Consider the following 230,686-nt stretch of genomic DNA (forward strand, 5'->3'; position numbering starts at 1 on the left):
GGCCGCGAAGCTTATACCTCGCTCACGCCCAGCGAACGGGTGCACTTGGCGACACTCGCTGCCAAAGCCCAGCGCTACGCTCGCACATTACGGCTTTTGGGCATCGCCGACCCATGGTCACCGCAATTACCCTTAGCGACCCGTTGGCGCTTTTGGCGCAAATTTCTGTGGACAGCCCTCGCCTTTATTCCTGCCGCTTGCGGCATTGTGCTCAGTTACCCAATGTATCGGCTTAGCGGAATCGTGGCCACCCGTGTAACCAAAGAGCTAGAGGTGTTGAGCACGATTAAATTGATCGCAGGCATCGTGCTGCAACCAATTGGCTGGATTGTTAGCAGCTTGATCATCGGGTTATTGACAACCTGGCAGGCTGGCCTGATTGTGCTTGTGCTGGCTCCATTATTTGGTTTTATTGCCCTGCGCTGGAGTGAACGCTGGCGGGCAGTGCGCGAAGCCACCGCCGCTTCGTGGCTACGGTTGACCCAGCCCGACCTCACGACCCAACTCTTACAGCGCCGCCGCGATTTGGGTGAGCAAATTTCGAATACGATTTTGAGCTTGAACGATTAATCAAAAACGCAGGATCAGGCTGATCCTGCGTTTTAACATTTAAATTAATTCAACAGCCTGCGGGTTGCGTTCGAAAAACAGTTTCAAGCCACGTACACTCATCGACAAATTACCCCACAACACCAAATTCAGCGCTGGCGAAACTGGCTCGTTGGTCGGTAGCGCTCGTTCAACAATCGCCTCAACTGGCAATTCAGCCAAATGCAAATGATCACGCACATCGCGCACAATTTTGACTAAGCGTTCATGCATTTCTTCAATTGCCAAGGCTGGTACTGCCACAGTTGGGCCAAAGTGCGAAGGCAACAATTGGCGAATTGGATAGCGGGCCAAGGTTCGGAAGGCTTGCAGTTGATCGGCCAAATTAAAGGCTGGCGGCGGGGTAACTGGCATATTTAAATCATAGGTGCTCATTAAAATACCGATTGAATCGCCAGCCCACATTGTGCCCGAGTGGGCTTCCCAAAACGCCAGATGATCGGGCGAGTGGCCAGGCGTTGGCACTGCTTGCAAGCTAATCCCCTTGCCAAGATTCAGGTTTAGATTTTCGGCGGCAACCATTCGTTCGGCAGCAATTGGCTGCATCGTGCCATAGACATGCCACATCTGACCAACCGCGCGTTCGACGCTGCGCATTAAGCGGCTTGGCTCGACCAAATGTTCAGCGGTCATTGAATGCAAATAAACTTTAGCATTGGGCAAATGCTGAGTCAACATTCCTGCGCCGCCGCTGTGATCCATATGCACATGAGTTAAGAGAATGTGCTCAACTGCTTCAGGATCAATGCCCAATTGTTGCAAACCAGCTAAAGTTGCCTCAGCAGTTAATGATGTACCAGTTTCGATCAAGGCAACCTGATCGCCTTGTATCACATAGGTTGCGCCAAAACCATCGGTTGTTAGCAGGCCATTATCGATCATGGCGATATGATCGCTTAGTTGGGTGAGCGGAACTTGCATCATTGCACTCCGATTGCGTTACAAAATCAATTCATCGCTATTCTACCTGATTCAGCAAATCGCAAGCCTAGCTATTTGACAACAACAAACTGTTAGGCATCGAGTGATGCAATTTGACATGGTTTAGACGGTCAGGCTATAATAGATAAGCTACAGCGCGTCCATGGCGGCGTGCTATCAATTTTGTCTTATCTATACAGAAGCGCGAGCACGCGCTTTTGTTTCGTCTGACACCGGAGGATTCGCACAATGCCAAAACGAACTTGGCAACCAAAACGCATCAAGCGCCGCCGTGTTCACGGTTTCTTGGAGCGCATGCAAACTCGCACAGGCCGCGCCGTTTTGAAAGCACGTCGTCAACGTGGCCGCTGGAAGTTAACTGTTAGCGACAAACGCCGACCAGCAGGCCCAGGCGGTCATCGCTAGATAATGCAACGTTCACAGCGCCTTCGCTCGCCACGCGATTTTCGCCGCGTTCGCGAAGGCGGTCGTACATGGTCACATCCACTATTGGTCTTGAGCGTCGCACCAGCGCGGGCCAATCGCGTTCGTTGTGGCATTGTCGTTCGCAAGTCGCTGGGCACAGCCGTCGAACGCAATCGCTACAAACGCCAAGTGCGCGAAGCAACACGTTTGGTCTACGATCAAATTCGCCCAGGTTGGGATGTGATATTTATTGTACGAGCGGGATTTCGCACAGCGGCCTGGGAGCAGATTCAGCAGGCCGTTTCGCGTTTACTGCAACAAGCGCAGCTATGGCATGATCGTGAACAACCATCACAGGAAGATCGCCATGGGTAAGATCTTATTGGCACTCATACGCTTGTACCAGCGTTTTTCGCGATATACACCACCAAGTTGTATCTATACGCCAACCTGTTCCCACTATGGCTATCAAGCTATCGCGAAATATGGGGCATTCAAAGGTACATGGTTGACACTGAAACGGATCGCCCGTTGCCATCCATGGGCACAGGGTGGTGAAGACCCTGTTCCATAGTCTGGCACAGGGTTTTTTGCTATAACAACGTAGGAATACACGGCTATGAATTTTCTTGGTCCAATCTTTTTACCATTTCTCGAATGGCTGTTCCATCTGTTTGGCAACTTGGGGTGGGCAATTATCGCCTTTACGATTTTAGTTCGTTTGGGTATGTTGCCGCTCACGCTTAAGCAATTACGTTCGCAACGCAAAATTATGGTGATTCAGCCAAAATTGCGCGAATTGCAACGCAAATATGGCAAAGATCGCGAAAAACTCACCCAAGAAACCATGAAACTCTATCGTGAGCATGGAGCCAACCCCGTCGGTGGTTGTTTACCGCTCTTGATTTCATTGCCAATTTTGTTTGGGGTTTGGCAAGCGATTCAATTATTTGGCACCGAAGTCGAAACCACTGCTGCACAAGTACAGTTTTTGTGGTTGCCCCGCTTAACGCCCTTGATTGAAAATGGCGTGACCGTCAACAGTGCCCACGACCCCTACTTTATTTTACCCATTTTGGCGATCGCGCTCCAATTCATCACAACCTTGATGGCGATGCAACGCAACCCTGACCCACAGCAAGCCTCAATGAATAAAGTGATGATGTTTATGCCATTTCTGTTTGGCTTTATCTATTTCCAATTCCCAGCAGGGGCCACGCTTTACTCAGTCACGGGGTCGTTGATTCAATTGGTGCAACAATATTTCACCTCGGGCTTTGGCTTGTTATCCAAATATTTGCCATTTTTGCCCGAAAAAACTGGTTTCTTGCACCAACCATTGCCAGAATCGGCTACAATCACGATTGAAGAACCAGAAACCCCCAGTGATCAACCCCAGCGCCGCGATTTTTGGGCTGTGCTCGGGAAATTAGAACCAGTTGTTGATGTCAGCGCCGCAGGAGCTACCGCCGATAGTGGTAGCAGCGACATCGCAGCCGAACAAGCAATTGAAGATGTTAAGGCGCAGCTTGGCAAGCCGAAAAAACGGCGCTAGTCTCGGCTTATAATTCGGAGGAACGTGTAGGACATGGCGTTGCAAAAAGTTGAAGTACGCGCAGCAAGCGTGGCCGAGGCCGTGGCTCAAGCCCTCGCCCAACTCGGCAAAGATGAAGATGAAGCTCTGATCGAGGTTTTAGCGCAAACCGCTGATTCAGCCCTTGTCCGCGTCAGCGTCGATGATGATGAGGATGAGTTGCTCGCTGAGTATGGCGATGAGGACGATGAGGAGCAACCCAAACGTCGTCGCCGCCGTGTAGCAAGCACCGATGAGCAAACTGTCGCGCTCGCTCGCCAGTTGCTCGAGGCGTTGCTCACCCGCATGAACATCGATGCCTTTGTAACGCCAGTTGTACAGAAGGCTAAAGGCTCCGATGATGAAGAAGATACGCTAACCTTGCATATCGAGGGTGTCGATGAAGAAACCACTGGCCTGATGATTGGCCGCCGTGGCGAAACCTTGCGCTCATTGCAATATCTGCTGAATGTCTTGATTCATCGCCAAACTGGGCGCTGGTCGCAAGTTGTGATCGATATTGGCCAATATCGCCAACGTCGCCAAGATTCGCTTGAGGGCTTGGCACTGCGCATGGCTGAACGGGTACGCCAATCAGGCCGCCCAATGCCACTTGAGCCAATGAGTTCATTCGAGCGCCGTATCATTCATATGGCGTTGCGCGACGATCCGTCAGTCTATACCGAAAGTGCTGGCGAAGGTGAGCATCGAAAAATTGTTATTTATCCAAAACGCTAATCAATGGCGATTAGCGCTCGTGTTCAGCGGGTGTTGCACTCCAACGCCCGCTAACACATATCGAAGGAGTCGATGATGATTCCCTTAACTACCCTGCCCAGCACCGTCAGCATCCGCGAAGTTGGCCCCCGCGATGGCTTGCAAAATGAGGATCGTATCCTCACCACCGAGCAAAAAATCCTGTTGATCAATGCCCTCAATAATTCCGGCTTGCGCCAAATTGAAGTTGGTTCGTTCGTCAACCCGCGCTATGTGCCACAAATGGCTGATACTGCCGAGGTTTTCGCGCGAATCGAACGCCGCCCTGATGTGATTTATAGCGCAATTGCGCCAAATTTACGTGGGGCACAACGGGCAATCGAAGCTCGAGCCGATTCAGTCCAGGTCTTTTTGAGTGCTTCCGAGAGCCATAATCAAAGCAATGTGCGCATGAGCATCAACGAATCGCTGGCTGCTGCCGCCGATATTGCGCTAGCGCTCAAAGAAGCTTCGATTGAATTTGAGGCGGTACTTTCGGTGGTGTTTGGCTGTCCCTTTGAAAACGATGTGCCGATCGAGCGGGTTGTAACCATGACTGAACGGCTCTTGGCACTAGGAGCCAGCCAAATTACGCTTGGCGATACCACGGGTATGGCTCATCCTCGCTTAGTCCAAGCGGTTGTGCGGGCCTTGCGCGAGCGCTTTCCCCAAGCCCCCTTACGCTTGCACCCTCATAGCGCTCGTGGCGCAGGCTTGGCCAATGTTCTCGCCGCACTCGAAGTTGGGATCGACCGAATCGATGCGAGCATTGGCGGGATCGGTGGTTGTCCCTTCGCCCCAGGTGCGCCAGGCAATATCTGCACCGAAGATACCGTGCATATGCTCCACGAAATGGGCATCGACACGGGCCTCGATATTCCAAAATTGGTTTCATGTGCCAAATTAATTGAAAGCTTGTTGGGCCATGAAGTGCCTGGCCAAGTGATCAAAGGTGGCATTTGTGGCCATATTCCAGGTGGCAAAATGCGCCCATGGAACGAAACCGAAATTCTTGCTCAACCAGTTAGCCGCACAGTTTAAATAACTACAACCCATCCAATTGCTAGCATAATTGGATGGGTTGTAAATTCCCCGTTCTAAGACCCATGCCAACAAGCCTAACCCACAGGCTAGCGCAAAGTCATCCCCTATTTGCCTAAGCAAAACGCTACGAATCATTATAGGAGCTTGCAAAACGGGCTATAACAGGGCGGACTGATAGACCATATCATCTAAGGGCTATCAGATCTATGCTGCCAGCATTCGACATTTAACTATTGACGGGATTGCCACAATGCTTCAGCCAACACCTGCCAACAATCAAACAGCCAGCGGGCAAGACCCCGAACTTTCAGTGATTATCCCCTGTTTCAACGAACAAAAACGGATTATTCCAACGATTAATACAATCATCGACTACTTAAATAGCCTAGGTCGTTCGTGGGAAGTAATCGTCAGCGATGATGGCTCTAGCGATCAAACGATCAGCTTGGTTGAAGCCCAATTCTACCCCAACCTAACTATCATCAAAAGTCCCCGCAACCATGGCAAAGGCCATGCGGTTCGGGCAGGCATTATTGCCGCGAAAGGCAATTTTATTTTATTCACCGATGCTGATAACGCCACGCCGATTACTGAGTTGGATAAAATGCTGCCCTTATTGGAGTTAGGTAGTTATGACATTGCAATTGGCTCACGCGCTAAGCAATTACTCCAAACCAAACAACGCAGTTTAGGCCGCTGTGTGATGAGTGCCGGGCTACGCGTGATCGTCGAACATGGGCTAAAACTGAATATTCACGATAGCCAATGTGGCTTTAAGCTGTTTCATCGCACCGTTGCTAAGCATCTTGCTCAAGTCCAAACGATCAATGGTTTTGCCTTCGATCTCGAATTATTGGTGATTGCCGATATTTTTGGCTATCAAACGATTGAAATTCCGGTTGCTTGGGTTGATGTTGCTGGCTCAAAAGTCCATCCCATTCGCGATGCTTATCAATTTTTACGTGATATTATGACAATTCAAATCAATCATTGGCGTGGACGTTACCCAAGCTCAATGCCTGCCAAACCTAAATCCAAATCGCAGCATTCCAACCACTGGTTTGCCTAAACCAATCGATACGAAATAAAAAACCGCGCCTGATCTAGTTGATCAGGCGCGGTTTTGATTAAAGCTTAAACGCTTATTTGACGGTGAGTGTGCCCTTCATACCACTCGCGTAGTGGCCAGGATAGGCACAGATATAGCTATAGGTGCCAGGTTCTAAGTTTGCAGTTACGCTGGCGGTTTCACCAGTATTGATTGTTTTGGTCGTACCAAGCACTGTATCGGCACTTGGCATAAAATCAGGTGCGTTAGCCACAGCTGAATCAATAGCTTTTTGCTCCTCGCCTGGCTTGACAATCGCAAGGTTGTGGGGCAAAGTGCCAGCATTATTGAAGCTAACCGTTACTTCACCAGCGTTTGCACTCAATTCGGTTTCGACGAAGGTCATGCTAGCAGCATCACCGCTATTGACGGTTAGGCCAGCTCCGCCGCCACCAGGGGCAGCCCCGCCGCCACCAGCAGCAACCACATTGAATGTACCCTTCATGCCAGCGGCATAGTGGCCAGGATAGGTACAGATATAGCTGTAGGTACCAGGTTCAGCAATATTAAAGCTAACCGTCTCGCTACCACCACCATCAAGGGTTTTGGTATGCGATAACGAGTTTGGAGCTTCAAAATTGGTGGTGGTTGCGGAATCAGCCACAGTTTTATCTTCTTCACCGGGGTTGACCAAGACCCAGTTGTGTGGCACCACACCTTTGTTATTGAAGGTCACCTTGATTTCGCCCGTACCAGCGGTTAACTCGGTTTTAGCAAACGCCAAGGTAGCACCATCGGCACTGTCAATGGTCAAATCATTGCTCACTGAGCCAGCAACAACCACATCGGGGACACCTTTAAATACCCCCACGTTGTCATCAGCAGTACCACCGCAAGCAACCAAGCTGCTTGCCAATAAAACGCCCGCTAGCGGACGTGTCCAGCGCCGAATAGGCATCGATTTCCTCCATAAAAGCATCTGTTTGTTGGCATTCTTATGGGTGAATTATAGCATAAGGGGTCGGGCTTGGTCTCAAAAATTTAGCCTCGTTTTGCCTAGCCCATCTGGTAGCAAATTGCTAACCAAATGTTCACGAAGATTCACCAAAAGTTCCTTGACGCACTCTCAGGCACTGTTATAATACACAGCAAGAGGCTCCTGTAACGGAAAGGCCCACCCACATGCGAATTGGATTCGACAATTGGGTTAACGATAGCACGGCAGAGGCATCAGCCTGTGTCGTTTTTTGTGCCAACGCTACGGCGTGGGAACGGCTCACGGCGTTTTTCGCTATATAAGGAGGATCGTCCAATGTACTCCGATATGATTAGCAAGATCGACAAAGCCAAACGGTACGCCCAAGAACCTGAACGAATTGCAATTCAACAGTTTAGCGCTACCTTCCGTGGTGGCAACAATCATCAAGTCCAGTTGTTGACAAGTGGCGAATGGCATTGCGATTGTGAATTTTTCGCCCACTGGAATACATGCTCGCACGTGATGGCCTTGCAACGGATCTTAGAGCCAATGTTAAATGATGAAGCTCGCCGCGCCGGTTCCCCATTTACCTTCGATGAAATTGCCGAGGCGGTTGGCTAAAGTTTGCTCCCTGGTCAAGGTTGCGCCACGTTCACGAGTTGCTACTTGTCAACGTGGCGTAGCTGTTTAAAGCGAGAAGGGTTGCGCGTAAATATCACCGTCAGCAATGGCTATGGTATAATCGCGACGCAAGGAGGTATTATGTCGGATCGTCCAACACCAGCCCGCACGCGCTTTGCGCCAAGTCCGACGGGCTATCTGCATATCGGTAGTTTACGTACCGTGTTATTTAGCTGGTTGTGGGCTCGCCACACTGGCGGCCAATTTTTATTACGAATAGAAGATACTGATCGTAAGCGCTTTGTCGAAGGCGCAGAAGAGCAATTAACTAGTTCTTTACAAGCGATCGGCCTGATGTGGGATGAAGGTCCAATTGTTGGCGGTCCTCACGCACCCTATAAACAATCCGAGCGCTTGGAAATTTACCAAGCTCACGCCCAAGCCTTGATCGATAAAGGTGTGGCCTATCGTTCGTATGCGACAGGCGATGAGATTGCGGCGATCAACGCCGAACGCGAAGCTCGCGGCGAGCCAAAGCTCTTGGTGTTTCGCAATTTACCAGGCATCGACGATGCCGCTCGTGAAGCCGCAGGCGCTGATTATAATGTGCGGCTAAGCCTGAAAACCACTGGTAAAACGGTTGTGCAAGACCTTGTGCGCGGCGAAATTGTCTTTGATAATGCTGCCTTGAAAATGCCCGACCCAGTGTTGTTAAAAACCGATGGCTTCCCAACCTATGCCCTCGCTGCCATGGTCGATGATCACTTGATGGGGATCACCCATGTGCTGCGGGCTGATGAGTGGATTCCAACCTGGCCGATTCATCATCAAATTTACGAGGCCTTCGGTTGGGAGCAACCAGTTTGGGTGCATGTGCCGCAAGTCTTGGGCAGCGATGGTAAGAAGCTTTCCAAACGCCACGGCGATACGTCGGTCACCGAGTATATCGATTTAGGCTTTGTGCCCGAAGCAATTATCAATTATTTGGCCTTGATCGGCTGGTCATACGATGATAAAACTGAGTTTATGACCCTTGAAGAGTTGATCGAGCGCTTTGATCTGAATCGGATTCGGCCCTCGGGCGGGGTGTTTGATCGCGATAAGCTCTTGCATTTCAATGGGGTGTATCTGCGCAACATGGCTCCAGCCGATTTGGCCCAACGCGTTGCACCCTATCTCAGCAAGGCAGGCTTAATTAGCGCTGAGCCAACTGCTGCCGAATTGACCAAGGTTACCGAATATTTGCCCTTGGTGCAAGATCGCCTAAAATTACTCAGTGAAGCGCCTGAATTGCTCGATTTCTTCTTTGTAGACCCACAAGGCTACGACCCAGCCTTGCTTGTGCCAAAGAAGGGCGATCCGGCGCAAACTGTGGAAGTGCTGGGCCAAGTCAAAGCCAGCTTTGAGGCTGTCGAAACCTGGGATGCTCCTAGTTTGGACAAGCTCTTGCATGATTTTGTCAATCAACTTGGGCTGAAAATTCCCCAAGTGTTTATGCCTATTCGCGTTGCCATCACTGGGCGCACTACCTCGCCAGGCCTATTTGAAACCTTGGCGGTTTTAGGTAAAGCTGTGACGCTCGCCCGAATCAGCACTGCTGCTGCGGCGCTTTCCTCTGCCTCTGTATAGTTCGATTAGTCAGGAGGATGTTCAATGACGCTTGACGAAGCCAAAACCGAATTGACCAACTTGGTCTTGGGAGTTTCGCCCGATGCCGTGTTACGCTATAAAAAACGAGGCAGCGATGAGTTAGCGATTCGGGTGTATGCCCCGGCTGACCATGAAGATGCGATTCGTGATGCCACTCGCGAACGTTCAATCGCCTTGTTAACCGAACACGATTTGGATGTTCAGATTTTGATTTACGATATTTCAACCTCGCTGCCAACCGAAGAAGGTGCGGAGTAGCGTTCGCCCAACACTAGAACCAGCCTCTAGCAGCAATGCTAGGGGCTGTTTGAATTAAAGGGTCAGATCCAATGGATTCCTATCAACCAAATAGCGATGAACGTCAAGCGATGCGGGCATTTCTGCAACGTGCCGAGGTGCGCATCTCGACCATGCACCGAATTGCTGGGGTGTTTTTGAATGGGGCTGGCCTGCTGATTTTGTTGCCAGTGTTTTTTCGCGATGCAATCAGCGATATCAACAAAATCGTATTGACCCAGATTGGGCAATTGTACAATCTCTGGCAGGCGGGCCAATTCTCATGGTCGGCAACCGCCGATTTGGGCTTGTATATCTTGCTGTTTATTCCGTTTATCGCCACTTTGGGCATCCCGCTGTATGCCTTTTTGCTGTTGCTCAAGGATATTGTCTATTTCTACTTTTCCAACCAAAGCCCTGGCTTTACCCACAAATTGTTTAACCCACGTTTTATTCTTTCGGGCTTGGCTTTCTCCACCGACGAAGCGCCAGCAGTCAAACGGTTGGTGATTCAGCATCAATATAATTCCGATTTGTTGGAGTTTATTTTGCCTTTCGAGCGTCACGAAGCCGCTTTTTATGATCATGTCTATCAGCAAAGCGAGGGCTTGATCGTGCCGCCCAGCCGCGATCCAGCCCAGCTTGCCAGCCAAGGAGTTAATCAAAGCCAAGTCAGCCAGCAGGCGATCGATCGTTTTAATACGGCTTTGGGTTTATCAGGCTTTTTGGATCGCACGTTAATTGAAGAAGTAGCACGAACTGAAATTTCAGTAGTACGCTATGCGTTGTGTTTGCGGCGCTTGGTGTTGCGCTATATCAAAGCCTTGTTGATGTTCGTCTGGACAACCTTGCTCTCGTTTATTTTGGTTTCATTCCTGCAACATTTGCAACCGCTGGTGATTCTGGCGGTCGGCTATGTGGTTTGGTCGGCGCTCACGCCCTTGGTGGTGCGAATGCCCACCGACTGGATTTGGCAAGCCTTGCGTGAGGATGTCAATCTCAAGGGCGTGGCGCGTGATGAAGAGATTACCCGTTTCGAACGCTATGTGATTCGGGTTTGTCGGCTCACGCTGGCAATCGCCATTTTGACATTAATTAGTGAAATTGGGCGTTTGATTGTGCATGTTTAAGGATATCATGCCCTCACCCCCTAGCCTCCTCCTTACAAGGGTAGATTTTAACAATGATTGGGTGGGATTTGGAGTCGATGGTCATGCCCTCACCCCCTAGCCCCCTCTCCCGCACGCGAGCGAGGGGGAACCTCAAGACCAAAACGCCCCTCGCCCGCCGCAGTGGGAGAGGGGTTGGGGTGAGGGAACGGCTCTGCGCCCCCTCACCCGCCCAGCGAGGCGAGGGGGAACCCCAAGACCAATACTCCCCTCGCCCGCCGCAGTGGGAGAGGGGTCGGGGGTGAGGGAACTTAAATCTGGCCACCCACACCTTTAAATTTTTCAACAAATGCCGAGATTTGTTGAAAAACCCGCTGCTTCTTGCTTTTGTACTGTGGGTTAAGCGGACTCATTGTTGGCAGGGTCGCGTTAAGATCGGTGCCGTTCTCGCTGGCGTATTCGCGTTTCAACGAGGCTAGGATATAGCGCTTCGCCGCAGCTTCATTCAAGCCCTCCGACTGAATCAAATCTGCTACTTCACGGGCTTGCTCCGCTTGGGCAAACGTAAAGAACTCGTCAATAATCGTGGCCTTATCACCAATCGCATCGAGGTTGGTTTGGTTGATAAAATCAACAATCAGGCTTTCTTTGGCGCGGTTGCCAAGGCTGGCTCGAATCAAGCGGCGCACGTCTTCGATTAACTCGGCTTTCGTTTTGTTCTTCTTATGTTGCTCAAAAATCAGCTCAAGAATGTAGTCAAGCGTAATCTCCTGCGATTTAAGCAGGTCTACCTCAAACACCACATCGTTCCAATCAATCGTGGATTTTTGCTGTTCTTCGGCAGACCTTTCGCGGCGCAGCCAATCACGAATATCGTTATAGGTCGATCGGTAATCCTGAATTATCCGTTCGCTGGGGATGCGGATAGTTTGCAGGGCGGCTAGGTCAGCGTCACTTAAATAATGCTCAGCTTTGAAGGCTTCCAGCGCCTGAGGATCGCTGAGATCAATCCGTTGCAAGGCTTTAAGGCTGGCAAACTCATCGTAATTTTGCAGCACGTTCTCGACACGCAAATATTCACCAAATAACTTTACGAAGTCTTTCTTGTCTTTTTCGAGAAAAATTGTATCAGGCTCAGGAAAGCGCTGTTCTAACTCCCTGACTACCTCGATAAAACCGCGCCGTGCTTCACCAGTAATCAGATCGGTGAAACCTTGCATATATTCGTTGTAGCTTTTTTCAAGCACCACGTTTTTGGTGTTTTTATCGCCAAACAAGGTAATCGCATCAATCGTCGCTTGCTCCAGATCACGAAAGGTGACAATGTTGCCGAAGGTTTTGGTGGCATCGTAGATGCGGTTGGTACGCGAATAGGCTTGAATCAAGCCGTGATAGCGCAGGTTTTTATCGACAAACAGGGTGTTGAGGGTCGGCGCATCAAAGCCAGTTAAAAACATCCCCACGACAATCAGCAGGTCGATTTCTTTGGCGATCACCCGCTTGGCAAGGTCGCGGTAATAGTTTTGGAAGCCGTTGCTATCGACGCTGAAGTTGGTCTTAAAAAATGCGTTGTAGTCGGCGATCGCGGCGCTTAAAAATTCTTTGGCGCTAGGGTTCATCGCTACCAGATCAAAACTTTCGTCGCGAATTTCGCCAATGGCATCTTGCTCTTCATTGGCAGCGAATGAGAAGATCGTGGCGATTTTGAGCGGCGGATTTTTTGGATACTCAGCCTCATTCTGGAGGCGATTTAGCGCTTGGTAGTAGGCTTTGGCAGCCTCAATGCTGCTGACGGCGAACATGGCATTAAAGCCTTTGCTGCCCGTTTGCAGCCGGTGCGTTTTTTGACGAAAGTTGGTCAGAATATAGCGTGAGATTTCGCGAATCCGTGCTGGGTGCAGCAATGCCGCTTTATGTTCGGCGGCGTTGAGTTTTTGCTCGTCGATTTCGGTTTCGAGCGCCTTAAACAGCGGACGTACATCATTGTAATCGACCTTAAACTTCAGCACCTTTTCATCACGAATGGCATCGGTGATCACATAGGCATGCAATTCGCGGCCAAACACGCTGGCGGTGGTGTCGGCTCCCAAGGCGTTTTGCGGGAAGATCGGCGTACCAGTAAAGCCAAATTGATAGAACTTTTTGAATTTTTTCTTGAGATTTTTCTGCGCTTCGCCAAACTGGCTGCGATGACATTCATCAAAAATAAAAACGACCTGCTTGTGGTAGATGGCAAGATCGCCTTCACTTTTCATGAGGTTGTTGAGCTTTTGAATGGTGGTGACGATGATTTTATTGTCGTCTTGCTCTAGATTGCGCTTGAGTCCGGCGGTGCTGTCGGAGCCGTTGACGCTCTCCGGTGAAAAACGTTGGTACTCTTTCATGGTTTGGTAGTCGAGGTCTTTGCGATCGACCACAAAAAACACTTTGTCGATGAAGCTAAGTTCGGTTGCTAGCCGTGCCGCTTTGAAACTGGTAAGGGTTTTACCGGAGCCAGTGGTATGCCAGATGAAACCGCCGCTTTCGGTGCTACTCCAGTTTTTAGTTTGATAGGAGCTATTGATTTTGCGCAAAATCCGTTCGGTGGCGGCGATTTGATAGGGACGCATAATCAGCAGGGTGTTGCTCACATCGAAGACTGAATACTTGAGCAGAACATGCAGCAGGGTGTTTTTCTGAAAAAAGGTGGCGGTAAAATCTTTGAGGTCTTTGATTGGGCTGTTATCGGCTTTGGCCCAATTCATGGTGAAATCAAAACTGTTTTTATTGCGGGTCACCGTATTGGCAAAGTAGCGGGTGTCGGTGCCGTTGGAAATCACGAATACTTGGATATATTTGAATAGCGAGTGTTCAGTATTGAAGCTTTCTTTGCTATAACGGTGGATTTGATTGAAGGCTTCGCGAATCGCTACGCCGCGTTTTTTTAGTTCGACATGAATCAAGGGTAAGCCATTGACCAAAATCGTGACATCGTAGCGATTGGCGTGGCTGCCCGTTTGTTCAAATTGTTTGATCACTTGGACTTTATTGCGGGCAATCGTCTGTTTATCGAGCAGATAGATGTTTTGAATCCGACCATTGTCAAATACAAAGTCGTGAATGTAGTCGTCGTGAATTTTGCGGGTTGTTTCGATAATGCCGTCGCTGGGTTTATCGAGGTAGGTTTCAACAAAGCGCAGCCACTCGGCTTCGGCAAACTGGACGTTATTCAGGGTTTGTAATTGCTCGCGCAGATTAGCCAACATGGCTTGCGAGGTGGTTAATCCAGGCAGATACTCATAGCCCTGGCGTTGTAAATCTTGAATAAACTCGCGCTCTAAGGCATCTTCGCTCTGGTAGCTTTCGGCCAACCGCAATTGCTTGGTATAGTGATCGAGCACAATAAAGTTGTTTGATTCGGCGATCGTTGTATAGTCTGTCATTGGATTTCCTTTGCATGTATCCAACGGTCGTTTTGAAACTAGGTGTAATGGGTCTCGTTCCCTCACCCCCATCCCCTCTCCCACGGCGGCGGGCGAGGGGCACACTGCCGTTCCCTCACCCCCATCCCCTCTCCCACGGCGGCGGGCGAGGGGCGTTCCAATCGTCATGATGGAGCGGTTCCCCCTCGCTCGCTTGCGGGAGAGGGGGTTAGGGGGTGAGGGCCTCAGATGGTTTTGGGAAGCTGAATAGCAGATCGCGATAATATTCGTACTGCTGCTGGCGCAAGGCGATTTCGCGCGGCAGGCCTTCGCTGATCGAGTTGGTCAGCGCGTCGAATTTATCGAGAATGGCAACGATACGGGCTTGTTCGGCGAGAGAGGGAACAGGGATTTGGATTTTAGCGAGATTATCAACACTCACGCGCCGTACTTTCGTGCCAGTGATGTACTGTCGTTTTTGTTTTTGAAATTGTTCTGTTTGAAAGAAGTAAGAAACATATTTTGGATTCAAGCTATGTCTATAAATGCAAGCATCGCTGCTTACTGCAATTTCTTCACTCCCTAGCCAAGCAACAGCTTTACATACATCTTCATCATTCTCACTGGTTGTAGCTATAACTAAATCGCCTGATTTAGCTTTACGAGCTTTCTTAAAAAATTCTTTTGATACATACGTTTTAGTCTTATTCGTGTATGTGCCATAGTGTGTATAGATTTGTCCGTAGTGAATGCAACCAACACCCGTTTCCGTAAAATCTTTTTTCTGTAATCCGCCGCCGCGAATAAATTCGCCAATCTCTCCCAATGTGCTCCTCTGCACTTCGCCATCTTCAAAACTCAACAATTGCTCACGATAGTACGTATATTGTTTTTTACGGGCGGTCAGCTCGGCGGTCAGCTCGGCGGTCAGCTCGGCAAAGCCGTCCAAAATCGTAACGATTTTGGACTGGATTTGCCGCGATTTTTTTGGATTTTCAGGACATGGGATGGGAATTTCCTTATTTGCATAATTACTAATCCATTGACGTTTGTGATCACCGTCAACTAATTCACTTGGCAATGTATTCAGCCAATAATAAATATATTTAGATAAGGTTCTAGACTCATCTGCTGATGAAATCATTTTCATCGCCGATGATTTGGCTTTGAAATCGAAATCAACCCATTTATGGGCTGTTGTAAAATCATCAAAAATTATAACAGGGGTAGCTGATGCGTTATAAATTCCGTCTGTTTCATCTGTATAACCAAGGATGAATGTTTTACCAGCAGTCAATACCGGAATTTTAAAATCATCGTTATAGTTGGTTGATTGAACAAGGTATTTAGTTGGTTGCTCATATTTTGTTACCTCCCCCAACGGCAACCACTCCACCGCAACCCCATCCAGCAACTTTTCTAAATAGCTCATGCCTCAAGCTCCTCAGATTCAAGCTCAGCCACAATCGCATCAATCTCCTTGCGCAATTGGTCAATTCTGGCAACCGTGATTTTCAAATTGGCATTGAGCTGGGCAATATCCACTACTTCGCGATTATCTTTGGCTTCGACATAGCTGCTAACCGACAGATTGTAGTCGTTGGCGGCGATGGCTTCATAGGCTACCGATTGCGCGAAGTGCGCGAGATTGGCCTTGCTCTCGAACACCGCCATAATCTGGTCGATATGGGCTTCGGTGAGCGTGTTGGTATTAGTTTCTTTTTTAAATAAACCGCTGGCATCGATAAACTGGGTGGTGGTGTCGGTTTTATGTTTCGACAACACTAGAATCGTCACCGCAATGCTCGTGCCATAAAACAGGTTGGGTGCGAGCGCAATCACCGTTTCCACAAAGTTATTATCAATCAAATATTGACGGATTTTCTGCTCAGCGCCGCCACGGTAAAAAATCCCCGGGAAGCAAACAATCGCGGCGCGGCCTTTACTGGAAAGATAACTGAGCGCATGCAACACAAAAGCAAAATCGGCTTTGGACTTGGGAGCTAAGACCCCGGCTGGCGCAAAACGGTCGTCGTTGATCAGCGTCGGATCATCGGAGCCGATCCACTTGACTGAGTAGGGCGGGTTGGAAACGATCGCATCAAAGGGTTTATCACCAAGAAATTGTGGGTTGGTCAGGGTATTGCCCAACTGAATATTGAACTTATCGTAGTTGATGTTATGCAAAAACATGTTCATCCGCGCCAAGTTGTAGGTGGTGTGGTTAATCTCCTGGCCCCAAAAACCATCTTCAATAATATGCTCGTCGAAGTGCTTTTTGGCTTGCAGCAGCAGCGAGCCGGAACCTGCGGCGGGATCATAAATTTTATTAACGCTGGTTTGCTTGTGCATGGCCAGCTTGGCAATCAGCTTTGATACATGCTGCGGGGTGAAAAACTCACCGCCGGATTTACCAGCATTAGCGGCATAGTTGGAGATCAGATACTCATAGGCATCGCCAAACAAGTCGATCTGACTATCTTCAAAATCGCCAAAGTCCAGCCCAGCGACCCCTTTGATCACGGCGGCCAAGCGCTGGTTTTTCTCCTTGACAGTATTGCCAAGGCGATTGCTGGTGGTATCGAAATCGGCAAACAGGCCTTTGATATCGGTCTCGGAAGCGTAGCCGATGGCCGAATTTTCAATCGCGCCAAAGATCGTCGCAAGATCGGTATTTAACTGTTGGTTGGTATTGGCAGTTTTGGCGATAGTTTCAAACAACTGGCTAGGGTAGATAAAATAGCCCTTGGTTTTGATTGCATCATCTTTGATATCGGGAGTAATGACCGCATCAGCAAGCGCGGCGTAATTGATACTCTCATCGCCACCAGCAATATAGCTAGCAAAGTTTTCGCTGATAAAGCGATAAAACAGCGTGCCCAGCACATATTGCTTAAAATCCCAGCCATCGACAGAGCCACGGACATCATTGGCAATCTGCCAGATTTGGCGATAGAGAGCGGCACGTTGTTGTTGGATGCTTGTCATGGTGCTTTCCTATCTAATCTATCGTGATCTGCTGAATGTACGGGTACCGTTCCCTCACCCCCTGCCCCCGCTCCTACTGCGGCGGGCGAGGGGCACAGTACCGTTCCCTCACCCCCGACCCCTCTCCCACGGCGGCGAGCGAGGGGCGTTCTACCCTTCATGATGGAGCGGTTCCCCCTCGCTCGCTTGCGGGAGAGGGGGCTAGGGGGTGAGGGCATTCCAATCGACTCCAAATCCCACCCACCAAATTATTAACAACCAACTCTTGAACGGAGGGGGCTAGGGGTGAGGGCAGCGTTAATTTGCGTTCTTGGGCTGAGCCAAACGCCCCAGTAACAAGCCAAATTCAAACAAAAGATACATTGGAACCGCCAAAAAGGCCAAGTTGGCAGGGTCGCCCGTTGGGGTCAAAATTGCCGCAGCAATCACCGTGATCAGCACAACATAGCGGCGATAACCACCAAGTTTGCGTGGATTCAAAATGCCAAGCTTGGTGAGGGTAAACATGATCATCGGCAGTTCAAACACAATCCCATTGATTAGCAGTAGGCGGGTCAGAATTGAGAGAAAATCATCGAGGCGCGGCTTGTTTTCGATCAAATTACCAGTATTTTCGATGCCAAAGTTGATCAAAAATTTAATTGCGGCTGGGGCAGTTACAAACCAACCAAAGGCCAAGCCACCCAAAAAGCACAAAATCACCATGGGCAAACCGATAAAAATCCATTTGCGTTCGGTGCGGGTCAGGCCAGGCGCTAAAAAAGCCAAAAGTTGATAAATAATTACCGGCATGGCTGCTGCAATGCCCAGCGTCAGCGCTGTACTGAGGTAGGTGGTAAAGGTTTCGGCAACTTGGGTTGTTTGCACGCCCTGCTCGCCAGCAAAGCTCAAAATCACATATTTAATAAAGCTAGTGCTATTGACAATATAAAAACCACCAAACATGCCAATTAATACCGCAATCGAGACCTTGGTGAGTCGTGAACGCAACTCACGCAAGTGATCGAGCAAAGTCATGGTGCCATCAAGCGCAGTCGTTGATCTAGCCATTGGTTTGCTCCTCGGCGGCAGGCGCACGCAACGCTTGATCTAACGGCTGATCAAGCAAATCGTCATCGAGCATCACACGAGCTTGGCGGGCAATCTCAGGCCGTGCTGCTGGGGCTTTGGGGGTTGGGTCAATCACATTAGCCGCAGCCGTTGTTTTGGGATCTAAACCAAGATCGACGATCATCGCCCGATCATCATCGGAGAGAATCGAGCGCCCAAGCTCTTGAATTTGGCGGCGCGGGTCGAGTTCGCGAATTTGGCGGGCCATTTTTTCGACCGATTCATAATCGTCGCCCAGCTCGTTACGCGCCTGATTGCGCAGATCGGTAACCATTTTGCGGCCTTTGCTGATCCACTGGCCAATTTGAAACAACATTTCAGGCAAGCGCTCAGGTCCGACCACCACCAGGGCAATCACCAAGATGATCACAAATTCAAACGGGCCAATCCCAAAAATTGTCATAAGCGTCTGACCACTGGCTACAGGCTTGGGGCAACGCTTTAAGCAGAGTTAACCGAAAGCCCAACAAATAACTGCAATGGTTTATCGTTGCGTCCCCTCACCCTCGACATATCCTTACAAGGGTAGGTTTTAACGTTCCCTCACCCCAACCCCTCGCCCACTGCGGCGGGCGAGGGGCGTTCTACCCTTCATGATGGAGCGCTTCCCCCTCTCCTCGCAGGGCGGGAGAGGGGGCTAGGGGGTGAGGGCATGTCAATCGATGGTGAATCCCACCCAATCATTGCTAACAACCCACCCTTGTAAGGCGAGGGGGTGAGGGATGCCAACCATTACAAATAACAAATGGACAATGCCATGCAAGGCCGAACACCTTGCAGCATTGTCCACTGTTCGCATACAAATTACTCTTGGATGTTTGCTTTGATAAATGCTTCAGCGTCGCCGACGGTGCGCAATTTTTCAGCTTCTTCGTCGGTAATTTCTACGCCGAATTCTTCTTCGAGCGACATGACCAACTCGACCAAATCGAGTGAGTCGGCGTTAAGATCGTCCAAGAAGGTGGCGCTTGGCACAATTTTGTCTTCTTCTACGCCCAATTGTTCAGCAACCAATTTCTTCAAGCGTTCGTTTAAGTCTGACATTGTTAGATTCTCCGTATAGATAAGGATAAGTCCGAGGCAATCAAAGGGATTACCGAGTTATTCCTCGGATTCAGGTTTATTGACCACGGTACTGAGCACGCCATTGACAAAACGGCCAGAATTATCGCTGCCGAAATGTTTTGCAAGCTCGACCGCTTCATTAATCACGGCTTTAACCGGAGCTTTATCCGCCGCCGCATCGTAGAGAATTTCAAACAAAGCGATGCGCAGCACCGCAATATCCACCCCAGGCATTTGGTGGACAGGCCAAGATGGGGCAATTTTAGCAATTAAATCATCAATCTCTTGACGATTACCCCATGCACCATTAACAATTCGGGCAAAAAAATCACGACCTTCTGCGCTGAACATTTCATCATCACTGATGCGTGCAACAACCGAATCAAGGTCGTGGGTGGTTTGATCAAGTTCAAAGAGTGCCTGAAGTGCCGCAGCACGCACTCGGTGGCGAAGGCTACCCACGGTTCTGCTCGACATCCTGAATATAGACATTAACCGCACTGACCGGCATGCCGACCATTTCGTTTAATGCTTCGGTTACCGCCGATTGAACACGAGCGCCGAGATCAAGCAAGTTGACATCGGGTTGGGCGATCAGGTAGCAATCGGCACTGACGCTATCATCGACAACACGGATTGCCACACCATCAGCATTAGCAGTTCCGCTCCCCAACATGCTACCGACACGTTGTTGGCCAGGCACACTGCCCAACCGCGCAACGCCAGCAACATCCTGCGCCGTCAACGAGACAATCGCTGAAAGCACATCGGGGGCAATTGTCACAGTTCCAAATGGTTGATTCACGGTTTTCTCCAAGACTGCCCTATGCTGTCGCTTCTTTGGCAGCCTGTTGATTTAAAATATCAGCCAAGGTGTGCGTTGCAACATCGCCGCTCACAAAAGCTGGCTCGTTCATCATGCGCAGTTGAAATGGCAAGGTGGTCGTAATGCCATTGATCACACATTCGCTTAATGCTCGCCGCATGCGTTCAATTGCCTCAAGCCGCGTTTCCCCCCAGACGATCACTTTGGCTAACATCGAATCGTAGTTGGTAGGAGTGCGATAACCTGAATAGAGATGCGAATCGACCCGTACCCCTGGGCCACCTGGCGGCAAGTAGAGATCGACAGTCCCGCCAGCAGGCATAAAATCACGGTCGGCATCTTCGGCATTAATCCGACATTCAATCGCATGCCCGCGTATTTTAATGTCATCCTGAGTGAGCGTCAAGCGTTCGCCGGAAGCAATCCGAATTTGCCACTTAACCAGATCAAGCCCAGTCAGCCATTCGGTCACAGGGTGCTCAACCTGCAAACGGGTGTTCATTTCCATAAAATAGAAATTTCCCTGATGATCGAGCAAAAATTCCATCGTACCAGCGTTGTAGTAGCCAATTTCACGCACGCCATGCAAGGCCGCTTCGCCCATTTTCTGGCGTAATTCTGGGGTCAAGGCAGGCGATGGGCCTTCTTCAACCACTTTTTGATGGCGACGTTGCAACGAGCAATCACGCTCGCCCAGGTGAATTGCATGGCCATGTTGATCAGCCAAAATCTGAATTTCAACATGGCGCACCACCGGCAAGTATTTTTCCATATACAGATCGCCACGGCCAAAGGCAGCTTCGGCCTCAGCGCGGGCGGTATTAAAGGCGCGGGCCAATTCATCGGGCTGATTGACCACACGCATGCCCCGCCCGCCACCACCAGCCACAGCTTTGAGCAAAACCGGGTAGCCAATACCATCAGCCAAGCTTTGGGCTTCTTCAACGCTGGTCAAGGGGTTTTCGGTGCCAGGTACAAGCGGCAGGCCAGCCAACTTCATGGCTTGCTTTGCCAAGGCTTTATCGCCCATACGCTGAATCGAATCGGCTGAAGGGCCAATAAAGGTCAGGCCACATTCACGGCAACTCTCAGCAAAATAAGGGTTTTCCGACAAAAAGCCATAACCTGGGTGAATCCCATCGCAATCGCTAATCAACGCGGCGCTAATCAAGGCTGGCGCATTCAAATAGGATTTGGCTGGTGGTGGCGGGCCAATACAAATCGCTTCATCGGCCATGCGCACCGCCAGCGAATCGCGATCGGCCTCGGAATAGGCGGCAACCGCTTTGATGCCTAGCTCGTGGCAAGCGCGAATGATCCGCACCGCAATTTCACCACGATTGGCAATTAAAATTTTGCGTAACATGTTGGTTCCTCAGCTAAAGCGTTCGAGCAAGCGTTCCAACGCTGCTGCCTCATTGTAATGGTTTATATGGTCGCAATGGTCGCTATGCCCTCACCCCAACCCCTCTCGCACTACGGCGAGCGAGGGGCTTTATCAGGGTCGGTTTTGCGTTCCCTCACCCCAACCCCGCTCCCACGGCGGCGGGCGAGGGGCATTCCACCGCTCCACCGATTCATTGGTGAGCTAGTTCCCCTCGCTCGCTGGGCGGGAGAGGGGGCTAGGGGGTGAGGGAACCTCATAAACCATTACATTTAATACATGGTCATGCCGCCATCGACCGCCAAGGTTTGGCCAGTGATGTAGCCCGCAGCATCGGAAGCCAAGAAGACCACCGCGTTGGCAATTTCGGCAGGTTGACCCATACGTGCCAAAGGAATTCGATCCAAGGCTTTGTTGATTAATTCTTCGGACATGGCATTGCGGGTCATATCGGTTTCAATAAAGCCTGGGCAAATCGCGTTGGCGGTAATCCCCCGCGAGGCCATTTCTTGGGCCACCGACTTGCTAAAGCCGATCAGGCCAGCTTTGGCAGCGGCGTAGTTGGCTTGGCCGGCATTGCCTGTTAGACCGATAACTGAGCTAATCGTGATCACGCGACCCCATTTATTTTTCATCATTGGGCGCAGCACAGCCTTGGTCAGCAACATCACCCCACGCAGGTTGGTTTGCAACACATCATCAACTTCGCTCTCTTTCATGCGCAACAACAAGTTATCACGGGTAATGCCAGCATTGTTGACCAGAATATCGACGCGGCCAAAGGCTTCGGTCGTGGCTTTGAGCAAGGCTTCGTGGCTGGCAGCATCAGCTACATCGGCCTGTACCGCCAGAGCCTTGCCACCCTTGGCAGTAATCGTCTCGACCACTTCAGCAGCGGCGGCTTCGCTACCACGATAATTGACCACCACCGCAGCGCCGCTGGCGGCCAACGCCTCAGCGATTGCCCGACCGATCCCGCGTGAAGCTCCCGTCACAATTGCGACCCGACCCGTTAAATCTAGTTGCATGCTTGCTCCTTCAACACTAAACCATGCGCCAACCGCCATCGACTGGCAGCACTTGGCCCGTAATATAGCCCGCCTCAGGATTGGCCAGCATAAAAATTGCTGGGGTAATTTCGGCAGGTGCACCTAAGCGTTTCAACGGCACAATATTGGTGGCCCATGGGATATAACTTGGATCAAAACTCGACATATGGGGCCGTGAGATCAGGCCTGGAGCAACGCTATTCACCGTAATACCCCATGGTGCAACCTCACGCGCCAACGATTTAGAAAAGCCGATAATCCCACCCAGAGCGGCGGCATAATTGGCTTGGGTTAGGCCGCCAGCTAAGGGCTGATAGCCAGTAATCGTGATAATTCGCCCGTAACGGGCTTTTTGCATTGGCCGCAAAACGGCGCGGGTAATCCGCGTCACGCCACGCAGCATCACATCCATCACTTCGTTCCATTGCTCAAGGGTCATGTCGGCCACCGGAGCATTGTTAACCGCAGAATGGGCAGTGATCAGCATATCGAGCCGTTCCCAGCGTCGCACAGCCACTTCAACCAAGCTATTCATGGCTTCAGCATCGCGCACATCGGCCTTGATCGCGATTAAACGCTGCTCATCAGCAATCGTATCGCACATCTCTTCAGCCAAATCATCGCGCTGGCGATAGCAAAAAACCACCCGTGCACCGCGTTGAATCAGCCCTGAAACCACTTCGCGCCCAACCGCGCCAGTGCCACCTGTGACAATCGCCACTTGATCGTTAATACTCATTCTGCACCCCTATGGCATGACCCAGCCGCCGTCAATCGTCAGCACATGGCCAATAATATACGATGCAGCAGGCGATGCCAGAAAGGCTACCGCTGGCGCAACTTCTTCAACTTTGCCAAAGCGTTTGAGTGGAATCACATCAAGCGCCCAGGTTCGCAGCCATTGCGGAATGTGGTCGATAAAATCGGTATCGATATAGCCAGGTGCAACCACATTCACCACAATGCCATCGGAAGTGACTTCGCGTGCCACGGCCTTGGAAAAACCAACCAAGCCCATTTTGGCCGCTGCATAGTTGGTTTGGCCAACATTGCCCGCCAAGCCTGCCAACGAAGCAATGCTCACGATACGGCCATAGCGATTGGCTCGCATCGCTGGCAACACCGCTTGCGTGCATAAAAATGCCGAGGTCAGATCAGCCTTGATCACCTCGTCCCACTCATCGTCTTTCAAACGCTGAAAGAGATTATCGCGGGTGATGCCTGCGTTATTGATCAGAATCTGAATCGTACCCCATTCAGCCAAGGTTTGAGTAACCATCGTCTCAACCGATTGCTGATCAGTTACGTCGGCCTGAATTGCCATCGCCACCCCGCCAGCGGCTTGAATTTCGGCAACCACTGCCTCAGCTTTGGCGGCACTTGATTGATAATTAACAACGACTTTAACGCCCCAACTGGCTAGCTCCAAAGCAATCGCTCGGCCAATCCCGCGCGATGCTCCGGTGACAATCGCCACATGGTCTTGCATTCCCCGCATAGCAGCTGCCTCACCCACTTACATTACTGGGCGTTATTGTACTCGCCAATCTTGGCTATGTCATCAAAGTTGGCAATATTCAGGCGTTGCAAATTGGGATCGATCCGCTTGACCAAGCCTGTAAGCACACTCCCTGCGCCAATTTCAATCACGGTTTGCACACCCATGGCCGCAGCTTGCTCAATTGTAGCAATCCAGCGCACTGGCGCAGTAATTTGGGCGATGAGTTCAGCCCGAAGATCCTCGGCGCTCTGAATTGGCTGAGCCGTGCTGTTAGCAATCAATGGCACGTGGGCTGCGCTCATCGCTGCTGCCGCAAGCGCTGGCGCTAAACCAGCAGCGGTTGCCGCCATCAAGGGCGAGTGAAATGCTGCACTCACATTCAACGGCATAATTTTCTTGGCTCCAGCAGCTTTGGCTTGCTCACTAGCCGCCGCAACCGCCGCACTGGCCCCGCTAATCACCAACTGGCCATGGGCATTTTGATTGGCCACGACACACGCGCCAAATTCGCTCACATTGGTGCAAACTGCTTCGAGCGGCGCAAGATCAAGCCCAATTACTGCGGCCATCGCGCCTTCGCTCGCTTGAGCCATCAACTCACCGCGTTGGCGCACCAAGCGCAGGGCCGTGGCAAAATCGAGGGCCTTGGCGGCTACCAAGGCACTATATTCGCCCAACGAATGACCAGCAACAATGCTTGGATGAAGCTCCACGCCAGCCTCAGCAATTGCCGCCAACAAGGCCACGCTGACTGTCAGCAAGGCTGGTTGGGTATTTTCAGTCGCAGTTAAATCAGCTTCAGGCCCATCAAAGCACAAGCCCGCTAGATCAAAACCAAGCACGGCTTCGGCTTCGGCAAAAATCGCGCGTGCTGCTGGCGATTGTTCATAGACCTCGCGGCCCATGCCAATTTTTTGCGAGCCTTGTCCTGGAAAAAGCAATCCGATTGTCATTGGTTATCTTTCTATTATTACGAGGGGTCAGGGGCTAGGGACTAGGAGCCAGGTTTAGATTTAGAAATGCAACGAAATAATTCGTGCCTAAAAACTGATCCCTGACCCCTAGCACCTGACCCCTCGTCGCTACTTTCCGCCCCACACCAACACGCCCGAAGCCCAGGTCAGGCCGCCGCCAAAGGCAGTCAACAAAATCGTATCGCCAGGCTGCATGCGTCCAGCATCGGCGGCTTCGGCGATCGCTACGGGCAGAGTGGCAGCAGAAGTATTGCCATATTCTTGAATATTGACAAAGACTTGATCCATCGACACATTCAGGCGTTTAGCGACGGCTTCGATAATGCGTAAATTGGCTTGATGCGGCACGACCAATTGCACATCGGCAGTTGTTTTGCCAACTTGGGCCAACACATGCAACGAACTATCGACCATTGAGCGCACCGCATACTTAAACACTTCCGAGCCATTCATCTGAATATATTGTTCAGACTGATCAAGCCGCTCGTGAGTTGCAGGGTACAGCGTCGCGCCAGCTTTGATCCACAATAATTCGGCAGTATCGGGAATTGCCCCAAGCTTGTAAGATTGCAAACCGCGCTCTTGTTCGGTTGCTTCGAGGATGACAGCCCCTGCAGCATCGCCGAAAATCACGCAGGTATTACGATCTTGCCAATTTAAAAATGGCGAGATCGTTTCTGCACCGCAGAGTAATACTTTACCCACACCGCCGCCGCGAATCATGGCTGTGACAGCGCTGAGGGCATATAAAAAGCCACAGCATGCGGCATTCATATCCATCACACCAGCATTGATCGCGCCGAGTTTGGTTTGAACTAAGGCGGCAGTTGAGGGCAAAAGTAAATCGGGCGAAGTTGTGGCCACGACAATCAAATCAAGTTCTTCGGGTTTTACGCCAGCTTTATCAAGGGCAATCCGGGCGGCGCGTGCCGACATATCCGAGGTAGCTTGGCCTTCGGCAACGATATGGCGGCGCTGAATGCCGGTACGCGATTGAATCCATTCATCATTGGTATCGACAATTTGTTCAAGTTCTTGGTTTGTAAGCACACGATCGGGAGCGTAGCGCCCCCAACCAGTAATAGCTGCATTCATTACAAAACACTCCCGTGGTGAAGCCGTTTCATGCTGCACTGCACAATAACGCGCCTAAAATGCGAAAGGGACGAGAACCATTGGTCTCGACCCTTTCGCTGCTTCGCTGCCAACCATGGCTTATGCTTCAGCATTGTCCTTCTTGAGGTATTGGCGACCTTTGTAGGTACCGCAGTTCAAGCAAACGCGATGTGGGCGGCGATAGCCACCACAGTTTGGACAAGCCGACAATGAAGGTGCGGTCAAAGCAAGATGTTGGCGGCGGTGCCCGCGTTGTTCGCGGGTAATTTTACGACGTGGCAATGCGCCCATGAGAAACTAGGCTCCTTTCAGCAATTGTTTGAGCGCGGCAAGGCGCTCATCGATCACTTGATCGTCCAAATTATCGGCTTCAGGGTTATCGTTGAGGTTTTGGCCATCGAACGACAAACCACGACAATCGGGGCGACAAATCGGCGCGATAGGTAAGTTGATGAGCGTGTATTCACGGGCAGCATCGCCAAGATCAAGCAAATGGTTGCCGTTAATTTTGAACACATCAGGCTCTTCTGGTTCTGGCAACGGTGCGCCCGTCGTTGCATGAACCGTCGCGAAATATTCCTCGGCGAAATCGAACTCAACAGGTTGGCTGAAATCGCTTAAGCATCGCACGCATTCTAAAGTGACGTTGCCGCTCATCGCAGCATCTACTAAGACCCCATTTTTGGTGCGGGTCAGTTTGACATCGCCTTCGGTAATCCGCAGGCGGCTACCATCACCTAAATCAAGCTGTTCGTTTTCATAAGTATACTGGCGGGTCGCCCCAACATATTCTTGCAATAGTTGGGAAACATTGAATTGGAGTTCGGATGACATACAGTGACCTCCTGCTGGAATTCAACCCGCAAGCGACGTGACATTATAGGCGCGAGAACGCGCTCTGTCAAACTACGCCCAGTTCATCGAGGCCATTTTGAATAATCGTCAGCGATTTGCCAATATGTTCTTCAAGGTTTAACAACACTTGTCGGGCATATTCATCGGCCTCAGAGCGCACTTTGGCGGCTTCTGATTCGGCTTCGGCGATAATTCGGCTACGTTCACGCTGGGCAATTTCAAGCATGCCCTGTTCCGAGAGCGTGATCGCAATTTTCTTTTTGGTCGCCTCGATCAGTTGGTCGCGTTCGCGCACAATCTGGCGTGCTTGGCGTAATTCATTGGGAACCGCAACCCGCATCCGGTCGATAATGTCGAAGACTTGCTTCTCGTCGATCATTAATCGGCTGGTCAAGGGCACACGGCCACCACTCGCTAAAACCTCTTCCAACTCGTTAATCAGGCGCTCAAACTCGGCCTCAGCATATTCTGGGGGGCGCTGGTGTTGCCCGACTGGCTCCACGCTGGTTGCTTCCTGATGTTCACTGGGCTGTTCTCCCCATTGGGATTGTTCGCTCATGCGCGTGACTCCTCATGCGTTTGATAGGCTTGCTTGAGCGCAAGGGCAATATGAGCTGGCACAAATGAGCTAACATCGCCGCCATAAGCCGCAATTTCGCGTACCGCGCTTGAGCTAAGCAACGTAAAGCGTTGATCAGCCATCAAACAGACCGTATCAAGCGTGGGAGCCAAGTGATGATTGATATGCGCCATTTGAAACTCGTGCTCGAAATCGGTCGAAGCGCGTAAGCCTCGTACCAACACGGTTGCACCAATATCGAGCGCATACTCCACAACCAAACTCGAAAAAGCATCCACCCGCACATTGGGCAGGTGCGCTACCGATTCGCGAATCATGGCAATCCGTTGCTCAGTAGTAAATAGCAACTTTTTGTACGGACGATGAGCTACCGCTAAGACCAACTCATCAAACAAGCGTGATGCGCGAGCCGCAACATCAAGATGTCCATTGGTAATTGGGTCGAAGCTTGCAGGGTAGACAGCAATAGTCACAGGTGATTACTCCGATTGCGGCGGTAACGCTGGGCTCAATTCATAAATTGAGAAGCAGGAATCGCCGATACGCCGATGCTTTAGCAAACTCAGTGGCCCAAGTTGGGGCGGCATCACCAGCTTTGGCCAATGGCCTAAAACTAAAACGCCATTTGGATCTAAAATGCCGCGTTCAGCAACCCGCACTACAAGGTCGGGTATGCCTTCCATAGCATATGGCGGATCGAGCAGGATTATAGCATATTTTGTTTTTTCGTCGATGATTTGCAGAAATTTATCGACCGAAACGTTCCAAACTTTGGCTCGCTCAGCCAATTTGGTCGTTTTTAGGTTGTCTTTGGTCACGGCAGCAACATGGCTGCGAGCTTCAACAAAATCGGCCCATTCTGCCCCGCGCGATAAACATTCGATGCCCAGCGAGCCAGTGCCGGCAAATAAATCAAGGGCACGGCCTTCAAAGGCATTAAAGCCCTCTAAAATGCCAAATAACGATTCTTTGACCCGATCCAGCATCGGGCGCGTGCCAATATCCGGTGGGCCTTTTAATTGTCGCCCCTTGGCACTGCCAGTAATCACCCGCATTGGTAGTAACCCCGTAAATAAAGTCAAAAGTCAAAGGGCAAAAGTCAAAAGAGTCTAAACCAGAGATCAAATGGTTCATACTCCCTCACCCCAACCCCTCTCCCACGGCGGCGGGAGAGGGGCTTTTGGTTTGGTGGTTCCCCCTCGCTCGCGTGCAGGCTAGGGGGCTAGGGGGTGAGGGCATGAGAATTCTTATTAACCCAATCAACCATTATCTATAGACCAGAAACTTCTGACTTCTGACTTCTGACTTCTGACTTCTGACTTCTGACTTCTGACTTTCCTAAAAGACTTCTGCGCCAAATTCGGCTAGCTCGTCGGCGATCGATTCAATATCGTGGATGGTGCGCATTTTTTTGATCAGCCCAACATATTTTTGGCGATTGGCATCGTGGGCCATCACGGCTCGCTCAACATATTGGGTCAAATAGAGTTTTAATGCAGTTAATTGGGCTTCATCAAGCCGTTCACCATTCATATAGGCATCGACTGCGGCTTCTAAAACGCCAGTTTGCTCTTCCATCCAAAAGCGCGGTGGTACTGCTACTTTAAAAGGATAGGGGTACTCGCGGTTGGGCACAAATACTAAATTGCCAATTTGTTCGGCATCATCAGGCCATTGTTCAGTCATTGTATCGAAATCCTTGTTTTAGTTCGGAAGATCGTTCAAGCTTGCCAAGGGCACAATTGGGTCGATTTGCTGCACGCTATTACCTTCAGCAGCATCGATTGCCCGCATGATCAACCGCCAATCGGCCAGCGCGGTAGCCAAACTAGCCACAATTGGCTCATCATCAACAATCGCCGCATAAAAATTGCGAAACTCGCTGATATAGCCGCGCAAATCTTGAGCTTGATAGTGCTCTATTGTACCATCAGCCCGATATAATGTCGTCTGATCGCCACGAATCGTAATACTACCGTGGGTTCCATGCACCACCGTCCAATCAAAACAGGGATTTTCGGTTTTCACTGCGCCCGAAAAACACAACGAACCAAGCACGCCTGAGGCAAAACGCAAATTCAGCACCATCGTGTCTGGGCCACGTAGCACTGGATGCACATCCTTAATAAAGGCATGGGCGCTTTCGATTGGCCCGCCCAGTTCGCGCAATAACGCAGCTTGATGCACTCCAGCATCGGCCAAGACAGCCCCACGATATTGATGATCATGTCGCCAAGGGGTTGCCCCAAAACCTTGATTTGGATCGCTCCAGAAGGTGGCACGAAGTTCAATCAACACTAAATCGCCAATCGTGCCAGCATCCATCCAAGCGCGGGCTTGCTTGAGGTCATCGCGATAGTGAAAATTTTCGGCAATCAATATTTTGACTGGGGCATGCTGACAGGCTGCAACTAAAGCTTCGGCCTGCGGCAAATTGGCAGCCAAAGGTTTTTCACAAATTACATGTTTGCCTGCCGCGACCGCCGCTTGAATCGCCTCGGCATTACGCTGAATTGGCAACGAAATTAATACTGCCTCGATCTGCGAATCGGCAAAGAAATCCACCCACGAATCAGTGATCGTTGGGTGGAGATCGAGCAAGCCTGCCAGCGCCTCAGCATTGGCTCGATTATGATCGCAAATGCTAACAATTTCAAAGCAATTTGGTAATGCTTTGAGCGCTGGTAGATGCAAATGTTTGACCGCCAAACCCGCTCCAAGCACTCCTAACCTGATCGTTTTCATTAATGACGAGCCTCACGCTGGAAGCGCCGACGTTGCATCAAGGTTGGGCGACGACGAATTTTAAAGGGCGATGGTGGGGTTAATGGATCATCAGCTTCAAGCCGAGCACGGCGCTTGGGGCGTTCAAAGCGATAATAATCGAAGCCAACCAAGCCAACCCCAATCACGGCAGCAACCGCGATCACCACCGAACCAAACAGGCCTTCAGCGTTGCGGGTATAAACCAAGCCGCTCACAAAGGCACTTGCCAGCGTTAGCCAGCCCAAAGCACCTTGCCAGCGCTTGCGAAAAACAAACAACACAAGAACAGCAAACACCGCTAAAAAGCCGAAAACGAACCAATCAACACGAGTCATAGCGTGCTCCTCTAAGTCAAAGCATGGCTAGTAATACTGTAGCACACAATGGGCCATGCCTACCGAACCAATCGGATTGATTATGGTTAATCATGGGCCAAATTTGCATGTTTGACAAGCAGCCTTCAGATCTATTATTCTATACCTTGTATTACAAAGTATCCTTTATCGCAAGGTAGCCTATGTTTGAACGTGAACTTCTTAAAGGTAGCCTCGGTTTGATGCTAATGGCGCTGGTCGAGCAAGGCCCAATGTATGGCTACCTAATCGCGAAGGAAATTCGTGCGCTCACCGACGATGTAATTGATCTCAAAGAGGGGTCGTTATATCCGGCGCTCCATCGGTTGGAAAAAGAGGGGATGATCGAAGGCTTTTGGCAACGGCGCGAAGATGGGGTTGATCGCCGCTACTATCGCATAACAGCGGCTGGTCAGGCTGTCTTAGACGAACGCCGTGCCCAATGGAGTCGATTTAGTGCCGCAGTTTCAAAGGTGGTCTCCGATGCACCGTCCCAATGATAGCTATTTTGCTGAACTCGAACAAGAATTAGCAGCGCTCAGCCTTGCCGAACGTGAAGCGATTTTGCGCGAATTACGCTCGCACTACGACGATGCTGCCGCTGACCCAACCGCCGACGATCAGATTTTACGCTTAGGTTTGCCATTTCAGGCCGATCAATTTGGGCGCAAGCTCAAGCGCATCCATCGCTCGGCCAAACGCGAGGCCGCCAAACATCGCACCATGATGATTATTGCCACCGTGATTGCCAGCATCGCGATTGTGCTTTCGTTTGTCTTTCCATGGTTCGATGGCAATCTCTTGGCCTTCATTCTTGGCGGAACAGCGGCGGTCTGTTCAATTCTCTCAGTTGTAGGGATTTGGCTGCCCAAACAAACCATCGGCCAATGGCTCTTTTGGAGTGGTAGCACCGGCCTAACGTTAATCGGCCTACCATCCGTGATCAGCTTCAGCAGCTTCTATCTCATTTTCGGCCCTTTGTTGTTGTGGACAGGAACCCGACTACAACGGACGTATTAAGCCGCTAACATGGCTGCCCCGTCTCGTCGGGGTTTCTTTAGTGTGCCTAAAATTCAAGGAGTGGATCTGTGTTACACGAACAACAACCCCCTATAACCCCGCTAGTTATCAATGGCCCATGGACCCGCGAAGCCCGCGAGCGTGCGATCGCCGAAGAAGTAAAATTAGCTTATATCGAATATTTTCGCAAAGCCGTTAAAACCCGCAACTGGTTGCCATGGGATGATTTGCCGTTGCGCGAGATGGAACAATATGGTCACATGCTCAGCGAAGATACTGTGACCCTAGTTGAAAGTTTCTTGGGCGTTGAAGATTATGTCGGCGATTATGTCGAGGACACAATCAATATTGTGCACGGCAAGCGTGAACGCCGCAATATTCAATTGCAATGGGGCGCTGAAGAATCTAAGCATGCCGAGGCTTGGGAATTGGTGCTGTTGCACTCAGGTCGCCGCACCAAAGAGCAATTAGAAACCTATCGCGATCAAGTTGCTGAGCATCGCTGGACGATGTATGAAAATCATCCTGGCTTTGACACGCCCTTGGGGGTTGCAGCCTATGCGATGGTTCAAGAACGCGCTACCTATTTTAATTATGAAGAACTACGCAAACGGATTCGCAGCGAGTATGGCTTGCCCGAACAAACCACTGAAGAAGAACGCAAACGTGGCAAGCAAATTGGCGCTGCTGCCGCCTTCAAAATCGTTGGGGTTGATGAAATTGCTCACCACGGCATGTTTCTGCGGGTGATCGATATTTACAAGCGCTATTTGCCTTATGAAACGCTGGATATGGTGTTTCGGGTGCTGAATGGCTTCAACATGCCAGCGCTACATATTTTGCCCAATGCCGAGGAACTGAAAGCCTCATTGGAACGCACCAAACTCTACACGCCACTCAAACATGGTCGTTTTGTGGCCAATCCAGTGCTCGATGCTATGGGCTTCAACAATAAACGTGCCCTCGAACGAGCCGTTCAACAAGCCAAACTGCTGCCAACTGGCCTTGGCCCTGAACACGTTGCAATTGGCCGCGATGGCGAATTCGTGATTTCGATGCAACCAGACGCTGAAATTGAAGCCGCTTAATCATTGCGATTAAACGCCAGAGCGCAGGCAGTAATGATTGCCTGCGCTTGCTATTTAACCCAGCGCTCATCACGCAACAAGAACGAAGAAGAACGTTAAGAATTGGAGATTGATGATTGTTGGGTGTTGGTGTAGGCCGCCAAATCTTGTTCTTCGATCACTGGCATAAAGCGCGTCATCTCGACCATCTTGAAGATTTTTTGATGGTGTGGGCTGACGTGTAAACAAAAGACTTTATAGCCATTCTTGCGAGCAGCGACCACAAACTTCAGTAGCACCGAAATGCCCGCCGAGTTGATAAACGCCACATCAGCAAAATCTAAAACAGTAATTGGTTTCATTTGGGTACAGGCATGCTCGATCGTTGCTGCCGAGACCGCATCGACGCTGTTGGTCAGAATATGCAACAGCACGACATCATCCCACTCTTCTCGTCGAATTACCGCTTGTACATCGCTCATAATAGATCTCCTAGGTTGGTCAACGCGGCCAACTCTGACATGATCATAGTTGAGCAGACGATTTTTGGCAACCAAGCTGCATGAATTTTTGATGACAAATTCCTAAGAACATCAAGCAAAGAACATAGAACATAGAATTGGGGATCAGGGGAGAGATTTAACGCAGAGGCGCAGAGCGATGTGAGGGGTCAGGATTCAGGGATCAGAGGTCAGAGGCTAGAGACCGAAGCATCATCAGATTAATTTGTGATAATCTGGGGCTAAAAAACTGAGCCTTCGTGTGCTTCGTGTGCTTCGTGGTTTCGTTCTTTGTGATCTTCGGGCTCAAATCTGCTCCCTGACACCTAGCCCCTGATCCCGCACCCTTCATACTTGCGATAATGGTACAATAGCAGCGGGCATTCGCCCCTTGCTGATTGTATATACCCAATGGTGCTAACAATCTATGTCCACAATATTGCTTGTAGAAGATGAAGCCCTGCTCGCCGATACGCTCCGTTACAACCTTGAACGCGAAGGCTATACCGTGCTTTCTGCTTCCGATGGAGTGACAGGGCTGGATTTGGCCCGGGCTGAACAGCCCGATTTGCTGATTTTAGATGTGATGTTGCCGAAACTCGATGGCTTTTCAGTCTGTCGAATTTTGCGCCGTGAAACCAATATTCCAATTATGATGCTGACCGCCCGCCAAGATGAAGTTGATCGGATTGCGGGCTTGGAATTGGGCGCTGATGATTATGTAATCAAGCCATTTAGCCTTGGCGAATTGCTGGCCCGCGTGCGGGCGATTTTGCGCCGCACCGACCGCCAACCAACCGGGGTTGAACGCGAATTGCTGACCGCCGCCAATCTTAAGGTCGATACTGGGAGCCGCCGGGTGTTTCGCGATAACAACGAAATTACCCTCGCCCAGAAGGAATTTGACCTGTTGGTGTGTTTGATGCGCAACCGTGGCATGGCGCTCTCCCGCGATTTGCTGCTTGAACGGGTTTGGGGCTACGATTTTCCAGGCGATTCGCGCACGGTCGATGTGCATGTGCGTTGGCTGCGTGAGAAAGTTGAAGTAGATCCCAGCAACCCAATTTATATTCAAACGGTGCGTGGGATTGGCTATCGCTTTAATGATCAACTTAGCCGTAGCGAGCGCAAAAACTAATGACTTGGATTGTGCTGTTGGCGTTGACAACGATCATCGCGTTGCTTTGGGGCTGGCATGGTCAACGCAATCTCCGCCGTGAACTGGCCTATTTACGCAATCGGCCTGTGGTTGCCCCAACCCCACCAGCCGATCCGTTTAATCAGTTGTTTCGCACGCTCAGCGCCGCGCTTGATGCAGGCGTGATTGTCGTCAATGATGGCCGCACCATTCGTTATTGTAACGATGTTGCGGCTAAATTATTTGGGGTCAGTGCCAATGCGGTGGTCAATCATAGCGTGATCACCTTGGTGCGCGATTATCAGGCCGATACGATGATCGAGCAATCGATTCGGCGGCGCGACCCACAGCAAGTAACCTTGCAACCAGTGCTTTCGAATCGTACAATTCGGATTTGGTGTGAGCCATTGCCCGAAAGTGGCGCGTTGATTCTAGCTCGCGATTTGACCCAACTGAGTTTATTAGAACGAGCGCGGCGCGATTTGGTAGCGAATGTTTCGCATGAGTTGCGCACGCCGCTGGCCTCGATCAAACTCTTGGTCGAAACCTTAGCAACCCAACCACCACCTGAGTTAGCCCAACGCATGCTGGGGCAGGTCGATACTGAGCTTGATGCGGTAATGCAGCTGGTCGATGAATTGCACGAACTTTCGCAGATCGAATCGGGTCGCACAGCCTTGCAATTGCAGCCAACTCCAGTCGAAGATATTGTCGAACGCGCCAATAATCGCATTCAGCCGCAAGCCAAGCGCAAAGATCTACGGGTAGCGGTGACAATTGCGCCTGACTTGCCCGAAGTCTATGTTGATCGCGATCGAATTAGCCAAGTGCTGCTCAATTTGTTGCATAATGCAGTTAAATGGACTGATGCTGGCGGTACGATTACGATTGAAGCTGGTTTGCGTTCGCGCAGCGAGCTTGGTCATCATCTTAGCCGCATGCTTGAGCCAAGTAATCGCTGGGTCATTATGGCGATTCACGATACTGGCGCGGGCATTCCGGCTGAGGCGATTCCGCGAATTTTCGAGCGTTTCTATAAAGTTGATCGAGCGCGGACGCGCGGGGTTGGTGGCACAGGTTTGGGTTTGGCCATTGTCAAACACTTGGTCGAAGGCCATGGCGGCGTGGTGTGGGTCGCTAGCAGCGAAGGTCGCGGTAGTACATTTACCGTGGCGCTGCCAGTCGTTGACGATGAATAATTGTGTGGTTTGAGGGAAATCATGACGGGATTAAACATTCAAACATGGGCTGAACAGTTACGTCGGCAAGTTGGACAGGTGGTGGTTGGCAAGCAAACTAGCGTCGATTTATTACTAACAGCCCTGTTGTGCGAAGGCCATGTGCTATTGGAAGATGTGCCAGGTGTGGGCAAAACCACCCTGATTCGAGCACTCGCCCAAAGCCTTGATTGCCAATTTCGGCGGGTGCAATTTACGCCCGACTTGTTGCCCAGCGATGTAACTGGCCTAAATTTTTATAATCAAAAATTGAGTGAGTTTCAGTTTCGAGCGGGGCCGTTGTTTGCCAATATTGTGCTAGCCGATGAAATTAACCGTGCTACGCCACGCACCCAATCGGCATTGCTCGAAGCCATGGCCGAAGCCACCATTACGATCGATGGTGAAACCCATCAATTAACGCGGCCATTTTTGGTGCTCGCCACCCAAAATCCAATCGAATTAGAAGGCACATTTCCCTTGCCCGAAGCCCAACTCGACCGCTTTTTGCTGCGAATCAATTTGGGTTATCCCAGCGAAGCCGAAGAACATGCAATTATCCAACGCTTTAATCAAGGCAATCCATGGGTAACGATGCAGGCCGTTAGCGATCAAAGCCAGCTGTTGGCGGCAATTCAAGCGGTGCGCACTGTGCACCTGAGCGATGCAGTGCGCAATTATGCAATTGCGATTGTGCGAGCAACCCGCGAGCATGGTGAAATTGAGTTGGGTGCTAGCCCACGTGGCTCGTTGGCCTTAACTCGCGCAGCCCAGGCTTGGGCATTAATTCATGGCCGCGATTTTGTGCTGCCTGATGATGTTAAGCAGCTTGTGCCCAGCGTTTTGGCCCATCGGCTGATTTTGAATGCCGAAGCCCGTTTGGCGCAACGTAGCCCTGAGAAAATTCTGGCCGACGTTGTTAAAAGCATTGCAACCCCAGTTGAGGAACGGGCATGAAAGGGCGACGAGCAGGCTTATTTGTTTTGGTCTTGCTCTTGATTATTGGCTTGCTGAGCGATGTGACGCTGTTGCCTTTGGTTGCAATGCTGGGGATTATGGCCTTGCTCGCGGTCGAATTATGGGAATGGCGCATGTTTCGGCATGTTGATTATCGACGTGAGCTAGGCCATACCCATCTTTTTCCCGATAACCGCACCACCCTCAGCATTACCCTTAGCAATCGCAAATTCTTGCCCTTGCCATTTGTTAATCTGCACGATTTAGTGCCAGTTGGCATTACACTTGAGCAAATTGAAACCCAGCCCGCTGCTAGCCCCAATTATCGAGTGCTAGCGCGGGCGTTTGGCATCAGCAGCTATCAACAAGTAACTCGTCAATATACAATTCTCTGCCCACAACGGGGTTTGCACCGTTTTGGCCCAGCCAATTTGAGCGCCAGCGATCCACTTGGCTTGAGTACGAGTCGCGCAACCATTAATGAGATTGATCGCTTGATCGTCTACCCTCGCTTGCTGACGGAACCAGAGTTGGGCTTGCCTTTACGCGAATTATTAGGCACGATTCGTGCATCGCAACGCTTGCTGACCGACCCAGTTGTGCCAATTGGTATCCGCGATTATACCCAAAGCGACCCGCTCAAAAGCATTCATTGGACGGCGACGGCGCGGCGGGGCCAATTGCAAACTCGCATTTACGAGCCAGTTACGGCGCTGACCGTGATGTGTATTCTCGATATCGAAACGATTGTGCCCTCGTATCTTGGGGTGAATAAATTTCAGGGCGAACGTTTAATTAGTATGGCGGCAACGGTTTGTAGCGCTTTGCACAAAGCAGGGCATGCGGTTGGTTTATGGTCGAATGCAGCGCTGGTTGAAGGCAACACCGCCATCCAACTGCCCCCCAATCGTAGCCCCAAACAAGCCAGCGCCATCTTAGAAGTATTGGCCCAAATGTCGCTCTACTCGCGGCTAGAAATTGCCAAATTTATTGGGCGCGAGCAATCGCGTTTGCCGCTAGGTGCGACGGTTTTGCTAATTAGTGCGGTGGATACGCCGGCCCATCGCAGCGCCTTGACTCGTTTGCGCGAATATGGCTATGCCCCCGTTTGGCTGTATTTGGGCCAGCATGCCCCGAAAGTTGGCGGAGTTAAGCTGATTCATAGTCACCAGAGGGAGCCATGATCAATCGTCAGAGCGCCAAATTAATCGTTTTGCTCAGCGCCTGCATCGCCTATAGCAGCTTGATTAGCGTTGTGCTGAATAGCCTTGATAGTGTTGGCGATCAACCAAGCACGGTCTGGCGCTGGCCAATTTTCCTGTTTGGCATGATCACAATGGCTAGTTTGCGCCAACGTTTGCGTCAGCGCAGCGCGATCATTACTGCTGCCAGCGCGATTGGGATCGCCATGGTTGGCTGGCTTTGGATACGGACTGAACGCAGTGGCCAAGAATTGGTCTTGAGTGGTTTTGGGGCAGGCTTTTTGATGTCGCGGGCAATCAACTCTGATCAATGGAACCATGATTGGTTGCAACAACTCTTTTGGCGCGGACTAGGTGTATTGGTGGCATTTGTGGCGCTTGGCCCAGTGATGACCCGTGGCGCATTAGAGCAACCAGGGTTGCTTCAACTTTTTATTATTCAAGCCTTGGCGTTTGTAGCGGCATGTTTATTTGCGATTATGCTCGATCAGAGCAACCAAGCTGAGTTGCAAACCCCGCCGATGTTGGGCTGGAGCAGCCTATTTACCTTGGCACTGGTAGGAATTCCCTTGCTCGTGTTTGGAGTTGCTGACGGTCAGCGCAGCATCTTAGGCCTGATTCTGGGCGCATTTATGGATGGTTTGGTACTAATTGCTGGAGGGTTAGCTGTAGCCTTATCGTGGTTGGTTGGCTGGCTGATTCCATCATTCAAGCCCAATCAACGCCCACCAATTGAGCCAAGCATGCCTCAAGCAGCCGATCCCTCAAGCCTAATGCCTGAAGAAACCAGTCAAGTAAGTTCGTTGCTCGGCGACCTGCTGAATATTGGGGTGGCAATTATTCTCTTGCTGATGATTGCTTGGCTAATTTATCGAGTGGTACACTGGTTGCGCAATTTTGAAACCAAGCCGATTGCCCAAGGCGAAGTGGTAATCGAGCAATCGATTTGGTCGTTCGATAGCCTACGTGAGCAACTTTTAGAGCGTTTTCGGCGCAAAAAACCATGGAAACTTGATACCAACGATCCGCAGGTGCAAAAAGTACGGCGGATTTATACTCAATTTTTGGAGTTGGGCGAAGATCATGGCCAACCACGTAGCAAACATCAAACCGCTCACGAATATGGGCGTGGGTATGCACAACAACAACCAACCAACGAGCCAGCGATTGATGAACTAACAGCTATCTATACCCAAGCCCGGTATGCCGAGCAACTTGATGCCGAGGCCGTAGCTCGCGCTGAGCAAGCCCTAAAAACCATCCAAAAGCAGCAGCCCTAGAAACGCCATTGCACACTATGCCACAAGGCAAATTGCTGCGGAATCGTTTGGGGTTTGCTGGTTGAAAGCATCATCGATAACGCTGGATAGCGTTCGAGCCAACTGCTGATCCAATGTGACCAACGCTGTTGATCGCTATTGTTGAGTTGATCCCAGCCTTCGATTAATAACAACCATAAACCTGCGGCCAAACCGCGTTTGACGGCCAATTCGGTCATGGCAAAGCCCAGCTTCTCAATCTCTTGGTGCAGCAAAGGCAGTGGCTGGGTTAGGCGGCTGAGCGGCTGTTGCACCTGATAGAGTAACGGCAAATAGGCGGTTGGTAATTGAGCACCGCGTGCCCATTGCAAACATAATTGGCGCATCGCCAGCGAACGCGAACCAGGCTCGATCAAGGCCAAACGCGGAGTTTCGCGTAGGGCATCGCGCAAAGTCATCGATGGGCCGCCCTCAACTTGTTGAAATTGCAGCGGCAAACGTTGCAAATGGGGCAACAATGGTTGTGAACCAACCAAACTCTCGCCCTCAAGCAAGTGGTGACGATAACGCCGAATTTGCCGACCATCACGGAGGCGCGGTAGGAAGTTAAGTCGAAAGGTTGCTAAGGCCATATGCCGTCCCTCCTAAAACGATAGCTGTGAGGTTTAGCCTAAGGCTTGCCAACCATGGATTCAATCGGTTAAGGTTACAAAGCGATGACAGGACGAAGGGATCAGAGGTCAGGATTCAGGGGCTAGGTTGGAAGCATAAGGGTTTAGGCATTAACACAGAGGCACAGAGCGTTAAGGCTATCGACTTTTGGCTATCGGAGATTGATTGGAAAAACCATCACATGTTCCGATAGCCTAGCGCCAATAGCCTCATCTCCCTTCATGTTCTTCATGGTTACAAAAATCTAATGCCTTGTCCCTAGTCCCTGACCCCTAGCCCATGTATTACAATGAGGTAATGTTGTATGCAGTATATTGCGGCACTCGACCAAGGCACAACTAGCACGCGCTGTATGGTTTTCGATCACAATGGCAATGTTGTCGGGGTTGATCAACGTGAGCATACCCAGATTTTCCCGCAGCCAGGCTGGGTCGAGCATAATCCCGCCGAGATTTGGCAACGCACGCAGGGCGTGATCGCTGGAGCATTGGCAGCGGCCAACATTGAAAAAACTGATCTGGCGGCGCTGGGCATTACCAATCAGCGCGAAACAACCGTCATTTGGGATCGTCACACAGGCAAGGCAATTTACAATGCGTTGGTCTGGCAAGATACCCGCACTGATTCGCTTGTGCGCCAATTTGCTGCCGACGGCGGCCAAGATCGTTTTCGAGCGCAAACAGGCTTGCCCTTGGCGACCTACTTTTCGGCTACCAAAATTCGTTGGCTACTTGATCAGGTTGAGGGTGCACAGGCAGCAGCTGAGGCTGGCGATCTGTTGTTTGGCACGATCGATTGTTTTGTGGCTTGGTGGCTGACGGGCGGTCCACATGGCGGTTTACACATCACCGACACCACCAATGCCTCACGCACCTTGCTGCTCAACCTCGCGACTGGTGATTGGGATGCTGAACTATTGGAAATTTTTCGAATTCCGCGCAGCATGTTGCCCAGCGTGCGATCCTCAAGCGAGGTATATGGCCCATGTCGCGGCCAACTCGATGGCGTGCCGTTGGCGGGAATTTTGGGCGATCAACAGGCTGCGACGGTTGGGCAAGTGTGTTTTGAAGTTGGCGAAGCCAAAAATACCTATGGCACTGGCAATTTTATGCTGCTCAATACTGGCGAACGCTTGGTGCAATCGCGCCATGGCTTGATCACCACGCCAGCCTATCATTTTGGCCAGCAGCCAACGTGGGCCTTAGAAGGCTCAATCGCGGTAACTGGCTCGTTGGTGCAATGGCTACGCGATAATTTGGGAATTATTCACAGCGCGGCTGAGGTTGAACCATTGGCTGCCAGTGTGGCTGATAACGGTGGCGTGTACCTTGTGCCCGCCTTTTCGGGCTTGTTTGCCCCCCATTGGCGCTCCGATGCGAGGGGAGTGTTGGTTGGGCTAACCCGCTATGCCAACAAAGCGCATATTGCACGGGCGGCACTTGAAGCGACTGCCTACCAAACCCGCGAAGTCGTCAGCGCCATGGCCCAAGATTCAGGGGTTGAGTTGACTGCGCTCAAAGTTGATGGCGGAATGGTGGCGAATGAATTGCTTATGCAATTTCAGGCTGATATTTTGGGTGTGCCAGTTGTGCGGCCCAAAGTTGCCGAAACCACCGCCTTAGGGGCAGCCTACGCTGCGGGTTTGGCCGTTGGCTACTGGGCGAATCCAGCTGAATTACGCGCCAATTGGAGCGAAAGCAAACGTTGGGAGCCACAAATGAGCAGCGATCAGCGTGATAGCTTATATGCACAATGGAATAAAGCAGTGCAACGCACGCTCAATTGGCAAGATTAAGCTACCTAATCCGTCTTGATACTAGCCAAATCAGCGGCTGGTTTGGCTACTAAATTGCTACTTCAGAAAACCTACAATCGATGGTATTGTGGTTATATCCAAAAATACATCCATGGTTTTGTGATATAACCAACTCACGATTCACGAATACATTTGGCGAATATTCAAAGACATTTCATATTGTGGTCTTGGCTTTGGCAACTCCTGCTAACTCCGCAGCCAACCGCGATGAATTCGTTAGCTTTGGCCATTTACCCATCCTGCGGAGGTAGGCGGCATGGCGCTTGACCAGCCAACGGTTGCCTTAATTGTCGGAATTGGCTTGTTGCTCCAAGCATTGGTAATTGGGGCTTTTTTAGTTTTTGTTCGGCGTTATCAAGGGATTCGCTGCTTTTTAATTGGCACGATTGGTTTAGGTTTGGGCTTTTTAGCCTTAGCTTTATTGCCCCAAACCTCATTAGCAGCAATCACAAGTAGTTATATTTTGATACTCAGTGGCTTGTTTGGGCTAAGCAGTGGGATTTTACGCTTCATCGGGGCTACCAGTTCAGCCAAAATTTATGCGATCTGTTGGCTAATCGTTGCTGGAATGCTCAGTCTGTGTGCTTGGTGGTTTGCCGATCCAGGCTTAATTATCAATTTGGCGATGCTGCTTGGTAGCGCAGGCATGGCCTATACTGCGCTCCAAGTATTTTTTCAGCGCACCATCCCCTATCAAAGTGCCAGTCGTTTGTTGGCTTTGGCCTTGACCCTCAAAATTGCAATTATCTTTTTGGGCTTGGCCTATTTTTGGTATAGCCAGCGCTGGCCGAGCCTGACGACCTTGAAACTAGGCTATAGCGTGCTGATTTTGCTGCTTTCGCTGCTGTGGACTGGCGGCTTTGCGGTAATGATTACCCAGCGCATGCAATGTGATTTATCGGCCTTGGCCAGCATTGATGTCTTAACGGGCATTGCCAATCGCCGCGCAATCAACGAATATTTAGAGCAGGCGATTGCCAAATGGCGACGCAACCAGCAGGGTTTTGCGGTAATCATGCTCGATATTGATTGTTTTAAACAGATTAATGATCGTTATGGTCACCACGCTGGCGATTCCGTGTTGCGCCATATTGCCTTGGTGCTGAGCGAACAAGTGCGAATTAACGATCTAATTGGGCGCTGGGGAGGCGAAGAGTTTCTTTTGATTGTTGATGCCGATACGATCCAGCAAGCAACCTTGATGGCTGAACGCTTACGTCAAGCTATTCAGCAACAACCAACCGTCTGGGATGATCACGTGATTCAGCATACAGTCAGCATTGGGATTGCGCTCTGTGGAACGCATGGCTTCAACGAAGCCCAATTACTGACTGCTGCCGATTTAGCGCTTTACGAGGCCAAGGAAACTGGTAAAAATCGCTGGATTGTCTATGAGCGCCGTTTGTTGAACCAGCTTGATCCAGCGCTAGAACTGGCCAACGAAGGGCTTATTTTCGATGTTGATTCATCGATTTATGCCTAATGCGCTGGTTGAGCTTGCGGTTCAGCGCTAGGCAAACCAACGGCAATCAACGCTCCTGCCACAACTAACACGCTGCCCATCAGGTAGGGCGAAGCTTCGCCAACGTTGGAAAGCATCCAAGTGGCATACAACGGGGCAAAAATCCGGGCCAAACTGCTCATCGATTGATACAAGCCCATATTCTCGCCCCGCTCGCTAGCTGGTGAATTGCGGCTGACCAACGACGAAAGCGATGGCGTGAGCAAACCTTCGCCAACTGCCAGCACAATACAAATTGCCACCAAATGCCAAACATTTTGAATAAAGCCCAGGCCTGCCAATGAAAGTGCTAGCAGCAACGAGCCTGAGACAATCAGGGTTGCTTCACCAAACCGCGCCGCCAAGCGCCGAATTAAGCCGCCTTGCACAATCGCCACTACAATCCCAACCCCAGCCAAGGTATAGCCAGTTTGATGCGAGCCAAACTCCAAACGCCGCGCTGCAAACAAGGCAAAGGTGGTTTCAAAGGCCACAAATGCCAAGTTAATCAACAAGGTAATGCTGAGCAAACGGCCAACATTCGGCTTGCGAACTGCGGCCAAGAGTTTCATGAGATTAAAAGTACGGCCTTGTTGGGGGGCATGGCGCTCTGGCTCAGGCAACATCACAATCGTTAAAATTAAACTCAGCACTGCAATCCCCGCTGCCACAAAAATTGGCAACTGATAATTGCCATCTTTGCTGAGCAATGCGCCAATTGCTGGCCCAGCGATAAAGCCTAAGCCAAGTGCCGCCCCAACCATGCCCATGCCACGAGCACGATCTTTATCGGTGGTAATATCACTAACATAGGCTTGGGCAATCGAGATATTGCCGCCAGTTGCGCCATCGAACATGCGCCCGACAAACAGCCAAATCAGGCTATTAGCAAAACCAAACAGCAACAAGCTACAAACTGTGCCAATCAAACTTAAAATCAACAGCGGGCGACGACCATAGCGGTCGGATAATTGGCCAAGAATCGGGGCAAAAATAAATTGCATCAAGGCATAACTACCGACAATCATGCCAACCTGAACCTCGGAAGCCCCAAACTCCTGCGCATAAAACGGCGTGATCGGAATCACCACACCATAGCTCATGGTTCCAACAAACGCGATCAAAAAAATGGTCAAAAGTGGAGAGCGTTTCATAGGCGAGTCTATAGCCAAGCGGCTACTGGCTCCTTATCACTAGATTAACCGTTGCCATTACGGCGAGCGGCGAGAACATCTTCAACCGCCAGCGAACAACCGCGCAATTCTGCGCCGCTGGCTCGACCAAGCACCTCAAACCCATCAGCTACAACCACGCCTAAATCTTCGGTTTGCAATGCGAGTACCGAGTAGAGATTAGCCAAATCAAGGTGGCGTAACAGTCCAGTTTGGCCAGCAGGCAATGGTGCAAAGGTGGTTGGATCGACGATCTGGGTGCGAACCCAGGGCACAATCACCTTATGGCGTGGTTGCCATTCGCGGAGGTAGGCCGAGTGCAACGAGCAATCGTAAAATTGGCTGCCCAGTTCGGTCATACCATATTCGTTGACACACATAGTCGATGGAATCCCCAAAACTTCGCTGTAGAGCGCATAGAGATCGTTGCGGGCAATTTCGCGCACTTTGCCTTTGGAGCCGCCGGTATCCATCAAACGGCTACCTTTGGGCAATTGCCAACGCTTGCCATGCTCGGCGCACCAATCCAAAAAATAGACGAAGGTATACATCACGCCCATCAAGCAAACCGGAGTATTCTTGGCCACTGCTGCATCAAGCGATTCGGCGAGGCTGGCTGAATCTAGGCCTGCTGCACTAAACACATAGCGGCTTTCAGCTGTGCCATGCTGCTCCACTGCATCGCTGATCATATGTGCTAGCGACGACTGTGGTAGCTCATTGGGATGCCAAAAAAGCACATAGATTGGCAGGCGTTTAGCATCGGGAAACAGATGATAGGCTAAATTTGGCCGTAACGACGCTTCATACAACGAGCGATCGCGAATATAGTGCGTGCCCCGTTGTTCACTGCCTTGGGTCGTACCGCTGGTGCGATAGATCGCCTGGGCTTCTTCGGGCGGAAAGGTGGTTAAGGGCAGATGTTTGAAGGCCGTGGTTGGCACTGCCGGAATCTCCGACCAATGCTTTACCCGCTCAGGGCTGAGCATCCGCCGTTCGCAATAGCGCTGATACACCACATTATGCTGCCATTGATAGCGAAACGTGCGCAAGGCTAAATCATTAAACAAACTATCGTCATCGGGGTCAATCGGGCGAACACCCGCTTGCATCAAAGCCCGAATTTCAAAATCGAGCGTTTCAATTTCGTTCATTTCCAACCTCAGGTGAGCCAAAACACGCCCTCTGGACGCGCCTTGAATTGTACCACGCTCAATCTTACTAAGGATGAATTATGAAGGATGAGGGATGAAGGACATTGAACAAAGGGGTTAGGAGCCAGCGATCAGGAGTCAGGATTGCTGATTGGGCTCGTTAATTCAAATCTGACCCCTCGTCCCTGAATCCTGACCCCTTCTAATGCTTTGTGGTTTCAGTTCGAGGCTCCATTGCTGCTTGTTTGCGTGGTTGAAAACTACGGTATACTATAATCAAAGGATACTACTCCATGTAGGAGAACCTGTGTATGGTCTTAGTTGTCGATGATTCGCCGTTTATTCGTGCGTTTGTGGCAGCAGCCCTAGCACGGATCGACGTGGCAACTTGCGAGGCTGAGAGTGTGAGGGCAGCGCGTGCCATCTGTCATGAGCGAACATTGGAAGCAGTGGTGGTGGATTTTGAGTTGCCCGATGAGCCTGGTGTGGCCTTATGTCGCGAGATGCAACGGTTGAGCAATGTGCCAGTTGTCCTGATGAGTGGGCATAGCGAGGATGATGTGCGTGCTCAATTCCCCTTACATCAACAACCCTACTTCCTAGCCAAACCCTTCACCCTCAATCAAATTCAAGGGCTGATTCAGCAAATCATCGGCGTTGCCTGCTAAGCTATTCTTTGGTATAATGCGCGACGCACGGGTGGGTCGCATAGTTGGTCGAGTGCGCGGCACTGGAAATGCCGTAGGGTGTCAAAGCTCTCGAGGGTTCGAATCCCTCTCCACCCGCCAAATCACACGCCATGAAGTTTCATGGCGTGTTGTTGTTTAACTGGGGATCGGTTTGGAGTCAGGGCTGGACGTTTTTGATCCACAAAGCGCACGAAGAGCACGAAGGCTATTTTTAGCCACAGATTACACAGATTTGTTTGATGCTTCTACTATAACCAATTCACTTTCTGATCGCTGACCCCTGATCCCTCATCTTTCTCTGCACCTTTGCGTTAAAAATCGATCCCCTGCCCTCTTTACATTTGGCTTAAGCTTGGTTATAGTATTAGCACAAATGTTTTATTCGGAGAATAGAATGAGTACAACTGCGAAGGCAACGTTTAGCATTTTAGAATGGGATGAAAAGCCTTTTCACGAACAAACCGGCGAAGGCAAACTGACCCGCGCCCATGTGCGTTATCGCTATGAAGGTGATTTAGTCGGCGAAAGCACGGTTGAATATTTGATGGCCTACCCCGAAGTTGGCGATGCAAGCTATGTTGGCCTACAGCGCTTTGTTGGTACGTTGGCTGGTAAAACTGGTAGTTTTGTGTTGCAACATGTGGGCACTGCCAATCAGGTTGATGTGTTCGATCAAATTGAGGTTGTAGCTGGCTCGGCTACCGACGAATTAGCAGGTTTGCGCGGCCATGGCAAACTGGCGATCAGCGGTCACTCCGAAAATTATCCATTTGCAATTGAATATGAATTTGTTTAATTGATTGCAACCTTGCACAACCACGCTGCGTACTGTGTTCCAGAAGGATTGATATTCAATCGAAAGCATTGTCTTGCATAGTTCTTTTGGCAAGGCGAAAGGAACATAAGGTCATGGATTGTTCAGTATGTGGCCGTCATAACGAAACAGCAGCGGTATTTTGTGTCTATTGTGGTATTCGGCTTGAAACTGCCAATCAGCGCAAGCCAGTTCAGCCAGCCCTCGGCAAAACAATAGATTTACGCCGTGAGTCTGGGCCTGCTGTGCAATCAATGCCGGTTACGCCCAAGCTTGAGCCAGTTGTCCCACCAATGCCTGTTGCTCAGCCAATCGTCCAGCGTGAACGCTCACGCAAATCGTCGAATGATGGTTGGATTTTGTTGGGTGTGGTAGTGTTAGCCCTGATCTTCTTTAATAGTCTCTCGTTCATCCCTTTATGGGCGATGATCATGATGGGAATTGGGGTGCTTTCACTGAGTCAATCACGCCAAGCGGCAGTATGGCTGATTGGTATTCCAATTCTGGCAATCACTGGTTGGTGGTGGGGCATTGTGCTCCTGATTATTTTTAGCAATCATAAATCGAATGGTTGCGGCATGAAACATTCCTACAAACATTAATCGATAATTACCTTGCGGTATCAAACAAGCGCTCTGCCTGCGGGTAGGACGATTGTTTTTAACGTGGCGGCGATCTATACTCACTGAGTTTGTTAGCAACTTAGAGGAGTGAACCATGGCCCAATATCTGTATGGTGATCGCATCGCTGCCCAAGGCCGCTTGATGCTTGGTTGCTCAGCAACCTTATTCGATGCCACGCGCAGTAAGCTTTTATTAACCCGCCGCACCGATAACGGGCGCTGGTGTTTGCCTGGTGGAGCAGTCGATGCTGGCGAATCGGTCAGCGAAGCCTGCGTTCGCGAGGTTTTTGAGGAAACTGGGCTGACGGTGCAGGTTGTGCGCTTGCTGGGCATTTATAGCAATCCACATCGCATGGTGCGCTACGCTGATGGCAATCAATATCATGTGATTAGCATGAATTTTGAGGTGGCCTTGATTGGTGGTGAGCTAGGATTAAGCAACGAAACCACCGAAGTCGGCTATTTCAGCCAAGCCGAAATTGATACAATGGATCTGATCGATCCGCACCGTGAGCGGATGGCGGCGATTTGGAGCAATGATTCCATTCCAACAATTGCTTGATGAAAGTGCCCCGCAGCTTTGCAATAGGCTACGGGGCACTTCTTCCTGATACAGGTTATCAACCAACCTGTTTATGTAAACCTTCGCCTAATTCTTCAATAAATTTGCGATTGAAGGCCGGAATATCTTGGGGATTGCGGCTGGTCACTAGGCCATTATCGACCACGACCTCGCGATCAACCCACTCGGCTCCCGCATTTTTCAGGTCGTTTTGTAAGGTTGGGTACGATGTGAGCATACGGCCTTTGGCAATTCCAGCATCGATCAGCGTCCAAGGGCCATGGCAAATGGCAGCAATTGGTTTGCCAGCCTCGGCCATCGCTCGTACAAAATTCAAAACGCTGGTTTCGCGCCGCAGTTTATCGGGGTTCATTACGCCGCCAGGCAACAACAACCCATCATAATCAGCAGGGTTGACTTGCTCAAGCGTATAATCAACGGCAATCTCGCTGCCCCAATCTTGCTCTTTCCAGCCGCGAATCGTGCCAGCCTTGAGCGAAATGACATGGGTTTTGGCTCCGGCTTGCTCTAAGGCTGCTTTTGGTTCTTCAAGCTCGCTTTGCTCAAAGCCATGAGTTGCAATAATCGCCACTCGTTTGCCCTTTAAATGATGACTCATACTTCGCATACCTCCTGTTACACCACTATTCTATGCCTAGGTTAAGGCAAGATTCAGGCCACAGCCGATATGCCTGCGCCTCAATCACCCATGATCGAGGCGCATAGTTGGTTATTTATCAGGCGCTGCTGGCACGCTGCTTGGTGGTTGCGAACGGAAAAAGCGCGAGGCGGCAAGCAATACTTTGGGTGTAAACAAGCTCGCGGCTGAGCCGATCATATGAATCGCGCCAACCATGGCGTTGGTAGCAGCATGATTGCCTGCCGCCGCCATATTTACCTTATCGCTATACCATTGCAGCACGCGAATCGGCAAAATTGGGCGATAGGTCGGCGTATCAGCCAGTCGTGAATCTTCGCTGATGGTGGTAAGCCAGCCCGCTTTGTTGCGGCGAGCCAAGGCTTTTTGGAAGCTCAAGGCCCATGGTGCGCTGCCTATGCCCTCACGTTGCAGATGCTTGGCTAAAACCTGAACGCTCATGGCAGTATTAGTAATACCTTGGCCATAAATTGGATTCAAGGCACACACGCTATCAGCAATCGCAATGAGGCCAGCGGGCATGACTGGCAATTGTTCGTAATGCACCCAACGATTTTCGGTTTTGGCATAACCATAGACTTGGCTGGCAGGCGTAAATTTCTGGGTAATTTCAGCAATCAAGGGCGTGCGCATCCGTGCCAACCAAGCCTCAAACTCGGTACTATCGGTTGGCGGGCGTTGGCTGCCAACTCCGCCAATCGTCAAGAGCCATTGGTCGTTTTCAACCTTAAGAAAAGTTGCGCCATGGCGAATATGCGGCGGCATCGGCATCACAAAGATCGCTGGCCAGCCTTGCCAATCGGCAGGAGCGGTGTACATTCTGGTGGCATAGCCCACATCTGATTTGTAAATGGTCTCTTTGACTCGCCCAAATTGATGTTGTTCCAGCCATTCTGGCAGCTTGGATGGACGACCAGCCGCATCGACAACCAAGTTGGCATTAAGTTCATGCTGCTCACCAGTATCACGATTGCGCAACTTGACCCCGACAACTTGTCGCCCGTGAAAGAGCAAATCAGTCACTTCTTGGCGCGTTTGGATTTCAATATTGGGAATTTGGCGAATGCGCCCAAGAATCGCTGCATCGAACAAGGGGCGGGTGGCGATGATGCTGCGATAATCCGAGGGTCGTGGTTCGGCCCAGCCTGCCGCAAATAAATAACGACAATCGTTCATCAGATCAAGCTCGTTGCCGCCAAGCGCCTTCATATCTTCGCGAATGTTGGGAAACAGTTTTTCTAATTCGAGTAAACCGCGCATCAGCAACAAGTGCAATTGGCGACCTTGCGGCACGCCCGCCCGAAATTGCACCCCATCGGGCAGCGTATCACGCTCCAAAATCGTCACTTTAGCATAAACGTCACTCAACACACGGGCACTCAATAAGCCACCGATGCTGGCTCCGATCACAATCGCATGGTCTCGTCTCATAGTACACCTCCCAAATCTGAAATGTACTCCTGCATATTCTAGTAGTATAGCAGGGCTGGATTCAGTTGCCTATGCTATACGTTGACCTGCAAGGGCAAGTTTGGCACTGCATCGGAATATTTAGGCCGAATTTTGCTCAGCAGCACGGGAATAAACACCCGTGGATGAAATAGCGCATTTGGATTGCCGATCATATGAATTGTTTTGATAAACTCGCTAAAAACCACGTTACTATTCAAACTGGCCTGATTAATTTGATCAAAATAGGGTGCGATTAGTTTACTCAACAACGGGCGTTTGAACGATGAATCGTAACGCGAATCTTCACCACTCGCCATTTCCCAAGGGAATTGGTTGTTCTTGGCTAAAACTTGTTGAAAACGCTGACCCCAGGCTGCTGAGCCACGATCTTGCTGTTTGAGCTGGTTACCTAGCAAGATTGCGCCTAGGGTGGCAGTGCTAATCCCCTGCCCATAAACCGGATTAAAGGCACAAACCGCATCGCCCAAGGCAATTATTCCTGCTGGCAGGTGCATGCGCTCGTAGTGGCGTTGGCGATTTTCGGTACGCCCATAGCCACTGGTTGGGCTAAGCGGCTGCGATTTACTCAACAGATCGGCCAAAATTGGCGAGGGCAATTCGCGCAGCCATTGCATAAAACCATCTTCATCGGTTGGTGGCTTGGCCTGATTGACCCCGCCGCCAGTCACAATCCAGCGATTGCCCTCAACTTCGAGCAAAATCGCGCCTTTGGGAACGGTCGGCGGCTGTTGCATCACAAACAGGCCTTTCCATTCATTCCAGCCTTCGGGCTTAGCATAGAGCCGCGACGTATAGCCAAGTTTGGCATCGAGCACGGTTTCGCTTACCTTGCCACAACCAAGTTCAGCCAGCCATTCTGCCAATTTGGAATTGCGCCCACTGGCATCGACAACCAAATCGGCATGCAAACTCTGTTCGCTGCCATCTTGGCGATTGCGCACCTGCACCCCTTGAATATGGCGACTATTGCCGATCAGATTGAGGGCATCGTGTTGGGCCAAAAACTGAATCTTAAGGTTTTGCAATAAGCGCCGCCGAATTGCCCAATCAAACAAAGGGCGAGTTGCCGAGAGCGTTTTCAATTCGGTTGGCTGGGGCACTGTCCAGCCATTTTTGAGGTAATAGCGACAATCGTTGATCATATCCACTGATTGTGCCCCAAGATCTTGCAGTTCTTGGTTGATGCCTGGAAAAAGCGTTTCCAGCTCGCGTGCACCACGAATCAGTAGCAAATGCACATGGCGACCTTGCGGCACACCCGCCCGAAAATCACCAGCCTCGGGCAAGCTATCGCGTTCGAGCACACTAACTCGGCCATAATGTTGGCTCAACATGTGGGCGGTAATCAGGCCGCTAATACTGGCTCCAATCACAATTGCATGATCTTGCAGCATAGTTAAGCTCCTTGGCTAGCGCTGAGAATGGTCGGGATCGCGGGCGTTGGGTTGGGAGTTGCTGATTGTAAGCGCCCTTTGAGCACATTCCAGATCATCGCTGGGTGCAGTAAGCCACTGGGATTACCAGTCATATGCACAATCGGCGTGAAGCGGTTGAGCACGATTGGATTATTGCTTGATGCCAGATTGATTTGATCAAAATAATTGCGCAGCAGGGTCGCCCCAAACGAACGCTTGACGCTGGTGTTATAGCGGGCATCTTCGCCCACCGCGATGCCCCAAGGAAATTGATTGCTCTTGGCGAGCGCTTGTTGGAAGCGCTGACCCCAGGCTGCCGAGGCCCGATCTTGTTCTTTTAAATGCTGGCTCAGCAAAATCGCGCCCAAGGTGGCGTTGCTAATACCTTGCCCATAAATTGGATTAAAGGCACAAACCGCATCACCAAGCGCGACCACTCCCGCAGGCAGGCTAAGTTGCTCATAATGGCGTTGGCGATTTTCGGTGCGGCCAAAACCAACCAAGGGGCTAATTGGCTGGGCCTTGCTCAGTAATTCATACAAAATCGGCGAACACAATAGTTTGAGCCAATTTAGCCATTCGGCCTCATCAAGTGGTGGCTTGGCCTCGTTGAATCCACCACAGGTCACCATCCAGCGATTGCCCTCGATCTCAGTTAAAATCGCGCCACGTGGATTAACCAATGGTCGTTGGCGCACAAATAAGCCCTTCCATTCGTTCCAGCCTTCGGGTTTGGCATAGAGCCGTGAGCAATAGCCCACATTCGAGGCAATCACGGTTTCGGGCACTGCTTGGCAACCGAGCGCTTGCAGCCATTGAGCAAGTTTAGATGAACGCCCACTGCAATCGACCACAAGTTCGGCCAAAAATTGGTGTTCAACTTCGGTATCGCGGCGTTTGGTATTGATACCCCGCACATGACGCAAATCCCCAACCAAGCCAAGCACATCGGTTTGGGTTTCGAGCCGAATCTTGGGGTTTTGACGTAAACGCTGCAACAACACCCAATCGTAGAGCGGGCGGCTAGCCGAGATTGTGCGATGGGTTGATTGATGCGGTTTGGCCCAACCACCAGCCATCAAATAGCGATAATCATTCATCAAATCGACCGACTGTGCGCCGTGGGCCACGAGTTCCTGTCCAATGCCAGGGAAAAGCATTTCAAGCTCACGCGCCCCACGCATCAACAGCAGATGCAGGTGACGAGCTTGCGGCAAACCAGCCCGCACATCGATCGAGTCGGGCAAACTATCACGTTCGATAATCGTTACTTGGGCAAAATAGTGGCTGAGGATGTGTGCGGTCACTAAACCGCTAATGCTTGCGCCAATAACCAGCGCATGATCGTGACCCATCATAGCTCCTTCCAAGGCAAGTGGAATTCAACGCACACAACAATTCTGGCTACTAACGTTTGATTCTCTAGCAAACGTAGCAGGTTGAAGCATGCTGCTGTGGTTGATGGAGCAATTGATGGGTGGATTGATGTGGGTATGTTTGACTCCATGCAGCAGCCAAAAATTTGATTGCTGCATCTTAGCATAATTCAGGGTTTTTGCTAGCGTGGTTGCCAAAATGGGCGATCAGGCCAGCGCTGTTCTTGGGCATAAATCTGCTGGCGAAGCTGGCGATAAGCTTGCCAAGCCTGCTCAATCTGATGTCCATAGCCATGCAGCGCGGCAATTGAGCCTTGGTTGGCAGCGATTAAACATTGAGCGGCATCGCGGGCGCTGGTTAATCCCACCGTAATTCCATGGGCCGCCAGCGGATCATAGCTCATGGCCGCGTCGCCGATCGCCAGCCAACCATTGCCATAGCAGCGATCTAAGCGGCTACTGCTAGCATCGACCCAATACGGTTGGGCACAAAGCTGGTGTTGATCGAGCCATTGTTTGGCCCAAGTGCTACATTTGAGGGCTTGCCACCAACCCTCGGCATGAACAAGCTTTTGGCGTTGGGTGGCAGTTGGGTGACCAATAAAAATGCTGGCCATTTGAGCTTGCGGCACTCGCGCCACATACCACCAACCATCAGCTACCGCCTCGACCAAGCTCCGCTGATCGGGCCATGGCTGAGCTTGCGGCTCCAGCATCGCCACCAAACCAAGCTGTTTGGGGCCATCAATCTGGGTTTGTATTCCCAATCGCCGCGCTAGCCAACGTGCTCGGCCAGTCGCCTCAATCAGCCAGCGCGTTTGAAATAATTGCTCGCCAACCCCCATAATCCAGCGCTCAGACTGACGTTCGAGGTAGCTAATTGACACTGAACTGAATGTTACGCCCAATCCAAGGCCGCGCTGGCGGAGCTGCTGCTCAAAGTGCGGTCGATTGAGATGCCAGCCATGGCCATAGGGCGTTGCCAAAAAATCATGATGATAGAGCGCATCTGATCCCCAAGCTGCTAGATTGCCCGGGCAAATCGAATGCTCCCGATCAAGATCTAGACCCAGCTCGTGCACCAACGGGCGAGCGGCAGGCGCTAAACTTTCGCCAAAGCACTGTGGCCGCGTAGGCGGGCGTTCGAGTACAACCACCTGCAACCCATGCCGTGCGAGATGCACGGCACAGGCGCAGCCAGCGATGCCGCCGCCAACGATCAAACAATCAATCGTTATTGGCTTCGGCGGCATTTTTGCGTCCTCGCTTGAGGCGTTGTTGTGGCCAATTGAGGTCGCTATCAACCAGATCGGTATCTGGCTCGGCGGCTAGACTACGGGTTAATTGGGGAGCCTCGGTTTCAACCTTGCGACCTGTTTCAACCCAGAGCGTTTGTGGAAAACTGGCGCTATGTTCAGGCCCAGTTTGGGCGATGATAATGCCCACGGTATCCCATTCGTTGGTAAATTTAGTAATTGCCGGCACGGTTGGAATATGGCCTGGTGGAATGCTCTCAGTGTAGACCATCCCGCGCAGCCACTTGCGGCGGGTAGTCGGCGCGAAGGCTTGGGCACGCTCTTCAGGCGTAGCATCAGGGTTCATAATAATCTGGTAGCTCTCTTGGCTAAGCACATCGTTGGGCACACGAGCAGGCCAAAAAGTGGGCAAATAGGTTCCGGCATAGCCCATATAGGCTGAGAGACAGCTTGAAGTATCGGTTTGCCAAGGCACGGCCATCCAACGGGTGATCGCCCCAGCATCGCTGGCATACAACATCCCATTGGGAGCTAAGGCAGTAGCCGCATCAAGCGTATCGCCCCAATCTGGCTCAGGGCTGGTGCGACGTTTGAGCCGAAATGGCGCTACATACATCGAAGCATGACGTAACGGCCAAGTGAATTCGCAGCCGGGGTGAAACGGGCCGCCCAAGGTTGCATCAAGCGCTGCCCGCGTGAGATTGTAGGCCTGTTCAGCCGGATCAAGCTGCTCCCACGACCTGACCACGGGCAAACCATCGGCAATAAAATCGCCATTGGCCCATTGCTCGAGCCAACGATATTGGCTTGGCAGAATTGCTTGCCACTCCTGCGGATCGGTGGTTTTGGTGTTGAGCGTAATCGCATCGCCATAAAACAATGGCAGGCCTTCGGGATCGATATAGGGATTACTGGGACTGCGCATTTGAGCTAAAACAGCTTGGCGCAATGGTTCGCTAGCAGCACTAGGATCGCCCAAGTGGGCGATCAACTCGGGATTATTGAAATCACTGGGGCTGCCCCAACCAAAACTACGGGCAAACCCAGCGTTAACCCATTGCAACTGACTAAAGCGTGAGAGCAGGGGATAAATTTCGCTGCTAAAACGTGGCTTGGCTGGTGCAAGCGTCGGATCAAGCTGCATCGCCACTTCAAATAGCAAATCGTAGCCTGTCATAATCGAATTTGTGCCTGGGGCATAATCAGGTGGCGCAACAATCACCCAAGCATGAGTTGCCTGTAAAACGCGGCCATCACTCAATTTGACCACGGCCTCAATCGGGCCATCGGCAGTATCGTCGTGCCAATCATCGTTATCGGCAAAGGTGGTTAAGGGCTTACCATGGGCTGAAGCTGAGTGACCACGTCCGCCCAGCACAATCAAATTGCCCTGTTCATCGGTGCGCAATTCGCCCAAATAAACTTGCTTGCCAAAGAATGTGCCCTGATCAAAGGCATAGATCGCCTCTGCTCCCTGAGGGTTGACATTTAGGCCACAAATACTGCGTGTGCCACCGTCGATTGTCAATTGATCGCGCTTGGTTACATCAGCATTGCGGCGCTTGCTGACAATTTTGCCATCGGCCGAGGCCGGAATATCCAGCGCTTGGATAAATTCGTACCACGCGGCTTTTTGATTGGCGAGCTGCGCCGTCCAGACAATTTCTTGCAGATCAGGATTGGTTTGGTTTAACTCGCAAATCACCTCACCTGCGGAATTCAAGCCATAAACCCGAAACCGCGCCGCTTGGCGTTTGATCGCGCCACTAGGATCGCGAAACAAGTCGGGGTCAACTTGAGGCGCACCCAACACTTCGGGGCCATAAAAAAATTCATTTGGGCTATTTCCGACGCGAGCAAAGCCAACCGGAGGATAAATCGCAACGCTGACAATCTCAGCACAAGCCATAATCAAATCTCCTTAATAAACCATTCAAACATTTTTTAAAGGCTAAGTTAAATCGTGACGAGGTTGGCGTGGCTCCACAAGCGGAATGCCATTACGTTGGCGGCGCAACTCTGCCGAAGCTTGATAGACCACTTTGCGAGCTTCACTAATACTGCCGACTGGAGCGTGTTCGGGCAGTGCATGCCATGGGTTGAAGGCCAGATTTTCAACGTAAGCGGCTTGACCAGGCGCATCAATATCTTGTTGGGGCAGGGTTAGGGTTGCCACATGCAGCGGCGGCGCTAGCTCGGTTGACCATTCGACGGTTGCAGCATCCAACGGCATCAGCTTAGGATTGGTGCGCAGTTGAATGCTAAAGTGCAGATCAATCGGGCCGGCCAACAAGCGACTATGCAGATCATCGTGCAAAAAGTTGGGGTTGAGCTGTGGGTTGCTCGGCGGTTGCGGATTGAGCGATTCAAGCGCCAAGTGATATTTGACGTAACGGCCTTGACCAAAAGCATAGGGCAGACCGCTCCAATAAACTGCATCGAAGACACTAGCCAAATTTTGCTGCATCAGATCAAGAATTTTGCGGGTTTTGGGGTGTTTGGCGAGATAGGCATCATAGCCATCACCTACCAAGCCTTCGTAGGTAAATTCGCACATATCCTTGGCGGTATCGACAAAAAAGACTGGATAATTTTGCAAGACCAAATCGTGAGTTAATGCATCTTCTTCACCAGTTAATAATTTACGACCGTGTACCCCAAATAGCTTGATCCCTACACCCAAGGTTGTGCCAAGATCGCTGGCAAACGGCACGGTATCGCTGGAAAAGCGCAGCCAAGCCGCAAGCTGATCGTAAGCCAACAAGCCAACTCGTAGCTCGGCTGGCAAATCGGGGCGAACCCACCAAGTCGCTTTGGCCCCACCGTGCGGCTTAAGAAACACCGCCCGTCGAACCGGATCTTGTCCGGCGTTAATCCGCGTGCCCATAGTTTTGTTGACAAATAGCTGGCGTAGTTGGGTGATGGGATCAGCACATGGACAATCGTGAGCATGATCTGAACTCATACAAGCTCCTCATTGCAGCGTGATCGATGAGGGCAGCCAATTTTAAGAATATTCCCTCACCCCCACCCCTCTCCCACTGCGGCGGGAGAAGGACAACTGGCGGGATAGTTCCCCCTCGCCTCGCTTGCGGGAGCGGGGCCAGGGAGTGAGGGATGGAGATTATTGTCAATCCAATAAACTATTTCGCCTAGCAATTGACTGCTTAGTTAATTAACGTAAGAAGGGCTGGTTAATTAGACTATTTGGACACTCAAGTTGGGGAATTTGTTGAAACTTGTTGTCGTAGAGGCTGCGGCGCAGTTGTTCGCCCAGGTTGGCATAGCTAATTTGGGGATTTTCGCTGAGGATATTTTTCAAAAAGAAGGTCATTGCACCATGGTAGGTTCCGCCAAAATTGGCATCGGCGGCAACTTGCTCGGCCTTACAAGCAGAAATCAAAACCGTATTTTCGTGCTGTGGGCGTTGACCAAAGCTCTGTTTTTGCAACGAACTGACTAAATCGCCTGCAAACTTGGCAATTTCGGTTGGGTCGGCGCTCCGTTGTTGCAGATCAAGAATTTGCTGCGCCACACTATCAACCTGTTGCTGTTGATAGGCCTGCTTTTTGGCACGAATTTCGTCAAAAACTGCTTTGGCGGGAGTTAAGGTGCGATACCGAATATCGGCAAATGGATCTTTGCTGATCGTGCCCGAATGACAACAATCCATCAATAAAATCAGCCGCGTTGTGCCCAAAAAACCTTGGTACAGCTCAGCCAAATGGTCATCGGTAAGCAGGCCAGCGCTAGGATAATCGATCGGAGCAAGACATTCATCAGCACCATCGGGTTCATCACCATTTTGATCAGGCTGCTGCACCCCATGGCCAGCATAATGAAAAATCCGAATTTCCGGCTGACCATCGTTGAGCGGTTCGGCGAGCCAGCGCAAATTATCGATAATCGCTTGGCGCGTAGCAGCAGCATCGGTGATCAAACGCAGCTGATCATCGGCAGCAGCATGCTGGGCTTTAAACAACTCACGAACTGCACTTACATCGTTAACACAGCCCTTGAGTGGCCGCTCGCTATAACTATTGATTCCCACAAATAAGCCACGAATACCCATAGTGCAAACTCCTCAGCGCTAATTTTTTTGGGATGATTGCAGCGTGGCTATACAGTAGTAGAGCGTTATAGCCCTGTCAAGAGCAAAACCAGCGCATGCAAAACCAGCATAATCAGGTACAATAGGCGCAGATGGGGGCAAAGAACTAGTTGTTCTTTGCTCCCCTTTTGCGAACAATGGAGGACAAACGGCGTGAGCGCAGAGCAACGACCAATTGTGATTGGGGTCGCTGGCGGAACTGGATCAGGCAAAACTACCGTTTCTCAGGCGATTCTTAGTCGCGTCGGGCCATCACGAATTGCATTTTTACAGCACGATTCCTATTATCGTGATTTTGCTGAGCTTTCGTTTGAAGAACGCTTGCGAGTCAATTTCGATCATCCTAATTCACTCGATAGCAATTTGCTGGCGCAACATATCGAAGCCTTATGCAATGGTGAGACGATTGAGGTACCAATTTATGATTTTACCCACTATAGCCGTCGGCCTGAGGTGATGCATGTGCAACCGCGTCCGGTTATTTTGGTCGAAGGCATTTTGATTTTTGCCGAAGCGGTGTTGCGCCAATGCATGGATGTAAAAATTTATGTTGATGCTGATGCTGATTTGCGCTTTATTCGCCGCCTCAAACGCGATATTGCCGAACGTGGCCGCTCAATCGAATCGGTGATCGAGCAATATACCAACACCGTGCGCCCGATGCACCTTGAATTTGTCGAGCCAACCAAGCGCTATGCCGACATTATTATTCCACGCGGTGGCTTAAATGCGATTGCGATCGATATGGTGATTGCCCGCGTTGAGTATTTGTTGGCCGAGAGCGAGAAAGTTAAGGATGAAGGATGAATTATGAGGGATGAAGAACAGAGAGCATAGAATATCAATGGAAATCGGGATTGGTTTTTAACGCAGCGGTGCAGAGAAATTAATGGCTATTAGTTATTGATCCACGAAGAGCACGAAGGGTAAAACCACGAAGGACGCGAAGAGCGCGAAGGGTGCTTAACCCACAGCCTACAGCCCTGATCCCTAACACCTGGCCCCTCATCATTCTCTGTGCCGCTGCCTCCTGAATCTTGCCCCTAGGCTCAATCGTCATCATCAAGCGGGCGTTCTGGCGACAAGCTATCAACAAATGCTTGGAATGAAGGGCTACAATACGACACATTGTAATACAGATCGCCCTCATCTTCGGACTCTAGCTCAAATTCATGATCCCAAAAATAGACCTTGCCTCGCTGCTCACCACGAATTCCCAAGCAAATCACATTACCACCAGGATCGCAAGCAATTGGCAGAAGTTCAAGTGGAATTCGTGTTTCATACGCGGTGTATGTTCTAATCGTATCTCGAATTTCATAGTATTCTGAGGCTGGATCAAGGGTAAGAAAGAAGTGGATCATACTTTCATCATCAGGCAACAATAAGGGGCTTCCGGTTTTGAAAACGGTTAGCTCAGGTTGGCCACCATTATGTTCAAGCAAAAATGACCGATAATCTTCTGGCAATCGACAGCCCAACTCTTGCTCAAAAGCCGCCACTTCGGCCTCATTAGTTGGAGTAAAGCCATCAACAATTGTTATGTTCATCACATCTCCTCAAAATTAAAACATGCCAGCCAATAAATATTGATCCACGAAGAGCACGAAGGGTAAAACCACGAAGGACGCGAAGAGCGCGAAGGGTGCTTAACCCACAGCCTACAGCCCTGATCCCTAACACCTGGCCCCTCATCATTCTCTGCGCCGCTGCATTAAATTCTGAATCCTGAACCCTATAATCTCTGCGCTATCTAGGCTCAGCTTTTTGACTTTTGACTTTTGACTTTTGACTTGCTCTCCGTTCCCGTTTGCCGCGCTCCAAATGCTGCTTGATCAACCCTTCAACTGCGCTACGATCAGCGCTGATTTGAGCTTGAATTGCACGGCGAGTTGCGAGGGTTTGCTTGAAATTGCGGCCATGCCAGATCCAAACATTCAGCATTGCCAGATTACGCTGGCGCAAACTGACAACCGCTGTTTTGGCTAGCATACGCAAGCTATAGCTCAATACCGCCGACCATGGCCGCAGCTTCAGGTAACAATACAAACCGTTTTTGCTGCTCTCGACCAGCCAACGTTGGCCGCCGCCGCTACCACCGCGCTCGTGCACCACCAACGCCTCAAAATCTTCGAGCACCTGCCAACCCAACAACCATGCCCGCCAGCATAATTCAGTATCTTCCCAATACAAGAAAATAGCTGGATCAAAACCGCCAATCGCTTGCCAAGCGCTGCGCCGAAACAACATCGCACAGCCTGGCACCGCCGCCGTGATCGCTACACCTTGGCGGGTGGGCGGCGCTTGATTAGGATACAAGGTGGTTGGGCAAATAATCGCCGCTTGGGGATTGGCTGCTAGATGTTGGCGCAATAGGGTCAACCAATTGGGAGTGATTTGTACATCGGGATTGAAAAATAAAAAATATTCGCCAGTTGCCGCCACCATGCCTTGATTGCATGCCGCACCAAAGCCATGATTATGTTGATTGTCAATCAGCTGAACCTGCGGATACTGCTGACGCACCAACTCGGCAGATCCATCGCTTGAAGCATTATCAACTACAATTAATTGATAATTGTCGTCGTTGGTGGTGGCGAGGCTGGCAAAACAAGCGGGCAATAGTTCGGCGCTGTTATAGCTCACGATGATGATCGAAATTTGACCTGGAATCATGCGGGTTTCTCAAATAAACGGCGATAGACTGCCGCAGTTTGGCTAGCAATCTGGCCCCAATCGAGCGCTTGAACTGTTTGGAGCGCGTTTTTGCGCAAGGCTTGTGGGTTGGGATGGGCGGAGGCTCGTTGCAAAGCGACAGATAAGCTAGCCGAATTATTGACCTCAAACAAAAAGCCATTCTCGCCATCGCGAATCAATTCGCGTACTGGCGGCAAATCAGGGGCGATCACTGGCGTGGCATACGAAAGTGCGGCCAGCAACATACCTGAGGTCAAGGTTTTGCGATAAGGTAACACCACCACATCCGCTGCTGCAAACCAAGCAGGCAAGAGGGCATCGGCAATGAACTGGGGCCGTAGCGTGATGCTAGGGTCGGTTGCATGTTGCTGCAAGTGTTCAGCATAGCGTGGATCTTTGGCTGCACCCACAATCAGCAAGCGGCCAAGCTCGGCAGACCAAGCCTCAAGCAACAATTCCACACCTTTGTAGGGACGCAATGTGCCAAGATTGAGTGCAACAAAGCCTTTGGGTACTAATTGCAAATGCTCACGCGCTGCTGCTTGTTCCAAGGGTTCGCCATAAATCCCAATATACGAGCCATGGGCAATCACGTTGGTTTTAGCGGCAACTCGATAGCGTTGATCAAGCAGTTGAGCGGCGGCCTGCGAATGCACAATAATTTGATCAGCCGCCTGCGCCATAGCTTGATAACAACGCTGTGCCCATTGCGGGTAGCATAATTCATGTGGTTCTAAGTTGTGAGCCGTCCAAACCAATCTTGCCCCACGCCAACCTAGCAAGCGCAATAGCGCAATAAAGCTCATGCTGCGCAATGCGGTTGCCGCTTGGCTAGGCTGCTGGGTCAGTTCATCGAAAAAATGCCAATGCAATACTCGTTGATCGCCATGCAATAAGCCATGATGTAAGGTTTGAGCAAATGGCAGCCGCACAATCGGCACATCAGGCCATGCGCCAAATGGCGCATACAACAAATCAAGATATGGGTTAGTCGCCAATAAACGCGGAATCGGATAGATCGTGATACTCATAGTTTTGCGTTGGCCGCCAAGCGCGACCAACGCCCTACAAAATAATTCTATGGTGTGGGAATTCCACGATAGCTGTTGGTTCCGCCGCCAGTCGTGAAATACAACGTGCCATTAATCTCGCCAATAATGCCCGAATAACGGGTTGCTGGCAAGTTATTGGGCATTTGTGCCCAAGTATTCGTAGCCGGATCATACACATAAATCGTGTTATGTCTGGTTCCGTTGGTGGTTTGGCCCGCAAAGACGAAAATTTTACCGCCAAGCGCCAAGGTCGAATGGCTAATATGGTTCAAGGCCAACGGAATATCGGCCATTTGTTCCCATATATTTGTGGCAGGATCGTAGCGATGCACATCGTTATCGACAGTTAAGCTACCATCGTGGCCATGCTGGCCGCCAATATAGTAGAGTTTGCCATCAAGCACGACCCCACCAGCATGTTGACGTGGATTGGGCAACTCGGCATAGGTTAGTTGGTTAGTTTGGGTCACCCAGCCTGTCGCCAAATCATTCAAATCGAGCACAAAATGCGTGCCAACATCAACCTGTTTGTAATAGGTTCCGCCAACATAATGCAATTTACGATCAAGATAATAAAGCTGGCCCGCCGCCCGTTGGATTGGAATCACCGGCAAGTTGGTATAAGTATTGGTGGCGGTGTCGTAATAGCGCGAAACCCGTGAACCAAAAATCTGGCCAACTCCATCAAAATCTTCAATATAGCCACCAACCAAGAAAATCTTCTGGCCATCGGTAGCCGTGCCAACGTGGGTCAAACCGCGCTCCAAGGGGGCAATCGCTGTCCAGGTATTGGCCACTGGATCATAGACATTCGACAAACGTGAGGGTGTATCGCCCGATAAACCAGGCTGCCCGAAGCCACCAAAGACATACAATTTACCGCCAACTACTGCGCCTTGTGCTTCAACCGCCGCAAAGGGATAACTAAATGGGGTTGGCACAGCAGTTGACCAAACAATCCGCGTAAAGTTGGGCGGTGTGGTTGGGGTCGCCGTACCCACAATCGTGGTTGGGGTGGTGGTTGGTGGGCGTGGTGTTGCCGTAGCCGTGCTGGTCGGCGTTAATGTATTGGTTGGTGTACTCGTTGGTGTTGATGTATTGGTTGGGGTATTGGTCACGGTTGGCACAGCGGTTGGGGTGTTGGTCGCAGTTGGCACATCAGTTGGTGTGCTGGTCGCAGTTGGTACATCAGTCGATGTGCTTGTTGCCGTTGGCACGTCAGTTGGTGTGTTGGTTACTGTGGGAATATTCGTCGGCGTATTGGTTGCGGTTGGTACATCGGTTGGTGTGCTTGTTGCCGTTGGCACATCAGTTGGGGTAGTGCTCGATGTCGCAGTTGGCGAGAGCATCACGTTTGTTGCGGTTGCCGCAGTGGTTGGCATTGGCGTAATTTCATTAGAATTTTTCAAGGCCAACGGTAAAAACGTACAAGCGCTCGTTGTGCAATTAGGGTCATCCAATAGGCCAGTTGTGCGAGCTAAACTCAAGCCAGCACTCGCTAGAAGCAGCGTCAGGCTGATTGCGATTAATATCCATCGTCGGCGCTGCATGCAATGTTCTCCATATATGTTGGATGAGGGGTCAGGGGCTAGATTTAACGCAGAGGGTAATAGGGGCTAGGGTTTAGGGGTCAGGGGCCAGAGACAAATACTCTCGTCCATGAAACCTGATCCCTCGGACTTTGTGCGCTTCGTACCCTTCGTGGATCAACCTTAGCTTAGCCCCTGAACCCTCGCCCCTGAACCCTGACCACTCGCCCCTGCATCCTATTTCGCTTTGAAAATCCGTAAGCGCAAACTTGTGCCTGTGCCCGAGCTTTGCACCTCGTATTGATCAACCAACTCGCTGATGAGATAGGAGCCGAAGCCACGTAACATGCCCGCTTCGAGATTATCTTCCTCGACCACTCGCCGCTCGGTATTAAAATGCTCAATGCCTTTGCCATGATCAATAATTTCGACTTCTAATTGATCGGCGTGCAACGAGAAAATAACTTCGACTGAGCCAGCTACACCGCCACCGCCGCCATGCTCGATAGCATTGGTTACTGCTTCGCTCACCGCCAGTTTCAAATCTTCAACGCGCTCACGTGGAAAGCCCATTGTGCTACCGAGTTCGGCAGCACTGGCTCGCACAACCCGCTCAAAGACCAAATCCGATGGAATGTTGAGGTGAATCCGATTCATCGCGAACCTCCACGAGCCATTGCCCGGCCCTTTTGTGGTAATTGTTCCTGTTGGTTGATCAGATGTTCATAGCGGCGCAGGTAGGCCTTACCCAAAGAACTGTTGCCAACTTGGAGATAACATGCCCCTAAATAGTAGAGCGCTTGGGTATGACGTGGGTTGCGGCGCAGCACTTTTTCAAATAACGGTATCGCTTGGGCTGGTTCTAACATTTCTTTATAACATGTGCCCAGCATAAAGGTAGTTTCAATATCATCGGGCCAATGCATCAGCACATGGCTAAATTCGCGCGAAGCCAAATCGTAGCGGCGGCGGCGGGTGTACATATAGCCCAAATCGTAGCGCAATGAATGGGCATGCGGCGCTAACTCGACTGCTTTGCGCCACGCCGCCAAGGCCCAACTTTCATGGCCCAATACCGTGTACATAAACCCCAACAAATAGTAGGCATTGGGATCTTTGGGCAAAAGTTGTACCGCGCGTTCAAAAGCACGCATGGCGGCGTGATGTTTCTCTAAATCATAGAGCAATTTGCCCATTTGCAAGAACACTTGACCATCGTTAGGACGCAACTTGGCCGTGCTATACAAATGGTTATAGGCCTCACGATGCTTGCCTTGAAAGCGTAAAATTGCACTGATCCGCAGCCGTGCATCAACATAGTAGCGATCTTGCGGTGGAATTCGGCCATATTCTTGCAAGGCTAATTCCCAACGCCGCGCCCGAGCCAATAAATTGCCCAACAAATAGCGGGCGCGATGCTCGGTTGGCCGCCATTTCAGCAAGGCCTCGTAAATTCGCTTGGCATCTTCATCATAACCTTGGGCTTTGAGGTCGTCACTCAAACGATAGTACCAATTGGCAACCTCTTGCTCGGATTTGCTGACCAGCACTTCATCGGGGCCAACGCTGGGCGAGATAAAGGTTGGTTCAACTCGCAGCGCCTCGGCAAAACAGCGCTGAGCCAATTCGTGAGCACCATGGGCTTGGTGCATCAAACCCATGTAATACAAAGGCTCGCCAGCGTAAGGCCGCAATTCACGGGCCGAGGTAAAGTGAATATAGGCGCGGCCAGCATCATCGAGCATTTGATAGGCACGACCAAGCGCAAAATGGGCCTCGTACAAGCCATTATTATGCTCAAGGGCTTCTTTGAATGCACCGATTGCCCGATCAATCTGGCGCATCGCGCCGAAGGCCACACCTAAATTGTAGTGGGCTTCAGCTAATTGCGGGTCGGTTTGTACCGATTCCAAATATTCGCGCTGAGCAGTTGGCCAATCATCTTGAAAAGCACAAGCATTGCCAATATACAGATAAATAATCGCCCGTTCGCGATCGTAGATTTGCGATTTCTCATCGCCTTCAACATAGGCAGCGATTAATGCAGTTTTAAAATGCTCGATTGCATCAGGATAATTGGCGGCCAAATAGGCTTTGATCCCGCGCCCAAACGCAGCACCCAAGCGCGTTCCAGCCATAAAACGCTCGCTCCCAGCAAAGGTATCGAGGTCCAGCGGCATTACATTCAAAGTGTCAACATTGGTAGTCATAACAGTTCCCTTAGGACGATCCTTTGGTGGATTGAAGCAAGCGATATTCTTCGATCACTGGGCGCAATTGCGCTTGGAGTTCACGGGCAATCCCACGGCCAAATTGGCTGGATACCATTTCATTCAGCGGGCGCAACAATTCTAAACATTGGTCGGGTGTACGGGTTGTGCCCACCAAACTCAAGGCTTGCCACCACTCGTCAGCTGTGATTGGCCCAACCACATCGGCCACGATGCTATGCATTTCATCGAGCAAGTTTGCCAAGCGCCGCCGGACTAGCACCATCGTCACATCATCGTGTTTAAGCTGGCCTTGAGTCCATGCCCGAACTTCGCTGAGCACGCGGGCCATCAAGGCGCGAGGCTTGAGATGGCCAACTGCTTGTAATAGGCTTTGAAAGCGTGGGTAGCCATACAATACTTGGTGTTCATTGGTCGCTTCAACAATGCCATCAGTGTACAACATGACCGAATCGCCATAGTTCAGTTGTAAGATGGATTCACTATAACAATCAATTTCCATAACCCCAAGCGGCACACCTGACGTTTCGATTTCAATCACTTGATTATTGATCACAATCAGATAATTGTGACCAGCATTCGCCAAGTGCATCATGCCCGTTTGCGGGTCGATTAAGGCATACAGCATCGTAACCATGCCTTGGGGCATTTCTTCGATCAAAATATTATTCACGGCTGCTAAGGTTTGGCCTGGTGATTGGCCGCGCCGCACTTCAGCCCGAAATACCGTTCGCGCCACCGCCATCCGCAATGCTGCGGGTAAGCCTTTGCCGCTGACATCGCCAATCATAATGCCCTGGGTACCATTGACCGCCAGAAAATCGTAGAGGTCGCCGCCAAGCTCACGCGCTGGCAATGAGACCGCGCTCATTTCCCAGCCAGGCAGACGTGGCACGGTTTCGAGCATCAAGCCCTGTTGCAAATCGCGTGCCAATTGCAAATCTTGTTCCAACTCAGCTTGGCGTTGGTCGATCACTGGCGCTGCGGGCGGCGTTGGCACTGGTGGCTCAAGCGCAACCGCCACACGACCTTGGGCGCGGTGACTGAGCAGTGAACTATAGATTGCTGATTGTGCTTTTTGCATAGTTTTAGAATGTTCCTTGGCTGGCTTCTAATCCGCCAATCCAGCGTTCACAAGCAGAACGCAACCACCCCACGGCGATTCCATCGATTACGGTGCTACTTGAATGGTGCGCCAATTTGCGCAAGGCATGTTGATAATAACGTAAGGCGGCGGTTGACCGCCCTTGATGGCGATAACTTTCAGCTAAATGAAAGGCAATCGTCGGCGAATCAGGCACCAAATAGCTGGCTCGCTCAAGATAATTGATCGCTTTATCCCATGCGCCTTGGTTGAGTTCGATCATCCCCAGCACCACATAGGCAGCATCTTGTAGCACATCAAGCTCTAAAGCACGCCGCGCCTCAGCCGCCGCTTGCTCATGTTGGCCAAGATCGGCGTGTAGTTGTGCGGCTAAAGCCAAAATTGCTGGCTGGCGTTGGTTGGGTGCAATACTCGCCAACAGGCTTAATCCACGTCGCTGCTGACCTTGACCGCGCAATTTCCGTGCTTCATCCAATAAGCTCGTCACATCGGGCGGCTTACTTGGGCTAGCTGGCGCTAATGGCCGTGTGCTTGGGCGGGGCCGCGCTAGTGCTGGTTCGGCTGGCTTATTCAGCGGCTTGGTAATTGGCCGTTCGCTCAAGTTGGGGCGTGGTTTGGGCTGACCATCGCCTTTACGATAGATAAATGCCCCAGCTACCTCGACCGTTTCAAAGCGATCAAAAATGCCCCACAGCGATTCGGAAAAGCCCAAGAGCAAATAGCCACCAACCGCCATCGCCGCATAAATCCGTTCGATCAATTGGCGACATGTTTCCAGCTGAAAATAGATCGTGACATTCTGGCAAAATACCACATCAAGCTGATAGGCCCAATGTGGTAGGGCATCGAGCAAATTGTGCTGCTCAAATTGTACCAAGGATCGCACGGCTTCGCTGACGCGCAAGGCTCCGTTGGCTTGCTGCTCAAACCATTGTCTGTAGTCGGCTTGCACATTGGCCAGCGAACGCCCACGATACTCGGCGGTGATCGCTCGCTCCAAGGGCACATTGCTCAAATCGGTGGCCCAAATCGAAATCGGGCGGCTCGGCGGATTGCCCCATTGCTGCAAGCCAACCATGGCCATACTATAGGGTTCCTCGCCAGTTGAGCAGCCAGCACTCCAACAACGCAATGGCCGCAAGGGCGAACGCGAACGCTGCAATTCAGGAAAAATATGCTCACGCAACGCCCGAAAATGAGCTGGGTTACGAAAAAACTGGGTCTCGTGATTGGCCAAGCGTTCGGCCAACCATTGCAACTCGCTGCCATTGGTCGGGTCTTGAATCCGCAATGTATAGGCAGCGGGGCTAATCTGCAACTGCCGATAACGCTCCTGAACCAGCATGCGGCCTTGGCGCATACGACTATCATCGAGATATAAGCCAGCCCGTTGAGCTAGATAATCGCGGATGATCATCCACTGTTCAGTGCTCAACTCGCTCATCGACGTTCAGTTTCGCTGAGCAACGCCACCAACCGTGGCGCAATCAGATCAGCAGCTAAAAATTCCATGGCAGCCCCAGCTTCCTCTGCCGCCCGTGGCATGCCCCAAATCGCGCTAGTGGCTCGATCTTGGGCGATAGTGCGTGCCCCAGATCGGCGTAAAGCCAACAAGCCTTGGGCTCCATCGCGGCCCATACCTGTCAACAAGACCCCAATCGTCTGTTTGGGCAAGACTTTGGCAGCTGATTGCATCGTCACATCGACCGATGGATAGAGCAAATTATCGGGTTCGGTTTCCAAATGCACCGTCCAGTTAGCATCAACCCGCAAATGGTGGGTATCGGGCGCAACATAGACATGGCCATTTTTCAAGCTGCCACGATGTTGAGCCAATTCCACCGTCAAGGGCGAATGATTGTCCAACCAGTCTACCATTGTACCAACAAATCCCTCGGCGATGTGCTGCACAATGATAATGCTTGCGGGGATGCTCGCAGGCAGGCTATGCAGGAGTTTGTATAACACACGCGGGCCGCCAGTTGAAGCCCCAACCACAATTAGCCAGCGTTGGCTTGGTGGGCTAGCCGAGGCCAATAACAAGGGAATATTGGTTTCGGTGGTTGGCGATTTGCGCCGCCGCCCGCGCAGGTGGGTCACAACTTTAACCCGTGAAAGCACCTTGACCCGATCCAACAGCCGCATGCGATTGGCTTCGCCTTGGGCTAAGGTCAGGTCGGTAGGTTTTTCCCAAACTTCCAAGGCTCCAGCGTTGAGCATTTGAAAGGTTAAATTGCGATCATGGCGAGTCAGTGATGAGGTGATCACCAAAATTGGCGTAGGATGATAGGCCATAATTTCTTCGGTGGCCTGCAAACCATCCATCACCGGCATGCGCACATCCATTGTGATAATATCCGGCTGCAATGCTGCCACCAATTGCACCGCCTCACGGCCATCACGGGCCTCGCCAACCACCTGAATCGTTGGATCACTGGCTAAAATAGTGCTGATGACTCGGCGCGAAACCGCCGAGTCATCGACAACTAACACTCGAATTGGTGCAAGCGGCCCTGTCATCATTACATACCCAACAACAGTTTGACTCGATTGGGCAAATCGAGCAAATCAAGATCTTTGTTGAGATAATCGTCAACTCCAGCTTCAAAACCGGCCCGTTTGTCATCCATCGAAGTCAACATGATAATCGGCAGTTCTTCGAATAAAGGATTGGCACGTAACTGACGGCAAACCTCATAGCCATCAATCCCAGGCATCTGCACATCCAACACCACCAAATCGGGCGTGAGATCGCCGATTTTTTGCAGCGCTTCCTCGCCGCTATAGGCCAAATCGACAGCATAGCCATACATTTCCAGCCGCATTTTGACAATATCGGTAACCAGTTTGCTATCGTCAACAACTAAGATACGTTCACTCATTGAAAAACTCCTCGCAGGGGAATATAGGCCTTCAGGGCTGCGCTACTTTAGCGGCCAAGTAATTGATGAATCGTTTCGAGCAAGTTGCTTTGATCAAACTGGCTTTTGACGATATAGGCTTGTGCCCCAGCCAACAAGCCTTCGCGTCGATCGCTATCGCGGGCCAAGCTGGTGATAATGATAATTGGCAGTTGGCGCAAACGTTCATGGGCACGCACACGGCGGGTTAGCTCAAAGCCAGTTAGCAACGGCATTTCAACATCGCTTACCAGCAGATCGTAGGAATTGTGATTGAGCTTGTCAAGCGCATCTTGGCCGTTAATTGCGGTTTCAACCACATAGCCCGCCGATTGCAGCATTGAGCGTAGTAGTTCGCGGGTGGTAAATGAATCTTCCGCAACCAATAATTTGGCAGGCTGGAGCTTGGTTGGCGCTGGCAAGGCGACTGGTTTGCCCCATTCACGCGCCCGCGCCGCAATCGCCAAGGGATTGAGCACCAACACCAAACGCCCATCAGGCAGGGCAATCGCGCCAGTGCATAATCGCTGTTCATGCAACAATGCGCCCAATGATTTAACCACGACCTCACGTTCATCGACCAATTTATCGACCAATAAGGCCAATGGGCGATTAGCTGGTCCCAAAATCACCAAGTTGGAAATATCCGATGGTTGCGGCAAGGGGCCACGCTGCTCAAGCAAGGGCGCAAGCGCTACAATGCTCACGCTGCGCTCATCGACCCGCACGGTTGGCCGCCCTTCGACGGTCTGAATTTGCCCGCCAGCAACCCGCCGTCCACCTAAACAAGCGGTCGAAGGCAAAGCATAGGTTGTGCCAGCCACATCAAACAATAACACGCGGGTGGTCAACAAAGTAATTGGCAAAATTAGCGTAAATGTTGTGCCTTGGCCGAGCACCGAATGCACATCAACCCGCCCGCCAACCTCGGTCACTGCTGCCCGAACCACATCCATGCCCACGCCACGGCCTGAAACATCGGTGATGATTGCGCTGGTGGAAAAACCAGGCTGCCAGATTAACTCCAAAGCTTCTTCATCACGCAAGCGAGCCGCCGCATCAGCCTCGATAATTCCGCGTTTAATCGCGGTTGCCCGAATTACCGCTGGATCGATCCCACGGCCATCGTCACTGATGATGATTTCAATCGTGCCGCCCAACGAGCGAGCTTCTAGCCGTAAAGTGGCTTCAGCAGGCTTTTTGGCTTTAACCCGATCATCGGGATTTTCGATGCCATGATCAAGTGCGTTGCGCACTAAATGTACCAACGGATCAGCCATTAACTCAATCACTTTGCGGTCGGCCTCGGTGGTTTCGCCTTCGGTGATTAAGTTAACTTCTTTGCCCAACGAACGAGCCAGCTCGCGCACGGCACGCGGAATTGGCGCAAATAAACCAGCAACTGGTTGCAAACGGGTCGCCATCACCTCGGCTTCAAGTTCATCGACCAAGGCCTCGCTGGCAGCGCTATGGCTGCTCCAACGCTCGGTTAGCAAACGCAACTGATTGCGAGTCGATTGGGCTAAATTTTGCAATTGGCTGGCCAATTCGCTGGCCTCGCGCCGTTGCTGAAAGGTCACACGTTGGCCAGTCAAGCGTTCGCTCAATTGTTGGCTCAGACGCTCACTTTTGGTCAATAATTTATCCAAAGCCTCAAGATCAGCGACATGCTCAAGGTGCAATTGGCGGGTCACTACCAACTCACCCGCCGTATTCAACAAGCGATCTAAGCGCGAAATTGGCACACGCACCGTCGAACGGGTACTACTCACGGGCTTGGGGGCTTCGGCTGCGGCTGATTTTTTGGGTTTAGGCTTAGCAACCACTGGTTCAGACTTAGGTTGCTCAAGCACCACTGGCGCTGGCGCTGGTTCTGGTTCGGCCACAGGCGCGACAATTGGCGCAGCTTTGGGTGTTGCTGGAGCCGCAGGCAACGTTTCGCCAGCCGCCAAGGCATTCAATTGCTCCACCAACTGATCAACGTTGGGATCGGTTGGCGGTGGCTCATTAACTTGGGAATTCAGCACTAGCAGCACATCAGCACTGGACAGCAGCACATCGTTAATGCTCGAATTCATGGCCAACATGCCACTGCGCAAGGCTGAAAGCAAACTTTCCATGGTATGCGCCAGACGACCCATATCAACTTGGCCCAGCATGCGAGCCGAGCCTTTGATCGTATGCGCCGCCCGAAAAATCGTATCAATCGCTTCGCGATCGCCTGGGTTTGACTCCAAGGCCAATAAGCCTGTGGTCAAGGCCCGCACATTCTCTTCAGTTTCTTCGCGAAACTGGCCAAAAAATGCTGATAAATCAAAACCGCCCATGCGATAGCTCCTCGCTTAGCGTGTATGTGCCTCGATGTTGACCAACGAATGCAAGCGATTTGCAATCGCGGTGAGTTTGGATGCGGCATCGGCAGTTTGGCGCGAACCAGCCGCCGTTTGACGTGAGACTTCGGCAATTTCACGCATGGTTTCAACAACTTGCTCCGATGCAGTTTGTTGTTGAGCGGTTGCTAGGCTAATTTCTTGGGCTAATTGGGCGGTATGTTCGCCCAAAACCACGATTGAATCCATCTCTTGACCAGCGCGATGGGCCAAACTGACCCCTTGTTCGACTTCTTTAACGCTCTCTTCGGTGGCTAGCACTGAGGCATTAGTTGCAGCCTGAATTTCGGCAATCACATCTTTGACTTCACGTGAAGCGGCCAATGTACGATTAGCCAAACTCTTGACTTCGGCGGCAACCACCGCAAATCGCCGACCATGCTCGCCAGCCCCAGCCGCTTCGATCGCCGCATTCAAGGCCAACAAGTGCGTTTCATCGGAAACATCATCGATCAAAGCAATAATTTCGCTGATATGATGCGAACGTTCGCCCAAACTCAAAACCCGCGAAGAAACCTCTTGCACCCGTTGCTTGATTCGCTCCATACCTTGAATTGCTTCATCAACCGATTGCTGGCCCATCGCCAACGAGGTCAAGGTTTGTTGAGCAGCAATGCTGACTTGATCTGAGGCACTGGCGATTTGTCGCGCGGTAAAGCCCAATTCTTCAATGGTTGATGAAACTTCTGCGACTGCTGAGGCCTGTTCCGTCGCCCCTGAAGCTTGTTGCTGCGAGGCTGCCGATAATTCAGTGGCGGCAAATGACAGATCAGTGCCAAGCTCAATCTGCTGAATATTTTTCTCGATCAATTGTTCATTGGCCCGCATCAGGTCGGAAGTCCATTGCTCGCTCTTGAGTGAATATTCACCTAAAGCCCGGCTAAAAATGGTGGTCAGCACAATCGTCGTGGCCAAACCAACAAAAAACAGCACTGCTCCAACGCCATACACCCCAGCATTATTAGCGGCAGTCAGGGTTGTTACCTGAAATGATGCAAGGCTATCTTTGAGTAGCAGCAACATCCCATAGGCCAAGGTAATCGAAACCCCATAGGCCACAATTTCACGCCAAGTTGCCACCAAGCCCACGATAAATAGCATCACCAGCAATAACGAGACGATCAGACTTTGATCAATGCCACCATAGCGCACGGCACAAGCCAAGGCTGCCAACGAAATCGTGCCAATTAAAACATAGGTCGCAATTTGATCTTGGCCTTGCCGAATCATGCGCAAACTGAGCAAGGCAATTAACCAAACCGCCCCCATCGAGACGAATAAAACCCCAAGGGCATTCCATAATTGCGGATTATTGCGCTCGTAAATCCACGCCACCAAGACCACTAAAAAAGGCACGACCAAGGCAGCCAAGGCGACAATCCGCATAATCACGCGGCGGCGATCAGTCAAATTCGTAAAATCGAGCGAGAAAAGCGAACCTAAATTCGCCATGAGCAGACTCCTTGGCACTGGTCTAGCGCTTGGCATGTACCAGCACAAACAGTTCAAGATCAAGCATGAGGCATGGACGGTCATCGAGCATAATAATGCCCAAAATGCTGGGGTCGAGCAAGCTATCGGAAACTAAACTTGGCAGTGGTTGCAGGCTCAAGGCTGTGCTAATTGGGTCGCCCAATTGATCGACTACCACGCCCATGGCTGTTTGCCCAACCACAAATAAGGCTAAGCGATTGGCTTGTTGGCCAATTGGCTGCTGGAGCCACTGATTTAAGTCAATGACATCGATTGAATTGCTTTGCTGAATCACGCTGCTAATTGGTTGCCCAGTATTCGCAACATAATCCACACCAACCAAAGCAGTTTGGCGAATCAAGACCGTTTGATCGCCAACATTGACTGGATACAGATCGCTGACAACTGCCGGATTAACCATTGATCGACCCAAGCAAGGCATTAAGATCAAGCCAAGTTGCAAAACCAAACGGCGTTGGCAGCAAGCCTCGGCTAGCAACTGTCCCACGATGGGGAGTTGGCTCGGCCAAACTCACATTCAGCATCAACATATCGATCACCTGATCAACCGCAATTGCACAATCGATCTGTTCGTGAACGAGCAAAAAGCGACTGCGCCGGGTTGGGGTAATCGGCTTCATGCCTAAAACCACCCGCATATCAACCACCGTCAGCAAAACCCCGCGCTGATTGATAATGCCCATAATGGCTGTGGCAGTGCCTGGAATTCGGGTTGGATTGCGCCAACGTTCGATGCCACGCGCCTGCTCAACTGGCAAGGCAAACCGTTCTTGATCGAGGATAAAAACCACAAATTGCGCCAATTGATCCTCAACTTGGCTCACAACAGGCTCCCGCATGATTCAATAATGGTTGTATGGCTCAATTGAGCAGCAACCAAGCATTGAATCATCACAAATGGCGCGTTCTAAAGCAGCAAATCGTAGCTTAGCATAGTCGCAAGGTAGCCCAACTGTCAAGCGTACTAAAGCAAGTAATTTATAAGGATGAGGGATGAGGGGTCAGGTTTCAGGGGCGAGGGCTAGAAGTTCATGCAGAGCCACTAAGAAGGAGGAATTATGAGGGATGAAAGCAACCATCAAAAATTGAGGATCACGCTATTCAACGCAGAGGCGCAGAGAAAAATGAGGGAACAGATGTCAGGGTCAGCAGAAATTGGGACTTTGGGATAAGCAACCTTCGTGGCCTTCGTGCTCTTCGTGGATCAAAATAATCTTCGTGCCCTTCGTGGATCAAAACTATGAGCCTGATCCCCGATCCCTAACCCCTGATCCCTAACACCTATGCCCGATAGGCTTGCAATTGGTTGATTAAATTGCGGCCAGTAATGGGCTTGGCAAGGCTTAGGCGACCAGTGGTGCGGGGTTGGGGCAGGTCGGTCAGCAAAATATAATTCTGATGATCGCGGCAATTGAGCGTATTGCTGTGCTCGGTTGAAATTGCTTCATCAAGGATGATAAATTCTGGTTGATATTGCTCGTTCAGTTGAGCAGCGAGGGTGCAGGAATCGGCTTCGTAGACTGTATAGCCTGCCCGGCGAAGATGATATTTCATAAGCGTTCGGGTGATCCAATCGGGATCAACCAGCAAAACAGTCTTTAGCATACTTAACATCCTTATAGTGATGGATCATTTGGGCAACCATCACCACCACTATAAGAATGTAAGTTTACGAGTAAGATTACAAGCCGCGCCGTGGTTGCACGTCGAACACGTAACCCACGCCTCGCACGGTTTTTAAGTAGATTGGCTTGGATGGGTTGTCCTCAAGTTTGGTGCGCAACGAGCGAATTCGCACCCACAACGAGGATTGATCGCCCTCTTCGCCCAAACCCCAAGCCTTACGCAACAGGGTCGTGGTTGCCACCGCCACAGTTGGAGTTTGCAACAGCAAATACAACACCCGTAGCTCAATCGGCTCCAACGGAATCGCCTCGCCTTTGCGCAACAGAATATGTTGACCAAAATTGACTGAAAGATCTTCGTCAATTACGACCAACTCGCCCGGATGCAAGCCACCTTCATACGATTTAGTCAGCAGCTTGTTAACCCGCGCTCGCAATTCAGGGTAGCGGTAGGGCTTGGTCATATAATCATCGGCATGCTGTTCGAGGCCGCGCACGGTGGTAGCCTCATCGGAAATTGAGGTCAGCATAATCACTGGAATTTCCACATAGCGCCGCAAACGGTCTGACAACTCAAAACCGGTCATGCCAGGCATCATCAAATCGAGAATCGCCAGATCAGGCCATGAACTTTCAACCATCGTTAGCGCCGATTGGCCTGATTCTGCCGCCATCACCTCAAAACCATCGTTAAGCAAATTGCTCACGAGCGTGCGGCGAATAATCGTGTCATCATCAACTACAAGAATACGCCATCGTGCTGGCATCGGGTGTTACTCCTTCCAAGGTAGCTGCACGGTGACAGTCGTCCCCTTGCCTACTTGGCTATCTACGCTAATTGTGCCGCCATGAGCACCAACTGCTAAATTACAAAAGGTCAAGCCCAACCCAGTGCCCCGTGATTGGGCTGTAGTACGGCCTTGATAAAATTTATCGAAAATATGCGGAATATCTTCGGCAGCAATTCCCTGCCCCGTATCGCTCACGTTCAGGGTAATCAGTTGCTGCACTTGATCAATCGTGCCAACGACGCGAATTGTACCACCTGGTCGCGTCCATTTGATGCCATTGCTCACCAAATTGGCCAATACCCGTACCATTTTATGCTCATCAAGCACCACCAATGGTTCAGCTGGTAGATCAAGTTCAAAGCTCAGTTGTTGCTCAACCGTGATCCCCAAGACTTGCTCACTCAACAATTCACCCAAACGTTGCAGGCTGGTGGTTTCTTGGCTAAGCATCAAGCGGCCTGCCTCAGCCTTATACACATCGAGCAAATCATCAATCAGGCGTTGTTGGGCAGCTCCGGCTCGAAAACCAAGCTCGACAAACAATTTGCCATCATCATCAAGTTGGGTGGTCATCAAGGCATCAAAGCAGCCAACCATGCCCGCCAACGGTGCGCGTAAGTCGTGGGTCAGCATCTGAATAAAACCATCGCGGCTATCTTCAGCTTCGCGCAAACGGGTGTAAACCGCAGCGTTGGTTAAGGCGACGCTTAATTGATCAGTCAGGGCTTTGATCAAGGTTTCTAGCTCGGTGCGGAAGAAATTGCGCTGAGGATGCACCAAGATAAACACCCCAATGATCGTATTTTGGGCATAATTATGCAATGGCAAGGCCAGTGCCGAGCCAATTTCCTCACGATCATCATAAAAATGCTTCCAGCGGGGATCATTCTGGGCATCTTCGACAATTTGGACTTCGCCAGTACGCAAGGCATATGAAGCCAAGCCTTCACGCAACACCGCCTGAATCGCTTGCTCAGCCTCGGCAGGCGGCAAATGTGGCCGAAACAAGATCCGCCGCCAAACCCGATTTTGATCATCGAGCAGCAACACGCTACCACGGCTGGCTCCCAGCAGTTCATTGATCGCATTCAAGGCTTCGGGCAGCACTTGATCAATATCCAATGAGCGATGCAAGGTTTGCGAAACCCGATAGAGAAAGCGCAAACGTTCTTGTTCACGATGCAATGCCCGCCGTGTATGCTTCAGGCGCAGCAGCACCCGCATTCGAGCCAACAATTCATCACGATTAACGGGCTTGGTAACGTAATCATCAGCGCCCAAATCCAAACCAGTTACCGTGTCGGCGGTGGTTTGTTTGGCCGAAACAAAGATAATTGGAATAAATGGCAGATGATTGCGCTCACGAATTGCCTGAAGCGTTTGATAGCCATCCATCTCCGGCATCATCACGTCAAGCAAAATCAAATCGGGGACTTGTTGTTCGAGCATGGTCAAGGCTTCGAAGCCGCTACGAGCACAGGCAGTGGCATAACCAGCGCGTTCCAACATCCGCTGTAACACCATCACATTGGTGGTTTGATCATCCACAATCAAAATTAGTTCGGGTGTTGCTTGCATTCCTGTGCTCCATGCGCTGAAAATTACGAAGCTGACGCTAGCTCAGAAAGTTCCATCCAGCGTTCGTAGCTTTGTTCTAAGCTTTGGCTGACCTGCTCAAGTTCATTGTGCAAACGGGTATAGGCTTGATAATCGCTGCCTGCATTATTCAATGCTTCATTCAATTCGTTTTGGCGGGCTTCCAGTTTGGCGATGGTTTTTTCGAGTTCGCTCAATTCGCGTTGCTCTTTGAAGCCCAGTTTACGCGGTTTTTGCTCGCGCGGGCGCTCTTGAGTTGACGGTTTGGTTACAGCTTTGAGCGCGGCTTGTTCGCGTTCGTAGACTTCACGATAAGCCGAGTAGTCGCCTGGAAAGTGGCGTACCTTGCCATCGCCCTCGAAAATCAGCAAATGATCAACCGTGTTATCGAGAAACGCCCGATCGTGCGAGACGATAATCACTGCACCATTAAATTGCTCAATATATTCTTCCAAAATCGCAATCGTCTGCACATCAAGATCGTTGCTGGGTTCGTCGAGCAGCAGCACATTGGGGTTACGCATCAAGGTTCGCAATAAATAAAGGCGGCGGCGTTCGCCCCCCGACAAGCTGTGGATATAATCCCAATGCTGATTATTGGGGAATAAGAAGCGCTCAAGCATTTGGCTGGCGGTACGCAAACCCTCGCCTGTTTGCACTAACTCAGCACCATCGCTGACATAATCAATCAAGCGTTGGTTGGGGTTGAGATCGCTGCTACTTTGATCGTAATAGGCCACATGGATGGTTTCACCCACCACCAATTCGCCGCTATCAGGCTGCAAACGGCCTGCGATTAAATTGAGTAAGGTCGATTTGCCAACCCCGTTGGGACCGATAATTCCCAAACGATCGTCGCGAGTAAGTTGATATTCAAAATTGTGCAGCAAGGTTTTGCCAGCAATTTGCTTATTTACCCCATGCATTTCGATCAGCTTTTTGCCAATCCGCCGTCCGCTCGATTCAAGCTCCAATGTGCCACGTTCTTGACGACGCTCTTGGTTGATCAAGGCATTGGCGCGATCAACGCGGGCTTGTTGTTTAGTGGTTCGGGCTTGCGCACCTTGACGCAGCCAAGCCAACTCACGGCGCACCTCGTTGCGATGGTCAAGTTCAGCCTTGGCGCGTTGGCGTTCGCGCTCAATTCGCTCGACCACAAAACGCTCGTAATTACCAGGGTAGGAAAAGAGTTGATGATCTTCAAGCTCAACAATCGCCGTCACCACCCGATCCAAGAAATAGCGATCGTGGGTGATCAGCAGCAACGCGCCTTGCAAATTGGCTAAATAACCTTCCAGCCAAGCCACAGTGGTTGGGTCGATATGGTTGGTTGGCTCATCGAGAATTAGCAAATCGGGCTTTTCGATCAGCACTCGTGCCATTGCCACGCGCTTGCGTTGGCCGCCAGAGAGCGTGCCAAGTGGGGCATCAAGCGTGGTAATACCGAGCCGCGAAAGCACCGTGCGAGCACTCAACTCGGTATCCCAAGCATCAAGCGTGGTCAAACGTTCGCTCAACTCGGCCACAGCCGCCAGCGCTTTAGCATCGTTGGGGTCTTGCTCAAGCTGCACGCTGGCGAGGGTATATTGGCTGAGCAAATTTGCGCCTTCGCCCGCCGCCGCATAAACATAGTCCAACACCGTTTGGTTGGCATCCATCGGCGGATCTTGAGCCAAATAGCCGATTCGGCAATCTTTGCGCAAGGTTACGCGGCCAGTATCTGGTTGTTCTAAACCAGCAGCAATTTTTAATAAGGTCGATTTACCACTGCCATTGACCCCGATTAAGCCAATTCGATCGCCGCTTGCTAAGCCCAAGGAAATATTTTCAAACAACACTTTAGGGCCATAGGCTTTGGAAATAGTTTCTAAATTGATAATGTTCATGCATTCCTAACACATCTAGCTTATGGTGCAACAGCCTGTGCACACCGAAAACCAACATTGATATTGGCAAGGTCGGGACGGAACGAATTGCGGCCTGTGGTATGCGCCGACATCAGATCATCGAACCACGAACCACCGCGCAACACCCGCGAACCTGCGCCAGTCGGCAACTCGCGCCCATCATTGGGATGATAGGGATAGGGAATATACAGCGATTGCGTCCATTCCCACACGTTGCCTGCAAGATCTAGTGTGCCATAGGGGCCAGCGTTTGGCAATGTGCCAACAGGCATGGTTCGGCCTGGCCCAAAATCCTTGTTGTTGAGCAAACTCGCGTCAGCTTGATCGCCCCATGGGAAAATCGTGCGTTGATCGCCACGCGCTGCTCGTTCCCATTCGGCTTCGGTCGGCAAGCGCTTGCCACGCCATTCGCAATAGCTGCGGGCATCATCCCAAGTTACATTAACAACTGGATGTTGGCTCAGCGAGATTGGCACTGTGCGATCTGGCAGCCACAACGAAAGCCCAACCGGATCAAATGAATTGGTCGGGACAGCACGATCGGTTGCATTAATAAATTCAGCATAGGCTTGGTTGGTCACTTCAGTACGATCAAGATAAAAGGCCGTGGTCGAAATTGGGGTTGCTGGTTCTTCGTTTTGTAAGCCTTGCCAGCTATAGACTTCTTTGTAATGCGCCAAATCTTCGGCGGTCGCGCCCATCGTCCAGCGCCCACCTGCAATAAAATCCATGCCTTCGGGCACATAAAAATCATTGGTGACGCAGCGAAAGCCAATAATATTCAAGGGCAATTCAGGGTCACGCCGTTCGCGCACCGCCGCCCGAGCATTCTCAGGATTCGTGCCACTAAAACTACCGCGCACAATTCGCGAGCCAGGCTGGGTTGGCACTTCGCGACCATCAGCAGCATTGTAGGGGTAGGGCAAATCAAGACTGCTCGTCCATTCCCAAACATTGCCTGCTAAATCTAAAACGCCTTCAGGCGTAGCACCATTGGGATAACTGCCAACCGCTTGGGTATCGCCAGCAACCCCAGCGCCCCAAGCATTCAGCAAACTGGCATCCCACTGGTTGCCCCATGGATAGATACGACCGTCAGTGCCCCGCGCCGCCCGCTCCCACTCGGCCTCGCTGGGCAAGCGTTTATTTTGGGCTTGGCAGTAGGTCAAGGCTTGTTGCCACGAAACATTAATCATCGGGTATTCAGCATATTGAGCGTTATCATAATAATCAGTAACCGTCAGCGAACTACGATCAACTGGCTCGCTACAGCGTTGTTGCTCGACACAGGCACGATAGGCCGCTACCGTCACTTCAGTGCGATCAATATAAAAAGTTGGCAGATAGCCACGGCCAACTGGCTGCTCGTTGGGCGAGCCAGCATCGCTGCCAATCACAAATGTGCCACCTGGAATCGCCAGCATCCCCGGCGGAGCTGGCCCAATCACGATTGGCACGACTGTCGCCTCGATCGGAGTTGGCTCAGCGAGGCTGGGGGTAATTTGGGCCACGCTGGTTGGCTGAACATCGGGTTCAAACACGCCAAACGTGCGGGCCAGCAAGAAGCCAATCAAACCAATGCCAATCAAGGCCATTGCTAGCCACCACCAATTTGAGGGTTTGGGTTTGGCAAGCGTCGCTTGATGCAGCACCGTGGCTTCGGGCAAGGCGGCAACCTGATTTAATGAATGATCGACTGCCATCTGAAAATCACGCATCGATTGATAACGCTCATCAGGCTCAGGGTGCATGGCGCGATGTAGCACCTCGCTCAAAGCAGCTGGCACGGCGCTACGCAAATTATGCGCCAACGGCGGGCGAGTACTCTCACGTTTGGCTGGCTCAAAACGGGTCAACAATTCGTGAATCACCATCGCCAAACTATAAATATCCGAGCGATGGTCGGTTTGGCCGAAGCCATATTGCTCAGGCGGCGCATAACCAGGCGTGCCATAAATCACCGTATCGCCTTCTTGACCATGTTTGAACAAGCGAGCGATGCCAAAATCGATCAGGGCAATCCGGCCATCAGGGCGCAGCATAATATTTGGTGGTTTGAGATCACGATAAATAATCGGTGGATTTTGATTATGTAAATATTGCAGCACGGTAGTTAATTGGCGCATCCAATCGATCACCGTTTCCAAGGCCAATGGCTCAGTGCGGCCTTCCATTTCGGCGCGGAGCGTTTGGCCCTCGACGTATTCCATCACCAAAAATTCATTTTCGTCATGGCGAAATTGGTCGATCACGCGTGGCAAATTGGGGTGGCTTAGCCGCGCCAAGAGCGAAGCCTCACGCCGAAACTCGCCAACTGCGCGTTCCCAAGCATCGGTATCGCCTGGTTGATGCAAACCTGTCATCTCTTTGAGTGCAACCGGAGCATCACCAAGCCGCCGATCGGTTGCCAAATAAACCGCACCCATGCCACCACGGGCCAACGGGCGCACCACCACATAGCGATCAATCAATACATCGCCATTGGCAAGGCGGCCAGTCCAACGGGGCAGACCAGCACCACACTTGGGGCAAAAGCGTGCCCCAGTTTTCAATTCGGTTGAACAGCGTGGACAAACCATGAATTCAGCCTCTTGTGCAGCAGCATTGTCATCCTATTGTAGCACCCCGATCAAGCCATCTCAATCGTTAGAATGGGCTATTTAGCACTGATAGTCAGCTGAAAACCCTTGACACTCAACCCCTAGAGGGGATTCGCATTGGATCGCCCAAGCAAACAGGCAAGTTGGCCCTTGTTGATAGCTGCTCGAAAGCGTTTGATGTTAAAACTACCGCGCCTCAATTCTTAGCACAATCAAATGAGCACGATCTGCGTTAGTGCTTCCAGTTATGATCATTGACTTATCATTCCAACATGTGCTATACTCGATTTTAAAGAGGAGTATAAGACGACTTATGGCAGGAAAGAAAGCATTTGAGCCTCAACGGGTTCTCGAAAAAGCCATGAACGCCTTTTGGGAACGTGGTTACGAAGGGCTATCAATTGAAGATCTCGTCCACGTTACGGGAATCGGGCGCGGTAGTCTCTATGGAACGTTTGGCGATAAACATGCACTGTACCTAGCGGCTCTTAACCAGTATACTGCCGCTATTAAAGCCCAGACTACGGCTATTTTGGAGCAAACTGGCTCACTCCAAGTTGTATTAGGCCAGCTTTTCCAAGCCCAAGTTGATGCTTTGCTGCACGACCCAGCGCGGCGTGGATGTTTTTTGGTTAATGCATCCTTAGAAATTGCTCCGCATGATCATGCCGTTAACGAGATTATCCAGTCAGCATTGAATGAGTTCGAAGAAGCACTCTATCGGCTGCTGATCAAAGCGCAGGTTGCGGGTGAACTCTCGTGGCAACACGATCCCCATCAATTAGCGCATTTCTTGGTAGCAACCTTTGTCAGCCTGCGCGTGCTGGCGCGGAGCCAGCAACAGCGGGGAATGTTCGACGATATCGTAAAAACAGCGTTATCGATTTTAAACTAAATTTTTTTGATTTCATGTTTGAATAATCATTCAAACATTACCATTCATAAAGGAACAAATTAATGACATCGCAGCAAAAGGTTGTGCTCATCACGGGCGCATCATCAGGGATTGGGCAAGCAACAGCAGAATTACTAGCCGCCAATGGATTTCGGGTCTTCGGCACGAGCCGCAACCCGATTTCGCACAAGCACTCATTTACTTGGCTACCGCTGGATGTCCGATCGGACGATTCGGTATATGCAGCGGTTCAATCGCTGCTCGGCCAGACCGGACGGCTTGACATCCTTATCAATAATGCAGGCTATATGCAGGTTGGGGCGGTTGAGGAAAGTAGTATTGCCGATGTGCAGGCTCAGTTCGATACTAATCTGTTCGGTATTATCCGCATGATCAAGGCGGTAATGCCGATTATGCGCCAGCAAGGCAGCGGACACATTATCAATGTTAGCTCGATTGTCGGACATATTGCGCCTCCATATGGTGGCCTGTATAGTGCAAGCAAATTTGCCTTGGAAGGCCTGAGTGAATCCCTTAGTGCCGAGGTTCGGCAATTCGGCGTGAGCGTCTCGTTGGTCGAGCCAAGCTATGTGAATACGCCGTTCGTCGCGCAGCCGCCGACTACCCTGATTGGCGACTATTCCCCAGGTCGCCAACGTGCCCAACAAAGCTTCGCCACGAATACCAAGAAAGGTCTGGAGCCTGGCGCAGTGGCTCGCGCGATCCTGCAAGCAGCCACGAGCCAGCCCCGGCTACGCTACCCCGTTGGACGGGATGGAAAAATAGTCCTGATGCTGCAACGAGTGCTTCCAGAGGCAGCATTTGAGGCGCTCAAACGCCGCTTGTTCAGCAGTGAAAAGACCGCTGCCTAGTCTCATACACTGCGAACGGCAGCACGCTGATGGGAAAAGAAATTCCCATCAGCAGCGCCACATCCAACGATAGGAGCAAAACCGTATGATGAAAGCCTTCTTCATTGAGCGCTATGGCAACAAGGATCGGGTGCGGACTGGCGATCTGCCAATTCCAGAACTGCGGGATACTGATCTATTGATTCAGATCCACGCTGCTGGAGTTAACCCGTTGGATACCAAAATCAGGGACGGCGCGTTCAAAGCCATCTTGCCATATCGCTTCCCGCTCATTTTGGGCAATGATGTCGCTGGGGTTGTGGTTAAGGTTGGAGCAAAGGTGCAGCGATTCAAGCTGGGCGATGCGGTTTATGCTCGGCCAGCTGCCGACCGCATTGGGACTTTTGCCGAATTTATTGCAATCAACGAAGCAGATGTCGCGATCAAACCAAAAGAACTGAGCATGGCCGAAGCGGCTTCCTTTCCGCTGGTTGGCCTGACTGCTTGGCAAGCCTTGATTGAACAAGCACAGCTCAAAAAAGGGCAAAAAGTTTTCATTCAGGCAGGTTCCGGTGGGGTTGGGACAATTGCAATTCAGCTGGCCAAACATGTGGGTGCGATTGTCGCGACAACCACGAGCAAGGCAAATTTTGATTTTGTGAAGCGCCTCGGGGCCGATATTGTGATTGATTACAAGACCGAGGATTTCGAAACAATCCTGAAGGACTATGATGTGGTCCTGAATAGTCAAGAGGGAACAATCATCGAAAAATCGCTTCGCGTGTTAAAACCTGGCGGAACGTTGATCTCGATTTCGGGACCACCTGATCCCGCGTTTGCCCAAGAAATTGGCGCGAAGTGGCCCGTTCGCATGCTTTTGGGCGTTTTGAGCTATCGCATTCGCAAAAAAGCTCAACAACAGCAGGTACGCTATTCATTTCTGTTTATGCGGGCGAGCGGTGAGCAGCTCGGCGAGCTTAGTTCGTTGATCGACGCTGAAATTATCCAGCCGGTTGTGGATCGGAGCTTTGCCTTCGAAGCAACCAAAGAGGCCTTGGATTACGTTGAAACAGGCCGAGCCAAAGGCAAGGTCGTCGTCACGATGCGCTAAGCCGTGCTTCGTTGCAATTGAGTAGATGGAATATCCATTTAAATAAACAAATGTGCCCATCTACCAAAGCATCAGAGTGTCATGCGGAGCGCCTTCGCTGCAAACTCATGCATAAGCGCCTTCAATTCAGCTGGTTGCCGAATCGTAGCTGACAGATCGATCTGTAACAAGCGGTGGGCAATCGAGGTTAATTCGTAGGTTTCCCGCCGCCAAATAATCCCAACGTCGCTTTCCTCAAAGGTTCCAGCCGCTGGTGGCAGCACATGGCGCACCTGTTCGATAGTTGCTGCAAAAATAACCTCAACCGCATATGGCCCTGCCATGGTGGCCAACGTAGTGTGCATGTGTTGTAACGCATCGAAGTCTTGGGGATGCTCAAATGGCTGATTGAGCAACTTCAAGGCTTGAATGCGATCAATGCGAAATGTGCGCAGATCATTGCGTTGGTGACAATAGCCAACGCAGTACCAGTACCCCTGATAATAGACTATTCCATAGGGATCAAACACCCGTGCCGATTCCTCGCCATTGTATGTTTGATAGCTCAGCCATACCTGCTGTCGCGTATGCACCGCCACACTTAAGCTGGCGACGATGCTTGGCTGCAAAAAGGCAGGCGGTGGAGCAACATGAAACGTAATCGCCTCTTGGAAAGCCCTTACCTGATCAAGCAGAATTGTTGGCATAACCCGTTCAAGTTTGGCGATTGCACCCTCGATTGCGGTCGCATCAGCTGGAAATTGCAAAGCCTGAATCATGCGTAATCCCAATACCAGTGCCATGGCCTCAGCCGGATTAATCATCAGGGGCGGGATGGTATAGCCGCGCCCAAGATAGTAAGCACCATCAGGGCCGCGCTCAGCCTCAATCGGAATGCCCATATCTTGCAACATCACCACATAGCGGCGCACTGTTCGTTGGCTAATTTCGAGGCGGCTGGCAAGTTGAGCACCGCGCATCCGCTGGTGCGATTGTAAGAGTTCAAGGATGGTTAGCAAGCGGGTTGTTGGGCTATACATCGATTTATAGCTCCTTGGATTAATTAGGTCTGATTCTGACCGCATTATACTCTATACTCACAGAGTAAAACCGATTTATCAACGACTGGCATAGCAAATAGTGCCAGCCGTGAATGACCAAGGAGCAATTATGACAATCGCAGTAACCCCCCATCTCAACTTTCATGGCAATGCCCGTCAAGCGCTTGAGTTTTATCAAACTGTGTTTGGAGGAGAGTTGGTGCTTACGACCTACGCTGATGTTGGTGCACCAAAAGACACGCCGATCGCTGATACGATCATGTGGGGACAAGTAACGACGACCAGCGGTTTCGGCTTGATGGCCTACGATATTCCAACCACAGAGCAGCCAGCAGCGCTACAGACCGTGACATCTCGCGCCAATGGCCTAACCCTGACCCAAGCATCATTCTTTATCTCGCTCCGTGGGCAACAGGTTAACGAGGTTATGGAGCTGTGGGCAAAACTGGTTGAGCAGGCAACAATCATCGAGCCGCTTGCCCAAACACCTTGGGCGCAGCTATTTGGCATGCTTACCGATCGTTTTGGGATTACCTGGGTTGTCGATGTGGTATAGGGTTTAAACCAACAATTAGTATATCCAGACACATTAATCAGCAGCTCTAATATACGACGGAATAGGTTCTTGACAAGAAAAAGAATGCTATTCCGTCATATTGCAACCCCAATCATGACCGATACAGTGTGGTCACACTAAAAATCGATTGATCAATTAGCGCTAAATTGCAATCACATACAACTAGTAAAATCACCCCTATTCCTATAGCCAATCGGCTGTTGCATCACCCGTACAGCGTGCTATACTTCAGATCTCAGAACTAGCACCATGTAGGAAGGAAGTCCTTGTGGCCGATGCAGCAGCGTTACTTGCACAAGCACAGACCCAATTGGCAAATGCCTTGCAGGCCTTGCGAGGTGAGGCCGCCCAACTGCGTGAGCGCCATACGGCGATTGCCCAGCAAGGTCGCCAGATGTATCGAACTGCCGATGAGCTAGCGGTTCAGCGCACCTTCGCTGAGCAACTTGGCACACCAGCGGTCGGGCGTTTGCGCCAACAAGAGGCCGAACTGCGCAGCAAAATGGCCAACCTCGATGCTGAAACCAGTGCCACCGCCGAAGCCCTCAAGCGGCTCGAACAATTGATTCGCCAGATCGAAATGAGCAGCACCAGCCTCAGTGGCACAACCACAATTGGCCAACAAAATGACCCGTGGGCTTTGGCCTTACGTGGTCAAATTATCCAAGGCCGCGAAGACGAACGCTTACGCCTGGCCCGTGAAGTCCACGATGGGCCAGCCCAAGTTTTAGCGAACGTGCTGATGGGCTTGGAACATGCCATGAATCTGCATCAAAGTAATTCGCCGCAGATGGAGCCATTTTTGCACGAATTGCGTAGCGCCGCTCGCCAAGGCTTGCATGAAGTTCGCGGCTTTATCGCCGATTTACGGCCAGGTGCGCTCGACCAAGGCTTCCCAACTGCCCTCGCTGATTATGTTCAAAAATACCAACAAACGACCAAGGTCAAAGTTACGATTGACCTGCTCCACTGGCCAAACCGCCTTCCGGCTGAAGCTGAGATTGTGCTCTATCGGGTAACACAAGAAGCATTGCAAAATATTCATAAACATGCTCGCAATGCCAATGTTTTGATCCGCAGTATGTTGCAAGGCAACCTGCTGATCGTCACCATCCGCGACGATGGCCCGGGCTTTGATCCACGAGAAGTTGTGCGGCGCTCTGGCAAAGAGAGTTGGGGATTGACCAGTATGCGCGAACGAGTCGCCTTACTTGGCGGAGATTTTGCAATTGCTTCACGCCCCGGGGCTGGCACTGAAGTTACCATCCGGATTACCATCTAAGCTCATCCAGAAGGAGATACCCATGGAGCTAATTCGTGTTCTTATCATCGATGATCACCCACTTTTTCGCCAAGGCATCTGCTGGAGCCTCGGCCAAGAAAAAGATATTGAGGTGATTGGTCAAGCAGAAAATGGCGCTGAGGCTATCAAGCTTACCGAAACCCTCAGTCCCAATGTTGTGTTGCTGGATATTAATTTGCCTGGCTTGAATGGTTTGGAAGTTGCTCGCGTGCTCAAACGCCGCGCTCCACGCATGGGCATTATCGTACTTAGCATTCACGACGATGATGAACAATTGTTCAACGCAATCAAGGCTGGCGCTGCCGCTTACGCTTCCAAGGAAATCGATCCCACCCAGCTCGTCGGCATGATTCGCGATGTGGCTCATGGCCGTTATGTGATCAACGAAAGCGTTATGTCCAAGCCGCATGTGGCCACCCGCGTGCTCAACCAATTCCGTGAGCTTTCGAATGTTGCCAACAACAGCGAAGATACCTCGTCGATGTTTGCCCCATTGACCAGCCGCGAAATTGAAATTCTCGATTGTATCGCGCGTGGTCTTTCCAACAAAGAAATTGCCAACCAGCTGTCGATCAGTGGCCAAACCGTCAAAAACCATATCACCTCAATTCTCAGCAAGCTCCAAGTCAACGACCGCACGATGGCCGTTATTCACGCTATTCAACAAGGCTGGATCAAACTAGGCTATGATGAAAGTCGCGAAAGCCGCAGCCGCACCGCTTGACGAACCAGCCTGCTCTCGGTTAAAGTTGGCCCATCGCTGTTAATTCGCAGCCTCGCAGTAGCGAGGCTGTTCTTTTTGGAGCAGAGTAATGTCGATCGCATTTAACGACCTTGGGCGACATGTCGCCACTATGGCCGAGGAGATCGAAGCAGCCAGCACCCGGGTGTTGCGCAGCGGTTGGTTTGTTTTAGGTCCAGAAGTTCGCGCCTTTGAAGCAGAATGGGCAGAATATTGTGGCGCACGCCATTGCATTAGCCTAGCAACTGGCACTGATGCCTTGATTTTAGGCCTCCGTGCCTTGGGCTTGCAAGCTGGCGACGAAGTGTTGACCGTGGCCAATGCTGGCAGTTACACCACCTTCGCCACCCATACCGTTGGCGCAACCCCACGTTATGTCGATGTTGATTCAGCGAGTTATACGCTTGATCCCAGCCAATTGGCCGCCGCGATTACCCCACGCACCAAAGTGATTGTGCCGGTGCATTTGTATGGTCAGGTTGCTGATCTTTCGGCGATTTTGGCGATTGCCGCTGACCATCAATTACCAGTGCTCGAAGATTGTGCTCAAGCCCACGGGGCACGCTACCAAGGCCAGCACGTCGGCACATTCGGCGCTTTAGCCACATTTTCGTTCTATCCAACCAAAAATTTGGGCGCGTTGGGCGATGGCGGGGCAATTATTACCAACGACGATGGCTTGGCCGCCCAAATCAAGCAATTGCGCACCTATGGCTGGGCCAATAAATATCAAGTAACCCTCGAAAAAGGCACCAACAGCCGTCTCGATGAACTTCAAGCAGCTATTTTGCGGGTCAAATTAGCTCATCTTGATGCCCAAAATAGCCGCCGTCAAGCGCTTGCTGCCCGTTATAACGCTGGCTTAGCCGCAACTCCGCTGCAATGCCCACAGCTCGATAATGCTCAGCATGTCCAGCATTTGTATGTGGTGCGGGTTGCCGCCGAACAACGCAATGCCCTGCGCCAACATTTGCAAGCAGCAGGCATCGGCAGCGACGTGCATTACCCAATCGCCGACCATCAACAGCCAGCTTGGGCCGAGCGCTATCAGGATGTGCATTTGCCGATCACCGAAGCGCTGAGCAATGAAATTCTGTCGTTGCCATGCTACCCTGAGCTAAGCGATGCCGAAGTTGATCAGGTGATCGACTGCATTCAAGCTTTTTTTGCCGCTTAATACCTCGTACCATGAATCAGGCAGCAGCCACCCAATCATTCCCCCGCCTCGCTGCTGCCAAGCCTGCTGAGTTACTTTCGTTTAATCAGCAATCTGCCCGATTGACAAGCAACCCGCGCCTGAATATAGTTGACAGTCAGCAGCCTTCAAGCCTTGGGGTAAATGTATGCAGCAAATTGAAACCTTATATCTGCCCAACTTAAAACGTAAAGATGATAAACAAGACCCGTATTTGGTTCAGCGTATTGATGATAACGAAGCAGATACTCCAACCTTAGTTCCTTTGACTCAACTCGATAGCCTCTCACGGGTCAATATTTTAGTTGGTACGAATAATTCAGGTAAAAGTAGATTTATGCGCTTGTTAACTGAAACAACCAATTTTTCAGTTCGATTAAGAGATGTTGATTTTATCAATCGTACTATAGGAAATGCTATTGATAAAATTATCAGTACTTATACTTTCATAGGACATACACAAATTAGCAAATATGATACTTCCTTCCTCACGAAATTAAAATCGAAACTGATAACTAAAAATAATACAAATACAAGTACTAACTATCAAAATATTTTTGATGTATTTAATCATTTATCAGAATACAATTCAATATATGATCAACTTAAAGACATTAAAAATATTTCAAAAGAAATAGTTGAAATTTTAAAATCTACTCAATTAAATCTAACAAAAAATATCTATATCCCAACTATCCGTGGCTTGCGACCCTTAAACAGCAACTATACTGATTTTTATAAGATGCAAACTATTCAAAGCTATTTTAAAGATGCTGAACATAAACCTGAAATTTTCACAGGTTTAGGGCTTTATCAAGAACTACGCCATTATTTGCTTGGTAATAATGATCAGCGTACAAAAATTAGAAAATATCAAGAATTTATCTCGAATAGCCTGTTTGAAGGCAAAGAAGTTACGCTAATTCCAAGCGAAGAACAAAAGATTGTGGTGGTTAAAATCGGTAATGAGCTTGAACGGCCAATCCATGAGCTTGGCGATGGGATTCAATCAGCAATTATCTTGACTTTCTTGCCATTTGTAAGTCTTGAGAATTGCATTTTCTTTATCGAAGAACCAGAGCTTTTTCTACACCCCAGCATGCAGCGCAAAATTCTGGAGTTTTATCATTCTTTAGATCGCCACTTGTTCTTTATGACAACCCATTCTAATCATTTGCTAGATATTACGATTGATATTCCTGAAATTTCAATCTATAGCTTTCGAAAATTGCTTACCAGCAGCGACGATGACCAAATGCCACAATTTGTTGTTGAGAATGTTGATAACAATCAGAGCAGCTCCTTAGAATTATTGGGGGTACGAAATTCATCAGTCTTGTTGGTTAATGCCACAATTTGGGTTGAGGGAATAACCGACCGTTGGTATTTGCGTGAAATGCTCCGAATGTATATGGAAACTTTGCCAAACCCAAAACCCAAGCTCGAAGAAGATATTCATTATGCTTTTGTCGAATATGGTGGCGATAATATTAACCATTTTTCATTCTTGGATATGGAAGAGCATCCTATTATCGTAGATCGTTTATGCGCCAAAGCAATTGTTATTATCGATCAAGATGATGAGCAGAAAAAATTAGATCGTAAGCAGCAACTTCAGGCTAAACTAGGCGATCGTCTAATCATTTTACCCTGTCGTGAAATTGAAAATAGCCTACCGCCAGAAGTTATTCGCTCAGTTGTAATTGAGTATGAAACAACTAAGCAAAACCCAAAACCCGAATTAAATTCTTTTATATATGCAGATTATCAAAATGAGCCATTAGGGAATTTTATTAAGGATCTTATAATTAAAGGAGCACAATCTCGTAGAGGTTGTTATAGTAGTGGATCAGGAACTATTACTCAAAAACTAGATTTCTGCAAAAGAGCACTTAAGTATATTAATCCATTAACCGATGCAGAATTAGCAAAATTAGACACAGAGGAACGTCAATTGAGGCATCTGGAGTTATTTCAGGCACTACCAGAATCAACTCAACAGATAATTATAAAACTCTATGACTTTATCAAAGCACGAAATATTTGAATCTAATCGTATATTCAGCCCATAATCCTGATCCACGAAGGACACGAAGATTGAAACCACGAAGAACGCGAAGAGCGCGAAGACTGCTTATTCCAACGTCCTGACCCCTGACTGCTGACATCTAATCTCCTCATTTTTCTCTGCGCCTCTGCGTTAAATGCTAATTTCTAATCTCTGATCTCTACCCTGCGTTTCATCCTTCATCCCTCATAATTCATCCTTAAAAAACTACCCCTCACCTCAATATCGAGGCAAGGGGCGTTTTTGATTGCGATCAGCTTAATTTAGCTGGCGATAACGTCTTGGCGAATAAATGGCATCAGCGCAATTGTCAGCACTTCGTCCATGGTTTCAACCGGAATCAATTGCAGATCTTGACGCACCTTTTCGGGCAGATCAACAATATCTTTGGCGTTTTCCTTGGGCAAAATGAAGGTTTTGATGCCTGCGCGATGGGCTGCCAAGGTTTTTTCTTTCAAGCCACCAATTGGCAAGACCCGCCCGCGCAAAGTGACTTCGCCAGTCATGGCTACATCGCGGCGCACAGCCCGACCAGTCATAGCGGAAATCAACGCAATCGTCAGGGTAATCCCAGCCGATGGGCCATCCTTGGGCACTGCACCTTCGGGCACGTGGATATGGATCGAATGCTCGTCAAAGTAATTTGGCTCAATGCCCAACTCTTTGGCACGATAACGCACATACGACATCGCTGCCTGAGCCGATTCCTTCATTACATCGCCCAATTGACCAGTGAGGCGCAATTCGCCTTTGCCAGTCAATGGCAAGACTTCGAACGAAAGAATATCACCACCCGTTGGTGTCCAAGCAACCCCAGTCGCTACCCCAATTTGATCAGCAACTTCGGCCATGCCAAAACTGAAATGTTCAGGCCCAAGGTAGATTGGCACATCAGCAGCGTCAATCAAGAACTTGGTTGGCTCGACTTTTTTGGCCTTCTTGCGGCGCTTCTTGCCTTCTTGCGGTGCTTCTTCATCCTGCGATTCAGCTACCTTGCGGGCAATTTTGCGACACAAGGCCGCAACTTCGCGCTCAAGGTTACGCACACCAGCTTCGCGGGTATATTCACGAATCAACTTCAAGATCGCAGCATCGGTTAATTCCAACTGGCTGCTTTCGAGGCCATGGAACTCGCGTTGCTTGGGCAACAAGAAGCCTTGAGCAATCGCTAGTTTTTCATCCTCGGTATAACCGCCAATCTCGATAATTTCCATGCGGTCGCGCAGTGGCGCTGGAATTGGCTCAAGTTGGTTGGCGGTTGCCACAAACACTACTTGGCTCAAATCAAACGGAATTTCCAAATAGTGATCTGAGAAGGTGTTGTTTTGCTCCGGATCAAGCACTTCTAGCAGTGCCGAAGTTGGGTCGCCCCGGAAATCATTGCCAATTTTGTCAATTTCATCAAGCATAAAGACTGCTTGACGCGATTTGGAGGTTTTCATGCCTTGAATAATCCGGCCTGGCATGGCTCCGATGTAGGTGCGGCGGTGGCCGCGAATTTCGGCCTCGTCGTGTACACCACCCAGCGACTGACGCACGAATGGGCGATCCAAGGCGCGAGCAATCGAGCGCCCAAGGCTGGTTTTACCAACCCCTGGCGGGCCGACGAAGCACAAAATTGGTGAACGCATTTTGCTACCAGCGAGCTTGCGCACCGCCAGATATTCCAAAATCCGCTCTTTGACTTTTTCCAAGCCATAGTGATCTTCGTCAAGCACTTGGCGCGATTGCACCAACGAAATTGCGGCGACTTGATCAGCATTCCATGGCAAAGCAATAATCCAATCAAGGTAGGTGCGAATCACGCCAGCCTCGGGCGAATTCATGCCTTGTTGGGCGAGACGCTTAATTTCGTGCAAAGCTTGATCTTTGACATATTGCGGCGCGTTGAGTTCATTGACTTTGCGGCGCAATTCATCAATTGGATCATCACCATCGTCATCTTCGCCTAATTCGCGGCGAATTACCCGCATTTGCTCGCGCAAGAAATACTCTTTTTGACCTTGATCAAGCACTTCTTTGGTGTCGGATTGAATTTTGGCGCGGAGCCGCAACAGCTCTAATTGACGGGCCAAGATCACCTGCACCCGATTCAAACGTGCCAATGGCTCCATTTCATTCAACAATTCCAAGCGATCTTGGAATGAGAAAGCGGGGCCGTAGGTCACCAAATCGGCCAAATGGCCAGGTGTCGTAATGCGGTGCACAAAGGCAACTGCTTCTTGAGGAATTTCGCCTAAATAATCGACAAATTCAGTAATTTGCTGTTTGACCGTATCCATCAAGGCATCGACTTCGATGCCCTTGGGTTCTTGATCGGGCAAGTAGCGGCAAGCTACACGATAGAAGGGATCGCTCTGAACACAATCAACAATCTCAGCGCGGGTAATCCCTTCGAGCACAATTTTTACCGTGCCATCGGGCAATTGGGAGAAATCTTCCAAGCGAGCGACCACGCCAACTTTGGGTAGTTGTTGGGGTTCGTGGCCTTTATAAGCTTCAATTTCAGCCTCAGAAACAAAGATCAACAAAACATGTTGATCGTCTTCCATAGCTTGTTCCATGGCCCGATAAGACTTGCCCTGCCCAACCTGGAGCGGCACAGTCATGTGCGGCATGATCACAATTTCGCCCAATACCACCAACGGTAAAGTGCGCTCGGTTCCTGTACGAGGGCGGTCTTTTTCTCGGGTCATATCAAAAATCCCTCATTTCGCTGTGGCAGAATAGCCACACAGAGTGGGTTAAAAGCATCATAATACGTCTTTATAGTATACGCTAACTTATCTTAACGGCAAGCATCGATTGTCCTATTTTGGCGTAATCTTGCTAATTTTAATACTCTGTTAGCACAGATCCAGTACTTTCGTTGGTTTCAAATTGCAATTGATACAAACGAGCGTATGTACCAGCTTGGGTCAAAAGCTCGCTATGGCTGCCAAGCTCGGTTACTTTGCCCGCCTCAATCACGGCAATTCGCGTGGCATTTTTGACGGTCGAAAGTCGATGGGCAATCACAAAAGTCGTGCGACCTTGCATCAAGCGTTCTAAGGCTTCTTGGACCAAACCTTCCGATTCGCTATCCATGGCCGACGTTGCTTCATCGAGAATTAAAATGCGCGGGTTTTTGAGCAAAGCCCGAGCAATTGCGACGCGCTGACGTTGCCCACCAGAGAGTTTAATCCCACGTTCGCCGACGATCGATTCGTAGCCACCCTCGAAATTGCTAATAAATTCATGGGCATTGGCAGCCTGGGCAGCTTCAATCACTGCTTCCATCGGCGCATCAAGGTTGCCATAACGAATATTATCGGCAATCGTACCACTGAATAATAGGGTTTCTTGCGGCACAATCCCAATCTGGGAGCGTAACGAGGGCAAATCGACATCGCGAATATCAAAGCCATCAACCGTAATTCGCCCCGCGGTTACATCGTAAAAACGTGGAATGAGATTAACTAAAGTTGATTTGCCAGAACCACTTGGCCCGACAATCGCCATAACCTCGCCAGGCTCAACTTTGAGGTTGATGTTGCTCAAAACAGGGGTATTGCTTTCGCCATAGTTAAACGATACATCTTCTAAATAAATTTCGCCTTCGATTGGCGGTAAGTTGATTGCATTGGTTTTGCTGGCGATTTCGGGAGCTGTATCCAAAATGCCGAATACCCGGGCAGTCGAACCAAGTGCCTCTTGCAATTGGCTGTACAAGCTGGTAAATGTGCCCAGCGAGCCAGCAATCACGGCAGCATACAACAAGAAAGCGATTAAATCGCCAAGCTGCATCGTGCCATTTAATACTTGACGACCACCAAACCAAAGCACAAACACCAATGCCCCAAAGCCCGAAAACGAGACAATTGGCACAAACTGAGCACGAGTTTTGGTCCGGCGCATCGAGGCCGAAAACGCATGTTCAATTGCTCCGCTAAATCGCTCAACTTCGTATGGCTCACGGGCAAATGATTGCACGATTCGCACGCCAGAGATGGTTTCTTCCAGCACCGATGAGGCTTCAGCCATGCGATCTTGGACTTCGGTGGACATATTGCGAATCCGACGGCCATAGATAATCGCCAGCACAATCAACAAGGGAATCAGCAATAGGGTAATCGCAGTTAGTTGCCAACTGAGATTAATCATCATAATGAAGCTACCGATAAAGGTAATACCATTTTGCAGAAACGCGGCAACCGCATTTGTGCCGATCCCCTGAATCACCGTAACATCGTTGGTGACCCGTGAAGTTAATTCGCCGACACGGCGTTCGCTGAAAAAGGCCAACGACAGCCGTTGTAAATGCGAATAGACCTCAATTCGCAAGTCGGCGACTGCTCGTTCGCCAACGTAGGTCAAAAAATAGCCTTGAATATAGTTAAACACCATTTGGGCAATAAATACACCCATCAAGCCAATCGCAACGTTGTCTAAGGCGGCGGTGCTTGAAGCATCTTTGACCGTTTCAACCAAATTGCGAATTGCTAATGGCATAACCAGGCCAATGCCACTGGAAATTGCCAAACACAGCAGCGCCAAGCCTAAGCGCCAGCGATAGGGATAGACATATTGAAACATGCGCCGCAACTCTAAATGGCGCAAATTTCCCAATTGTTTCGGTGCTTGTGCCAGCATCACATCCATCCTTCAGCCAACAATACCCTCGTTGGCACGTATATACGTGCTTGCCCAGCAACCAGCAAGCGCTGTATGATCAATCAATCGGTTACTGATGATTGTACGTGGCTGATGGGTGATGTCAATCGCTGTGTTGGTTAGCAGATGTTACCACCAGCCGTTATTCGGTTCGGCGCGGACGATATTGGAGTGCTTCGGCTAAATGCGCTGGTTGAATTTGCGCAAGATTGGCTAAATCGGCGATGGTTCGGGCCAATTTAAGCACGCGATGATAACTACGGGCTGAGAGTTGTAATTGTCGCATGGCGGCTTTCATCAAGCTTTGGCTCGCCGAATCTAGCTCGCAGGCATGGCGTAACTGGGCTGGCCCCATATCACTATTGGTCAATATATGGTGTTTGCCAAAACGCTCGGCTTGGCGTTGACGAGCTAAAACCACGCGATCACGAATTTGCTCCGATGGCTCGCTACTACGCACACTCGCAAGTTTTTCATACTCCAGCCGTGGCACTTCAATATGAATATCAATCCGATCGAGCAATGGCCCTGAGATGCGTTTTTGATAACGGGCAATTGCGGCTGGCGGGCAAACGCATTGGCGGGTGGGGTCGCTATAGTAGCCACATGGGCAAGGATTCATGGCTCCTATTAGCACAAAGTTTGCCGGGAATGTTAGCGTGCCCGCTGCCCGACTAAGCACTACCGTATGATCTTCGAGCGGCTGGCGCAGCACTTCGAGCACTTGTTGGCTAAATTCCGGCATTTCGTCGAGAAATAACACCCCTCGATGAGCCAGCGAAATCTCGCCTGGCTGAGGCGTGCGGCCACCGCCAACCAAGCCAGCATTAGAAATTGTGTGGTGCGGCGCACGAAATGGTCGGGTACGAATAAAGGGCATGTCGTTGGGCAACAAGCCTTTAACTGAATAAATTTTGGTCACATCTAAGGCTTCGTCGAGGCTGAGCGGCGGCAAAATTGAAGGTACGCAGCGGGCGAGTAAGGTTTTGCCAGAACCAGGCGGGCCGCTCATCAAGACATTATGCCCACCAGCTGCGGCCACTTCCAAAGCGCGTTTCACGTGTTCTTGGCCTTTGACATCGGCAAAATCAACGTTATAGCTCAGGCTTTCGGCGGCTGGGGGCTGGCCCTCGTAGGCTTCGATGTAGCGCTCGCCATTGAGATGGGCGGCAATATCGACGATTGAACGCACTGGAATAACGGTAATGCCACTGAGCAAGGCCGCTTCGGCTGCATCGCAATGGGGCACATAGGCGGTTTGCAAGCCTTCGCGCCGCGCAATTGTGACCATTGGTAAGATGCCATCAGTATGCCGCACTGCGCCATCAAGCGATAGTTCGCCGACAAACAAGGCTTGGCTTACATCGGCAGCAATTTGGCCTGAGGCTAACAAAATGCCGACGGCTATTGGTAAATCGTAGGCTGGGCCAGCTTTGCGTAAATCGGCTGGAGCCAAATTGACGGTGAGCCGCGAATCGGGAAACGAGCCGCCGCTGTTGCGCACTGCTGCTCGCACTCGCTCTTTGGCCTCCTGCACAGCGGTATCGGGCAAGCCGACAATTGTGAATGATGGCAGGCCACGACTGAGATCAACTTCGACTTCAACTAACGCGCCATCTAAACCCACAACGGCGCAGCTCCAAACTTTCGCCAACATAATGACACCCCCGTAACAATTTGCTATCGGGAGTTAGAGCCACATGTTGGCGATTTTTGGCATGGAGTCGGCGAAATTGAGGAAAATTGCCAAAACTTAGTTGACAGCGACCCAATCGAGCTTTACCAATTTATCGGCGACGCTGTTCATGTCGGCACAACGGCAGGCTGGCTGGCGCTGGACAACAATTTGCCAAGCACGACAAACGGTTTGCACTGGCCAACAATCTTGGCTGGGTACTTGATGCGCAGCACTCACATGGTTGATAATTTCTTCAGCAACCATGTAGGCATCGTTATCGTTGATGCCTTCAGCTTCGCGAACAATCACGGCTAATTGGACTATATGGCTTGCTAATTTGAGCAAGACTCCACGGCTTTTAACACGTTCGGTTTGCATGTTCTGCGATCCTTTGGCACGAAGGATTGATAGGACGTTTATGGCAAATACCACGAATGGTATGCGTAAAAATCAATAAAAATAGCGGTACGGAATGGTATCACGTACAGCTAGGCACAAATCCAACCCATTTGCTCAAGACCTTGTACTTGCTCGCCGACGGCGGCGAGGCCAAGGCGTACAGCTAGGCACAAATCCAACCCATTTGCTCAAGTAGTCGAATGCAAGGTAGAGCGTTGCTAAAGAGCATTATTATCTCTAAATCTTTCTCTTATTAATAGTAAAACATTCGTAGCCGAATTTCAATAGATTTTTGGTCAAATTATTATCCAAATAATAAATCGTTAATAAAATTTGATTATCCCAAAGCCAATAACTATTTGTACTAGCATTTGATAAATAGCACAATAGTTCTGATTATTACTCATAAGGAGATCAATTCATGGCCCAATTTGCTGCTGAGTTAATTCAAACGTTGCGCCAAGCTCAATCGTTGGTGGTTTTGACAGGTTCAGGAATTTCGGCTCCCAGCGGAATACCGACCTATCGCAGTGCCGCCGCCGATGCCCGTTGGACGGCCTATGACCCTGATAAAGTTGCGACATTCGCGGGCTTTGAGCGTGATCCAGTTGGGGTTTTTCAGGTGTATCAAGCCATGAAACGCCAGTGTGAGCAGGCTCAGCCAAATGCTGGTCATTATGCACTTGCCCAGCTAGAGCAACTAGTTGGGCAATTTAAGCTATTTACTCAAAATATTGATAGTTTGCATCAACGGGCTGGCTCAAGCCAGGTTTACGAGGTGCATGGCAGTTTGGCTCGAACAATCTGTTCGCGCGAAGGCAACTTGGTTGAAACCTGGAATCCTGAGCAGCCAATTTGCCCTAAGTGTGGTACGCCGTTGCGGCCTGATATTGTTTGGTTTGGCGAATTGTTGGATGCAGCAATTTTGCAAGCGGCCAAAGCTGCGTTTGATACAAGCGATGTGGCTTTGGTGATTGGCACATCGGCGCTTGTTGAGCCAATTGCTTCGTTGCCACATCGAGCCTTGCGGCGCAAAAAAACGGTGATTGAAATTAACCCTGATATGCCGTTGCGGGGAATTGCGACTTTTTCGTTGGCAGGCAGCGCTGATGCGGTGTTGCCACAATTGATTAAAGAGGTTTGGAAGCTTTAAATGCCCTCACCCCAACCCCTCTCCCGCTGCGGCAGGCGAGGGGCCTTGCTTATGTTTTTAGGCTGCTCTGCGCTTTGTGTCCTTCGTGTCCTTTGTGGATCAATCTGCTCCCCAAATGTTGGTTATTGCTGCCACCAACGCACAATCGGCCCTAAAATGTGATCAAAGCGGCGATTGACTGAGGCAGTGCCCTGCAAAATTGGCTGAAAGTTGGCAAGTTCTTGCTGATTCCAATCGTCACGTAGTTGATCGGCGGCACGAGTTAGGTTGGTTGCTAATTGCGGTTGCAGCTGTTCACGGGTGGTGTCGGCATCAATCCAGGTTGGCTCGCCGCACCGAATTAAGGCAACTGGCCGTTGTTCGCCAGCAAATTCGTAGCGCAAGGCGATTGGCAAACACCACAAATTTCCTGTGCGAGTAGCAATATCGGCAACCCCACGAAAAAGTTGGAGCGGACGACGATCTGGCGGTATAATCTGACCCTGCGGAAAGATCCAAACTAAAGACTGTTTTTGTTGGAGCAGGCTGCTGGCGTAGCGAATTGAGCGCAAGGCTTCGCGTGGTTCTTGGCGATTAACCGAGAAACAGCCGCACCAACGAAAGAAGAAATAGCGGGCCAACTGGGCTTCTTCCATCATTAAATAGTGGCGGCGTAGGTAGATAGAACGAAATAGCTCGAACGCCAAATGCCCATCCCACCAGCTTGTATGGGTTACATAGGCCAAAATTGGCTCGCGACTACGCAAAATGTCAGCGGTTGACCCAACATTCAGCAATACTTGATCAAAGGTTTTGCGCAATGCAGGCCGAATCAAGGCCCGATAAACCAACCAAGCACCCAAGCGATTCGGTTGGGCTGGCAAACGTGGTTGATTCTTGCTAGGGCTTGGTGGCATAATTAAGCTCTCATACTAGTGACAATCTGTCCAAATAGTAGCATAGCTAAAGGAGCCTGGAATGGCTAGCGAACGGGTGATCGTGATTGGAGCCGTCGCCGCCGGAACGAGTGCTGCTGCCAAGGCCAAACGCACAAATCCCGATTTAGATATTTGCGTGTATGGCCGCGAAGCCCATGTTTCCTACTCTGCTTGTGGGTTGCCCTATTTGATTAGCGGAGCAGTGGCTGATTATCAAGCCTTAATTGCCCGCACTCCAGCCCAATTTGCTCGCGATGGCGTAACCGTCAAAACCGAACATGAAGTAATCGATCTTGATGTGGCGGCAGGGCGAGTGACTGTGCGCGATTTGGCTAACAATAGTACGTTCCACGATCATTTTGATCGTTTGGTGATCGCAACTGGCGCAAGGGTCAATTGTCCACCAGTACGAGGGATTGAACTACAGGGGGTCTTTCGGTTACGCTCAATGCATGATGGTTTAGCAATTCAAACCTACATTAGCCAACAGCAACCAAAACAGGCGGTCGTGGTTGGCGCTGGCTATATTGGGCTAGAAATGGCCGAGGCCTTGCTCGATCGTGGGATTGGCGTAACCTTGGTCAATCGCAGCAAAACCGTGTTAAGCTCACTTGATAATGATATGAGCAGCCAGATTATCAGCCGACTTGAAGCTGCGGGCGTGCAATTGGCGCTTGGTTGTGGCTTGGAAGGCCTCGAAGGTAAGGCCGATAAAGTAACCCATGTGGTTGCTGGAGGTCGCGATATCCCTGCCGAATTGGTGATTATCGCGACTGGAGTGCAGCCAAATAGCGAATTAGCGCAAAGTTGTGGCGCTGAGCTTGGCGATTATGGTGCAATCAAAATCGACCAATTAGGCCGTACTAGCGTCGATAGGGTGTATGCCGCTGGCGATTGCAGTACCGTTGATCATCGAATTCTGAATAAGCCCGTGTATTTACCACTGGGCACGACTGCTAATAAACAAGGTCGGACGCTTGGAGCCTATCTCGCAGGCCACGAGCGCCCATTTCGCGGAGTTGTGGGCACAGCAGTCACCAAATTTGCTGATTTACATATTGCCGCAACTGGATTAAGTGTTGAGCAAGCTCTCCGCCATGGCTACCATGTTCGTAGCAAAATCATCCATTCAACCGATCATGCGGGGTACTACCCCAATGCTCGGCCAATAACGGTTAAGTTGGTTGCTGATGCAGCCGACGGCACATTGTTGGGTGGCCAAATTATTGGCTACGACGATGTAGCAAAGCGGGTTGATGTGGTAGCGGTGGCACTCGCGGGAAGAATGACGGTAGATGAGTTTGCTTGGCAAGACCTGAGTTATGCACCCCCATTTTCATCGGTGTGGGACCCACTGTTGGTTGCTGCCCAAGCATTGGCTAAAGGCTAAGCTTGAAAGGACATTCTGTGAGCATCGAAACGCTTTTTGCCCATGCCCGTGCCGCCATAAGCACTGGCCGGAAGGAGGAGGGGCGCAGCTTATTAATTTCAATTATTCATGAAGACCCCGATTTTGCGCCAGCGTGGCTCTGGCTCAGCGGGGTTTTGGAGGAGCCAGAAAAACGCCGCGATTGTTTGCAACGGGTGCTTGAACTTGAGCCAACCAATGAAGCCGCGCTCATGGGCTTAGAGTTTTTGCGCTTGCAAGTCGTTGTTGATCAAACGCCACCAACTCCGCCGGTTGAAAAATCAGTCGCAGTGGTTAAGCGTTTGGGCGAATATTTGGTTGAGCAAAAGTTTATTAAGCAAATCCAACTTGATGCTGCTTTAAGCGAGCAGGCCCAAGAAGCGCGTTATGGCCGCATCGTGCCGCTCGGCGATATTTTGTTGCGGCGGCGTTGGCTCACCACCCAAGCGCTCGGCAAGGTTTTGGAAGTGCAAAAAATGGCGCGTGCTCAGGGTGGCCACGCCAGCACAATCAATCGACTGGGCGAACATTTGATTGAGCAAGGCCTGATCACGCGGACGCAGCTGAATCAAGTAATTGCCCGTCAAGCCGATTTGAAGGTACGCGGCCAGAATTTCCAGGTTGGTGAGTTGTTGGTGCTTTCGGGCATGCTCTCGCGCAATCAATTGCAACAAGCAATCGATGAGCAGCAACATACCTTTATGAACGAGTTACCCCAACGCTAGCTTTCCTGGTGTCGCAACATTATTTTGATTCTTCGCTTCCAACGCGACCCAAAAGCTCGTTATAATACGACAGCATGGTGCAAGCCATGCTGTTTGTTCATTCAGCGCAAGCATCTGGGCCTCGGCTGAGATGGTTGTGAGGCAGCGAGCCAGATGAATTTGCTTGTGCCATTGGGTTTAATTGGCTTAATTGCCTTGCCGATCATCGTGGTATTGCATATGGTGCGTCAGCGCCGCCAACGGGTACGCATTCCGACGATTCGGCTGTGGGCGGCATTAACCCCACCACCTGAGCGCCAACAACGCACCTTGCCCTTAACCTTGCTGTTGGCTTTGCATTTGCTGGTCGCTACTTGTTTGGCCTTGAGCCTAGCCCAACCTGCTTGGATTTTTGGAGCCGCTGCGCCGCGCCACCTCGTGATTATTCTCGACACTACCTCTAGCATGGCCGCCAATCGCTCATTTACCCAAGCTCAACAACAAACCGATGATTTGATTAATGATTTGGGACGTGATGATAGCCTGGCGATTGTTGAGCTAAATCATGAAGCTCGTTTACTTGGTTATGGTGGTTATGCTGAACGCCAACAACTACGCCAAATTGTGGCCGAGCTGGCTCCCGCTGGTAATAATGCTAACTTGGCCCAATCGCTGAGCATTGCCAATGCCACCCTCGCCAACGATCGCCAAAACCAGTTGATTGTGCTGAGCGATGGCGCTTTGCCTGCCAACAGCACGCCATTATCGGTTGCCGCCGAATTAGAGTGGCGCATGCTGGGCGAAAGCACCGCTAACAGTGGCATTGTTAATTTTGCTAGCCGCCGCTTGCCCAACCAACGCAATGCCCTGTATGCCCGTGTGACCAATTTTAGTGATTTGCCCGCTGCCCGCACCTTGACTCTTTTGGTTGATGGCGAGGTTGAATCGGAGCAAAATCTGGTGATTCAGCCTGGTGGCAGCGAGGAGCGCACTTGGGAAGTAGCCAACGGCGAGCTGGCCGAATTGGAGCTTAGCCCTAACGATGGTTATACGCTTGACGATCGGGCGGTGCTTGCACTCAGTCGCTCTGGCTCGTTGCGAGTTCATTTGGCCACATTAACGCCCTCGCCACTGGAACGCATGCTGCGCAGTTTGCCGAATATCGAGCTAAGCGTTGGCTCAACCGTCAGCAACCAACGGGTAGATTTGACCGTGTTGAATGGAGTTTTACCGCAGCAATTGCCAACCAGCGCATTGTTGATTGTCAATCCGCCGAGCGACCCACGCTTGCCAACCCAAGACAGTGTTTTAGGTGAGCAGGCTAGCAGCGCTGTCTTGGATGCCGATTTTGCTGGTATCGACCTTTCGAGTGTGCAATGGGGTGGTCGTCGCCCGATCAACCGTGATGAGATTCCAGCAGGCTTGAATAGTGTGATCGAAACTGATACTCAGTCGCCCTTGGTGCTGCGTGGCACGTGGCAAGAGCATGCCACCATCGTTTGGCTGTTTAATTTGGATAATGCTAACCTCAGTGCAAAATTGGCCTTTCCCTTATTAACAGCGGCTAGCATCGCCAACTTAACAGGCGGATCACTGCCTGAGCAACTGGCGGCGGGCAGTTTTGCCCCCAACACACCGCTAACCCGCCCTGATGGCGAGGCTCAAGCACTCGATCAGCGCCTGAATCAAGCGGGTTTGTATCGGGTCGTTGGGAGTAATCGTGGCGGGATTGCAGTCAACTTTGGTGATCCACAAGAGTCAAATCTGCAACAACAAACCCAACCAATGATTAGCCAAAGCCCGCAACCTGAGGGCGATCGCTTGCCGCCTCAAGGCACGCCATTATGGCCGCTGCTGGTTGGTTTGGCCTTGGTCGCCTTGATTTTTGAATGGTGGTATAGCTTTCGCTCATAGCATGTGCTTGAAGGAGTAGCTCAATGATCGATAATCGTCAGCGATTCAGCAATCGGGTGGCCGATTATGTACAGTTTCGCCCAAATTACCCTAGCGAAATATTCGTGCCCTTGCAACAACACCATGGCTTTGGCCAAAACTCAGTCGTGGCCGATATTGGAGCGGGCACGGGGATTTGGAGTGAGCAACTGCTCCAGCATGGGGCAACTGTCTATGCAATTGAACCCAACGCACCGATGCGTGAAGCCAGCTTGCAACTTACCGAGCGTTATCCCACATTTCAAGCTGTTGATGGCAGTGCCGAAACCACTGGTTTGGCCGATCAGAGCGTCAATTGGATCACGGCGGCTCAAGCATTTCACTGGTTCGAACCACAAGCAACCCGCCGCGAATGGCAACGAATTTTACGACCTGAGGGCTGGGTAGGCTTAATTTGGAACCAACGTTCGCTTGATGGCACAGCGTTTTTACAGCAATACGAAGCACTATTACACCAATTTGGCAGTGATTATGCCACCGTCAAACATACCAACATCGAACCGCAACGGATTGCCGATTTCTTTGGCAACCAACCAGCTTGCTACACCGCCCAAAACGCCCAATATTTTGATCAAGCTGGCTTGTTGGGTCGGGCATTTTCCTCGTCGTACACGCCCACGCCTGAACAACCCAATTATCAACTGCTACGCCAAGGCCTGATTGAGGCTTGGAAAGAGCATCAGGTTGCAGGCAAAGTGGCCTTTTTATACACAACCACGGTGTACGTCGGGCGGTTTAGCTAGATTAACTGTAATATTGTTCCCTGTTCTTCTAGCCTACTACATATCCAAAAGCCCCTCGCCCGCCGCAGTGGGAGAGGGGTTGGGGGTGAGGGAATTCAACCAATCAGCTACAGTTTGGGAATCCGGCGAGTGCGGGCGACTTGACGGATTGCATCCAAATTGCAAATCTCGCCTACCTCAAAAACGGTTGGAGTGGTATTAGGAATAGGGCGCATATTGATGATTGGCATAAAATAGCCGGAGCGCCCATGCAACTCAGCGATGACCGCCAAGGCCAATGGAGCCAAGCCTGGCGGATTGATAATAATTGGGATGGTTTGCCAATCGGCGGTTTTTAAGCCAACGCTTTCAATCAAATCGTAAGCGACCTCAGCCAAAGGCCGCATGCGGCTAACTTGGGTATCGACAAAGCGAATTTCGGGGGTTTCATCGACAAGCGCTACAACTTGTGCAAACTGTTTATCAGTCAATGGATGGGCAAAGTTAATCAGAAGCATAGCTGTTCCTTTGTTAAATTCTACTCGAATAGTATCACTTAATAATATTTAATATTTTTGCTTTAGAATCTTCATCTATAGTAGAGCCATCAAAATTAACTGAAAGAATTTGTACATTTGATGCATCTGCAAGGGCTAATTGGGATTTCCCGGGGTTTTCCGTAATAATCAGTATTTTATTCGAATAAATACCTAAGTGTAAACCTGTTGTATTAAGTTGTCTTATACCTTCAATTTTCTTACCTTTTTCTCCAAATTTCACTTCAATAATTCCAAAATGATTACCCCTACGATAAATGACATCTAAATCTATCTGCCCTGAGAAAGACCGTACAGCTGATAAAATTTCGATATTATTTTCTTCCAATATATCTATAACTGCTTGTTCAAAAGGCTCTTTTGCTTGCTCGATAGACCAATTTCCTAAACCTAACTGAACATCTAGCCAATCCTCTAGGGTTATACAAGGTGGTATAGAAGTTTCTTGTACTAGATGAAATTCAAAATCTTTCCAATCATATGTATACAATTTACTTTTGCCTGCTTCGCTCTCAAGATAAACCACAGGAAAGTTAAATTTCCGTGCCACTTGGGAAGCAGCAAATGACATCGGTTTTGTTCCACCAGTAACATTAAAGTAAAGCTCATTACCTTCTTTCAGATTAGCAATACTTTCCTCTATCTGTCGGGTAATCTTTGGGATATCGTAAGAATCTGTACATATAATTTCAGTTTCAATATTTTTTGACTTTAGAAGTGCTGCCGTATTATGAGCTTTTTTAACTGTTCCATCAGTATAAATAAGCAATGCTAAATCTGGTTCGAGGTGATAGATAGGAATAAGGTTCGGCAAAGGTTGTGCCCCAACTAGGGATAAAAGAATTTTCATCGATGACTCCTTAAGTGAAAATAAAAATTAATGAAGAACCTTTTCAATTCATCATTAAAATCGCTCTTATTTTTTATTCAAACGTTGAAGTAGGGCTTCGATTTGTTGCTCGCTCTTACACATTTCCCCAAGCTCCATCCGACCATAGCCACTTGATGTTTTGGCTCCAATGCCCATATGCGTAAGGCCATTAGCGAGCAAGGTGCGGGCGGCATTACACCAATTAGGGTCTCCGCTGAGTGCCACTAAATAGTGACCAGTTGCGCTCAGAAACGGAATAATCGTTGGACTATCCCAGTCGGCTGGCGGGGTTGAATTGCCTTGATAATACGTAGGATGATGTACAGTAATCACATCGGAATGTAAGGGACCGCCAGCTTGGGCCGTACCAGGAATATACAAGGCATCGTAAAAGCTGACACAGCCACTTAGCTCGGTTGTGCCAAATAATTCGCGATGAAATTCGCCGCCTTTGGCCCACTTTGGTGTAGCGCCATCTTCAGCTATGCCTTGACCAAGGCGTTGATGGGCAAAACTTGAGGCCAAGCCTTTCAAGCCACTGCCTGGAATGTAAGGCAAGCCATAGGTGCGCTGCAAGGCGATTGAGTTTTCGAGCACACTCTCGGCTCCCAGCCCTACGACCATACGACCCTCGACTTTCGCCTTCAATAAACAAATATCGGGAATCTCCTTTAACGTGTTCAACCAACGGGTAAAAAATGCTCGATAGAGGTTTAATACTGGTTCTTTTCTGGCAATCTGCGAACCTCTACAAAAATGTTCAGTTAATGGATTATCTGATGTGCATTCATCAGGTTTAACTGTAGATCCTCGGCCTAGTGCATTATTCGGACGTTGCTGATTTGCTTTATTTTCAGGATCGGGCTGTTGGGGCAAATAGCGGTCAAGCCATAAGCCTGCATGGGCTACGTTGTCTACTGTGACGTTATTTAGCCTATCACGCCGACTATTCATAAATACCTCGATGCTTATTGAATTGAATCAGTTGACTTAATATCAAGAATGCTTTGGGCAAAACGCTTGTACCAAAGTAATGCATCTAAGATTTGCTGGGTACGATACATATAATCGGCTAGTTCTAATTTAGCGATGTTAGCAGCAAACTCTTGAGCTTTACAGGTAAAGCCAATGGTTATGGCAAGATGCTTTAGAAATAGGTTGATCTCTGGCTTGTCGCGTGATTGGGCGAATGCTAAAGCTTGAACTAAACCAGCACTTCTAATTAAGATTGGTAATTTATGCGCCATCGAGCCATATACATTGCGACTGGTTTGGTGTTCTATGGCGATTTGCCTAACCTTTTCTCCCTTTGATCTAATATCTAACTCAGGATATTTTTGTAAAACTATTTCAATATGACCATGAGCCGATTTTGCATAATCTTGATCACGAGTTTGAAAGACTGGGTTACTCATTATGCTGCTCCTATTTCACAATCACGCGACAAATTCCGCGCCCGACGGTTGCCTTGCCTCCAAGCTGAATTGGTTTTTGCCACAGTCGGGGTAGCTCGGCATTGATGCTTTCTCCTAAGTCTGTTTTTGAGGCTGGTGGAGCAATCAACATCAAGCCAGTCAAAATCGATTCAGCAGGTAAGGCTTCTTCATACCAAAGTTGGCCATCAGCAACTGTTTTGGTTTCATCGTTGAGCCGAATGCGGGCGGTTATTTCGGTGGCAGTATTCAAAAGAAAACTAAACACATCATCATTGACGATGCAGAAACGCTCAACAAACATCGTTTGCCAGTCTGGTGAATCATCAAAAATGCGCGCTTTGAGCCAATCAGCCCATTGGGTCACTAGCTCAGCTTGATCCGATTGAGATTCAAAATCCAAATCTTCTAAATAAATGTCCTTGTGCTTTTCTGATTTTGGTAAGTTTGATTTAAGTGCTGATTTTGTAGCAACAAGACATTGATCGCCATCAGGATTTTTGATCCAGCTTGGTGGGATGTTTTCAGCCACAAGATTTTTGATTTCGCGGGCAAGGCGATTGAGAATGTAGGGCGAGGTAACCCATGCGAAGGTGCCATACAAACTGCGCACCGGCATGCACAACAAGCGCAGATCAGAAAATTGCACAAAGCCTGCATTACCAGTGGCGTTATCTGATGCTGTTCCAAAGATTTCATCTTTACGAGCGCCATTGTAACTATCGCGCAATGGGCCTTTGAGCGATGAGCCAGGCAAATAGGGCAAATTGGTGGCTTTTTCGCGGGCAATCGGCAAATCGATAACTCCAGCGCCTTGGCCAGTGCCAGCATGAAGTGGTGAAAGTGCATGGACAAAAACGAGTTTGGTGGTCATTATCGTAGCTCCTTCGCAAGATACGCTAAAAATGCTTTGAGAACAGTATTTTTTACCTAGTAACAGTAGATTATTTCGGCATTTTTTCCTTAAGATAGGCTAAAAATGCTTCAAGGATATTCCCTTCTACAGATATTGAATTTATATTAAGAACTTCATCAGCTCTCAATAAAAACCTAAGATCCTCTGGTTTCGGAGATATAGGGTGGACACTAGCCTTCAGTGATAACTTCATTTTTGGAGATAATTCGGTTCCTGATAAAATAAATGCTAAGCCAATAAGGTCTCCATTTGCACATTGGAAGGTTTTTAAGATAAGTGGGCTGGCTAAACGCTCATTATCTTTTGTTGAATCATTGGGATTTACTAATCCAAGAGTTGTAGGACGAGGATCTAAATCTTTCCGATTAGATCCATATCTATTACCTTTAAACTGAAAAATGATTGGTAATCCAAACTGAGCACGAGGGAATGCCTTGATTATCTTATACTGCGGACTTGCTTGAACATTATCTGGATTATGATGCTTAAGATGTTGTTTTGTAATTCTACGAATCTGATTTGGTTCAGGCCAAAGACTTGTTCCATTAGTATTTTTTGCTTGCCGAAAATATTTTAATTTTTCTATCAAATCCCTCCACATTCCAAATAAACCTTGTTTTCCTGTTTTATAAAAGATCTTAAATCGATTACTATTACTTATATCTCCTAAAATTGGTAGATCAGGATGAAAATAAGTGTTTTTATAGTATTTTGTATAATTTCCTAACAGCCAAGACTTAAAATTGTTGGCATTTTTCGGATGTTCTTTATTATCGCATCGAGTAACAGAACCAAAACCTCTTCTTGTTCTACCTCCAATGCCCCCAAAAGTTTCCCAAGCCCAGAGTGTAGCATCAACTTCAATTTTAATGCCTTTGTGATAAGTAATCTTTAGGTTAAATATGACCTCGTTACGAATGGTTTTGATGGGGGTTTGCATTCCATATTTTTTTACGGTTTCCCTGTCAGGTTTAATTGGGAAAGATGCATATTCATGAGCAACTTCAGATAGCCCATATGCATTAAATTTCCCTTTTGTCATTCTAATTTCATAGGGTTTCTGCTCCTCCCCATCAGAAATTATCTCAACTGAGATTTGAATAGGAATGATATTTTTTAATTTATTATTTTCTTGATTTTGATCATCTACTAGATTACTAGAATCTTGATTCACCTTTTTCTTTTCAGAAGAGGACGAAGTGCTGGCACTACCCCAAATCTCGGCTTCTCGTTGCCGCATATCATCAAGCCGTTGAGAATCGGTAAAATTTGGATCGGTACTTCCACCACGGATAGCACGCCACCAAAAACGCAGTTGGCCGCGAATGCCACTGGCCCGAATTCGCGTGATTGGGTCATTCACCCCAGCTTCAACCCCGCCACCAAACAATGGGGTGATCAGCTTGTAGCTGCGGGTTTCGGTGATATAGGTTTGCCCGCCAATGGTAAATTCATTTGGTGCTTGATACTCTATAGGATCTGGTGCAGAAATAGTTGGTTTACGATTCATTTGGTTACTCCCTTAATTTCAGCGAACGTCCCATCCCAAGCTCCGAGCACTGCTAACCCAAAGCCATCGCGGCGATCTTGCTCTGCATCGCTTATGCACTGCATCCAAAACTTGGTTATCCAAACTTCAATCGCAGGTTTTTCGCCTACTAGCGAGAGGAACAAGACCGTACCAGCAGGAGCTAGGCGGCGAGTTGGTTTAGGCTTATGAATTGCTAAATCCCAGCCTGAAATAGCTTGAGCACGCTTGATCGCGATTGCTTCAAGCGTTGGCTGCACCCCATCAACCTCGCGGCATAGCCAAGTTGGGCGATAGCCCTTTTCAAACATCGCTGGGGTGAGCAAAATCACGCGGCATGCTTGATCTTTTACGATTGCATCAACGATAACTTGATCGCATGCTGGCAATGGATGCTCAGTTGGCTCCCAACGAGCCAAACGGCGCTCGCCGCCCAAGGGTGCAATGCTTGGTTGTGGAATGCTTAAACCAGTTGTATCGCGGTAATCAGTGCTCACATATAAGGCCAAACGCTGCGCTTTGGCCAATTGTTGCTCGTTGGCTTGGGTAAAGCTTAGACCACGAGTTTGAAACAAATGCCCATCTTCAGCTTGTTGAGTATTAGGCTGAATTTCAACATGCGTCCGTTGATCAATTGGCAAGCCTTTAATTCCCAAGTCAGTACTTTTTTGCACTAAGGAAGTTTGGGTTTGATCAATCAATGCTTCTGGATCTTGCAACCATTGCAGAAAATGTTCCCAATACCAAAATTGCGGTTGCTCTTTGGCGGGCTTACGCCGATCAACCTCGCCTGAACCAACCAAGCCAAGTTCATTAAAATCGCTGACAAACCCCGCAGGAGCCAGAATTGGCACTAAGCGGCGGAGCCAAGGCACAGATGTTGTGGGTTCTGCTGGTTGATCGTCGGATGCTTTTGCTTCGGTTTTTGATTCAGGCTCAAACAACAGTGCATCGGCAGGTGCAGGGCATAAGAATCTCAGGCTATCTTTGGTTTCGTTTGGTTCTAGCAATTCAACTAAGACTGGCCCATAAATTTGAATTGGCTGTAATTTATTTCCCTGCGCTTGATTAAACTTAGGATCTTTGTTAAATCGAAGGTTTGAAGCATAGGCAGTTTGGGAGCGAATAACCCCAGCCAAAACTGATGGCGGCGGGAACGACTGGGTATAGGCACGTGCGCCAGGCGTATTGTTAAATGGTCGGCCATCGCGCACAATCAAGGGGTCACGCGGCTCGATGAGCCACGCTTGCTGAGTTGTAGTTTCAGCTTTGGTTGGTTGATATGAGTTTGCCTCAACTTGAATTGGTTTAGCAGGCTCACTTATTAATTCAGCTGCTTGATCGCTGCCTAGCGCTGCTGAAGTTTGCTCAACGAATTGAGTATTGGTGCTGTTTTGCTTTTTGGTTTGTTGCTTTTGCTTAGAACGTTCGCGGCGTGTAGTCATAGCAATCCTCCGAAAACTTGTTGGATTAATTTCCATTGGCGAGCTTTTGTGCTTCAGCAATAAATTCGGCAATAATGACTTCATCAGCAAATTGTTGAATAATGGAATGAGGCTTGGTAGTTTGATCTAATAACAAATCATCAATCATTTTGAGTAACTGCTCGGCAATATCGTCCTCAACTTTTTTACCGTTACTCGTATACTTGCGCTCAATGATGCGTTTGGCTTCGGCGCGGAGAATACTGGCGGGCAAGTCTTTTAATCGAATAGATAAATCATGCAGTTCAAAGGCAAAACCAAGGGGAATTTGATCATATTGATGTAACTCGATTAGGCGCGTCAGCCGCTCATATAACGAAAACTGACCTTCAGGTTTAGCCCACGATCCGGCGATAATTCGATCTGCACCGCCACGTTTGCTGAGGTTGATTGCCAACGCATTTTTGCCTTTTATGCCTTTGGCTTGCTGCTCAGCTTTACGCGCTAAATCTAAGGCATCGGATAATGGTTCGAGGTGATGGACAATTGCAATGCCGACCGAGAGTGATACCATTGGGTCAACAAGCGCCTGTTTAAAAGCAGTGGCTAAATCAGCGGCACAATCAAAGACTGTGGCTAAACGTTTATTATTACCTTCTTGAATTACGTGACTACTCGTTAGTGGTAAAAATGCTAAAACATCATCCCCGCCCGAATAGACTAAGGCTCCTTGATGGTTTTCGACGATCGACTTAACATTTCCCGCAAATCTAGTTAATTTTTCGGAAATACCTTGATGTTCATCCATCCCATGGGCGGTATTAATAAATCTTCCCATAGCATCGCCATCAGCATGCAGAATGGCATAGTAGGGAATGGGAATTGTAGTATCTAGAAATGGTTTTAAGAAATCTTGCAGATATTTTTGAGCCTTTTTAAGATCTTCTCCTACTAAGGCATCATTGAAACGCTCGGCAAAGAGAAGTGAGCCGTCATAATACTCAAAAATATCATGGTATATCGGTGTTTTTTCGTTTTGAATATATTCTTTGGCCGATTCGAGTAATTTTAATGCACAAATATAATCCTTCCATAACCTAGTAACAGCTTTAGGATTTTTCTCACTTTGATCTAGTAAGGTTAGATAATTAAAAACAGGTGTCGCAGCTATATGTGAGGTGCTTGGAAACCTTGAATCGACACCTTTTTGACCATGCCGTTTGAGAATATCAACGCCTGATAAATGCTCACCAATATTGATTCCATACTCGCGGTACATGGTTAATTCTTGGCCTTTTAGCTCACGGTTATCAATCACCGATTCACGTTCGCCATCGATTGAAGATTTTGGAGCGTTTGTGCCCCACGTCACCGCGCTAAAATTACGGGTATTTTTGCGAGCTGCCATCAGGTGTTCAAGCTGCTCGCGGGTTGCACAATACACATCATCACTTGCTAAATGCAATGCAACCCAACTAAATTCAATCAAAGCAGCAATTTGAGCTTTGGCTCGGGTTTGATCAAACACACCAGTTACTTTTGCAAACGCGCCATCGCGAATCTCATTTACACGAGTATCTAAGGCTTGTTTGGCGGCATCGGCAATCATTTTGACATCGCCCTCTACCTTGGCCAAAATTTTGTTGGGCACATTGAAAGCGCTGTTTGGCGCTAAATCTTGGGCTGGATCGGTTGGATAGGGAAAGATCAAATTACCTTTAGCTTGATAAACGCTTTTTGCCACCGCTTTGGACAACTCGCTGAGTAGCCACGAACCAAACCAGAGGTCGCGGGTGCGGCGAGCGCTGGCGATGAAATCTTGAACTGGGCCAATCGCGATTAGGATTAAATGAGACATTACAACTCCCCAAAGAACTAACTGGCAACAGAGAGTGGTATAGTTGGAGTGGCTTGGTGGAATGCTAGGAGTTAAGTCTTATCCTACCAAGGATTGTCAAGCACAGCCTGTACTAGGTATAGATGCAATTTGGCGTGATTTTTTTGCAGCCAATTTGCGCATGTTTGCTTAATTGTTGATTAATGGTTGCCACTACCCTTTGACTTTTGGCGTATCAATCGTTGATAATACAGGCTACGCAATCATGTAGCGGCGGGGGAAACTGTGTTTGCTGATTTGCTGCCTGATGGCACGATCCTTCAAGGACAACACGATCAATATCGGATTCTCGGCATCATCGGGCGCGGGGGCATGGGCGCGGTCTATCGCGGCGAACGCCTCAGCGATGGCTCAACCTGGGCGGTTAAAGAGATGCGCCCACCAGCCGAGGCCGCTCCCGAGGAAATTGCCGAAAATCGCAAGCTCTTTGACCAAGAAGCGCAATTATTGCAAACGCTCGATCATCCCAACTTGCCCAAAGTCGTCGATTCATTTGAGCAGGCTGGTCGCCCCACGCTGGTGATGGAATTTGTCCAAGGCAAAACGCTCGAAGATAAGCAGCGTGAAATGAATGCGCCATTTTTTCAACGTGATGTGCTAAATTGGGGCGTGCAGATTGCGCGGGTGCTCAATTATTTGCATAGCCAAAATCCCCCAATTATTTTTCGCGATATGAAGCCGCCGAATGTGATGCTTACGCCTGAAGGCATTATTAAGCTGATCGATTTTGGGGTGGCGCGAACCTACAAAACCAATAAAAGTAAAGATACAGTGGCCATGGGTTCGGCTGGCTATGCGCCGCCTGAGCAATATGGTAAGGGTCAAACTGATGCGCGAGCCGATATTTATGCCTTGGGCGCAACCTTGCTGCATATGTTGACCAATCTGCCGCCTGTGCCGCTGCAAACGCCCAAAGATGGCTCGCTGATTAAACATAATCAATCGGTTACGCCGGAGATGGAGCAGGTGATTATTCGATCGATGGCGATGGATCGCGAGAAGCGCTTTCAGACGATGGCTTCGTTTGAGCAAGCATTGTTGGCGGTTGATCGCGGGGTGATTGTGCCCGATAAGCGTGATGATCCGACCATGTTGCCCACGCCAGCCCCTGTCTTTAACAATCCGAACCCAAATCCTGCGCCAGCATGGGGCAATCCCAATCCAAATCCTGCGCCAGCATGGGGTAATCCGAACCCAAATCCTGCGCCAGCATGGGGTAATCCTAATCCGCCACAGTATCAGCAGCCAATGCCACAACCTGTGCCACAGCCAGCCCCACCATCGTGGGCACCGCCAGTCCAGACCCCAGCGTGGTCGCCACCGCCACAGGCCAATGGCCCAATTTGTGATCAGTGTGGCCGTATGAATAAACCTAATGCGCGGTTTTGTGCTGGTTGTGGCGCGGCAATCAAACGGGCTGTGCCAAAGCTAGTGATTACCTCGCCCCGTGCGGTTTGGGAATTGGCATTAACCCACTTTCCTTGCCGCATTGGGCGGCGTGATCCAGCACAAAATCATCATCCTGAGATCGATTTGGCTGAGCATGATCGAGGCGTGGCCTCGCGTCGCCATGCTGTCATCGAACAACAGGGTGATCATCATTTATTAATTGATTTGGGCAGCATCAATGGCACAAGCATCAATGGTGTGCCGATGACTGCCTATCAACCGCACCATCTGCGGCCTGGTGACCGTATTCGGATTGGTGATGTTGAGATGGTTTTTAGTATCGAGTAAGTATGAAACGTAAATTTTTGGTTGGGGCGGGACTGAGTGCCGCCGCTAGTGCGCTTGCTGGCATCGCGGCCTATGCCGCCCATCGTTTAAGTGGCCCAACTGCCGCGCTCAAACGTGAAACGCTGTTTGCTTTTACGCCATTTGAAACCGGGGTCGATTGGGAAGAAGTCAGTTTTAATTCGGTCGATGGCTTGCAAATTCGCGCGTGGTGGCTTGGTCGCCCTGAAAGCAAACGCGTCGTGATTGGCTGCCATGGCCATCGCGGTCGCAAAGACGAGTTGCTCGGCATTGGTTCAGGCTTGTGGCGAGCAGGCATGAATGTATTAATTTTCGATTTTCGTGGGCGCGGCGATAGCGATGATTCGATTTGTTCGCTGGCCTATCACGAGGTTGGCGATTTGCATGGCGCGATCAAATATGTTGAATCACGCTTGCCTGAAGCGCAAATTGGGGTGATTGGCTACTCGATGGGCGCAGCAGTCAGCCTGTTGGGCAGCGCCGATCAGCCTGCGGTTAAGGCGGTAGTTGCTGATAGCAGCTTTGCCGAAATGGCCAATTTAGTTGATTTTGCTTTTGCCAATCGGCGTTTGCCACGTCGCCCACTGCGAGCTTTAGCTGACCAGATTACTGCTCAACGCTATGGTTATCGCTTCGAAGCGGTGCGGCCAATCGAGGCCTTGATTCGCTATGGGCAACGGCCATTGCTGGTTATTCATTGCACGGGCGATACGGTGATTCCAGTGGTCGATGCCTACGATTTATATGCCGCCGCCCAAGGTCCAAAAGAACTGTGGATCGTTGAAGATCTGCCACATTGCGGAGCCTATTTCGCTGATCGCCCAGCTTATGTTAAACGAGTCGCCGGGTTTTTCGAGCGCTATTTGTGACGTGGGGCTAGGATTCTGGTGTAATGGTTTATTGCATGAACAACGGCCAGCATGCCCTCACCCCCTAGCCCCCTCTCCCGCATGCGAGGCGAGGGGGAACCATCCCACCATGAAGCTTGGAACTCCCCTCGCCAACCGCAGTGGGAGAGGGGCTGGGGGTGAGGGTACGGTACAATTGGTTGTTACCCCAATGAACTATTACCTTCAGGGACTAGGGGTCAGAAATTGAGAATTAGCGCTACTTTTTCTGCCCCCTGCCAACTAGCCCCCTGCCCCCTCGCAAACTACTGCATCAACGGTACGCGCAGATAATCGTTGGGAATAAACAAGCTGCCTTGGGTGATACCCTGCGGCGCTGCATTGCGCAATTGCTCGGCCAAAACACTGCTTGGTTGCTGGCCTTGCAAGGTGCGATCAAAGGCTGCGATGATCGCGGCTACTTGTTCAGCCGTTTCGTGCACAAATTCCAAGCGATAATGCACGATTCCGGCGGCTCGCCAGGCATCAAGATGCTCCACGGCAGTTTGAGCTTCAGCCCCAAAAACCGTATTGCGACAGCCCACGTCGGCCATCACCGGATGCGCCCGCCCATTCAGATCACGCAACTCCACCCGATGCTTCTCGCAGGGATGGCCGCAATCTTTGAAGCTCGTGCCATTTGAGAGGAAGCGGCAAAACACACAGTGCTCGGTATGGAATACAGGCAAATGTTGATAGGCGATCACTTCAACTGCTGCACTGCCCAATTGCTGAGCCAAAGCCGTCACTTGGGCCGCATTCAAATCGTGGGTCGGCGTAATCCGCTCTAGGCCTAATTCGAGCAGGGTGTTGGCAGTAATGCTATTGGCGGCATTCAGGCTAAAATCGCCAATCAAGGCGGGGTGTTGCTCCTGGCGCAAGGCTTCGAGCAAGCCCGTTGAACGTACCACAATTTCGCAACCAAGCTTGAGCAAAAAGTGGATAATCCGTTGCTCGCTGGGTTTGAGCACCCGTGGGCTAGCGACACGCACCGTAATTCCATGCGATTGGACTAATTCGACCGCTGGCTTCAACCCATACAATTCCAAATAATCGAGGGTGATGCTGGCAGGTTTGGCGGCGATTGCTGCTTGCAATTGCTCAGGCGTGCGCACCAAAATATGCAATTGGGGAGCATTGCTTGGGTTTGGTGCTGCTTGAACCGCTTGTTGTGCTTGGGCCAAAACCTCAAGTGGCGCTTGGATTTGGCGGATTGGCGCGGCGGCTTGCAAGGCACTAAGTTGCTCGATCGCTTGGCGGCGCAGGTTATTCAGCAACGAGCTTGGCACAAACGGCTGACCGCTAATATCGATGCTCATTTCGGCCAAACTATAGGCGGTGTTGCCCAAACGGCTGGCTTGATCAAACAGAAATTCGTTGGTCAAGCCGCGATTTTGCGAGCGTGGCAATGGCTCAGGTGATTGCACGGTTACGCTGAATTGAGGATAATTGCTGACCGTCCAGGTTAATTGTAAAGGCTGGCCTTCGTGGGCAACCACATGCAGTTGCAATGGTTGTTTGGCGACAGGCGCGGCGGCCTCTAAAAATGGCTTGGCAGCGCGATCAAGCTCAGGGTCGTGGCTACGCCAAATCAAATCGCCGATGCGAATCCGATTGGGCTTGATTGCTTGCGGGCCGAAGCGTAATTCAATTTCGCCGGTTGGCAAGGCTTCGATTCCATAAATTCGCCCGCCTTCTTCACGTTCTTCAGGGCTGCGCCAGTTGGCGGCATCAAATACCACGCCATCGCCAGCCTTGAGTGGAGCAATCACGTGATTTTCGTGGGGCTTGAGCACAATCCGTTCGCCATAGATATCGCTGACATAGCCAATTAATACGCCACGGTGACGCGGTGCACGGCCATTGACCACGGTTTGATGATTGGTTCCGCCAATGAAAAATGTGCCCAAGCCGCGTGAATAGACTTGCTCTAATTGCAACTCTTCGGCAGGCGTGATGCTCAAGGGCAAGCCAGCCCAAGCCTCATCAACCGCCTTGCGATAGGCGCTAGTGGTCAAGGCCACATAATCGGCATCTTTGTAGCGGCCTTCGATCTTCAGCGACGAAATACCCAATTTGATAATATCGTGCATCAAGGGCACGGCATATAAATCGCCGGGTGAGAGCAAATAACGGGCATCGGCCAAGGGTTTGTGTTTACCATCAACCAACAATTGGTAGGGCAAACGACAGGCTTGAGCACATTGGCCGCGATTGGCACTGCGCCCGCCCCAGGCTTCCGAGGAGAAACATTGGCCAGAATACGAGACACACAAGGCTCCATGGACAAACATTTCTAGCTCGCAATCGGTGGCTTGGCGAATTGCGGCAATTTCAGCCAGCGATAATTCACGAGCTAAAACCACCCGATTAGCCCCAAAACGACGGGCTAATTCAACACCCTCGGCGCTAGTGATGCTCATTTGGGTGCTGCCATGCACTTCCATTTCGGGGGCAATTTGGCGGGCAAGTTGGGCAATACCAATATCTTGCACAATCACCGCATCGGCTCCAGCCTCGGCAATCGCCGCCAACGAGCGGGTGGCTTCGCGCAGTTCGTGTTCAAACACCAAGGTATTGAAGGTCACAAACCCACGCACACCGCGTTGATGCAGGGTACGCATTACTTCGGGTAATTCGCTCAAGGTAAAGCCCACCTTAGCGCGGGCGGTAAAATGCTTCAAACCAAAATAAACCGCATCTGCACCTGCTTCGATTGCGGCATGCAACTGCGGCCAATAGCCCGCCGGACTCATCACCTCGGGCTTGGAAAAACGGCGTTGTTCGCTCATGAAGTTCCTAAATCTATTGTGGTAGCAATTGGGATTGCATGGGATTAATCATCGTTGAGATTAAGCTTAACACATTTTAGCCAATTGGTTATTTCACGATCTTCTCTTTGAGCCATGATATCGGTTCTCTAGCTCCTCGTTTCGCCACCCTTCCGTCCCTCCGCCGGAGGGAAACACAGTGGGTTTTCATCCCCCTGCACCCCCTAAAGTTCAATTGTTGATTTGCAGTGGTTGCCTGATGAACCTAAAGTTGTGTGATTCCCGATCTCCAGCCTTCGCGATCTTCGCGTTCTTTGCGGTTTCGGTAACTAATCTGGCAATCCCTATGATTCCAAATGTGCCCAAGATTGTGCATCAAGCATGGCCCAACTTCTGCTACAATAGAAGTGGGAACCGTGTGTTGATGCGTGCAAAGTCGCATCCTTGAGATCAAAAGGAGTCCATACAATGGCTTTTGAACTGCCAGCGTTGCCCTATGCAACCGATGCCTTAGAAAAAGCAATCGATGCGCAAACCATGGAAATTCACCATGGCAAGCACCACGCTGCCTACGTGAATAACCTCAACGCTGCCTTGGAAAAATATCCCGAATTGCAAAGCAAATCATTGCACGAGTTGATCAGCGATTTGAACAGCTTGCCCGAAGATATTCGCACTGCTGTGCGCAATAACGGCGGCGGCCACGCTAACCACAGCTTGTTCTGGAACATCCTCAGCCCAAACGGCGGCGGTGAACCAACAGGCAAACTTGGCGATGAAATCAACGCCACCTTTGGCTCACTCGATGCCTTCAAGGAACAATTTGCTAAGGCTGCAACCACTCGCTTCGGCTCAGGCTGGGCTTGGTTGGTGCGCACCAGCGAAGGCAAATTGGCCGTAACCAGCACCGCCAACCAAGATTCACCAGTTATGGAAGGCCAAACTCCCTTGTTGGGCTTGGATGTTTGGGAACACGCATACTACTTGCGCTACCAAAACCGCCGCCCCGACTACATCAAAACCTGGTGGGAAGTCTTGGATTGGAACAAAGTCGCTGAAAACGATAAGTAAGTCTGATTAACCACAGGTTTGAGCACGGGTGGTTGTTGCCATCCGTGCTTTTGAGTTAAGGAGCATACGAATGGCTTTTTGGTTGCTCAAAACTGAGCCAAACGAGTTTAGTTGGGATGATTTGCTGCGCGATGGTTCGACGGTTTGGAATGGAGTAACCAACGCCCAAGCCTTAATTAATCTCCGGGCCATGCAGCTTGATGACCAATGTTTGATCTATCATAGTGGCGATGTACGGGCAGCTGTTGGCATTGCACGAGTTAGCCGCACCGCCTACCCCGACCCCAACAGCGAAAATCCCAAGCATGTAGTAGTAGAAATTGAGCCAGTTGGTCCGCTTGCTCAGCCGGTAAGTTTGGCTCAGATCAAAGCCGAGCCAAGCTTGGCCGATTGGGCCTTGGTACGCCAATCGCGGCTTTCGGTTGTGCCATGCAGCCCCGAACAATGGGCTTGGATTATCGCCCAAGATTAATGCTCACCATGCCGTTACCAGATTGGGAACAATCTAGCTAGCTAGCACGTTAGGCTAGTGCAATTGCAAACAACGAGAACGTTCTCCCGTGGAAATCTGGCAATGGAGCTAAAATACATGATCCGTCAATCAATTCTCGGTTTGGGACTTGGGCTGTGTGCAAGCCTCTTGATCGCTTGTGGCGCGAATCAGCCAACCGCTGTGCCTGCGGCCAATATGGCCAATCCTGCTTCAGCATTTTGTACTCAAAACGGCGGTACTCACAGCATTCGCCAAGATGCTGCTGGCAATCAAACGGGTTTTTGTGGTTTTCCCGATGGCAGCGAATGTGAAGAATGGGCCTTTCAGCGTGGCGAATGTCGCCCAACCAGCCAAAATCAAGCAAGCAGCGATGCCAGCGTCAAACGATTGACCATGCAAGATAACAATAGCAAAATTACCCTGAAAAAAGGCGAAATCATCGAAATTGTGCTGGAAAGCAATCCCAGCACGGGCTTTGCTTGGAGCACTGGCCCTGATGCTGGCAAACTATTGCAGCAACAAGGCGCAGCGCAATTTCAATCCTCAGACCCTAATCCGAAACCAGGCTCTGGCGGCACTGAAACCTTCTATTTCCAAGCAGTCGAAGTTGGCTCAGGCAGTTTTGCCTTAGCTTACCAGCGTGGCTTTGAGAATACTGACCCCAACCAACTCTTTTTAATTGAGGTTGAGGTTACCGAATAACCAGACTTGCCAAGCAAACCCTTCTCTCGCTTGTGGGAGAAGGGTTTTACTTTGGTTTGGTGGTGATAATTGCCGCCACCCGCAAGACTTGATTGCTGGTGCTTGTGTTGATAATCGCGATCTCCAGCTGCGGATTTGAACGCAGGCGTTTATCAATCTCCTCGTTGAGGGTTGAGCTAAGCATATTTTCAATGACCGAACCTGGGATACTCAGCCGACCATTTTCGCCTAGACCAACGTTTTCGGTTGTTACCACCAATTTGCCATCGATCGCGGCAATTTGAGTGCGGGCTTGAATATCTTGCACACCAACTAAGGGCAACGGATAGCCTAACGTGACGGTCATTGCCACTCCGCCCTTGGGGTGGTTACCCAAAATCACTTGGGGATTTTGAAAATCGGGGTTGGTAGCAATCGCCTGTTCGATATAGCTGTGATCAATATCAACGCTGATATCAGGGCGTTCATCGGGCACTGGCGATGGGGTGCGAGCCGCATTCGTGCCACCAAAAATCCATAAAGCGATAATGCCGACGAGCGGCAAGATCAAGCCTGTGCTTAAAACGCCCAGCATAAAGCTCCACCACGATTTCACCCAGCGCCGCCGTGGCTTGGCTACTTTGGCTTGCGGCAATGGTCCAGTTGCGGCACTTGGCTGATTAATTTTTGCACCACAGACAGTGCAATGCTGGGCTGTATCCCGAACGTTGGCTTGGCACGCGCTACAAATCATGCTTCCTCCTGCACGGATTGCGCCAGAACAGTTAGCGGGCGAGATAGACGGCCACAATCACCGCTGCAATTACCAGGCGGTAAATAATAAACGGCAAAAACGAGTTGGTACGAACATAGCGTAGCAAAAAGCCAACCGCTAATGCTCCCACCACAAATGAGACGCTAATTCCAAGCCAAAAGGGTGCAGTCAATTGCGAGCTATCAATATCGCGCAATTTGAGCACACCAGCCCCAAAGGTGATTGGAATTGCCATCAAAAACGAGAAACGTGCGGCGGTTTCGCGGGTAAAACCCAAAGCTCGACCCATAGTCATGGTGCTGCCAGAGCGTGAAACCCCAGGAATTAAGGCCAAGGCTTGAGCGCAACCAACCAACAAAGCATGTTTCCACGTTAGGTCGCTCAGTTCATAACGGCGCGGCGCAAAACGGTCAGCGATGTAGAGCACAACCCCCATGATGCTCATCGTGCCAGCAATCACTAAATATTTATCAAGAAAATACTCTTCCGCCAAACTATCTAAGAGCAAACCCACAATTCCAGCTGGAATTGATGCCAGCACAATAAACCAAAACATGCGCCCTTGTTGGCTACGAGGTTGATGCATATGCAGCAGCAAATTCAACCAATCGCGCCAAAAAAACAACAGCAAAGCAATTAATGTGCCCATATGCAGGGCAACATCAAAGGTTTGGGTTTGAAAAAAGGGATCTTGCCAATCAAAAAACCATGGCACAACAATTAAATGCGCCGATGACGAAATTGGTAACGGCTCGCCCAAGCCTTGCACAATGCCCTTGCCAGCAGCAATTTGATACTGGCCAGTTAAAAAGAAGGCTGTCACAATCGTCAAAAGCAGCACAATCCCCAAGGGAATCCAGAGTTGTAAGGCCTCGCGACGTGGCGACAAGTCAGTTTGTTCGAGTGATGTCTGAGCCATACCTCATCCTTGAAATGTTCAAATTAACGATCATCGAACCGATGATCAGCGTTTGCATTATACGCAGGTTACTTAAGATGGCAACCTAGCCCAGCACTGATGACGATCAGCTTCACGCTGCTCACGAATGGCGTGCTAGCAAGACGACAGCTATAAGAATGAGCAAGCCACCGCCAAGTTGCCAGAAGCTAATCGGTTCGTGCAAAACGACGACCGCAGCTCCGACTGATACCAAAGGTTCCAATGCTGAGATCGTCGATCCCGCAGTCGGGCCAATCCGTTCGAGACCAACAAAAAACATAACAATCGCCAGCACGGTGGAAATCAGGGCAATGCCAACGATTGCTAACCAGCCAGCGCTCGTTGCTGGCCACACGGGGCCACGGGCAAGCATAATCCCAATATACACCACCGCCGCCGCACTCATAATTACCGTCGATGAAGGAATGGCTCCGGCCTGCGCGGTAATTCGGCTCCCCGCCGTGATATAGATAGCATAGATCACCGCTCCGCTGATTGCGAAAACGATGCCTAGCGGCTTACCACCACCAATCGGCCCGATTGCCAAGGCCGAGCCTGCCAATGCCAACACGAGTGCCAGCACCATACGTGGGGTCAGTCGTTCCTTAAAAAATACAACCGAGATTAAGGTAACCAGACCAGGATAGAGATAGAGCAACACCGCGACTAGGCCAGCCGAGGCCATGGTGAGCGCAACAAAATAGGCCATCGACTGGGCGACATAGCCGATTCCACCAAGCAGGATCAAGCCAAGCAGCAGCTTCCCACGCGGGAGCTGCTCACCACGAACGCGCAGAATACCAACCATGACCACAGCGGCAATGCTGAAGCGCAAACATAACACCGTGATCGGTTCAGATCCGTCATCATAGGCTAGTCGCGCAAATACTCCCAACCAGCCAAAAGCGATCGCCGAAAGCAACATGGCCGCAATCCCAAGCCAGCGCTGGCGGCGAGCGGATGGGTCGGCGTGATGGGGTGACAAAGAAACCGATGAATCATCAACAGCCTGCTTCATAACATCCTTTCTTGGGATGATCCAAGAGCTTTACAATTAAACATAAAGGGTCTGGATGATCGTATTCAATATTGAGGAAATTGCAAAAGACCTGTTAAATTTTTCGCCTAAAAAAGTAGCACTGACCCAATTTCAACAGACTAATGAAGGTCTGAGAATTGGATCAGCGTTCTATTATTTTTTCTTCAATGATCGCCTGATGTGGATAAATAAGCAGGTTTGCATATCTATTCGGGCAATGGGGAGATGCAATAATATAGACCGTGTAGCGCCTGCCGACCGTGCCGTCTCCACCGTTCTCGCTATTCCCTTATGTGCGCATATGGTTGTTCTGAATTGTTCTTATGCCCACCCGAATGGATTCACTTAGCATAACTGGTACATTCAGTCCAAACTGTGCTGCACGCAGATGCAAATCATGCAACAACCGACACGCCCGTTCAGCGTCCATATGAACGATCTCTTCCCACTGCGCTTGGGTTGGATAGATATCCCAGATGCGTGGTTGAGGCAGGGTTGCTGGATCATGCTGCGTTATGACGACATGGGCGGCATGATAGGCCACAATACTTCTAAGTGTGGCAATCTCTGCCATAGCGAAACCGTGCCGATAGACACGCAAATACAACTGATGAATAAGGCTATGGGCGAGCTGCGGCTGAGATACGAGAAGCTGCATCCACTGCGAGCCATCAGGAACGCCATCATGGGGCAACATATTGGATGGAAAGTTCGGGTTGTCACCCATCTTGCTGGAGAGCTGCTGCGCCTCCGCTTCAATGTGCTCAAGTGTAAAAAACTGGGGAGCTGGAGTCGGCGGCAGGCCTGACCGTGATGATCGTCGCCACCAAATAAGCAGGATGGTACCGATACTCCCAATCGCCATCCATATGAGTTCCCATGCCATGAATGGTTCCTCCTTGTCATGTCTCAGGTAAAACAGCAATGATGCGCTCCAGCACCAAGGCAGGGTTACGTCACCATACGCCCATTGTACATAACTCGCCACAACGATGTAGCTCGGTGGTCGAGTCCCTACGATTCGACCACCGAGCTGTCTACTCTGTCCCTAGAGGGTTCTGTGATCCAAGTTAACGTATTATCCACATTTTTGACAAAGCATACCCATACCTTAGATGAAATTATGTGGCGAAGAAAATTCAAGTCACAGATTTGTCCAAGCGAACAAATATCTCTCAATCTCGAATATCGGCTATCAAAAATAACCCCTATATCAACCGCACAAGCGATACAATTGCTCGTTTTTGTGAGGCTTTAGGGATCTCGCTGGCCGATTTTGGCGAGTTAGTTTACCTTGAAGATTCAGCGGAAAATTCAGAATCTAAAATAGAACTGGCCCAACTTCAGCAGACTAACTAGTGTCTGATAGTTGGGCCAGTTCTATTGCGATATACGCTTTGTGTTTGGCGACCGTCAGCTATATCGCGAGTGGAGTATCCTCTGTAAACTAACGCACCTTACCAATTGAATCGATAAAGGGGACAAGATTCTTGGCATGCTGAGATCGCTGTAGGAATGGTAGCCATTCATGCGACCGCTGCCAGTTGTTCAGATCAGGAATACGGTGGTTACCCCTGATGATGTATTGATACCAAGCGACTGTGTTTGACGCAGTGCTTTTATTTTTTGTGCTTAATGGACAAACGCCCACATGATTACTCAGATGGACGCTTGTTGGTTGTGGCTCCCTGACTAGGACTCGAACCTAGGACATGCTGATTAACAGTCAACCGCTCTACCAACTGAGCTATCAGGGATTATGCATTTGTAAAAAGAAGTGGCTCCCTGACTAGGACTCGAACCTAGGACCCATTGATTAACAGGTTCGCCTAAAATGCGAAGCAAGCACCCTGTTTCAACAGGCTGCTTTGAAGGAGGTTTGGTATTTGTTTGCTCGCCAGCAACACCACATTGCTGCAATGCACTGTCGCCCTAACCAGCATTTTCTTAGAGATCGTTAACGTTCTGCTGGAGTAGGATATGGTACGCTGAAGCCTAACTTGACTCGACACATTCGAGCTTACCAACAGGACTATTGATAACGGGTGCTTTAGTACATCAATAGTCTTCCCATTGGCTCTAGCATGCGCTCGTTGCTAGAAACCCAATAACAGGTGGTTGATGCTATGACACGCCACCTGCTGGATAAGCAGGACAGATGCTATGACACGCTGCTTATCACCACGCTTCATGGGAATTCAGGATCATTGAATCCATGGAGCTTTACCATAGGTCGTCTGGGAGTCCTGCTCACCGACTTCTTTATTTACGAACGCCGCTTGCGGCCTTCATAATTCAATGCGCTCCGGCTTTAACCAATTCATAAAAGATGGCCGTTCGGAGATTGACGGCCATCGCTCGCCATCGACACAATGCAAGGTTACGATGGTTGAGTTTGATATACCCATGACCTTGACTCAGTGTGTTTCCTGTCTTCCTCACACCTATTGGTGAATGACGGTTGGCTTTGTGTTGCCGCCAATTTGGAACGGTAACCCTCGCCACAGCCCTTTGCCAGTACCAAACGTGTAGGTTGCTTTGCTATACCCAAAAAATGGCGACCGCCATTGCTGGTTGTGCAAGCACCCCTTAACGCGGTGTGTCTGAAGACCTGTCATGAGATACCCCTTTAGCACCACCTGCGGGGGTATCCCATCACATACTCTTTCCGCTCCGCGCGGCCTCGAGTCGAGTATCTGCGAACGCACACGCTATCCCAGTGGGATACCGCGATAGATCGAGGTCATGATTAATGATTACGCAATGGATCGAAGAATATTTGTCCGCCAAAATCGCCGAACGCCGCAGCCCTGCTACCATCACTACCTACCGTATCCGGTTAGGACGGTTTGGTGCTTGGGTCGTTGAACAACCCAATCAGGTGCTCACTCGTGCGTTATTGCGGGCCTACAGTGCGTACTTAGCCCAACAAAACATCAGCATTGCCAGTCACTATAGTTATCTCAACGATGCCCTCGTCCTCGTGCGCTGGCTTGCTGAAGAAGGTTATATTCAACCCATTAAGACCGATAAACTCAAACCCCGATTACCCAAGCGCTTGCCTGCCCACTACACGATGGATCAAATTAAGCGCCTCCTGCTGGTTGCCGAGCTTCGTGAAAAAGCCATGCTCTGTGTCTTACTGGATACCGGCGTTCGGGTCAGTGAACTGATTCAACTCCGCCGGACTAGCTTTGACTCGGAAGGCTGCGCCATGATTCTTGGCAAAGGCAGCAAGGATCGGTATATCTGGATTTCATCCGTGACCCAAGAAGTCCTTCGAACCTACATCGCCAGTCGGACGGATACGAACCCTGCGCTGTTTGTCAGCCATCGCCAGCAAAAAACGCTGACGATTAGCGGCGTACACCAGAGCTTCGATCGCTTAGCCTCCGACGCGGAGATCCGCAACGATGTGCGGCGTTTGATTCACTCCTTTCGTGCCACCTTCGCCCGCGAACTGATCAAGAAAGGCCTTGATGCAGAAAGTCTACGGGTGTTGATGGGCCATGAAACGATTCAAATGTCTCTGCACTATGCACAACTCTCATCCCATGAGGCGACCCAAAATCGGCAAGGCGTGAACCTCCTCGAGAAGGTGGAGTCATGCTTATAAGCCTCCAGTATGCCCACCTATCCCGGTAGAAACAAGGGAAAAAGTGTACAGAAAGTCAGCACGTTTTTGACAAAAAACGTGCTGATAGGGGGATCTATGCCCATCGATGTTGGAATTGGTTTGGCCATGGCCACGATGCTGTATGCCGTGGTGCTTGAACGCTACAAGCACTATTTGGAGCCAGATTGGACGTGGATTGAAGTGGTTGTCGGAACCCTGCTGTGCGTGACTGCCGCAGGGATCGCCATCCGCCTTACGCCGAACGCCAGCTGGCCCCAGTATGAGCACCAGATCATCGCCAGCTTTGGCATTGGTGGTGGGGTCATTATTACGTGGCAAGTCTGGCGCATGATCAAACGTCGCCAACAAACCCGTGCGGTTGTCTTTGACCTCGTAAATGGCGACCACCAAGAAAGGGATGTGGATGCCACGGCGACGACTCCGTTGGCCGAACGTGGTGAACGAACATCGACTCGAAGCGCTAGCGAACGCCGCGCAATCGTCGAAGCAAGCTATCCGAGCCAAAGAGTTGCTCAACCAAGTGGTGCATCAGCGCTATCACTTGAACAATCCCGAAGCCGTCGAACTTATCCTGACCAAGATCGCCCTGCTGCTCGCAGAGATCGAGGCCAATCAGGAACGAATTCAGCGCCTCTTGATTGATGCAGCCCACGGCGAAGAGAAAACGCCCGAGTCGTAAAACCCAGTTGCCCCAATGGCCATGTGCGATTGGGGCAGCATCCTCATTCCTTGCCCTTCGATAGAGATAGTAGTGTGCTGTGGTGAGTATCCTCCCGCAGCACCGAGGATAGATCAATGACGACACCGTTATATGCGCAGGTGCGCACTGCTATTCAGCAGTTGCTGGCAGGCCAGACCCTTGACCTGACCCGTGATTGGGGCGAATGGCTATCGATGATCCAAAGTTTAGTCTATGCCTTTGAACAGGGCGGCTCGGCTGCCGTCCAAACCGCACTGGAAACCGCGATGCGGGTTGATAGTCGCGTTGCGGCGCTGGTGGTTGACCCTGCACCACCCACAGCCTTGCGCACCATGCCACCCTTACCGAGTGAATTGAGCAAAGCCATCCGGCAGCACGGCGCATGTGGCCACTGGCTCGATACCTATATCGGCTATGCCAGTTATGCCAGTCCGGTCACGCCCGCGATTTTTCATGAAGCGGCAGGCCTCTTTTTGGCGGCGACCGCGATCGCGCGGCGGCTGTATCTGCAAATTGGCGAAACCTACTACTACCCCAATGTCTATGCGCTATTTGTGGCTCCTCCTGGGCGCTATGCCAAATCGACGGCGATGAAGGTCGTCGAGCGGGTATTGCGTCGCGCAGGTCTTGGCCATTTGCTACTACCCGACAAAAGCACGCCCCAGTCGCTGCTCCAGCAGTTTTCGACCGTCATTCCTGACAAACTGGACAGCTACAGTGATTACGACCGTGAGCAATGGCTACTCGCTCGCGCTCAAGCGGCCCAACGGGCATGGTTGCTTGATGAAGCGGGATTTCTCTTCAGCGATATGAAGAAAGAGTATATGGCCGAGCTGCTCTCGCTCTTACTCAAGCTGTTTGATAATCCCGAATACTTGGCCCACGAAACCATCACCCATGGCCGAACAACCATCCGTGATGCCAGTCTTTCATTCCTTGGCGCAACCACACCGAAAAACATCGAGGAGCATCTGCGCAGCGAAAAGCTGTGGGATGAAGGCTTATGGAGTCGCTTCGCGATTCTGATTCCTGAGCACGACCCGATTTATGCCGAGTTTCCTGATGAACTCACCATGCCCCCGGCGCTGCTCGATGGCCTGAAACACCTCGATTTGCTGTTTCCGAAGCCCGACGCTGAACTGGTTGATGACGTACCCGAGGAAAATATCAAGCGCTTTGTGCGGATCTATAACGAGCATCCCCCCAGCGCTATCCGCCTCGCGCCCGGGGTCATGAGTCTCTGGAAACGCTATGACAAGGCCGTCCGGTTTGACCTGCCCAATAACGGCTTACCCGACACGCTGTATGCCAGCTATGCCCGTTTCCCGGGGCATGTGTTGCGGGTGGCCATGATTCTGGCCGCCATGGATTGCCCTGAGTTACCCGTGATGATGCAGCTCGATCACCTCAAACGCGCAATCACGATCGTCGAGCGCTGGCGCAGCGACTTGCATCGGATTTGGAGCGATGGGATTCGGAGTGAAGAAACCAAGCTGGGAGATAAATTGGTCGGCATGCTCAAAGCCTCGCTCTCGGGCTTGACTGTGCGCGATATCTGCCGCCAAACCAACCAATCCAAAAAAGAGATCACCGAAGTCCTTGAAGTCTTACGCCTCGCAGGCCAAATTGACGTGCTGGAGACCAAAGCCGCCAACGGTCGGGTGATGCAACTGTGGAGATATAGCGCATGAGAAGTGTCATAAGTGTCATGAAGTGTCATAAACGGTTTATGACGCTAAAAACCCACTTGGGGAGCCGCTTCCTTGAGAAGTGTCATAGTGTCATAAGGGGACATGTCCAATTTAATAAGGAACATGTACGCGAGACCGATGAGACCACACAAAATCAAAAAATAGCATGACACTTCTGACACTATGACACTTCTCCGTTCTATCCCATTGGAAAGCCCTAAATCGTTGATTTTGGCTGCATGACACTTCTCTGACACTTCATGACACTTCTCGTGGGAGGGTTCAATGATTGAACATCTTTCGGGCGATGATTTTCTTTCTTTGGTTGGCCAGCGCACCGCCCTGCGCAAAGTGGCCGCAACCAATGGCGGTGAATGGGCGGGAGCATGCCCTTTGTGTGGAGGGAAGGATCGCTTTCGGGTGCAACCGCATGGGGATCGTGGTGGCCGCTGGTGGTGTCGCAGTTGTCGCGATGGCCAGCCGTGGGCTTCGGATATTGATTTTGTCTTTCTACGCGATCACGGCTTTATCCCCAGTACCGATCATCCAGAGTGGCCTGCGTTGATCAAAGAGGCTTTTGCCACACTGGGGTTGACGATCGAGCAATCACGACCATCGACGAAGGTCGTCCCTGACCCTGAGCCACCGAATGATTGTGAGCCACCCGCTGCGCTTTGGCAACAAGCCGCCCTGAGTTTTCTTGGCTACGCGGTTGATATGTTGTGGAAGGATGGGGATAGCCAGCCCTCGCCACGCACCTACTTACACCAGCGTGGCCTGACCGATCATACGCTCCGCGCTGCCGCGATTGGCTACAACCCCAAACCGCTCTACCGTCCGCTGCACAAGTGGGGACTGACAGACCCGAAGAAAGATGGCGTGTGGTTGCCTGCGGGCTATGTGATCCCATGGTTTTGTGATGGGCAGCTCTGGAAGCTCTCGATTCGCCAAACGACCCCGCGCGACGAGGGCATGAAATACGTGACGATTGCTGGCAGCAGCAATGTGCCCTATGGCATTGATACCTTCCGCGCAGGCCGCCCGGGTATTCTGGTGGAAGGGCCGATTGATGCGTTGGTGGCCCAACAAGCACTTGGCCAATTCGAACGCCATGGGCAACCACTCAGCGGGGTTGCGGCGATTGGCACAACCCAAGGGCGCGGCTTTCGTTGGCTCGTCCAATACAGCCTCTGTCAGCCGCTCTTCATTGCCACCGATGCCGATCAGGCAGGCGATAAGGCCGCTGCCTATTGGCTCGATATCTTCAAAGGCAAAGAGGTTGCCCGCATGCGGCCCGACCCGCACGATTTTGGCACGATGGCGGTGCAGTGTGGCATGGATTTACGGTCGTGGATTGCCACCCATCTTGATCGCTGGTGGACGGGCGACCTCGCCCCTAGCCCGATTCAATCAGTTGCCTAAGACCTGAATGTTTTCTCCTGATATTTAGCGGCGATGGGTGGGTGTATCCCATCCATCGCCGAGGAGCCTGTTATGACCACTCTCGTCCATGGGGCCAATATTGGCCATGGCTATGTCAAATATACGATCAATGCTGGTGATCACGAAGAAACAATTATTTTCCCAGCGCTGGTGGCTCCCGCCAGTAGCACCGATGGCAATCTGCACGATGTGCCCACCGTGGACGTTCACGGCACACTCTGGTGGACAGGTGATGATGCCCTGTTGCACCCCGCGCCCTTATCACTCCGCTCGCAACAACGGCTCTACGATCGCCACATTATCCCTGCGCTGGTCAAAGGAGCGTTACAGCGCCTCAAGCAGCCCTGTGGTGGCGCATGTGTGACTGGACTCCCTGCGGCCTGGTCCGGCGAACGGGATTTAGCGGTGGCCTTGGGGTCGCGGCTGCGAGATGCGGTTGCAACCCAGTACTATCACGGCACAACCCTGAAAACGGGCATCCGCGTGATTAGTGAACCGCTTGGCGCGTTGTATGGCGTGTTGCTCGACCCCAGTGGGGCGATTACCACTAGTGGCTATGAGATGAGTCGGGTTGGGGTGATTGACTTGGGCCACAACACCGTGGATGCCTGCATTGTCCAAGCGATGAATGTGGTGCCCGAAAGTGCGATTAGCTTCGAGTTGGGTAGCGCCAGTCCGCTCCAGCAGCTCCAGACCAAGATTAGCGGGCGCTACAACCTTGATCTGACTTTACACGAAGTTGATCACGCGGTGCGGGCAGGCTATGTACGGGTCGCGGGTGAGGAATGCGATCTGCCAACCGGATGGGATCGCCCATGGCTGGCCAATGGCCAACAGGTCGCGGATGCGCTTGTGCGAGCGTGGGGCAGCGGCGCGAAACTGGCGGCGATTATTGTGGCGGGTGGTGGTGCAGAAATGCCCATGCTGGTTCAAGCGATTCACCAGCGTTTCCGCCAAACGATCGTTGCACCCAACCCACAAACGGCGATCGCCCGTGGCTATGCCCGCCGTGCGCGGCGCTACGAGGAGTTTGGCCAATGAGTTTTGATGAACGCCTGACGACGCGCAGCTCCGGCGTGCTGAGCGCGATGATTGCCAGTCTCGGCAATGAATCCGCCGTACTTCGCGCCCTTGTGATTATTGGCTTGCACACCTGTGGCAAAAACATCCAGCTATTCACTGCCGATGCCTTGGCCAGCGTCGCCCGCCTTGATGATCACGCCGTGCGGGACACTTTGCTGGCGGTGCTGATGAAACCTGTTGAACAAGCGTTGCACCCACGTTCCCCCAGCGTTGAACCCGTGTTACACGCCAGTACACCATCTGTTGAACACACGTTGCACACCAGTACACCACCTGTTGAACAAATCCCAGTTCCGCCGCCCACGACGCTCGATCTTCCGCCTGATCCCGAGTACCAAGATGTGTAAATGAAAGGGAACTGCTATGACTTCACCTTCAGCCGTGCTGGCTCGGATTGAAACAATCACGCGTGTTTTGCAGGACGTGGTTCAAGGATTACAGGGAAAGCCCTTCCACTGGGGCGGAGGGCAACGCGAACACTGGATGCCCTTACTGGCAACCATGGGCTTCCATTTGATCACGAAAACCCAAATCGCCAAACAAGGCTATCGCTTAAAACGGGGGGCGCAGCCTGTGGGCACAGTCTACTACGACGCACCCTTGCAACGCTATGCCGATGTCTATCTCCGTGAATGCCAGTGTGTCGCGCTTACTGATTCCGCATCGGCAGATGATTCGGCGCTTGACCAACAAAAAACCGCCGATGAATAAGCATCGGCGGCGTGCATCACCGGAGAACACCAAAGTGATGCAGCGCTAGTATACCAAAGGAGAACACCATGACAACATCGGATGTGTTATTTGATCTGCACCGCCTTGATCCTAGCCGCAAACTCATCAAAGGCCTCGCCTGCACGCTCGGCTGGGGCAATAGCATTGTTACCACCGTCTCGACCCTGAGCGATTTTCAGCATTGGCTGTGGGGAATTCGTGATTATCGCGGCATCCTCGCGGGGCTGGGGGTCGCGCTGTTTCTCTTCCTTGGCCAACTCTATACCTTGCGCCGGACTGCGTGGGGCTATGGCTGTTTTCTGGCTCCCGATGCCATGATTACGGCCTATAAATGGTGTGAATGGTTGTTTTACCCCATCGCCTACAAACTGGCTTCCGGCCTGCCAGCGCTGGCCCTCGCGTGGGGTGCAGGCTTGGCGCTCGGGGTTGTCTCAGCGCGGTGGCCCGAATATCTGGCCTTTGGCCGCACTGTACAGGAGCATCCGCATGGATATTAATTCGCCGTGGCTCTATCCGTTGATTTTTCTGTTTGCCTGTAGTTTTGTTGGCACGTTTCTGTGGTGGCATGCACGCACCCCTACCAGCGAACGCCGCCATGCCGCTGCGCCTACCGCACCCGTGCGTGCGACAAATCCGGCACGGCCAGTCGTGGTGGAGCGTCCGCGTGGTGAAACCTCACCGGAACCCACGACCACCAGTTTATCAACCTATTCATGGCCCATGCTGCTCGACACCTTGGCCAAGCGCCCGCATATTGGGATTGCTGGCCCCTCGCGCCAAGGCAAGTCGGTACTGAGTATGGCCCTGACCTATCTTCGCGCCGTCGATGGTCACCAGCTGGTGATTCTCAACTCACATGCGCGACCGAATGATTACGGCGGCTTGCCACAAATCTATGACTATCCGGCGATCAACCGCGTGATGAAAGCGTTGCTGGCTGAGCTAGGGCGACGCAAGGCCGCTGCGGCCACAGGCGTGAATCATTTTGATCCGATTACGGTGGTGTTGGAAGAAGCGCCTGATGTCATGAGCAAGGTGCATGGCGAAGATGGCTCAGCCGCCAAACCTAAAGTGCCTGTTGCGCAGCGCTTTGTGGGCGAAATGCTCCGCCAAGCCGCCAAGTATCGCATGCATCTGATCCTTGTGACCCAAACCACCTTAGTCAAACCACTGGGCATTGAAGGCGATAGCGAAGCACTCGATAACTTGCTCTGGATTGCGATTGGCGATCGGGCCTTGGAGAAAATGAAGTCGCCCCTCGTTGCCCCATGGCCTGCGGCGATTGAGTGGAATTGTCAATGGTTTTGGTGCAATCGCGAACCGGCGTGGATGTTATCGACCCGCCCGATTGACCCAGCACGCCTGTGGCGAGTTCCCGATTCCATGGGAGATCCCGCAGGTGATTCCCCGCTTGGAACCATGGGAACTAGCGATGAGAGCCTGATTGATGAGGCCACGTTGACCGATGTCATCCTGATTACCAAGCTCATCCTTGCTGGCAAAAGTGGCAACGAAATTATTGACAGCTTGGGTGGCAAACGCACGCGCCGTCTCAGCCAAATTCGCCATGTCAAGCAGGTGCTTGATCTTGGCGCTTAATACCGAAAGGAATCATTCTTATGACCACGACACCGATGACCATTACCTTGACCGAAACCCTTGATCTGCCGAAACACGGCCAGCATACCGTGCAAATCACCGTGACCCCACCGAGCACCGAGCCGCACGATCTCGCTCCCTTGCTGCAACAGGCGACCATGACCCTCTTTCAGCAACTGGATGCTGCCCTGATTCGTGTTCAGCAGCCACCGCGCTATCTGTGTGGTGCACTGTGTAGCGTGCTCGTCTGCCCATTTCTTGGGTTGTATCTGCGTGTTCCCCAAAGCACGCCGCTCGAAACCCTGCTGGCGGAAACGGTGATCGATGCCAAGGGCGATGCTCACCAGCTCTGGACGGTCGCACTGATGGCCGTTCCGCCAGCGCTTGTCTTGCCGCATATCCCTGTGCTTATTCATGCTTTTTCGATCCAAGGGGCGAAGTCATGGCGGGAATATCGCGGCGAAGGTGATACCCTGCTTGCAGAACGCTTGCATGAGTGGCAACACGCTATTCCTGAACCAGTACGAACCGATGAACACTGGCTTAGTGGACTTTAATTGAGTATTCGAGGCCGTGGCTGCTACATTAAGCAAGCCACGGCCATTTGGTGATCAGGATGCTTGCGGCATTCTTGCCCATTCATATCGTGTTCAAACCGTGTTCATATCGCGTTCAGATGGTCTACAAATCGCCAAGTAAAAAATAGCGCACTAGAATCGCCTAAATTGGCTATTTGGTCGTGCCGACATTCTTTAACAGGCTGCACAGCCACCAATTATCGTGTGAGGAGTGATTGAATGACAACCCATACCTCCGTTGGCCTTAATCCCACTGAGCTGCACATCCTGCTGCTCGTTGCTCGGCTTGGTCGCTTGCTGTCACGCCACCTGCGCACCGCGTGGGGCCATCCGTTTACCGTGACGATTCAGACCGTCAATCGCACGTTGGCCAAGCTGGTTGATGCCAAGCTGCTGATCTATTGCGAACACTTTCAATCGCATGGCTATGATCCGCGTGGTGCGATCGGGTGGACACGCCATGGCCGCTTATATAGTCTCACGCCCCTTGGCTGGGAGATCGTCAAACAGGCCTTTCCCATGCTGGAGGAAGGCAGTGAGCGGCTGGCTCCCACGATGTTTAATCCCCAACATCAAGCCGAACACCAAATTGAGTATGCCGAGTTCATCACCAGCTTGATTCAGTCGCTACCGTATGTGCCTGGTATTGTCGGCATGAGTAGTTATATTGAGATGGACTTAGGCCCAACCGCACGGCCACGCGCTGATGGCATTGTTGTGGTGCGGCGCTGGGCCGATGCGACGCAGCCCGATTCTGAGCGCTCGTCGTTGTATCCATGGCTTGGGATTGGCCAACAGCAAGGGCAAATTGATCAACTGTATGCGATTGAAATCGATCGGGGAACCGAGGAGTTGAGTATTATTACGGGGAAAGCCCATTCGTATGGGGAATTATATCGATCGAAGTATTGGGAAGGGCGCTATAGCTGGCCTTTAATTGCCTTTACCGTGCCGAGCGAACGCCGCAAACGGGCCGTGCTTGATGCGTGGGAAATCGGCTGGCCCGGCAGCCAGCTGCTCATTGCGACCATCGACGATGTGCGTGAGTCGGGTATTCTCACGCCGATATGGACGACCCAGTACACCAAGCAAGGCCAACGGATTCAGCAATCGCATCGGTTTTTGCGAGCTGCTTGGTTTGAAAAGGTTATATGATTCAATAATCATTTAAAATAAATTACATTTCATAAATATTCATCTATATCTATAATTATATTTTTATTTTTCTTCATATATAATTTGAATTCATCAATAAAATTTTCAGTGGCAAAAATAAGAGTTAATATATCGTTTTTATTTATTTCTATATCAATGAATGCCTCGTGAACTATTTTATGTCTTATTGTTATATATTTAGCTATTACTTTTTTGATATTTATTTCTTTTTTATTGAATATTTTGTTTACATTAAGTATTTTCTCTATATCTATCTCAATTTCATTAAATGCGCTTATTATTTTTGGAATATTTTGAAATGATGTTAATCTTGCATATTCATCTCCAATTGTTACCTTTTTTGTATACATATTCTTGAAGCTATGTAAATCTAATTTTTTTAATATATTCTTCTGAATAGACTCTTGGTTATTGACATAAATTACAAAGAAATTTTTTAGAAACTCTTCTATTGAAGATACTATGTAAGGAATGATTAGATTATTTATAATAATACCTTTATCAAATCTTAACATCCATGGTAAATTCTCTTTTTTATAATTAAATTCATCAATATCATCTTGAACAGCTATTTTTGATGTAATTATATTATTTATGAAATTTCTATAGACTATAGAGCATCCGCGTTCAATAACAGTAAATTCTGGTATTTCATAATAAAGATATGAACACACTCCTTCTTGAGGATTATATAGACTTCCTAGAAAAGCTTTTTTTAATTGTTTAATTACATTATTTTGTGCCTCCAGATCTGCAAAAGAACGTCCAGCATTTGAATAGGCATGAAAAACTACTTTTGTATCCTTGGGAACATTTTCAACCGGATTATAGTCAATAAATAGCCAACATCCACGGGTAGACTCATAATTATTCTCATTGAACCAGTAATAACTTAGACCTTTGTAACCAGAATAATAGGTTGCTTTTTTCCATCCTAATGGAAATATAATTTTTTCAATTTGCCGACGAGTAGGCTGATTTTTAGTTCTAAGAAATAAATCAATACTCATTACTTGCTCCTAGAATCTGGAATTAATGATTTAGGTTCTTTCTGATAATCCATGCTAGACTATCCGACAGGAGGTACGCATGGCTCTCCATGAATTGACCAATACCCAATTTGCCGTGATTGCACCGATCCTACCGACCGAAACCTGCCGTGGCCGCCCATGGAATGACCACCAATGCGTGGTTAATGGCCTATTTTGGCAACGCAATACCATGATTCTATGATGCGATATTTCCGACCGCTTTGTACTCTGGTAACACGGCGGAACCTGGGAATGCATCCTTACCTCCTTGCATATGTCCTTAAATGCCATGGATGCCTCGAGTGGCAGTAATTGACCATCGATGGCATGCTTATTTGCGTCGGTCGTACCGTTGCGGCGCATGAAAAAAATCTTTGATGACACATGAATCCACTAACCAAACCCTCGGATGTTTCTACGGCAGATTCGGTACCAAATCCACCTCCTTTAGTTTAGATGGTCGTGTACATCCGTTATCCTCCTGTCTTACGCCTAGACAGATCCACGAAGGCACCGCGTTCGAAACCCTGATCGTTATGCTCCAGCAGCACGGACAACCCGGCACCCGTCCACACTCATTGGTTGATGATTGAGGCGATGATGACCGTTGTATCAGACAGTGGACTCAGCAATATGGGATTCGGTCGGTGATTCTGCCACGCCGACGACGCGGTGAATGCAAGGCTGTCCGTCCAGTTTCTATGGCTAACAGGCTTGCCATGCCCGCACTGTGGTTGAGCCCGCCAATGGCGGGCGCAAGGAGTGTCGGTTGGTTGAGAAGAGAAACTGGCTCTGAATTATCTTGTATTGATGCATCTAGCCATGATTCAACGATTGGTTCGTATCATTGTACCGTTCATATAGCCATCCTGAATTATAAGGCCTACGGTAATATGCTATTAAAGTAAAGGTGCTGTTTTTGATCATTTTCGTGGTATTCTGAATCTTTCCAATGGAAGCTTAAGGAATTAAATTATCAAACAAAATATATTCTCCAGCCTCTTCCTACTGTCAATGTGTTGTGATTAACTGGAGTCAGTGTGCCTTTAGAATCCATTACTGCCAATACATCCCATGATATCCAAACGTATCTGGATACAAGATCACTATCAAAATGAGGATAACAGTACTTATCAGAACTTACTTTATACGTTTTAATTTAACTATTTAACTAGTTGGCTTGACATACCTGATAGGATATAGCAACTAGAATTACACCTTAATCTTATAAAAACATCATAACATTTCTATGCACTTGAAGGAGTTACCTATGATCTCAGATGTAGAGAAAAAACGTTCTATTTTACTTACGACAAAACTAAGGTTTTCTCCAGAAATTCAACCTTTAAAACAGACTGTTATTAATAATATTATTTTACAAATAATTTATACAAATTCATCATTAAATAGGTGGAGGATAGAAACTATTAATGAAAAAATCTATTCTCAGATTGGACATCAGATTAATAATGATGATTTAAACTTATCTTTAAAAAGTCTTATTTCTCAAGAAATGATTGAGGAACTAAATAATGGAGGGCATAAAACATATAAACTATCTGATATAGGAAAAAAGTTAATAGATAAGCATCAAATTGAGGCAGAGAATAGGTTGGATAGGGTTCTACATGAACTTTTTTCGAATTCAGAAATACACTCATCTTTATATACCGATCCTTTCCTTGATGTTATATCAAGAATATTTTCAAAAATAGGTGAAGATAATGCTCGTTTAATAAAAGGAGATTTATCTAATGAAGATTTATTGAATTATATATCATTACCAGATATAATAAAGGGGGTAGTTTTTAAATCTTCAAATATTAATTATGCTGTATTTGAATCTGGAATAAATAATTTTTTTAGAAAAAATGACCCTGATTTTGATATTATTAAATGGAATATGGCTCAGAATTATTATATAACAAAATCTTTAGGAATTGATCCTTCTGGATCAATCCTTTCTAAAGAATTATATGAAAATGCTGTTTTCTATCTTGATACTAATATAATTATTACAGCATTAGAAGAAAATCACGAGTATCATCATAGTTTTTTATTTTTTATTGAAATGTGTAGTAAATTGAATATATCAATCAATATTTGTCAAATATCACTAGATGAAATGAATGAATGGTTATCATATCAGAGAGAGATAATAGAAAAAACTATAAGCAATATACCTGATGGACTGTCAAGTAAAATCAATTCACTGATATATGATATATATCTTAAGAAAGTAGAATTACATAATTATGAAAATATAGATGATTTATTTACTAGTTTTTCTAATGCATCAAATAAGTTAGAGTCTGAATTTGAAATAAAATTATTTCATAATGATTGGTTTTCTAATAATAATGATAAACCGGAAGTGAATAATTTTGCTGAAAAGATTAGAGATAGATATTTTAAAACTCGTAATAGAAAAAAATCTCGTAGAGCACCAAAACATGATGCTTTATTATTAATGTGGATAGAAAAAGAACGGAGAGAAAAATCTTTAAACACATGGCTAATTACAGCTGATTCTTCTTTACCAGGTATAGTACCTAATAGATCAATAGATTCTTCTTTAGCTATTACTATGGATGCAATTATCCAATGGATATCTCCTGTAAATATTTCCAATGAAGATGAATTTAGTTCTATATTCTCAGAAATGATAAAATTAAGACTATTTCCTCAGAATAAAATATTTATGCTAGAAGATTTTCTTATTTTTCATGAAATGAATATTTCATGCAAAGAGTTACCTATTGAAGATGTAGAACAATGCATTAGATATATTAAGAGGAATATTCCAAATATGGATATATCTAAATCATCTGATAGAGAAAGATTACACTATGAGATGAGTAGATTTTTTAAAGATCCAAGTCGAAAATATCAAGAAGAGTTATCAAAGCTCGAAAGAGAGAAATCAGAAATGAGTATGAATTTTGAAAGAGAGAAATCAGAAATGAGTATGAATTTTGAAAGAGAGAAATTAGAAATAAATAATTCTATTTCTGATTTTAGAGAAAAACTATCTAATATGGAAAGTGAAATAAATATAAATAAAATAAAAAGTATAGTAAATAAAAAAATGTTCAGAAGTGTGTTGCTACTTTTTATAGTAATTTCTATAACAGTCTACATTGCCGAAGGAAACACCTTCTACGAAAAGATTAGTGGGTGGTGGCAAGTGTATACTTTTATCTTTGGAGTATGGATTTTTCTTGTTTCTATTTGGATAGGGAAAGAAGGACTTAGAACGCTTGGATGGCCATTTACCAAAATTTTTGGAATAGAAGATAAATAATTTAGTGAATTATTTATCTTCTATTCCAAGCCCTTGATAATTACAGTGATCAAGGGCTTCCTTAACTATATGTAGGTTCTATTTGATCATTCAAGATATCGCATACCGTCGCAAAACCTCATTGATATGCTGATTGGGACGGTATTCTTGGTCATTTTCTCATGTACATTATGGTATTTGTGCCTTCCCAAGTCCCAAGGGAGGCTTAAGGATTTATCAGTATCTAAATCAATGAGTGACTATTTGCCATTACCATCTCCAATAACGGCAGCGGCTCCTCGGGCACGAGCTGCACTGCTGCCAGATTGAAGCCATCCACTTGGACTTCGGCCAAGACAAAGCCATTCAGGCGATTGGCCACCGCGCTACTGGTGGGCAGCACATCGCGGAACAGCAGCATGTCCCCCGGTCGCGCTTCCGTCGCTGGATAGACCATGCCATCCACGGTCTCCAGTACCGCACATGTCAGGCTGGCCGCAGCTTCGCCTTTGGCCGCGTCACTCAGAAACACACTGGTTCGTTGCGTGGCCACGGCGAGCGTCCCGCCGTCAACGGGCAGCGCCGTGCGCCGAACCAATCCGCTATTGGCCAGCGCTTGGGCATCGGTTTGGATGGGCGTGCGCTGGCGTTGGCCCTGCTCATCCTCATAGACCCCATAGCCACTCGTCCAGCGTCCATCGCTATTGCCGCCTTGGGTATAGCTGCATTGCTCGGTACTGACATACCACACCCGCCCCGACTGGCGCGGACGCACGAACAGCACGCCATCCTCATCAACACCCCAGACCCATGGACGGTTGCTGGTATCCCCCAGCTGCACCTGCTCGCTCAGGATGGTGGCCCACGGCTGATCGTCCGCTGCAAGATTCGCAATATCGACGAGCGGACTTTGCACTTTGCCATCGCTGTTGAAGACTGCCCATGGATTGACCGCCAATACCTCACTCAAGGCATACTTGGCCACTTGATCGAGTGTCACGGTTGGCGTGGTGACGGCTTTGACCCGCACGTTAGTGATCACCAACTCAATATCGCCATCATTGCCATCCCACAGCGGCTCCACCAGATCGCTGCCAAGGTGGGCATTGCGAAACACGGCGGTAAAGGTCGTCGCGGTCGTGGCCGTCACGACGACTTCCTCCGGCTCCGCGCCGCCAATCGCCAGCTTGGCATTGGCCGCAATCCCCGCCATCGTGCCGGGTGTAACCATGCGGGTTCCTGCCGTGATCGTTGCGGTATGCAGATTCGTGGCCGCACGGGTACAAAACAAATTGAAGCCCAAACGCGAACAGCCCACACCGCTCAGGAAGCTCAATGTGCCGCTTTGGGTGGTGATTCCGGTCGCGCCCGTACCAATGCCATCAAGCGTCCAGAGCGAGGAGAGAAAGGTCGTGCCATCGTAGCGGCTGAGGCTGGCTCGCCATCCGGCGGGTGCTTTCAGGCTGTAGGTCGCCTCGATCGTTTGCCACTGGACACTGGCCGCAGCGGGCTGCGCAATCGAGAGCATGCCAATGCTGCTGGTGGTAAAGCCATTGCCGCCCGATGGGGCAATCCGCAAGCGCCGCTCGGTCTCGAAGCTAAAGCGTTCGGGCGTGCGACTGGGAATCAGGTCGCTAGGAACGTCCTGCCAATCGCCATAGCGCGTGCTGCTCCACCAGCCCGTGTGCGGAATATCTTCGAGCGCTTTGACGAGGCCCAAGGCGAGGATCTGGATCGAAACGGCTCCATCAGCGGTACGGGTAATCGTCACATCGTCACCAGCGGCGCGGCCCCACCAGATGCGCTTCGAGCAGCGATTGAAGACTTTGACATAGACAAAGGGCAAGGTTTTGAACCAATAGGCTTCCGGCATGGTGCAGGGAATGGTGATACTGAGATCACCACAGCCCTGCTCGGTATAGCGCCACGTGGCGGCGGTCACCCGATCGGAGACATCCAGCATTTGGCTGCTCGTCAGATCCTGTATCAGAATCTGGAATTGAGGATCAAGCATCATCGCCTCGCTTACTCTGGCATCCGGTAGGCCCGATAACGGTCAAGGGTCAGCACATAGTTGGTCACCGCGCTGGCCGCATCGACAATCCGCCAGTTGGTGCTATAGGTTCCGACATAGACGGCATCAAGATTGGCATCGGCTCCCGCAGTGGTTTGGGCCGGAACCTGTACGGGTAAGCGACCTCGCGCACCAACAAACTTGCCCGTAATCGCCACCCGTGGCCGATAGGTCGGTTGGAAGTCCAAGACAAAGCCAGTCGGGCTGCTATTGAGGGTGAAGGGTTCAAGGATGCGCACGCCATGCTCAGGGCGGGTCGTATCGACGAGGTAGCTGGTTTCAATATCGACGGTCGCAGCGGCACTGGCGGTCACCCGATAACGCAAGCGGGTGCTGACGCTATTGATCGCAATCTCGCGGAAGATCACGATTTGCGGGTTGGTCGTGCTGCCACCACTCACCACCTCTTCGGGTGAAACGAGGCTTTGACCATTCTCCAGATTGTCGAGGATGGCCGCAATCCGCACACTCACGCCAGCGGTACGCACGGCAATCTTGGTCACCACCGTTTGCCGCCCACTGACGCTAAAGCCGCCCGTATGCTGCGGGGTCGTGCTCGATACGCCAGCGCTCAGGGTTCCCCGCAAGACGAAGGTATCGCGAGCTTTTTGGGCGGACTGGTTATTATTGACCCACGTCGCGTCATTCGTCCAGCTATTGCCCGCCACCACCTGAATCCCACCTTGCTTGCTCACCAACAGCGCCGAGAGCGGCATGTTCAGAAAGCCACTGCTGGTTGGGGGATAGTTGCCTGCCATGGTTACGCGAGCGGGCGAGGCAATCCCATGCAGGGTTGCGCCAAAGTTCAGGTTCATTACACTGCCATTGGCCACACTGGCCGAGGTGACCCGATCATAATCACTGACCTCGCTCGGCAACCACCAGCCGCCCGACTGAAAACTAATCGCGACCCCGTTAATCCCGGGCGGAATCGCTTGCAAATCGGTATCAATCAGTCCAGCAGGCACATCGGGCACGGTCGCATCGAGCAGACTCCGTACAAGCGGCGTGCTGCGATTACTGCCAAAGGGCTGAAACAGCACCCGTGGCCGCAAGCTGTCATACTGCTCAGGAGCCGTGCGGTAATAGGTGGCAGCGGTCAGAATCCGCCCCAGTTTTTGCAGCCGACTCATGGCATCGGCAGCCGTCGTGCCCACAATGTTAATCAGCCACTGGGTTTCCACCGGACGATCATCGTGGGTGCTGGGAATCGCTCCCCCACCCAAGACAAAGGTCGCATCGGCTCCCGCGCTGGGGTCGCCAATCGTAAAAGTATCGGTTCCGGCAATCAACGAACAGGTGCGTTGGGTCGTTGGCATCATATCCTCACTTTCGGGGACTCGCTAAACGCTGCCGGACCTGGCTTTGTTGGCCCAACCCTTGGTTGTTTTGGGCCAGAATCCGGCGTAAGAGCGCTTCTATTTGGGCGAGGGTCAAGCCGCCTGCCTGAATGGCCACGTTGGTTGGCCCAGCTGCGGCAGCGGTCGGGGGATAGTCACGCGGCGCAGGCTGCACGAGCGGCGTAGGCGTGACAGTGGGCAGGCGATCGGCACGCGACCGATTGACCCGTTCGGTTTCACTCAGTTTGAGCAGATAGTCAATCCCGCCCGCTTTGCGAATGCCATCGGAGCGGGTCGGATCAACAATAATTTCGCGGGCATGGGCTTGCACTACCATATCGCGGGTCAACCCCATGTCACCCGTGCCTAGGGCATAGCTGGCTTCTACTTTATTGTGGATGGTGAAATCTGCATCCTCACCAGGCGCGGCAGTATTCGTGGGTGCTTGGCCAACGGCGCGGGAAGCATTGCTCGCAGCGCTGGCCACGAGGCCATAGAGCGCGATCGTGGCATCAGCCCACGTTTGGTGCGCCTGTAATTGCTCGGTTTGCTTATCGAGAATCCCGCGCATGGTGTCAGCAAAGTCATCGCGCAGCTTGGCCTGTGCCTCGGTATAGTCGGCGTTCTCGCTGGCCAAGGCTTCATCGCGTTCGGCTTTCAGGCTATCATTGGCGGTTTCTAAGTCGCTCAGGCGTTTCGCCGCAAGGTCATCCTTAATCTGATCGGCTTTGGCTAACAGTCGCAACTGCTCTTCCAGATCCGCGCGATCGGCAGCGGTCAAGTCGGCGGTCTCATCGGCCAACTGTTGGCGCAGCTGGCGCATGCGATCAGTGCGTTGCTGATCGGCTTCAATTTCTTCTTCGGCGGCTTTGAGATAGGCATCGGCCTCTTTGGCGCGACCTGCTTGGGCCATCACTTGGGCTTTATCCCATGCCTCGGTTTGCTTGCGCAGCGCCTCAGCCCGATCATCTTTGTGCATGCTGGCCACGGATTCGAGGAAATCGGCTTGATCGGCAAACTTCTGGCGATTGAAAGACTGCTCCGCCGCCAAGGCTTTCCGGTGATAGTCATCCTCGATCTTGCGCACCGTGGCATAGTGATCCCAGGTCAGTCGTTCGGCCTTCTCCTGAAAGTCCTCCTTGGCTTTGGCAATCTTGGCTTCGGTCTGCTCGGCCTGTTTGATCCGCTGCTCGGCTTCGCGTTGGCTGGCAGATTGGCCACGACTGCCACTCCCACCACCACCACTTCGGCGGGTCGGGGTGCGAGCCGTGCGCACCCGTTCGGCATTCCGGCGATTAAAGTCTCCCGCTTGGCGTTCGGCCTCGCGTTGCCGCGCCGCTGCGCCTGCTGGATTGACCAAATCTTGCGAGCGATCCACGACTGCATCTTTGTATTGCCGCTGATCACGCGGGTCAATGCCCTCGGCACGGAGATCATTGCGTGATGCCGTGGTATTGCGTGGCAGCTGCGAGGCCCCTTCCATCAAGGCTTTATAGGCCAGCGCATCGCCTGCGGTTTGGGCGGCAGCGGCGAGATCGTAGAGGCTGCTGGTTTCGGCGGCTAATGCCCCAATATGATCATCGGCAGCCAGTCGCGCGTTTTGGGTCAAGAGTGCAAGGGTTTCTTGCTCCATGCTGGCTTCGATCGTGGCATCGATTTTGGCGTACAGGCTGTCGGTATGGGCATCGACCGCTGCGGTAAAGTCATCGGTGCTGACCGTGGCTTCGCGGGTGGCACTGGCGACGAGCAGGGTCGCCCCTTCCAAGCGGGTCAGTTCGATTTCATCTTGGATGACTTGCTGCTCAATTGTATCGAGCGCCTGCTGGTAGAGGGTCGCATCAATCGATCCGGCACTGAAGGCAAAGGTGGTGGCTTCGACCGCCCCGCGTGCCCGTTCGCTTTTGTCGGACAAGGTATCAGCACGTATCGCTAGCTCCGCAATCGCGGTACTGGAGAGTCCGGCGGCCTCGGCTTTGCGCACAAAGGAATCGCGCAACCCCCGCACCCGATCCATCGCCGCCTGCGCATCCATGCCTGTTTTGACCAAGGCTTCGGCCAGATGATACTGTCGCTCGGTGACCATCCCCTCGGTCGCATCAAGGTCGGTCAAGATTTGGCGATAGGTGGTAAAACTCTTGCCGGATTGAATCGCGCGGTAATCGACCTCATCCAAGCGCTGCGCAAGGGTGAAATTTTGACTGGTCAGCCGATCGAGCACATCAATGCCTTCGGCAAAGAAGCCCACAATATCGCCAGCAAGGACTTTCAGGCTGTTGCCAAAGTTTTGCAGATGCGCTTCGGCACGGGCGATTTTGGCAGCATTCGAATCGACATCCACGCCCACATCGTTGATCATCTGCTGACCACTCTGCATCACTGCCTGTTGGAAGGCCAACGCCTTCTCTTGATCGGTCAGGGCCATCACGGTTTTGCCCAGTGACGCGGCATACTCCTGATTGGCTTTGGCCACATCGACCGTGATCCCAAGGTTGTCGATGATCATCTTCGAGTTTCGCGCGAGACCTGTGACGAGCGAATCAAACATGAAGTTGATATCTTCGCCCGTGGCTTTGGACGCGGCCCGCGCAATCTCTAAGAGTTTCGGCACATCCTTGGCCAAGCGATCGCCAGCCAGCAACACCGCCTTATTGGCCCCAATCATCAGATTGGTTTCGCTGATTGTCCCGGCACTGGCCTGTTTCAGCGCTGCCAGATAGGCGGTGCTCGATGTGCCGGATTTGCGGGCAAGGTTGTCGAAGGCTTCCTCAACCCCTTCGATCGCCGCTCCTTCTTTCCCCCACTGCACCACCTTGCGCACCGCCTCTACCCCGACATAGGCTTTGGCCACGCCCATCAAGCCATCAGTGAGGCCACCAAGCGAGCCTTTTGCATCGGTCATGGCGGTGTCGTCGCGGCGCATGGCATCGGCGGCGCTCAGCGTGCGCTGCTCCAGCTGGCGCATACTGACACTGGCCTTCTCGATGCTGATCACCTTGCGTTCAATCGCATCACTCGTGGATCGCGCTTGCTGCTGCAATTTGTCGAGTGAGCGCTCCAACATGGCGATGGTCGTCGCGTTGCTATCGGCTTTGGCCCGTTCCTGCTCCAGTGCGCGGCTGGTTGCCTCAATCGTGCTTTCGAGTTTGGCCTGCTTGCCCGTGAGGTCGGTCACCGACTTGGCCACGAGGTCTTGGGATTGTCCCGCCAAACGATATTTATCGGCCAGCGTTTGCACGGTCGCGGCGGCGCGGGTCGATTGCTCGTTCAGGGACGCAAGCTGGCCACCAGCAGCGGCAAGTTTGCTGGTGGCCTCATCGCGGAGGGAGAGAATCAGTTCAAGCGTTTCTTCCGCCACGGCCCTGCTCCTCGGCCTGCCAGTCGCTTTCCGCATTGGCACGCGCGATTAATTCATCAATAAAGCCAGCGGGTTGCTGGCGAATTTGCTCATACGTCCAGCCAAAGCGCATGGCTAAGGCCACCTCAGCATCGTAGTCACCGATCCGCGTGGCCGCTGCGCCACTTAGCTGGGCGTACCATCCCCAGTAGAGCTGCTCGGCGTGGCTGAAGCTGTGCTGCTGGTATCGTCCGTTAATGGTGCGGCCTTTGGGTAGATCACCGCCTCGGCATGGGCCACGGCCCGTTGCACCAGCGGATCACGCGCATCGAGCGCTGCAATGCTGGTGGGCGTGAGTGGCATGGCATCAAACGATGGGCCTGACCACTCCTCGATTGTGGCTTCGAGCATCAGCAACTGGCGGCGATAGGTCGTAACATACTCACCCTCGATCTGCATCAAGGCATCGGCATAATCGGCACGTTGGCCATAGGTCAAGCCCGTGCGCATCGTAATCGTGTCTTCAGCATCGGTCAGGTCAACGGTCGTGGTTGGGGTAAAACGGCTCATACAGACATCCTTTCAAGGCGAGAGACTTCGACACCGGAATCGGTGCTTACACGGTGGCTTTGGTGTTTTGGCACGCGATGCGTAGATCACTGCCAATCGTTGGTTCATAGGCGTGGTCGAGGGTTAGTTTGATCGTGCGAGCGTGCTTCTGTGCGCCCCACGTCATCGCTTTGAGCACCCCATAGCCATCGACTTCGAGATAGCGATAGGTTGGATTCGCCGCCACGGTCTCGATAAACGAGCCGTTATGGCGCACGCGCACCTTACAGCGCACGCCGTTACGCCAGCGGTCGTAATCGGTCAGGTCATCAAAGTAGAGCGTCAGGATGGTTTGCGGCGATGTCACCCCCACATTGACCCGATTCCACGTGCGGTTGCCACTGGGGCCACTGGCCGACTTATCGGGTTCCAGCCCTGGTTGAAACGTGTGCTCGACCTGAATCACGCGGAAGGTTGCGGGAGTCGTGCCAATCGCATCGCTGCCTTGGTCAATCCAGCACTCTAAGTCACTGGGAATCACCAGATCACCAGCGGTTTGGACAGGCAGCGCAGGCGTGGTGACGGCTTCCATAAATTGGGCAAAGCCATCCAAATCGAGCTTGGTGGCCGCATTGCCCACGACATTGCTGGTCAGTTTGAGGTTGTTCAGTCCGCCAAAGGCGGCGCGAAAGGTTTGCACATTGGGATCGCCAAACCAGAGCGTCGCAAATTTGGTATTGGCACTGGTCATCACGCGGGTCGCTTCCCACAACCGCCCGAGCGTTGCCCCCGCCGGAGTCGTTGGCGTGGTGAGCGCTCCGTTGTGCATCATCTGGAGCAGAAACGGCATGAGATCGAGATCAAGGCCGCCACTGGCTTTCCACTTGGATTGGCGATTGACCACCGCCGAGCGGTAGATCTTGGCCAACGTGCCGCGCGATTCTTCTGGCTCGTCGTGGGCAATCTCGGGATCAACTTGGCCTTTGGCGGTGACATAGTGGGTTGGGGCACTGGCAGGCGTGCCCGCCGTAGCTTCCCGTGCCATCGCAAAATATTCGAAGGCAATTTGTTGGGCAATGGTCATGCAGCACCTCCTCGGCGGCGCACGTTCGTGGCCGTCGGCGTTGGCTCCGGTTCAATCGGTAGTTCTGGCTCAGGGTCAGCGGGTGGCTCAGGGTCGGGTTCACTCGGAATGTCAGGCTCGGGTTCGGGTTCCGGCAAGCGTTCCGCCAGATAGGCGACACCCGCAGGCGTTGGTTGGTACATGGCCGCTGCGGCCACACTGCGCAGCTGCCAATCGGCCATGTGTTCGCAGTGGGCTGCGGTTAAATCGGCCAACGGAATGCCCGGCAAAAAGCCGTCATCGGGCGTGGCCGCGTAGGTAAAATAGATCATTGCAGGGTAATCCTTGTATACAGATCGAGCGCTCGATACAGGTTCTTGCCGCCAATCGCCACCCACACCGCTTCGGCGCGTTCGACCGTCGCAATCCCCCGCCGCAGGGCGATCCAGTTGCCTAAGCGTCGCCCTTCTGAGGAACCGTTGATCGTGGCAGGCAGGTCAAAGACATAGGGCATCACGGCGGCTTCACAGCGATCGCTGCCTGCATCGGCCACTACGAGGCGCGAGAGAATCACCACCTCGCTGATCGCCACAGGCGTACTGGGGGCATAGGTGACGTGCTCGAGCAAACTGTAGAGCGTTGGGCACTGGCTGATCGTCTTGGGTTCCTCGGTTAGCAACGCGACATTCTGGCCGCTGGCATTCAGGCGTACCAAGCTCGGCAGCAGGGCAAAGCGTTGGTGCAGCTGGTCAATGATGACCTGATAGGTGATGGTCATGGGCGACCTCGCAATTCGCTCATTAAGTCGGCAGCGGCCAGCTTCAGCAGCAAGGACAGACTGGGCCGCGCGTCGGTCAGGCCGCGCCGCATGAATGGGTTAGCGCGTGTGCCCGGGTGGCGAACCATGCGCGTGCGCACCCAGCGGCCACCAATCTGGAAAGCCAGCAGCGCCGCACCGCCGCCGATCGTGCGAGCCGCTTCGCGCGAGGTGAATTTGGGCAGAATCACATGCGGCTTTGTGCCCGCGTGGACGAACACGGCATAGGGCGTGCGGTTGTAAATCCGGCCTTTGGCCCCCGTGGTCAGGATTTCGTGGCGGGTATTGGCCTTAAGATGGCCATCTTTGATCGGGGTGGCCTGTTCGATCGCGCTTTTGACCGTGAGCACCACCCGTTGCAGCACCTCAGCCCGCCATGGGGCAGGCACACCGCGTTGGAGCGCCATCGCCACGGTTCTTAGGCTCGCCATGGCGCAACCACACTTTCCAGAATCGCCAGTTGCTGCTTGGTTAGGCCTGCCACCACCCGCGTCATACCCTGCCCATGCACCCCAACGCTATCGATCATGCCGCCCGTGGTGCGCGAGCGATAGAGATTAATCGTCAGCTGGAGCGCCACATCGACGACCGCAGGCGGCACGGCCCCATAGCCCCAGATCGCCGTAATCCGATAGAGCGCATGATCCGTCCAGCTCGTGGCCCAATAGCCATCCCACACCGCGTCCGCATGCAGCACCCCACGTGCATCTTCGAGCCATGCATCAGCGGCGAGTGGTTGCCATGCGCTATGCAGCCGTTGCTCAATCAGGCTAATACTGCCAATCACATGCGCGTCGAGCGTCAAGGTCGGCAGCGGCAACCCCGTGACCACGCGCATCGTGGCCACCGGATTGGGCACAAACTCAAAGGTCGGATCGTGCAGCAGCGCCCGTAAGGCCGAGCGCACAATATCCGAGGCCCGCACCACATAGGGTTCAATGAGGGCGGGATCGGCGGGGATATCCTCAGACTGGGCTTGGACTTCGGCAACGCTCACATACAGCATGGCGACTTATCCTTCCTTGGCGGGGGCTTTCTTGACTGGCTTTGCGTCAGCCTCATCCAGCGGCGCATCGACGACGCGATAGGCCGGATCAGCGGCGAGACGATCAGCCAGCTCGCCATCGACTTCCCATGTCACACCCGTTTCGGTATTTAAGACCCACATACAGCGCTCCTTTTGCTCGGCAATCGCCCATCTGTTCTAACTCCGATTCGCGGTCATCACGGCGAAGGCGGTAGGCCGCACAACCTTCGCCCCATAGACATGCAAGCCCTTCACGGCATCGGCAAAGCGCTTTTCCGGGCGATAGCCTTCGACCTTGACGATTTGCTCGGCAAACGAGATCGCCATGGGGTGACCCGCCATAATCTTGTATTTGGCTCCCGCCACGTTGGGCACACTATTCGACTTCAACACGCTAAACCCTGCTGCTGTGCCAATCTGGCCATTGCGCAGCACCTGATCGCTGCTCGCCGAGCCAACGCCGACGAAGCGATCATCTTTGAGCAACAAGCCGTGAAACCATGGCGGCACGATCGTCCAGCGCCCTTCGGATGGCACATTGGCCTCATCGAGCAGCGTGCCCAAATCGACCAAGTAATCGTAGGCATTGGCACTGGTGGGGGTCACGGGCGTGGTGTCATTGCCAATCACATTGCCAGCAGCCACCCCCGTATACAGCGAGGCGATAAAGCCATCACTGACATCGCGCAGGCCATAGCTGGCTTCTTTCATGGCTTCATCCATCACGCTGGGCTTTTGTTGGGCACGGTCGATATCATCGACTTGGAAGTTGAAGTATTTGGCTTGGTTGATCAACAAGGTCATTTGGGCATCGGTCAAGGTTTCGGGGTCACCAATGTTGGTATTCTTGGTGTAATTGCCAATCGTGACTGGGCCAATGCTGTTAATCTTGACGGTATCGCCCGCATCGCGAATCTCGCCCTCATACTCACGATTGACCACGCCTGCTTGCCCATACACATGGGCACGATGCAGATTCGAGAGAATCCGCGCACTCCAGACGACAGGAATGAAATTGTTCAGCGCCATACCGGTTCCTTTCTGGCACGTCGTGCGTGCGGATAATGCTTAGCCTTGGCGGGCTAAGTAGGCTTGGATTGCATCCCAGTTGGTATTGATTTGCTCGGGAGTCATCCGTTCAATGGCCGCTTTGGTCAGCGCTGGTGGTCGCGCCGGATTGGCCGGACTGGTTCCGATTGGTGCAGGCGCAGCCGTTCCACCAGCAGTTGACTTGGCCAAGTAGGGATAGGTCGTGAGCAAGCTGGCAATCGCGGCATCGAGCGGCTTGGGGTGGCCCTGCTCGTCAAACTCCAGCGTAACCAAGCGCCCGAGCAACCCCGCATCCAGCCCATGGGCCGCAGCGGTTTGCTCAATCAGCCGAGCGCCGCGCTCGCTGCGCAACGCCGCCCGATCGGCTTCGAGTTGGGTTTCCAACGTGGCCAAGCGTGCCTGCAAATCAGGGATTCCGGCATCGGCAGCAGGCTGCGCAACAGGTGGCACAGCAGCGGGTGGTGCAGCTGGCGGCGCAGGCGGAACAACGGGCACAGCAGGCGCGGGACTTGGTGGTGCAGCAGGTGGTGTGGGATCACCACCACTGCCCCCACCATCATCGGCGCTCAGTAGGCGTTTCGGCATCAGGATTCGAATCATCAGCATCTCCTTTGGCTGTCAGAGGGTCGTGATCGGGCGGCGTTTCGGCCTGCCGTTGTTCGCGTTCATGGGCAGGGTCATAGCCCAGTTGGGTCAAGATGGTGGCTTCACTCACGCCGAGCGTGCGATCGGCCTGTGCGACGGCGCGTTCGGCCTGTGGGTCAGTCGGCAGCATCGAATCCCACACCACCGTGGTGGTGGTCTCGGGAAAGCCGCCAATCATCAGCAAGCGGCGATTGAGTTCACTCAGGAAATCGCCATACAGCATGCGCTTTTGCACGGTCTTTTGCAGCAAGGGGCCATAGAGGATTTGCAAGGCTAAGCCGCTCAGGTTGCCGAGATCTTCGACTTTGCCTGTGGCAATCTCCGGCGTTTGGGCCACCTCGTGAATACTGCTCTTGATCCGGCTGTGGTGGTCGAGACTGGCCGCTAACTCGCTCTGCATCTCAACAATGCTCAGGTCGGCATTGGGCGGAATAAAGACCGTGCGGTCGCGGCCATGCTTGAGCTGCGCGGGGTCCATCCCCTTGGCCACGGTGAGCGGCTGGGCATAGAAGCGCACAATCCGTTGTTGGTTGGATAAGGTGAAATCGCCTGCATTGACCAAGGCAATCAGGTCGGGCGTGATATCCGCCTCACCCCAGTATTCGTTGGGGGCAGCGAGGTTTTGGCTATCGACGATCGGCGGGAAGGGATAGGGCCACGGCGCTTCATGCAGCGTCTCAAAGGCCTGTTTGTCGGGCTGGCTCCGTTGGTCAAGAATGCGCCAGCCGGTATCGGTGCGCTCGATGCGTTGGCGAATACTGACGAGCACTTCGCGGTTGCCCTGCCATTCGTAGGCACTGTAGTCAATCAGGTAGCATTCCACCCGATCCAGATCGTCCGCCGCCCAGCGCACGGTCACGGTCGCCGGATCGAGAATCACGATGCGCGGCAGCGGCTGCTCGGGATAGATCCGCGCAAAGATGTGGCCACACAGGCTGCCATTGATGCCTTGTTTGTAGAGCCACGTCATCTTTTTGGCCGCATTCCAGATTCGATCAAGATACTGGATGCGGGGGTCGTCTGGTGGAGCATCGGGCACGCTAAACGCCACCTGATCACCAAACAAGAACGAGACCGAGGTCTGCACAATCAGCTTAATCAGATTGACCCGTACATTGTCGTTGGGTCGTCCCGCTTCGATCGGCAGCGGGGGCGTATCCTGCTTGCGATAGGCTTCCCACGCCGCGCGAAACTGCTGCAAGCGCTGAAAATCATCGGCCAAGCGCTGCCCATGCAGGTGCTGGCTAATGATGCTACTGGTGGCGGTTGGTGGAAACATACCCATTCCTGCTGCTTTCTTACCAAAGACTTGGGCCAAAACTGACGATCGGGGCGGGCGCATAGGCCAAATTGACCGCATCCATGCCATCGGGACTGCGCTTAATCCGTTTCTTGGTGTCGGCTTTTGGCTCGACCACCCGCCGACCCTGACTATCTTGCTTCCACGTGGGAGCCATCGCTTGGCGACGCAGCTCGCGGCGTGTTTCCGCATCGAGCGCGACGAAGCTCAGGCGTTGCTCGATCGCCCGTTCGGCCACACTGAACCATAATTCGCTGCGGCGATTGGGATATTTCTCAGGATCGTAGGCTGTGCGTGCCCCACTGACTCCGAGGAAGGTATAGCCGTCGGCGAGATCGACCACGCCGCCGCCGATGCCGTCATCGTCGATTTTGATCGCCACGGCGCGGCCATCGACCCCACACCGTCGTCCATATTCGTTGGCCAACTGCTTCAAGCGGCCTGCGGTTTCGACCGTGCTCCAGCCGTTGGCTGCTTCGTGGTAGAGACTGTGGCCACCACGGCGCACATGAATCTCGGTAAAGTCATCGCCATAGCGGGCCACATCACAGCCCAGCTCGCACGGCTCGTCACTCGCAGGCAACAACAGGCTTTCTGCCACCTGAAACGCGCCATCGCTCCAGACATTGTTGGTCGCCTGCGATGGCCAACGGCCCAACAATCGCGCTTCGGCGATCGGTCCAGGCCGATACCAGGCATCGCGCCAATGAATATCCGTGGCCCGTTTTGGTTCTTCGGGGCTGAGTGCGCGACACCACTTTTTGAGCAAGGTATCGACGCGGCTCAGGCGAATCGCCGAGGGAAACGGCGGCGGCAAGCCCTGCAATTCGGCCAGAATGTTGGGATGCTCGAGCACGCTCATCGAAATGACATGCCAGCCCCCACTCAATTCCTCACCATAGGCTTGCGAGCTGGTATCGGTCGGATTGAAAATCGCCAGCCATGCGCCGCCCTCGTTGAACATCGATTCGGCGGTTTCCCAAAACACGCTAGCCACGCCCACCGCCTCGTCAAAGATGAACAGGGTATGCGGCGAGTGATGGCCTTGAAACGAATCGCCATCTTTGGCCGTGAAGCCATGGGCGAAATGGTCGGGTGTACTCTCCAAGCGCGGCGACTTGGGGCCAGTAAAGCCCGCGCGTCCACGCCGCTGCATGCGCACTTCCTTCCAAAGCAGGTCACGCACTTGGCGATCGGTGGGGGCGGTTGTCAGCACCAGCCCCGGGTCAAAACTGTCGTACCACCAGTTGACTAAGCCGCCGCCAAGGTGGGTTTTGCCAACCTTATGGCAGGCTTTGACCAACGTGCGATACGGCGGCGTGAGCAACGACCGCGCGATCAGTTCCTGCTTTGACCACCAGACTTCCCCTAACACCTCCCGCGCATAGGCCACCGGATCATGGGCATAGGGCAAGACCGTGCGTTTCCCGCCAACGGCAAGGCTAAGATCGGAAAACAGGGAACTCCAGAGCGTGTCGCGCTTGGAGGGTAGCGAGGATGCGTTGTTTGGTCGATTCATCTGCCTCTCCAATCGCCGTCAGCACCGCCTGTTGGAAGCGGCGCACTTCATCAACATCGACCAACAACTTGAGAATGGCCAAACTGGTTTTGATGTGTTCGCGCACTTCACGTAGCGCGGCCACATGCACGGCAATCGGCGTGCGGCTGGTGTACTCGCCATCGACTTCGACAATGCCCATTTCGAGCTTGCTCACCAGATCGAGCGCCCGTTGATAGTTGTCACTGAGGGCCGCACGACTATCCCACAGCGACGAGCCAGCCCGCTCGACGACCGCCGCATGCTGCATGAGCGTCGGCGCGGTCGCCGTCGGCAGTGATTCGAAAAAGCGCTGCACCGTGCTGACCGACAAGCCGAAGTCCCGCGCGATCTGGCGTTGGCTCGATCCCGCTTTGGCAGCGGCTAAAAGCTGGTTGGCAAGCTCATCGGTAATCGTGCTTTTGCGTCCCATGGCAGCCTCAGGTGATTCGCTAGTGATTCGAAATTGATTCGAAATGCATGAATTAGTGATTCGAAATGGGTGACGCAGGCAACAGCGCCACCAACCGCAGCAGCCGTTGGCGCACGGCCTGCACCTCGGTCGCCAGCGTCTCGACCTGCTGGAGCACCGCTTCGAGTTGCGCTCGTGTGACCGTGGCCACCGGACGGTCTCCGCGTTTTTTGAGCAAGCGATGGGCTTGGTCTTTACTCAGGCCCGCCATCCGCCCCGCTGCACTCGCATTGCCACTGGCATCGTAGGCCTGCCAAAACAGCGTGATTTGGTCAGCCGGAAGGCGACGGGGCATAGCGAACACTCCTTGAAATTGATGCGGTGGGGCGGGGGAACACAGCCATTCTGCTGCTCTAGCCCCGCCCACGGCGCAGCCGCACCGCCGCTGATCGTCGCCAAGGCGACATTAGGGGTGGGTTTTCCACCACTGTTTCAACCGTTCCACGTCTTCGGTAAACAACCATTCGATGCTGCCGTGGGGCGTAAAGCGTGCGCCGCTGCGCTCGAAGAGTTGATACTGATGGCCATCAGGATGGCGAAAGAAGGGAGTCAGGGCATAGCCCGGGGCAAACTGCGTGGGATGCCACAGACCACCACTGCTTTGCCATGCCACTTTGAGTTCAAGCGCCACCGGATAGGTTCCCGCAGGTTGGACTGGGGCGATCAGGGCCGCTCGCCAGTCATAGAAGCTGCGATCCGTCCAGTCGGAAGGATCGGGCTTGCGTCCCGCAGGGAGCGCCACAAAGCGATGGGTTTCAATCGCGCCGAGCACGATCGCCCAGTCCGCCATCAGGCGTTGGCAGAGCCATGCGAGGGCCGCGCGTTGCTCGGGAGTCCATGCCTCGCCAACGGCGTGATGGCATTCGATGCCAATCGAGCGACTGTTGATCCAGTCATCCTTGGCGGCTCCGGCATGCCATGCGCGATAGATCGGCGGCAGAATCTCGGCAATCTGGCCGCGTTGGCCAACCAAATAATGCGCACCCACGCCGCTACTGGCTTCCAAGTAGTTGGCTTCGGCTTCAAAGCTACTGCCCCGATTGCCATTGGTCGTGTGAATCACGACGGAGCTGGGTTTGATGCCTTTGGGGCGATAATCCCAGCCCGTGCCAACCGGGCGGTGATGTTTGCGCCAGCGCAGATCGATCACGAAGGTCATGACGTGGGTGCTCCAAAATGCTTCTGATATTCGGCATGCAACAGGTCAACAAGAAACTTGGGATCAAAGCGCAGGCCCAGCTCGTTCAGATAGCGACTTGCCGCCTCCACGCCCTTGGCTTCGATTTGGTGACGCACCCCATCCGGTGTAATGCCATAGCTTTGGGCCACCCGCAGGCCGACCTTGATCGCGCTATAGAGGGTGTCCCGCTCTTCGCGACTGAGTAGCGCGGTGGCCTTATCTTCCAGCGCCCGCGCGATGCGGCGACCGATCCGCGCGGCGACGGCGAGCGCCAGCGGCACAAGCACGGCGAGCAGCAGCTGCACAAGGGTACTCAACAAACTGGCGGAAACAGTGGTGGTCATACGGTCTCTCCTTTTTTGCTGGGGCGTGGCCGCGTGCTCGGATTGGGACTGGGGCGCGGCTGCCGGAAAAAGCCAAACAACTCGGCCAACAACTGGGTATGGACTTCTTGCCCTTCGCGCAGGCGGCTCATTTCGTCCGACACCACCTCCAGTGTGTGCTTCAGTCCCGTCATGGCGGCAGTGTTGTCGATAAAGGCGGTCAAGACCTTGGCTTCGGCTTGGGCTTCGGCCTTGCGGCGTTGGGCCACAAGGTCAGGACGCAGGCGTTCTTTGAGTAACGGCCAGACTTCGCGGTAGAGGAACCACCCCACCAGAAAGAGGCTGGGGCCATACACTTTGAGCAAGTCTCCTTCGGTCATGGGCGGTTCCTCCAACGGGCATAAAAAAAGCGGCCACCAACCCTCAGCTGAGGGTTGATAGCCGCGTCTCGTAACTACTGACTATCCGAATGATTCGATTGTTGCTGCTATGGCACTCTAGGCCGCAGCGGATGGACGACGAAGGACTTTGGGCACATCGATGGGTGCAACAATGGGCGCATGATACAGGGTCAGGGCTGCTTCGGTATAGCGATGGCGACTAAAGGTCATCTCGCCTTCGATATACAGTGTGCCGCTGCCGCTCAGGAATTTCAGGGCCAGCGCATCAACGCGGGATTCGAACTCGTGATTGCTTTCGCCAGGGCGAATCCGATAAGTAAAGCGTGCGCCGCACAGCCGTCGCTGCGGAGATGTGCTGGGTAATGCTGCGTTCGGATCGGGTGGTGTTCCCCACACAAAGTACTTGGTGCCAAATTCCGTTGCATCCGCATCCGGATCGCCATAGATGGTGCGTAGCGTCTCTGGAAGCATATCCCCTCCTCGGTGGGGAAATAAAAAACGCCCCGATGTGTTGCACACATCGTAGGCGGTCATCCGTCCTTACGGTACGAATACTATACCAGTAGTCATAAATAGTTGTCAAGTATCATTAAGTTCATGGGTTCAAGATAAAATTTACAACATCTACTGGAAATTCTTCTTGATCTTGAAGATAATAAGTTATCCATGTGCTAATACTTTGCTTAAATCTGAGATCCTTTTTTGGCATCAAAGCCTTGTTCGCTTCCGTCTGAGGACTTTCTAAACAAACATTATAGACACATTGTGCAAATATAACCCATAGTAAATTAATACCTACGTGTCCATGACAAATCCACCTTAATACTGACGGATCTGTATTATGTACAATATTTTGATATTTATCAAAAGAATCTTTTATTTTCTGAATATTTTCAATCGAAAATCCGTTGTTTCTTAAATTTTCCACAAAAATTTCCATATTAAATGATATCTTATCATCTGATATATTAAAACAATTAAATGTTATTTGATTAGAAGTTCTATCTATATTATCTGATTCACAACAAACAAAACTTAAAATACAAACATTTACCAATATTGAAGCGAAAATTTTATTGAATTTAATTGAAGCATCATATCTATATCTAGTATCAGTTATATCTTGAAATACTGATTTTAATATTCTTATATTAAATAGATAATTTTCAATAGAATGACCTCTAGACCAAATAATTATACCGTCTCTGTAATGTTTATTAATTTCATCAGTAATCTTTGAGTCAATAGTAAAATTCCTGAATTCCCTATCAACAAATCCTAAGACTTTCCCTGAACTAATCTTCTCTTCTATTAACTTACAGGCTAATTCAACTTTCATCCTATTACCGTGGACTTCATTTCCTGAGTTAGAGAACATTTCAGCAGTATCAATAAATATATCTTCTGCTATTGATTCATCTTCTTGGATTTCAGATATGGTATGAATTATCTTCTTAAATGCATTCCAATCACTACTACCTTCTACTAGTAAATGTTTTTTATAAGAACTAAACTTTATATAAACAGGATACTCATTTATTTTCATGGGTATTGTCATATTTTATTCCTTTATGGTATTAATTATAAGATTTAAATTTTCAATCTTATAATGAGAAGCTAATCTGTCCATGATTTTTATCATATGGTATTTTCTTTATTTCATTCATATTATCTATATAGTCTGAAGCTATAAAAGGTGAATGTGTACAAACTATTATTTGTTTATCTCCCATTAACTTTGATATTTTATGTAATAATAATCTCTGCCAATCAACATGAAGAGATATTTCTGGTTCATCAATAAGGACAACATTCTGTTTGCTCATATAAGTTGTTGCATAAAGAAGTGTTATTATTTGCCTTTCTCCAGATGATAGTGATTGCAATGGTGCATATGTTTTGTCATTAAATGATGCAACAACTGAGAAATCTATATCATCGTCAATTATCTCAATTTTTTTATCTTCCAGAAAGTTATTTACTGCATTTAAATATATTTCTATTTCTTTTAGTGATTTTTTTTGAATATATGCCCTCTCTTTTAATATATCTCTATAAACATTAAGAATTTTAGCAGTCATAACCTTAGAATCATAATCTACTTGTACTTCTTGTACTTCATTAACCAATCTACGTAATCTCATAATAAAACTATCTGTACTATTATGAGGAGTTTGAATAAATGAATCTTCGATACTATCAGAAATTTTCTTTATTTCTTCAAGAATTTCACTTGGTTCTTCTTGTACTTGTAAATGATCTTTAGATAAAGTGTTAAATATTTCTAAAAAAGCTTGTGTTAATAACTTTTGTTCAGTATCAGCAATTTTTATTCTAGCTCTATATATCTCATAATCTAATCTCGCCTCTATTTCTATTGGGGAGGGGTAGTATATTTTTGGTACAAATTCACCAAAAGAACTACGTGCAAACTCTGTTAATGTATCTTTTTGCTCTAATCTTTTTTTACTAACAATTGATCGAGATATTAATCTTACATAATCTGATTTTCTTTTTTTTGTATTTGAGACAGGATTATTCTTACTTATCCATGCCTCAATCATTGTTCTAAATGCTGGAAAATAAGCAATGCTTAATAAAGGTGAATCTAATGATGAATTTTTTGGTATATATGAATCAAATTTCTGTGAAGAAAATGATAGAGTGTTTTTTTCATTTTTATATACTTTTATAATATTTTCATCTGATAAGAATATTATCCTAATTGTTTCATCATTACTCAACAAAACTTTTATTTCTTTGAAGTCAATAAAACGAAATCTATCAAATTCTTCATTAATTAAGTTTGTTAAGATATGTAATATTGTAGTTTTACCTGCACCATTTTTTCCATATAAAATGTTAATCCCATCATCAAAGTTTTGAATAATATTATATCTATTATGAATACCATAAGCTTCTAAACGCTTGATATATGTAGACATAGATTTTATTCCTTATCTAATAAATTGAACTAACCTTATCCTATCATAGGTTTCTAGTCTTTTATAGCGACAAATGGTACGTGCAAGGCATCAGCCGCAGCTTGTTTGGCTCGCTCACCCCGCCGATCATAGCGGCTGGTGGTGTTGGCGTTGCTGTGGCCAGCCAGCCGAGCAACGGTCAAGACATCGGTTCCGGCATCGAGTTGATCACTAATAAACGTTCGTCGAATATCGTGTGGGCTGAAATGCCGCACATTCGCTTCTTTGCCACGTCGCTGGCACAAGATATAAATCGCCTGATCACTGAGGCGCTCATACATCTGGCCTGCCACACCACCAGCTTGTAACCGCCAAAACAGTGGCCCTGATTCATCGCCACGCACCGCCAGCCACTCGTCGAGCGCATCACGCGCACCACCCCGCACATACGCCGTCCGTACTTTATTGCCCTTCCCGCGAATCGTCAGCATCGCTGTTTCAGGATTGAAGTCGGCCAGATCGAGGTTGACGATCTCCGCCCGACGCAAACCGCCAGCGGCATAGGCCAGTGCCAAAATTGCTGCATCACGCCGCCCAACGGGGGATGTATCAGCAGCACATGCGGCAAATAAGGCGCGGAGTTCGGCAGCGGTGAGCGATCGGCCCGCAGCGGCATCGGGTGCGTTCCCTCTGACCGTTTTGAGATCAACCGCTCGCGTGTAGTCTTCCCCTGTCATCAAGCCCATACGCCACGCCATCTTCAGCACCCCGCGCAAGGCCGAGAGCATGAGGTTGGCGGTGGACGCTGATTTGCTGCTGGCGAGTTTGGCCCACAAAGCTTGGGTATGTTCAACCCGCAGCTGTGACCATGGAACCGCATGCGCATCGGCAAAGCCCATGATTGTCGCGAGGCTATGCAACTGCTTTTGCATCGTGCGTTGGCTATTGGCACTTTGCAGACTGGCGATATAGGCAATGAAAGGGTTGGTAGTTGATTGGATTGCGGTTGGCGTGGTTGCTACAAGGGTGGTTAATGTGGTTGAAAAATCATCGTGCATGCTCGACTCTCCAGCGGTTTGTATAATGTGCATTATCATAACCGTTTCGCGCTAAAAAAACATCCGCCAACAGCCTGATTTGAACTGCTGGCGGGTCATCCATCATCGATCAGTCAATCGCGATAGCCATGCTATCAGTTTCGCGATCAGCGAATGGCGGCAGGGTTTCACCGAGCGTTTCTTGTATCCATTCTGCCAGATCGCTCAAGGCCGTCCCATAGGCTGTCTGGCAGCGATAGCCTGTGGCTTGAAGTGGGATATAGGTCTGGAGCAGGGCCATGGTATCATTTAAAATACGTTGACTGGTCAAGGCTGGCAACGTGTTCATGAGGGGAGTCTCCTTGGGCAGTAAAGCTTGGTTGGTAGTCCGTCCAAGCATACCGAACAATGGCTCCCCTCCCGAAGCTGCGGGTGTCATATCCCCAGAACTGGGTGGCGGTGCCGCCCTGGAGGCTGTTTATGTCCACATCGTACCGCCAGGAATTTGCCGCCTTTCTTATCCACCTTGCTGATAATCAGACCACACCCGAGGACTGGCACAAATGGATCGTGAACCACTATAATGATGTTGTCCTTGAAGCGGTTCGGCGGCAGGTTGTTCGCTTAGCAATCAGCGAGAAGTTGGTCGGCGAATCTGGTCGCCAACAGCTTCTGGAATGGAGCAGAATACTGCTGGATGACGCTCAGAGTTAGGGAGTGACATCTGCTATTCCCAGAATAGTGACTTACTGATCAAGATACCCAGCATCCCATTCAGGACATGGACCAGGAAGCGCGTGTATGTCAGCAATGTGTGTGGCCAAGCGGGCGGTCACATAGCGACGAATCGCCGCAGCGGTTAATTCCATGAATACCCTCCACTACGGTTTCTCAGTATGATCGCACCAGTTGCCATCCGCATCGGTATGGTTGCAGCTCCAAAATTTGTAGGGCTTGCCGCCGCGCCGCGTGCCTTGGCGTAACTGCAAGGGCGTTCCATGGGTTGGGCAGAGGCGTTGAGCGGGAGCGCTGGGTGGTGCAGCGGCGGCGGTTGGTTGGGCTGGTTGAGCTGGGGGCGTCGTGGGTGGTTGTGCACCGATCGCTTTCAGGCGATCAATCACGACTTTGAGTTGATCGGCGGTCGCACCTGCCACCGAGGTGGTGCAGGGAAAGCCATCAAGGGTGAAGTGAATCTGGTGCTCGACTTTGATGCTTGCGAGTGGTGATGCAGTATCAGCCATAACAATGATCCTCGCTATATCTATTAATAGGATGAAGCAGCCCAACGGGTCAAGGATTCCAGCACCGCTGGAATATCGGCACGATGCACCACCACGCGCGAGCTGTTGCGCACCAGCACGATCCCCCACACCGTTGGCAGGATGCGGAGCATGGCAAGGGGTTGCGGTTCGCTCCATGCCGCTTCGGTCGCAGCAATGGCATCAAGTTCGCATTCGGCCAGCGTGTAGGCGGTGTTGTCATCGAGGCCTTCTTCTTCCTGAATAATGGTCGCCAGTTGGACGATTGCGCTAGCACGAGCCAAACGCTGGCAGCGGTCGTGATTGACATGGGTTGGTGACATCAGGTATCATCCTTTCGTGACCGAGGCAAGGCTTCGAATCTGTACCTCGGTCATGTGTTTGCCCTTTGCTGCTTTGACAAGCAGTGAAGGGTTTAATAGTTAATCCGGCGGCTAGTCATTGGGTGCTGCTGAGCAGCAGGCGTGGGTAGCAACGCAGGACAGGAGAGGGAGCGGAATTGGCTGCGGACGGCCTGTTCATGAGCTTCAATCCGCTCGGCATCAGTATACCGACCTGCGCGAATCGCCCGTTGCCAGTTGCGGCTCAAAATGACCATGGTGCGAGCTAGTGCATCAATAGGGGTGTTAGCATAGGTTGTGGCAGTAACCGCAGGCATGGGAATCAAATCGACAACTTCGAACAAAGGAACCTCAGCGCTCGCTTCGGCAACTGGTTCAACCACGCCAATGGCCATTGCTTCTTCAGCGTCCTCAACCGCTCGGTTATCTAACTCAATCAATTCCAACACTAAACGATTACAGGCCATTCGCGCATCCAGATCGGTAGGGAATGAGCCAATATACTCGCCATTCACGGACGCATCGAAATCCCGATTCTTGAAGTTGTAGGTGACCGCTTTTGTGTGTGCCATGGTTCTAACTCCTTGATTATTTATCATCAATTATACAACTAGTTGACTAAAGATGTCAATCACTAATTGACTAGTTGTCTTGACTACATATAATGTACTATGTTGAATGTAGTAAAAAATTAGTAGGTTGGAATACTTTATGATTTACCTAAGAATTGGCGAGCTGGTGGATGAGCGAGGATGGAATATTCAACGATTCGCGGCAGAAGCTAATCTTGCTTATGGCACAGCATATGGTTTATACAAGGGTAGGGTAAATAGGATCGACTTAACCACACTTGACAGCATTTGCGAAGCGTTGGGTATCGAGCCAGGTGAAGTATTTGTACGCGAGCCAAGAACGAAGGAGCCTGCAGAGTAGCAGAAGATTGAGAGATGATAACTAGAATCAAAGGATTATCAATCTAAGATCTTGCGAACCAAGTAATCGAAAGTTTCAATAATTAGACCTTGGAGGAGTATATGCTTATTGACGGAATTGCGCTATCTAACTATAGGAGTTTTGGAGAAGAACTACAGTTTATCGGTCCATTTCAAAAAATGAACATTATTGTAGGACAAAACAATGTAGGGAAGTCTAATATAATTTTATTTATTAAAGATCATTATAGAGCATTTGCAAATGCAATAAAAAATGATATGTCAAAAGAAATAAAGTTTACTGATATAGATTCAAATAATAGATCAGGTAATAAAAATATGCGTTTCGGATTCGGATTGAATTTATCTAAAGATAAATTCAATCATTACACTAATAGACTTTCTTTAGGCGAAAATGAAAAAAATACAATATCTATATTAGAAAATATAATAAAATCCGATCTTTTCACTTACAATGATGAAATTTCATGGGTTATATTTGAATATGAAAATAATCATTTTAAGATTATCAATAAAGATTTCAGCTACTATCAAAAAATTAATCCTTCTCTTTGGAATCATCTGTGGAATAGATTTACAAAATTCAATGGTAGCACTTATGATATATGGATAAAAGAAACAATATCGATATTAAATAAATCAATTATTAATAATATACCCAAAATTGTATTTATTCCCGCTATTAGACAAATAAATAAAGATATACAAAGCAGTTATGAATATGGTGGTATTGGGATAATAAAACGTTTATCTGAATTACAAAACCCTTTATTAAATGAACAAGGTAATATAGATATTTTCCGAAACATTAATGAATTTTTACGTGAAATTACTAATAATAAAAATGCATCCATCGAAATACCACATGACCGTAGTGATATTTATGTTCGTATTGATAATATACCTTTGCCAATAAATTCACTAGGTACCGGAATTCATGAAGTTATTATTCTCGCAATTGCGGCAACTACGTTAGAAAATACTGTTATATGTATAGAAGAACCAGAGATACATTTACATCCTGTATTGCAACGTAAACTAATACACTATCTGTATACAAAAACTAATAATCAGTATTTTATTACTACACATTCAGCACACGTTGTTGATGCTGAAAAAGCTGCGATTTTTCATGTAAGATTAGTTGATGGATATTCTAAAGTTGAATCAGTCAAGGATGCTCCTGAATTAGCATCTGTTTGTTATGATCTTGGTTATCGACCTTCAGATATTTTGCAATCTAACTGTATCATCTGGGTCGAAGGGCCATCTGATAGGATATATCTTAATTATTGGATTAATTTTCTAGACTCCTCTCTAATAGAAGGATTACATTACTCAATCATGTTTTATGGAGGAAAGCTATTAAGTCACCTATCAGGAAATGATCCTGACATAGAAGAGTTTATATCATTACGTCGTATGAATCGTTTCATATCAATCATAATAGATAGTGATAAAAATAATCGACAGAAACCTATTAGTTCAACAAAAAAGCGAATTCAAATAGAATTTGATAAAGGGCCTGGATTTGCGTGGATAACTCAGGGCCGTGAAATTGAAAATTATATTGCAGATGATATCTATCAAGCGATTTTAAAAGCCAATTATCCAAAATTTAATTCTACATCTTCTATGGGGCAATATGATAATCGATTGAAATTCACATCCATTGACGGTAAACCTTCAACAACAATCAAAAAAGTTGAATTTGCTCAAAAAATTATACCTTATCCAGTGAATCTTGATGTACTAGACTTAAAGAAACAGATGAAAAGATTATTGGCATTCATTAAGGAGGCAAATGATTTATAGATTTCGATCTTCTATTTTCTTCTTGACAAAGAGAATCCTATAGGGTAGTATCCTTGCTACCAAACCTATAGGGGGTTAGCATGGTTATTCGGTTCAAAATCCAAGAAATTGCAGAGCAAAAAGGTATTGTTACTGCGGCTGAGTTAGCTCGAGAAGCTAAGATTGGCCAAGCAACAGCCTACTCGCTCTGGAATAACAACAGATCCGATGCTAATTATTCAACACTGCTTGTAATTGGCAAAGTTCTTGGTGTAAAACCTGATGACTTGGTAGAAGTAAATGAAGACGAAAAAATAGAACTAGCTCATCTTACAGCAGCCTAAAAACCTGCAAGATGAGCTAGTTCTATTTGTGGTAAAAACTGAAGGTGTTTTGCCGACGCTCACCAGTCTTACCACGATAAGCTCGTTACCCCTATAGGAGCAACGCACCTTACCAATTGAATAAATAAAGGGGACAAGATTCTTGGCAAGCTGAGACAGTTTTATGAATGGTAGTTATTGATGCGACCGCTGCCAGTTGTCCAGATCAGGAATACGGTGGTTACCCCTGATTGTATTGATACCAAGCGACTGTGTTTGACGCAGTGCTTTTATTTTTTGTGCTTAATCGACAAACGCCCACATGATTACTCAGATGGACGCTTGTCGGTTGTGGCTCCCTGACTAGGACTCGAACCTAGGACATGCTGATTAACAGTCAACCGCTCTACCAACTGAGCTATCAGGGATTATCAATTGTAAAAAAAAGTGGCTCCCTGACTAGGACTCGAACCTAGGACCCATTGATTAACAGTCAATTGCTCTACCAACTGAGCTATCAGGGATTATATGGTTGTTTGTTGGCGATTTTGCCGTTCAACAGTGCTGAAGTATACTCCGCTTTGGCCGTTTTGTCAAACGCTGCTTGACGAATTCAAAAATCGATTATAATGATACATGGTATCAATAAATAAGGATTAAACTCAAATGTTGAAGTTGCCGCTTCCTGTAACTGTGCTTTCTGGTTTTCTCGGTGCGGGAAAAACCACCTTATTAAATCATATTTTAGCTAATCGTGAAGGTTTGCGTGTCGCCGTCATCGTCAATGATATGAGCGAAGTTAATATCGATGCGCAGTTGGTCGGCCAAGGTGAGCTTGCGCTCAATCGGGTTGAAGAACAATTGATCGAGCTGAGCAATGGTTGTATTTGCTGTACCTTGCGTGAAGATTTGTTGCTTGAGGTCGGTAAGCTGGCCCGCGCTGGCCGTTTCGATTATCTGCTGATCGAATCGACTGGCATTTCAGAGCCATTACCCGTCGCCGAAACTTTTACCTTCGAAGATGAATCGGGCCTCAGTTTGGGCGAAATTGCCCAGCTTGATACGATGGTGACAGTGGTTGATGCACTTAATTTCTTGCACGATTTCAATGCTGCCCACGATTTGCGCGACCGTAATTTGGCGATTGACGAAGCTGACGAGCGCACACTGGTTGATTTATTGATTGATCAGATTGAGTTTTGCAATGTGTTGATTATTAATAAAACTGATTTGATTAGTGCTGAACAATTAACCCATTTGCATGAATTGCTGAATAAACTCAATCCACAGGCCAAGATTCTCCATGCGCAACATGGTCAAGTGCCACTCAACGAAATTCTGAATACTGGCTTATTTGATTTTGATCAAGCGAGTGCTGCACCTGGTTGGCTGGCTGAATTACGTGGTGAACACACGCCGGAAACTGAGGAATATGGCATTCGCAGTTGGGTCTATCGCGCTCGGCGGCCATTTGCAGCCCAGCGTTTTTGGGAGTTTGTGAATAACGATTGGCCTGGAGTGATTCGTGCCAAAGGCTTCTTTTGGGTGATTTCGCAGCCGACTACCGCTGGATTACTCTCGCAAGCAGGCCAAAATTGCCGCGTTGAGCCAGCCGGCGAGTGGTGGGCCGATAGCGATCAGAGCGAGTGGCCTGAAACTACCGAGGAACGCGCCGAAATCGAAGCTTTGTGGGATGAACAGGTTGGAGATCGTCGCCAAGAATTAGTCTTTATCGGCCAAGATTTTGATCAACAATGGTTGCAACAAGCTTTGGATGCATGTTTGGTCAGCGATCACGAATGGCAGCAACCAGTCGCAACGTGGCAAAGCGCTGATCCTTTTGCTGGTTGGAATGAGCAAGAAGCTGTAGCGTAAGTTTTGATCCACGAAGGACACGAAGAACCACGAAGAATCACAAAGCTGAGGCTATAGACTATAGGCTCTGGGCTATTGGGAGTTATTGATATACCACAAAACCTTCCGATAGCCCAAAGCCTATAGCTCTGATCTCTAAACCCTCATTTCATCTCTCATAATTCATCCTTATCCCCACCTGTTTGGCTTATCAAGAGATTGTGATAAAATAAACGCGCCCGCGACGGCACCGATTCGAATGACATTGCACCGCCGCTTGATGCATAGTGGCGGTTTTGGCGTGAACGCCATAGGAGTCACGCACCGAGAAAGGAATCGCCAATGCTGAAAGGAACGATGGCCTATTTTAAGGGTCTCAAAACCACGGCGAAATATCTCTTCAAAAAGCCTGTGACGGTTGAATATCCCGAGGTCAAACGGCCTGTCCGCGAGCGCTTCCGTGGTCGGCATGAACTGAAGCGTTTTGCCAATGGTCTAGAGCGGTGTATCGGTTGTTCGCTATGTGCTGCTGCTTGTCCAGCTGACGCAATTTATGTCGTGCCTGGCCAGAATGATCCGGCGAACCCACGCTCAGCAGGCGAACGCCATGCGGCTGTTTATGAAATCAACATGTTGCGTTGTATTTTCTGTGGCTACTGCGAAGATGCATGCCCTACCAATGCAATTGTGCTTGAACACCAATATGAATTGGCCTTCTACGACCGCCGTGCCTCGATCTATACCCAAGATATGTTGCTGGTGCCGGTCGATAAAGGCCACGGCGAAGTGCCACCAGTCTTGCAACAAACTGGCAAACAACTTAACCCACCGGCCCAAATAGACCTGTAAAAGGTATGAAGTATGAAGGATGAAGTATGAAGGATGGGTTAATTCAGGCTGAATTTCATTGCTCAGCACCCAAATCTTCTGCTTTATCGCTAGGGGTAGCCAACGGTACAAAGTGTGAAGGGCGTGCCAAGGGGGTTTGAATTTCATCCCTCATCCTTCATCCTTTATCTGGGAGTGTCCATGGAAACATTTTTGTTTATCACCACGGCCATTGTGGCGGTGGGGGCAGCCTTGGCAATGGTGCTGAGCAGCAATGCAGTGCATAGTGCGCTGTTTTTGATTTTGAATTTCTGCTCGGTCGCCATTTTATATTTTTTGCTGCGTGCGCCGTTTCTCGGTGCTGTTCAAGTGACGGTTTATGCTGGCGCGATTATGGTGCTGTTCCTGTTCGTGATCATGCTGTTGGGCGCTGAGAATGCCGAACTTGGCGAGGAGAAAATCGGCTGGCAAAAGCCGGCTGGCCTTGTCTTGGGCGTAGCATTGTTGGCCGAGATTGGCTATGTGGCTTATCGTGGCACGAAATTGATCGATGCTCCGGTAGCCGATGCAACCAACATTGGTGCACCTACCACGATCAGCGCTAAGCTTTTCAGCACCTATCTCTTGCCCTTCGAAGTGATTTCAATTCTGCTCTTGATTGCAGTAGTCGGGACAGTTGTGCTGACCCGTCGGCGGGTGGTTGCCCGTGAGGAGCGCCAATCGTGATTTCAACCAATGCTTATGTGTTGCTTAGTGCAATTCTTTTTACGATTGGGGTCGTTGGGGTCTTGGTGCGCCGCAATGTCATCGTGATGTTTATGTCGGTCGAGTTGATGCTTAATTCGGCCAATTTGGCATTAATTGCATTTAGCCGTGCACGTGCTGAAAGCGATGGCCAAATTATTACATTCTTCGTGATTGCAGTCGCTGCGGCAGAAGTCGCAGTCGGTTTAGCGCTGTTGGTGTCGATTTTCCGTGCCAAAAAGACCACCAACGTTGATGACGTGAATACGCTCAAGGGCTAGGCAACGGCCTTGCACCTTGCCGAAGTGTCTACTGGAGAACTTATGGCGGAATTAATTTGGCTTGTGCCGTTGCTGCCACTGCTCGGTGTCGTGATCAATACCCTGTTGGGGCTGAACGATTTGCGTCTCAGCCGCGCCAACGCCCACCACGACCATGGGCATGATCACGGGCATGGCCACGGTGACGCGCACCATGGACATGGCGATAATCCCACCGCTAAACGCTCTGGCTTAATTGCCAGTGTCATGGTTGGTTTGGGCTTTGTGCTGACCGTTGCAACCCTGATTGAGTTGCTGGGCATGCCTGCCAAAACCACATTGGGCGAAAATAATCGTTGGTTCGATGTAACCTATTGGAACTGGATGGCCTTTGGCGATTTGGAAGTTCCTTTTGGTTTCTTGATCGACCAACTTTCGGTCACGATGATGCTCTTGGTCACTGGCGTGGGGACGTTGATTCACCTCTATGCAGTAGGCTATATGAGCCACGACGAACGCCCCACGCGCTTTTTCGTCTATCTCAACTTATTTATTGTGGCAATGTTGATGCTTGTGATGGGCAACAATTTTGTGATGCTGTTCTTAGGTTGGGAAGGCGTGGGCTTGTGTTCGTTCTTGCTGATTGGCTTCTGGTTTGAACAACGCGACCCACCGTGGGCTTCAGTCAAAGCTTTTGTGACCAACCGCGTTGGCGACTTTGGCTTGTTGATGGCGATGTTTGCAATTTGGACCTTGGCGCGTAAGCCTGATGGCACTTTCTTGCACTCGTTGGTCTTCCGCGAAGTCTTGGAGCAAGGTACAGTCTTCTCGCTGCAACAATACAGCACCTTCTTTATGGGTACGCAATACACGGCGGCTGGGGCGATTGCCTTTATGCTGTTGCTTGGCGTAACTGGTAAATCGGCGCAAATTCCGCTGTTTGTCTGGTTGCCCGATGCAATGGCTGGCCCAACCCCTGTTTCGGCCTTGATTCACGCCGCAACAATGGTTACCGCTGGCGTGTATTTGATGATCCGCACCCACCCAATCTTTGAATTATCGCCATCGGTTCAAAGCACCGTAACCTTTATTGGGGTTGCCACCGCTTTGATCGCTGCTTCGATTGCGCTCGGTCAATACGATATCAAGAAGGTGCTGGCCTTCTCGACGGTTTCGCAATTGGGCTTTATGGTGGCGGCTGTGGGGATGGGAGCATACGTTGCCGCGATGTTCCACCTGCTAACCCACGGGATTTTCAAGGCGCTCTTGTTCCTTGGCTCTGGCTCGGTGATTCACGGCTTTGGTAACGAACAAGATATGCGCAAGATGGGCGGTCTGCGGAAGAAAATGCCCGCCACCTTCTGGACATATATCGTCGGGACGATGGGCTTGATCGGCTTCCCCTTGGTTTCAGGTTTCTGGTCGAAAGACGAAATCATCGGCCATGCCTTCGATCACGACCATCGCACGGTTGGCATGCTGTTGGTTGTAGGCGCAGTTTTGACTTCGTTCTACATGGGTCGCCAAATCTCAATGGTTTTCTTTGGTGAACAACGTGATCAACACATTCACGCTCACGAAAGCAGCCGCTGGATGACTGCACCCTTGATCGCCTTGGCAGGGTTGACCCTCGCCAGTGGTGTGATTAATCTTCCTGGCGAAGATTTTCACTTTCTGACCACATGGCTTGAGCCAATCGTCGAAGAAGAAGCTGCTAAGTTCCACCTCAATATCGCTGCGATTGTGACAATTCTCGGGTTGGCATCGTTTGCAGCAGGCTTCTATCTCTACAATTGGGCTGCCAAGCACAAGCGCATCAAGCCTAACCAACGCGACCTGTTGCACCACTGGGGCGGCGATTTCTATGCCATCCTTGAGGAAAAATGGGGCTTTGATGCGTTGTATAACGCGGTTTTGGTCAAGCCCTACAAGGCATTGGCTAGCTTCTTTGGTAAGTTCTTCGATGTCAAAATTATTGATGGCATCGTTAATGGCACGGCAGAGCTTGTCGGCTTGTCGGGTCGCGGCTTGCGAACGTTCCAATCGGGCTATGTACGCTCGTATGCACTGATGTTTGTAATCGGTGTGGTGATCGTGCTTGGCTTCTTTGCGTTGCGCTAGGACGTGGAGCGCAGGCCTCGGCTTGCAGCTTCACAAGGAGTAACCCTTGACGAATACAAACGACTTAGGTTTTACGATCTTATCGTTGGTGGTGTTTTTACCCGCCGTCGGTGCGATCATCCTGGCGTTTATGCGCGGCCAACGCGGAGCAGCCCGAATCTTTGCCTTGGGCTGGAGCACACTCGTTTTTGCCGTGTCATTGCCAATTTTGTTCAATTTCAAGCACGATGCCGCTGGTCTTCAGTTCTACGAATATTTCAACTGGATTCCGGATTGGGGCGTGCGCTACGAGTTGGGTCTTGATGGCATCAGTTTGTGGTTGGTGTTGCTCACAACCTTCGTCACTCCTTTGGCAATTTGGAGTGCTTGGAATGTTGAAGAGAAAACCAACAACTTCTTGATGTTGATTCTGTTGCAAGAAATGGGGATGTTGGGCGTGTTTCTCGCTCAAGACCTGTTCTTGTTCTATATCTTCTGGGAATTCACCCTCATCCCAATGTATTTCTTGATTGGGATTTGGGGTGGCAAGCGCCGCATTTACGCCACAGTGAAGTTCTTCTTGTATACCTTCGCTGCTTCGGTGTTTATGTTGATCGGCATTATTGCCTTGGGCTTGCTCAATTATAAATATTTGGCCCAACAAGGCTTACCAACTGATACCGCCTTCCAAGTGCAAACCTTGATGGCCAATATCAATCAATTTGGCTTGTCGGATACCGAATTAAAATTGCTGTTCCTCTCGTTCTTCGTAGCGTTTGCGGTCAAAGTGCCATTGTGGCCTGTCCATACATGGTTGCCCGATGCCCACGTTGAAGCACCTACTGCTGGCTCAGTGATTCTGGCGGCAGTGCTGCTGAAAATGGGCGGCTACGGCATGATTCGCTTCTGCGTCCAGTTGTTCCCGCAAATTGCCCAAGAATGGGCACGGCCAATTGCCTTGCTGGCAGTGATCGGGATCATCTATGGCGCAGTGCTTTCGTATGCCCAAAGCGATATCAAAAAGCTGGTGGCCTATTCATCAGTTAGCCACATGGGCTTTATCGTCTTGGGGATTTTCGCGCTGAATGAAGTTGGTTTGCAAGGCGCTGTATTGCAAATGATCAACCACGGGTTGAGCACTGGCGCATTGTTCTTGCTAATTGGGATGGTTTACGAACGCACCCATACCCGCGAATTGGCCGATTACGGTGGTTTGTGGAAAGTTGTACCCGTGTTCGTTTACTTCCTGTTGTTTGCCACGATGGCCTCGGTCGGCTTGCCTGGCTTGAACGGCTTCGTTGGCGAATTCTTAATTATGCTCGGCGCGTTCGATTCGCCAATCGGCTGGACGTTCACCGCGTTTGCAGCGGTTGGGGTGATTTTGGCAGCGGTCTATTTGCTCAAAATGTTCCAAGGCATTGCTTCGGGGCCATTTAGCGAACGCCGCACGCCACATCTCAGCGATCTCAATCGCCGTGAAGTAGCGATCTTGTTGCCACTTTGTATCTTGATGTTGGTAATTGGTCTCTACTCGGCATACTTTACTCGCCCAATGGAAACAACGATCAAGGCGCTTGAAGCCTTCGTTGCTAATGCTGCGCCACTAATTGCTGGCCAATAAGACGGAGCGTGAGTTCGAATGAATGATTTAACATTTATCACGCCGGAGATTAACTGGACAGTCTTAGGCATGCCAGCATTCCTGATGATTTGGGCGATGTTGGTATTGATTGTCGATATGTTCACCTCGGATCGGCGGATTTTGCTCACGTTGAGCCTGATCGGGCTTGGCGTGACGGCGGCGCTGGGTGCGCTGGATTATGGCGCAACTATCTCGGGCTTCTCAGACATGTTGGTGTTTGACAAGTTTGGGGTGTTGGTAAATTGGATTTTGCTGGCAGGCACAGCCTTGACCTTGCTAATAGCCTTTGATTACATGCCACGCCAAAATCTCAGCCAAGGCGAATTTTATCCCTTGGTGTTGTTTGCAACCTCGGGGATGTTGTTCTTGGTTCAATCAACCGACCTTGTAACCATCTTCATTGGGGTTGAAACGCTCTCGATTGCGCTGTATGTGCTAACCGGTTTTGCTGTGCCGCAGTTCAAATCGGGCGAAGCAGCGATTAAATATCTGTTGCTTGGCGGTTTTGCTGCTGGCTTCTTGGTTTATGGCATTGCATTAATCTATGGTATGACTGGCAAAACCAACTTGGCCCAAATTGCTGCCGAGTTGAGCACCTGGCAAAGCACAGGCAGAGCACTTGATGATCCCATTTTGTTGGCTGGGGTTGGTTTTGTGCTGATCGCCTTGGGCTTCAAGGTTTCAATGTTCCCCTTCCATGCCTGGACACCAGACGTTTACGAAGGTGCGCCTACACCAGTAACCGCCTACATGTCGGTTGCAACCAAGGGCGCAGCGTTCGCAGCGATGTTGCGTTTCTTGAATGTGGCATTTCCTGCGCTCAAACCTGAGTGGCAATTGCTGTTTGGCTTATTTGCCGCTGCAACTATGGCCTACGGCAATATCGTGGCGGTAGCACAAAGTAACCTCAAACGGATGTTAGCCTATTCGTCAATTGCCCACGCTGGCTATATGTTGCTGGGCGTGTTGGCTGCTAGCGAAAAAGGCATCAGCGCATTCACGGTTTACCTGTTGGCCTACACTTTGACCAACCTTGGCGCGTTTGCTGTGCTGATCGCTTTGGAAAATCGCGGCATGCCCGTGTTTGAATTGAGCGATTTACGCGGTTTAGGCAAGCGTAGCCCATTGTTGGCGCTCGCGATGACCGTGTTTATGTTCTCGTTGGCAGGCGTGCCACCAACAGCTGGATTTGCCAGCAAGTTTGGTATTTTCCGCGCCGCTTGGGATGCCAATCTCGATTATCTGGCGATTATCGGGGTCGTCACCAGTGTGATTTCGGCCTTCTTCTACTTGCGGGTAATTGTGACGATGTGGATGCGCGATGCCGAAGCCACCGAGCCACAACCAACCTATGCCACGGCCTCGCTCTCGTTCGGCGTAATCGTCGCAGTGATTGGGATTATCGCAGTGGGAATTTTGCCCAATATCTTCACCGATTTGGCTAAAGCGCTGGTTCTGACCGTCGCTCCCTAAGCTAATTTCTACCTTGTTGAACTTCCCCCATGAGCCTACGGGTTTGTGGGGGAGTTTTTTTTAACGGATGAAGGATGAAATAAGAGGCAGAGAAGTTGGGGAAGTTTTAATGCCGAGGCGCAGACCATCCCCTTTCTCCACTCCCAAATCATCGTCGTGCAGTGTGACCATGCCCTAAGGCAAAAACTTCCATGCAGGTGAGCCATGGCGCTCGGCGGGGGCAAGCGACCGGGCGATTGGTCCCATTAATCGCACCATCCCCTCCAAGACTCGGGCGGTTGCCAAATTTCCACAATCCACCGCCCGAAACCCCAGTTTCTGAATTAAACCACTTACCCGCTGCTTGGCCGCCGCATGATCACCCGACACAAACACATCGTGCTGGAGATCGTGTGGCCCATCAAGCGTCGCTGCAAAGGTCGTTTTCCACGCACCAACAAGCTGCGCCGTGGCAGGCAGCTGATCCGCTAGACGTTCGGCGGCGGAGCGCTCGGCAATTTCATCACCCCACGGAGTACTAATATCCACCACCAGTTTGCCGTTCAAGGCTGTTCCGAGCGTTGGGAGCAAGGTCAAGGCATCCGAAAAGCCCAGTGCGAGGATTAAAATCGAGGCTGATTGGACTGTCGTTGTATAGTCACCAGACTGAATCTTCCCCCCACCAGCAACGGCCAGCGCGGTAGCCCGTTCTGCCGCCCGCGCAGCAGCACGCGATCCCAGCAAAACCGGATAGTTTGCCCGACTGAAGGCCCGCGCCAAGATGCCTCCCATCTCACCCGTACCAAGAATCCCAATGGATTCAGTCATAATCAGTTCTCCATAGCACATCAGCGCCACAGCAGCATGGCCATGACCAAGCGCATGATCTGCGCCTCATCATCGGCAAATTGCCATTGGCGTTCGATATCATAGGCTTTATCTGTTGCCAACGCAACTGCTACCACGCCATGAGATTCTGAAGTACAGGCGAAAAGGTCGGCCAAGCGGCGAGAACGATTTTTAACGCAGAAACGCAGAGGGTGAATGGATACAGGCTATTGGCTATTGGAATTACGTTATTGAAATACCAAGGAATAGCCGATAGTCCATAGCCTATAGCCTCATTTCGTGCCCTTCGCAGTTTCATCCCTCATCCTTCATCCCTCATCTTTTTCTCTGTGCCTCTGCGTTAAATCAAGCTTTTCATCCTTCATAATGCATCCTTCATCCTTGCTCAAATTGCGGCTTGACTCTATAGCATAGTATAGGGTTTATGCTAAGCAGCAGAAAGGAATTGAGCGATGCAAATTGGCCAAGTAGCTCGCCGCTGTGGCGTGAGTGTGCAAACGGTGCGCTTATATGAACGCATGGGCTTGATCGAAACCGCCCAACGCCGTGAATCAGGCTATCGCGATTATTCAAACACGGTTGTTGCGCGAATTTTGGCAATCAAGCAAGGTCAAGCATTGGGCTTTAGCTTGCGTGAAATGGGCATGTTTCTGCAACTCAGCCCGCAAAATACCGAGCAAGCCTTGATTCAGCAATTTGTTGATCAAAAAGTTCAGCAAATTGACCAGACGGTTCAACAGTTTCAGCGTTTGCGCCAGGCCTTGCACGAATTCGCCGCTCGTTCCGCTGATGATCCGCGTGAATGCCCAGTTATTCACGCTTTGGCCGAGATGGCCTGTTCTCAAGGAGTTTCTGATGCTTAGAACTATTCGGAGTTTACGCTGGTTTGGTTGGTATGCGGTGAGCACTGGGCTTTTGGCTGCGCTTGCGCCAAATCTGCTCTTGAGTTTATTTGGCATGCCAGCAACGACTGAGGTTTGGCCGCGCGTGGCAGGCATGTTGGTGGGATTTATTGGGGTTTTACACATGAATGTTAGCCCAATCGATCTGCGCCGCTATGCCATGACCACAGTGATTTTGCGGCTGAGCGTGCCGTTGATCTTCGGTTGGTGGGTAATTGCTGGTGTAGGGCCATGGCAATTGCTCTTTTTTGCTGGCGCTGATGTGGTTGGCGCGATCGCAACGCTTTGGAGTTTGCGGGCCGATCAACAAACGGGCAATCCACGCCAAACGAGCGCGATTGCCCACTAGAAGCATCAATCGCGAATGTGGCCAGCACCGCGGACTACCCATTTGTACGAGGTCAGTTCACGCAAAGCCATCGGGCCACGTGCATGCAATTTTTGGGTGCTGATCGCAATTTCAGCGCCCAAGCCCATTTGCGAGCCATCGGTGAAACGGGTTGAGGAATTGGCATAAACGACCGCCGAATCAACCTCGTTCAAAAAGCGCTCAATCGCCGCTGGATCGTGCGATAAAATCGTGTCGGAATGGTCAGTGCCATAGTTATCAATATGCTCAATCGCTTGATCAAGCCCATCAACCACTCGTACCGCCAAAATTAATGCCGAGAACTCTTGACCAAAATCAGCGGGCTGGGCCGCAACTAAGTGCCAATCGGCGCTACCAGCTTCGCGTAAGATCGCCAACGACTCAGGATCACAGCGCAATTCGACCTTATTTTCGTACAAAGCTGCACCGAGCCGTGGCAGCACTTTGGCGGCGGCGCTACGCTCAATCAACACGGTTTCGAGCGAGTTGCACACGCTTGGGCGTTGCACTTTGGCATTAACAATAATTGGCACAACTTGCTCAAGTGGCGCAGTATGGTCAATGTAGGCGTGGCAAACCCCAATTCCGCCCGTAATCACCGGAATTGTGGCAGTTTTACGGCAAAAATCGTGCAAGCCCGAACCACCACGCGGAATAATCATATCCACATAGCGATCCAAGGTCAGCAAGCCGCGCACCAATTCGCGATCAGGATTGTCGATTAGTTGCAAGGCATCAGCGGGCAGATCAACTCGTTCTAAGGCACGACGGAGAGCTTGAACCAATGCTCCAGCTGAACGGGTAATCTCCTTACCACCCCGTAAAATCACCGCACTGCCTGCCTTGATACACAACGCTGCCACATCAGCAGTAACATTTGGCCGCGCCTCATAGATTACGCCAACTACTCCCAGCGGCACGCGGCGCTTTTCGATGCGCAAGCCATTTGGCAGCACACCTTGCTCAAATATCTCGCCAACCGGATCAGGCAAAACCGCCACGGTGCGCACATCGTTGGCAATTGTTTCAAGTCGCTGCTCGTTAAGTAATAAACGATCAAGCAAGGCTGGGGTTAAGCCAGCCTCGCGCCCCAGTCGCATATCAGCCTCGTTGGCCGAAAGAATTGATTCGCGATCAAGGCTTAGTTCTTCAGCCATGGCCTCGACGGCAGCATTACGTTGAGCCGTAGTTGTGCGGGCCAATATTCGTGCTGCCAGCTTTGCTCGCTGACCCATTGCCTCAAGCATTGGATACTCCTCATGCTAGCCGTCATAACTCGCCAAGCGGGGCGGCTGGATGATCCTCACCTTCCAGATCGCCTTCGAGTTGCCAACGAACAGCGGCATGTAAATGCACAGCGTCGTTGTAGCCACCCAAAAACCAGCGCACCTGCCCACCCCGCTGATGCTGATACCAATGGGTCAAGGATGTATTGGTTACTTCGAGATCGACATTTGGTTGTTCGCTACGAGTATGCGGCCAAAAATAGCTTAACGACGATTCTATCACCCAACCGTGGCAAACAATTACAATCGTGGCCTCGGGATTGGCGTTCAGCACCCGTTCAAAATTGAAATGAGTGCGTTGACAAAAGGTTTGCCAAGTCTCGCCACCAGGCGATAAGGGCTTGCGTAGGTCGAAATCAAACTTTCCATAACGCGCATTATACTCTTTCCAACTCAGGCCATCAGCCTCGCCCACATTGAACTCACAAAAACCTTCATCGTAAAGCAAGGGCTTGGCAAACGCTGGCGCGATAATTTCGGCTGTTTGCATTGCACGTGGCATCGTACTACAAATAAATAAATCGGGCACAATCTCGCGAGTTGCCATCAGCCGATCACGTAACGATTCAGCTTGTTGCACACCCAAGGCTGTCAAGCCACGATCACCCTTGATCCCACCAATAATCGGCTCGACATTCACCACAGCCTGGCCATGGCGAATCAAATAGAGTTTAGCCATAATACCCCTTATAGAAGGATGAAGGATGAAGGATGAATAGCATTCCTCAACTATTAGCACCTTAGTAGAAATAAGTAATTATTCAAAATTGCAAAATCATCCTCCCTCTTTATGGAAGGATGAAGGATGTAGCAATCCACCATCCTTCAGCTTTTGATAAAACCGAGATATCAATTTGAAGCCACAAAAATTCCTTCTTCATCCCTTTTCCCACTTCATAATTCATCCTTAACAAAGGCTACCATATCATCGCGGTGAATGACTTCAGCGCCATAAGAATAGCCGAGAATGCTTTCGATATCGCTGGTGCGCGAGCCTTTGATTTGGGCAACTTCGTGGGCGGCATATTGGCATAGGCCACAGGCGATCGTTTGGCCGTCGGGCGCGACAATCGCTACAGTTTGGCCGCGTCGCCATTCGCCTTCAACTGCCACAATTCCAGCAGGCAACAGGCTACGGCCTTGCTGAGTGAGGGCTTGAACTGCACCTGCATCAACTGCAATATGGGCTTGGCGCACGCGCTCAGCCATAATCCAGCGTTTGCGGCTTTCCAAGCGGGTGCTGACTGGCCGAAACCGTGTGCCAACACTCTCGCCAGCGACCAAGCGCACAAGTACGTTCGGCTCGTTACCAGCAGCAATCACCATGGTTGTGCCAGCACGGGTCGCCAATTCGGCAGCCTGAATTTTGGTGAACATACCGCCAGTGCCACGATGCGAACCCGCCGCTCCTGCCAAAGCATAAACCTGTTCATTCACCGCCGCAACATCGTCGATCAGGGTTGCTTCAGGGTTATGGCGTGGGTCGGCGCTATATAAGCCAGCAATATCGCTCAAAATGACCAATAACTGGGCATCAACCAAATTCGCGACCAAAGCTGAAAGTGTGTCATTATCGCCGACGCGAATCTCATCAACTGCCACTGCATCATTTTCATTGATAATTGGCAATACGCCAATTTCCAAGCAAGTTAATAAGGTGGCGCGGGCATTCAGGTAGCGCACTCGATCACGCAAGTCGGCGCGGGTAAGCAGCGTTTGAGCTACAGGCACATCGTAAATTTCAAATAATTGACCATAAATATGCATCAAACGGCCCTGCCCAACTGCCGCCAACGCCTGTTTATGGGTCAACTCACGCCGTCGTTTGGGAAAGCCCAAGCGCTCCCAGCCAGCCAACACTGCGCCTGAAGAAACCAAGACAACTTCGTGGCCAACATCACGTAATTGGGCCATCTGACGCGCCAAATCGACCATGCGTGGGCGATGCAAACGGTCGGTTCCGTCGGTCAAAACGCTCGTCCCAAGTTTAACTACAATTCGCATATGCAGATCTCTATCCATCAAGATTATTACAAATAGCTATTTTAACCAATAATTGCTGAACCGCGCAGATTGATCCACGAAGCACATGAAGAGCAGTTTCAAGCCACAGATTAGCACAGATTTTGATGATTATGCTGCTGTTGCCTCTGTACTTCCTAGATTCTCGCCGCTCATTCTGACCCCTCGCCCCTGAATCCTGACCCCTACTATGTTGCCTTTTGATTTTTGACTTCTGACTTGGTTCTATGTTCTTAAATAAACAGGCCGTAGAGCAAAAACACCCCACGGCCTAGCAACGATGATTAGTTATGTCAAATGCTATTTTTTGCCAACTGCTTGAGCATGGGTATGCTTGACCGCCAAAATCGCCTCAAGTTCGGCTTCTTTGCCCGGCAAGCCATGGCAAGCTTTGAACTTCTTGCCGCTATCGCATGGGCAAGGATCATTGCGGCCGATTTTGATCACAATTCGGCGGGCTGGTGCAGCTTGGCCTGCGGCATTGCTGACCCGTCGCGCCGCCCCACCAACTCCACGTTTGGCGGGCTTGGGAGCTTCTTCAGTAGCGTTTTCTGAACCACCAGCGGTTTGAGCCAGAGCCAAACGGGCTTCCATTTCAAGCTCAACTTGGCGCAAACGCACTTGCCAGTTAGCAGCGTCGGTAAAGAAGTTGTAGACGATCCGGTTTTGAATGTTGCCTTTGAGTTCGTCGAACATCTTAAAGGCTTCGCGTTTGAAGGCTACCAATGGATCTTGTTGGGCAATTGCGACGTTGCCGATGCCTTGGCGCATTTCATCAACCGCTGTTAGATAATCGATCCATTCGCGATCGATTGCCCCCAGCATTTCTTGGCGCTCGAAGTGGGCAAAGAAGGCTTCTGGGCCGCTGACCCCAGGAATTGGCTGAACTCCGCGTTGTAATAAGGTGGTGTATTGGGTTGCCAACTCTTCGCCAAGCCGATTGTAGGCTTCTTCCACCACTTCGGTAGCAATTTCGCCAATTTCATCAGCTTGTTTGCCTTTGAAGCGGGCTGCCAATTCAGTTTCTTGGGCTTTGAGTTGGGGCACAATCGAATACAACTGACGCAAGAATCCTTCGAGATCGGGCTTGTCTAGCTCGCGGTTATCGAGAAATTCTTCGACATGGATGTCGATTTCATCAACGACCATCTCAAGAATCCGGTCGCCCATATCTTCGCCGCCAAGAATAGCATGGCGGTCAGCGTAGATCACTTCGCGCTGCTTGTTCACCACGTCGTCGTATTCGACCACATGCTTACGCACATCAAAGTTATAACCTTCAACCCGAGTTTGGGCACTTTCGATCGCTTTATCGAGCAAGCCCGATTCGAGTGGCAATTCTTCATCGCCATCAGACATACGCTCCATCAAGCGCTTGATCGTGTCAATTCGTCCGAAGCGGGTCATCAACTCATCTTCAAGTGAAATGAAGAAGCGCGACGAACCCGGGTCGCCTTGACGGCCAGCCCGACCACGGAGTTGGTTATCAATCCGGCGAGCTTCGTGGCGCTCAGTGCCGATGATGTGCAAGCCACCAGCTTCCATCACAGCTTTACGCTCAGCCTCGACATCGGCTTTAGCTTGGGCCTGGACTTGGGCTAGTTGCTCAGGCGTTGCATCGGCAATGGTTGTGCCAAGAGCTTTGAGATGTTCCTCAATTAAACCATCGGGGTTGCCGCCCAGCAAAATGTCAGTTCCCCGACCAGCCATGTTGGTCGCAATTGTGATCGCACCCGTGCGACCAGCTTGAGCCACGATATAAGCTTCACGTTCGTGTTGCTTAGCATTCAAAAGATAGTGTTCAAGCCCTTCTTGCTTCAGCAAATTGCTGACAATTTCGGAGCTTTCGACCGAGGTTGTACCGACCAAAACTGGGCGGCCAACTGCGTGCATCTCTTTGATTTCGCGCAGTACGGCGTGATATTTGGCTTTTTGCGAGGCATAAATATGGTCGCGATAATCTTCGCGCACGACTTGGCGATTGGTCGGGATAATCACCACTTCCAAATTGTAGATTTTGCTAAATTCTTCAGCTTCGGTGATCGCTGTACCAGTCATGCCACCAAGTTTATTGTACATTCGGAAGTAGTTTTGGAAGGTGATGGTTGCCAAGGTGACGTTCTCGCGGCGCACTTCGACCGCTTCTTTGGCTTCAACCGCTTGGTGCAAGCCATCTGACCAACGCCGACCTGGCATTGTCCGGCCTGTAAATTCATCGACGATCACGACTTCGCCATTTTGCACCACATAATCAACATCACGATGGAAAACATATTCGGCCTTGAGGGCGTTTTCCAAATAATGAGTTAATTCAAAGTTCTTGGCATCGTACATATTTTCGCCATCAGGCAAATTGAGGCGTTTTTCCATCACCTCTAAGCCCGATTCGGTCAAGGTAATTGAGCGTGATTTTTCGTCGATCCAATAATCGCCATCGAAATCGTCTTTCAAGCCCTTGCGCACTTCATCTGGCGAAATGCTTGAGCGCTTGAGGCCACGCACCAACGAAGAAAACCGACGATAGTTATCGCTGGATTCTTGGGCTGGGCCAGAGATAATCAAGGGAGTACGGGCTTCGTCGATCAAAATATTATCTACTTCGTCAACAATCGCATAGTGCAATTCACGCTGCACACATTGATCTTTGTGCTGCACCATGTTATCGCGCAGATAATCGAAGCCATATTCATTATTTGTTCCGTAGGTCATATCGGCCATATAGGCTTCGCGGCGTGAGCAAGGCCGCCAGTGCACCAAACGGCTATCATCTTGTTTGGCGTTGGGGTCGATATAATTGGGGTCGTAAATCGCTGAATAATCGTGGGCGATATAGCCCGTGCTCATGCCGAGGCTATGGAAGATTGGCCCCATCCAGCCACCACCAACTTTGGCGAGGTAGTCGTTGACGGTAACCAAGTGTGCGCCACGGCCAGGAATTGCATTGAGGAACAAGGGCAAGGAAGCCACCAAGGTCTTACCTTCGCCAGTCTTCATTTCGGCGATGCGGCCTTCGTGCAGCACAATCCCGCCGATCATCTGGACATCGTAGTGACGTTGACCAATCACGCGGCTTGAGGCTTCGCGCACCAAAGCAAAAGCTTCGGGCAACAATTCATCAAGCGCCGCATCTTCAATCGTCCGTAATTCCTTTTGATAGTCTTTTTCGACGGTGGAATCGTGGCGATTTTCGTCGGCGTAGCGGTCGTCGAGCGCTTCACGATCCGCTTTGGTTAGCTCTGCGAACCGTGTGCGTAATTCAGCCGTTTTTTCACGGAGTTGTTCATCGCTAAGAGCCTTCATTGTTGGCTCAAGGGCGTTAATTTCATCTAAGGTTGGCTGCATTTTCTTCACAACCTTAGCGTTGGGGTCGCCCAGTAGTTTCCCAAGCCATTTAAACATGTGGTACCTCGTGGTGTCTGAATATCGGCAGCACGGCTGCATCGCTAGATTATACCACGCAGCTTTGGGCCTTTGAATGCCTTAAAAGCTGCTTAAACGAAATGTTAACGCACTGCCAATAGTCGTGGAGCTTCGCGTTTGAGCAACCGTTGAAACTTGCCAATAAAGCGCCCAAGCTGCGGATCACTGCGTTCCAACGGCAGTTGATCGAGCGCAAACCAGCGAATTTGGCTAAATTCAGCTTGATCGTAGGCCAATGGTTGTTGCGAATCAGCTTGCACTACATACCACAAGGAAACATCAATATGACCTGCGGTCAACCCAACCGTTTCGGTCACGGTGATGAAGCAGGGATCTTGCCAATAAAACTCAGCTTGAATGCCCAATTCTTCTTCGATCTCACGAATCACGGTGATTGCTGGATGTTCATCTGACTCAACATGGCCGCCACATGGCAACCATAATTGAGCATTGCGATGATCGACCAATAAAATCTGAGCCGTCGCCGGATCGTACACCACAATGTAGGAAACTAAGTGCATTGGCGGGGTTGCAGGCTTGGCCGTGCGAAACAGTGGCGCATCGCTATCGATCCATGCCAAGGTTTCATTACAATCGGCCTGCTCGCGTAAATCCAAAGGGGCAATTTGAGTCACTAAGCTACGAATGGTTGAACGCATAACTTCCTCCAACGATCAATTCTCGATTTGATCCACAAAGGACACGAAGAACGGAAACCACGAAGGACACGAAGAACGCGAAGGCTCTTTTTTAGCCACAGATGACACTGATTATTTTGATTATTTGGCTAGCCCCAACCTTCAATGACCGATCCCGCTTTTGCCTTTTGATTTCTGACTCTATGTTCTATGCTCTATGTTCTTCATCCTTTCAAAGCGTCGATGCTACCAACCAGCAATGGCACACTATCATTGATAAAATGTTCGAGGTTTTGGCAACGATCGCTATACAGCCAGCGGGCGGCCAATGCATAAACCGACCAACTAAGCATAGTTGCCAGTAATTGGCGTTGCATGGCTGGCACACCACGTAACGGCCCATAATGATCAAGCCAGGTTTGAATATGCTGCTCAAGCATGCGCTTGATCTGATTTTCCGCCAACGAATCGAAAAACCGATGATATTGGTTGCATTGACCATGGATCATCGCCCAATGGTCGGCGATCGCCCATAGCAAAGCTTGCATATAGCGCGTTGGCGTATCGGGATAATGCTGCATGCGCCGATCAAGATACAGCATAAAGCCATCACGAATCAGCTCATCGACCAAGGCATATTTATCGCTGAAATGGGCATAGAAGGTTGCGCGATTGATCGTCGCAGCTTCGGCAATCTCATTAACTGTGACTTCTTCGAAGGTACGGGTGCGCAAGAGCTGAATCAAGGCATCAAGAATTAATTTACGGGTGCGCTTGGTGCGCGGATCAATTTTAACTGCGTTTCCCAACATTTTAGCTCCTTTGTTGCCTAAACAACAAATTTTCGTTTTTGCTGGTTGACACTATACCACGGCTTCTTTATGCTATTCAACAGATGTCAATTAAACAACGAGTGTTGTTTAGATCTAGAAATTCATTAGCGAGGTTTTCAATCATGGCAAATACCCAAGGTTTGGTAGCGATCACAGGTGCGGCTGGGCAATTAGGTCGTTTGGTTTTGCAACAAGTGCTCGAAAAAGTTGCGGCAAATCAAGTTGTGGCAATCACCCGCGATCCCGCCAAATTGGCCGATGTCGCTGCTCAAGGGGTTAAAGTCGTTGCTGGCGATTTTAGCGATCCCGCTGGTTTGACCGCTGCCTTGGCTGGAGTCGAGCGTGTCTTGATGATTAGTATCGATGTGATTGGCGGCGAACGAGTGCGTTTGCAAACTGATGCAGTCAAAGCAATCGCAGCGGCTGGCGTGAAGCATCTGGTTTATACCTCGGCAATCAATCCCGCCGAAGCCCCAATGGAATTTTTGCGTGAACACGCTGCGACCGAGCAAGCGATCGTAGCCAGCGGTTTGAGCTACAGCTTCTTGCGCAACAACTTCTATTTTGAAACAATTACCGATAAAGTGAAAGGCGCTTTGGCTGGGGGCGTAATCGCTGCCGCCGCTGGCGATGCCGCTGCTGGCTTAGTTGCCCGCGCCGATTGTGCTGCTGCCGCCGCTGCCGCTTTGGTCAGCGCTAACACAACCTCAGAAGTGTATAACATCACTGGCCCTGTGAGCTTGAGCCACAAAGCAATCGCTGAAACTGTGGCTGAATTTGCAGGCCGCGACGTGGTTTATCAGCCCATTGATGCCGCCAGCGCCCAACAACAACTTGAGCAATTTGGCTTGCCTGCCCAAATCGCAGGTTTCGTCGTCGCGATCGACCACGATTTGATCGGCTCAGGCGCGTTGGATCTTGTGACCAACGACGTTGAGCGCTTGACTGGTAAACCAGCTCAATCATTGGCCGAATATCTCAATGCCAACCGTGGTTTGTTTAGCTAGATCCCCTCACCCCAACCCCTCTCCCACGCTGCGGGAGAGGGGCTTTTTGTTTTGTGGTTCCTCGGGCGAAAGAAGATGCTAGGGGCGAGAGGATTAACTATTTGCTTGTAGTAGGATTATGAATTGGCAAGCCAACCACGTTGCCCCATTCAGTCCAAGAGCCATCATAATTGCGCACATTTTTGTAGCCCAGCAATTCATGCAGCACAAACCAAGTCAATGATGAGCGCTCGCCAATCCGGCAATAAACCACGGTATCACTTTCGGGCGTAACCCCAACATCGCCATATAATTGGCGAATTTCATCGGCGCTTTTGAATGTGCCATCATCGTTGACTGCTTTAGCCCAAGGCACATTGACCGCGCCTGGAATATGGCCGCCGCGCACAGCACCTTCTTGGGGATATTCGGGCATGTGCAATTTTTTGCCGGTATATTCATCGGGCGAGCGTACATCAACCAAACTATGACCAGTGGGCAATTCAATCGCGGTTTGACGCGGATTTGGCCGACCAATATGGGCTAAAACATCATCGCGGAAAGCACGAATTTCAGGCTTGGGTTCGCCGACAACATAGCTGGTTGGCTCGAATGTTGGCACAACGCGAGTCAATTCACGGCCTTCATCGATCCATTTTTTGCGGCCACCATTCATAATTTTGAGCTTTTCGTGACCAAGCAATTGGAAAACCCAGTAAGCATAGCAAGCCCACCAATTATTTTTATCGCCATAAAAAACGATGGTGGTGTCGTTACTAATCCCAAATCGGCTCAGCAAGGCAGCAAAATCGTCGCCATCAATATAATCACGAATCTGCAAATCGTTTAAATCATCTTGCCAATTGATTTTGACGGCGTTGGCGATATGGCCCATCTCATACAGCAAAATATCTTCATCCGACTCAACCAAGCGCACCTTGGGATCATTCAAATGTTCGGCAACCCAATCCGTGCTCACCAAGACCTCAGGATTCACATAATCGCTCATCGATTGCTCCTTTATCGAATTAATAATTAAGCCTCAAGCAAAATTTGATCGCCTTCAATTTTGAGGTTGTAGACCTTCAATGGTTCGGTCGCTGGCAACGAGCGCGGGCGGCCACTAGCTAAATCAAAACGTGCGCCATGCAACGGACACTCAATCGTGCAATCATCAACATCCAACTCGCCCTCGTGTAATTCGGCATAGGCATGGGTGCAGATGTTGCTGGTGGCGAAATATTGCGTGCCACAGCGAAAAATCCCGACTTGCTCGCCAGCAAAATCAATTTGAATCGCTGACGTTTCGACCAAATCTTGCAGCGTTGCAACAACGTGAAAGCTCATCATTATTCCTTAATTTATTAACTAAATTGATTAACAATGATCTGACATAGAAAACGCCGAGGACGCAGTGGTTGCGCCTCGGCGTTGGTAGGCCAAGCCTAGCCGACCGAACCTTCCATTTCCATTTGGATTAAGCGGTTCAATTCGACCGCGTACTCCATGGGCAATTCGCGGGTGAATGGCTCCATAAAGCCCAACACAATCATCGAAAGTGCTTCGGCTTCGTCGAGGCCACGGCTCATCAGATAGAACAATTGCTCTTCACCGATTTTGCCGACGGTTGCTTCGTGGGCGACGGTTGCTGAATCTTCCTCGATCTCGATGTAGGGAATCGTATCCGAGGCTGAGCGATCGTCAAGAATCAAGGCATCACACACCACGTTGATTTTGGCGTTGTGTGCACCGCGCATAACCTTAGCCAAACCACGATAGGTCGTACGACCGCCGTTCTTCGAGACTGATTTGTTGGTGATACGGCTGGTAGTGTCGGGAGCGCCGTGCACCATCTTGGCCCCAGCGTCTTGATGTTGGCCTTCGCCAGCATAAGCAACTGAGAGCACCTCACCCTTTGCGCCGCGACCCATCATGTAAACCGCAGGATACTTCATGGTCAACTTCGAACCAATGTTACCATCGACCCATTCCATCGAAGCATCTTCATAGGCTACGGCCCGTTTGGTCACCAAATTGAAGATATTGTTGGCCCAGTTTTGAATCGTGGTGTAGCGGCATTTGCCACCTTTCTTCACGATAATTTCAACCACTGCTGAGTGCAATGAGTTGGTGCTATAAACTGGCGCGGTACAACCTTCGATATAGTGCACTTCTGCGCCTTCATCAACGATAATCAAGGTGCGCTCGAATTGGCCCATGTTTTCAGCGTTGATGCGGAAATAGGCTTGCAATGGAATATCGACCTTGACACCTTTGGGCACATAGACGAACGAACCACCCGACCAAACCGCTGTGTTCAAGGCAGCAAATTTGTTATCGGCTGAAGGAATGATCGTGCCGAAATATTCCTTGAACAATTCTGGATACTCTTTCAAGCCAGTATCGGTATCAAGGAAGATCACGCCCAGTTTTTCCCACTCTTCGCGCAACGAGTGGTAAACAACTTCTGATTCGTATTGAGCGCCAACGCCAGCCAAGAACTTGCGTTCGGCTTCAGGAATACCCAATTTTTCAAAGGTATTCTTGATACTTTCTGGTACATCGTCCCAGTTATTTTCGGCGCGTTCGCCAGGCCGCACATAATAGTGAATATCTTGGAAATCCAACTCGGCTAAGCGAGGGTTGGCCCAGACACCACTAACGGGCAATGGTTTTTTATGGAAAATTTCCAGCGCCTTCAAGCGGCGTTGCAACATCCATTCAGGTTCGCCCTTCATTTCCGAGATCGTGCGCACAATATCGGCACTCAGACCCTTTGAGGATTTGAATGTGTAGTTCTCTTCGTCGCGAAAGCCGTACTTCGAGTAATCAAACTCGATTTCGTTTTGTGCAGGGTTGGACATGCCCTGAGCCTCCTATAGTGTGATCACGAATAAGTGATGAGATTACTTGATTCAGAATCTTGCAATTCTGTTTCTAAATGATGCCATTCGTTAGCAGAAAATTCGGCTAGTGCCGTGGCAATTGATTGTTGATAGCGCCGCTCACCCAATCGTTCGAACAAGGCATAGATTGCCCAGAGACCGAATCCGGCTCCAGCCAATTTAACTAATCGTATTATGTTGATTAGTGCTGGATATCGAGCGGACTGGATCAAAGGCGATCCTCATCGTCGTCAACCAGATTGACCCCGTAGAGACCAGCTTTGAGCGTTTTGAGCGAGAGCAAGGCACATTTCAGCCTCACGGGACCAATCGGTATCCCCAATAAATCGAGGATGGTTTGTTTATCAAAGGCTTTAGCTTCATCAACGCTTTTGCCAGCAAGTTCTTCGCTGAGCATCGAGGCTGAAGCTTGGCTAATCGCACAACCTTTACCTTTAAATTTTACATCAACAATCCGCTCGTTTTCGACCAACAAATAAATGCTGAGTTGATCGCCACACAACGGATTATGCTCGTGTTGCACAATCGTTGGCTGCTCAAGCTCGCCGTAATTTCGCGGATGGCGATAATGATCTAATATATTTTCACGATATAAATCGTCCACAAGGCCTCACAGTTGGAAGGTATCGCGAGCCAAAACCAAGGCTTCGGCCAAACGATCAATTTCTTCCTCAAGCGTGTATAGGTAGAATGATGCGCGTACCGTTGCTGGCACGCCCAGAATATCGTGCAACGGATGGGTACAATGATGCCCAGCCCGCACTGCAATCCCTTGGGTATCGAGAATCGCTGCCACATCGTGGGCATGCACACCAGCCAAGGTAAAGCTCACCAAGCCACCGCGCTCGGCAGCAGGTGGACCAAAAATGGTCAACCCATCGATGCCGTTGAGTTTATCCCAAGCGTAGTGAGTTAATTGGCGTTCGCGCTCGTGAATCGCCTCCATCCCAAGCCCATTGAGGAAGTCTATCGCCGCGCCAAGGCCAATTGCCTCGGCAATCGCTGGCGTGCCTGCCTCGAATTTCCATGGGAGATCGTTCCATGAGCTTTCGCGTAGCCCGACCCGTTTGATCATATCGCCGCCACCCATAAACGGCGGCATCGCTTCAAGTAATTCGCGTCGCGCCCACAGAACCCCAATGCCGGTTGGGCCACACATTTTATGCCCTGAAAAGGCCAAGAAATCACAGCCAAGCTCTTGAACATTGACTGGAATATGCGGCACACTTTGCGCCCCATCCACCACCACCAAGGCTCCGACCTGTTTGGCAGCAGCAATCACCCGTTCAACCGGATTGATCGTACCCAATACATTCGACATGTGAGTCATTGCCACCAATTTGGTGCGTTCAGTCAATAATTGATCAAGCTTGCTCAGATCGAGCCTACCGTGAGCATCAAGCTCGATAAAATCAAGCTCTACACCAATTTGGGCTGCTAGCAATTGCCATGGCACTAAATTGGAATGATGTTCGCTGACTGTGAGCAAAATTCGATCGCCTGCTTGCAAATTAGCACGACCCCAGCTTTGAGCAACCAAGTTAATAGCTTCGGTGGTATTGCGGGTAAAAATAATTTCTTTGGTCGATTTCGCGCCGATAAAGCGGCCAATTGTGCGGCGTGTGCCTTCATAAGCTTCGGTAGCGGCTTCGCTAATCTGATACACGCCTCGATGAACATTCGCATTAATCGTGCGATAATAGCGATCCATCGCTTCAAGCACAGCTAACGGCTTTTGGGCAGTTGCGGTGCTATCCAAATAGGCTAAGCGATGGCCGTTAATCGATTGATCCAAGAGCGGGAATTGCTCGCGAATGGCCTGAATATCAAGGGTTGTTTGTACAGACATAACTCACCAATATCCGATTCCATAAAGGAAACCATGAATTGCTTATTTTGATCCACAAAGGACACGAAGAGTACGAATGTTTGGCTCTTGTGATCCTACCAAGATTTATAGGCAATTAATAAAAAATTGCTTATTTTGATCCACGAAGGACACGAAGAGTACGAATGTTTGGCTCTTGTGATCTGTTAAAATTCATGGGCAATTAACGAGTTGACAGTAACGTCAACGAACTAGGCGTTTCCATTCCAACTTGCCAAGACCACCAAAATTAATCAATAGCCCAACCCGAAATTGGGTTGCTTTGAGATAATTAATCAGTTGCGCTTCTTCGAGAGTTGTCAAACGATTTAGCGCTTTTAGCTCAACAATGACTTGGTTGTAACAAATAAAATCAGCAATATAGTTTTTTTGGAGTAATTGCTGTTTATAACGAATTGCCAAAGGTGCTTGGGCCGCAAACTGAATTTGGCGTTGTGCCAACTCTAATGCAAGTGCTTCTTGATAAACAGCCTCTAGAAATCCGCTGCCCAACTCGCGATGTACTTCAATCGCCGCCCCAACCACCGCGAATACTTCGTCTGCCAAAAGAATCGTTGCCATCCACGCCTCCCAAAAATAGTTAGTTCGTTGCTGTAACTAGATACATAAACTAACTATTTTTGGGATCACACAAAAAACATACTTCGTGTCCTTCGTGCCCTTCGTGGATCAAATCGTTAGACTTTATCGGCGACGATAGTTTCGACGCGTTCGCGCACAGCTTCATCGGGAATCATATCGATGATTTCGCCAACAAAGCCCAACACGATCGTGCGCTTGGCTTCGGCAAACGGCAAACCACGTGATTGCAGATAGAACAACTGCTCTTCGTCGATTTGGCCGCTGGTTGAGCCGTGGCCAGCCTTAACTTCATTGGCATCAATCTCCAAGCCTGGAATTGAATCCGAGCGTGAAGTGTTGCTCAAGTGCAAGGCATTTTCGCGCAAGTCGGAGTTGGTGCCTTGGCCTGTGGCGGGAATTTTGACCATGCCATCGAAGACAGCATAGGCTTCATCATCAACCACGGTTTTGAAGTTGATTTGGCCTTCGGTGTTCAAGCCAATGTGATTAAGCTTGGGTGCAACTAGCAAGTTTTGCTTGCCATTGCCATACAACAAGCCATTCCAATTGACGCTTGAGCCGTTGCCACTCAAATTGGCTTCCAAGGTAACGTGTTGCACAGCGCTGCCAACCACCACGTTCAGCCATTCGGCTTGAGCATCGCGGTTGATGCGAATTTGTTGGCTGCCCAACAGATACACATTGCTGTTCAAGGTTTGCACGCTGGAGAAGTTAACTTTGCCACCGTCACCAACCTCGATTTCAGCCCCAGTCAAGACCACTGCGCTACCAGCAAAATCGGCTGAGCTAATTTCTTCGATCACATTGATCGAGCTATGGCGCTCGGTAACGATCAAGGTACGGGGGGCGACAATTGTGCCAGCATTGCTCAAGTGATAGCGAATCCGCACCAACTCTTCAACTTCAAGATCCTTGGCAACGTGGATAAAAATCCCGCCGTTGACCAAAGCATTATTAAGCGCTGAAAATGGATCGCGATTGGTTTGAACGGCGCTTCCAAGCACCCGTTGCACCAATTCGGCGTGGCTGTGAACTGCTTCGGCTAAAGGCAGAATCGTCACACCTTCTGCGCCAGCAAAATCAACCGAAACTTCGGCTTCAGCCAATGTGTAATCAGCAATATTGAAGCCCTTCAAATTGGTTCGTCGCCAATCTGGTTGCTCAGCGGTTTCGAATGCTTCCCAAGCTTCGCGACGGCGGCTGGTCAGCCAACTTGGCTCGTTGCGGCTAGCCAGCAAGGCCTCAAATTGCGCCACATCAAAAGTAGATTGCAAATTAGCTGGCATTGCCGAACACTTCCTCTCGAATGAAATCGTAACCTTTTTCTTCGAGTTCTAAGGCCATGTCGGGGCCACCTTCGCGCACAATTTGGCCGTTCATTAAAACGTGCACATAATCGGGCTTGATGTAGTTGAGCAAACGTTGGTAGTGGGTAATCACCAACACGCCTAATTCGGGCTTTTCAGCTTTAACTTTGTTGACCCCTTCGGCCACAATCTTCAAAGCATCGATATCAAGGCCTGAGTCGGTTTCGTCCATGATTGCCATAGCAGGCTGCAACATAGCCATTTGCAAAATTTCGAGGCGTTTCTTTTCACCGCCTGAGAAACCTTCGTTCAAATAGCGGCGGGCAAAGTCAGGAGCCATTTCCAGCATATCCATACGGGCTTTGATCACTTTGCGATATTCAGCCATTGGAATCGCGGTTGATTTTGGATCAACGCCTTCTTGAGCGCGATGGGCGTTCAAGGCAGCCCGCAAGAAGTTGGCAACGGTTACACCAGCTACCGCAACTGGATATTGGAAGGCTAAGAATAAGCCCAATTTTGAACGATCATTTGGTTCGAGATCAAGCACATCTTGGCCTTTGTACCAAACTTCACCTTCGGTCACTTCATAGCGTGGGTGACCAGCGAGGGTATATGCCAAGGTTGACTTGCCTGAGCCATTTGGCCCCATGATGGCGTGAATTTTGCCTTCTTCGATGGTGAGATTAATGCCTTTAAGAATTTCTTTGCCATCGACCGCAACGTGCAAGTTGCGAATGACCAAATTGTTGGCGCTCATGACACTCCTATTCAAGATTGCTATTCAACACAACAGCGTGGCATGCCCCCTGCATCGCCAGCCGCCAAAGAACTTAGTTATGCTTCTCGATCCCAATCTCATCGGCTTTGATCACAAAGTGACAGCCGTTATGACCTTCGACCATGCGCCGTTGAATTTCAACTTCATGGCCGAGCGCAGTTTCCATCATTTGGCGTTCCATGCTGCACAGGCTATCGTGAGTTTGGGCCACCTCAAAATAAGGGCAGGCATACTCACTGACCACCCAACCACCACCAGGCGATTCGGCCACATTGATCGACATCCCTTTGCGGTTCATCGTGTAGACGAATTGCATCAAACGCTCACGTAAGGCCACGTTGGCTGGATGATCGCCCGTGTAGAGCGTTGCTAAGCGTGTACCCACCCGACTGAGCAACTGGGCCATTCCTTCTGCACCTTCGGTCGCCAAAATTTCTTCCAGCAACACATTCAAAAGCACATCGTAGCCCTTGGGAAAGAGCGATTGGGCCTTGGCAGTCAGGGTATAGCGGTAGGAAGGGCGGCCTGGTCCTTGGCGAATTTTGGTTGGTGCAATGAGGCCTTGGTTGGTGAGATGGGTTAGTTGCTCGCGCACCGCAGTTGTGCTCACAGCCAGCGCATCTTCCAATTCCTTGACAGTCGCTGAACCTTTACGCTGAATGTAGCTCACAATATCGCCGGCGGGCGTTCCTTCTCGGATACCAAACACGGTCATAGATACCTCGCATTATGCCTTTGACCATACCGTCACATGGTTATTGAGAATGATTATAAATCGAGAATCATTTTCTGTCAATAAAATCGGAAAAAACCGCGTTTATTCTAGTATAGTCTAATTTTGAGCCAAAAAGAGGCTGTTTTAGGTGAATTTTCGAGGCAGGCCAATTAAGCCAAGGCCTTTTTTGACCTAAGCTCGAAGGAAATGACAAAATGAGCAGTTGATTAAGCGGCCAATAATTCTTGATGCAGGCGTTGGAGTTGGGCTAAAGTCCGTTGAGTGCGGGGGTGTTGTTCGCCAAAACGCGCCAAATCGCCTTGCAAACGAACTTCGACGGTTTGGAGATTGCGACGGCGATTGAGCCAGCGTTGGTAATGGGCGGTGGCTTGGCGATACACAGCTTGAGCTTGGGCCAAAATCGCGTTGCCATACATCGCGCCCAGCAAGCACCACAAATGTTTATCGCTGGCCAAGGGGCGAGCATTGGCTGGATTGGTACGCCAGGCCTTGAGCAAACGAGTATTGGCATTAACCGCACTGCGAATTTGCTCGGCCTCGTTTGATGAATAGCGTTCAGCAAACCATTGTAATACGGCTTCGATTCCGGTTATTGGATGCATCGCAGACCTCCTAGCCAATGTTGGTTTGAGCATAGCAGTAAGTTGTGACAACAACTGTCACAAACTTTTGTCACAATCTCCATTCAGGGGTATAGTTGCGCTCAAACGAAGGTCACTGTTGAAAGGATTATGCTCATGGTTTGGTTGCGGGTCGCCCTAGTTGGGCTGTTGGTAGCGATCGGGCTAGGGAGCCTACCCCAAGCTCAAGCTGCTAATCAAGGCTCTACAGAACATATTTTTGGTGAAGGTGAGGGTGATCCAGCAGGCGCATTTCAGGTATTACGGCTGCATCCGATCCCAACCGCAATGAATTTTGGCGATGCAGTGCGTGGGGTCGCCAGTGGCGATAGTTGGTTAGTTGGGGTTGGCCAAAAAACCTTGTTTTCGCTCGATGCTGGCAATCATTGGCAGCAACTCGACCCACAAACATTGTTTCCTGCGGCGGCAGGTGGCTTGTGTTGCCAACAAGCCTTTGCCTATGATTATGGCCGTGATCTGTTTATTTGGTTGTTGAACTACGCTCCTGATGCCCAACGTGGGCTTATGCGAATTGCCTACACCGATAGTGCTGGTTTGGCCGAACAGGAATGGGAATGGTATGACGTGACAGCCGCCCAAGGCTTTACATGGGTTGAGCCACAACTTGAACTCAGTGCCAACCAAATTTGGCTGGCTATGGATCGTCAGGCAATTGGCGGGGCCATCGATAGTACATGGGTCAGCCAAATTCAAACTGATACCCTTGAAGATGATTTACCCTTTATTCGGAGCTATTCTTCAACGAGTGAACAGGCTTGGCACTTGGTGCGGGGTGCTAAAGATATGATGTATTTTGCGACCCACATCAATCAAACCAGCCTGCGGGTTTATGCATGGGATGAGAACCAGCCAATTCCAAGCAGTAGCGATGTAACGGTTGCTGAATGGACAGCTGGTGCACGCATTTGTCCAACGCCTGATCAGCACAATTGGTGTAGTGATGATGACGGGCGGATTCGGGCAGGTTGGGTCGCCAAGGGCACTGTTGGTTTTATGTGGAATGCAGTTTCCAGCAACACGATTACCTTTCCCTATATTGATGCTGTGCGAATGTATGAACGTGATCTGAGCTTATTGCCATTCAGTTTAGCACGGCCATTTATTTTCAATGCCCAAAATGGCTTTTCGTTGCCGAGCGTGGCGGTTAATGGGCGTGATGATGTAGCGGTAAGCTTTTATCACAGCAGTACCAAACAATATCCGACGCTTTCGAGCAGCATTTTTGATGATTTTACTGCGCCACCACCAGGCTGGGCCTATTACAATGTGCAAGGAAGCAGCACCGCACCAAGTCAACAGCACTGGGTTGGTCAACTCGACACCCAAGTATTCAGCCCAACTAACCTTGGCTGGAGCGTTACTGGTGCGCGTTTGAACGGCTGCGACGAGGCACGTTGTTTACAACCATTCATTGCGATTTTCAGTCGCGAGCGTGATCGGCCAGCGATTGAGCGATGGCTTAGCCCAGTGCGCCATCAACTCTTCACCCCATTTGTTCAAATGAATTAGACAACAAAAAACCACTGGTTTTTCAACCAGTGGTTTGATTTGGTGCCACCTTCCGGGCTCGAACCGGAGACCCTGCAATTTTCAGTCGCATGCTCTACCAACTGAGCTAAAGTGGCAATGGTGGGTGATGAGGGACTCGAACCCCCGACCTACTCGGTGTAAACGAGACGCTCTACCAACTGAGCTAATCACCCATCTGATTGAATAACGATTTTGGTGCCCAGAGTGGGACTTGAACCCACACGAGATTGCTCCCACTACCCCCTCAAAGTAGCGCGTCTGCCAATTCCGCCACCTGGGCAGGTGGTTTACAACATTTGGTTTGTGTTGCATTTCGTTATTCAATTGTTTAGTGCCGTGGTATTATAATCAGCTTTGGCATTCTTGTCAAATTTCACATTCCTGCGCAAAACTACCATCTTTTTATCCCAGCCCGAGCCTTAGTTTATACCACTAAATTGAAGGGTTCCATCCACCGTTCGGCTGATTCTCATGGGCAAAACCAACGTTCGAGAATGCACCAAAATAAAAACAGCCCCAGTTATAAAACTGAGGCTGTTGCAAAATCGATCTTTTAGGGAGCGCAGCTTGGTTTGGCGTTCAACCATGGGCTGAAGGTCAAATTAACCCCAACCGCATCGCCTGTACCAGCGCCATTTTGCTCAGGATGATATGGGCCTGAAGCATCACCCCACCAGTTGTTACGGGCATCAAAACCAACATCGCCAGTCAGGCCATAGTTTTTGTGGCTTTGGAAGCTATTGCCGCTGATCAAAATCCGTGAATCATCTAAGGTTGGGTCGGTTGATTTGATTTGCAAGCCATAGGCTCCGCCGCTAAAGCTATTACACTGAAACACCGCATTCAACGATTGGTTGAATTGAGCGCGAACATTCGTACCACTGCTCCCACGGAAACTATTCTTCTCAAGAATAATTTCCACATCATCGGCAGTTGTACTGAGACTCACACCAGTTGCGCCGTCGGTGGCTGTGTTGTTAATCACATTGCTGAATAGACGTAGGCTCTTGCCGCCACGCACTTCGGCGCTGATTGGAGCATAGCCAACCACACGGCTGCGTTGCATATCGAAGTTGCCACCGCTGATATACATACGGCCTTTATTCTCTTCAAAGACGCTATCTTGGATGATTGTATTGCCCCCAAGGGCCGAAATCAGCACACCTTCGGAGCCACCGCCGCGCACATCAACCCAATTCAAATTAGCCTGACCGCCATTATTAACCACGATTGATTTCCAGAAACTGTTGCCGCTCTTGCGCAAACGAGCGCCAGTCGCCGTCAACGTTCCATCAACCACCAACGATGTATTAGCATCGAGCAATACTTCCACGCCATCATCAATCGTCAAACTTGCGCCTTTGGCGATGATCGTATCGCGGCGAATTTTGACTGGGCTTTGAGCCAATGTCCAACGAGTATTACCCCGAATCAGATCGTAAGGCAATGGTGTAGGCGTTGGCGTATTGGTTGGGGTAGCAGTTGGCCCCTCGGTTGGGGTAGCGGTTGGGGTTTCAAACGGCTCCTCGGTTGCATCGGGAGTTGCTTCAAAGGGATCTTCGGTTGGCTTGGGATTTTCTTCCTCTTCGGTTGGGAAGGGCAATTCATCGGTTGCTACCGGAATATTGGTTGGCGCTGGAGTTGCACTATTTGAGCTTGGCGTGGGATAGCCGCCCGAGCTTTGGGTTGGCGCAGTTGTGCCCCGATTGCCAGTGCTGCTGGTTGGAAATGGCGGAATCGTCGTGCCACCAACTGGCAAGGTTGGAAACGGATCAACTGTCGAAGTCGGCCCTTGACCAATCGGCGGGGGATAGGCACCCTCGTTGGTTGGCGTTGCCCGACCAGGCGCTGGCGGCCCTACTACACCAGCCACATCGGTGGGAGTTGGGCGCGTATTGGCAACTTCGGTGCTGGTTGCCAAGGTTGGCGTAATTGAGCCATCAGCTGGAGCCAAGGTTGCCTGAGCCAAACTGGTTGGGCTAGCCGCACCTGAAGGCGATTCAATCGTCGATTGCGAATTGAGACCAAAAATTGCAGCTAAAACAAAGAACGTACCAGCCAATAAAATTGTCTGGTATTGACGAATTTTTTGCATCGCACGACTTGAACGTAGGGCGCTGAGCAACCTTGCTCGTTGAGTTGGTGGGCCACTAGGTGGCAAGTTTTGCATCTCCATAGTGCGGCATGGTAGCACAGCCTGAGCCATCGTGCAATGAAGATTCGCTGAGAAATATGGGGGTACTTTTGGCCTAAGTTGCCCGTTGATTATGTCTATGGTACACTCAGACCCTACAAGATTTAACCATCAGTTAAAGCAGCATTGACATGCGGTTTATCTTCTTTATGCAGCATGACATTTCAGAACTGAAGGTTCCCGCGTTGGTTAGCCGTCACAGTTGTTCTGGACGGCGTTTCTACATGAATCGTGGAGGATTCTGTGCAATTTAAGGGTTTACGACTCCTAACAGCGTTAACGATGCTGTTCACGTTGATTGGTACTTCGTTGTCCGCGACATACACCACTCCAACCAGTGCTGTATCAACCTCCCTTGTCATTAGTCAATTCCAAACCGCTGGTGGTACTGCTGATGATGAATTTATCGAAATTCATAATATCAGCGCCAATCCAGTTGATTTGAATGGGCATCGCGTCGTTTATCGTGCTGCTGCTGGGGTAAATGATGTTTCAATTGCCAGTTGGACAACCTCAGTTGTGATTCCTGCTGGTGGTTTTTATCTCTTAGGCCGTGCCACCTCATATGATGGCACAGTTACCGCCGATACGACCTTTGGTAGCGGTATTTCTGGCACGGGTGGCGGCTTCGCGATCCGTAACGGCGCTTTAAATACAGGCACAATCATCGATTCAGTTGGCTTTGGTGGTGCTACGAATGAGTTTGTTGAAGGCACAGTTGTGGCTGCGCCTAGCGCCAATAATAGTGCTCAACGCAATAATTCAAGTTGTACTGATACTGATAACAATACTGCTGATTTCAGTTTGTTAACTCCCTCAGACCCACGCAACAGCGCCAGCACCGCAGTAACTTGTGGACCTCCTCCACCAGATGTTACACCAACCGTTGCCAGCACTGTGCCAGCCAATGCTGCTAACAATGTGGCTTTGAATGCAAACATCACGCTTACCTTTAGCGAACCAGTCACCACGACTGATACCTGGTACACCATCAGCTGTACCAGCGGCACTCGCACGGCTAGCGTTACTGGCGGCCCAACCAGCTATGTGCTTGATCCTAGCAGCGATTTCGCGATGAATGATGCTTGTACCGTGACGGTTATTGCTAGCCAAGTGACCGATCAAGACGATACTCCTGATCAAATGGCTCAAGACTACAGCTTTAGTTTTAATGCTGCCGGCCTTACCTGTTCAGGTGGCACGGTTACCCCAATCGGCCAAGTTCAAGGTACTGGCGAAACCAGTCCTTCGAATGGTTCGGTTGTAACCGTCCAAGGAACGGTGGTAGCCGATTTTGAAGGCGCTCAACCAGCTTTGCGTGGTTTCTACTTGCAAGATGCTGGCGATAGCAACACTGCAACCTCTGATGGTATTTTCGTATTCAACGGCGGCGCTGATCAAGTTAGCCTTGGTCAAGTCGTGCGCGTAACCGGCACGGCTGGCGAAAATCAAGGCCAAACTCAATTGAGTGGAACTTTGACGGTTGAACTTTGTGGCACAACCAACACGGTTACCCCAACCCAAGTTAGCTTGCCATTTGCCTCAACCACTGATGCTGAGCGTTATGAAGGTATGCTTGTGCAGTTCAACCAAAAATTGGTTGTCTCAGAGCACTACTTGCTGGCTCGCTTCGGCCAAGTCACCTTGTCGCTCAACGAGCGCTTGATGCAACCAACCAATGTCGTTTCACCAGGTGCGCCAGCTTTGGCGTTGCAAGCTCAAAACAACTTGCACAAAATCATCCTTGATGATCCATTCAACAACCAGAATGCTGATCCAATTCTGTTTGGTCGTGGTGGCACTGGCTTGAGCGCTGCCAACACCTTACGGGCTGGCGATAGCATTACCAACTTGCAAGGTGTAATGACCTACACATGGGGTGGTAATAGCGCTAGCCCCAACAATTATCGCGTGCGCGTAACCCAATCGCCTAATTTCGTAGCCGAAAACCAACGCCCAACCTCGCTTGAGCTTGATGGCTCATTACGGGTTGCGGGGATCAATGTGTTGAACTATTTCAACACCTTTGGCAATGGCAATTGTACTGGCGGGGTTGGTGGCTCAGCTACCGATTGCCGTGGTGCTGAAAATAGCGCTGAATTCTTACGTCAAGCTGATAAAACCGTTGCCGCGATTATCATGACCCAAGCCGATATCATTGGCTTGATGGAAATTGAGAACGACGGCTTCGGCAACAACAGTGCAGTCCAAGATTTGGTCAATCGCTTGAATGCAGCGACCGCACCAGGTACTTATGCATTAATCGATGTTGATGCTCGCACAGGCCAAACAAATATCCTTGGTACTGATGCAATCAAAGTCGATATGATCTACAAACCTGGTAAAGTAAGTTTGGCTGGTACAACCGCTGTGCTCAACACGGGCGCATTCGGCAGTTTCACCACTGGTAGCGGCACAACTGGCCGTAATCGCCCAGCTTTGACCCAATCGTTTACCGAAACCAGCAGCGGCGAAACCTTCACCGTGGTGGTCAATCACTTGAAGTCGAAGGGTAGCGCTTGTACCGATAACGTCAGCCCAGTGCCAAGCGACCCCGATTTGGGCGATGGTCAAGGCAACTGTAACCTGACTCGCAAAACTGCTGCCCAAGAATTAGTGGCTTGGTTGAATACCGACCCAACCAATGTTGATGATAGCGACTATTTGATCATTGGCGACTTAAACTCATACGCCATGGAAGATCCAATCACCGCTATTCGCAACGCTGGCTATGTCAATATTCCCAAAACCTTGCTTGGCGACGAAGCTTACTCATACATTTTCGATGGCCAAACTGGCTCGCTTGACCATGCCTTGGCTAGCACATCGTTGTTCAGCCAAGTTGCTGATGTGCAAGAATTGCACATCAACGCCGACGAACCAATCGCCTTGGATTACAACACCAACTTCAAGAGCCCTGGTCAGGTCGTCAGCTTATACAACAACGATGCCTATCGTGCTTCCGACCACGATCCAATTGTGGTTGGCTTCGATTTGGGCGCAGAGCCAACCGCCAACTTCAATACCTCAGCTAAAACCGTCAGCAGCACCAGCGTCGAACAAGGCGAGGTCTTCACCTACACCTTGACGATTCGCAACACGGGCACGGCTGAAGGCAGCTTTAGCTTGAGCGACGTAATCAACAGCAATCTTGAAATTGTTGGCGTAACTGGTGGCTTGACGGTCAACAGCCAAACCGCGAGCGTCAATAGCAGCCTTGCGCCAAATACCAGCAAAACCTACACCATTGCTGTGCGCAGCGTGGGCAATTTCGTTGGTAGCGTTGGTAACACCGCTGTACTCAACAGCAACATTAACTTGACTGCCGATAGCGTAACAGTTAATGCAACTTCAACTCCAAGCTTTACCGTTTACATGCCATTAGTGACCAAAAACTAATTCGGCTCAACTTCAAGCGCCCAGCACCAATTACTGGTGTTGGGCGCTTTTTGGTTAATCAGCCTAAAGCCACTATTCACCAATTTGAATGCTCAAAACCAATTAATGCTCCAGCATTACCTAACGATCAATAGGCCAAATTGGTGCTTGCATGGGCGCATCGCAGGTTGTAATCTAGCAGCACCACAGCGAATCAATTTGGAGAGAGAGATGCTTGCTTTTTGGCATACCTATCAACGGGTCAAACATGGAAGTTGGAGCTTGGTTTTGGGCTTGGCTTTGGTAGCTTGCTCAATTCCAGGCAATTACTCCTCGGATAATCCACCAACCAGCCCACCAGCCGAACTCCAAATCGAAGCAGGATTCACAATTGCCCCCATCATTACTAGCCTCGATCAGCCAACTGGACTAGCGTTTGATCCCCAAGGGCATTTGTATATTGCCCAACGCTCAGGCAACGTACTGATCAGCGACGGAACCAACCCACCCCGTGAGTATGCGACTGGCTTCAACAAGCCGTTGAGTTTGCATTGGTTCGAGCAGGCGTTGTATGTGGTCGAGCAAGGCCAAATTCAGCGCTTGAGCGATGGCAATGGCGATGGCATAGTCGATCAGCAAACGGTTTTATTAAGCGATCTGCCTGATCAAATTGAGGCGGCCACGCTGGTTTCCGATGCTCAGGGTTGGCTCTATCTCGGCGTGGGTACACGTGCCGATCATACGGCAACCGCCGGAATTCAAGAGGGCTATATTCGGCGTTTTCGCGCCGATGGCAGCGAATCGAGCGTGTATGCAACTGGTTTGCGCATGCCATTTGGTTTAGCCTTCGATCCACAGCAACAGCTTTATGCCACCGACAACGGGCGCGAAGGCCTTGGCGACGATCTCCCGCCCGATGAAGTTAATCGGATTACGGCTGGAGCCGATTATGGTTGGCCGCGTTGTTGGGGCCAGCGCCAGCCTGACGCTGATGGCGGCGGCGATGCCGCCAACTGCGCAAGCACCAACGAGCCAGTTGCGCTTTTGCCCGCCCATAGCGGCGTAACCGGAATTGTGTTCTATCAGGGCACAGCATTTCCGGCCAATTATCACGGCGATGCCTTCATTGGCTTATCAGGTTCATGGTATAGCCAAGAACTACGTGGCCATAGCATCGTGCGCATGGATGCCGAAACTCAACAGATTGAGCCATTCGCCAGTGGTTTTGGCCGCCCTGTTGGTTTAGTGATTGACCCGCAAGGCCAATTGTTGGTTGCTGATTATGACCGTGGCACAATCGTGATGATCGCTGCCCAACCTTAACATACCAAGAAAGTAGCTATCATATGCCAAATGTTATTAGCATTGCCTGTGGTGTAACTCCATGGGCTTTCAGAATTTCAACAACAACCGCCTGGTTATGGAGCAGCCTGCTCGTAGCGGCGACGATTTGGGCTAAAGCAATGGGATTAATGTTCTATGATTGGTTCGCTGATCGCTCGGCATGGCTCGATGGCATCCGTTTAACTATCGGCAACCTGCTTGTTATTTGGTTAAGCTATGTCGTTTTTCGCTCACCTGACACGATCTATACCAGTTTCATCGGCTGCATGATGCTGGATTATCTCACCATGAGCTGGATTATCAAGCAACGGTCGGTCAAAGCAATTAATCGTGATCCAGTCGGTCAGCTTCAAGTTGTTGATCATAAGCCAACGATGTATGAATCGCCAATCAAAATTGCTGTAATGATTAATTTGTTTGCGATTGCGGCGGCAATTCTTGGTAGTTTACTCTTTTTCTTCGTCAGTGTATTTGTGTTGAGCTAAATGAGCGCAAGGAGCAGTTATGCAGCAGATTGTAATTGCTTGTGGCTACAATCCATTTGGCTATGTCATTGTATTCTTCATCGTATTCATTCCCTTTGCAATGACTTTAGGGATTAAATGGTTTTTCTTAGCCAAAACTCCTCGGTCACCTCGTCGTTCATTATTTCTCGATAGTTTTGGATTAACATTCATCGCCGGAATAGTCATTGGCTTAGTTCTATTCTCTTTCTCTGTTTTACCCAGTTCTATGCTTATGATAGAAATTGGATTTTTCTATTCTTATCAAATTTTTATTTGGGCCATCGTTTGTATTATCGATACATTATTAATCAAACGCTGGTCACTCAAACCCAAAGCTCAAGCAATCAGCCTAAGTGATGATCAGCAATTACAGGTTGAAGTGCTACCAAGCAAATATCAAGCTGCGTGGGTCGTAGCGCTTCAATCGAATACATTAATTGCGATCATAGTCGCTTTGTTTTTCCAAATGATCGATTAGCGAGCAGCGAGGCAGCTATGCAGCAGATAATAATTGCTTGTGGCATCAATCCCATCGGCGCACTGATTGAACTAATCTTTTGGATTATCGGGTTTATCATGGCAATTTGGTTTGTGGTGGTGTTTAAAGCTTGGGCCTTCCCACGCAGTCAATGGGTCAATCGACGAGCACCAATGCTTAAAAGTTTTATGATGTTGATGACTGGGGCAACGGTGGTAATTCTGGTTATGACGGGAATACATTTTCTTGCGCCTGCACTATTGAGCTATCGTTGGGGATCTGTACGCCAATATCATGTGATTCTACTACTGGCGCTTTGTGTTCACGATGCGTTGGTGATGAACTATTGGCTCGATCAAAGCTACGCCCAGACGATAAGCCCTGATCCAAACCAACAAATGCAGGTTGATCCCGCTCGCAGCCATTGGTATCAACCGTGGGTCATTGCCTTTAGTACCAACCTATTGATCTTTCTCTGTTTGCTGCCAGTGTTTCGCTTAACCAATTGAGTATCCAGCGTATTGCTTGCGAATTAACCAACCATGCCTCGCCCAAGTAAACTGATATCTTGCTGATATTGCTGAGAGTTACTTGAAAAAGGGAACACAATTGGCCTGCTATCCGTTATGATAGCAACAGCCGAATCGATTTTAGTGTGTGGAGCATGGTATGCGCTGGATACGCTGGTGTTGGCTGCTGTTGCTGATAGCCCTACCGATCAGTGCAGCATCGAGCCAAGAACAATCAAATGGGCTTGTTTGGCAGGTTGAGCCAGTTTTTGGCACGGTTTATCGCGCTGGTGAGTGGATGGCGTTGCGCGTCAAGGTCAGCAATACTGGTGTAGATCGCATGGTCGAAATTCATATTGGCAACTACAATGTTGAGCTTGATGTGCCAGGTGGTTCGCAAAAAGAAACCTTGGTCTATGGCCAGTTTGATCAGGCCTTTCGGGTGCCGATGGCCATGTATTTAAATGGCGAGAAGCGCGAAACCGCTACGCTACAATTACGCTCAACTGACCGCCCAATGGTCGCAACCTTGCTGGAGCAACCATTGCCGCAATTAACCAAAGTCGTGTTAGTTGCCACTGATAGCCAGCAGTTGCCTGATGTGCAGATTGGCCTCGATATGCTGAGTGGGATTGTGCTCAATCAGCGTTCATGGGGCGAACTAACGCCTGAGCAACAGCAAGCGATCAAGCAATGGGTCAACAACGGCGGAGTGTTGGTCGCCGAGCCAAATCTGCTCGAAGATTTACCAGCCGAACTCCAACCAGCTCAAGTTGCTGGCCAGCAAACGATTGACACCACAACCCTAAGTCAAGTGTTTGGTCAGCCATTTAATGTGCAAAGTTTGAATGTTGCCTTACTTCAACCCAATCAGCAGGCAGCGACCAGCCTCAAACAAGCGCAAACGCCGCTGTTAGTTAAGCGCTCGGTTGGCCGTGGCTTCGTGATTGCCAGTGCCTTTAATCTTGATCAAGCCGAATTTACGGCGTGGCGTGGCTATGAAAATCTGCTAGCCTCGCTCTTTCCACAACAACTAGATCTAGGCTGGATGGGTGCTGGCAGCAGCGAAAGTATGTTGCGTGATAGTGCAGCGCCTGCATTGCTGAACAATTTGCCAGCGCTCGATTTGCCTCCACTGCAAACGCTGTTAATTCTCTTGGGAATTTATATTGTTTTGGCCGGGCCAGTGACCTACCTTGTGCTACGGCGGCTTGATCGCATGGCCTTGGCATGGCTGACAATTCCGACATTAACGTTGATTTTTGCTGTGTTAGCCTATGGAATTGGCTCGAAACAACGAGGCACGGATATTTTGGTTCACGATGTGGCCTTGATTTACCCTGATGATCAAGCTAATGCCACGGTCTTGGGCTATGCGGGTATTTTCTCGCCAGTCCGTGAAGACTATCAAGTTACAATCAAGCATGGAGCCTATCCTCGCCCATTATTGGTCAACCCCAATATGGGTAATAATGGTGGAATTAACGCCACCCGAGCGCTCTACAGCCATCAGCCAGGCGATATTCGTAACTTAACAATTAATCAATGGTCAATGGAAATGTTTGCCTACGAACGCGATATCAGCGATGCGCCGCATGTGCAAATCGAAATCAGCATGCAAGGTAAAAAAATTATCGGTAAGGTGAAAAATACCAGTACCTACAGCTTAAATGATGCGGCGTTTATTATGTTAGGCAATGCTCAAAAGTTTGGGACAATCGAGCCTGGCGCTGAAAAATCGATCGAATTGCAAATTAACAACAATCCCTCAATGTCGGGGGCAAGCTATTTGTTGTTTCAAAAAGAGCTTGATGCAGGCTATCAAACTGAATTTGGCCCGCCACGTGAGCTGTTGGCCAAAACCCAAGCACTCGATATTGCCCTGCCCAACAGCTATGGCAGCGTTGATCGGAATGCAGTATTTGTGGCGTTCGTCGATTTCAATCAAGCCGTGATCGATTTGCCAGAAAAACGCTTTGCCGCAACCCAACGCAGTCTGCTGATTCAATATCCTCAACTGCGCTATAGCCAAAATACGGTCGAACTAACCAATAATTGGTTTGGCTATACCTTAGAAGATGACCCAGGGATGGGGATGGGTTCAATCTGTACAACCAGTGCCCGTGGGGCTGGTATCAGCATCTCGCAAAAAACCGGCATCATTCAACTCAGCCTGCCCACAACATTTAGTTCAATCGAGGCCCAATCGCTACGGCTCTTGCCAACAATCGATGGTGGGATGGTCACGCCCAATAAATTAACTTACGAACTGTATAACTGGGCAACCAGCCAATGGGATGCCGTTGAATTCAAAAATGGGGCGATTGATCTGACGACCAGCCCCAGCACCTATTTGCAACAAGGCAACCTACGCACCCGCTACACCCTTGATCCAGCAGTCGATACCACGGCGGGGTTGTGGGGTTGCTTCTCGGTTGGGCCAGTGCTTTCGGGAGTAGTCAAATGAGCGAATTAGCCCTCCAAACTGTTGATTTATTGCGGCGTTATGGCAAATACACTGCGGTCAACAAGCTGAATTTGAATATCACACCTGGCAGCATTTTTGGGTTTCTCGGACCCAATGGTGCAGGCAAAACCACAACCTTGCGGATGTTAGCAGGCTTGCTTGAGCCAAGCAGTGGTCAAGTATTTCTGCATGGCCAACTAATTCAAAAAACCAGTACGGCGGCAGCAATCGTCGGCTATATGCCCGACTTCTTCGGGGTTTACGATGATCTGCGGGTCTGGGAATATCTTGATTTCTATGCTCGTTGCCATGGCATTGAGCCAGCTAAGCGCAAAAGTACGGTCGATGGCTTGCTCGATTTGGTTGATCTCGGCGAAAAGCGCAATGCCTTTGTGCAACACCTGAGCCGTGGTATGCAACAACGTTTATGTTTGGCTCATGCCTTGGTGCACGACCCCAAAATTTTGTTGCTCGACGAACCAGCCAGTGGCCTTGACCCCCAAGCGCGGGTTGAGTTGCGCGAATTGTTGCGCACCCTGCGCGATATGGGCAAAACGATTATTCTTAGCTCGCATATTTTGAATGAGCTTGAAGATATTTGCACCGATTTTGGGATTATGGCGCGTGGCCAATTATTGGCTCAAGGCTCGCTCGAAACCTTACGTCAACGCAGCCGTCCGGCCCTGCAAATTAAAGTGCTCGATGATCTCGATCGGGCGATGCGCTTGATTGCTGCTCAAGCGGGAGTTTTGCGGGTGCTCGAACCAGCCGAAGCCACGCCCAAGCTGATCGAGGTCGAATTTGATGGTGATGAGCAGCAAGCGTCACAATTATTGCTCAATCTAGCGCGGGCCGAGCTACCAGTTGCCGATTTTCATCGTGAGGACGATTCGCTGGAACGGCTGTTTTTGCAGCTTGTCAATGACCATGGTATGGAGGAACGAGTATGAGCAATCGTGCAGTGAGCCGTCGTTGGAGCTTGCAACCCAACCCAATCGTGGTCAAAGAGCTTCGTTCGCGCATGCGTGGTGGTCGAGCGTTTATCCTGCTCACGGGCTTTTTGCTCGGTTTAGGCTTGGTTGGCTATGGCTTGTTTCTGCGGGCTACCAGTGGCCAACAAACCGGCATGCCGATCTTCAGCGCCCAAATTGGCCAAACCTTGTTTGCAGGTTTAGCCTTTATGCTGCTGTTTTTAGTAATTTTAATTGCCCCAGCAGTGACCGTTGGAGCCATCAGTAGCGAGCGCGAACGCCTAACCTATGAAATGTTGATCGCCACAAATTTGCCTTCACACCGCTTGCTGTGGGGCAAATTGATCTCAGCACTTTCGTATATTGCTCTCTTGTTGCTGGCGGCAATTCCACTAGGCAGTATTGTCTTTTTATTTGGTGGGATTACGCTGCGCCATGTGTTGCAGGCGGCAGCAATTATTGTGTTAAGCGCGATCACTAGCGCCATGCTTGGCATTTGGGCTTCGGCCATGACTGGTAAAACTGGACGAGCAGCGGTGGTAAGTTATGTGATTATTGGATTGGTGCTAGGTGGATTTTTATCTGGAGCCGAGATCTGGACTAATCGGACTAGCGATCCTGTACCAACAGGCCTCTTAGCTCCCAATCCAATCAGCGCCTTGGCCTCAAGCATTGGCACCTTGTCGGGGCCAAGCAACGGCGGAATTATTACCACCATGCGAGCATTCGAGGCAGTGCCAATGGCGGCTGGCGGTGGTGGTTGGTGGCCTGGGATGAATTCGTTTACTGGTGGCTTGAATTTCCCAGGCTGGCAAACATTTTCGATTGGGATTTACCCAGTAACCGATCAATTTGGCCCTGATGGCATGCCAATTATTGCCGAGCCACGTTCGATCTGGCGCACAACCTTAATTATTTTGATTATGGCATGTTTGGTGTTTTTCTGGATGGCGCTGCATGCAGTCAAGCCACGTCGCCGCTGGTGGCCAACTTGGGGCGATTTGGCGATGCTCTCGGTAAGCTCGTTGAGCCTGCTCAGCCTTGGCACTTGGATTGGCTGGTGGTTTTAAACGAAGTTGAGTTAACCACGGTGCAAGCTGTTTGGCAAGCACCGTGGTTTTTTTGTTTAATCAAGTTGCATTTGTAAATCCAAATGCTCATCGGTTGCAAGGCTTAGGGTTGCTACCCGCTGAGCAGGATCATAGTTTGCACCAGCAAACGTGGCCGCACTCGCGGCGCTGATACCATGAATGCGGAGTTGAATATTGCGTGGGGCAGGGGTGAAATCACCCTCGCGCCAACCACTGCGAATCGTCAAGGTTTGTTGATCATGGCTGATTTGATAATTAATCACCGCCGATTGGCCTTGTTGATAATCGAAACTCAAGCCATCGTCTTCGTACAAGCTAAACGAACCATTGCCCGGATAGCATTCCAAGCTCAGGCTCTCGGCGACTTGGCCTGTATGTTGGCTACTGGCCGAGCCAAGCGGCAAGATTGTGCCAGCCCGAACGTACAAGGGCATGCGTTCAAGCGGTGCTTGGGCTAGTAAATGGGTTGGGCCTTCGATTAACTCATTCGTCCACCAATCGTACCACTGGCCAGCTGGCAAATAGACATGGCGCTGGGTTTTGCCGGGCTGATAGATCGGAGCCGCCAAGAGGGCCGACCCAAGCATTACTTGATCATGCAATTGATAGGTAGCAGGATCGTTGGAAAATTCGTAGAGCAATGGCCGCAGAATTGGCCCACCATCCTGCGAACTTTGCCAAAAGAGTGTATACAAATAGGGCAATAATTGATAGCGCAACTGCAAATATTCGCGACAAATTGCCTCGACTTCAGCGCCAAATTGCCAAGGCTCATGCGGCGCGGTATCAGTGTGCGAGTGACCGCGACAGAAGGGCATCAAAATGCCAAATTGCATCCAGCGGGCAAATAATTCAGGGCTGGCGTTATCGAAAAAGCCACCGATATCGGTGCCAACAAATGGCACGCCCGAAAGCCCCATATTGACCAATTGTGAAATTGCCAGTTCCAAATGCTCCCAGCGCGAGGCATTATCGCCCATCCAGCAAGCACTCCAACGTTGAATTCCAGCATAGCCCGAGCGAGTCAGCACAAATGGGCGTTGGTTTGTAACCTCGAGAATGCCAGCATAGGCAGCCTGAGCCATGCCCAAGCCATATAGATTATGCATTTCGGCGTGAGTCGTGCGCTCGTCGGCTGGGCCTTGAATTGCATCAAGCTCAATGGGCTGAGGCGTGCTACCACCTTGGCTAAATGGCATGGTAAAGACCGTCGGCTCGTTCATATCATTCCAAATGCCACTGATGCCAATCTCAATCAGACGGCGTTGCATGCTTGCCCACCAAGTGCGTACCTCGGGGCGGCTAAAATCAGGGAAGACTGAATCATCGGGCCAAACATAGCCATGAAAAATCTCGCCATTGGCCCGTCGAATAAAGCTGTTGTGCTCTAGCCCCGATTGATAAACCGCATACTCAGAGTCGATTTTAACTCCAGGATCGACAATATTGACCAAGCGAATCTGTTGCTCAGCTAAATCCTGCACCATTGCCGCCGGATTAGCGAAGCACTGCGGATTCCACGTAAAATCGCGATAGCCATCCATATGGTCAATATCAAGGTGAATCACATCGCAGGGGAGTTGGCGTTGGCGAAATGCTTGGGCAATTTGGCAAATTTGTTCAGCCGAGTTGTAGCCCCAACGGCTTTGATGGTAGCCTAAGGCCCAGCGGGGCGGCAACGGCGTTGTGCCAAGCAAACGGGCAAAGCCTTGCAAAACTTTGGCAGGAGTTGGCCCAAAACAGAGGTAATAATCAAGCTCGCCGCCATCGACCGTCATACTCCAAGCCGCAGGATCTTCTACCCCAAGATCAAAACGGCTATGCCAAGTATTATTCAAAAATACCCCATAAGCCAAGCCTTGGCGCAACGCCAGAAAACTAGGAATCGCAATATACAAGGGATCAGTACCAGGTCCATAGCGATGTTGATCGGTTGTCCAGTTGGTGCGGGTTAGGCCACGTTGGTTAAGTTGGCCTGAGCGTTCGCCAAAACCATAGAAATATTCTTGGGGGTGCAATTGCTTACGGCAAGTGATTGAGCTATGCTGCGCCGACCAGCTGAATCCTTCGGCATCGCCGCAAAACGGCTGATCGTCACTGGTATAAAAGCTAATCTGGCCAGAGTTACGTTCAATTTTCAGCGTCAGCTCGGCGGTGCGCAGCACCAAACCATGCTCGGTTTCACTGAGCGTCGTATCAACCGGAGTAAAAGCGTGCTCGGGCGTAACCACCGCCCACGAACGGCGCTTGGCAAAACGACCATCAGGAGCCAAACGCACCCGGATAATCGTCTCGGTCAGCATACTGATGGCAACTTTTGCACCACCATAATCGAGCAGCAAGTTTTGTGCACCGTGATCATACGATTGCAACACATTTAACGATTGCGCAAGAATGGGCATATCACCGTGCTCCTCACAGGCAGGTTGTCTTTAATTCGAATAGTTTTGTTGCACCTCAAGCTTTGCCAGAAGCACTATTCGATGGAAATGCTAACGGGGTTGTTGGATCAATTCTATCCCGCAGGCGCTCAGGAAGATTATGGCTTGGCTGTGAGTATAGCCAGTTGCTTGAGGGTTAGCGTTCAAATAGCGTTCAAAGATAGAACAAAAAGCGTAGAGTTTTTGATCCACGAAGCGCACGAAGCACACGAAGCACACGAATGTTGATTTTAAGGTTCGAACACATTGGCTGGCAATTCAGGCAGTTAATGAGCCTCAGCTTCGTGTCCTTCGTGGATCAAAAAACTTCCTCTCCCCTAATCCCTGACCCCTGAACCCTCGGAAAACATTAATATTGACAACTCTTTCAGCGATGTGCTATGCTTGAAACGGTTCAATAAAGCGATTGCTTATACTTGGTTTTGGGCTAGATTTTGGTGAATTTGCGCTAAAAAGCAGCCAATAGCATTGTAAAGCCAGCCTAATCAATCAATTATTGAATATTCTGATAGGGGTTATTGAATCGGTTCAAACCCAGCTCCGGTGCAGCATCAGGAATGGTTATGGCAGACACGACTTGATGCCCGTGGCTTGGAAAGCCCACTATCAGAAGGACAATGCAGTCTATGAAACTTCGATCATTTCGCGTGTTGTTTGTGCTCAACCTGCTGATCGCGTTGATCTTGACGGCTTGTGGTGAAGCAACCCCTACAACCAACCCAACCGACGCGCCTGCTGCCGCAGCAACCACCGCCGCCGAAATCGTAGCAACCGCAACTACCGCAGATAGCCAACCAACCACTGCTCCTGCTGCGAACACTGCCAGCTTACCCGCAGTGATCACCATGCCTGAGCAAATTGCTGGCGGTCGGCCAGTTGAAATCACCGTCGTTGGCATGCCACCCGAATCGCAGCCAACCACCTTGGCAACCTGGAAAGAGCAAGTCGCTCGCTTCCAACAGGTTTATCCCAATGTAACGATCATTGGCAGCGATTATGCCTATGCCCCCGATACCTTCGCTGCGTTGGTGGCTGGTAACCAAGTACCAACCCTGTTTGAAGTCTATTTGACCGATGTAACCAAAGTTGTTGAGCAAGAAATTGCCACTGATTTGACCAGCGTGTTCAGCGCTAGCAAACTCGATGGCTTGTTCAATCCCAATATTTTGGCAATCGCCTCAAAAGATGGCAAAATCTATGGGATTCCCCGCTTTGCCTATGCGATGGGCTTGGGCTATAACATCGACATGCTCAAAGCTGCTGGCTTCGATACTCCTCCAACCAGTTGGCAAGAATTGGCCACTATGGCCAAAACCTTGACCAATCGCGATACCAACGTAGCTGGTTTCTCGTTTATCACCGATGGCGGTAATGCCACTGGCTGGCAAGTAACCACCATGGCCTATACCTTCGGCGCAAAACAAGCCGATTTAGTCAAAACTAATAGCGATGGCACCTATAGCGCAGGTTTTGCAACTGGCGCTCCAGTCGATACCCTAAACTACATCAAAGAATTGCGCTGGAACTACGATGTGTTGCCACGCGAAAACCTCGACTGGGCACGCAATGGCGAAGCCTTGGCAACCGACCGCGCCGCCTTGGTGGTGATGGCGGGCGACCAATTTAATTGGATACGCACCACCTTCCCCGATGTTGATCTGAAGAAATTTGGCTTTGCGCCATTGCCAGTTGGCCCAAATGCCAAGAGCGTTTCGTTGGTTGGTGGCAATATCGCCATGGTCAATGCGACCGCCGATGACGATCAAAAAGAAGCTGCGGCCTACTTCCGCCTCTGGACCCAATTCGACCCCGCCGAAATTCAAATTGGCTACGATTTGAGCGCCAAAGATCCGCAATATGTGATCGGCGCACCAGTTTTGCCGTTGTACGTTGGCGATTATCAAACGGCGCTCGATACGCTGCAAGCCAAATATGCCAACCTACCCGTTGAAAACTACCAACTCTTCCGCGATGCTGTGACCTCAGGCAAGGTTGCTTTGGAGCTTGAGCCAGCGATTGCCGGCCAAGAATACTATGGCGCAATGGGCGCGGTTGTCAGCAGCATTCTGACTGACCAAGCCATTGATCCAGCCGCTAATGTGACCGAGGCTGCAACCGTCTTCCAACATAATGTACTTGACCAACTGAAATAATCAGCTGCCACGCCTTGCTCTCAGTCAATTGGGAGCAAGGCGTGGTTGCAGCATCGTGAAGGAGTTTTCAATGAAGGTTGCTCAATCGAAGCTGATTGCAGCCACAAGCACTGAGCGGCTGCGGCCACGGATTCAGTGGCGCAATCAATTCTATGCTTATCTGTTTCTCTTGCCAGCCCTACTGATTTTTCTCTATTTCACTTGGTATCCGATGGTTACGGCGGTAATATATAGTTTCCAAAAAGTTAAGCTCAACGGCAATTCAACCTGGGTTGGCTTTGATAATTACCAGCGGATGTTTAATAACCCGCTGTTTTATACTGCTTGGCGCAATGTGTTTCACTTTACAATTTTGAGTTTGTTGATGGGCTTTGTGGTGCCAATTATTATCGCCCTGATGATCAACGAATTACGCCGTTTGGGTGGTTTGTATAGTGTGGTGGCCTATCTACCAACCTTGATTCCAGCGACAATTGGCTTGTTGGTTTGGCGGCAGTTGTACGCGCCTGAAGGTGGTTTTCTAAATAATATTTTGGCAAAATTTGGGATCGCGCCGCAACTTTGGCTGCAAAACCCCGATTTGGTCAAGCCTGCCATGATTGTGATTATGACTTGGGCTGGGGTTGGCGGCACAATCTTAATCTACCTCGCGGCCTTGCGTGAAATTCCCCAAGAACTGTACGAAGCGGCCCAGCTCGATGGCTTTTCGGTGCTTGATCGGATTATTTACATCGCCCTGCCTTTGATTTCCTCGCGCATGCTGATGTTGCTGATGTTGCAAGTAATTGCGGTGGTACAAGTTTTCTCCGAGCCATTTTTATTAACCGAAGGCGGCCCAGCCAATAGCACGGTTACGCCTGTGCTTGAAAGCTACCGCATCGCCTTTGCTCGCAACGATTTTGGCCTCGCCTCGGCTTGGAGCGTTTCGCTGTTGGTCGTGCTTTCGCTGTTTTCGGTGGTGTATGTTTGGCTCTCGATGCGCCAACCAAAGCATGCCGATTAATCAACCCTAGCCAACAAGGAGCAACCGATGAGTTCAAGCATGGGCATTATGTCCGAGGTCGAGTCGCGATCACGGCGTGGCACAATTTTGCGGGTTGTTTTAGGGATTATGCTGGCACTATTTAGCTGTGGCTTGCTCTTCCCATTTATTTTCACCTTCACGGCTGGACTCAAAACCAGCAGCGAAATTTATCAACCAGGCCTGAATTTGTGGCCTGAAGTCGCTCACTGGGAGAATTATCGCGAGGCATGGACTCGTTTCAATCTGCCACGCATGTTTCTCAACACCTTTGCCATTACCCTAGGCGGGGTGGTTAGTCAACTGACGGTCTGTTCGATGGCGGCCTATAGCCTTTCGCGGCTCAAGCCAATTGGCCAAAAAGTGATTATGACAATGTTGTTTGTGAGTATGGCAATTCCAGCGATTGCCTATATCATTCCGTTATACACCACTTTGGTCAAATTGCCGTTGCTCAATATTAGTTTGCTGAACAGCTATTGGGGTTTGTGGCTACCCTATGCCGCCAATGCCTTCACAATCATCGTGCTCAAGAACTTCTTCGAGCAAATTCCCCAAGATATTTATGATGCAGCGATGGTTGATGGAGCTTCGCCAATTCGGATTTTTTGGAGCATTACCTTGCCATTGGCACGGCCAATTCTGCTGACCTTAGCAGTTTTGACCTTTATTAGTCTCTGGAAAGATTTCTTGTTACCATTGTTGGTATTACGCGATGCCAAATTGCAACCAGTGACGGTACGCCTGTTCGCCTTGGTCAAGGATTTTCCCAAGAACTTGCAAATGGCGGCCTCGTTCACCGCGATGGTTCCACAGTTGATCGCGGCGCTGTTACTGCAACGCTTTATCAAAGGCGGCTTGACAATTGGTGGGAGCAAAGGCTAGTGCTAGAAAGCGTTTATGTCGAATCTTAAACAACTTGCCGAACTTACCGAACTGCCGATGTTGACGGTCTATCAGGCGCTTGATGGAGTTTCACACATCACGCCAGCAGTCCGTGAACAGGTGTCTGCCGCTGCCGCCAAGCTTAACTATAGCCTCAACATTACAATTCGCGATGTTGCGGCGCTGGCTGGGGTTTCAATTGGCACGGTTTCGCATGTGCTCAATGGCAGCACCCGCACCAAATCAACCACCCGCCAACGGGTCTTGCAAGCAATCACCGAGTTGAATTATCGCCCCAACAGCATTGCGCGTGGCTTGAAATCCAACCATACGCGCTTGATTGGCTATGGTTGGCATAAAACCGAAGATCCCAGCCGCCCCAATGCCCTGCTTGATCGCTTTTTATATGAGATGGCACAGGCTGCCGAGGCTTGGGGCTATCATATTTTGACCTTTGCCCAGCCGCACCCTGCCAGCACCAAGCCCTATGCTGAACTGATGCAAATTGGGCGGATCGATGGCTTGGTGCTAAGCGATATTAGCTACAACGATCCACGAATTAACTATCTGCTCAAAACCGACTTGCCATTTGTAAGCTTTGGCCGCGCCAACAGCGATTGGAATTTCCCTGCGGTTGATGTTGATAGCAAGCTGGGCATGAAATTGGCGGTTGAGCACTTGATTGCCCGGGGCCATGAGCAAATTGGCTTATTGTGCTGGCCCGAAGGCATGCGCATCGGCGATGAGCGCTTGCAGGGCTATTATGCAGCTTTCGAGGCAGCAGGATTAAGCATTGATCAACGCAGCATTCGGCATATTCCCAATGCAGTTGATGCAGCATTTGCGGCGACCCAAGAACTGCTCAATCAACAGCCACGGATTACGGCGCTAGCTTGTGCCAACGATGTGATGGCCTTTGGAGCCAAACGCTACCTCGATTTGGCAGGCTTACAAGTCGGGGTGGATTTAGCCTTGACTGGCTATGATGATTCACCGATTGCCGAATTGCTAGAACTGACCTCGGTACGTCAGCCAATTGATATGGTCGCGGCCAAAGTGATCGAGCTATTAATTGGCGAGATTGAAGCTACACCAATTGCCCGCCAACAGATTGTGCTTGAGCCAACCCTAATTGTGCGAGCCAGCAGCCGCAAACAGCGTTAAACGCCAACCCCGCGCCAAATAGCACGGGGTTGGTACATTGAGAAAAGACCAAAGTTAAGGAGTTGGTGTTGGTTGTTGCAATGTGGGCGAAATGCCCGAGGTTGCGGTTGCCAACGGCGCATTGGTAATTGGTGCTAAAGTTGTAGTTGGCTGGGTTGTTGGCATCATCGACGGAACCGCCACCACAATTTGATTGGGTGTCACCGTCGTATCAGGGAATAACAAACTGACTGGGGGCAATTTAAAAACATACAGCACCCCAACCAACGCCGCTAACACCACCAACGAACCTAGAATACCCCAACCTGATAAACCACCACTGGCTGGTTTGGGAGTAGTGGGCGTAGGCCGAGCCGAACTTGTCGGTACAGCCGCCATTGCTGGATTCAAACGACCAGAAGCGGTAATCGGCACATGCTGTTGAGTTTCGTCATCGCGCATGCCAGCCACAGGCATTGGCGCTGTGCCGGTTGGCCCAACTGGCAATTCAAATTCTTCAGTGATCGGGTCGGCGCTGTGCAATGGCGCAGTCAACGGCTGATTCAATAATGTTTCCAACAATGGATCATTATCGGCAATCAGCTCAAGCTCATCAACTTGCACCAACAAAGCGGTGATATTATCGTAACCACCGACTCCATTCGCCAGATCGATCAAGCGTGGCACAATTTGCTCAAATGGCAGCGTATTGATGGTTTTTAAGATGGTTGCTTCATCAACAAAGCCATGCAGACCATCGGACGAGATCAAAAAGCGATCGCCAGCCTGAACTGGCTCACGAAACACATCAACTTGCACCTCGCGTTGATGCCCAACCGCGCGGGTGATGATGTTTTTGATCTTCGATTGTGATGCTTGTTCGCGGGTCATCAACCCAGCCCGAACTTGCTCCTCGACAAACGAGTGATCGACGGTTATTTGGCGCATTGCATTATTGCGAATTAAGTATGCGCGGCTATCGCCAACATTCGCCAGAAACGCCACATTTTTGAAGATCAGCAAGGCCACCGAAGTGGTTCCCATATTGCCACGGCCACGATCGAAGACAGCCTGATTGGCACTCACGATAGCAGTAGTGAGGGCTTTGGGAATATCGCTTTGAACAACGTTCGGAAATGTTGCCAACATGGTTTGCACAGCCGTTTGACTGGCAACTTCGCCAGCTAAATGACCGCCCATGCCATCGCAAACAACAAAAAGTTGGATTCCGTTTGGTAGCGGGTCGCCCACGCCATAGGCATCTTGGTTAACTTCGCGTGAACGCCCAATGTCGGTTTGTGCGCTGTGGCGTAGCTTCATCGATACTCCTGTCAATCCCGGGACGATTTACATCGTGAGTGTATCGGCGCGAGTATAGCATAGGCCGTACTATGCAGCAACAATACAATCGGCTGTTAGCTAAAATTTGGCTTATTTTTGTTATTGTATTGATCATCTGGGTGAATGTCTATAGGCAGAAAGCCCAAAATGCCCTGTGCTATAATTGCGCAATTAAAAGATCCGCATGAAAGGTATTGGTTTTTCCTATGGCATTTGCAATCGGGATTGATCTCGGGGGCACGCATTTACGTGCGGCCTTAGTTGACCGAGATGGTGAAATTCTTGCTCATGAACGGATTCGCACCGAAGCCCATGAAGGTGCTGAAGCAGTTGTTGGTCGGATTACTCAATTAATTAACGCCATGATCGCTGCGGCGAATGGTGCAACGATTGTCGGCGCTGGCATCGCCGCTCCTGGCCCACTTAACCCCTTTACTGGGACGGTTATTACCATGCCCAACTTGCCAGGTTGGGAAAACTTCCCCATCCGCGACCGAATCGCCGCCCAAGTACCATTTCCAGTCGTGCTCGGCAACGATGCCAATTTGGCTGCCGTCGGCGAGTGGTTGTTCGGCGGTGGTCGTGGCATGCAAAATATGATCTACGTCACCATCAGCACGGGCGTTGGTGGTGGGGTCATTTGCGATGGCCGTTTGTTGCTCGGTCACAATGGCTTTGCTGCCGAAGTTGGACACATGGTGCTCGACCCGCACGGTTTTGCGCCCGCCACAGCAACCCCTGCTGGCTCGTGGGAAGCCCTCGCATCGGGCACATTTTTGGCCTACCACGCTGCCGAAGCGATGCGGGCTGGCACAGCAACCGTGCTTAATCAATTAACCACCCCCGATGCCGTCACCACGCATCATCTAGATCTGGCGGCGCAGCAAGGCGATGAGTTGGCACTACGTTTGATCGAAAATGCTGGCTTTTGGTCGGGGATTGCCTTTGTCAATTTGCTGCATATGTTCAGCCCTGAAGCGATTTTCGTGGGCGGTGGGGTTTCCAACTTAGGCGATCGTTTGCTCAACCCAGCTCGGGCTGAAATTACCAAACGTGCCTTGCCTGGCTATCGCAATGTGCCGATTCATCAAACCAAGATGGGCGATAACCTAGGGGTGCTTGGCGCTGCTGCCTATGCATTTAGCTCAATCGAACAAGCCTAATTTTAGCATCAAGCCGCTCAGTTCCAAAGCATCCTGACAACGCGCCTTTGGGTCTTGGCGGCTTGCCGTTTTTAGCATAAAGGATGCCTGCATGTCGTCAAGGATTCGCCGCAGTGAAATGACCTGCCCCGCCCATAGCCTCGCCATGATCACCAAAGCCGCCGCCTCTGAGGCCGATGAAGTGATTATTGATTTAGAAGATGCTTGTGCTGTTTCGCAGAAAATTGCTGCCCGCGCGACCGTGATTCAAGCCTTGCAAAGCTTGGATTTTGGCCAGAAGATTGTGGCGGTGCGCCCAAATGCGGTGCAAACCCATTATCACTATCGCGATGTTGTCGAAATTGTCGAGGCTGCTGGCGCTAAAATCGATGTCTTGGTGATTCCTAAAATCGAAAGTGCTGACGATGTGCGCTTCGTCGATCGTTTGCTCAGCCAAATCGAGGCCAATATTGGCTTGAAGGTTGGCACAATTAAGCTCGAAGTATTAATTGAAGGCACTCGCGCCTTACAAGCAGTTGAGCAGATTACCAATGCCTCGCCCCGTTTGGAAAGCTTAATTTTTGGTTTGGCGGATTATGCTGGTGATTTAGGAGCACGCTCGGCAGATGATCAATGGGGCATGTTTGCCTACCCCAAACACAAAATGTTGGTAGCAGCCAAAGCGGCTGGCTTAGAGGCAATTGATAATGTGACCTTTGCCTTTCGCGATGCTGAGGCCTGCCAACGCGATGCTGAACGGGCCGCCACGATGGGCTTCGATGGCAAATGGGCGATTCATCCGGCCCAAGTACCAATCATCAACCAAGCCTTTTTGCCCAGTGCCGCCGAAATTGCCGAAGCTCAACGCCTGATCAACGCCTACCAAGCTGCCGATCAACAGGCAGGCTTAGGGGCAATTGCAATTGATGATCAGATGATCGATGCAGCTAGCTTGCGGGTGCATGCCAAAAAATTAGCCTTGGCTCAACGGGCAGGATTAATCGCCATTCAGCCTTAGCTCAATCAATTTCGTGCCTCATGATATACTGTCAACAGATTGACCTTGCAAGCCCTCACACATAGGACATAAAAAATACAATGGCTGAACAGACGCACATTCGCAACTTTAGCATTATCGCCCACGTCGATCATGGCAAAACCACGCTTTCGGATCGCTTGTTGGAAGTGACCCAAACGCTTTCATCACGTGAGATGCGGGCACAAACCCTCGATGCCATGGATTTGGAACGCGAAAAGGGCATCACAATTAAGATGCACCCCGTCCGGCTAGAATATACCGCCAAGGATGGTCAACAATATGCCTTGCATATGATCGACTGCCCGGGCCACGTTGACTTTAGCTATGAAGTTTCACGCTCGTTGCAAGCCTGTGAAGGCGCATTGTTGATCGTTGATGCTTCCCAAGGGATCGAGGCCCAAACCTTGGCCAACGTCTACTTGGCACTCGAAAACAACCTCGAAATTATTCCAATCTTGAATAAAATCGACTTGCCTGGTGCTGAAGTCGAGCGCGTTTCCGAGGAAGTCGAGCATGTGCTGGGCTTGCCACGCGAAGAAATTATTTTGGCTTCGGGCAAAGAAGGCACAGGTGTGCCCGAAATTCTCGAAGCAATTGTCGCCCGCATTCCACCGCCCAAAGGCACCAACGAAGCGCCAGCTCGCGCCTTGATTTTCGATTCGCAATACAACGCCTACAAAGGCGTAATTGCCTATATTCGGGTGGTTGATGGTACGATTCGCGCTGGCGATAAATTGCGCCTGATGGGGACAGAAGTGCTGACCGAAGCCATGGAAATTGGTTTCTTCCGGCCTGGGATGGTCGCTGGTCAAGCGCTCAGCGCTGGCGAAGTCGGCTACATCGCGACTGGTTTGAAATCAGTGCGCGATTGCCAAGTTGGCGATACAATCACCTTGGTTGATAATCCGGCAACCACCTCGTTGGCTCCTTATGAACCAGCCAAACCAATGGTGTTCGCAGGTTTGTATCCAGTCGATTCGGGCGATTACACCTTACTCCGCGATGCGCTCGAAAAATTACGTTTGAATGATGCGGCGCTTTCATTTGAGCCAGAAACCTCAGCCGCCTTGGGTTTTGGCTTCCGCGCAGGCTTCTTGGGCTTGCTGCACATGGAAATTGTGCAAGAACGACTCGAACGCGAATACAACATCGATCTATTGGTCACTGCGCCGAGCGTGGAATACCAAGTGCTAACCAATGCTGGCGAAATTTTGATCATCGATAATCCCTCGGAATTGCCCGATGTTGGCCAAATCAGCCAGATCGAAGAACCGATGATGTCGATTAGCATTATCGTGCCAACCCGCTATATTGGCGTGGTCATGGAACTGGTCACGGGCAAACGTGGCATTTTCCAAAGCATGGATTATCTCGATAAAGAGCGGGTTGTGCTAAAATACGAAATTCCGCTCTCCGAAATTGTGATCGATTTCTACGATTCGCTGAAATCGCGCACCCAAGGCTATGCTTCACTGGATTATCATCTGAGCAGCTATCGCGCCTCGGATTTGGTCAAGCTTGACGTGTTGGTCAATGGCACGGCGGTTGATGCACTTTCGATGATCACCCACCGTGACAATGCCTACCGCCAAGGCCGCCAATTGGTCGAAAAGCTGCAAAAGCTGATTCCACGCCAAATGTTTGAAGTGCCAATCCAAGCAGCTGTTGGCTCACGGGTGATCGCCCGCGAAACCATCCGTGCCATGCGCAAAGACGTGTTGTCGAAATGTTATGGTGGCGACATCACCCGTAAGCGCAAGCTCTTGGAAAAACAAAAAGAGGGCAAGAAGCGCATGAAGATGGTGGGCAACGTCGAGATTCCACAAGATGCCTTTATGGCGGTCTTGAAGCTCGATAGCTAAGGTACATGCCCTCACCCCCTAGCCCCCTCTCCCACACGTGAGGCGAGGGGGAACCACTCAGCATGAAGACTGGAACGACCCTCGCCCACCTCAGTGGGAGAGGGTCGGGGGTGAGGGAACGTTAAAACCCACCCTTGAAAGCTAACCCCCTCTCCCGCCCAGCATGAAGACTGGAATGCCCCTCGCCCGCCGCAGTGGGAGAGGGGTCGGGGGTGAGGGAACGCAGGCAATCCTTGCAACACCAAACGCCCCTCACCGACTATGGTAGGTGAAGGGCATTACTTTTAACGAACTCCGGTCATCGCAAAGGGTAAAAAGCTAAAATACTGGGTTTGGGCAATCATGCCAGCCTCAAATGCTCCAATATCGCAACGCACTGTCTGATCGTTATTGCCATCGACAGGCCGTGGATAGAGCCGTTGATCGACCAAGCCGCAATCGGCAGGCCCAGCATCAAGCGCCGGACTAGCAGCAGTCAAACTAAAACTGCGTGAACTGCCACCATGCAGCGCAAACTCACCAAGCAAGGGATCAAGATTCAGCAGATCGCTGGCTTGCTGATTGAGCAATTGACATTGGCTCGTCGGCTGCTCCAGTAAATTATGGCCTTGGCTAGTCAGGTTACCAAGACAATCGTTGGCAGTTTGGCTGAGTGTATGCCAATTATTGGCGATCATGCTATTGCTCAGTGCCAATGTGCCGCTGATTGAAACACCAGCCCCACCAATGCCCGTCGCAAAACGATTGGTATTTGAAACCACGGTCGAATTGGTCAGGGTCAAGACCGAGGTAACCCCGCGCTGATCCAAAGCTCCGCCCAAACCACGACTATCGTTGAAGGCCAGCGTGCTGGTATCGAGCAGCATCGTTCCAGCTTGTTGGCTAATCGCCGCACCTGAGGCATGGCAGTTTTCGCGCAACCTATTGACCCCATTGCTACGATTGGCGCTAAACTCGCTGCGATAAATTTCGCTGCTGCCATGGCTTTGCACGACCGCGCCACCTTGATCGGCATAATTATCAATAAAGCGTGAATCACTGATTAACACACGTCCAGCATTGGCGACTGCGCCACCACTAGCACAATAAAAATTACCAACCCCACCATTTTGAACAAACAGGCTGTTGATAATTTCGGCCTCAGCACCTTGATTAATTTTGACTGCGCGTGGCTGATTTTGCTGAAATTCGCTAGCTTCGATCAACGTCATGCCTTTGATCGTATCGATGGCTGCGCCTTGCTCGCCTTGACCAATTGCCAAACGAATCTGGCTCTGGCTAAGCGTCAAATTGCCACCATCGTTGGCAATCGCCATACCTGTGCCCGCCGTATCGGCCTCAAAAATTGTGTTAGCAATGTTGACCGTGCTTTGTTTGATGTAGAGACTGCCACCTATGCCAACGCCACCCATAAAAATGGTGCGCACCTCGTTATCGTTGAAAAAGCTGTTTTGAATGTTGAGCGTGCCCACCAAACTGGCCACCCCACCACCATAATTGGCGAGACCATATAAAATTGGCGAAGTAATAATGCCATTGTGAATCACACGAACATGATTGAGGGTTAAATTACCGTTGCGTTGAAAAATACCATGCCCATAATAGGTTGCCGTATCATCATTATTCAAAATATAGCCGTTGCGAACTTCTACATGCTCTAAGGTCAATCGGCCTTCGTGCAGTTCCAACACGCGATCAGTCACGTTTCCATCGATAATCGTGGTCGCTGAACTCACTCCCGTAATTTGCACCGATCCACGCAGATCCAAATCGCCAGTTAGGCCTTGATCGTCGTCACGGCCAGTTTTGGTTAGCCGATAGACTCCAGCGGGCAGCAAAATCTGATCAGCGCCAGCGCCAGCCGGGCAAGCATCCACCACTTGATCGCTGGTAGCGGCCAAAACTGCCTCGCGTAGTGAACACGTTTGGTTGCTGGGGTTAGTATCATCAACCGTCGTGGTAACTTGAATCTGATTGGTAGGGGTAGCATGGCTCGCTTGCGGCTGAGCAGAATACCAACTACTGCCTACTAGAAATGCTAGTAAACTCCAACGAAAAGACCTCATTGTGGTTCCTCCAGGGGCAATAAACAATATCTGGCTATTGTAAAAGTCCACCTGAGGCTGTCAAGCATGCTAGAGTGCAGGTGCTGTTAGGTCATAAATTATTAAATGACGAATCTCTAAGGCCTGATTTGAATGAGAAAGTATACCACCACGTAAAAGTCCACGTGGCGAAACTTGGGCATATTGGTTGTCGAGCCATACAATTAAACCTAAATTGCTGGTTGGCAAGCTGGCGGTTTTGAGTACCAATTGCTGATCAAGCCAAAATTCCACCCGATCAGCATACCAATCGATTTGATATTGCTGCCATGTATTCCAAGTGAGTTGGATTGGCTGGCTACGCACGCCCAAAGCCAGTTGCACCAACGGCAAGCAACAGCGTTGGCGGAACCAAGTGTTTTGGCTCAGCACCAAGGCCAAGGGAGCCAGTGGCAACAAGCCCAAACACCAGCCCAAGCGCGGTACAAAGCTCATCGCCAGCCAGCCGTTATTCGCGCCGTTGGCAGTTAATTCAAGTTGGCTAGCAGTGCTCGCATAGAAAAACCATAATGCTTGAGGTAGCCGCAAACGCCGCAAGCCCGTGCCAGCCGGGTCATTCCACCAGCCAAAGCCTGCTGTACCCACAAAATCCTGAGGATCGCCACAAAACCGCGCTTCGAGTTGCAAACGCACTGGAGCATGCCAGCCCAAGCCGTTTTCAACATAATCATCCAATTGCGCATCGCTGTAAACCATGCGATCATGCTGATGCAGGGCGAGCCGCACGCCAGCCTCAATTGGCTGAATTTCGGCCTGATTGGGTGTCCAAGCATGCCAGCGTCTCCCCCAAAACGAGCGAAAAGCCATTAGGAGACTCCTATGTCGCAAGCCTTGTTAATTTTTGATGGAACCTGCGATTTTTGCACGCGTGCCGCCCGTTGGATCAAACACCTCGATCGCCAACAACGAATTCGGATTGAGCCATTTCAAAAACCTGGCGTACCTGAATCGGTTGGTTTGAGCTACGCTCAATGTGAGCAAGCAGCTTGGATGCAAACCAGCGAGGGCAAATTATGGCGCGGCGCTGGGGCGGTTAATGCAGCGCTGAGCATCGCCACGGGCAAGCGTTTGGCCTTAGGCTTTTACCAACTTTGGGGGATTCGCCACATTCAAGATAGCGTCTACAAGTTGGTGGTCAAATATCGCCATCGTATTCCAGGCGATACCCCCCATTGCCAACAGTTTCCTGCCGATTGCCCAAAATTAGGCTGAGCCAAGCTGTTCAAGCAGCCATTCGAGGGCACGCTTGGCTGAAGCCTGTTTATTGCCTAGCCGATCGTAGGGCCAAATATGCTGCTCGACCAAGCTTTGGTTGGGCAAGTGCAACCCCAAATAGACTAAGCCGACTGGCTTTTCAGGGCTACCGCCACCTGGACCAGCAATACCAGTCGTGCTTAGTCCAACTGTTGCGCCCAAGGCTTGAGCCGTACCTTGAGCCATGTCCAAGGCCGTTTCAGCACTCACCGCGCCAACGGTCGCCAAGGTTGAAGTTGGTACATGCAGCAACGTTTGCTTGGCGCTATTGGCATAGGCAATAATTCCGCCCAAATAGACCACCGAACTACCAGCAATGTTGGTCAGCCAATCGCCCAACAACCCGCCAGTACACGATTCGGCGGTTGCCAGCGTCCATTGACGTTGGGCAAGGGCGGTAATCACTGCTTGGGCTAAGGCTTGCGACATCGATTTATCCTGCCCGCTGTTTGCCGAGTAACCGAAATGCCGTAAAACCCAAATAAATAATAAAGCCAATAATTAAAAGCTTAAATAAGCCCTTAAAGAGCATGCCAACAAACAACAAGGCCAGAATAGCCAAAATAATTTGCACCAGTGTACGTTTCATCGTTGGTTCCTTCTATGATAGGCCAATATCCCAAGTGGCGGCGATTTCTTCTTTAGTGAATGAGCGAAAAGCCAAGACGGTTGAGGTGCGCACAATGCCCTTGAGGCTGCCAATTTGGTCGGGCACAGTTTTGGCGAGCTGATCATAATCGGCCAAACGCACAATCGCGATAATATCCCATTCGCCAGTGACCGAATAGACCTCAGCCACACCTTCAATTGCGGTTAAGCCCGCCGCTACGCCGTTGGCAGCGCTTGGTTCAGTTTGAATATGCACAAATGCGGTAATCATCGCTAGTTCCTCGCCATAGCATCCAAAAAAGTTAGGGCTATTTTAACACACTCGCCAATCGGCTTAGGGCAGCAGCCGTAGGCGCTGAATCGTGACGGTTTGCTGCTCAGCACCCGTTACGACTGGATCAAGTCGCAACATGCCGATTGGGCCTTGCCATGTTGCTATTTGGCTGAGATCAAGGGTGTAGGTATGCAGCGCTCCATCGCCAATCACATCCCATGAGACCGAATGATCTTCAGTTGCACCCTCGCCAGGAGCCATCCAATACAGTTGACTATGTTGATTTGGCAGTGTGCTGGCCATGGTAATTTCAAGCTTGCGCCATTGGCTGCTCTCCAGATTAATCCGTGGGCTAAGCAAATGCGGGTCTTGCTGAGGGATAAATCTCCAGCCAGCGCCCCAAGTGCTGGCAGTAATAAAATTCTCGCGCCAGCCCAAACTCCAATGCTGCCAGTGCCAATCGGGCAAGCCTTGAGGAATCGGGTCGAGCTTGAGATAACTGGCATGGGTCAGGGTTATTGGCTGAGCTTGGGCTAAAAACGGGGCAAAACATGCGGCAACTGCTGATTGCTCTAGCCCATAGCGTTCGAGCAAAATTGGGCTAGGCTCGATTGCCTGTTGATCAAGCCAAACCGTATAGCCAGCACTGGTGGTATCGACGATTTTGGCACTAATTTCCAAGCAACCATGCTGCCAATCGCCAGGGCTAACGCTGAGTGGTAGGCTGTTTGGGCGCTCAAATTCATATTCGGCATACAAGGCTTGCAAGCCATTCGGCACGAAATAAAAATCATTGGGCGTGCCAGTCTTGGCTAATTCAGTGATTATTCGGCGATCTTGATCGTTGGCAGCATCGCCATTGGCATAAATTTGCCAGCCATTGCTTAAACTCATGCCAACCAAGGCCCAACTTAGGGCTGGCTGCCACCAACGGCGCTGCGGTAGATTGATCGTATGTAAACTAAGCGTGATCAATAAAGCCCACGGCGGCAAGCAAGCAATCCAAAATTCAATATTATCGGGTTCCCACCAGCCAAAAAATAGGCTATAACTGATAAGCCAGGTTGCAGCCAATACCACCAATGTTTGTGATTGTCGCCAAATCAAACGCCAACGCCAAGCGATTAAGCCACAGCTGGCTAGCAAAACCACGCCACCCATCCAAGCGTGGATCGTATGCTGCCAGCCGTTGAGCAAATTGGCAAAGGTGTTAGCATTAGTTGTGCCCCACAAACCAGTGTTGGCATATTCAAACAGCCACTGTTGCACTTGTGGCCATGTGCGGAAGCCACTCAAGCCAAACATCACCACAGCATAGCTACCGCCAACTACTAGCAACCCAACCATGGCATAGTGCAAAAATGCCTGCCAGCGTTGTTTCCAAGCGGTAGTACCCCATGCAGCGCTCAGCCAAACCACCAGCACAGGCACAAGCCAGAGCACATTAGTTTGATGAAATAGAATTGCCGCGCTATGGGCTAGCCCAAGCCAGCGCCAATTGCTCAACGTTTGGGGCGTTTGAGCCAGTCGAAGCAACAAGCCAGTAGCGATAATTAAAAACAAGCCCGCCAAGGTATAGACCTCGACCTCAACTGCGTAATACCACCAAGCATAGGCTCCGCCAACCAACACACTGCCGCTAGTTGCCAGCCAAGGCTGGTTGGTCAAACGCTGAAGCAAACGCCACCACATGATCACGCCGCTGGCTCCAGCCAGCACATTCAGCATTTGCAACGGCCCAAATGCCATGCCGTGATAGCCCAAACCTTGGCTGAGCCAATAGACAATCTCGCCAAGCGGCCCATAGAATAGATGATGAGGATGAAACGATTCGCGCCATGGCTTGGCTTGCACCGCCGTCGCGTAGGAGTAGGCATCGAAGGTATGAATTTGGGTGAGCGTCAGGCTATAAAGCATAACCAAACCCAGCCACGCCAAACCAAGCTTTAAACGAGAATGTTGCTGCATGCGGCTTCCAAAAAGCGAGCTAAAACAATGACACAGCCTGTTGTCCAGACTGTGCCATAGTACCATTGAATAGGCGATAGGTTATTTAGTTGTCCAAGGCAGATAGGTTTTTTGCAGTGGTGGAGTTACCACAACTGTGCCTTGCATATTACCATGCAAGCTACAAACATAGCTGAAGGTGCCAACTTGATCGAAGGTTACTGCATAATCTTGGTTCTGGCTGAGGTTGCCTGAATCCCAAACGAACGGTGTTTGGCTGCGAGTTGTCGTGTGAGTTGAAGCATCAAGGTTACGCCACAAGA

Annotated in this window: 221 protein-coding genes and 7 tRNA genes (2 of these 228 cut by a window edge); 91 read left to right on the top strand and 137 right to left on the bottom strand. The window is 50.4% G+C overall.

From position 1 onward, the window contains the following. A protein-coding gene (locus ABEB26_RS06260) for a 1-acyl-sn-glycerol-3-phosphate acyltransferase (protein WP_345721123.1) crosses the window boundary here: on the top strand, positions 1-570 show its end. 723 nt of this gene lie to the left of the window's left edge; 570 of the gene's 1,293 nt are visible here — the last part of the coding sequence; its start codon lies off the left edge, out of view; it ends in the stop codon at positions 568-570. Positions 571-609: 39 nt separating this feature from the next. Here ABEB26_RS06260 and ABEB26_RS06265 read toward each other — a convergent pair whose 3' ends face one another. Then, positions 610-1,533, bottom strand: a complete 924-nt coding sequence (locus ABEB26_RS06265; RefSeq protein WP_345721124.1) for an MBL fold metallo-hydrolase — start codon at positions 1,531-1,533, stop codon at positions 610-612. A gap of 246 nt (positions 1,534-1,779) precedes the next feature. Between ABEB26_RS06265 and rpmH the strand changes: the two genes are divergently transcribed. From rpmH to ABEB26_RS06300, 7 genes are all read left to right on the top strand, one after another. Continuing rightward, a complete protein-coding gene (rpmH, locus tag ABEB26_RS06270) occupies positions 1,780-1,956 on the top strand; it encodes a 50S ribosomal protein L34 (protein WP_012188323.1) in 177 nt (58 codons plus the stop codon). A gap of 3 nt (positions 1,957-1,959) precedes the next feature. After that, a complete protein-coding gene (gene rnpA / locus ABEB26_RS06275; protein ID WP_012188322.1) occupies positions 1,960-2,331 on the top strand; it encodes a ribonuclease P protein component in 372 nt (123 codons plus the stop codon). Then, entirely contained in the window at positions 2,324-2,530 is a 207-nt protein-coding gene (yidD, locus tag ABEB26_RS06280; RefSeq protein ID WP_012188321.1) for a membrane protein insertion efficiency factor YidD, read from the top strand. Before rnpA ends, yidD begins: the two co-directional genes overlap by 8 nt. 45 nt (positions 2,531-2,575) lie before the next feature. Beyond that, complete coding sequence (locus ABEB26_RS06285; protein ID WP_345721125.1) at positions 2,576-3,511, top strand: YidC/Oxa1 family membrane protein insertase; 936 nt, start codon at positions 2,576-2,578, stop codon at positions 3,509-3,511. A gap of 33 nt (positions 3,512-3,544) precedes the next feature. Continuing rightward, entirely contained in the window at positions 3,545-4,267 is a 723-nt protein-coding gene (gene jag / locus ABEB26_RS06290; protein ID WP_012188319.1) for an RNA-binding cell elongation regulator Jag/EloR, read from the top strand. A gap of 75 nt (positions 4,268-4,342) precedes the next feature. Then, positions 4,343-5,326, top strand: coding sequence for a hydroxymethylglutaryl-CoA lyase (locus ABEB26_RS06295; RefSeq protein ID WP_345721383.1), 984 nt, complete (start codon positions 4,343-4,345; stop codon positions 5,324-5,326). A gap of 253 nt (positions 5,327-5,579) precedes the next feature. Then, on the top strand, positions 5,580-6,398 hold the full coding sequence (locus tag ABEB26_RS06300; RefSeq protein ID WP_345721126.1) for a dolichyl-phosphate beta-glucosyltransferase: 819 nt from the start codon (positions 5,580-5,582) through the stop codon (positions 6,396-6,398). A 73-nt stretch (positions 6,399-6,471) separates the two neighbouring features. Here the strand turns inward: ABEB26_RS06300 and ABEB26_RS06305 are convergent, their stop codons facing one another. Continuing rightward, positions 6,472-7,335, bottom strand: coding sequence for a plastocyanin/azurin family copper-binding protein (locus tag ABEB26_RS06305; protein WP_345721127.1), 864 nt, complete (start codon positions 7,333-7,335; stop codon positions 6,472-6,474). A gap of 354 nt (positions 7,336-7,689) precedes the next feature. Between ABEB26_RS06305 and ABEB26_RS06310 the strand changes: the two genes are divergently transcribed. The 4 genes from ABEB26_RS06310 (at position 7,690) to ABEB26_RS06325 (ending at position 11,033) form a co-directional block, all read left to right on the top strand. Next, complete coding sequence (locus ABEB26_RS06310; protein ID WP_345721128.1) at positions 7,690-7,977, top strand: hypothetical protein; 288 nt, start codon at positions 7,690-7,692, stop codon at positions 7,975-7,977. Positions 7,978-8,118: 141 nt separating this feature from the next. Beyond that, positions 8,119-9,606, top strand: a complete 1,488-nt coding sequence (gene gltX / locus ABEB26_RS06315; protein WP_345721130.1) for a glutamate--tRNA ligase — start codon at positions 8,119-8,121, stop codon at positions 9,604-9,606. A gap of 24 nt (positions 9,607-9,630) precedes the next feature. Further along, positions 9,631-9,885: a hypothetical protein gene (locus tag ABEB26_RS06320; protein ID WP_012188312.1), complete on the top strand. Its 255-nt coding sequence runs from the start codon at positions 9,631-9,633 to the stop codon at positions 9,883-9,885. Between the two features lie 71 nt (positions 9,886-9,956). Next, positions 9,957-11,033, top strand: coding sequence for a hypothetical protein (locus tag ABEB26_RS06325; RefSeq protein ID WP_345721131.1), 1,077 nt, complete (start codon positions 9,957-9,959; stop codon positions 11,031-11,033). 290 nt (positions 11,034-11,323) lie between these two features. Here ABEB26_RS06325 and ABEB26_RS06330 read toward each other — a convergent pair whose 3' ends face one another. From ABEB26_RS06330 to ABEB26_RS06435, 22 genes are all read right to left on the bottom strand, one after another. Next, positions 11,324-14,434, bottom strand: a complete 3,111-nt coding sequence (locus ABEB26_RS06330) for a type I restriction endonuclease subunit R (protein ID WP_345721132.1) — start codon at positions 14,432-14,434, stop codon at positions 11,324-11,326. A 208-nt stretch (positions 14,435-14,642) separates the two neighbouring features. Next, the gene (locus ABEB26_RS06335; protein ID WP_345721133.1) at positions 14,643-15,845 is read right to left on the bottom strand and encodes a restriction endonuclease subunit S; all 1,203 of its coding nucleotides are present in this window, start codon (positions 15,843-15,845) and stop codon (positions 14,643-14,645) included. Continuing rightward, a complete protein-coding gene (locus ABEB26_RS06340) occupies positions 15,842-17,401 on the bottom strand; it encodes a type I restriction-modification system subunit M (RefSeq protein WP_345721134.1) in 1,560 nt (519 codons plus the stop codon). Before ABEB26_RS06340 ends, ABEB26_RS06335 begins: the two co-directional genes overlap by 4 nt. Before the next feature lie 297 nt (positions 17,402-17,698). Continuing rightward, positions 17,699-18,451, bottom strand: coding sequence for a twin-arginine translocase subunit TatC (tatC, locus tag ABEB26_RS06345; protein WP_345721135.1), 753 nt, complete (start codon positions 18,449-18,451; stop codon positions 17,699-17,701). Beyond that, positions 18,444-18,914, bottom strand: a complete 471-nt coding sequence (tatB, locus tag ABEB26_RS06350; RefSeq protein WP_345721136.1) for a Sec-independent protein translocase protein TatB — start codon at positions 18,912-18,914, stop codon at positions 18,444-18,446. The genes tatC and tatB overlap by 8 nt, the downstream gene beginning before the upstream one ends. A 401-nt stretch (positions 18,915-19,315) precedes the next feature. Then, entirely contained in the window at positions 19,316-19,555 is a 240-nt protein-coding gene (locus ABEB26_RS06355; RefSeq protein ID WP_012188308.1) for an acyl carrier protein, read from the bottom strand. 57 nt (positions 19,556-19,612) lie between these two features. Continuing rightward, complete coding sequence (gene nusB, locus ABEB26_RS06360; RefSeq protein WP_345721137.1) at positions 19,613-20,053, bottom strand: transcription antitermination factor NusB; 441 nt, start codon at positions 20,051-20,053, stop codon at positions 19,613-19,615. Further along, positions 20,031-20,381: an Asp23/Gls24 family envelope stress response protein gene (locus ABEB26_RS06365; RefSeq protein WP_012188306.1), complete on the bottom strand. Its 351-nt coding sequence runs from the start codon at positions 20,379-20,381 to the stop codon at positions 20,031-20,033. The genes nusB and ABEB26_RS06365 overlap by 23 nt, the downstream gene beginning before the upstream one ends. Before the next feature lie 19 nt (positions 20,382-20,400). Beyond that, a complete protein-coding gene (gene accC, locus ABEB26_RS06370; RefSeq protein ID WP_012188305.1) occupies positions 20,401-21,768 on the bottom strand; it encodes an acetyl-CoA carboxylase biotin carboxylase subunit in 1,368 nt (455 codons plus the stop codon). A gap of 290 nt (positions 21,769-22,058) precedes the next feature. Then, positions 22,059-22,814 carry a 3-oxoacyl-[acyl-carrier-protein] reductase gene (gene fabG, locus ABEB26_RS06375; protein WP_345721139.1) on the bottom strand — a complete coding sequence of 252 codons (756 nt, stop codon included), beginning with the start codon at positions 22,812-22,814 and terminating at the stop codon, positions 22,059-22,061. 16 nt (positions 22,815-22,830) lie between these two features. After that, entirely contained in the window at positions 22,831-23,574 is a 744-nt protein-coding gene (locus ABEB26_RS06380) for an SDR family oxidoreductase (protein WP_345721140.1), read from the bottom strand. Between the two features lie 9 nt (positions 23,575-23,583). After that, positions 23,584-24,333: a 3-oxoacyl-[acyl-carrier-protein] reductase gene (gene fabG / locus ABEB26_RS06385; RefSeq protein ID WP_345721141.1), complete on the bottom strand. Its 750-nt coding sequence runs from the start codon at positions 24,331-24,333 to the stop codon at positions 23,584-23,586. 23 nt (positions 24,334-24,356) lie between these two features. Next, complete coding sequence (gene fabD, locus ABEB26_RS06390) at positions 24,357-25,289, bottom strand: ACP S-malonyltransferase (protein WP_345721142.1); 933 nt, start codon at positions 25,287-25,289, stop codon at positions 24,357-24,359. A gap of 129 nt (positions 25,290-25,418) precedes the next feature. Further along, entirely contained in the window at positions 25,419-26,405 is a 987-nt protein-coding gene (locus ABEB26_RS06395; RefSeq protein ID WP_345721143.1) for a beta-ketoacyl-ACP synthase III, read from the bottom strand. A gap of 120 nt (positions 26,406-26,525) precedes the next feature. After that, the gene (gene rpmF, locus ABEB26_RS06400; RefSeq protein WP_012188299.1) at positions 26,526-26,717 is read right to left on the bottom strand and encodes a 50S ribosomal protein L32; all 192 of its coding nucleotides are present in this window, start codon (positions 26,715-26,717) and stop codon (positions 26,526-26,528) included. A 6-nt stretch (positions 26,718-26,723) separates the two neighbouring features. Continuing rightward, positions 26,724-27,260: a YceD family protein gene (locus ABEB26_RS06405; RefSeq protein ID WP_012188298.1), complete on the bottom strand. Its 537-nt coding sequence runs from the start codon at positions 27,258-27,260 to the stop codon at positions 26,724-26,726. A 67-nt stretch (positions 27,261-27,327) separates the two neighbouring features. Beyond that, positions 27,328-27,840 (bottom strand): hypothetical protein, encoded by a 513-nt coding sequence (locus tag ABEB26_RS06410; RefSeq protein WP_012188297.1) that lies wholly within the window; start codon positions 27,838-27,840, stop codon positions 27,328-27,330. Continuing rightward, entirely contained in the window at positions 27,837-28,334 is a 498-nt protein-coding gene (gene coaD / locus ABEB26_RS06415; protein WP_345721144.1) for a pantetheine-phosphate adenylyltransferase, read from the bottom strand. The genes ABEB26_RS06410 and coaD overlap by 4 nt, the downstream gene beginning before the upstream one ends. Before the next feature lie 6 nt (positions 28,335-28,340). Further along, positions 28,341-28,916: a 16S rRNA (guanine(966)-N(2))-methyltransferase RsmD gene (gene rsmD / locus ABEB26_RS06420; RefSeq protein WP_345721145.1), complete on the bottom strand. Its 576-nt coding sequence runs from the start codon at positions 28,914-28,916 to the stop codon at positions 28,341-28,343. 283 nt (positions 28,917-29,199) lie between these two features. Continuing rightward, the gene (locus ABEB26_RS06425) at positions 29,200-29,547 is read right to left on the bottom strand and encodes a hypothetical protein (protein WP_345721146.1); all 348 of its coding nucleotides are present in this window, start codon (positions 29,545-29,547) and stop codon (positions 29,200-29,202) included. Between the two features lie 18 nt (positions 29,548-29,565). After that, positions 29,566-30,606: a Gfo/Idh/MocA family protein gene (locus ABEB26_RS06430; protein WP_345721147.1), complete on the bottom strand. Its 1,041-nt coding sequence runs from the start codon at positions 30,604-30,606 to the stop codon at positions 29,566-29,568. Continuing rightward, positions 30,606-30,962 carry a hypothetical protein gene (locus ABEB26_RS06435; RefSeq protein WP_345721148.1) on the bottom strand — a complete coding sequence of 119 codons (357 nt, stop codon included), beginning with the start codon at positions 30,960-30,962 and terminating at the stop codon, positions 30,606-30,608. The genes ABEB26_RS06430 and ABEB26_RS06435 overlap by 1 nt, the downstream gene beginning before the upstream one ends. A gap of 182 nt (positions 30,963-31,144) precedes the next feature. Here ABEB26_RS06435 and ABEB26_RS06440 point away from each other — a divergent pair, with 182 nt between their 5' ends. From ABEB26_RS06440 to ABEB26_RS06450, 3 genes are all read left to right on the top strand, one after another. Next, the gene (locus tag ABEB26_RS06440; protein ID WP_012188291.1) at positions 31,145-31,480 is read left to right on the top strand and encodes a PadR family transcriptional regulator; all 336 of its coding nucleotides are present in this window, start codon (positions 31,145-31,147) and stop codon (positions 31,478-31,480) included. Next, positions 31,464-32,000, top strand: coding sequence for an HAAS signaling domain-containing protein (locus tag ABEB26_RS06445; protein ID WP_345721149.1), 537 nt, complete (start codon positions 31,464-31,466; stop codon positions 31,998-32,000). Before ABEB26_RS06440 ends, ABEB26_RS06445 begins: the two co-directional genes overlap by 17 nt. Positions 32,001-32,068: 68 nt before the next feature. Beyond that, entirely contained in the window at positions 32,069-33,088 is a 1,020-nt protein-coding gene (locus ABEB26_RS06450; RefSeq protein WP_345721150.1) for a ferritin family protein, read from the top strand. Positions 33,089-33,183: 95 nt separating this feature from the next. Here ABEB26_RS06450 and ABEB26_RS06455 read toward each other — a convergent pair whose 3' ends face one another. Further along, positions 33,184-33,549 (bottom strand): STAS domain-containing protein, encoded by a 366-nt coding sequence (locus ABEB26_RS06455; RefSeq protein ID WP_345721151.1) that lies wholly within the window; start codon positions 33,547-33,549, stop codon positions 33,184-33,186. Between the two features lie 445 nt (positions 33,550-33,994). Between ABEB26_RS06455 and ABEB26_RS06460 the strand changes: the two genes are divergently transcribed. Genes ABEB26_RS06460 through ABEB26_RS06480 form a run of 5 tightly spaced genes read left to right on the top strand, consistent with a single transcriptional unit; the run spans position 33,995 to position 39,361 of the window. Next, entirely contained in the window at positions 33,995-34,705 is a 711-nt protein-coding gene (locus ABEB26_RS06460) for a response regulator transcription factor (RefSeq protein ID WP_012188360.1), read from the top strand. Then, complete coding sequence (locus tag ABEB26_RS06465) at positions 34,705-35,904, top strand: sensor histidine kinase (protein ID WP_345721152.1); 1,200 nt, start codon at positions 34,705-34,707, stop codon at positions 35,902-35,904. Before ABEB26_RS06460 ends, ABEB26_RS06465 begins: the two co-directional genes overlap by 1 nt. A 21-nt stretch (positions 35,905-35,925) precedes the next feature. Further along, complete coding sequence (locus ABEB26_RS06470; RefSeq protein ID WP_345721153.1) at positions 35,926-36,879, top strand: AAA family ATPase; 954 nt, start codon at positions 35,926-35,928, stop codon at positions 36,877-36,879. Then, the gene (locus ABEB26_RS06475) at positions 36,876-38,063 is read left to right on the top strand and encodes a DUF58 domain-containing protein (RefSeq protein ID WP_345721154.1); all 1,188 of its coding nucleotides are present in this window, start codon (positions 36,876-36,878) and stop codon (positions 38,061-38,063) included. Before ABEB26_RS06470 ends, ABEB26_RS06475 begins: the two co-directional genes overlap by 4 nt. Next, positions 38,060-39,361 (top strand): DUF4129 domain-containing protein, encoded by a 1,302-nt coding sequence (locus ABEB26_RS06480; protein WP_345721155.1) that lies wholly within the window; start codon positions 38,060-38,062, stop codon positions 39,359-39,361. The genes ABEB26_RS06475 and ABEB26_RS06480 overlap by 4 nt, the downstream gene beginning before the upstream one ends. On the opposite strand, the gene ABEB26_RS06485 is transcribed toward ABEB26_RS06480, so the two are convergent. Then, entirely contained in the window at positions 39,358-39,972 is a 615-nt protein-coding gene (locus ABEB26_RS06485; RefSeq protein WP_345721156.1) for a hypothetical protein, read from the bottom strand. The two genes, ABEB26_RS06480 and ABEB26_RS06485, sit on opposite strands and share 4 nt — an antisense overlap. A 344-nt stretch (positions 39,973-40,316) precedes the next feature. On the opposite strand from ABEB26_RS06485, the gene glpK reads away from it, so the two are divergent. Together glpK and ABEB26_RS06495 are read left to right on the top strand one after the other, a co-directional pair. Further along, on the top strand, positions 40,317-41,807 hold the full coding sequence (glpK, locus tag ABEB26_RS06490) for a glycerol kinase GlpK (RefSeq protein WP_345721157.1): 1,491 nt from the start codon (positions 40,317-40,319) through the stop codon (positions 41,805-41,807). A gap of 277 nt (positions 41,808-42,084) precedes the next feature. Continuing rightward, a complete protein-coding gene (locus ABEB26_RS06495; RefSeq protein WP_345721158.1) occupies positions 42,085-43,311 on the top strand; it encodes a GGDEF domain-containing protein in 1,227 nt (408 codons plus the stop codon). Here the strand turns inward: ABEB26_RS06495 and ABEB26_RS06500 are convergent. Next, the gene (locus ABEB26_RS06500; protein WP_345721159.1) at positions 43,308-44,483 is read right to left on the bottom strand and encodes an MFS transporter; all 1,176 of its coding nucleotides are present in this window, start codon (positions 44,481-44,483) and stop codon (positions 43,308-43,310) included. The genes ABEB26_RS06495 and ABEB26_RS06500 overlap by 4 nt on opposite strands. Before the next feature lie 44 nt (positions 44,484-44,527). Further along, entirely contained in the window at positions 44,528-45,655 is a 1,128-nt protein-coding gene (locus ABEB26_RS06505) for a LuxE/PaaK family acyltransferase (protein ID WP_345721160.1), read from the bottom strand. A 311-nt stretch (positions 45,656-45,966) separates the two neighbouring features. Between ABEB26_RS06505 and ABEB26_RS06510 the strand changes: the two genes are divergently transcribed. The 5 genes from ABEB26_RS06510 to ABEB26_RS06530 all read left to right on the top strand — a co-directional run bounded on the left by ABEB26_RS06510 (position 45,967) and on the right by ABEB26_RS06530 (position 48,343). Further along, on the top strand, positions 45,967-46,323 hold the full coding sequence (locus tag ABEB26_RS06510) for a response regulator (protein ID WP_345721161.1): 357 nt from the start codon (positions 45,967-45,969) through the stop codon (positions 46,321-46,323). A gap of 29 nt (positions 46,324-46,352) precedes the next feature. Beyond that, positions 46,353-46,443, top strand: a tRNA-Ser gene (locus ABEB26_RS06515). A gap of 295 nt (positions 46,444-46,738) precedes the next feature. After that, positions 46,739-47,140: a DUF3224 domain-containing protein gene (locus ABEB26_RS06520; protein ID WP_345721162.1), complete on the top strand. Its 402-nt coding sequence runs from the start codon at positions 46,739-46,741 to the stop codon at positions 47,138-47,140. A gap of 113 nt (positions 47,141-47,253) precedes the next feature. Continuing rightward, positions 47,254-47,760 carry a hypothetical protein gene (locus tag ABEB26_RS06525; protein WP_345721163.1) on the top strand — a complete coding sequence of 169 codons (507 nt, stop codon included), beginning with the start codon at positions 47,254-47,256 and terminating at the stop codon, positions 47,758-47,760. Between the two features lie 115 nt (positions 47,761-47,875). Beyond that, a complete protein-coding gene (locus ABEB26_RS06530) occupies positions 47,876-48,343 on the top strand; it encodes an NUDIX domain-containing protein (RefSeq protein ID WP_345721164.1) in 468 nt (155 codons plus the stop codon). A gap of 58 nt (positions 48,344-48,401) precedes the next feature. Here the strand turns inward: ABEB26_RS06530 and ABEB26_RS06535 are convergent, their stop codons facing one another. The 8 genes from ABEB26_RS06535 to ABEB26_RS06570 form a co-directional block, all read right to left on the bottom strand. Next, positions 48,402-48,962, bottom strand: coding sequence for a type 1 glutamine amidotransferase domain-containing protein (locus ABEB26_RS06535; RefSeq protein ID WP_345721165.1), 561 nt, complete (start codon positions 48,960-48,962; stop codon positions 48,402-48,404). Positions 48,963-49,073: 111 nt separating this feature from the next. Further along, the gene (locus ABEB26_RS06540) at positions 49,074-50,432 is read right to left on the bottom strand and encodes an NAD(P)/FAD-dependent oxidoreductase (RefSeq protein ID WP_345721166.1); all 1,359 of its coding nucleotides are present in this window, start codon (positions 50,430-50,432) and stop codon (positions 49,074-49,076) included. A 74-nt stretch (positions 50,433-50,506) separates the two neighbouring features. Then, positions 50,507-51,868, bottom strand: coding sequence for an FAD-dependent oxidoreductase (locus tag ABEB26_RS06545; protein ID WP_345721167.1), 1,362 nt, complete (start codon positions 51,866-51,868; stop codon positions 50,507-50,509). A gap of 2 nt (positions 51,869-51,870) precedes the next feature. Further along, positions 51,871-53,247, bottom strand: coding sequence for an FAD-dependent oxidoreductase (locus ABEB26_RS06550; RefSeq protein WP_345721168.1), 1,377 nt, complete (start codon positions 53,245-53,247; stop codon positions 51,871-51,873). A 200-nt stretch (positions 53,248-53,447) separates the two neighbouring features. Beyond that, the gene (locus ABEB26_RS06555) at positions 53,448-54,518 is read right to left on the bottom strand and encodes an FAD-dependent oxidoreductase (protein ID WP_345721169.1); all 1,071 of its coding nucleotides are present in this window, start codon (positions 54,516-54,518) and stop codon (positions 53,448-53,450) included. After that, entirely contained in the window at positions 54,493-56,430 is a 1,938-nt protein-coding gene (locus ABEB26_RS06560) for a LodA/GoxA family CTQ-dependent oxidase (RefSeq protein WP_345721170.1), read from the bottom strand. The genes ABEB26_RS06555 and ABEB26_RS06560 overlap by 26 nt, the downstream gene beginning before the upstream one ends. A gap of 42 nt (positions 56,431-56,472) precedes the next feature. Beyond that, positions 56,473-57,486 carry a catalase family protein gene (locus tag ABEB26_RS06565; protein ID WP_345721171.1) on the bottom strand — a complete coding sequence of 338 codons (1,014 nt, stop codon included), beginning with the start codon at positions 57,484-57,486 and terminating at the stop codon, positions 56,473-56,475. Positions 57,487-57,696: 210 nt separating this feature from the next. Further along, entirely contained in the window at positions 57,697-58,593 is an 897-nt protein-coding gene (locus ABEB26_RS06570; RefSeq protein WP_345721172.1) for a caspase family protein, read from the bottom strand. 192 nt (positions 58,594-58,785) lie between these two features. Here ABEB26_RS06570 and udk point away from each other — a divergent pair, with 192 nt between their 5' ends. Further along, a complete protein-coding gene (gene udk, locus ABEB26_RS06575; RefSeq protein ID WP_345721173.1) occupies positions 58,786-59,439 on the top strand; it encodes a uridine kinase in 654 nt (217 codons plus the stop codon). Between the two features lie 242 nt (positions 59,440-59,681). Here the strand turns inward: udk and ABEB26_RS06580 are convergent, their stop codons facing one another. The 19 genes from ABEB26_RS06580 to ABEB26_RS06670 form a co-directional block, all read right to left on the bottom strand. Further along, complete coding sequence (locus ABEB26_RS06580; protein ID WP_345721174.1) at positions 59,682-60,182, bottom strand: SMI1/KNR4 family protein; 501 nt, start codon at positions 60,180-60,182, stop codon at positions 59,682-59,684. Positions 60,183-60,381: 199 nt separating this feature from the next. Further along, complete coding sequence (locus tag ABEB26_RS06585; RefSeq protein ID WP_345721175.1) at positions 60,382-61,308, bottom strand: glycosyltransferase family 2 protein; 927 nt, start codon at positions 61,306-61,308, stop codon at positions 60,382-60,384. Continuing rightward, positions 61,305-62,360: a glycosyltransferase family 4 protein gene (locus ABEB26_RS06590; protein WP_345721176.1), complete on the bottom strand. Its 1,056-nt coding sequence runs from the start codon at positions 62,358-62,360 to the stop codon at positions 61,305-61,307. The genes ABEB26_RS06585 and ABEB26_RS06590 overlap by 4 nt, the downstream gene beginning before the upstream one ends. Positions 62,361-62,407: 47 nt before the next feature. Continuing rightward, positions 62,408-63,931 carry a tRNA wybutosine-synthesizing protein 4 beta-propeller domain-containing protein gene (locus ABEB26_RS06595; protein WP_345721177.1) on the bottom strand — a complete coding sequence of 508 codons (1,524 nt, stop codon included), beginning with the start codon at positions 63,929-63,931 and terminating at the stop codon, positions 62,408-62,410. 216 nt (positions 63,932-64,147) lie between these two features. Next, complete coding sequence (locus tag ABEB26_RS06600) at positions 64,148-64,567, bottom strand: ATP-binding protein (protein WP_012188287.1); 420 nt, start codon at positions 64,565-64,567, stop codon at positions 64,148-64,150. Next, positions 64,564-66,120 (bottom strand): tetratricopeptide repeat protein, encoded by a 1,557-nt coding sequence (locus tag ABEB26_RS06605; RefSeq protein WP_345721178.1) that lies wholly within the window; start codon positions 66,118-66,120, stop codon positions 64,564-64,566. Before ABEB26_RS06605 ends, ABEB26_RS06600 begins: the two co-directional genes overlap by 4 nt. 10 nt (positions 66,121-66,130) lie before the next feature. Continuing rightward, positions 66,131-67,225 (bottom strand): PP2C family protein-serine/threonine phosphatase, encoded by a 1,095-nt coding sequence (locus ABEB26_RS06610; RefSeq protein WP_345721179.1) that lies wholly within the window; start codon positions 67,223-67,225, stop codon positions 66,131-66,133. A gap of 4 nt (positions 67,226-67,229) precedes the next feature. Continuing rightward, entirely contained in the window at positions 67,230-68,690 is a 1,461-nt protein-coding gene (locus ABEB26_RS06615; protein ID WP_345721180.1) for a CheR family methyltransferase, read from the bottom strand. Continuing rightward, a complete protein-coding gene (cheB, locus tag ABEB26_RS06620) occupies positions 68,687-69,769 on the bottom strand; it encodes a chemotaxis-specific protein-glutamate methyltransferase CheB (protein ID WP_345721181.1) in 1,083 nt (360 codons plus the stop codon). Before cheB ends, ABEB26_RS06615 begins: the two co-directional genes overlap by 4 nt. After that, positions 69,769-70,128, bottom strand: a complete 360-nt coding sequence (locus ABEB26_RS06625; protein WP_012188282.1) for a response regulator transcription factor — start codon at positions 70,126-70,128, stop codon at positions 69,769-69,771. The genes cheB and ABEB26_RS06625 overlap by 1 nt, the downstream gene beginning before the upstream one ends. A 47-nt stretch (positions 70,129-70,175) precedes the next feature. Continuing rightward, complete coding sequence (locus ABEB26_RS06630) at positions 70,176-72,473, bottom strand: hybrid sensor histidine kinase/response regulator (protein ID WP_345721182.1); 2,298 nt, start codon at positions 72,471-72,473, stop codon at positions 70,176-70,178. A gap of 15 nt (positions 72,474-72,488) precedes the next feature. Continuing rightward, the gene (locus tag ABEB26_RS06635) at positions 72,489-73,988 is read right to left on the bottom strand and encodes a methyl-accepting chemotaxis protein (protein WP_345721183.1); all 1,500 of its coding nucleotides are present in this window, start codon (positions 73,986-73,988) and stop codon (positions 72,489-72,491) included. Positions 73,989-74,010: 22 nt separating this feature from the next. Further along, positions 74,011-74,430 carry a hypothetical protein gene (locus tag ABEB26_RS06640; RefSeq protein WP_345721184.1) on the bottom strand — a complete coding sequence of 140 codons (420 nt, stop codon included), beginning with the start codon at positions 74,428-74,430 and terminating at the stop codon, positions 74,011-74,013. Continuing rightward, complete coding sequence (locus ABEB26_RS06645) at positions 74,423-74,854, bottom strand: chemotaxis protein CheW (RefSeq protein WP_345721185.1); 432 nt, start codon at positions 74,852-74,854, stop codon at positions 74,423-74,425. Before ABEB26_RS06645 ends, ABEB26_RS06640 begins: the two co-directional genes overlap by 8 nt. Positions 74,855-75,311: 457 nt before the next feature. After that, positions 75,312-75,635: a response regulator transcription factor gene (locus tag ABEB26_RS06650; protein WP_345721186.1), complete on the bottom strand. Its 324-nt coding sequence runs from the start codon at positions 75,633-75,635 to the stop codon at positions 75,312-75,314. A 76-nt stretch (positions 75,636-75,711) separates the two neighbouring features. Further along, a complete protein-coding gene (locus ABEB26_RS06655; RefSeq protein WP_012188276.1) occupies positions 75,712-76,422 on the bottom strand; it encodes a response regulator transcription factor in 711 nt (236 codons plus the stop codon). A gap of 6 nt (positions 76,423-76,428) precedes the next feature. Next, a complete protein-coding gene (locus tag ABEB26_RS06660; RefSeq protein WP_345721187.1) occupies positions 76,429-78,024 on the bottom strand; it encodes a response regulator in 1,596 nt (531 codons plus the stop codon). A 23-nt stretch (positions 78,025-78,047) separates the two neighbouring features. Beyond that, complete coding sequence (locus ABEB26_RS06665; RefSeq protein ID WP_345721188.1) at positions 78,048-79,928, bottom strand: ABC-F family ATP-binding cassette domain-containing protein; 1,881 nt, start codon at positions 79,926-79,928, stop codon at positions 78,048-78,050. Positions 79,929-79,948: 20 nt separating this feature from the next. Continuing rightward, positions 79,949-82,528, bottom strand: coding sequence for an SUMF1/EgtB/PvdO family nonheme iron enzyme (locus ABEB26_RS06670; protein ID WP_345721189.1), 2,580 nt, complete (start codon positions 82,526-82,528; stop codon positions 79,949-79,951). A 334-nt stretch (positions 82,529-82,862) separates the two neighbouring features. On the opposite strand from ABEB26_RS06670, the gene ABEB26_RS06675 reads away from it, so the two are divergent. The 3 genes from ABEB26_RS06675 (at position 82,863) to ABEB26_RS06685 (ending at position 85,406) form a co-directional block, all read left to right on the top strand. Then, entirely contained in the window at positions 82,863-83,444 is a 582-nt protein-coding gene (locus ABEB26_RS06675; protein WP_345721190.1) for a TetR/AcrR family transcriptional regulator, read from the top strand. Between the two features lie 62 nt (positions 83,445-83,506). Further along, positions 83,507-84,316, top strand: coding sequence for an SDR family NAD(P)-dependent oxidoreductase (locus tag ABEB26_RS06680; protein WP_345721191.1), 810 nt, complete (start codon positions 83,507-83,509; stop codon positions 84,314-84,316). 88 nt (positions 84,317-84,404) lie between these two features. After that, positions 84,405-85,406 (top strand): NADP-dependent oxidoreductase, encoded by a 1,002-nt coding sequence (locus ABEB26_RS06685; RefSeq protein WP_345721384.1) that lies wholly within the window; start codon positions 84,405-84,407, stop codon positions 85,404-85,406. A gap of 71 nt (positions 85,407-85,477) precedes the next feature. Here the strand turns inward: ABEB26_RS06685 and ABEB26_RS06690 are convergent, their stop codons facing one another. Beyond that, positions 85,478-86,425 carry a helix-turn-helix transcriptional regulator gene (locus ABEB26_RS06690; protein WP_345721192.1) on the bottom strand — a complete coding sequence of 316 codons (948 nt, stop codon included), beginning with the start codon at positions 86,423-86,425 and terminating at the stop codon, positions 85,478-85,480. 130 nt (positions 86,426-86,555) lie between these two features. On the opposite strand from ABEB26_RS06690, the gene ABEB26_RS06695 reads away from it, so the two are divergent. The 5 genes from ABEB26_RS06695 to ABEB26_RS06715 all read left to right on the top strand — a co-directional run bounded on the left by ABEB26_RS06695 (position 86,556) and on the right by ABEB26_RS06715 (position 92,310). Then, positions 86,556-87,002 carry a VOC family protein gene (locus ABEB26_RS06695; protein ID WP_345721193.1) on the top strand — a complete coding sequence of 149 codons (447 nt, stop codon included), beginning with the start codon at positions 86,556-86,558 and terminating at the stop codon, positions 87,000-87,002. 289 nt (positions 87,003-87,291) lie between these two features. Then, positions 87,292-88,305, top strand: a complete 1,014-nt coding sequence (locus ABEB26_RS06700) for a sensor histidine kinase (protein WP_345721194.1) — start codon at positions 87,292-87,294, stop codon at positions 88,303-88,305. 22 nt (positions 88,306-88,327) lie between these two features. Continuing rightward, entirely contained in the window at positions 88,328-89,050 is a 723-nt protein-coding gene (locus ABEB26_RS06705) for a response regulator (protein ID WP_012188266.1), read from the top strand. A gap of 88 nt (positions 89,051-89,138) precedes the next feature. Beyond that, positions 89,139-90,245, top strand: a complete 1,107-nt coding sequence (locus ABEB26_RS06710) for a DegT/DnrJ/EryC1/StrS family aminotransferase (protein WP_345721195.1) — start codon at positions 89,139-89,141, stop codon at positions 90,243-90,245. Between the two features lie 166 nt (positions 90,246-90,411). Continuing rightward, complete coding sequence (locus tag ABEB26_RS06715; RefSeq protein WP_345721196.1) at positions 90,412-92,310, top strand: ATP-dependent nuclease; 1,899 nt, start codon at positions 90,412-90,414, stop codon at positions 92,308-92,310. A gap of 284 nt (positions 92,311-92,594) precedes the next feature. Here the strand turns inward: ABEB26_RS06715 and lon are convergent, their stop codons facing one another. The 4 genes from lon to ABEB26_RS06735 all read right to left on the bottom strand — a co-directional run bounded on the left by lon (position 92,595) and on the right by ABEB26_RS06735 (position 99,040). Further along, on the bottom strand, positions 92,595-95,027 hold the full coding sequence (gene lon / locus ABEB26_RS06720) for an endopeptidase La (protein ID WP_345721197.1): 2,433 nt from the start codon (positions 95,025-95,027) through the stop codon (positions 92,595-92,597). 139 nt (positions 95,028-95,166) lie between these two features. Further along, positions 95,167-96,963, bottom strand: coding sequence for an ABC transporter ATP-binding protein (locus ABEB26_RS06725; protein WP_345721199.1), 1,797 nt, complete (start codon positions 96,961-96,963; stop codon positions 95,167-95,169). A 163-nt stretch (positions 96,964-97,126) separates the two neighbouring features. Then, a complete protein-coding gene (locus tag ABEB26_RS06730) occupies positions 97,127-98,641 on the bottom strand; it encodes a YifB family Mg chelatase-like AAA ATPase (protein WP_345721200.1) in 1,515 nt (504 codons plus the stop codon). A gap of 96 nt (positions 98,642-98,737) precedes the next feature. Further along, complete coding sequence (locus ABEB26_RS06735; RefSeq protein ID WP_012188242.1) at positions 98,738-99,040, bottom strand: hypothetical protein; 303 nt, start codon at positions 99,038-99,040, stop codon at positions 98,738-98,740. Between the two features lie 442 nt (positions 99,041-99,482). On the opposite strand from ABEB26_RS06735, the gene ABEB26_RS06740 reads away from it, so the two are divergent. Further along, positions 99,483-100,214, top strand: coding sequence for an SIR2 family NAD-dependent protein deacylase (locus ABEB26_RS06740; RefSeq protein ID WP_345721201.1), 732 nt, complete (start codon positions 99,483-99,485; stop codon positions 100,212-100,214). A 122-nt stretch (positions 100,215-100,336) separates the two neighbouring features. Here the strand turns inward: ABEB26_RS06740 and ABEB26_RS06745 are convergent, their stop codons facing one another. Next, positions 100,337-101,110, bottom strand: coding sequence for a lysophospholipid acyltransferase family protein (locus tag ABEB26_RS06745; protein WP_345721202.1), 774 nt, complete (start codon positions 101,108-101,110; stop codon positions 100,337-100,339). A gap of 61 nt (positions 101,111-101,171) precedes the next feature. Between ABEB26_RS06745 and ABEB26_RS06750 the strand changes: the two genes are divergently transcribed. From ABEB26_RS06750 to ABEB26_RS06765, 4 genes are all read left to right on the top strand, one after another. Next, positions 101,172-102,521, top strand: coding sequence for a CoA-disulfide reductase (locus tag ABEB26_RS06750; protein WP_345721203.1), 1,350 nt, complete (start codon positions 101,172-101,174; stop codon positions 102,519-102,521). A 17-nt stretch (positions 102,522-102,538) separates the two neighbouring features. Further along, on the top strand, positions 102,539-103,264 hold the full coding sequence (locus ABEB26_RS06755; protein ID WP_345721204.1) for a cyclic di-GMP-binding domain-containing protein, MshE-related: 726 nt from the start codon (positions 102,539-102,541) through the stop codon (positions 103,262-103,264). Positions 103,265-103,417: 153 nt separating this feature from the next. Continuing rightward, positions 103,418-105,157 carry a BatA domain-containing protein gene (locus ABEB26_RS06760; RefSeq protein ID WP_345721205.1) on the top strand — a complete coding sequence of 580 codons (1,740 nt, stop codon included), beginning with the start codon at positions 103,418-103,420 and terminating at the stop codon, positions 105,155-105,157. A 23-nt stretch (positions 105,158-105,180) separates the two neighbouring features. Next, positions 105,181-105,939, top strand: a complete 759-nt coding sequence (locus tag ABEB26_RS06765; RefSeq protein ID WP_345721206.1) for a class I SAM-dependent methyltransferase — start codon at positions 105,181-105,183, stop codon at positions 105,937-105,939. Between the two features lie 107 nt (positions 105,940-106,046). Here ABEB26_RS06765 and csx15 read toward each other — a convergent pair whose 3' ends face one another. The 8 genes from csx15 to cas10 all read right to left on the bottom strand — a co-directional run bounded on the left by csx15 (position 106,047) and on the right by cas10 (position 114,505). Continuing rightward, positions 106,047-106,436 carry a CRISPR-associated protein Csx15 gene (gene csx15 / locus ABEB26_RS06770; protein WP_345721207.1) on the bottom strand — a complete coding sequence of 130 codons (390 nt, stop codon included), beginning with the start codon at positions 106,434-106,436 and terminating at the stop codon, positions 106,047-106,049. Positions 106,437-106,470: 34 nt separating this feature from the next. Further along, the gene (locus tag ABEB26_RS06775) at positions 106,471-107,325 is read right to left on the bottom strand and encodes a PDDEXK family nuclease (protein ID WP_345721208.1); all 855 of its coding nucleotides are present in this window, start codon (positions 107,323-107,325) and stop codon (positions 106,471-106,473) included. 66 nt (positions 107,326-107,391) lie between these two features. Next, a complete protein-coding gene (gene cmr6, locus ABEB26_RS06780) occupies positions 107,392-108,300 on the bottom strand; it encodes a type III-B CRISPR module RAMP protein Cmr6 (RefSeq protein WP_345721209.1) in 909 nt (302 codons plus the stop codon). A 14-nt stretch (positions 108,301-108,314) separates the two neighbouring features. Beyond that, positions 108,315-108,761 (bottom strand): type III-B CRISPR module-associated protein Cmr5, encoded by a 447-nt coding sequence (locus ABEB26_RS06785; protein WP_345721210.1) that lies wholly within the window; start codon positions 108,759-108,761, stop codon positions 108,315-108,317. A 10-nt stretch (positions 108,762-108,771) separates the two neighbouring features. After that, the gene (gene cmr4, locus ABEB26_RS06790) at positions 108,772-109,653 is read right to left on the bottom strand and encodes a type III-B CRISPR module RAMP protein Cmr4 (protein ID WP_345721211.1); all 882 of its coding nucleotides are present in this window, start codon (positions 109,651-109,653) and stop codon (positions 108,772-108,774) included. Positions 109,654-109,723: 70 nt separating this feature from the next. Further along, complete coding sequence (cmr1, locus tag ABEB26_RS06795) at positions 109,724-111,205, bottom strand: type III-B CRISPR module RAMP protein Cmr1 (protein ID WP_345721212.1); 1,482 nt, start codon at positions 111,203-111,205, stop codon at positions 109,724-109,726. Further along, the gene (cmr3, locus tag ABEB26_RS06800) at positions 111,202-112,668 is read right to left on the bottom strand and encodes a type III-B CRISPR module-associated protein Cmr3 (RefSeq protein ID WP_345721213.1); all 1,467 of its coding nucleotides are present in this window, start codon (positions 112,666-112,668) and stop codon (positions 111,202-111,204) included. Before cmr3 ends, cmr1 begins: the two co-directional genes overlap by 4 nt. 25 nt (positions 112,669-112,693) lie before the next feature. Continuing rightward, positions 112,694-114,505: a type III-B CRISPR-associated protein Cas10/Cmr2 gene (gene cas10 / locus ABEB26_RS06805; protein ID WP_345721214.1), complete on the bottom strand. Its 1,812-nt coding sequence runs from the start codon at positions 114,503-114,505 to the stop codon at positions 112,694-112,696. 264 nt (positions 114,506-114,769) lie between these two features. On the opposite strand from cas10, the gene ABEB26_RS06810 reads away from it, so the two are divergent. Beyond that, positions 114,770-116,281, top strand: coding sequence for a protein kinase domain-containing protein (locus ABEB26_RS06810; protein ID WP_345721216.1), 1,512 nt, complete (start codon positions 114,770-114,772; stop codon positions 116,279-116,281). Positions 116,282-116,283: 2 nt separating this feature from the next. Continuing rightward, positions 116,284-117,168, top strand: a complete 885-nt coding sequence (locus ABEB26_RS06815) for an alpha/beta hydrolase (protein WP_345721217.1) — start codon at positions 116,284-116,286, stop codon at positions 117,166-117,168. A 284-nt stretch (positions 117,169-117,452) separates the two neighbouring features. On the opposite strand, the gene ABEB26_RS06820 is transcribed toward ABEB26_RS06815, so the two are convergent. After that, positions 117,453-119,978, bottom strand: coding sequence for a U32 family peptidase (locus ABEB26_RS06820; RefSeq protein WP_345721218.1), 2,526 nt, complete (start codon positions 119,976-119,978; stop codon positions 117,453-117,455). A gap of 447 nt (positions 119,979-120,425) precedes the next feature. Here ABEB26_RS06820 and ABEB26_RS06825 point away from each other — a divergent pair, with 447 nt between their 5' ends. The 3 genes from ABEB26_RS06825 to ABEB26_RS06835 all read left to right on the top strand — a co-directional run bounded on the left by ABEB26_RS06825 (position 120,426) and on the right by ABEB26_RS06835 (position 122,223). After that, a complete protein-coding gene (locus ABEB26_RS06825) occupies positions 120,426-121,028 on the top strand; it encodes a superoxide dismutase (RefSeq protein WP_345721219.1) in 603 nt (200 codons plus the stop codon). A 70-nt stretch (positions 121,029-121,098) separates the two neighbouring features. Then, positions 121,099-121,500: an EVE domain-containing protein gene (locus tag ABEB26_RS06830; RefSeq protein ID WP_345721220.1), complete on the top strand. Its 402-nt coding sequence runs from the start codon at positions 121,099-121,101 to the stop codon at positions 121,498-121,500. A gap of 117 nt (positions 121,501-121,617) precedes the next feature. Then, positions 121,618-122,223, top strand: coding sequence for a DUF333 domain-containing protein (locus ABEB26_RS06835; protein WP_345721221.1), 606 nt, complete (start codon positions 121,618-121,620; stop codon positions 122,221-122,223). Positions 122,224-122,269: 46 nt separating this feature from the next. Here ABEB26_RS06835 and ABEB26_RS06840 read toward each other — a convergent pair whose 3' ends face one another. The 4 genes from ABEB26_RS06840 to ABEB26_RS06855 all read right to left on the bottom strand — a co-directional run bounded on the left by ABEB26_RS06840 (position 122,270) and on the right by ABEB26_RS06855 (position 125,842). Then, positions 122,270-122,956 carry a hypothetical protein gene (locus ABEB26_RS06840; protein WP_345721222.1) on the bottom strand — a complete coding sequence of 229 codons (687 nt, stop codon included), beginning with the start codon at positions 122,954-122,956 and terminating at the stop codon, positions 122,270-122,272. 31 nt (positions 122,957-122,987) lie between these two features. After that, a complete protein-coding gene (locus ABEB26_RS06845) occupies positions 122,988-123,896 on the bottom strand; it encodes an undecaprenyl-diphosphate phosphatase (protein ID WP_345721224.1) in 909 nt (302 codons plus the stop codon). Between the two features lie 121 nt (positions 123,897-124,017). Beyond that, positions 124,018-124,935 (bottom strand): DMT family transporter, encoded by a 918-nt coding sequence (locus ABEB26_RS06850; protein WP_345721225.1) that lies wholly within the window; start codon positions 124,933-124,935, stop codon positions 124,018-124,020. Positions 124,936-125,245: 310 nt separating this feature from the next. Then, complete coding sequence (locus ABEB26_RS06855) at positions 125,246-125,842, bottom strand: hypothetical protein (protein ID WP_345721227.1); 597 nt, start codon at positions 125,840-125,842, stop codon at positions 125,246-125,248. A gap of 239 nt (positions 125,843-126,081) precedes the next feature. On the opposite strand from ABEB26_RS06855, the gene ABEB26_RS06860 reads away from it, so the two are divergent. Further along, positions 126,082-126,315 (top strand): helix-turn-helix domain-containing protein, encoded by a 234-nt coding sequence (locus tag ABEB26_RS06860; RefSeq protein WP_345721228.1) that lies wholly within the window; start codon positions 126,082-126,084, stop codon positions 126,313-126,315. 322 nt (positions 126,316-126,637) lie between these two features. Here ABEB26_RS06860 and ABEB26_RS06865 read toward each other — a convergent pair. Then, a tRNA-Asn gene (locus ABEB26_RS06865) sits at positions 126,638-126,713 on the bottom strand. Positions 126,714-127,708: 995 nt separating this feature from the next. Between ABEB26_RS06865 and ABEB26_RS06870 the strand changes: the two genes are divergently transcribed. The 11 genes from ABEB26_RS06870 (at position 127,709) to ABEB26_RS06920 (ending at position 137,574) form a co-directional block, all read left to right on the top strand. Beyond that, positions 127,709-128,572 carry a tyrosine-type recombinase/integrase gene (locus tag ABEB26_RS06870; protein ID WP_345721230.1) on the top strand — a complete coding sequence of 288 codons (864 nt, stop codon included), beginning with the start codon at positions 127,709-127,711 and terminating at the stop codon, positions 128,570-128,572. A gap of 96 nt (positions 128,573-128,668) precedes the next feature. Then, a complete protein-coding gene (locus tag ABEB26_RS06875) occupies positions 128,669-129,235 on the top strand; it encodes a hypothetical protein (RefSeq protein WP_345721231.1) in 567 nt (188 codons plus the stop codon). 153 nt (positions 129,236-129,388) lie between these two features. Further along, positions 129,389-130,984 (top strand): DUF3987 domain-containing protein, encoded by a 1,596-nt coding sequence (locus ABEB26_RS06880; protein ID WP_345721233.1) that lies wholly within the window; start codon positions 129,389-129,391, stop codon positions 130,982-130,984. A 285-nt stretch (positions 130,985-131,269) separates the two neighbouring features. After that, the gene (locus ABEB26_RS06885; RefSeq protein ID WP_345721234.1) at positions 131,270-132,406 is read left to right on the top strand and encodes a primase-helicase zinc-binding domain-containing protein; all 1,137 of its coding nucleotides are present in this window, start codon (positions 131,270-131,272) and stop codon (positions 132,404-132,406) included. A gap of 72 nt (positions 132,407-132,478) precedes the next feature. Beyond that, entirely contained in the window at positions 132,479-133,468 is a 990-nt protein-coding gene (locus ABEB26_RS06890) for a ParM/StbA family protein (protein ID WP_345721235.1), read from the top strand. Continuing rightward, on the top strand, positions 133,465-133,857 hold the full coding sequence (locus ABEB26_RS06895; protein WP_345721236.1) for a hypothetical protein: 393 nt from the start codon (positions 133,465-133,467) through the stop codon (positions 133,855-133,857). The genes ABEB26_RS06890 and ABEB26_RS06895 overlap by 4 nt, the downstream gene beginning before the upstream one ends. A 16-nt stretch (positions 133,858-133,873) precedes the next feature. Further along, positions 133,874-134,221, top strand: coding sequence for a hypothetical protein (locus ABEB26_RS06900; RefSeq protein WP_345721237.1), 348 nt, complete (start codon positions 133,874-133,876; stop codon positions 134,219-134,221). 68 nt (positions 134,222-134,289) lie between these two features. Beyond that, entirely contained in the window at positions 134,290-134,739 is a 450-nt protein-coding gene (locus ABEB26_RS06905; RefSeq protein WP_012188230.1) for a hypothetical protein, read from the top strand. After that, positions 134,729-135,841 carry a hypothetical protein gene (locus ABEB26_RS06910; RefSeq protein WP_345721238.1) on the top strand — a complete coding sequence of 371 codons (1,113 nt, stop codon included), beginning with the start codon at positions 134,729-134,731 and terminating at the stop codon, positions 135,839-135,841. The genes ABEB26_RS06905 and ABEB26_RS06910 overlap by 11 nt, the downstream gene beginning before the upstream one ends. 20 nt (positions 135,842-135,861) lie before the next feature. Continuing rightward, complete coding sequence (locus tag ABEB26_RS06915; protein WP_345721239.1) at positions 135,862-136,398, top strand: hypothetical protein; 537 nt, start codon at positions 135,862-135,864, stop codon at positions 136,396-136,398. Between the two features lie 240 nt (positions 136,399-136,638). Beyond that, positions 136,639-137,574, top strand: coding sequence for a replication-relaxation family protein (locus tag ABEB26_RS06920; protein ID WP_345721240.1), 936 nt, complete (start codon positions 136,639-136,641; stop codon positions 137,572-137,574). Between the two features lie 29 nt (positions 137,575-137,603). Here the strand turns inward: ABEB26_RS06920 and ABEB26_RS06925 are convergent, their stop codons facing one another. Beyond that, positions 137,604-138,605, bottom strand: coding sequence for a HEPN domain-containing protein (locus tag ABEB26_RS06925; RefSeq protein ID WP_345721241.1), 1,002 nt, complete (start codon positions 138,603-138,605; stop codon positions 137,604-137,606). A 79-nt stretch (positions 138,606-138,684) separates the two neighbouring features. Between ABEB26_RS06925 and ABEB26_RS06930 the strand changes: the two genes are divergently transcribed. Further along, complete coding sequence (locus tag ABEB26_RS06930) at positions 138,685-138,828, top strand: hypothetical protein (protein WP_345721242.1); 144 nt, start codon at positions 138,685-138,687, stop codon at positions 138,826-138,828. A gap of 1,068 nt (positions 138,829-139,896) precedes the next feature. Beyond that, positions 139,897-141,930, top strand: a complete 2,034-nt coding sequence (locus tag ABEB26_RS06935) for a hypothetical protein (RefSeq protein WP_345721243.1) — start codon at positions 139,897-139,899, stop codon at positions 141,928-141,930. Between the two features lie 223 nt (positions 141,931-142,153). On the opposite strand, the gene ABEB26_RS06940 is transcribed toward ABEB26_RS06935, so the two are convergent. The 25 genes from ABEB26_RS06940 to ABEB26_RS07060 form a co-directional block, all read right to left on the bottom strand. Next, positions 142,154-143,926: a hypothetical protein gene (locus ABEB26_RS06940; RefSeq protein ID WP_345721244.1), complete on the bottom strand. Its 1,773-nt coding sequence runs from the start codon at positions 143,924-143,926 to the stop codon at positions 142,154-142,156. A gap of 8 nt (positions 143,927-143,934) precedes the next feature. Then, complete coding sequence (locus tag ABEB26_RS06945) at positions 143,935-145,305, bottom strand: hypothetical protein (protein ID WP_345721245.1); 1,371 nt, start codon at positions 145,303-145,305, stop codon at positions 143,935-143,937. 4 nt (positions 145,306-145,309) lie between these two features. Then, the gene (locus ABEB26_RS06950) at positions 145,310-148,678 is read right to left on the bottom strand and encodes a coiled-coil domain-containing protein (protein ID WP_345721246.1); all 3,369 of its coding nucleotides are present in this window, start codon (positions 148,676-148,678) and stop codon (positions 145,310-145,312) included. Next, the gene (locus ABEB26_RS06955) at positions 148,659-148,802 is read right to left on the bottom strand and encodes a hypothetical protein (RefSeq protein ID WP_345721247.1); all 144 of its coding nucleotides are present in this window, start codon (positions 148,800-148,802) and stop codon (positions 148,659-148,661) included. The genes ABEB26_RS06950 and ABEB26_RS06955 overlap by 20 nt, the downstream gene beginning before the upstream one ends. A gap of 41 nt (positions 148,803-148,843) precedes the next feature. Further along, positions 148,844-149,227: a hypothetical protein gene (locus ABEB26_RS06960; RefSeq protein ID WP_345721248.1), complete on the bottom strand. Its 384-nt coding sequence runs from the start codon at positions 149,225-149,227 to the stop codon at positions 148,844-148,846. A gap of 46 nt (positions 149,228-149,273) precedes the next feature. Then, positions 149,274-150,290, bottom strand: a complete 1,017-nt coding sequence (locus ABEB26_RS06965; RefSeq protein WP_345721249.1) for a hypothetical protein — start codon at positions 150,288-150,290, stop codon at positions 149,274-149,276. After that, positions 150,287-150,601, bottom strand: a complete 315-nt coding sequence (locus ABEB26_RS06970) for a hypothetical protein (protein ID WP_345721250.1) — start codon at positions 150,599-150,601, stop codon at positions 150,287-150,289. The genes ABEB26_RS06965 and ABEB26_RS06970 overlap by 4 nt, the downstream gene beginning before the upstream one ends. Further along, positions 150,598-151,047: a hypothetical protein gene (locus tag ABEB26_RS06975; RefSeq protein ID WP_345721251.1), complete on the bottom strand. Its 450-nt coding sequence runs from the start codon at positions 151,045-151,047 to the stop codon at positions 150,598-150,600. Before ABEB26_RS06975 ends, ABEB26_RS06970 begins: the two co-directional genes overlap by 4 nt. Continuing rightward, positions 151,044-151,517, bottom strand: a complete 474-nt coding sequence (locus tag ABEB26_RS06980; RefSeq protein WP_345721252.1) for a hypothetical protein — start codon at positions 151,515-151,517, stop codon at positions 151,044-151,046. The genes ABEB26_RS06975 and ABEB26_RS06980 overlap by 4 nt, the downstream gene beginning before the upstream one ends. Then, positions 151,505-152,092: a hypothetical protein gene (locus tag ABEB26_RS06985; RefSeq protein ID WP_345721253.1), complete on the bottom strand. Its 588-nt coding sequence runs from the start codon at positions 152,090-152,092 to the stop codon at positions 151,505-151,507. Before ABEB26_RS06985 ends, ABEB26_RS06980 begins: the two co-directional genes overlap by 13 nt. A 6-nt stretch (positions 152,093-152,098) precedes the next feature. Next, the gene (locus ABEB26_RS06990) at positions 152,099-152,254 is read right to left on the bottom strand and encodes a DUF7302 family protein (protein ID WP_345721254.1); all 156 of its coding nucleotides are present in this window, start codon (positions 152,252-152,254) and stop codon (positions 152,099-152,101) included. Positions 152,255-152,290: 36 nt separating this feature from the next. After that, positions 152,291-153,142, bottom strand: coding sequence for a phage major capsid protein (locus tag ABEB26_RS06995; protein ID WP_345721255.1), 852 nt, complete (start codon positions 153,140-153,142; stop codon positions 152,291-152,293). Between the two features lie 39 nt (positions 153,143-153,181). Then, entirely contained in the window at positions 153,182-153,763 is a 582-nt protein-coding gene (locus ABEB26_RS07000; RefSeq protein WP_345721256.1) for a hypothetical protein, read from the bottom strand. Next, positions 153,720-155,087, bottom strand: a complete 1,368-nt coding sequence (locus ABEB26_RS07005) for a phage portal protein (protein WP_345721257.1) — start codon at positions 155,085-155,087, stop codon at positions 153,720-153,722. The genes ABEB26_RS07000 and ABEB26_RS07005 overlap by 44 nt, the downstream gene beginning before the upstream one ends. Before the next feature lie 19 nt (positions 155,088-155,106). Beyond that, the gene (locus ABEB26_RS07010; RefSeq protein ID WP_345721258.1) at positions 155,107-156,627 is read right to left on the bottom strand and encodes a hypothetical protein; all 1,521 of its coding nucleotides are present in this window, start codon (positions 156,625-156,627) and stop codon (positions 155,107-155,109) included. Then, positions 156,551-157,078 (bottom strand): helix-turn-helix domain-containing protein, encoded by a 528-nt coding sequence (locus ABEB26_RS07015; protein WP_345721259.1) that lies wholly within the window; start codon positions 157,076-157,078, stop codon positions 156,551-156,553. Before ABEB26_RS07015 ends, ABEB26_RS07010 begins: the two co-directional genes overlap by 77 nt. 52 nt (positions 157,079-157,130) lie before the next feature. Next, entirely contained in the window at positions 157,131-157,412 is a 282-nt protein-coding gene (locus tag ABEB26_RS07020) for a hypothetical protein (protein WP_345721260.1), read from the bottom strand. A 111-nt stretch (positions 157,413-157,523) separates the two neighbouring features. Continuing rightward, entirely contained in the window at positions 157,524-158,276 is a 753-nt protein-coding gene (locus ABEB26_RS07025; RefSeq protein ID WP_345721261.1) for a peptidoglycan recognition protein family protein, read from the bottom strand. Beyond that, entirely contained in the window at positions 158,273-158,641 is a 369-nt protein-coding gene (locus tag ABEB26_RS07030) for a hypothetical protein (protein WP_345721262.1), read from the bottom strand. Before ABEB26_RS07030 ends, ABEB26_RS07025 begins: the two co-directional genes overlap by 4 nt. Next, the gene (locus ABEB26_RS07035; RefSeq protein ID WP_345721263.1) at positions 158,638-159,000 is read right to left on the bottom strand and encodes a hypothetical protein; all 363 of its coding nucleotides are present in this window, start codon (positions 158,998-159,000) and stop codon (positions 158,638-158,640) included. The genes ABEB26_RS07030 and ABEB26_RS07035 overlap by 4 nt, the downstream gene beginning before the upstream one ends. Before the next feature lie 117 nt (positions 159,001-159,117). Then, a complete protein-coding gene (locus ABEB26_RS07040; protein ID WP_345721264.1) occupies positions 159,118-159,492 on the bottom strand; it encodes a hypothetical protein in 375 nt (124 codons plus the stop codon). Positions 159,493-159,616: 124 nt separating this feature from the next. After that, a complete protein-coding gene (locus ABEB26_RS07045; RefSeq protein ID WP_345721265.1) occupies positions 159,617-160,579 on the bottom strand; it encodes a DUF4435 domain-containing protein in 963 nt (320 codons plus the stop codon). 46 nt (positions 160,580-160,625) lie between these two features. Next, a complete protein-coding gene (locus ABEB26_RS07050; RefSeq protein WP_345721266.1) occupies positions 160,626-161,966 on the bottom strand; it encodes an AAA family ATPase in 1,341 nt (446 codons plus the stop codon). Positions 161,967-162,019: 53 nt separating this feature from the next. Next, positions 162,020-163,003 carry a tyrosine-type recombinase/integrase gene (locus ABEB26_RS07055; protein WP_345721267.1) on the bottom strand — a complete coding sequence of 328 codons (984 nt, stop codon included), beginning with the start codon at positions 163,001-163,003 and terminating at the stop codon, positions 162,020-162,022. 109 nt (positions 163,004-163,112) lie between these two features. After that, positions 163,113-163,331: a hypothetical protein gene (locus tag ABEB26_RS07060; protein WP_345721268.1), complete on the bottom strand. Its 219-nt coding sequence runs from the start codon at positions 163,329-163,331 to the stop codon at positions 163,113-163,115. A 131-nt stretch (positions 163,332-163,462) separates the two neighbouring features. On the opposite strand from ABEB26_RS07060, the gene ABEB26_RS07065 reads away from it, so the two are divergent. After that, complete coding sequence (locus ABEB26_RS07065) at positions 163,463-163,696, top strand: hypothetical protein (RefSeq protein WP_345721269.1); 234 nt, start codon at positions 163,463-163,465, stop codon at positions 163,694-163,696. 32 nt (positions 163,697-163,728) lie between these two features. Here ABEB26_RS07065 and ABEB26_RS07070 read toward each other — a convergent pair whose 3' ends face one another. From ABEB26_RS07070 to ABEB26_RS07085, 4 genes are all read right to left on the bottom strand, one after another. Beyond that, positions 163,729-163,851, bottom strand: coding sequence for a hypothetical protein (locus ABEB26_RS07070; protein WP_345721270.1), 123 nt, complete (start codon positions 163,849-163,851; stop codon positions 163,729-163,731). 12 nt (positions 163,852-163,863) lie between these two features. Next, positions 163,864-164,223, bottom strand: a complete 360-nt coding sequence (locus tag ABEB26_RS07075) for a hypothetical protein (protein WP_345721271.1) — start codon at positions 164,221-164,223, stop codon at positions 163,864-163,866. Between the two features lie 23 nt (positions 164,224-164,246). After that, on the bottom strand, positions 164,247-164,564 hold the full coding sequence (locus tag ABEB26_RS07080) for a hypothetical protein (protein ID WP_345721272.1): 318 nt from the start codon (positions 164,562-164,564) through the stop codon (positions 164,247-164,249). Between the two features lie 92 nt (positions 164,565-164,656). Further along, positions 164,657-165,154, bottom strand: coding sequence for a hypothetical protein (locus ABEB26_RS07085; RefSeq protein ID WP_345721273.1), 498 nt, complete (start codon positions 165,152-165,154; stop codon positions 164,657-164,659). Positions 165,155-165,293: 139 nt separating this feature from the next. Between ABEB26_RS07085 and ABEB26_RS26920 the strand changes: the two genes are divergently transcribed. The 3 genes from ABEB26_RS26920 to ABEB26_RS07095 all read left to right on the top strand — a co-directional run bounded on the left by ABEB26_RS26920 (position 165,294) and on the right by ABEB26_RS07095 (position 167,673). After that, positions 165,294-165,515 (top strand): helix-turn-helix domain-containing protein, encoded by a 222-nt coding sequence (locus tag ABEB26_RS26920; protein WP_486348296.1) that lies wholly within the window; start codon positions 165,294-165,296, stop codon positions 165,513-165,515. 101 nt (positions 165,516-165,616) lie between these two features. Then, positions 165,617-167,350, top strand: a complete 1,734-nt coding sequence (locus ABEB26_RS07090; RefSeq protein ID WP_345721274.1) for an ATP-dependent nuclease — start codon at positions 165,617-165,619, stop codon at positions 167,348-167,350. Between the two features lie 80 nt (positions 167,351-167,430). After that, positions 167,431-167,673, top strand: coding sequence for a helix-turn-helix domain-containing protein (locus ABEB26_RS07095; protein ID WP_345721275.1), 243 nt, complete (start codon positions 167,431-167,433; stop codon positions 167,671-167,673). A 331-nt stretch (positions 167,674-168,004) separates the two neighbouring features. On the opposite strand, the gene ABEB26_RS07100 is transcribed toward ABEB26_RS07095, so the two are convergent. Then, a tRNA-Asn gene (locus tag ABEB26_RS07100) sits at positions 168,005-168,080 on the bottom strand. Between the two features lie 20 nt (positions 168,081-168,100). Next, positions 168,101-168,176 (bottom strand) — tRNA-Asn (locus ABEB26_RS07105). A gap of 142 nt (positions 168,177-168,318) precedes the next feature. Between ABEB26_RS07105 and zigA the strand changes: the two genes are divergently transcribed. The 7 genes from zigA (at position 168,319) to ABEB26_RS07140 (ending at position 176,553) form a co-directional block, all read left to right on the top strand. Next, entirely contained in the window at positions 168,319-169,527 is a 1,209-nt protein-coding gene (gene zigA / locus ABEB26_RS07110) for a zinc metallochaperone GTPase ZigA (protein ID WP_345721276.1), read from the top strand. A 321-nt stretch (positions 169,528-169,848) separates the two neighbouring features. Continuing rightward, the gene (gene nuoI, locus ABEB26_RS07115) at positions 169,849-170,355 is read left to right on the top strand and encodes an NADH-quinone oxidoreductase subunit NuoI (protein ID WP_054537140.1); all 507 of its coding nucleotides are present in this window, start codon (positions 169,849-169,851) and stop codon (positions 170,353-170,355) included. Between the two features lie 180 nt (positions 170,356-170,535). Continuing rightward, positions 170,536-171,060 carry an NADH-quinone oxidoreductase subunit J family protein gene (locus ABEB26_RS07120; RefSeq protein WP_345721277.1) on the top strand — a complete coding sequence of 175 codons (525 nt, stop codon included), beginning with the start codon at positions 170,536-170,538 and terminating at the stop codon, positions 171,058-171,060. Beyond that, positions 171,057-171,359 carry an NADH-quinone oxidoreductase subunit NuoK gene (gene nuoK, locus ABEB26_RS07125; protein ID WP_345721278.1) on the top strand — a complete coding sequence of 101 codons (303 nt, stop codon included), beginning with the start codon at positions 171,057-171,059 and terminating at the stop codon, positions 171,357-171,359. The genes ABEB26_RS07120 and nuoK overlap by 4 nt, the downstream gene beginning before the upstream one ends. 42 nt (positions 171,360-171,401) lie before the next feature. After that, positions 171,402-173,459, top strand: a complete 2,058-nt coding sequence (gene nuoL, locus ABEB26_RS07130; protein WP_345721279.1) for an NADH-quinone oxidoreductase subunit L — start codon at positions 171,402-171,404, stop codon at positions 173,457-173,459. 46 nt (positions 173,460-173,505) lie between these two features. Then, the gene (locus ABEB26_RS07135) at positions 173,506-175,059 is read left to right on the top strand and encodes a complex I subunit 4 family protein (RefSeq protein WP_345721280.1); all 1,554 of its coding nucleotides are present in this window, start codon (positions 173,506-173,508) and stop codon (positions 175,057-175,059) included. An 18-nt stretch (positions 175,060-175,077) separates the two neighbouring features. Further along, positions 175,078-176,553, top strand: coding sequence for an NADH-quinone oxidoreductase subunit N (locus tag ABEB26_RS07140; protein ID WP_345721281.1), 1,476 nt, complete (start codon positions 175,078-175,080; stop codon positions 176,551-176,553). Positions 176,554-176,727: 174 nt separating this feature from the next. Here the strand turns inward: ABEB26_RS07140 and ABEB26_RS07145 are convergent, their stop codons facing one another. Continuing rightward, positions 176,728-177,360 (bottom strand): NADPH-dependent F420 reductase, encoded by a 633-nt coding sequence (locus tag ABEB26_RS07145; protein ID WP_345721282.1) that lies wholly within the window; start codon positions 177,358-177,360, stop codon positions 176,728-176,730. Positions 177,361-177,833: 473 nt separating this feature from the next. Here ABEB26_RS07145 and ABEB26_RS07150 point away from each other — a divergent pair, with 473 nt between their 5' ends. Continuing rightward, on the top strand, positions 177,834-178,244 hold the full coding sequence (locus tag ABEB26_RS07150; protein ID WP_345721283.1) for a heavy metal-responsive transcriptional regulator: 411 nt from the start codon (positions 177,834-177,836) through the stop codon (positions 178,242-178,244). After that, on the top strand, positions 178,237-178,632 hold the full coding sequence (locus ABEB26_RS07155; protein WP_345721284.1) for a hypothetical protein: 396 nt from the start codon (positions 178,237-178,239) through the stop codon (positions 178,630-178,632). Before ABEB26_RS07150 ends, ABEB26_RS07155 begins: the two co-directional genes overlap by 8 nt. A gap of 5 nt (positions 178,633-178,637) precedes the next feature. Here the strand turns inward: ABEB26_RS07155 and ABEB26_RS07160 are convergent, their stop codons facing one another. The 6 genes from ABEB26_RS07160 to ABEB26_RS07185 form a co-directional block, all read right to left on the bottom strand. Continuing rightward, positions 178,638-179,900 (bottom strand): glutamate-5-semialdehyde dehydrogenase, encoded by a 1,263-nt coding sequence (locus ABEB26_RS07160; protein ID WP_345721285.1) that lies wholly within the window; start codon positions 179,898-179,900, stop codon positions 178,638-178,640. A 22-nt stretch (positions 179,901-179,922) separates the two neighbouring features. Next, entirely contained in the window at positions 179,923-180,618 is a 696-nt protein-coding gene (locus tag ABEB26_RS07165) for a histidine phosphatase family protein (RefSeq protein ID WP_345721286.1), read from the bottom strand. Between the two features lie 215 nt (positions 180,619-180,833). Beyond that, on the bottom strand, positions 180,834-181,943 hold the full coding sequence (gene proB / locus ABEB26_RS07170; protein WP_345721287.1) for a glutamate 5-kinase: 1,110 nt from the start codon (positions 181,941-181,943) through the stop codon (positions 180,834-180,836). Positions 181,944-182,261: 318 nt separating this feature from the next. Then, positions 182,262-185,360, bottom strand: coding sequence for a preprotein translocase subunit SecA (gene secA / locus ABEB26_RS07175; protein ID WP_345721288.1), 3,099 nt, complete (start codon positions 185,358-185,360; stop codon positions 182,262-182,264). 104 nt (positions 185,361-185,464) lie between these two features. Beyond that, entirely contained in the window at positions 185,465-186,040 is a 576-nt protein-coding gene (locus ABEB26_RS07180; RefSeq protein ID WP_345721289.1) for an NUDIX hydrolase, read from the bottom strand. A 203-nt stretch (positions 186,041-186,243) separates the two neighbouring features. Then, positions 186,244-186,831: a TetR/AcrR family transcriptional regulator gene (locus ABEB26_RS07185; RefSeq protein ID WP_345721290.1), complete on the bottom strand. Its 588-nt coding sequence runs from the start codon at positions 186,829-186,831 to the stop codon at positions 186,244-186,246. A 143-nt stretch (positions 186,832-186,974) separates the two neighbouring features. Between ABEB26_RS07185 and ABEB26_RS07190 the strand changes: the two genes are divergently transcribed. Beyond that, the gene (locus ABEB26_RS07190; protein WP_345721291.1) at positions 186,975-187,859 is read left to right on the top strand and encodes an NmrA family NAD(P)-binding protein; all 885 of its coding nucleotides are present in this window, start codon (positions 186,975-186,977) and stop codon (positions 187,857-187,859) included. A gap of 97 nt (positions 187,860-187,956) precedes the next feature. On the opposite strand, the gene ABEB26_RS07195 is transcribed toward ABEB26_RS07190, so the two are convergent. The 10 genes from ABEB26_RS07195 to ABEB26_RS07240 form a co-directional block, all read right to left on the bottom strand. After that, positions 187,957-188,847, bottom strand: a complete 891-nt coding sequence (locus tag ABEB26_RS07195; RefSeq protein ID WP_345721292.1) for a sulfurtransferase — start codon at positions 188,845-188,847, stop codon at positions 187,957-187,959. Between the two features lie 26 nt (positions 188,848-188,873). Continuing rightward, positions 188,874-189,185, bottom strand: a complete 312-nt coding sequence (locus ABEB26_RS07200; RefSeq protein ID WP_345721293.1) for a Rieske (2Fe-2S) protein — start codon at positions 189,183-189,185, stop codon at positions 188,874-188,876. A gap of 98 nt (positions 189,186-189,283) precedes the next feature. Next, entirely contained in the window at positions 189,284-190,702 is a 1,419-nt protein-coding gene (gene sufB / locus ABEB26_RS07205) for a Fe-S cluster assembly protein SufB (protein ID WP_345721294.1), read from the bottom strand. A 250-nt stretch (positions 190,703-190,952) separates the two neighbouring features. After that, the gene (gene sufU, locus ABEB26_RS07210; RefSeq protein WP_345721295.1) at positions 190,953-191,348 is read right to left on the bottom strand and encodes a Fe-S cluster assembly sulfur transfer protein SufU; all 396 of its coding nucleotides are present in this window, start codon (positions 191,346-191,348) and stop codon (positions 190,953-190,955) included. Between the two features lie 6 nt (positions 191,349-191,354). Then, complete coding sequence (locus ABEB26_RS07215; RefSeq protein WP_345721296.1) at positions 191,355-192,593, bottom strand: aminotransferase class V-fold PLP-dependent enzyme; 1,239 nt, start codon at positions 192,591-192,593, stop codon at positions 191,355-191,357. A gap of 222 nt (positions 192,594-192,815) precedes the next feature. After that, positions 192,816-193,193: a GxxExxY protein gene (locus ABEB26_RS07220; protein WP_345721297.1), complete on the bottom strand. Its 378-nt coding sequence runs from the start codon at positions 193,191-193,193 to the stop codon at positions 192,816-192,818. Positions 193,194-193,309: 116 nt separating this feature from the next. Next, positions 193,310-194,500 (bottom strand): Fe-S cluster assembly protein SufD, encoded by a 1,191-nt coding sequence (sufD, locus tag ABEB26_RS07225; protein WP_345721298.1) that lies wholly within the window; start codon positions 194,498-194,500, stop codon positions 193,310-193,312. Further along, positions 194,490-195,281, bottom strand: a complete 792-nt coding sequence (gene sufC / locus ABEB26_RS07230) for a Fe-S cluster assembly ATPase SufC (protein ID WP_012187972.1) — start codon at positions 195,279-195,281, stop codon at positions 194,490-194,492. The genes sufD and sufC overlap by 11 nt, the downstream gene beginning before the upstream one ends. A 73-nt stretch (positions 195,282-195,354) precedes the next feature. Next, complete coding sequence (locus ABEB26_RS07235) at positions 195,355-196,017, bottom strand: helix-turn-helix transcriptional regulator (RefSeq protein WP_345721299.1); 663 nt, start codon at positions 196,015-196,017, stop codon at positions 195,355-195,357. A gap of 227 nt (positions 196,018-196,244) precedes the next feature. Beyond that, positions 196,245-196,640, bottom strand: a complete 396-nt coding sequence (locus ABEB26_RS07240; protein ID WP_345721300.1) for a hypothetical protein — start codon at positions 196,638-196,640, stop codon at positions 196,245-196,247. A 135-nt stretch (positions 196,641-196,775) separates the two neighbouring features. On the opposite strand from ABEB26_RS07240, the gene ABEB26_RS07245 reads away from it, so the two are divergent. Further along, positions 196,776-198,188, top strand: coding sequence for a hypothetical protein (locus ABEB26_RS07245; RefSeq protein WP_345721301.1), 1,413 nt, complete (start codon positions 196,776-196,778; stop codon positions 198,186-198,188). A 40-nt stretch (positions 198,189-198,228) separates the two neighbouring features. Here the strand turns inward: ABEB26_RS07245 and ABEB26_RS07250 are convergent. From ABEB26_RS07250 to ABEB26_RS07265, 4 genes are all read right to left on the bottom strand, one after another. Further along, positions 198,229-198,304: transfer RNA gene (locus ABEB26_RS07250), tRNA-Phe, on the bottom strand. Positions 198,305-198,306: 2 nt separating this feature from the next. Beyond that, positions 198,307-198,382, bottom strand: a tRNA-Val gene (locus ABEB26_RS07255). Between the two features lie 20 nt (positions 198,383-198,402). Next, positions 198,403-198,489: transfer RNA gene (locus ABEB26_RS07260), tRNA-Leu, on the bottom strand. A gap of 273 nt (positions 198,490-198,762) precedes the next feature. Next, positions 198,763-200,379 carry a right-handed parallel beta-helix repeat-containing protein gene (locus tag ABEB26_RS07265; protein ID WP_345721302.1) on the bottom strand — a complete coding sequence of 539 codons (1,617 nt, stop codon included), beginning with the start codon at positions 200,377-200,379 and terminating at the stop codon, positions 198,763-198,765. Between the two features lie 267 nt (positions 200,380-200,646). Here ABEB26_RS07265 and ABEB26_RS07270 point away from each other — a divergent pair, with 267 nt between their 5' ends. The 8 genes from ABEB26_RS07270 (at position 200,647) to ABEB26_RS07305 (ending at position 211,126) form a co-directional block, all read left to right on the top strand. Then, positions 200,647-203,802 (top strand): ExeM/NucH family extracellular endonuclease, encoded by a 3,156-nt coding sequence (locus ABEB26_RS07270; protein WP_345721303.1) that lies wholly within the window; start codon positions 200,647-200,649, stop codon positions 203,800-203,802. A gap of 210 nt (positions 203,803-204,012) precedes the next feature. Then, positions 204,013-205,104, top strand: coding sequence for a PQQ-dependent sugar dehydrogenase (locus ABEB26_RS07275; RefSeq protein WP_345721304.1), 1,092 nt, complete (start codon positions 204,013-204,015; stop codon positions 205,102-205,104). Between the two features lie 23 nt (positions 205,105-205,127). Continuing rightward, entirely contained in the window at positions 205,128-205,610 is a 483-nt protein-coding gene (locus ABEB26_RS07280) for a hypothetical protein (RefSeq protein ID WP_345721305.1), read from the top strand. A 19-nt stretch (positions 205,611-205,629) separates the two neighbouring features. Next, the gene (locus tag ABEB26_RS07285) at positions 205,630-206,109 is read left to right on the top strand and encodes a hypothetical protein (RefSeq protein WP_345721306.1); all 480 of its coding nucleotides are present in this window, start codon (positions 205,630-205,632) and stop codon (positions 206,107-206,109) included. Between the two features lie 17 nt (positions 206,110-206,126). After that, positions 206,127-206,618 (top strand): hypothetical protein, encoded by a 492-nt coding sequence (locus ABEB26_RS07290; protein WP_345721307.1) that lies wholly within the window; start codon positions 206,127-206,129, stop codon positions 206,616-206,618. A 160-nt stretch (positions 206,619-206,778) separates the two neighbouring features. After that, positions 206,779-209,085: a hypothetical protein gene (locus ABEB26_RS07295; RefSeq protein WP_345721308.1), complete on the top strand. Its 2,307-nt coding sequence runs from the start codon at positions 206,779-206,781 to the stop codon at positions 209,083-209,085. After that, entirely contained in the window at positions 209,082-210,035 is a 954-nt protein-coding gene (locus tag ABEB26_RS07300; RefSeq protein ID WP_345721309.1) for an ABC transporter ATP-binding protein, read from the top strand. The genes ABEB26_RS07295 and ABEB26_RS07300 overlap by 4 nt, the downstream gene beginning before the upstream one ends. After that, positions 210,032-211,126 (top strand): ABC transporter permease, encoded by a 1,095-nt coding sequence (locus ABEB26_RS07305; RefSeq protein WP_345721310.1) that lies wholly within the window; start codon positions 210,032-210,034, stop codon positions 211,124-211,126. Before ABEB26_RS07300 ends, ABEB26_RS07305 begins: the two co-directional genes overlap by 4 nt. A gap of 56 nt (positions 211,127-211,182) precedes the next feature. Here the strand turns inward: ABEB26_RS07305 and ABEB26_RS07310 are convergent, their stop codons facing one another. Then, positions 211,183-213,549: a glycoside hydrolase family 31 protein gene (locus ABEB26_RS07310; RefSeq protein WP_345721311.1), complete on the bottom strand. Its 2,367-nt coding sequence runs from the start codon at positions 213,547-213,549 to the stop codon at positions 211,183-211,185. A gap of 665 nt (positions 213,550-214,214) precedes the next feature. On the opposite strand from ABEB26_RS07310, the gene ABEB26_RS07315 reads away from it, so the two are divergent. The 4 genes from ABEB26_RS07315 to ABEB26_RS07330 all read left to right on the top strand — a co-directional run bounded on the left by ABEB26_RS07315 (position 214,215) and on the right by ABEB26_RS07330 (position 218,811). Further along, a complete protein-coding gene (locus ABEB26_RS07315; RefSeq protein ID WP_345721312.1) occupies positions 214,215-215,741 on the top strand; it encodes an extracellular solute-binding protein in 1,527 nt (508 codons plus the stop codon). A gap of 70 nt (positions 215,742-215,811) precedes the next feature. After that, on the top strand, positions 215,812-216,744 hold the full coding sequence (locus tag ABEB26_RS07320) for a carbohydrate ABC transporter permease (protein WP_345721313.1): 933 nt from the start codon (positions 215,812-215,814) through the stop codon (positions 216,742-216,744). 27 nt (positions 216,745-216,771) lie between these two features. Continuing rightward, positions 216,772-217,647 carry a carbohydrate ABC transporter permease gene (locus tag ABEB26_RS07325; RefSeq protein ID WP_345721314.1) on the top strand — a complete coding sequence of 292 codons (876 nt, stop codon included), beginning with the start codon at positions 216,772-216,774 and terminating at the stop codon, positions 217,645-217,647. A 15-nt stretch (positions 217,648-217,662) separates the two neighbouring features. Further along, positions 217,663-218,811 carry a LacI family DNA-binding transcriptional regulator gene (locus ABEB26_RS07330; RefSeq protein ID WP_345721315.1) on the top strand — a complete coding sequence of 383 codons (1,149 nt, stop codon included), beginning with the start codon at positions 217,663-217,665 and terminating at the stop codon, positions 218,809-218,811. 54 nt (positions 218,812-218,865) lie between these two features. Here ABEB26_RS07330 and ABEB26_RS07335 read toward each other — a convergent pair whose 3' ends face one another. After that, positions 218,866-220,110 carry a Stp1/IreP family PP2C-type Ser/Thr phosphatase gene (locus tag ABEB26_RS07335; protein WP_345721316.1) on the bottom strand — a complete coding sequence of 415 codons (1,245 nt, stop codon included), beginning with the start codon at positions 220,108-220,110 and terminating at the stop codon, positions 218,866-218,868. Positions 220,111-220,337: 227 nt separating this feature from the next. Here ABEB26_RS07335 and ABEB26_RS07340 point away from each other — a divergent pair, with 227 nt between their 5' ends. From ABEB26_RS07340 to lepA, 3 genes are all read left to right on the top strand, one after another. Next, entirely contained in the window at positions 220,338-221,294 is a 957-nt protein-coding gene (locus ABEB26_RS07340; protein WP_345721317.1) for an ROK family protein, read from the top strand. 91 nt (positions 221,295-221,385) lie between these two features. Continuing rightward, entirely contained in the window at positions 221,386-222,291 is a 906-nt protein-coding gene (locus ABEB26_RS07345) for an HpcH/HpaI aldolase/citrate lyase family protein (RefSeq protein WP_345721318.1), read from the top strand. 80 nt (positions 222,292-222,371) lie between these two features. After that, the gene (gene lepA, locus ABEB26_RS07350; RefSeq protein WP_345721319.1) at positions 222,372-224,174 is read left to right on the top strand and encodes a translation elongation factor 4; all 1,803 of its coding nucleotides are present in this window, start codon (positions 222,372-222,374) and stop codon (positions 224,172-224,174) included. Between the two features lie 284 nt (positions 224,175-224,458). Here the strand turns inward: lepA and ABEB26_RS07355 are convergent, their stop codons facing one another. Together ABEB26_RS07355 and ABEB26_RS07360 are read right to left on the bottom strand one after the other, a co-directional pair. Beyond that, positions 224,459-226,240 (bottom strand): choice-of-anchor Q domain-containing protein, encoded by a 1,782-nt coding sequence (locus ABEB26_RS07355; protein WP_345721320.1) that lies wholly within the window; start codon positions 226,238-226,240, stop codon positions 224,459-224,461. A gap of 69 nt (positions 226,241-226,309) precedes the next feature. Beyond that, a complete protein-coding gene (locus ABEB26_RS07360) occupies positions 226,310-227,086 on the bottom strand; it encodes a hypothetical protein (RefSeq protein WP_345721321.1) in 777 nt (258 codons plus the stop codon). 12 nt (positions 227,087-227,098) lie between these two features. On the opposite strand from ABEB26_RS07360, the gene ABEB26_RS07365 reads away from it, so the two are divergent. Further along, positions 227,099-227,491, top strand: coding sequence for a thiol-disulfide oxidoreductase DCC family protein (locus ABEB26_RS07365; RefSeq protein ID WP_345721322.1), 393 nt, complete (start codon positions 227,099-227,101; stop codon positions 227,489-227,491). On the opposite strand, the gene ABEB26_RS07370 is transcribed toward ABEB26_RS07365, so the two are convergent. From ABEB26_RS07370 to ABEB26_RS07390, 5 genes are all read right to left on the bottom strand, one after another. Continuing rightward, a complete protein-coding gene (locus ABEB26_RS07370) occupies positions 227,483-227,962 on the bottom strand; it encodes a CinA family protein (RefSeq protein WP_345721323.1) in 480 nt (159 codons plus the stop codon). The genes ABEB26_RS07365 and ABEB26_RS07370 overlap by 9 nt on opposite strands. 4 nt (positions 227,963-227,966) lie before the next feature. After that, positions 227,967-228,122, bottom strand: a complete 156-nt coding sequence (locus ABEB26_RS07375; protein ID WP_345721324.1) for a hypothetical protein — start codon at positions 228,120-228,122, stop codon at positions 227,967-227,969. Between the two features lie 12 nt (positions 228,123-228,134). Beyond that, positions 228,135-228,413 (bottom strand): Lrp/AsnC family transcriptional regulator, encoded by a 279-nt coding sequence (locus ABEB26_RS07380; protein WP_012190730.1) that lies wholly within the window; start codon positions 228,411-228,413, stop codon positions 228,135-228,137. Between the two features lie 63 nt (positions 228,414-228,476). Continuing rightward, positions 228,477-230,384, bottom strand: a complete 1,908-nt coding sequence (locus ABEB26_RS07385; RefSeq protein WP_345721325.1) for a hypothetical protein — start codon at positions 230,382-230,384, stop codon at positions 228,477-228,479. Between the two features lie 81 nt (positions 230,385-230,465). After that, positions 230,466-230,686 carry the 3' end of a S8 family serine peptidase gene (locus tag ABEB26_RS07390; protein WP_345721326.1) on the bottom strand. 2,023 nt of this gene lie beyond the right edge of the window, so the window shows 221 of its 2,244 coding nt (coding positions 2,024-2,244); the start codon falls outside the window, past its right edge; the stop codon is at positions 230,466-230,468.

The sequence above is a fragment of the Herpetosiphon gulosus genome (assembly GCF_039545135.1).
In the GTDB taxonomy this organism is placed as follows: domain Bacteria; phylum Chloroflexota; class Chloroflexia; order Chloroflexales; family Herpetosiphonaceae; genus Herpetosiphon; species Herpetosiphon gulosus.

Coding starts and splice junctions, on each gene's coding strand:
- ABEB26_RS06265 (WP_345721124.1), bottom strand. CDS start 1,533: ATGATGCAAGTTCCGCTCACCCAACTAAGCGATCATATCGCCATGATC.
- rpmH (WP_012188323.1), top strand. CDS start 1,780: ATGCCAAAACGAACTTGGCAACCAAAACGCATCAAGCGCCGCCGTGTT.
- rnpA (WP_012188322.1), top strand. CDS start 1,960: ATGCAACGTTCACAGCGCCTTCGCTCGCCACGCGATTTTCGCCGCGTT.
- yidD (WP_012188321.1), top strand. CDS start 2,324: ATGGGTAAGATCTTATTGGCACTCATACGCTTGTACCAGCGTTTTTCG.
- ABEB26_RS06285 (WP_345721125.1), top strand. CDS start 2,576: ATGAATTTTCTTGGTCCAATCTTTTTACCATTTCTCGAATGGCTGTTC.
- jag (WP_012188319.1), top strand. CDS start 3,545: ATGGCGTTGCAAAAAGTTGAAGTACGCGCAGCAAGCGTGGCCGAGGCC.
- ABEB26_RS06295 (WP_345721383.1), top strand. CDS start 4,343: ATGATTCCCTTAACTACCCTGCCCAGCACCGTCAGCATCCGCGAAGTT.
- ABEB26_RS06300 (WP_345721126.1), top strand. CDS start 5,580: ATGCTTCAGCCAACACCTGCCAACAATCAAACAGCCAGCGGGCAAGAC.
- ABEB26_RS06305 (WP_345721127.1), bottom strand. CDS start 7,335: ATGCCTATTCGGCGCTGGACACGTCCGCTAGCGGGCGTTTTATTGGCA.
- ABEB26_RS06310 (WP_345721128.1), top strand. CDS start 7,690: ATGTACTCCGATATGATTAGCAAGATCGACAAAGCCAAACGGTACGCC.
- gltX (WP_345721130.1), top strand. CDS start 8,119: ATGTCGGATCGTCCAACACCAGCCCGCACGCGCTTTGCGCCAAGTCCG.
- ABEB26_RS06320 (WP_012188312.1), top strand. CDS start 9,631: ATGACGCTTGACGAAGCCAAAACCGAATTGACCAACTTGGTCTTGGGA.
- ABEB26_RS06325 (WP_345721131.1), top strand. CDS start 9,957: ATGGATTCCTATCAACCAAATAGCGATGAACGTCAAGCGATGCGGGCA.
- ABEB26_RS06330 (WP_345721132.1), bottom strand. CDS start 14,434: ATGACAGACTATACAACGATCGCCGAATCAAACAACTTTATTGTGCTC.
- ABEB26_RS06335 (WP_345721133.1), bottom strand. CDS start 15,845: ATGAGCTATTTAGAAAAGTTGCTGGATGGGGTTGCGGTGGAGTGGTTG.
- ABEB26_RS06340 (WP_345721134.1), bottom strand. CDS start 17,401: ATGACAAGCATCCAACAACAACGTGCCGCTCTCTATCGCCAAATCTGG.
- tatC (WP_345721135.1), bottom strand. CDS start 18,451: ATGGCTAGATCAACGACTGCGCTTGATGGCACCATGACTTTGCTCGAT.
- tatB (WP_345721136.1), bottom strand. CDS start 18,914: ATGACAATTTTTGGGATTGGCCCGTTTGAATTTGTGATCATCTTGGTG.
- ABEB26_RS06355 (WP_012188308.1), bottom strand. CDS start 19,555: ATGTCAGACTTAAACGAACGCTTGAAGAAATTGGTTGCTGAACAATTG.
- nusB (WP_345721137.1), bottom strand. CDS start 20,053: ATGTCGAGCAGAACCGTGGGTAGCCTTCGCCACCGAGTGCGTGCTGCG.
- accC (WP_012188305.1), bottom strand. CDS start 21,768: ATGTTACGCAAAATTTTAATTGCCAATCGTGGTGAAATTGCGGTGCGG.
- fabG (WP_345721139.1), bottom strand. CDS start 22,814: ATGCAACTAGATTTAACGGGTCGGGTCGCAATTGTGACGGGAGCTTCA.
- ABEB26_RS06380 (WP_345721140.1), bottom strand. CDS start 23,574: ATGAGTATTAACGATCAAGTGGCGATTGTCACAGGTGGCACTGGCGCG.
- fabG (WP_345721141.1), bottom strand. CDS start 24,333: ATGCGGGGAATGCAAGACCATGTGGCGATTGTCACCGGAGCATCGCGC.
- fabD (WP_345721142.1), bottom strand. CDS start 25,289: ATGACAATCGGATTGCTTTTTCCAGGACAAGGCTCGCAAAAAATTGGC.
- ABEB26_RS06395 (WP_345721143.1), bottom strand. CDS start 26,405: ATGAATGCAGCTATTACTGGTTGGGGGCGCTACGCTCCCGATCGTGTG.
- rpmF (WP_012188299.1), bottom strand. CDS start 26,717: ATGGGCGCATTGCCACGTCGTAAAATTACCCGCGAACAACGCGGGCAC.
- ABEB26_RS06405 (WP_012188298.1), bottom strand. CDS start 27,260: ATGTCATCCGAACTCCAATTCAATGTTTCCCAACTATTGCAAGAATAT.
- ABEB26_RS06410 (WP_012188297.1), bottom strand. CDS start 27,840: ATGAGCGAACAATCCCAATGGGGAGAACAGCCCAGTGAACATCAGGAA.
- rsmD (WP_345721145.1), bottom strand. CDS start 28,916: ATGCGGGTGATTACTGGCAGTGCCAAGGGGCGACAATTAAAAGGCCCA.
- ABEB26_RS06425 (WP_345721146.1), bottom strand. CDS start 29,547: ATGACTGAACAATGGCCTGATGATGCCGAACAAATTGGCAATTTAGTA.
- ABEB26_RS06430 (WP_345721147.1), bottom strand. CDS start 30,606: ATGAAAACGATCAGGTTAGGAGTGCTTGGAGCGGGTTTGGCGGTCAAA.
- ABEB26_RS06435 (WP_345721148.1), bottom strand. CDS start 30,962: ATGACTCGTGTTGATTGGTTCGTTTTCGGCTTTTTAGCGGTGTTTGCT.
- ABEB26_RS06440 (WP_012188291.1), top strand. CDS start 31,145: ATGTTTGAACGTGAACTTCTTAAAGGTAGCCTCGGTTTGATGCTAATG.
- ABEB26_RS06445 (WP_345721149.1), top strand. CDS start 31,464: ATGCACCGTCCCAATGATAGCTATTTTGCTGAACTCGAACAAGAATTA.
- ABEB26_RS06455 (WP_345721151.1), bottom strand. CDS start 33,549: ATGAGCGATGTACAAGCGGTAATTCGACGAGAAGAGTGGGATGATGTC.
- ABEB26_RS06460 (WP_012188360.1), top strand. CDS start 33,995: ATGTCCACAATATTGCTTGTAGAAGATGAAGCCCTGCTCGCCGATACG.
- ABEB26_RS06465 (WP_345721152.1), top strand. CDS start 34,705: ATGACTTGGATTGTGCTGTTGGCGTTGACAACGATCATCGCGTTGCTT.
- ABEB26_RS06470 (WP_345721153.1), top strand. CDS start 35,926: ATGACGGGATTAAACATTCAAACATGGGCTGAACAGTTACGTCGGCAA.
- ABEB26_RS06475 (WP_345721154.1), top strand. CDS start 36,876: ATGAAAGGGCGACGAGCAGGCTTATTTGTTTTGGTCTTGCTCTTGATT.
- ABEB26_RS06480 (WP_345721155.1), top strand. CDS start 38,060: ATGATCAATCGTCAGAGCGCCAAATTAATCGTTTTGCTCAGCGCCTGC.
- ABEB26_RS06485 (WP_345721156.1), bottom strand. CDS start 39,972: ATGGCCTTAGCAACCTTTCGACTTAACTTCCTACCGCGCCTCCGTGAT.
- glpK (WP_345721157.1), top strand. CDS start 40,317: ATGCAGTATATTGCGGCACTCGACCAAGGCACAACTAGCACGCGCTGT.
- ABEB26_RS06495 (WP_345721158.1), top strand. CDS start 42,085: ATGGCGCTTGACCAGCCAACGGTTGCCTTAATTGTCGGAATTGGCTTG.
- ABEB26_RS06500 (WP_345721159.1), bottom strand. CDS start 44,483: ATGAAACGCTCTCCACTTTTGACCATTTTTTTGATCGCGTTTGTTGGA.
- ABEB26_RS06505 (WP_345721160.1), bottom strand. CDS start 45,655: ATGAACGAAATTGAAACGCTCGATTTTGAAATTCGGGCTTTGATGCAA.
- ABEB26_RS06510 (WP_345721161.1), top strand. CDS start 45,967: ATGGTCTTAGTTGTCGATGATTCGCCGTTTATTCGTGCGTTTGTGGCA.
- ABEB26_RS06520 (WP_345721162.1), top strand. CDS start 46,739: ATGAGTACAACTGCGAAGGCAACGTTTAGCATTTTAGAATGGGATGAA.
- ABEB26_RS06525 (WP_345721163.1), top strand. CDS start 47,254: ATGGATTGTTCAGTATGTGGCCGTCATAACGAAACAGCAGCGGTATTT.
- ABEB26_RS06530 (WP_345721164.1), top strand. CDS start 47,876: ATGGCCCAATATCTGTATGGTGATCGCATCGCTGCCCAAGGCCGCTTG.
- ABEB26_RS06535 (WP_345721165.1), bottom strand. CDS start 48,962: ATGAGTCATCATTTAAAGGGCAAACGAGTGGCGATTATTGCAACTCAT.
- ABEB26_RS06540 (WP_345721166.1), bottom strand. CDS start 50,432: ATGAGACGAGACCATGCGATTGTGATCGGAGCCAGCATCGGTGGCTTA.
- ABEB26_RS06545 (WP_345721167.1), bottom strand. CDS start 51,868: ATGCTGCAAGATCATGCAATTGTGATTGGAGCCAGTATTAGCGGCCTG.
- ABEB26_RS06550 (WP_345721168.1), bottom strand. CDS start 53,247: ATGATGGGTCACGATCATGCGCTGGTTATTGGCGCAAGCATTAGCGGT.
- ABEB26_RS06555 (WP_345721169.1), bottom strand. CDS start 54,518: ATGCCGCCGAAGCCAATAACGATTGATTGTTTGATCGTTGGCGGCGGC.
- ABEB26_RS06560 (WP_345721170.1), bottom strand. CDS start 56,430: ATGGCTTGTGCTGAGATTGTCAGCGTTGCGATTTATCCTCCGGTTGGC.
- ABEB26_RS06565 (WP_345721171.1), bottom strand. CDS start 57,486: ATGAGTTCAGATCATGCTCACGATTGTCCATGTGCTGATCCCATCACC.
- ABEB26_RS06570 (WP_345721172.1), bottom strand. CDS start 58,593: ATGGGTATTCGTGGCTTATTTGTGGGAATCAATAGTTATAGCGAGCGG.
- ABEB26_RS06580 (WP_345721174.1), bottom strand. CDS start 60,182: ATGAACATAACAATTGTTGATGGCTTTACTCCAACTAATGAGGCCGAA.
- ABEB26_RS06585 (WP_345721175.1), bottom strand. CDS start 61,308: ATGATTCCAGGTCAAATTTCGATCATCATCGTGAGCTATAACAGCGCC.
- ABEB26_RS06590 (WP_345721176.1), bottom strand. CDS start 62,360: ATGAGTATCACGATCTATCCGATTCCGCGTTTATTGGCGACTAACCCA.
- ABEB26_RS06595 (WP_345721177.1), bottom strand. CDS start 63,931: ATGCAGCGCCGACGATGGATATTAATCGCAATCAGCCTGACGCTGCTT.
- ABEB26_RS06600 (WP_012188287.1), bottom strand. CDS start 64,567: ATGAATCGGATTCACCTCAACATTCCATCGGATTTGGTCTTTGAGCGG.
- ABEB26_RS06605 (WP_345721178.1), bottom strand. CDS start 66,120: ATGACTACCAATGTTGACACTTTGAATGTAATGCCGCTGGACCTCGAT.
- ABEB26_RS06610 (WP_345721179.1), bottom strand. CDS start 67,225: ATGCAAAAAGCACAATCAGCAATCTATAGTTCACTGCTCAGTCACCGC.
- ABEB26_RS06615 (WP_345721180.1), bottom strand. CDS start 68,690: ATGAGCGAGTTGAGCACTGAACAGTGGATGATCATCCGCGATTATCTA.
- cheB (WP_345721181.1), bottom strand. CDS start 69,769: ATGATGACAGGGCCGCTTGCACCAATTCGAGTGTTAGTTGTCGATGAC.
- ABEB26_RS06625 (WP_012188282.1), bottom strand. CDS start 70,128: ATGAGTGAACGTATCTTAGTTGTTGACGATAGCAAACTGGTTACCGAT.
- ABEB26_RS06630 (WP_345721182.1), bottom strand. CDS start 72,473: ATGGGCGGTTTTGATTTATCAGCATTTTTTGGCCAGTTTCGCGAAGAA.
- ABEB26_RS06635 (WP_345721183.1), bottom strand. CDS start 73,988: ATGGCGAATTTAGGTTCGCTTTTCTCGCTCGATTTTACGAATTTGACT.
- ABEB26_RS06640 (WP_345721184.1), bottom strand. CDS start 74,430: ATGGTTAATCCGGCAGTTGTCAGCGATCTGTATCCAGTCAATGTTGGC.
- ABEB26_RS06650 (WP_345721186.1), bottom strand. CDS start 75,635: ATGCTAAAGACTGTTTTGCTGGTTGATCCCGATTGGATCACCCGAACG.
- ABEB26_RS06655 (WP_012188276.1), bottom strand. CDS start 76,422: ATGCCAGCACGATGGCGTATTCTTGTAGTTGATGATGACACGATTATT.
- ABEB26_RS06660 (WP_345721187.1), bottom strand. CDS start 78,024: ATGCAAGCAACACCCGAACTAATTTTGATTGTGGATGATCAAACCACC.
- ABEB26_RS06665 (WP_345721188.1), bottom strand. CDS start 79,928: ATGAACATTATCAATTTAGAAACTATTTCCAAAGCCTATGGCCCTAAA.
- ABEB26_RS06670 (WP_345721189.1), bottom strand. CDS start 82,528: ATGGTTTGTCCACGCTGTTCAACCGAATTGAAAACTGGGGCACGCTTT.
- ABEB26_RS06675 (WP_345721190.1), top strand. CDS start 82,863: ATGGCAGGAAAGAAAGCATTTGAGCCTCAACGGGTTCTCGAAAAAGCC.
- ABEB26_RS06680 (WP_345721191.1), top strand. CDS start 83,507: ATGACATCGCAGCAAAAGGTTGTGCTCATCACGGGCGCATCATCAGGG.
- ABEB26_RS06685 (WP_345721384.1), top strand. CDS start 84,405: ATGAAAGCCTTCTTCATTGAGCGCTATGGCAACAAGGATCGGGTGCGG.
- ABEB26_RS06690 (WP_345721192.1), bottom strand. CDS start 86,425: ATGTATAGCCCAACAACCCGCTTGCTAACCATCCTTGAACTCTTACAA.
- ABEB26_RS06695 (WP_345721193.1), top strand. CDS start 86,556: ATGACAATCGCAGTAACCCCCCATCTCAACTTTCATGGCAATGCCCGT.
- ABEB26_RS06705 (WP_012188266.1), top strand. CDS start 88,328: ATGGAGCTAATTCGTGTTCTTATCATCGATGATCACCCACTTTTTCGC.
- ABEB26_RS06710 (WP_345721195.1), top strand. CDS start 89,139: ATGTCGATCGCATTTAACGACCTTGGGCGACATGTCGCCACTATGGCC.
- ABEB26_RS06715 (WP_345721196.1), top strand. CDS start 90,412: ATGCAGCAAATTGAAACCTTATATCTGCCCAACTTAAAACGTAAAGAT.
- lon (WP_345721197.1), bottom strand. CDS start 95,027: ATGACCCGAGAAAAAGACCGCCCTCGTACAGGAACCGAGCGCACTTTA.
- ABEB26_RS06725 (WP_345721199.1), bottom strand. CDS start 96,963: ATGCTGGCACAAGCACCGAAACAATTGGGAAATTTGCGCCATTTAGAG.
- ABEB26_RS06730 (WP_345721200.1), bottom strand. CDS start 98,641: ATGTTGGCGAAAGTTTGGAGCTGCGCCGTTGTGGGTTTAGATGGCGCG.
- ABEB26_RS06735 (WP_012188242.1), bottom strand. CDS start 99,040: ATGCAAACCGAACGTGTTAAAAGCCGTGGAGTCTTGCTCAAATTAGCA.
- ABEB26_RS06740 (WP_345721201.1), top strand. CDS start 99,483: ATGGCCCAATTTGCTGCTGAGTTAATTCAAACGTTGCGCCAAGCTCAA.
- ABEB26_RS06745 (WP_345721202.1), bottom strand. CDS start 101,110: ATGCCACCAAGCCCTAGCAAGAATCAACCACGTTTGCCAGCCCAACCG.
- ABEB26_RS06750 (WP_345721203.1), top strand. CDS start 101,172: ATGGCTAGCGAACGGGTGATCGTGATTGGAGCCGTCGCCGCCGGAACG.
- ABEB26_RS06760 (WP_345721205.1), top strand. CDS start 103,418: ATGAATTTGCTTGTGCCATTGGGTTTAATTGGCTTAATTGCCTTGCCG.
- ABEB26_RS06765 (WP_345721206.1), top strand. CDS start 105,181: ATGATCGATAATCGTCAGCGATTCAGCAATCGGGTGGCCGATTATGTA.
- csx15 (WP_345721207.1), bottom strand. CDS start 106,436: ATGCTTCTGATTAACTTTGCCCATCCATTGACTGATAAACAGTTTGCA.
- ABEB26_RS06775 (WP_345721208.1), bottom strand. CDS start 107,325: ATGAAAATTCTTTTATCCCTAGTTGGGGCACAACCTTTGCCGAACCTT.
- cmr6 (WP_345721209.1), bottom strand. CDS start 108,300: ATGAATAGTCGGCGTGATAGGCTAAATAACGTCACAGTAGACAACGTA.
- ABEB26_RS06785 (WP_345721210.1), bottom strand. CDS start 108,761: ATGAGTAACCCAGTCTTTCAAACTCGTGATCAAGATTATGCAAAATCG.
- cmr4 (WP_345721211.1), bottom strand. CDS start 109,653: ATGACCACCAAACTCGTTTTTGTCCATGCACTTTCACCACTTCATGCT.
- cmr1 (WP_345721212.1), bottom strand. CDS start 111,205: ATGAATCGTAAACCAACTATTTCTGCACCAGATCCTATAGAGTATCAA.
- cmr3 (WP_345721213.1), bottom strand. CDS start 112,668: ATGACTACACGCCGCGAACGTTCTAAGCAAAAGCAACAAACCAAAAAG.
- cas10 (WP_345721214.1), bottom strand. CDS start 114,505: ATGTCTCATTTAATCCTAATCGCGATTGGCCCAGTTCAAGATTTCATC.
- ABEB26_RS06815 (WP_345721217.1), top strand. CDS start 116,284: ATGAAACGTAAATTTTTGGTTGGGGCGGGACTGAGTGCCGCCGCTAGT.
- ABEB26_RS06820 (WP_345721218.1), bottom strand. CDS start 119,978: ATGAGCGAACAACGCCGTTTTTCCAAGCCCGAGGTGATGAGTCCGGCG.
- ABEB26_RS06825 (WP_345721219.1), top strand. CDS start 120,426: ATGGCTTTTGAACTGCCAGCGTTGCCCTATGCAACCGATGCCTTAGAA.
- ABEB26_RS06830 (WP_345721220.1), top strand. CDS start 121,099: ATGGCTTTTTGGTTGCTCAAAACTGAGCCAAACGAGTTTAGTTGGGAT.
- ABEB26_RS06835 (WP_345721221.1), top strand. CDS start 121,618: ATGATCCGTCAATCAATTCTCGGTTTGGGACTTGGGCTGTGTGCAAGC.
- ABEB26_RS06840 (WP_345721222.1), bottom strand. CDS start 122,956: ATGATTTGTAGCGCGTGCCAAGCCAACGTTCGGGATACAGCCCAGCAT.
- ABEB26_RS06845 (WP_345721224.1), bottom strand. CDS start 123,896: ATGGCTCAGACATCACTCGAACAAACTGACTTGTCGCCACGTCGCGAG.
- ABEB26_RS06850 (WP_345721225.1), bottom strand. CDS start 124,935: ATGAAGCAGGCTGTTGATGATTCATCGGTTTCTTTGTCACCCCATCAC.
- ABEB26_RS06855 (WP_345721227.1), bottom strand. CDS start 125,842: ATGGCATGGGAACTCATATGGATGGCGATTGGGAGTATCGGTACCATC.
- ABEB26_RS06870 (WP_345721230.1), top strand. CDS start 127,709: ATGATTACGCAATGGATCGAAGAATATTTGTCCGCCAAAATCGCCGAA.
- ABEB26_RS06875 (WP_345721231.1), top strand. CDS start 128,669: ATGCCCATCGATGTTGGAATTGGTTTGGCCATGGCCACGATGCTGTAT.
- ABEB26_RS06880 (WP_345721233.1), top strand. CDS start 129,389: ATGACGACACCGTTATATGCGCAGGTGCGCACTGCTATTCAGCAGTTG.
- ABEB26_RS06885 (WP_345721234.1), top strand. CDS start 131,270: ATGATTGAACATCTTTCGGGCGATGATTTTCTTTCTTTGGTTGGCCAG.
- ABEB26_RS06890 (WP_345721235.1), top strand. CDS start 132,479: ATGACCACTCTCGTCCATGGGGCCAATATTGGCCATGGCTATGTCAAA.
- ABEB26_RS06895 (WP_345721236.1), top strand. CDS start 133,465: ATGAGTTTTGATGAACGCCTGACGACGCGCAGCTCCGGCGTGCTGAGC.
- ABEB26_RS06900 (WP_345721237.1), top strand. CDS start 133,874: ATGACTTCACCTTCAGCCGTGCTGGCTCGGATTGAAACAATCACGCGT.
- ABEB26_RS06905 (WP_012188230.1), top strand. CDS start 134,290: ATGACAACATCGGATGTGTTATTTGATCTGCACCGCCTTGATCCTAGC.
- ABEB26_RS06910 (WP_345721238.1), top strand. CDS start 134,729: ATGGATATTAATTCGCCGTGGCTCTATCCGTTGATTTTTCTGTTTGCC.
- ABEB26_RS06915 (WP_345721239.1), top strand. CDS start 135,862: ATGACCACGACACCGATGACCATTACCTTGACCGAAACCCTTGATCTG.
- ABEB26_RS06920 (WP_345721240.1), top strand. CDS start 136,639: ATGACAACCCATACCTCCGTTGGCCTTAATCCCACTGAGCTGCACATC.
- ABEB26_RS06925 (WP_345721241.1), bottom strand. CDS start 138,605: ATGAGTATTGATTTATTTCTTAGAACTAAAAATCAGCCTACTCGTCGG.
- ABEB26_RS06930 (WP_345721242.1), top strand. CDS start 138,685: ATGGCTCTCCATGAATTGACCAATACCCAATTTGCCGTGATTGCACCG.
- ABEB26_RS06935 (WP_345721243.1), top strand. CDS start 139,897: ATGATCTCAGATGTAGAGAAAAAACGTTCTATTTTACTTACGACAAAA.
- ABEB26_RS06940 (WP_345721244.1), bottom strand. CDS start 143,926: ATGATGCTTGATCCTCAATTCCAGATTCTGATACAGGATCTGACGAGC.
- ABEB26_RS06945 (WP_345721245.1), bottom strand. CDS start 145,305: ATGATGCCAACGACCCAACGCACCTGTTCGTTGATTGCCGGAACCGAT.
- ABEB26_RS06960 (WP_345721248.1), bottom strand. CDS start 149,227: ATGAGCCGTTTTACCCCAACCACGACCGTTGACCTGACCGATGCTGAA.
- ABEB26_RS06965 (WP_345721249.1), bottom strand. CDS start 150,290: ATGACCATTGCCCAACAAATTGCCTTCGAATATTTTGCGATGGCACGG.
- ABEB26_RS06970 (WP_345721250.1), bottom strand. CDS start 150,601: ATGATCTATTTTACCTACGCGGCCACGCCCGATGACGGCTTTTTGCCG.
- ABEB26_RS06975 (WP_345721251.1), bottom strand. CDS start 151,047: ATGACCATCACCTATCAGGTCATCATTGACCAGCTGCACCAACGCTTT.
- ABEB26_RS06980 (WP_345721252.1), bottom strand. CDS start 151,517: ATGGCGAGCCTAAGAACCGTGGCGATGGCGCTCCAACGCGGTGTGCCT.
- ABEB26_RS06985 (WP_345721253.1), bottom strand. CDS start 152,092: ATGCTGTATGTGAGCGTTGCCGAAGTCCAAGCCCAGTCTGAGGATATC.
- ABEB26_RS06990 (WP_345721254.1), bottom strand. CDS start 152,254: ATGTGGGTCTTAAATACCGAAACGGGTGTGACATGGGAAGTCGATGGC.
- ABEB26_RS06995 (WP_345721255.1), bottom strand. CDS start 153,142: ATGGCGCTGAACAATTTCATTCCTGTCGTCTGGAGTGCGCGGATTCTC.
- ABEB26_RS07000 (WP_345721256.1), bottom strand. CDS start 153,763: ATGATTCGAATCCTGATGCCGAAACGCCTACTGAGCGCCGATGATGGT.
- ABEB26_RS07005 (WP_345721257.1), bottom strand. CDS start 155,087: ATGTTTCCACCAACCGCCACCAGTAGCATCATTAGCCAGCACCTGCAT.
- ABEB26_RS07010 (WP_345721258.1), bottom strand. CDS start 156,627: ATGAATCGACCAAACAACGCATCCTCGCTACCCTCCAAGCGCGACACG.
- ABEB26_RS07015 (WP_345721259.1), bottom strand. CDS start 157,078: ATGGGACGCAAAAGCACGATTACCGATGAGCTTGCCAACCAGCTTTTA.
- ABEB26_RS07020 (WP_345721260.1), bottom strand. CDS start 157,412: ATGCCCCGTCGCCTTCCGGCTGACCAAATCACGCTGTTTTGGCAGGCC.
- ABEB26_RS07025 (WP_345721261.1), bottom strand. CDS start 158,276: ATGACCTTCGTGATCGATCTGCGCTGGCGCAAACATCACCGCCCGGTT.
- ABEB26_RS07030 (WP_345721262.1), bottom strand. CDS start 158,641: ATGACCACCACTGTTTCCGCCAGTTTGTTGAGTACCCTTGTGCAGCTG.
- ABEB26_RS07035 (WP_345721263.1), bottom strand. CDS start 159,000: ATGACCGAAGGAGACTTGCTCAAAGTGTATGGCCCCAGCCTCTTTCTG.
- ABEB26_RS07040 (WP_345721264.1), bottom strand. CDS start 159,492: ATGCTTCCAGAGACGCTACGCACCATCTATGGCGATCCGGATGCGGAT.
- ABEB26_RS07045 (WP_345721265.1), bottom strand. CDS start 160,579: ATGACAATACCCATGAAAATAAATGAGTATCCTGTTTATATAAAGTTT.
- ABEB26_RS07050 (WP_345721266.1), bottom strand. CDS start 161,966: ATGTCTACATATATCAAGCGTTTAGAAGCTTATGGTATTCATAATAGA.
- ABEB26_RS07055 (WP_345721267.1), bottom strand. CDS start 163,003: ATGCACGATGATTTTTCAACCACATTAACCACCCTTGTAGCAACCACG.
- ABEB26_RS07060 (WP_345721268.1), bottom strand. CDS start 163,331: ATGAACACGTTGCCAGCCTTGACCAGTCAACGTATTTTAAATGATACC.
- ABEB26_RS07065 (WP_345721269.1), top strand. CDS start 163,463: ATGTCCACATCGTACCGCCAGGAATTTGCCGCCTTTCTTATCCACCTT.
- ABEB26_RS07070 (WP_345721270.1), bottom strand. CDS start 163,851: ATGGAATTAACCGCTGCGGCGATTCGTCGCTATGTGACCGCCCGCTTG.
- ABEB26_RS07075 (WP_345721271.1), bottom strand. CDS start 164,223: ATGGCTGATACTGCATCACCACTCGCAAGCATCAAAGTCGAGCACCAG.
- ABEB26_RS07080 (WP_345721272.1), bottom strand. CDS start 164,564: ATGTCACCAACCCATGTCAATCACGACCGCTGCCAGCGTTTGGCTCGT.
- ABEB26_RS07085 (WP_345721273.1), bottom strand. CDS start 165,154: ATGGCACACACAAAAGCGGTCACCTACAACTTCAAGAATCGGGATTTC.
- ABEB26_RS26920 (WP_486348296.1), top strand. CDS start 165,294: ATGATTTACCTAAGAATTGGCGAGCTGGTGGATGAGCGAGGATGGAAT.
- ABEB26_RS07090 (WP_345721274.1), top strand. CDS start 165,617: ATGCTTATTGACGGAATTGCGCTATCTAACTATAGGAGTTTTGGAGAA.
- ABEB26_RS07095 (WP_345721275.1), top strand. CDS start 167,431: ATGGTTATTCGGTTCAAAATCCAAGAAATTGCAGAGCAAAAAGGTATT.
- zigA (WP_345721276.1), top strand. CDS start 168,319: ATGTTGAAGTTGCCGCTTCCTGTAACTGTGCTTTCTGGTTTTCTCGGT.
- nuoI (WP_054537140.1), top strand. CDS start 169,849: ATGCTGAAAGGAACGATGGCCTATTTTAAGGGTCTCAAAACCACGGCG.
- ABEB26_RS07120 (WP_345721277.1), top strand. CDS start 170,536: ATGGAAACATTTTTGTTTATCACCACGGCCATTGTGGCGGTGGGGGCA.
- nuoL (WP_345721279.1), top strand. CDS start 171,402: ATGGCGGAATTAATTTGGCTTGTGCCGTTGCTGCCACTGCTCGGTGTC.
- ABEB26_RS07140 (WP_345721281.1), top strand. CDS start 175,078: ATGAATGATTTAACATTTATCACGCCGGAGATTAACTGGACAGTCTTA.
- ABEB26_RS07145 (WP_345721282.1), bottom strand. CDS start 177,360: ATGACTGAATCCATTGGGATTCTTGGTACGGGTGAGATGGGAGGCATC.
- ABEB26_RS07150 (WP_345721283.1), top strand. CDS start 177,834: ATGCAAATTGGCCAAGTAGCTCGCCGCTGTGGCGTGAGTGTGCAAACG.
- ABEB26_RS07155 (WP_345721284.1), top strand. CDS start 178,237: ATGCTTAGAACTATTCGGAGTTTACGCTGGTTTGGTTGGTATGCGGTG.
- ABEB26_RS07160 (WP_345721285.1), bottom strand. CDS start 179,900: ATGCTTGAGGCAATGGGTCAGCGAGCAAAGCTGGCAGCACGAATATTG.
- ABEB26_RS07165 (WP_345721286.1), bottom strand. CDS start 180,618: ATGGCTAAACTCTATTTGATTCGCCATGGCCAGGCTGTGGTGAATGTC.
- proB (WP_345721287.1), bottom strand. CDS start 181,943: ATGCGAATTGTAGTTAAACTTGGGACGAGCGTTTTGACCGACGGAACC.
- secA (WP_345721288.1), bottom strand. CDS start 185,360: ATGTTTAAATGGCTTGGGAAACTACTGGGCGACCCCAACGCTAAGGTT.
- ABEB26_RS07180 (WP_345721289.1), bottom strand. CDS start 186,040: ATGCGTTCAACCATTCGTAGCTTAGTGACTCAAATTGCCCCTTTGGAT.
- ABEB26_RS07185 (WP_345721290.1), bottom strand. CDS start 186,831: ATGTTGGGAAACGCAGTTAAAATTGATCCGCGCACCAAGCGCACCCGT.
- ABEB26_RS07190 (WP_345721291.1), top strand. CDS start 186,975: ATGGCAAATACCCAAGGTTTGGTAGCGATCACAGGTGCGGCTGGGCAA.
- ABEB26_RS07195 (WP_345721292.1), bottom strand. CDS start 188,847: ATGAGCGATTATGTGAATCCTGAGGTCTTGGTGAGCACGGATTGGGTT.
- ABEB26_RS07200 (WP_345721293.1), bottom strand. CDS start 189,185: ATGAGCTTTCACGTTGTTGCAACGCTGCAAGATTTGGTCGAAACGTCA.
- sufB (WP_345721294.1), bottom strand. CDS start 190,702: ATGTCCAACCCTGCACAAAACGAAATCGAGTTTGATTACTCGAAGTAC.
- ABEB26_RS07215 (WP_345721296.1), bottom strand. CDS start 192,593: ATGTCTGTACAAACAACCCTTGATATTCAGGCCATTCGCGAGCAATTC.
- ABEB26_RS07220 (WP_345721297.1), bottom strand. CDS start 193,193: ATGGCAACGATTCTTTTGGCAGACGAAGTATTCGCGGTGGTTGGGGCG.
- sufD (WP_345721298.1), bottom strand. CDS start 194,500: ATGCCAGCTAATTTGCAATCTACTTTTGATGTGGCGCAATTTGAGGCC.
- sufC (WP_012187972.1), bottom strand. CDS start 195,281: ATGAGCGCCAACAATTTGGTCATTCGCAACTTGCACGTTGCGGTCGAT.
- ABEB26_RS07235 (WP_345721299.1), bottom strand. CDS start 196,017: ATGACCGTGTTTGGTATCCGAGAAGGAACGCCCGCCGGCGATATTGTG.
- ABEB26_RS07240 (WP_345721300.1), bottom strand. CDS start 196,640: ATGCATCCAATAACCGGAATCGAAGCCGTATTACAATGGTTTGCTGAA.
- ABEB26_RS07245 (WP_345721301.1), top strand. CDS start 196,776: ATGGTTTGGTTGCGGGTCGCCCTAGTTGGGCTGTTGGTAGCGATCGGG.
- ABEB26_RS07265 (WP_345721302.1), bottom strand. CDS start 200,379: ATGCAAAACTTGCCACCTAGTGGCCCACCAACTCAACGAGCAAGGTTG.
- ABEB26_RS07275 (WP_345721304.1), top strand. CDS start 204,013: ATGCTTGCTTTTTGGCATACCTATCAACGGGTCAAACATGGAAGTTGG.
- ABEB26_RS07280 (WP_345721305.1), top strand. CDS start 205,128: ATGCCAAATGTTATTAGCATTGCCTGTGGTGTAACTCCATGGGCTTTC.
- ABEB26_RS07285 (WP_345721306.1), top strand. CDS start 205,630: ATGCAGCAGATTGTAATTGCTTGTGGCTACAATCCATTTGGCTATGTC.
- ABEB26_RS07290 (WP_345721307.1), top strand. CDS start 206,127: ATGCAGCAGATAATAATTGCTTGTGGCATCAATCCCATCGGCGCACTG.
- ABEB26_RS07295 (WP_345721308.1), top strand. CDS start 206,779: ATGCGCTGGATACGCTGGTGTTGGCTGCTGTTGCTGATAGCCCTACCG.
- ABEB26_RS07300 (WP_345721309.1), top strand. CDS start 209,082: ATGAGCGAATTAGCCCTCCAAACTGTTGATTTATTGCGGCGTTATGGC.
- ABEB26_RS07305 (WP_345721310.1), top strand. CDS start 210,032: ATGAGCAATCGTGCAGTGAGCCGTCGTTGGAGCTTGCAACCCAACCCA.
- ABEB26_RS07310 (WP_345721311.1), bottom strand. CDS start 213,549: ATGCCCATTCTTGCGCAATCGTTAAATGTGTTGCAATCGTATGATCAC.
- ABEB26_RS07315 (WP_345721312.1), top strand. CDS start 214,215: ATGAAACTTCGATCATTTCGCGTGTTGTTTGTGCTCAACCTGCTGATC.
- ABEB26_RS07320 (WP_345721313.1), top strand. CDS start 215,812: ATGAAGGTTGCTCAATCGAAGCTGATTGCAGCCACAAGCACTGAGCGG.
- ABEB26_RS07325 (WP_345721314.1), top strand. CDS start 216,772: ATGAGTTCAAGCATGGGCATTATGTCCGAGGTCGAGTCGCGATCACGG.
- ABEB26_RS07330 (WP_345721315.1), top strand. CDS start 217,663: ATGTCGAATCTTAAACAACTTGCCGAACTTACCGAACTGCCGATGTTG.
- ABEB26_RS07335 (WP_345721316.1), bottom strand. CDS start 220,110: ATGAAGCTACGCCACAGCGCACAAACCGACATTGGGCGTTCACGCGAA.
- ABEB26_RS07340 (WP_345721317.1), top strand. CDS start 220,338: ATGGCATTTGCAATCGGGATTGATCTCGGGGGCACGCATTTACGTGCG.
- ABEB26_RS07345 (WP_345721318.1), top strand. CDS start 221,386: ATGTCGTCAAGGATTCGCCGCAGTGAAATGACCTGCCCCGCCCATAGC.
- lepA (WP_345721319.1), top strand. CDS start 222,372: ATGGCTGAACAGACGCACATTCGCAACTTTAGCATTATCGCCCACGTC.
- ABEB26_RS07355 (WP_345721320.1), bottom strand. CDS start 226,240: ATGAGGTCTTTTCGTTGGAGTTTACTAGCATTTCTAGTAGGCAGTAGT.
- ABEB26_RS07360 (WP_345721321.1), bottom strand. CDS start 227,086: ATGGCTTTTCGCTCGTTTTGGGGGAGACGCTGGCATGCTTGGACACCC.
- ABEB26_RS07365 (WP_345721322.1), top strand. CDS start 227,099: ATGTCGCAAGCCTTGTTAATTTTTGATGGAACCTGCGATTTTTGCACG.
- ABEB26_RS07370 (WP_345721323.1), bottom strand. CDS start 227,962: ATGTCGCAAGCCTTAGCCCAAGCAGTGATTACCGCCCTTGCCCAACGT.
- ABEB26_RS07375 (WP_345721324.1), bottom strand. CDS start 228,122: ATGAAACGTACACTGGTGCAAATTATTTTGGCTATTCTGGCCTTGTTG.
- ABEB26_RS07380 (WP_012190730.1), bottom strand. CDS start 228,413: ATGATTACCGCATTTGTGCATATTCAAACTGAACCAAGCGCTGCCAAC.
- ABEB26_RS07385 (WP_345721325.1), bottom strand. CDS start 230,384: ATGCAGCAACATTCTCGTTTAAAGCTTGGTTTGGCGTGGCTGGGTTTG.